This window comes from Bradyrhizobium sp. HKCCYLRH1034, assembly GCF_051168375.1.
Taxonomy (GTDB): domain Bacteria; phylum Pseudomonadota; class Alphaproteobacteria; order Rhizobiales; family Xanthobacteraceae; genus Bradyrhizobium.
This window is the reverse complement of sequence record NZ_JBNPUW010000005.1, coordinates 111,350-342,035: the sequence shown is the minus strand read 5'-3', so window position 1 is coordinate 342,035 and position 230,686 is coordinate 111,350. Positions and strand designations below refer to the sequence as shown.

Below are 230,686 nucleotides of genomic sequence, written 5' to 3'. Positions count from 1 at the left end.
AAGAATGCCGCTCTGCTCGACCCGCTGCAGCCGGAGCTGCTCGAGGGGCAGCACGTGCTGGTCGAGGACCATCTGATCAAGGAGGTGTCGGATCAGCCGCTGCGGGCGAGCGCCGATCAGACCATCGATCTCAAGGGCAAGACGCTGATGCCCGGCCTGATCGACCTGCACGTGCATGCGATCGCGGTCGAGCTCAATCTTGCGCAACAGGTGCAGATGCCGAACGTGCTGGTGACCCTGCGCTCGGCGCTGCTGTTGCGCGGCATGCTGCGGCGGGGATTTACCACGGTGCGTGACGCCGGCGGCGCTGGCTATCCGCTGAAGCAGGCCGTCGATACCGGCCTCACCGAGGGCCCGCGGCTGTTCGTATCCGGCCGGGCGCTCAGCCAGACCGGCGGCCATGGCGACATGCGGGCGCGGACGGATTTCCTCTCCGACAATGCGCCCTGTCCGTGCTGCGTGCGCGTCGGTGCGCTGGCCCGCGTCGCCGACGGCGTCGATGCCGTGCGCAAGGCGGTGCGCGAGGAGCTGCAGATGGGCGCCGATCAGATCAAGATCATGGCGTCCGGCGGCGTGGCCTCGCCGACCGATCCTGTCGGTGCGTTTGGCTACTCGGAGGACGAGATCCGCGCCATCGTCGCCGAGGCCCGCGCGCGGCAGACCTACGTCCTGGCGCACGCCTACACGGCGGAAGCCATCGCCCGCGCCGTCCATTGCGGCGTGCGCACCATCGAGCATGGCAATCTGGTCGACCTTCCGACCGCGCGCCTGATGGCCGAGAAGGGCGTCTATGTCATCCCGACGCTCGTCACCTATGAGGCGCTCGCCAATGAGGGCGCGCAGTATGGCCTGCCGCCGGAGAGCGTCGCCAAGATCGCCGATGTGCGCGATGCCGGCCTGCGCTCGCTCCGCATCTACCGCGACGCCGGCGTCAAGATGGGCTTCGGCAGCGACCTGCTCGGTCCATCGCAGCGCCTGCAGAGCGATGAATTTCGGATCCGCGCAGAGATCCTTGGTCCCCGCGAGGTCATCGCCAGCGCGACCGTGATCGGCGCCGAGGTGCTGGGCATGGAGGGCAAGCTCGGCCGGATCGTGCCCGGCGCCTTCGCCGATCTGCTCGTGGTCGCAGGCAATCCGCTGCGCGACGTCTCGTGCCTGCTCGGCCAGGGCGATCACATTCCGCTGGTGATGAAGGCGGGCAAGGTGCACATCGACCGGCTGAACGCCTGAGGCAACTCGGCGCCGAAATCCACCGGGCCAATGGTCGACAGTCCCAGCGTTTGTGCGCGCTGTCATGCGGGACGTCCATCGTCTCTCCGCCGCCTCGACGCTGGGGGCGCCGACATCTGCGATGAGTGCTTCTTGGAACGCAGTCATTCGGCCTCGCGGCGCTCCGTGCGTCCGAGTTGTGCGGGTCGTTTCGCCCTCATCGACGAAGAGGGCGCAGGGAATGCCGGGAGCTGGCCGCCCCCATGGCCCGCCTGCGAAAAAAAATGCAGGCGGCAGGAACCACAGGTTCAGCCGAGACATCCCGGCATTCCCTGCGCGATGGTTGGGCGGCTTATACGTCCTCTCCCCGGGGACCGGCTGTCTTGCCCCCGTCACGAACGGATCATCGTCACCGTCCGCTTGGCCTCAGCACCGGGAGGCCAGGACCCTACGATTTCGCCGGCGCATCGGGCTCGTTCGTCCGCACGATTGCTCGCGCTGCGATCCAATGCACCCACCGCATCCCGCACCCACGTCTCGTGACGATCGCGAAGCGCCCCTCATGGCGGGACGGGATGCGCATAGTCAATCATGTTTTTCTGAAAAACGAAAGTGGAATATTTTCCGTGGGAGGACTGGACAAGGGTGATGTGCTTGTGGCGGTGAGTGAAATCAGATTTTGGGCGCATCGCATCAGAGGTCTCCTTGTCGGTCGTGCGCGCCTGGCTCCGGGCCCGCACGAGTCTCGACAAGCATATCCGCTCAAGCCCAGCAGGCCGACTTCTTTGGCGGCGGCCGGAAGGTCCGAGAAGGGCGAGTTGCGGACCCGACGAGGCAATCCGAGGGACGGTTAAGCCGCGTCACTAACCGCCCCTAAATTAATACCGTCCAGAGGCAAGATCACCATTTTGGTTCTATACAAGTGCTCGCTCCAATGGTTTGACCCGATGAGCACAACTCGCTTGAACCATTTTTTGAAACGACGTTGAATGAGCAAGAAGAGGCAACGAAGCGAGGCGTCGTGCTGAAAAAAATCAACGTTTCAGGGTTCAAGTCTCTAGAAGGCTTTAGCTTGGAGTTTCACACAGGGCTAAACGTGATCGTTGGCCCCAACGGCTCCGGCAAAACGAACATTCTTTCATTCCTTGAATTTCTGTCGCATCTCGCCCGCAATAGGCTACTCGATGCGGTAAGCCGGAGCGGTGGCGCCGGTAGGATATTTCGGCGAAGCAAAACCGGAGCCTTAGGGCGAAGCCTCTCCTTTACTATCCGTGGAGACGGTGCATTCCACAGCTACCGTGATGAAGGCAAAGTCGCGGTGTTTTATGAATATTCCGCCGAAATCCAACTGCGAGAGACTAGCGGCTCCCTAACGTACGGGCGTCAGTCCCTGAAGATTTCATACGAGAAGCCTTCAGCGGAATGGCCGGAGCCTTCTGCGGAATGGCCGGTCGAGGTAGAGGCGATAACCGACGAAAACGAGAGCGCGAAAATTCTCTTTTCCTCATCGACACTGAAGAAGCATTTGCACGATCAATTTGTTCCCCGGAAACGAGGGGGAAGTGCCACAGAAGACAAGGACGCGGTCGAGGAGCTTGTGCGGCGCAGCTGTGCCACGACCCCTCTCTATCATGTTTTGGAGCGCTACATAAAAGGTGCAGGCCTTCTGATTAGTGATTTGTTTGGTGCGCAAGCCTTCAACATATCACCCTCAGCCGTCCGGCGCACGGAAGACATCGCCAGCGAACCCTTGATCGAGGAGGACGGCGGAGGCTTGGCTGCGGTGCTCTTCGCTCTGACAAGAACACGTCAGAGTGAGGACTATTGGGACGATTACAGGTATCAGCCTCGGTACAGATTTCATCATGCAGATGAGACCTTCACCAAGATCATTGCGTACTCAAAAATCGTTAGCGACGCAATTCAGGACATCACAGTCGAGCCGGACACAATCGAAAATCAGCTGAGGATCTTTGTCAAAGTTGACTATGGGGATGGTTCGTTAAAGCTGCCCTTCAGCCTTGTTTCAGACGGCACGGCAAAATGGTTCACGCTCGTAACCGCAATTGTCACTAGTAGGGCCGTATTTGCGATCGAGGAGCCTGAAAACTTCCTGCACCCTCTTATGCAGCGTGAAATCGTTCGGATAGTCAGAGAAGAATTTAGCTCCGGATTCAAAGATGCTTTCGCTGTGATGACGACACATAGTGAAACCATACTCAATTCCGTTGATCCGGACGAAATGATTTTGGTTCACATGGAGGAAGGCCGTTCAGTTGCGAAGAGGCCGGAAAACGCGGTCGATGTTCGTGCGGAGATCGACAGAACGGGATTTGGAGCGGGCTACTATTATCTTGCCGGAGCAATTGAATAATGTCTGCAGCTTTTATTGTTGATGGGCTCACCGAGAAAAAAATCATTCAGCGGCTGTGCAAGGGAACGACCGTTCGGACCCTAGCCCTGAACGGAAAAAACGTTGCTTTGACCGCGATTGCGAAGGCCGCTTATTCGCTGATCAAGCTCTTCAAGGGCCGCCATTATCCAATCGTGTTAATCGTAGATCGCGAAGGGCGAACCGACCAGTCGGAAGAGATAGAGGAGGAGTTGGCGCGGCTACTAGGGGAACTGGGCGTCGCTGAGAGCGACGTTATCGTTTCGTGCCCGGATCGAATGATTGAGAACTGGATGTTGGGAGACGATCAGTATTTCGAGGAAGTGTACAACATTAAGCTTTCGCGGCAATATGAGGGTACCCATGGCAAGACTGAAATCCGTCGGCTCCTCTCAGCGAAGAAGATTAGTTATCACGAGGTCGCGGTAGGAGTTGAGATTTTTTGTAGTATTGACCCAAGACGGGTTGCCTTGGCAGTTCAGAGTTTTAGCCGGTTTCGGAGGAAGGTGGGACTATATTGTCCGTGGCTAAGGGGCGCGTGGAGCGAGTTAGAACGTACTCATTAGCTATCCAGCTTTTGCTTAGTTGAGACGGAAAAGTGTGAGTGAGACTAAGCGGGCGAGGCGGTCTTTTGCTGTCTCCCTTCTCCGCGAGGCACTTAATTCTTCAGCGCTGCTGAACGGGCTAGCCCGGCGCGTACCGGGGGGGCTGAAGACGTGATTGGCATAGATCTATTGAAGGCGACAGTCTGTACAGTAGCTGGATGAGAGCGCGCAGCGGGCCACAGTCTCTAACGTGGTAGCAGTAAGTAGTAGCAACTAGCCCGCATCGAAGCCGATTTCTATAAAAATCATCAGTGTTCGTTCGGTTGCCCTTCGCCTCCCCCTAGGGAGTACCATCGGCTTTTTAGTCATTGTGAACCCCTTTTGGAGTTTCCGCGATTTCGACTTGGCGCGTGTGGGAGCGGTTTTTGCCGCCCCGCCTTTGCCGTCGACGTACCAATGTCCGTTTTGGGCTGAATGCGGACGCCGGTAATTCGGTCGCGAAGGTCTGCAGTTGATCAGTGGCAAGCTCGTCAACACGGGTCGGAAGTTAATCTCCTTCATCCGGCCCGCACGGTGAAGCGTCGAGCAGCCACGTGCGGCGAACGTCGCGGACGTCTCACGCCCAAGATCAGCTCGCCGCGACATCTCCGCGGGCGTGCACGCCGCGCGCAAACCGGCCGAAGCGCAGCGCCAGCGTCGGCAGCACCAGCAGGTTGAGCGCCATCGAGGTCAGGAGTCCGCCGAGGATGACCACCGCCATCGGCCCCTCGATCTCGCGGCCCGGCTCGCCGGCGCCGAGCGCGAGCGGCAGCAGGCCGAGGCCCGTCACCAGCGAGGTCATCAGGATCGGCACCAGGCGGTCGGCGGCCCCGGCGATCGCGGTCTCCAGATTCCAGGCGCGGCCTTCGATGACGACCAGATGCTCGTAATGCGAGATCATCAGGATTGAGTTGCGCAGCGCGATCCCGAACAGCGTCACGAAGCCCACCATCGAGCCCAGCGACAGCACGCCGCCGGTCAATGCGACGGCGATGACGCCGCCGACGAAGGCGAACGGCAGGTTGATCAGCACCAGCACCAGGTTGCGCCAGTGCCCGGTGACGAAGGACAGCAGCAGCACGATGCCGATCGTCGCCAGCAGCGAGTTCACCAAGAGGTCGCGCCGCGACTTGGCCTGCGCCTCGGCCGCGCCGGTGAACTCGACATGCGCGCCCGGCGGCAGCTTGACCTCCTTGGCGATCTTCCGTTTGGCCGCGGCCACGAAGGATTCGAGGTCGCGCTCGGCCACGTTGGCGGTCACGGTCTGGACGCGCTGCCCATTGCGATGAAGCACGACGTAGCGCCCCGCGGTGCCGTAGATGTCCGCGACCTGCTTCAGGAGGATGTAGGCGCCGCTCGGCGTCCGGATCGGCATGTTGCCGATCTCGGTCGGACGTGCGCTCGCATCGGGATCGAGCTTGACGATGACATTGAAGACCACGTTGCCTTCATAGGCCTGGCCGACCACGTCGCCCTGATAGGCGGTGCGGATCAATTCCAGCACCTCGACCGCATCCAGGCCCCAGGATTGCAGATCGGTCGGGCGCAGGGTCACGTTGACCTGCGGCATGCCCGGCGGCGACTGCTGCTGGATGTCGATCGCGCCCCAGACCTCGCCGAGCTCGCGCGCGATGTCGCGCGCCGCACGCTCGAGATCGTCGAGATCGGGGCCGAACACGTTGATGACCACGGCGGCGTTGAAGCCGGACAGCGTCTCCTCGATGCGCTCGGTCAGGTAGGTCTTGATCGACAGGTTGATGCCGGCGAAGTTGGCGAGCGCGGCGCGGATGCGCTGTTGCGCCAGCTCCTGCTGTTCGCCGGACAGGCCCGGCTTCAGGTCGACCTCGATCTCGCTCGAATGCGTGCCCGCGGTATCGACGCCGGCTTCGGCGCGGCCGGCATGCTGCGCCACGCTGCGGACCTCCGGCACGCCCTGCAGGGCCCCGGCGATCAGTGTGCCCAGCCGCAGCGATTCGTCGAGCGAGGTGCCCGGCAGCGTCGAGACGTGGAGGATCAGGTGACCTTCCTTCAGGTCGGGCAGGAAGGTGCCGCCGAAGAACGGAACCAGGCTTGCGCCGCCGGCGGTCACCAGCACGGCCGTCAGCATGACCGACTTGGGAAAGCGGCCGAGCTGCCGCAACAGCATCTCGTAGGAGCCGCGCGACCAGCGCACCAGCGGCGGCTCGTGTTCCTCGCGCGGCTTCCGGCCGGCCAGCAGCAGCATCGACAGCGCCGGTGTGACCGTCAGCGCGACGATCAGCGAGGCCACCACCGCGAGGATGTAGGCGATGCCGAGCGGTCCGAACAGCCGGCCGGCGAGGCCCGGCAGCGCAAGTATCGGCACGAACACCAGGAGCACGGCGAAGGTCGCATAGGCGACCGCGCCGCGCACCTCGAGCATGGCATCGTAGACCACGCGCGCTTCGCTGCGCGGCGACGGCAGGCCGCGGTTCTCGCGCAGCCGGCGCACCACGTTCTCGACGCCGATGACGGCATCGTCGACGACCTCGCCGATCGCGATGGCGAGGCCGCCAAGGGTCATCGTGTCCAGGCTCTGTCCCATCCACTGCAGGGCCAGCACGGCCGACAACAGCGACAGCGGGATCGCGGTGCAACTGATGACGGAGGTGCGCCAGTCGTAGAGGAACAGCAACAGCACGATGATGACCAGGGCGCCGCCGATCAGCAGGGCGAACAGCACGTTCTCCGTTGCCGCATCGATGAAGGTCGCCGGACGGAACAGATCAGCGTGCAGCCTGACCTTCTCGCTGTCGAGCGCCGGGCGCAGCTCCCGCAGCGCGGCCTCGACGCGCGCCGCGACGGTGCGCGTGTTGGCGCCGAATTGCTGGCTGATCATCATCATGATGCCGGGCCGGCCGTTGATCAGCGCGCCGCCGATCGGCGGCTCCGGCGCGTTCACGACCGTCGCGACGTCGCCGAGCACCACGCTGGCGCCGCCTTGGTGCAGCAGGACCGTGCGCGCCAGCTGCTCGGGTGTGAGCGACTGGCCCTGCGTCTGCAGGATGACCCGTTGATTGGCGGTGTCGACGAAGCCGGCGCCGCGCACGCCGGTGGCCTTGCGCGCGGCGGCGACGACGTCGTTCATGCCGACGCCGAAGCGGACAAGGTCGTCGGATCTCACCTGCACCTGCAGCGACCGGATGTCCCGGCCATAGGTCGTGACCTGCGCCACGCCCGCGACGGCCAGCAGCCGCCGGCTCACGGTCCAATCGGCGATCGTGCGCAGATCCATCAGCGAGCGCTGCTCGGAGGTCAGCCCGATCGCCAGCACGGTGCCGGCCGCCGGCACCAGTGGCGTCATCGATGGCGCCCGCACGCCCTGTGGCAGGCTGCCGGCGACGACCGCGAGTCGCTCGGTCACCAATTGCCGCGCCCGGAACACCTCGGTGCCGGGCTGGAAGATAACCGAAATGACGGACAGGCCCTGGATCGACGACGACCTCATGCTCTCGACGCCGGCGAGACCGTTGATCGCGATTTCGATCGGCTGCGTGACCAGCACCTCGACCTGTTCCGGACTGAGCCCGGGGGCCTCGGTCTGGATCGAGACCTGCGGCGGCGCGAATTCGGGAAACACCGCGTAATTGGCGCTGCCTAGCGAGAAGATGCCGTAGCCGAGAATGGTGCAGGCCACCCCCAGCACGATGCCGCGGAAGCGGATGGCAAACGAGATCAGCGCCGCCTGGGGGCCGGCCGCGGCGCCGCGAACGCCGTCAATCATCGTCGCCGCCGCCGCGCAGCTCGCTCTTGGCCTCCTCCGACAACAGCACCTGCGCGCCGCGCAGGACGATCTCGGAGCCCGACGGAATGTCCTGCACGACATAGTCGTCGTCGGACACTGGCTGGTCGGTGCGGATCGGGTGGCGCTTGAAGATCTCGGGACCGGCGCGCAAATAGACCCACGAGCGGCCCTGCCATTGCACGATCGCGGTGTCCTCGATGAACACGCCGTCGAACGACTTGCCCGAGGGCACATAGGCGGTGGTGTTCATCCCCGGCAGCAGCCCGCTGTCGCCGGCGGCGACGAAGTAATAGCTCACGCCCTGGATGCGCGGATCGGTTCGCGGCGCAGCCGACAAATAGCGCAGATCGATGTTGGCGCTGCGGGTGGGCGCCTGCGCCAGCGCGCCGCGCGGCGGCGCGGCCAGAGTCACGCCGGGCGGCAGCGTGACCTGCACCAGCAGCTGCTCGCGTTCGATCAATTGCACGACCTGCGGCGAACGCTCGATGATGCCCTTTCCGATGACCGCGCCCCATTCCTGCCGCGCCGTCGCCATCAGGGTCTTCACTTGCGATTCGGCGGCAGCCAGGCTGGCTTGATCGGTCCGGAACGTGCCCTCCGCCGCCTCCGCATCCTTCCGCGGCATCGCCGCCGACTGCACGAGGTCGCGGGCGCGCTCGAATGCGAGTCTTGCGACGTCGAGTTTCGCTTGCGCCGTCTGCAGCTGCGCCTGGGCATTGGCGTAGTTGTTGGTCAGGTCGGTCAGCCTGGCGACGTCCAGCACCGTGCCGTAGGCGCGAAACTGTTCGGGATGGGATTCCGCCGCCAGGACGGCGGTCTGGAGTCCGATCTGCTTCTGTTGCGTTGCGGAAAGCTTGACCGTCGCCGGCTCCCGGCCGGCTGCGCCGTCAGACTGCGCCTGCGCGCGCGACGACAGGGAAACCACCGTAAACAGCACGGCACCGCATGCGGCCGCAGCTCTCGTCCGTTGCCTCACCATGCAGTCCCGGCCCCATCGATCGGGGAAACGTCTGGATGACGTTGATGTCTCTACAACAACAGCTACTTCAGCTTCGAGGGTGTTTCAAGCAGCGCTCGCTGCAGGACGGTCGCGTCGGATCCGGCAACTCCCCGGGCTCTGTTCGGCTATCGCTTGCCAGCGCCGTTTCCGTCGGATGCGATCCCGGTACTTGCGGAGGGGAGCGCGCAGCGCGATGCACGCAGGCGCCAATGCTTGTGGCGCCTGCCTTGCAAGCGAGCCGCATGCGCGGCGGGTTCGTGGCCGAACATGGACCGCAGCCGCGCTGCGGCGTGGAGATCGGGCGTTCGGCATGCGTCGGGATATTTCTTCTTGAGTCTTAGAAGTATTCTTAGACACATTCCAGCGTATTCGTCCGCAACCCAAGCTTGTTGCCGGCCACGCGCGCCGCGCTACACAAAAAGCCGAGACTAACAAACTTGTTAGGCACGATTTTCCTCATCGAATGACCCGGGATTTTTTCCCGATTCCCCGACAGGGGCGAGAATCGTCACATTCATCTACCTGTCGGGTCATTGATGTGACCTCACTTCGCCATACCCCTCCGCAACGAGTCGGGAGTTCCGTCGACGTTGCAGCGAGGCAAGCTTGTCCACTCTGAACCCACCCTTCGATCGCCCGGCGCACCGCGATCACGCGCAGGGCCATCCTTGTCGGTCAGCCTCTCGCCGAGCTCCCGCCGACGTCGCGGCCGACTTCAGAGAAGGATCTGTGCGATGAGCCAGCTGGTGAATGTGCGGCCCAACGAGGCCGGCGCGGGCGATCGCAAGGCGCAGAGCAGTGCAGCCGATCACGGCATGCGGCTGCTTGGTGCTATCGGCGCGGCGGCCCTGGAGCCGCAGTCGCCGACCGACGCCTGGGCGTTCTCGACGAGCGAAGCGCTCGGCACGGGATCGGTCGTCGAGCCGTTGCAGGACGTGCTCGGCAGTCTGACCGAGATCATTCGGGCCGAGGGCTCCCCGGCGGAGCGGCAGCCGGATCATCCATTCGCCGACGATCATGGCTTCGCGCTCGACCAGGAGGAGCTGGCGGGTCTGCCGGGCGTGGTGCTCAATACCTTCGATGTTGACGGTCCGGTGTGGCTCGCCGTCGAGGCGCTTGCTGCGACACAGCCCCCCGCCATCGACTACGATCTCAAGATCTGGGTCGAGCCGTCGTCCGAGCCCGACCGTCGTCCATCGCCGCACGAGAGCATCGTGGTCACGGTCGATGAGATGGAGAAGAACCGCCTCACCTTCGCCCGCCACGCACGGCCCGAGGATTTTTCGCCCGCCCCGGCGCTGGGCGCCTGGACCGGACGGCTGCGTCTGGAGCAGCGTCCTGACCTCGTGCAGCGGATCGAGCGCTATATCAGCGGGCCATGGACCGCCTGGGCCGACACCGAGCGCATGCGCCGCCGGACCATGGCGATCCATCAGCGGCTGCGCGACATGGCGGCCACGGCCCGCGACGATCAGGCGATCGAGGTCATGTGGGGCATCGCGCTGTCATCGTGGCGGCAGGGCGGGCGCGAATTCGAGTTGCCGCTGTTCGAGCGCGCGGTCGAGATCGAGATCATTGCGCGTCCGGATGCCGAGGTCAGGGTCCGGCCGCGCTTCGTCGGCGCAACCGTCAATTTGAGGGCGCTCGATGCCGTGGCGCCGGACGTGGCGCTTGCCGTGCGCGACAAGCCGGATCGCCTGGTCGAGGCGCTCGAGCAGCGCGCAGAGCTGTCGCCGTTCACGCCGATCGGCCTCGATCAGATCCTGAGCGCCGCAGGCGCGCAGTCCGGTTACAAGACGTCGCGCAAATTCGCGTCTTCGGACGATGCGCCGGCCATGGAGGCCTCGGAGGCCGCGCTCACGTCGGGACGCTGGGTCATATCCGCGCGGCGGCGGCCGGAGAGCCTCGCCCTGCGCGACATCGACCGTCTCAAGAACGCCATCGAGCATGCGCCGCAGAGTGAGTGCTGCCTGTCGGGAGCCGTGAGCGCGCTGCTCTCGCAGCCGGATGGACGTGGCCACGCCAATGCGCGCCGGCACCTGTCCGGCATCGTCGGCGGCCCGATCGACCTTGCGCCTGCGCCCAAGCCTGCTGCGGTCGAGCAGGGCGATCTGTTCTTCCCGCTGCCCGCTGTCGCGGAGGATGTCGAGGTCGTACGCGAACTGTCGCGGTCGGATGGCCTGATGGTCCAGTCTGTCGAACGCGACGATCGGATCACTGCGCTCGTCAACGTCGTCTGCCATCACCTCGCGCTCGGCTCGCGCGTCCTCGTCGTGTCCAGGGACGAGGCTGCACTTTCGCTGCTGCATCAGAAGCTGCCGCTGGCCATTCGCGAGCTGACCGTCAGCTCGACCGGCTCCGACAAGGACGTGCTCAGGAAGGCCGAAGCCCTGGCGGGCCGGCTGCAATCGATCCTGGATACGCCAAATCTGCGCGATCAGGTCGGTCAGATCGGCCGGCTCGAACGCGACATCATCTCGAAGCGCACGCAGATCGCATCGCTCGACGACGAGATCGCCGAGATCGTCCGGCGCAATTTGCGGCTCGCCGGCGGCTTGCCGGAGCTGCCGTTCGATTTGTTCAAGGCGCTGATCGGCGAGCAGGACGCGCATGCCTGGTTCACCGACCGGCCGAAGCACCTGCTCGCGGCCACCGACCCGCTCGTGACGGCGGTCGACAATGCACGCGAGGCGCGGCTGCGGCTTGCCGCTGATCTCAAGCACATCGATGTCGAGTTGCCGGAGCTCGCGGCGCTTCCCGACACCGCCGCTATCCTGCGTCTGCACGCGGAGCTGCAGCACCAGGCAGGCCTGACGTCGGACGCTGGCCGCGACGAGGATCTCGCGCTCGACGCCATCGCGACCTTCGGGCTCGACGCAACCAACCGCCTGGCGGCCGATCTCGATGCGCTGGTGGCTGGCCATCGCGCCATTGCCGAGGAGACCTGGCTCGCGCGGCTGTCGCCGCTCGGCGCCGCCAAGGCTGACGCTCCCGCAGGTCTCGACAAGGTCGTGGGGTGGGCGCGTGATGCGTCGTTCCAGCTGTCGCGGAGCGCCGAATTCGCGAGGCGCCAGGTGCAGGCGCCGGTCGAGGCGTTCACCAGGAGGGACGCGATCCGCGTGGTCGAGCGGCTTGCGGCCGGCGAGAAGCCGTTCGCGCGGTTCTCGCCCTCGCGCCGCGCGCTGAAGGCCGCCGTCGAAGCGATCACGGTGGACGGTGCCGCGCCGTCGAAGCCGGCGGACTGGCAATATGTCGGGCGCTTCCTGCTGTGGCGCCACGACCTGCATGCGTTGCGCGCGCGCTGGACGTCGATCGCAACGCAGATCGGTGCACCCGCGCTTCAATTGGAATCGGCGCGGGCGTTCGATGACCTCGAGCACATCGTCAAGAGCGTCGAGGCCGCCATCGTGACGGCCGCGCTCGCCGTCCGCAGCGTGGCCGATGCCTGCTCCAAGCTGTCCATGCCGGACGGCGACGTCAGGGCGATGCTGGCCGATGCACAGCGGCTGGCCGCGTTCGGCGCGGCGATTCGGACCGTCATGACGCGCGTATCGGGACCGCTGATCGAACTCGCTCGCCTCGGCGAATTGTTCGCCCGGGCGGGAGAACTCGCCGTCTCCGTTCAGGAGAACGTGCTGTCGCGGGTCGGTGACGCCGAGACGGAGCCGCAGGAGCTCGAAATGCGGTGGACAGGCATTCTCGCGACCATGGAGAAGATCCGCGAGGCCAGCCCGGACTACGAACTCGTCAGGACCGCCTGCCGGATGGTGACTGCAGCGGGCGCGCCGAGTCTGGCGCAGCGGCTGCGGTCCGCGCCGGGCGCGGGCGAGGCGAAGGATGCGGCGACGCTCGCGGAATGGGTGGCGGCCTGGAATTGGGCCGTGCTGATGCGGATCGAAAGTCCGGAGGAGCGGCAGCTGCTGCATGACCTCGCGGCTCAGCGCGCGCGGCTGGAGACGCGGTCGCTGGCCTTGTTCGAAGCGGTGATCGGCGCCCGCATGTCGCTGGGCATCGCGCAGAATGCGGGCGTCGCCGTCAGGCAAGCGGTGAGGCGGTTCAGGGACTCGATGCAGAAGATGGCGTCGGCCTGCTCCGGTCCGACCGCACGCCGACTTCGGCTTGCTGCGCGCAGGTCTCTCGACGGCTGGCTCGAGGAGATTCCCTGTCACGTGATGCCGGCCTGGCGTGTCGCCGAGTTGCTGCCGGCCCGGATCGGCACCTTCGATCTTCTGGTCGTCGACCACGCCTCGCGCTCCGATCTGCGCGAACTGACGGCGATGCTGCGGGCCCGCAAGGTTCTGATCAGCGACGAGCGTCACGACGACGGAGCCTTGGTCGAAGCCGGCCGCAACGATCCTGTTGTCAAACGCACCGAGACGAACACGCTGCGCCGCGTTCCACCAGCGCTGCGGCGGCTGCTGATGCCGGGTGCCTCGCTGCGCGATCTCGCCGCGATCCTGTTTCCCGATCGCATGATCGAGCTGCGCGCGCGCCCTGCCGGCGTCGAGGCAGCCTCGGTCACAGCTGCGCTGCTGCCCGCCGATACCTCCAGACCGGCCGATGCACCAGCCGCCGAGCTGCCGCGGCCGGCCCGCGCGGCAGCGCCCGCGCCGAAGCAGCGGCCGCAGCCACGGCAGGTCTTCACGACGCACTCGCTCGAAGAGGAGATCGCCACCGTCGCGAAATATCTCTCGATGGCTCGCCGCTCGGGGACGGACATCGTCACGGCTGCCGCCGGCAAGCCGGGCGCGCCCGCTATAGCGCAGCGTGCCGAGAGCCGCGCGGCTGCGCCCAAGCCCTCGCCGGAGATTCGCGTGCTGCGCCGGCGTCCGCCGCGCGATCCGGCCGCGGACATCGTGACGCCGGTTGTGACTCCGGCTCCGCCTGCGCTGCCGACCGTCGCGCAGCCAGCCACGGTCGAGCCGACCCAGCCGAGCGCGGCCGCCGTCGCTGAAGCGCCGGTCATCGTCGCCGATCGAGCTGCGGTGCCGCAGCGCCCTGCCGAAAAAAAGGTGGTCACGGCGGAGATCGAGGCGGAGTCCACGGGCGCCGCGCCGGCAGAGCCCGTGAAGCCTGCCGTCGTTGCGACACCCGCTGCGGCAGCGGCTTCTGCCACCACTGAGCCCGCCGCCGCTGCTGCGGCTACAGCCTCTGCTGCGACTTCTGCAGCGCCGGCGACCGAGATCAAGATTCATCCCTCCCTCGTCGCGATGGCGTTCAAGGCGACGGAGAACGCCGCGGCACCACGCCGCCGTCGGCCGAGCCGGCGGGTGATGGCGTTTGCCGCGGCCGGATTGCTGGCAGTCGTCGGTGCGGCGGTGTCCTGGGAGCGCGCGTCGGAATGGATCCAGCTGTCCCTGAGCGGTGCGACGGCAGCGTCGGCTTTGCCGAGCGAACCGGGCGCCCATAAGGTCAGTGCAGAGCGGATCACGCCGGAGTCCAAGCCGGTGGTTGAGTCCAAGCCGGTGGTTGTCGCCGCGGCAGAGGAGCATGCCACGGTCGGCATGAGCGTGCCGGTCAGCACGCCGGCGCAGGCGTTCCTCTATCATGAGGATCCGCAGGATCCGAAGGGCAAGCGTTATCCTGGCAAGGTCACCTGGTCGATCGAGCAGACCAAGGGGCCGCGACTCGATACGGCGCCGGCGATCAAGGGTGAGATCGAGATCGAGAACGGCACCAAGGCCACGATCTCGCTGCGGCGGAACGCCGACATGGAGATGCCGGCGAGTCACATCATGGAGCTCAAGTTCGACTGGCCGGATCAGTCGGTCAGCGGCCTGACCAGCCTGAGGGGCATCGGCCTGAAGGGCGAGGAGGCCGAGCGCGGGACGGCGCTGGTGACCCAGACCGCCCGGGTGACACCGAAATACTTCATGGTCGCGCTGTCGGCCAACGAGGTCGATACCAAGCGCAACCTGATGCTTCTCAAGGGCAAGCAGTGGTTCGACATTCCGATCGTCTACGAGGGCGGCAACCGGGCGCTGCTGTCGATCGAGAAGGGATCCGACGGCGACCGCGTGTTCAAGGACGTGTTCGCCAGCTGGGGTCAGTGACGGGGTTGGCGGGCATCACGAGCGAGGACAGCATGAGCGAGAGTTCAGCGTTGCAATGGCTGCGGGCTCCCAAGCTCGCCGAGGATGCGCTGCCGGAGGATTCCCGCGCGGTGGCCTGCCGGCGCTGCGGCCGCACGGTGCAGGTCTCGCTCAGCCCGATGCGTCCGCCAAGCTTCCTGCGCGTCGAGGATCAGGTCGAGTGTCCCGAGGTGCAGGAGCGCTGGACCGGCAAGAGCGAAGGCGGGCTGTTGCTGATGATGTGCGGCGCGCTCGAGCAGTCGCTCGATGCCGAATGGGAGATCGCAGAGCCGGAGAGTGCGGCTCGACGAGAACCTCCACCAGTCTCTCCGGTGCGCCCGTCACCCGCGCCGGCGGCGTCCCTTCCAGACAGATGGGACGACGGCAGCGACGGTGATCAGGAGGAGGCGGGTGAGGGCGGCCGGCTGAAGGCCGTGTTCGCACCGGCGGCAGGTGCGCGCAAGAAGCTGATCCGCGGAGCGCTCGGCGTCGTGGTCCTCGGCATCGTCTTCCTCGGCGGCGTGCTGTTGCCGTTACGCGAGATCAGGCTGCTGATTCAGGCGCCGCCTGGGTCGGCCGGATCGTCGAGCTCGCAGCAGGAGGCGCAGTCCGCCGCGCCGCTGCCTCCGCCGCGCCGGATCCTGCTGGAAGCCGCCGGCGCGCGCCAGGACGCCGCGCGATCGCCGTCCAGCGCCTTCATCGCGCCGCGCCAGGATGCTCCGGCACTCGAGGCGACGCTGGCGCGATCATCCGACACGGCAGCCATTCCGCGGCCCGCGTCGGCGCCGGAAGCCGGGCCGAAGCTACGCTTGCCTGAGCTGGTTGCGATCGCCGGTGGCAGTTTTGCGATGGGCGGCGACGACGAGTCCGAGCAGCCGGCGCATCAGGTCAGCGTGCGACCGTTCTCGCTCGGCAAGCATCCCGTGACGATCGGCGAGTGGAAGCAGTGTGTCGCCGCGGCAAGCTGCGCCGACATCGCGGCCGGTGCGGATGATCGTCCGGTCACCAACCTGAGCTACGACGACACGCAGGCCTATCTCGCCTGGCTGTCGAAGGCGACCGGCAAGTCGTTCCGGTTGCCGACCGAGGCCGAGTGGGAATATGCCGCGCGCGGCGGCCAGCGCACCCGCTATTGGTGGGGCGATCGCATGCGCCCCGGCATGGCCAGTTGCAAGGGCTGCAACGGCACGGGCGACGCCGAGACCGACCAGCCGCCGAAGATCGGCAGCGTCCAGGCCAATCCTTACGGCCTGTTCGACATGGGCGGCGGCGTCGGCCAGTGGGTCGCCGACAGCTGGCACAAGAACTACAAGGGCGCGCCGGCGGATGGATCGGCCTGGCTCGAGGAAGGCAGCTATGCCCGTGTCATCCGCTCGGGATCGTGGAAGAACGGCGCCGCCGATGCGCGGGCCGGCAGCCGCGACCGCTATGACGGCCGCATCCGGCATCCGACCCTGGGTTTCCGCATCGCGCTCTCACCATAGGGGATTTGCATGCTGCCGAGGTCTGCGCGACTCTGCCTCATCCTGACCGCATCGCTCGTGCTCGCGCCGTCATTGGCGCCGGCCAAGGGAACGAAGGCTGCGAAGGATGCCCGCGTCTATTTCATCTCTCCTGCGGACGGGGAGACGGTGACCGGGCCCTTCATCGCTCGCTTCGGACTGCGCAACATGGGCGTTACCCATGCGGGCGACGATTTCGCCGGCAGTGGCCATCATCATCTTCTGGTCGACGTCGACGAGACGATGCAGGCCGGCGAGGAGATTCCGCGCGACAAGAAACACGTTCATTACGCAGCGGGGGAGACGGAGGCGCGGATCGAATTGTCGCCCGGCAAGCACACGCTGCAGCTCGTGCTGGGCGACACCAGGCATCTCAACTTCGATCCGCCCTTGATCTCCGAGAAGATCATGATCACGGTGAGCAAGCCGAACGGAGGCGAGCAGGAGGCGCGCGCGACGCGCAGCGTCACCGTCCGAAGCCGACCGCAGATCCGATCCGTACCAACCGAGCCGCCGGCCCAGCCCGAGCCGTCGCCGGAGATGACGAAGTCGCCCGAGAGCTCCGACTTCATCAGCCGCGTCTTCTCCGGAACGAAGTGACGAGCCTTCCATTCCCGACGGCCGGGCGCGTGATGCGCGTCGCCTTGCGCGCGACCGTGGGACGCAAGCTCGCTCGCTCCTCGCGGATCCATCGCTGAGGGCGGCGCTTGTCGCTTGATGGCGGCAAGGACGATCCACCATCGTCCTGCCCCTGCCGCAGCGATGGAATGATGCATGTCGAAATCCGCGCCAGGGCTCGCGAGGCATGCGCCGCACTGGGCGGCGCAAGCGCAGCTCACCCGGCAATGGCCGCTCGTCCTGGCGCGCGTCCATGGCAGATCCCGACGCAAGCGGGGACGTCGTTGCCGAGGCATCCGACACGTCGTTTTCCTGCAACGACTCGCCATCCTGGTCGGCAGTCAGTGTCGGCAAGGGCATCGCCCGCGCCCAGGATCAGGATGGCTGCGCCGCTGTCCGCACGGATGTGCGTTTGACGGCCGGACGATGCGTGCGCAAGCAGCCGCATCGTCATCATCCACCATCGATCTCGATCCGGTCGTGCGAACGATGGCGACGCTCAAAAAAAAACTTCTGAGGCTTAAGGTCGCAGCCTTGTAGCTGTCGGTTCCTTTCTCGCCTCACCATGGTCACAGCGGCAATCGGGCAGGAGTGTGGTCCCGCACACAGCGCCGTCCACGCCTTGTGCGGGAGCAAAGCGCATGCGCCTCGCGATGATGCTGCTACATCCTTGCGAATCAATATCAGTTGCAATGCGCGGGGAACCGCGCGCGTTGTCGAGTCCTGAAAAGATCAGCAGCCTGCCGACACGGTTCAATCCTGACGGGACCGCATGTGAGTTCGCATCTCAGCGACATTGCGGCCGGATGCGGAACGTTTCGAGCCGCGCCTGCGTGATCGAGGCCATCCGCCGCGGATGATGATGTCCAAGTTTCGTTGAAATCTCCTCCCCTTTGTAGCCTGCGCATCGAGCGCTGTTGGCGCCGATGGCGCAGTCTTCGAGGAGGGATTTGATTATGAAGGTCATCAAGCTGATGGGTGTGGTCTTGGCGGCGGGTCTGGCGTCGGGCTCCGCAGCGCTCGCCGACGGCTACAAGGATTGCACCAAGCTCGACAAGGCGTCGTGGAAGACCACCGCCGAGGCCGAGGCAAAGGCGAAGGCCGCGGGCTACGAGGTTCGACAGACCAAGATCGAGGGCACCTGCTACGAGGTCTACGGCGTCAAGGGCGGTAAGCTCTATGAGCTGTTCTACAGCCCCGAAGACCTCGCGCTGAAGCACACCAAGGCGAAGTGATCTGATGGTCATGCGTGACGCAGGCCAGGCACAGCGGAGCGTCTTCTCCGAGACGCCGGCGAACTCGGGTTCGGGGACCGTAGCGGTCTGGGATTTTCCGCTGCGCGTCTGGCACTGGTCGCTCGCGGCCTTCGTGCTCGTCGCCTGCGTCACGCCCAACACGTTCGATCGCCTGCATCGCCTGGCGGGCTATGCCGTCATCGGTCTTCTCGCCTTCAGGCTGATCTGGGGACTGATCGGCAGCCGTCATTCGCTGTTTGCGCGGATCAGCCTCAAGCTGCGGGCGGCGCCTCAGTACATCGTGGGCATGTTGCGCGGAGAGACGGGACGCTATCTGGGCCTGAACCCGGCAGGGGCCGCGATGCTGGTCGTGATGCTTGCGCTTCTGATCGTCTCGACCATCAGCGGCGTCATGCAGGTCTCGATCCGGTTCTTCGGCGTCGGCTGGATCGAGCAGGCGCATGCGCTGTCGTCCAATGCCATCATCGCCCTGATCGCCGTGCATGTGCTCGGCACGGTGTGGATGAGCGTGCTGCAGCGGGAGAATTTGATGCGCGCGATGGTGACGGGACGCAAGCGCGTGCCTGGCATCATGCGCGCCGCGCCTGCGGTGGCGCGCAGCGTCGCACGCCAGAGCCCGGAGCCCGAGCCGATGGCGGACGAGGAGCACGTATCCGTTGTACCCGATCTGCCGCCCCTGCGCGTGAATCCGGCCCCCGGCGCCGCGAAGCCTGCGCGTATGCCGCGATCCCTCAGCATTCACGACAGGCGGCTGGGGGTCGGCAGGTGAGACGGCGGGCATCGGTCGTGTGCGCTCGCCGGCGATATGTGCGTGCAGGCCCGCGCCTGATTTCATTTCTAGTGCGCGCAAGGCTTGTCCGCGCACGGCTCGAGCTGGATGGACGCACACGCATATTGCGGTCCATGCCGCGTGAGACCAGCACGAGCGTGTCCCTTCGTGCATCTCGCTCGCACTCGTCTCGATGAGCGGGCGCATGAGGATCATGCATGTGCTGTGCGCAGCGTAGGCGGTCGATCGTGAGTCTCGTGTGGTTCGCGGCGCGCGACGGCGCTGCATGACCTGTCGTGTCTCATATCAGCACAGATGCGAACTAAGGCGATTGTGCTGCTACCGACCGCAGTGACCGCTGATTTTCGTCGTTGTCATTCGGCGACGCGCATCGGCGATGCTCGAGCCCACGCGTCTGCGCGGCGACTTGACGCCGTACAACTAATAAATTCGCGCGCTTTGTCGCACACACAGATGTTGTCAAATTTCGACACGGCAAATTGCCGCATTCGGGACTTTATAGTCGTTCTATGAAGTGTCGAAGACTCGTCGAAACAGGCGAGCGCGGGAAGACGTTCGGCACATTCGGGTGAATTCGGGACAGGGACATACAGCATGAATCTCTTTGGGAAGGTACAGGCAGCAGGAGCCGCCGTGCTGTTGATCGCGGCGTTCGCGCTGCCGGCAGGGGCGGCTGAGACGACCATCGAGATATCGGTCAAGGACAACAAGTTTCAGCCGGCGGAGATGAAGGCGCCGGCCAACACGCCGATCGTGTTCAAGGTCAAGAATCTGGATGGCGCGCCGGTCGAGTTCGAGAGCGAGCCCCTGGAGTTCGAGACGGTGATCAAGCCCAACATGGAAGGCGTCGTGAAGGTCAAGGCGCAGAAGCCGGGACGCTACGAATTCTTCGACGACTTCCATCAGGGCAACAAGGGCGCGCTGATCATCGAGTGATCCGACCTTCGACGCCGTGATGCCGGGATGCGTCACGCCGCGGGCGCCGCGCTTCGCGGGTTGCCGAACTCGACGGAGACGAGGCTCTTTGGAACGGGCAGCACGAGAGACGGTCGCTTCCAGACGTGGCATCGGTCGCGACGTCTCACGGTGCCAGGAGGAGACGGTTGCGATCACCGTGCTGCTCGTGACGCTGTTCGGAGTCGCGCCGTCCTACGGTCAGACCGTCACGCCGGGGAGCCAGGTCAGGGCCTATGCAGATCCGGCGACCACCGACGCCGGACCGGTGGTGGTCGTACCCAATCGCCGCCGCCAGCCGGTGAGGCCGGCGAACAGCAATGGACCGCTGGTCATTCCGCAGGTGATCGTTTCGCCGGGCGGGGTCGAGCCGGAGCCGAAGGCGGCCACGCAGGTGGACGAGGCTCCACCGCCGCGGCCGCGGTCTCCGATCGATGCGGGCGCGGGCGCGCTCCCGCAGGCCGCGCGCCGCGAGCCGGCGCCGCGTCTGGCTCCGGTTCGAAACGGCTTTTTCGGTGCACCGTCCGCCGGCCTCCTGGTCGGCGGCTGCCTGTCGACGCCGGGCCGGCTGTCGGTCACGAACGTGCCCAATCGCTGCCTGGACGCGCTGGCGTTCGCCGTCAGTCCGCCGCCGGCCACGCGTGGCGTGCTGCCGCGCAACCTGCCGCCGATTCCGCGACAGGATGCGCAGCCGATTCCGCCCGTTCTGGCGGACAAGCCCAAGATGCGGCTGCCGCCGGTGAACAAGGGGCAGAAGCCGCAGGAGCAGCCGCAGCCGCCGATGATGGCGGAAGACCCCTATGAGCCCAAGGGCATCACGGTGGGAAACTTCATCCTGAAGCCTGCGTTCGAAATGTCCTCAGGCTTCGACAGCAATCCCGGCCGTGTGCCGCAAGGCAAGGGCTCGGCCTTCGTCAGCGTTGCGCCGGTCCTGCTCGTGCGCTCTCAGTTCGAGCGGCATCTGCTCAACGCCGATGTGCGCGTCGGCTACATCGACTATGCGAAGCTCCGGCAGCTCAGCAGGCCTACCGTCGACGCCAAGGTGAATGGGCGCTACGACATCACCGATACGTTTGCGCTCAACGGCGAGGGCCACGTTGCCGTCGATGCCGATGATCCCGGCACGCCGCGCTTCGCCGGCCGGTTCGCCAGGATTCCGCTCGCCTCCACCGTCGGCGGCTCGGCGGGCGTCACCAAGCGGTTCGAGGAGGTCGAGGTCTCGACCAAGGCCGCCATCGACCGCGTCGCGTTCCAGAACGCGCCGCTCGTCGACGGCCAGATCGTCAGCAATGCCGATCGCAACTTCGTCCAATACGGCTCGCAGAGCCGCATCACCTACAATCTGACGCCGGAGATCCGTCCCTTCGTCGACGTCGCCGTCGATCGCCGCGTTCACGACATCGCGGTCGATGCCGAAGGCTTCCGCCGCGACTCCACCGGGACGGCGGTCGAGGCCGGCGTGACCTTCAACTACGCCGACAAGCTGACAGGCGACGTCGCCGTCGGCTATCTGACGCGCCGCTATCAGGATCCGATGCTCAAGCCGGTCAACGGCTTCATTGCCGACGCCAATCTGACATGGCAGTTCGCCAAGGAGACAGCGATCGCGCTGGGGGCCAAGTCGCAGGTGGTGGAGATCACCGAGCCCGGCATTTCCGGCGTGCTCAAGCGCGACGTCACCGTCGGCATCGAGCATCAGTTCGAGCCCTGGCTCGTCGGCACGTTCCTCGCCGGCTATGGCGAGGACGCGTTCACCGGTACGACGCGGGTCGACAACCGCTATCTGGTCGAGCTCGGCATGCTCTACAAGTTCTCACGCCTGCTGCAGCTCAGGGCCAGCGTCCGGCGCGAGGAGACGCGCTCCAACTTCCGCGAAAACAATCTGTCGGCGACCGTGGTGCAGGTCGGCGCGCGGGTACAGTACTAGACGAACGTTTCCATCCAATCGGCACGCGTGGTGGGCTGAGCCCCCCGCAGTCTCCAACGCTGTCGTGCCTCGCGAAAGCGGGGCATCCAGTACTTCCGTAGCGGCAGATGCCGAACCGAAACGTCACGGCGTACTGGATCGTCCGCCTCGGACGATGACAGCGAGGATACCCATCTCCGAATATGAGAGGAGACTTTGGAAAAGGTCGTCTCGCGGGAATTCCGGCCGGATACGGAAAGGTCTCGCGTTCCTTCGTCCGCGCGACCTCGGCCCAGCAGACGCAAAAAGCAGCGCTCGCGCCATTGCGAACGCTGCCAAGTCTTCAAGATACACGCGTCGAACGACGCACGGTCTACTTCTTCTGGTTGAAGTTCACGTCGAGGCTGAAGCTGAACTGATCGTCCGTCAGTCCGGACGGCGGCGCAGGCACAGGGTCGGAGCGGCGGATCATCGCCAGCGCGGCATCGTCGAACATCGAGTCGCCGGACGACTGCATGACGGACGCAGACACCACCTTGCCGGCCCGGCTCAGCACCAGCGCCACCTTGACCGTGCCATTGTGCTTCTTGCCTTCCGGATAGCGCTTGTGCAGCTCGAAATAGGCGCTGATCTTTCGGCCCCAATCGTTGGTCAGCTTCTGCTTGTCCTTGCCCATTCCCGGATTGGGGGCCTTGGCCGTCTCGGCCGGCGGCGCGGCCTCGTCCAGCGCCTTGCGGGCCGATTCTTCCTGCGCAGCAGATGCGACCGACGCCTCGGCCTGCTGGGTTGCCTGCTGCTGTTCCTCCTTCTCCGGCTTCTTGGGATCGTTCTGCGTGACGACCCGATCGGCCTCCTCCTCTGTCTCGGTCGGCTTGTCCTTGACGGCGTCGGACTCCTTGACTTCGGCGGTCTGCTGCATCTGCTCCGGCGCAGCCTCGGCCGCGTCGCTGTCGGGACCCGGCGGAAGATCGTTGTCCTCGACCTGGGGCGAGGCGATCTCGAGCGCGAATTCGGCGCCGGCCGCGCCGAGACCGCCGTCCGCGTCATTGCCGCTGAGATGGACGACCGCGAGCGCGGCGCCGCCACCGTGCAGCATGAGGGCGCCGATCGCGGCTGAGATCCACAAGCGGCGCGACGCTCCCTGATACTTGTGTTCGACCATTCTTCAGTTCCGTCGTTTCACTGGTTTCAATGTGCAGTCTGGGCGGCGGCCTGTGAGACGCCTTCGACAGTCACGAGCTTGATCTTCGGATAGCCGCCGGTCCGTAGCAGCTCCATCACGTCCATCAGCTCTCCATACGCCACGCCCCGGTCGGCGCGCAGGAAGATGAACTTGTCCTTCGCCGCCTCGGGGATGTGCTCGAGCGTGCTCACCAGGCTCGCCCGTTTCACCGGCTCCTCGCCGACGAACAGTGTCAGATCCGGCTTGATGCTGACATAGATCGGCTTGTCCGGCTTCTTCTGCGGCGTGGCCGTCGATGTCGGGAGATCGACCGGCACGTCGACCGTCGACAGCGGCGCCGCGACCATGAAGATGATCAGCAGCACCAGGATCACGTCGATGAAGGGCGTGACGTTGATGTCGCTCGTCTCGCCGAGATCATCGTCGCCATCGCCTTCCGAGAGAGAGACGGCCATGGAGCTACTCCGCCGCCAGCGCCATCGGAGGCGCAGAGTGGACGTGGATCGGCTCGAAGCGCTCGCCGTGATGGCTGCTGTGGTGGCTCTGGCCGCGATCCAGATCGCGCGACAACATCCGGGCGGTGGCGCCGGAGGACCGGTTCACGAGCTCCATGTAGCCCTTCGTCACCCGTGTGAAGTGATTGTAGATGATCACGGCCGGGATCGCGGCGACGAGGCCGATGGCGGTTGCGAGAAGCGCTTCGGCGATGCCGGGCGCGACGACGGCGAGGTTCGTGGTCTGCGACTTCGAGATGCCGATGAAGCTGTTCATGATGCCCCAGACCGTGCCGAACAGGCCGACGAAGGGCGAGATCGAGCCGATCGTGGCGAGCAGGCCCATGCCGGTCCGGCAACGCCGGCCCTCGGCACGTACGATCTCGGAGAAGCTCGACGCGGCGCGCTCGTTGACGCCGTGAGACGGCAGTTCGGACGACATTCTGATCTCGTGCATGGCGGCGTCGATCAGAGCCGTCAGCACGTTCTGGCGTGATCCCAGCGCGAGCTTGGCTTCCGACAGCCAGCGTACGTCGTCGACCTTGCGCAGCGCGCCGCTCAGCTTCCGGCGCAGGATGGAGAACTCGATGGTCTTGGCGATGAAGACGGTCCAGGTCGCAAGCGAGGCGAGCGCGAGCCCCATCATGACAGACTTCACGAGAATGTCGGCGGCCAGGAACATCGACCATGGCGACAGATCATGCGGCACGTGTGATGCCGCTTGCGCACCGCCTTGTGCCGCGCCCTGGGCCGGCTTCTCTGCCTGGTCCTTCGCCTTGTCGCCCGCTGCCGTGTCCGTGACGGCTTCGGTCGCGGTCGACGGTTGGGTGTCGTTCGTTGCGGCGGCCGGTGCCTGGTTCGTTGCACCAGCTTGCGGCGTGGTCGCGGCCGGAGCCGGCGAAGGCGCGGCCGTCGTCGCGACGCCGTTGGTCGTCGAAGCCGCTGCCGTGGGCGCGGGCTGGGCAACGGCGGGGGCTGTCTGCGCCTGTCCGACGGTCATCGGCTTCGGAGCCGCGCCCTGAGCTTGAGCTGCGTGCGCGACGGGAGCCGGCGCACTGGCGGCGTTGGCGGGCGCAGCGGCAGGCGCCTGCGTGGCGGCCGCCGTCGTCGGAGCCTGAACGGATTTCGCGCCGGTCGGAGTCGTGGGACTCGGTGCTGTGGTCTGCGGGGCGGTGGCAGCCTGGCCAGGTCTCGGCGACGTGGCCGGCTGCTCGGCATGCGCCATGGCGCCGGCCGAAACGGCTGCGATCACCGCTCCTACATGAAGAACGATCCTGAACATGTTGCTGCGTACCCCTTGGTAGTTATCTTCTCTGTAATGCTTCTAGTCGTAACCCGGCTGTTTTGAGACGGCGCGTTGACTCAAAGCGGGAACATCAATGTCGGCAGTCACTCCGGTGAGTGCGATGCCAGATGAAAAATCGAATCGTGTGATCTGCGTAACAGCTCGCGATGCTGCCCATCGCGTCATAACTCCCTGAAAGTCCTGACTCGAGGCGTGACGAGCCGTGCACGGTTCCGCCAACGCGGCTGCCTGTCACGCAAATGCCGCCGTTCGGTCTTCCATCAATTCTAATTAGTCGGCGCCGGCGTGATGGTCCCGTTCGGTGGGCGCGAGGGCATCACGCGCGTTCTTCGAGACGTGATGCCGCCGGAAACGGCTCGAAAGCGTCGAGATCCGAATCAGGGTGCGGTGGAATCAGGTTTGTTTGAAAAAACGGGCCCCGCGCGATCTGGTCAAGCCGCGAGCGGTGGCTGAAGTTCGCGAATCGCACACGCTTGCCGGCGTAGCAAGATCGTGCTGCTCGCAAGCGGCGGTCTGCCGGCAGTCAAGGACGTGTGACAGCTCAAGGAAGAGACAGGCGGCCGCTTGTGAGATTGGACGGTGGTCCATCGCGAAGGCTGAGAACGGCTCCGCAGCGATGCGGTCATCGTCCGAACGAATGAGCCGGGTTGCATGTGTGCAATCCGGCTCGTAGACGACCGACCTCAACGCGAGCATGGCGACCGAAGGTGGATATTGAGGCGCGCGTTTTCTTGGAAACAGCGGTCGATGCCGGGTCGATCGCTTGCCATCTCGACCGCTGTCATGCTCCGCGAAGGCGGTGCATCCAGCAATCCGCGAAGATGATGAACCGAGATGTCAGGGCGTACCAGATCGTCCGCGTCGCGGACGATGACAGTGAGGGTCTACATATCTGCATCAATAGGGCTGGAACGTTGAAAACGGTCGTCTAGTTCTCGGCCCAGTAGCGGATCAGGTTGTGATAGAGGCCGGTCAGCCGCACCATCTCCGGATCGTCGCGTCCCATCCGCTGCGACAATCCCTGGATCGTCGTGTCGAGATCGAAGATCATGCTGCGCGCGAGGGGATCGCGGATCATGCTCTGCAGCCAGAAGAACGAGGCGACGCGGACGCCGCGCGTCACCGGGGTGACCATGTGCAGGCTCGAGGCGGGATACAGCACGAGGTCGCCGGCCGGCAGCTTGACCTCGTGCGAGCCGTACAGATCCTCGATGACCAGCTCGCCGCCGTCGTAATCCTCCGGCTCGGACAGAAACAGCGTGACCGAAAGGTCGGTGCGAATGCGCAGGCCGGTGAGCTTGTCGCCGCGGACCGCGTTGTCGACGTGGATGCCGAAATGGTGGCCCGACTCCGCGCTGTAGCGGTTGAACAGCGGCGGGAAGATCTGCTGCGGGATGGCGGCGGCGAGAAAGCGCGGATTGGCGGTCATCGCCGAAATGATGCGGTGGCCGAGCTTGCGCGCCACCTCGCTGTCGGGCGGCAACTGCTCGTTGCGCTTGACCATGGCCGACTGGGCGCCGGCCGTCGAGCGGCCGTCCTCCCAGTCGCTGTCGTCCATGATGTGGCGGAAGTCCGCCACATCGTCTTTGCTCAAAACTCCGGGGACACAGATCAGCATGAACTCATCACTTGATGTATGCCCAGGTTTGGGTGTGCGATCAGAACCGCCCGGACAGGACGATCGACGCGCTTCGTCCCGGACCGACGAGCACGAACGGGGTGGCACTCTGATAGAGAGCGTCGTAGTAGAGCTTGTCGAAGATGTTGGCAACAAACAGCTTCGCCGTCCAGTTCTTGTCGAGCTTGGCTTCCGCGAATGCATCGAAGCGCCAGTAGCTCGGCAGCTCCGTGCCCTGGTTGGCCGCCAGCCAGGTGCCGCCGAAGATCTTCGAGCGGTACACCGCCTGGCCGCCGATCTCCCAGGTGTCGTTGATCTGGTACTTCGTCAGCAGGCTGAACGACTGGTGCGCGGTGTTGGCGAGTTGCAGGCCGACATTGCTGGTGAACAGCGCGGTGTTGGCTGGCGGGATGTTCGACTTCGTCACCTCCGACTGCATCAGCACGATGCCGCCGAAGATGCTCCATTTGTCGGTCAGCTTGCCGCCCGCCTGCAGGTCGATGCCGCGGATGCGGTAGGCGGCACCGGCCGAGAGACACGGCACGGAGCCGATGGTGCCTGCCGGATACGGGCAGTCCGCGGTGGCCTGCGCGGCGCTGGTGATGTTGCGTGACTCGCGGGCGTTCTCCTTCTCGGTCTGGAACAGCGCTCCGGTGACCAGCAGGCGACCGTCGAGCAGCTCCCACTTGGTGCCGATCTCGATCGAGGTGTTCTTCTCGGGCCCGAAGATCTGGTTGGCGCCGCCATTGGTGACCGCCGACAGGCCGCCATATTGCGGGCTGAGGCCGTCGAACTCCGCGCCGACCGGATTCGACGAGGTGGCGTAGGCCGCATAGAAGCTGGCGTAGGGCACCGGCTTCAAGGTCATGCCGACGTTGAAGTTCGGCATGCCGCTGGAGGCCGCCGTCGAACCCGGCGTGTTGGCGACGCCGTTGACGGTGCCGAAGCCGTCGACCCGGACGTCGTATTTGTCGTAGCGCACGCCGCCGTTGAGGATGACGAGATCGCGGTAGTTGACGCTGTCGAGCGCGTAGACGCTCGCCGAGTCGATCTTCACGTTCGTCGGGAATTGTCCCAGCGACGGAATGCCGAACGGCAGGTTGGTGAACTGCGGGTTGAACACGCTCACGCCCGAGAGCGAGCCGCTGCCCGCGAACGCCAAGCCCTGCTGCTCGGATGTCAACCCGGTGTAGCTGTTGATGCGCGCCTTTTCCTGCGAGACTTCGAGCCCCGCGAGCACGGTGTGCCTGACGTTGCCGGTATCGAACTTGTAGGTCGCCTCGAGCTGGTTGGCGAGCACGTCGGTCTGCTGGAAGCGGCTCTGCGGATTGGCCCGGATCGTCGAATTCGACAGCGGGTTGGTGAGCGTCGGGCCTTCCGGCAGCGTGCCGATGTAGTTCAGGGTCGAGCGCGACACCCGGACCTTGTCGGAGATCGTCAGGTCGGGCGTGACCTTCACCTCGGCATTGAGCGTACCGATGTCCTGTCCGACACGCGAGAAGTCGCGGTTGACGAAGCCATACCAGGCGTTGCGCGGCGAGCCGACCTCGGGGAATGGGGCGCCGGCGGTGAGCGTGCTCGGCCGATAGTAGGGCACGCCGAAGTCCGGACGGCCGGTCACCTCGTTGTGGATGTAGTTGGCGGACAGGGTCACGGTGTCCAGCGGCGTCCACTTGGTGGCGACGAAGCCGCCGTTGCGGTTGTCGGTGACGTAGTCGCGGCCGGCCACGCCGGCATCCTGGAACAGGCCGCCGACGCGGGCAGCGAAGGTCGGCGTGATCTTCTGGTTGACGTCGATCACCACGCGCTTGGTCCTGTCGGTGCCGAGCGTGGTGTCCATGTTGTAGAAGCTGTTCTCGGTCGTGGCCTGCTTGGTCACGATGTTGATCGCGCCGCCGGTGGTGCCGCGGCCGGCGAAGGACGACGCCGGGCCGCGCAGGATCTCGACCTGCTCGGTGAAGAAGTTCTCGCGCACGGAGACGCCGGCGTCACGCACGCCGTCGATGAAGACGTCGTTGCGGGCGTCGAAGCCGCGGATGAAGAAGCGGTCGCCGAACGCGTTGCCGCCTTCGCCGGTGCCGAGCGTCACGCCGGCGGTGGAGAGCACCGCGGATTTGAGGCTGGTGGAGTTCTTGTCCGCCAGGATCTCCTTGCTCAGGACGGTGACGGTCTTCGGCGTGTTGAGCAGCTTCTCCGGAAACTTGCCGGAGGCCTGCAGCCGCTCGCCCTTGTAGTCGGAGGCGGGGCTGGAATAGGGGTTGCGGTCGGGCGGCAGATTGCTCTTCGGCGCCGCGGCCTGTTGCTGTTGCTGTTGTTGCTGGCGGGCGGCGCGGCGCATCGCGTCGCGGGCGCGGACCTGGTCCGCGGTCGGGCGCGAGGCGGCCGGCTTGGGGCGCGCCACCGGGGCTTCGACGGTGACGGACGGCAGCGGCGCCTGTTGGGCTTCGGCACCGGAGAACGAGGCAACCGCGATCAGGCTCGCGACTGCCGAGACTTTCACACCGGAAATCTCGGGAGATGGATCCCACTCGTGTCCGCTTGCCCCTCGCAAGCTCCTTGGAAAGACTGCCTTACCCATACTCGACCACCCCATTCGTTACGCAAAACTTTGACTTGGGTTCGTTTCAACGCCCGCAACCGGCGCGCGCTTGTTGCGAATGCAAGTCAAGAAGCGGGGGAAAGCGGCCCAAAGCTGGTTCCGCCGGTGGCCGGAATGCGAAAAGTTTCCATCCATTTCTAAGAATGAGAGTTGTTCGCAGAATGTAGCCCCGTAGCAACAGTTGAAACCTCCTGGTTGAACCGATCTCCGTCATTCAATTGCTGATGAGAGAATTGGTGGTCTTTCACGTCGTCTCGCGAGGTGGATCGTTCGCTTGACGATCACTTCGGTCGATCTTCGGTTCGAGCTGCTCCCCGCCGCGTCGCGAGATGCGGCGGGAATCTGGCAAATCCGTTGCCTGATCGGGACGCGTGTGCGGCTCGGAACTTCGCCGTGGTGATCAGGTAGAACGCGGCGCCCGGAGCGATCTGGGTGAACGGGACGTTGCCGCGGTGGCAGGTGTCGGAATGGAGCGGTTGGTGAGGTTCCGAGCGTAGACCTTCATGCCGGGGGCCGGCATCTGCAGCGGTCTCGACCGTGAGATCAGCGGCGCTCGGCGATGATCGCGACCGGCCCGCCGCCGTCGGGGCCCTGATGCTCGGCGCCGCCTGAGACGAACAGGTCGGTGAAGCCGAACAGCCCGGCCAGCGCGCCGCCGACGAAGGCGCGGGCATGGCGGGTGGAGGAGACGTCGCTGTCATCCAGCATGGTATGCCGCTGGCCGCGCAGCCGGCCGCTCTGCGCCGCCTCCGCCTTCGCGAGCACCGCGGCGATGCGGCTGCGATCGGCCGCCGCCACCTGGCCCGGCACGTTCAGGCCGAGCCGGGCGAGCGCCTGCCGGGCCGGCTCGATGTCGATGGCATCGCCCATGACGGCATGATCGATCGCGAGCGGCCCGCTCCACGTGGCCGACATGCCGGCCACCATGATCTCGTGGTCGAGCAGCTCGACGCCGCCCGAGGTGGCCGCGCGCGCGCTGTAGCGCGAGACGTCGGCGCAGATCGTCGCGTCGGAGACATCGGCGGCGGCGAGCTCGCCGAGCGCGATCGCGACACCCAGCGCCGAGGCGCCGCGCGAGAAGCCCATCGATTTCAGCGTATCGCGCACGGCGGTGCGCTGTCCCCGGGCCTCGACCGCCTCGATGCGCTCCATCGTCAGCAGCGGGCATTTCACCTGCACATAATGGACGTCGGCGGGATCGCTGATGCCGGCGTCGGTCATGGCCGCGCGCACGCCGGCGGCCACGAGCTCGACCTGCGGCATGCGGCCGAGATGCTCGCCCGGCAGCGCCGGCGTGCGCGCGCGCCCCAGCGCCAGCGATGCCGGGAAAGCGCGCGGCGCCGCGGCGTCATCCCCGTCGCGTGCCTCGAACACGATCATGTGCGGCGACAGCGCGCCCTCGGTGCCGCCCGACATCACCATCGCGATCTGCCGCACGGCGTCGGCTGCGAGATAGCGGCCGAGCAGCGTCTCCAGCGAGCGCACGGCGAAGGCGCGGGTGAAGTCGTTGACGCAGCCATTGCCTTCGGTCTTGCCGAGAATGGCGACGATGCCGGCGGGATCGATCGCGCCTTGCGCGATTCCGGTCTCGAGCGCGCCGACATCGTCCGGGCTGCGCATCGGAAGGCGGTGAACGTAGGCGCGGCGCAGCGTGGTCGGCATGTCGAGAACTCCTGTCGTGCGGTCCGGCGACACTAGGCAATCACGAAGCCGCGCGCGACGGTGTTCCGGGATGGTCCGCGTGCTATCCTTCGCAATCCCATCTCGACGACTGGTGCTCCATGCCTCTCTGGACCTGCTTTCAATGCGGCGCGCAGTTTCCCGATACGGTAGCGCCGCCCGGCCATTGCGTCGTCTGCGAGGACGAGCGGCAATATGTGAATTGGAAGGGACAGAGCTTCCTCAGCCGCGACGACCTTGCTGGCCGGCATCAGGTCATCTGGCGCGAGGATGACGGCCTGACCGGCCTCGCTCTGGACCCGAGCTTTGCGATCGGCCAGCGCGCGCTGCTCGTTCCCGAGCCGGACGGCTGCGTGATGTGGGACTGCATTCCCTTGGCGACCGATGCGGCCATCTCCCGCGTCCGCTCATTGGGCGGCCTGAAGGCCATCGCGGTGTCGCATCCGCACTACTATGGCGCGGTCGCCGATTGGAGCGCCGCGTTCGGCAACGCGCCGGTCTATCTCCATGGCGACGACCGCGCCTTCGTCACCCGGCCGCATCCGGCGATCGTGCCATGGACGGGCGATCGCCTCGCCATCTCGGATGACGTCGTGCTGCTGCGGACCGGCGGGCATTTTGCCGGCGCCACCATCCTGCATTGGCGCAAAGGTGCCGGTGGCAAGGGCGCGCTGTTGACCGGTGACATCGCGATGGTGGCGATGGATCGCCGCCACGTCAGCTTCATGTACTCCTATCCGAACTACATCCCGCTCGGCGCGGCCGCCGTGCGCCGCATCGCCGATGCGGTCGCGCCGCTGGCCTTCGATCGCATCTACGGCGCCTGGTGGCAGAAGAACATCGCCGACGATGCGAAGGCGGCGTTCGATCGCTCGGTGCGGCGTTATCTTCAGGCGATCGCTTGAGCCGCCAGCTTTGCGGAATCCCCGTAAAGTAACGGGGCATTAGGCACAACCAGAAGGTTGTTTCAGGGCATCTTGCAGTCTTTGGTCGGATGGTATCGAAGTATCCCGGGCGGAATGGGGTACCTCAATGCATTTGCCATCGTGCTCGTCGGCGACCGGCGCCATCGTGCCGGCCGGGCTCCTCGTGCATTCAGACCTCCGATCAGCTCCCCATCATCCGGTGTCCGCCTCCAGCGCCGGCGACCTGTCCTGGCGCTGGATTCTGTTGGCGCTGGTGCTCGCCATCGTGCTCGCGGTGCCGTTCCTGCTGGTCGATGTCCCGCCGGTGCTCGACTATCCCAACCACCTCGCGCGGCTGTTCGTGCTGGCGCATCCCGACGATCCCGTGCTGTCGCAGATATACGCGCCGAATTGGCGCATCCTGCCCAATCTCGGCATGGACGTGATCGGCGTCGCGCTGCTGCGCGTCACCGACGTTCATGTCGGCGGCCGCATCCTGCTCGCGCTCAGCCTGTTCGCGCCGCTCGTCGGCGTCATCACCTATCACCGCGCGGTGTTCGGCCGGCTGTCGTTGTGGCCGCTGGCGGCCGGCATCGTCGCCTATGACGGCGTCTTCCTGCTCGGCTTCATGAATTTCCAGCTCTCGCTCGGCCTGGCCCTCGGCGGCGCCGCCGGCTGGGTGGCGCTGCGCCGTCGGGGCGGCTGGCTGCCCGCGATCGCCTGGGGCGCCATCGCCGCGGCGGCCGCCTTCCTCTGCCACATCTTCGGCCTGCTGTTCTTCGCGGTCCTGATCGGCGCCGGAGAGGCCGACCGGCTGTGGCGGCTGCGCCGGTCGCCGGTCCTGGCGCGGGAGTTCGCTGTCCTGGCGCGGGAGTTCGCTGTCGCTGCCTGTGCGCTCGGAGTCACGCTCAGCCCGGCCGTGCTGCTCTATGGGCTCTGTCCGCTGGGCGAGGGTGGATTGCAACTCGGCGACTGGGACGGACCGCCGAAGCTGTGGCGCATCATGACGCCGTTCCTGACAACCAGCGCCGAGCTGACGATCATCACGACGGTCGTGGTGATGTCTGTGTTGGTCCTCGTCCGGCGCCAGCTCGTCGTCGCGCCGGGCGTTCCGCTGGCGCTGGCGGCGCTGTTCGTCGCCTTCGTCGCCGCGCCGTGGACGGCGCTGGGAGGAACGTTGATCGACATGCGCTTTGCCGCGATGTGCGGCCTGCTGCTGTTCGCCGGCTTGCAGCCGGTCGTGTCCGGCAGGAAGGCGGTGCTCGTCGGCATCGTCCTCTCGGGGCTGATGTTGATTCGGACCGCGGATATCGCATCGGCATGGATCGATCACAGGGTGGACCTCGCCGAACTGCGCGCGGCGATCGCGCATGTGCAGCCCGGCGCGCGCGTCATCGCCGCGCATGGCCACGAGCAGCCCGTCTCCAGCCGGCGCGAGCGGATACTGCCCGGATTCCGCTACGTCGATTCCCATATGGCGGCGCTGCTCGTGATCGAGCGGCGGGCGTTCTGGCCGCTGATGTTCGCCCATCCGAACCAGCAGCCCATCACGGTCCGTCCCTCTTTCGCTCGTCTTGCGCAGCCGCTGGCCGAGCCCGCCGCGTGGCGCTGGCTGCAACCTGACACGCCGCCCGCCGACGTGTTGCCGCTCGCGCGCTATCTGGCCGGCTGGCGGTCGAACTTCGATGCTGTCCTGTTGCTCGACCCGCCAGTCCCTGAGCAGCCGGTCGCCGGACTCACGCCGCTCTATCTCGGCAGCTACATCCAACTGTTCCGCATCGGGCAGGGCACCGGCACCACCGCTGTGCAGGAGCCTCAGCCCGCTCCGCCGGCGGCCTCACCTTCGTGAAGCCGGAACGACGGCCGCCGCTCCCCATCCGTCTCCAGTGATCCCTTGTCTCCGTTCGGCCGTTGCCTTGCGCTGGCCGGGCGCTAGGCGCGCTCGGTGGCGCCACAACGGAGAAGCGACATGCGACGCATCGTGCCGGGGCCGGGCCAGGAATCGGTGTGGGACTATCCGCGGCCGCCGCGGCTGGAGCGCTGCACGGCGCGGCTGCGCGTCGCATTTGCCGGCGTCACCATCGCCGACACGCAGGATGGCCATCGCGTGCTCGAGACCAGCCATCCTCCGGTCTACTACATCCCGCCGCAGCATGTCGCGATGCAGTGGCTGCGGCGCGCGCCCGGCCGGTCGTTCTGCGAGTTCAAGGGCGTCGCCGGCTACTGGACGCTGGAGGTCGGCGGCCGCGTGTCCGAGCAGGCCGCCTGGAGCTACGAGCAGCCGACGGCGCCATTCGCACCGATCGCGGGCCATCTGGCGTTCTATGCCTCGCGGGTCGAGGCCTGCTTCGTCGGCGACGAGCGCGTTGCCGCGCAACAGGGCGATTTCTACGGCGGCTGGATCACCTCTCGTGTCGTCGGACCGTTCAAGGGCGGGCCGGGTACGCGGCACTGGTAGACAGGCTCCCGTCCCGATGCATGATCCGGTCGCCGATCCTGATCGTAGGGATGAATGGTGACGGCAGCCTGCGCATGCAGCGCGGCCTGACTTGGCTGGGGCCGCATTCCCTGCCGGACCAGATCTCATCTTCACGACGCCGGGGGAATGCCATGCGACGGTTGATGAAGTTTCTGCACACGATGGGCGCGATCGGCATGATGGGCGCGATGGCCTGCCTCGTCGTGCTGCTCGGCCTCATCCCGCAGCCGTCGGTGTCGCTTGCGCACTATGCCGAGATGCGCGCGGCGATGGGCGCCATCGTGCGCTACGTGTTCTTCCCCTCGCTCGGCCTGACCCTGGTCGCCGGCCTGCTGGCGATCGCGATCAACCGCGCGCTGCACAGCGCCGGCTGGGCGCTCGCCAAGCTCGCTTCCGGCATCCTCGTCTTCGAATGGGGCTTTGCCGCCGTGCAGGGACCGATGCAGGAAGCCGCCGAGGAGGCCGCGAGCGCCGTCGCCGGCCAGATCGATCCGGCGACGCTTGCGCCCAACTTCGGCACCGAGCAGGGCGCCATCTGGGTCATGCTCGGCGTCGCCACCGTGAACGTCATCCTGGGCGTCTGGCGGCCGAAGTTTACCAACCTGCCTGATTGAGCGGCGACGCGATTGTCCGACGTCGGTTGCGGTCAGCTTCCAGCATTCTGCGCCGCGAGTGCCGCTCTCGCGTCTCCCCTCCCCCTTGCGGGGAGGGGTCGGGGGTGGGGGTCCCCACGGGCGGTGTCTCGATAGCTCGGATCGATTGGCCGCTGTTGGGCTGACCAGCCCAAACGAAACTCGGCGCCCGCAGACCCCCACCCCCAACCCCTCCCCGCAAGGGGGAGGGGAGCGCACCGCCGCCGCCGCGTGATCTGCGGATTTCGCGAAATTGCTCTTGCTATTTTTCCGAAACAATGCTTATCTCCTCCCATCCCGCCTCGTGCAGAGGGACGTACGCGTCGTCACGAACGTGGAGGTGGGCTGCGATGGACGTGACGGCTGCGCCAGACGAGCGCAGTTCGGCGCGGACGGCGAAGTCGTGTGGTCCTGGCCTCTCGACGCTGAGGTCAAGTTCGCTTTCGATGCTGTGACGGCTCGGGGCGGGCGATGGGGGCAAGAACGCCGATCCCCAGGGAGAGCGCGAAGGACACCGTTAAAACCGATCGCGCGGGGGAGGCCGGTTGTCAGGCCCGACCTGTGGTGACTGCCGCCTGCTTTCTTGTTGCAGGCGGGCCATGGGCCGCGGTCAGCACCCGGCCTTCCCCGCGCCCTCTCATTTTCAGAGGGACGACTGCCGCATCACTCGGGCACCGATCGTGCCGCGGGATCGCGAACACGCATGCAAGATCACATGTTCAGGATGTCATCAGGGGGCGGGCCCGCAGCCTCCGACGACGCGCATTGTCTTCAGCTGGTCATGCCCGACGCCAGCGCCGCCGCGGCGCTGACGCCGGCCATGTCGACGTTTTCAGAGCTGCGTCGCCCGCAGCTCGATCGTGAGCGGTACGGTCGTGCGCTTGGCGGCCGGATCGGCCGGCATCTGCAGCACGCGGGCGCGCTGGCCGGTGGCGAGGTCGGTGACCTTGACGATTCGGCCATTGGAGAATTCGAGCGCATCGTGATGTTCGGTCGGCTTGTTGGTGTCGACCTGCCGGAAGCGGGCGAGATGGGCGCCGACCTTGCGCCGGAAGAAGAAGCCCTTGATGCGGACATCGTCTTCGAAGGCGAGCTCCGTGCCCGGCCGCAGGCAGACGGCGGTCAACGGGTCGTCCTTGGTGCAGAAGCCGCGGGTCTCCGTGCCGGGAAATCGACAGGAGACCAGCACGTCGGCAGTTTTGGCATCGCGGGAAGCAACAGTATGGAGGCTGTAGTCACACATGGGGAGCTCCTGAAGGCCGCCAGCACTGAGGCCGCAACGGCGCAGCAGGAGAGTTGTTCCATGTTGTTGCAGCCCGTCTGCTCAAGGACTCCCGCCGCGGGACCGGCCGGCGGCGGGAACTCGCGATCAGGTGAGATGCGCAGCTTCTTCGGCCTCGTCCTCGGCGGCGCCCCAATGCGAGGCGTCCTTGATGGTTGGATCGATCAGCTCGCCGCGCAGCAGCGCCAGCGGCGACTTCCAATACAGCGCGATGTTGTGGAACGGGTCGGTCAGCACCTTGAAGGCCCAGATCAGGCCCGTCGAGACATCCTGCATTGCAAACAGCTGGATGACGCGAAACAGGCCGCCGCCGATGCCGACCGCGAGCCAGAGCAGGCCGACGTGGCGGACGAAGTCCATCCGGCCGGTCGGCTCGGCGAACAGGCCGAACAGCGTCGGAAACGCGAACAGCGCCACCGGCACCAGGCCCCACACCGTCAGCAGCACGATCTTGCGGGTCTGATTGTAGCCGACCTTGACCGCTTCCTTGTAGTCGTTGCTGACGCCGTTGACGTGGTCATAGCCGTTCGGTTCGAAGAAGAAGTGCCCGGTCTGCCGCGTCAGCATCGCGAGCCAGCCGACCAGGCCGGCCATCGCCGGATCCTTGAACAGGAGCGCATAGCACACGAGGAAGATCACGGCGCTGACCAGGTGCAGCGTCTGATTGATCCGGCTCTGATGATAGTAGCGATAGTCGTCGAAGCGCTGCGTCTGCAGCGTCTTGTAGTAGCGCGACATGCGAATCCCCGTGCCGTTGTGGAACGAGGCGAAGACGTAGAGGGCCTCGGTGAAGGTGGCGTGACATTATGATGTTGTCACAATGAAACCGACCGGGATCGGATCGGGAGCCGCAATGTGCGCAAGCGAGCGGACTCTGCGCCGGCGCACGACTCGCCGGCTGGTCTCTCTGTCTGCCGCAAAATGCGGAGAAACGGCTTTGATCCGGATCAAAGCCGGCTGCCGATGTGACGTGTTGCGGCCTGCGTCAGCCGGCGGGCGACCTTGCCAGCCGGATCGCCTCGCTCAGGATCGCCCGGTCACCGATATGGTTGGCGAGCAGCAGCACCAGCCTGGCGTTCATGCGCAGCGCCTTGTCCTCGCTGAGGTCGCGCTGGCCGCCGATCAGCTCGGCATAGAAGTCGTCGGGATCGCTGATGTTCGGGGTGAGGGTCAGGCTCATGCCGCAAGCTCCTGCTGGACCGCGCCGCGCCTGCCGCAGGCGCGCCGGACCGCGTCCGTGATCGCGTCCCCGTCGAACTGCGGCCAGCGGGCGGTGACATATTGATCGGGACGGAACAGATAGGTCGTGCCGGGCGAGGCGCCGTATCGTGCCGCGAGCAGGCCCGTGGCATCGGCGATGTCGCGGCCGACGACGATCACCCGCGCCGTGATGCCGTCGATGCTGAGCTGCTCGGCCGTCACGGCGGGGTCGAACGTGACCACGGTGAAGCTGGAGCCGAGACAGTTCAGCAACCAGCCGGGCTCGCCCGCGATCGTCACCGGTGCATCGGCGGCATTGGTGCCAGGCGTCATCGCGCCGGGGACGTTGCCGCCGTCAGGCGTATTCAACGACGACGCGACATAGGGCGTCGGCGTCGACAGCCGGCCGCTGTTGACCAGCGGCCGCGCAAAGCTGTGGTTCTGTGCGAGGTCGAGCACGGCGTCGCGGTAAAGGCGACTGGCTTGCGTCTTCGGCGTGATGAAGTCGGTCGCGCGCGTCGAGTTCAGGATGTTGTCGTCGGCGGCAAAGGCGCGCTCCTCGTGATAGCTGTCGATCAGGCTCTCCGGCGCCTCGCCGCGCAGCACCATTGCCAGCTTCCAGGCGAGGTTGTCGATGTCCTGCACGCCGGTGTTGGCGCCGCGGGCGCCGAACGGCGACACCTGGTGCGCCGCGTCGCCGGCGAAGAGGACGCGGCCGTGACGGAAATTGTCGATCCGGCGGCAGGCGAACTGATAGATCGACACCCATTCGAGCTCAAATTCGGTGCTCTCGCCGAGCATGGCCCGGATGCGTGGGATCACGCGCTCGGGCTTCTTCTCCTCGTCCGGATTGGCGTCCCAGCCGAGCTGGAAGTCGATGCGCCAGATGTTGTCGGACTGGCGATGCAGCAGCACCGACTGCCCCGGATGGAACGGCGGATCGAACCAGAACCAGCGCTCGGTCGGAAACTCCGCCTTCATCCTGACGTCGGCGATCAGGAAGCGGTCCTGAAAGAACTGGCCCGTGAACTCGGCGCCGACCATGCGCCGCGTATCGGAATTGGCGCCGTCGCAGGCGATCACCCACTGCGCCTCCATGGTGAAGATGCCGTCCGGCGTCTCCACCGCGAGCTGCGCGAAGTCGTCGGTCTGCTTGAGGCTGACGAGCCGATGCTTCCAGCGCAGATCGATCAGCGGAGTCCTGTTGCAGGCATCGACCAGAATCTCCTCGAGATAGTATTGTTGCAGGTTGATCATTGCCGGCCAGCGATGGTCGGGCTCGGGCAGCAAATCGAATTGATAAGAGAGCTGGTCGCGGAAGAACACCTTGCCGATGTTCCAGCTCACGCCCTTCTCGACCATCGGCGCGGCGCAGCCGAGCCGATCCCAGATCTCGAGCGGGCGTTTGGCGTAGCACACGGCGCGGGAGCCGATGCTGACGGTATCGTTGTCGTCGAGCACGACCACGGGCTGGCCGCGGGCGGCGAGATCGAGCGCCGCCGTCAGGCCGATCGGCCCGGCGCCGATCACGACGATCGGATGGCGGCGGGTCTCGCCGCTGCGCTGCTCCACCGAGCAGACATAGGGAAATCGCGGATAGACATAGTTGCTCATGGCTGCCTCGCCTGGCGCGTTGCGGTCGGGACTGTCGGGACGAGCAATCGCTCAGTCGCTGCCTGCGAATTCCTTCTCGTGCATCCAGGCGGTGTGCCGCGGCGGCTTCTTGGTGGTCGCCCATTCGTCGACCATGGCGTGGGCGACCGACTTCATCCGCGCGATCTGCTCGGGCGTTGCAGTCCAGGCCGCGATCTCCAGCCGATGGCCGCTCGGATCATGGAAATAGATCGACTTGAAGATGGTGTGGTCGGTGATCCCGACGACGTCGAGGCCGGCGGCCTCGGCGCGCGCCTTGGCTTCTTCCAGCTCCTCCATGTCCTTGACCTGGAAGGCGATGTGCTGGGTCCATTCCGGGGTGTTCGGATCGCGCCCCATCGGCGGCGAGTTCGGCAGCTCGAAGAAGGCGAGGATGTTGCCGTTTCCCGCATCCAGGAAGATGTGCATGTACGGATCGGGCGCCTTGGTCGAGGGCACCTTGTCCTCGGCGATGGCGCCGAGCAGGTCCATGTTGAGGACCTTCTTGTAGAACTCGACCGTGGCCTTGGCGTCGACGCAGCGATAGGCGACGTGATGGATCTTCTCGATCTGCATGATTGTCCTCCCGTTGTTGCCAGGATAGTAACGAATGATACGATTGTGCGGCATTGATCCAGATCAACCCGACCGGGGTCGGATCGAGGTCGCCAGGGGCTGGAAGGACGAGGACAGAGACGCAATGACGAAGCCGGCCACCGACATGCGCGACCGCAAGCAGGGCGAGGCGGCCACGGAGCGCGAGCTCCGATTGCAGCGCTATTTTCCCTACCGGCTGGCCCGGCTCGCCGAACAGGTGTCGCTGGCGGTGGCGGAGGTCTATGCCGACCGCTTCGCGCTGTCGCGCCAGGAATGGCGGATCCTCGCGGCGCTCGGCGAGCAGCCGCGGCTGCCGACCAAGGAGATCGGCCGGCTGACGACGCTCGACAAGATGAACGTCAGCCGCGCCATGCAGAGCCTGGAGGCACGCGGGATCGTCAGCCGCAGCCGCGATCCGGAGGACGGCCGCGAGCGGATCGTGGCGCTGACGGCCGCCGGGCGGGCTCTGTACCGCAGGATCGTGCCTCATGCGCTGGCGCGCGAGGCCGAGCTGCTGAGCGTGCTTTCGGCCGCCGAGATCGCGACCCTCGACACGGTCATCGACAAGCTGCTCGCGGCCGCCGAACGATCGCTCGATGATCCTCCCGGCCGAAAGGCTTGATCGGTGCCGCCGCCGCGCTATATCGACGGTCTCTCTCCACCCCTGATAGCATGGGCCAACGTACGACGATGACCGACACCGCCACCGTTAGCCATTCCTTCCAGGCCGAAGTCTCCGAGCTGCTCCATCTGATGGTGCATTCGGTCTACTCCGAGACCGACATTTTCCTGCGCGAGCTGATTTCGAACGCCTCGGACGCCTGTGACAAGCTGCGTTACGAGGCGATCGCCAGACCCGATCTGATCGGCGACGGCGAGGCGCCGCAGATCCGCATCATCCCGAGCAAGGCCGCTGATACGCTGACCATCGCCGACAGCGGCATCGGCATGGAGCGCCAGGAACTGATCGACCATCTCGGCACCATCGCCCGCTCCGGCACCAAGGCGTTCGTGCAGAAGCTGGCCGAGGCCAAGGACGGCACCGGCCTGATCGGCCAGTTCGGCGTCGGCTTCTACTCGGCCTTCATGGTCGCCGACCGCATCGTCGTCATCAGCCGGCGCGCCGGCGGCAGCGAGGTCTGGACCTGGACCTCGTCGGGCGGCGCGGGCTTCGAGGTGGCGCCCGCGTCCGAGGAGGATGCCAAGCGGGTGACGCGCGGCACCGAGATCGTGCTGCACCTCAAGGACGACGCCAAGAAATATCTCGAAACCTATGAGATCGAGCGCATTGTCACCGCCTATTCCGACAACATCCAGTTTCCGATCATGCTGGTGCCGGAGGAGGGCGAGCCGCGCCAGATCAACTCCGCCAGCGCGCTGTGGCAGCGCTCGAAGTCCGAGCTGACGTCCGACGACTACAGCAAGGCCTACAAGTCGATTGCGCACGCGTTCGACGAGCCGGCGATGACGCTGCACTACCGGGCCGAGGGCCGCTATTCCTACGCGGTGCTGCTGTTCGCGCCGTCGACCAAGCCGTTCGACCTGTTCGAGCCGGCGCGCAAGGGCAAGGTCAAGCTCTATGTCCGCCGCGTCTTCATCACCGATGACGCCGACCTGATGCCGGCCTATCTGCGCTTCATCCGCGGCGTGATCGACAGCGAGGACCTGCCGCTCAATTTGTCGCGCGAGATGCTGCAGAACAATCCGCAGCTGGCGCAGATCCGCAAGGCCGTGACCACGCGCGTGATCGGCGAGCTGGAGCAGCTCGCCGACAAGGATGCCGAAAACTTCGATAAGATCTGGGATTCGTTCGGCGCCGTGATCAAGGAAGGCCTGTACGAGGATTTCGAGCGCCGCGACAAGCTGCTGGCGCTGTCGCGCTTCACCACGACATCGGGCGAGCGGCGCTCGCTGAAGCAATATGTCGAGGGTCTCAAGGAGAACCAGACCGAGATCTATTTCCTGGTTGGTGACAGCATCGAGCGGCTGAAGTCCAATCCGCGGCTCGAGGCCGCCAAGGCGCGCGGCGTCGAGGTGCTGCTGCTCACCGATCCGGTCGATGCGTTCTGGACCTCGGCACGGCTGGAGTTCGACGGCAAGCCGCTGAAGTCGCTGAGCCAGGGCGACATCAATTTCGACCCGATCCCGGTAACCGAGCCGACGCCAGCGGACGAGGCGCAGCCGGCGGCCGACGAAGCCAACACGATCGCGTTGATCAAGGCGAGCCTCGGCGACCACGTCACCGACGTGAAGGTCTCGACCCGGCTCACCACCAGCGCGTCGTGCCTGGTGGCCGGCAGCCATGGTCCGGATCGCGAGCTGGAGCGCATCCTGTCGCAGCAGGCGCGCGGGGCGCGCACCAAGCCGATCCTCGAGATCAATCTGCGCCATCCGCTGGTCGTGGCGGTCGCCAAGGCCGCCGCCGACAAGGCCAAGGTCGACGATCTGTCGTTCCTGCTGCTCGAACAGGCGCAGATCCTCGACGGCGAACTGCCGGAGGATCCGGCCGCCTTCGCGGCCCGTCTCAACCGGCTGGTGCTGCTGGGCGTCGCGGGGGCCTGAGGCAGGCGGGTCGCCGGGCGCGGAGGTCAGTTCTTCGCGCTCACCTGCGGGACCAGCTTGCGCCAGTGCATGATCTCGGCGCGGTAGGTCGCGGCATAGACGCCGACGTCGCCGGTGAGCGGCGTGGCGCCGACCTCCGCGAACTGCCTGCTGATGTCGGGATCGGCCAGCGCGGCGTTGATCTCGCGGTTGAGCAGCTCGACGATGGCTTTCGGCGTGCCGTGCGGCACCGCGACGCCATAGAAGCCGGAGGTTTCGAACGCCGGCAGCACGTCGGCGACCGGCGGCAGATCGGGGAAGGCGGCGGCGTGCTCGCGCGTCGTGACGGCCAGCGCCCGGACCTTGCCGCTGCGCAGGAGGTCGGCGGCGGAAGCGGCGTTGTCGAACATCGCGTGGATATGGCCGGAGGCGAGGTCGGTCAGGGCCGGCCCCGAGCCACGATAATGCACGACTGACCAGGTGATGCCGCCGAGGGTCCGGAACAGCTCGGCCGACAGCAGCTGGACGGTGCCGGGACCGGCGGAGCCGACGCTGAGTTTGCCCGGGTTGGCCTTCGCATAGGCCAGGAATTCCGGCAGCGTCTCGACCGGCAGCTGCCGGCTGACCAGCAGCAGCAGCGGCATGCGCGCCATGCCGGCGACGGGGATGAGATCGCCCTCGGCGCCGGGCGAGCCGTCGGTCGAGGCCGTAATGACGTTGGCGGTCGAGGTCGCAAGGATCGTGTAGCCGTCCGGCGCGGCGCTCGCGACGCTCTTGGTGGCGGTCGCGCCGCCCGCACCCGGCCGGTGATCGAGAACGAAGGGCTGGCCCAGTCGGCGGGTCAGCCGGTCGCAGATCAAGAGCGACAGCCGGCCGGTGGCCCCGCCCGGGGCAAACGGAATGACCCAGGTGACGGGCCGAGCCGGATAGGGCGCATCAACTCCGGCGAACGCCGTGGTCGAAGTCATGGCTGCAACGCTGCTCCAGGCGGCGCAGCGCAGCAAGGCGCGTCGTGTCATCGTGTCCTTGGGCATGCCGGCCTTCGCGTTGGCATGTTCTGGGAGCGGTACGCTAACCGGCATTTCCGAGAACTTCGTAAAGGATCGCATTCGCATCAACAGCGACGCACTCTCGGCCGGTTAACCCTCCCGCTTAACGGCCGGTCAGGCCACCCGGCCTATAAGCACGCCGAATTGGGGTGAGGGCGTTCATGAACTCCGGGCAGTCGGATCGATCTGTGGAACTCAGCACGGCCCCTCGGAAGCCGTCGGCGGCGAAGATCTGGCTGAAGGCGATCGAGCTGACCTCGCGCATCGAGGCAGAGCCGGCGCGGCTGTTCGCCGACGTGGTGGACGACTGGGCCGCGAAGCAGCCCGAACGGCCGGCGCTGGTCTCCGATCGCGAGACGCTGAGCTATTCCGCCCTGTCCGGGCGCATCAACCGATACGCCCGCTGGGCGCTGGCCAACGGCATCGGGCCTGGCCACACGATCGCTTTGATGATGCCGAGCCGGCCCGACTACCTGGCCGCCTGGCTTGGGATCAGCCGCGTCGGCGGTGTGGTTGCGCTCATCAACGCCAATCTCGTCGGACCGTCGCTCGCGCATTGCATCAATGTGGCTCGGCCAGTCCATGTGATCGTCTCCAAGGACTTCCATGAAGCCTATAAGGAGGTTGCGCCGTTGATCGCGGGCGGGCCGCGTGTCTGGGTTGCCGACGGCGGCGATCTCGACGTCGCGATCGCCGCGATGGATACGCAGGCGCTCGACGCAACCGAGCGCCGCGCCGTGACGATCAACGACCGCGCGCTGCTGATCTACACCTCCGGCACGACGGGCCTGCCCAAGGCCGCCAGTATCAGCCATCGCCGCATCATGAACTGGGGTGGCTGGTTTGCCGGCCTCACCGGCGCAGGTCCCGACGATCGCCTCTATGACTGTCTGCCGGTCTATCATTCCGTCGGCGGCATCGTCGCGCCCTGTAGCATGCTGCGCGCCGGCGGTGCGGCGGTGCTCGCGGAGAAATTCTCGGCGAGCAATTTCTGGCGCGACATCGTCCGTCACGATTGCACGCTGGTGCAATATATCGGCGAGCTCTGCCGCTATCTGCTGGCCGCCGCGCCATCCGATTTCGACCGCGCCCATCGGCTGCGGCTCGCCTGCGGCAACGGAATGCGCGGCGACGTCTGGGAGGCGTTCCAGGCGCGCTTCGCCATCCCCCAGGTGCTGGAATTCTATGCCGCGACCGAAGGCAACTTCTCACTCTACAATGTCGAGGGCAGGGTGGGATCGATCGGGCGCGTGCCGTCGCTGCTTGCGCATCGCTTTCCCGCCGAAATCATCAAGCTGGATGCCGACCAGCGCGCACCCTTGCGCGGACCTGACGGGCGGTGCCTGGTCTGCGCGCGCGGCGAGATCGGCGAGGCCATTGGCCGCATCGGTACGGCGGACCAGGGAGGCGGCCGCTTCGAAGGCTATACCGATACGGGCGAGACCGAGAAGAAGATCCTGCGCGACGTCTTCGCCAAGGGCGATGCCTGGTTCCGCACCGGTGACCTGATGCGCCAGGACGACCAGGGCTTCTTCTATTTCGTCGATCGTCTCGGCGACACCTTCCGCTGGAAGGGCGAGAACGTCGCGACCAGCGAGGTGAACGAGGCGATCCTGCAATGTCCCGGCGTGTTGGAAGCATCGACCTATGGTGTCGTCGTGCCCGGCAGGGACGGACGCGCCGGCATGGCTGCGCTCGTCGTCGGCGACAGCTTCGATCTCGGTCGCCTCTCTCTAGAACTTGCCCGCCGATTGCCGCCCTATGCGCGGCCGGTGGCGCTCCGCATCACGTCGTCGCTGCAGTCGACCGAAACATTCAAGCAGAAGAAGCAGGCGCTGATGCGCGACGGCTTCGATCCGTCGATCGTGCATGAGCCGCTCTACGTGCGCGACGCCGGGACGGGTGCCTATTGCCTGCTCGATCGGGATCTCCATGCGCGGATCCTCGCCGGCGAGGTTCGTTTGTAGATGATTTTAATCATAGGCCATGATGGGTATTTACCAACGGTCCCGAAAGATGGCTGGCAAGTCCGGCTTCCTTCACCTTCTCGTCCTATGGTCGGTTTCATCGTTTGAACAGTGAGCGGATTGGCCCATGTCGGTACGGTTAAGAATTATTGCGGCGATCAAGCAGATTGCGGACGAGCAGAAGGTCAAGCTGCCGCCGCTGACCGACGAGCTGACGTTGCACGAGACCGGCTTCGACTCGCTCGCTTTCGCCATCCTGGTCGCCCGTCTCGAGGACGATCTCGGCGTCGATCCGTTCACCCTGTCCGAGGATGTGACGTTCCCCAACACGATAGGCGACTTCATCGGGGCCTATGAGAATGTCCCCGCGTGAGATCTTCGCCCTTCGCGACCATCTCGGGGCGGCGCTGACCGAGCGGACGATCTCCGATCCGCGTCACCTCCTATCGCTCGCCGAGCTGTCGCGTGGAAGCTGCCTCGGCGGCCGCAGCGCAGAGCTCAACGGACGTTCGGTGCTGCTGGCGACGTCCGGTCAGTTGCTCGCCGGCTTGGCGCTGATCGAGATCGACGGCGTCGCACGGCGCCTGTTGTTGTGTCCGCCGGATCTCAAGGGCGAGCATCTCGCCAGCATCATCGCCGATGCTGACATCGACGCCATCGTGACCGACGAGGTCCAGCGTTTCGACGCCTGCGGCGTCGATCTCGTGATCGAGGTCGCCCTGCCGCAGCCTTTCGCCGAGGTGGTGCAAACGGCGCGTGCCACCGAATGGCTGATGCTGACATCAGGCACGTCGGGCGTGCCGAAGATTGTCGGGCATACGCTCGAGGGCCTGTGCGGCGCGATCATCGGCGACCGCCCCGTACCTGGCGAAGCGATGCCGGTGTGGGCGACCTTCTACGACATTCGCCGCTATGGCGGCCTGCAGATCTTCCTGCGTGCCATCGTCGGCGGCGGCTCGATGGTGCTGTCGGATCCGGGCGAGGGGCTCACGGACCACATCGCGCGCCTCAACGCACGCGGCGTCACTCACATGTCCGGAACGCCGTCGCATTGGCGCAAGCTGCTGATGAGTGGGTCGGTGGAAGGCTTTGCGCCGCGCTACGTGCGTCTCTCCGGCGAGATCGCCGACCAGGCTGTGCTCGACGGATTGAAGCAGGCATTTCCCGGCGCTTCGATCGGTCATGCCTACGCCTCGACGGAGGCCGGCGTCGGCTTCGCGGTCAATGATGGGCTGGAGGGTTTTCCTGCGACGCTGCTCGGCGAGGGCCGCGGTGCCGTCGACATGAAGGTCGTCGACGGCTCGCTGCGCATCCGCTCCAGGCGCGCGGCGCACGCCTATGTCGGACGCTCTGCCGCCGCCCTGACCGACACGGATGGCTATGTCGACACCGGTGACATGGTCGAGCTGCGCGGCGATCGCTACTACTTCGTCGGACGCCGCAACGGCATCATCAATGTCGGCGGGCTCAAGGTCCATCCCGAAGAGATCGAAGCCGTGATCAATGGCCATCCCGAGGTGCGGATGTCGCGCGCCAAGTCGCGACGCAGCCCGATCACCGGCGGCATCGTCGTCGCCGAGGTCGTGCTGACGGCGGATGCCGATCCGGCGCGGAGTGAGACGGTCCGCAATGAGATCCTCGCCGCGTGTCGCGCGCGTCTCGCGGCCCACAAGGTGCCGGCGATGATCCGCGTCGTGCCAGCGCTCGACGTCACTCCGGCCGGCAAGCTGGCGCGCGCCGATGCATAATGTTCTCGTCACCGGCGGCAGCCGTGGCATCGGGCTCGCCATCGCGCGCAGGCTCGCGGGAGCGGGCTATGACGTCATCGCGGTGGCCCGCCGGGAGAGCGACGAGCTGCGCGCCGCGATGGCCGAGTTCAGCGCCAGCAGCGCCGGCATTCATTTCCGCGCCTGCGACCTCAGCATCGTTGATGAACTACCGGCCTTCGTGAAGTCGGTGCGCGACGAGTTCGGTCCGCTCTATGGTCTCGTCAACAATGCCGGTCTCGGCACCGAGGGCCTGCTCGCGACCATGCATAATTCGGAGATCGAGGCACTGGTGCGGCTGAACGTGCTGGCGCCGATGATCCTGACGAAATACGTCGTTCGTCACATGATGGCCGCGGGCGAAGGCCGGGTGATCAACATCTCCTCGATCATCGCCTCTACCGGCTACAACGGCCTGTCCGTCTACGGAGCGACCAAGGCGGCCGCCAACGGCTTCACGCGCTCGCTGGCGCGCGAGGTCGGCAAGGTCGGCATCACCGTGAACGCGATCGCGCCGGGCTTCATCGCCACCGAGCTGACGCAGAGCATGGACGAGGAGCAGCAGCGACGCATCGCCGGCCGCAGCGCGTTGCGGCGGCTGCCGGAAACGGATGACGTGGCCGCGATGGTTGAATTCCTGCTCGGCGACGGCGGGCGCAATGTCAGCGGCACCGTGCTGACGGTCGACGCAGGCAATACCGCCTGAGGCCATTTGCGGCGATCGGTCGCTCTCGCCGTTGATTTCGCTCAAGCGTCCGACGCGCGGCAGCAGCGATAGTGCCGGCGCAATCCGGAACCGGTATCCATGTTCGAGCGCATTCTGCGGTGGACCCTCGTCGTGATCGCAATCGCGGGCCTCGCCGCGGGCGGCCTCGCGCATGTGCTCGGTCGCCCCGATCTTGCCGGGATCGCGTTCACGGCCTCGACCGTTCCTGTCATCCTGGGGCTGATCGTCTCGATCGTCCGCGATTTCCTGGCCGGCCGCATCGGCGTCGACGCGATCGCGCTGGTGTCGATGAGCGCGGCGATCATCCTCGGCGAGCCGCTGGCCGGCGCTGTCGTGGCGCTGATGTATTCCGGCGGCAACGTGCTGGAGGACATTGCTGTCGCCCGCGCCGAGCACGATCTGCGCGCGTTGGTCGATCGCGCGCCGCGCGAGGCGCATCGCCGTCGTGGCGACGAGATCGACAACGTTCCGATCGCCAGCGTCGCGGTCGGTGATCGCCTGATGGTCCGCGCCGGCGAGATCGTCCCGGTCGACGGCATGGTCGAAACAACCATCGCCGTCGTCGACGAGTCGGCGCTCACGGGCGAGCCCATCCCGGTGATGAAGACGCGCGGGATGGCGATCCTGTCGGGATCGGTGAACGCCGGCGACACGTTCGAAATGGCCGTCACGGCGACCGCGGGCGAAAGCACCTATGCCGGCATCGTCAAGCTGGTGACGACGGCCCAGACCGCGAAAGCGCCGTTCGTGCGGCTTGCCGACCGCTACGCGCTGATCTTCCTGCCCGTAAGCCTCGCTATTGCGGGGGCCGCCTATTTGGCCTCGGGCGATCTGATCCGGAGTCTTGCCGTGCTGGTGGCGGCAACGCCGTGCCCGCTGATTCTCGCCGCACCCGTCGCTTTCATTGCGGGCGTGGCGCAGGCGGCCCGAAGCGGCATTCTGGTCAAAGGCGGCGGCAAGCTCGAGGCGCTCGCGCGTGCCCATACCGTGCTGTTCGACAAGACGGGCACGCTGACCGTCGGCGGCGCGCGGCTGCTCTCGGTCGACGCGGCACCGGGCGAGGACGCCGATGCGGTGCTGCTGCTCTGCGCATCGCTCGAGCAGGCCTCGCACCACGTGGTGGCGCACGCGATCGTTCAGGCCGGCCAGGCCCGCGGGCTGAAGCTGAAGGTGCCCGAACACGTCAGGGAGACCATGGGCTCGGGCCTCGAAGGTCTCATCGATGGCCGCCCTGTGATGGCCGGCTCGCGCGACCTCGTGCTCGGCAGCCACACGCCGCCGGCTTGGGCGGCGCGCGCGATCCGCCGGGCGTCATGGCGTTCGGCCCTGATCGTTTTCGTTGCGATCGAGGGGCGCCCGATCGGGGCGCTGCTGCTGGCGGACGAGCTGCGCGCGGACACGCCGCGGGCGATCCGCTGGCTGCGCGAGGCCGGCATCGCGCGCATGGTCATGGTGACCGGGGACCGCGCCGCGGCCGCACAGGCGATCGGCGCGGCGCTCGACCTCGACGCCGTGCTGGCGGACCGTGTTCCCTCCGACAAGGTGGAGGCGGTCAGGACCGAGCAGCGGCTGCATCCCACGATCATGGTCGGCGACGGCATCAACGACGCCCCGGCGCTGGCCTGCGCCGATGTCGGCATCGCGCTCGGCGCCCGCGGCGCCAGCGCCTCGTCGGAAGCCGCCGACGTGGTCATTCTGGCCGATCGGCTCGATCGGGTCGGCGAGGCGATCGTGATCGCGCAGCGCGCCCGACGCGTCGCCCTGGAGAGCATCTTCGCCGGCATGGGCCTGTCGTTCGTCGCGATGGGGGCCGCCGCCTTCGGGCTGCTGCAGCCGGTACCTGCGGCCCTGGTCCAGGAGGCCATCGACGTTGCCGTCATCCTGAACGCGCTCCGCGCTCTGTTCCCGGCTGGACGCAGCAAGGCCGGCCGGATCACGGCCGAAGACGGCCGAGGGCTCAGGCATGATCACCAGGCGCTGCTGCGCGGCCTCGACCGCCTGCGCTCGATCGTCGATGCGCTCGACGAAGCCTCGCCGGACGGCGCCGTGGCGCTGATCATGGAGGCAAACGGCTTGGTGCAGGACAAGGTCGTGGCGCATGAGCGCGACGACGAAGGATCGGTCTATCCGAAGCTCGCGCGGCTCCTGCAGGAGAGCCATGGCCTGTCGGCGATGAGCCGGGCGCATCGCGAGATCCTGCATCTGGCGCGGCTGCTCGGCCGGCTGGTCGAGGATCTGCCGTCCGAGCATGTGGACCGCTATCTGATCCGCGATGCGCAACGGGTGATCGAGGCGATCGAGACGCTGGTGCGCATGCACACGGCGCAGGAGGACGACATCTATGAGGCCGTGGTGGCGCGCTCGGCCGCCTGAACCGTTCGCGTCAGCCCGGATGCCGCGGCAGGTCGATCCGTTCATTGGCGAATTCCGCAGGACCTTCGATCAGGCGGCGAATCCGCCGCTGGCGCTCCTCGGCCGACAGACTCGGATCGAGCATCCGATCGATCAGCCGGATCGCATTCTGCTCGATGGCGACGGGATCCCGCGACGTGGGCTGCCCGGCTGCTGCCGGCCGCGATGCATGCAGGCCGATCGTGAGCAACTGGCCGATGGCGTCGGAGCGTGTCATCTGGTGAGCCTCCGCCCAGGCGTCGATCTCGGCGGTGAGCTCCTGGGACAGCTTCACCGCACTCACCGCATCATGTCCCAGCCGGACGGCCGGGCTGTGATCCCTGCGGACGTCGGAGAATGGCGTCATGTGTTTGCCGGACGTCATCTGCCTGTTGATCATATCAGCCTAAAGTATGCGGGAGGGACTGGGATTTGATTTCGATCAAGGACGTCCTAAGAAAGCAGCCTCTCGCGGCGGTTCCGCCGCCGGATGCCATGCGTGTCGCTGCTGCCAGGCAGGCCACGGAGCTTAATACTGCAGACAGTCAGCAAGCCCATGCGATTCCTCCACACTTTCCAAGTCTATGATTTCCTCGATACGCTCGTCAGCCTGTTCGCAGCTTTCGTGCTGGCCACGCTGATCGGCGCCGAGCGGCAATACCGGCAGCGCAGCGCCGGCCTGCGCACCAACGTGCTGGTCGCCGTCGGCGCGGCCGCCTTCGTCGATCTCGGCAACCGCCTGACCGGCGCCGACGGCGCGGTGCGGATCATCGCCTATGTGGTGTCGGGCATCGGCTTCCTCGGCGCCGGCACGATCATGAAGGAGGGCATGAACGTCCGCGGGCTCAACACCGCGGCGACGCTGTGGGCGTCCGCCGCGGTCGGCGCCTGCGCCGGCGCCGACCTGATCGCGCAATCGGTGGCGCTGACCGTGTTCGTGCTGGCCGGCAACACGCTGCTGCGGCCGCTGGTCAACGCGATCGATCGCATCCCGCTCAATGCGCAGACGTCGGAGGCGCACTACGAGATCGTCCTGACCACCGACGGGCTGCGCGCCGCCGAGCTGCGCGAGGCGCTCGACGAGCGGCTGGAGGCGGCCAAATACCCGGTGCGGGAGACCGAGGTCGTCTATCGCTCCGAGGACATCGTCGAGATCGTCGCGACGCTGGTGCCGCTCGCGGTCGATACGGTCGATCTCGACCGCGTCGTGTCCGAGCTGGCGAAGCTCGCCGGGGTCCGTCATGCGACCTGGAACGTCAGGGCGCTGGTGTGACGGCATTGCCGGACCAGCATCGCCGCACCGGCGGCGGGGCGCTCGCCACACCTCGTGGCTGCCGGCCGCCGGCGGCCGTGGCAAGCTCCCCACCCACGTCATGGTTCGATATCCCCTGCATCGCTCATCGCGCCCATGCGAAAGTTCCATGTCGCGCCTGAACCATCGCTGAATGCAGCGCCGTCAGTCGTCAGGCGTGCGGCAGCTCCATCGTCAGTGCCCGCCGCGGGCGAAGATCTCATAGAAGCCGAGCACGATCTCGCAGGCGATCAGGATGACGACGATGACCTCGAGCCGCAGCGAGCGCTTGGTGTCGATGATGTCGGCGAGCGTGGTCGCCGTCTCGGCGATCACCGCGAGCTTGCGGTTGAGGGTGTCCTCGCGCTCTTTCAGCTCATACTCGTCCTCGAGCCGCGCATAGAGCCGCTCCAGATCTGGCCGGTCCCACAACACGTCCGGCTTTTCGCCGACGGCCACGCGGCCGGAGACGCGGTGCTGCACCAGCAGCGCCTCGCCGAGCAGCTTGAGCATCGCCACCCGGCTCTTCGATGTTCGTCCCAGCATCGCCAGCTCGCGCGCGAACGGCTCGATGGTGTCGAACACGTTGGCGATCTCGCGCTCGCTGCGGCCGAGCACGACGCTCTTCGCCAGCGCATCGGCGACGATGAGCAGTCGCTCCAGCGACAATTCCTTGACCAGGACCGGGCCGCCGACCGGGATCGGCTCGTCGGATTCGCGCGCGACCTGGACCTTGGCCGTCTCTTCCTCGTGGGGCGCGATCGGGCCGAACAGCCGCGCGCTCAGCCGGTCGAGGAAGTTGATCTCCTCGGCCACCGACAGGCCGATGAAGACGACGACGCCGTAGCGGAAGACCACGGCAACTCCCGTCTCGCCGATGCGGACCGCAAGCGGCGTCGCCGACAGCACCTGGCCTTCGAAGCCGGCGGTATTGATGCGGTCCGCGATCTGGAGCGCGCGGGCGGCGAGTTGTGGAACGGGGGAGGAGTCGGCCATGATGGTGAAAGGCTAGCACGTCGAGCCCGACAGAACGATAACGCGGCGCAAGCCTGGCGACACGTCCGTTGCCGAATATCGCTGCCTGAACCCGCTTGACAGGAAGGAACGTAGCTCCTCATTGGACGCGCACCCCGGATGGATGCCTCTCGATGTCGAAGACCAGTGCTGCGGACTACTATGCCTCGATCCCGGTGTTTCGCGGCTTCGCGCGCCTGATGGAGCCGCAGCTCTACCAGCCGGTGCCGGACGACTGGCTGATCGGCACGGCCGACATCGTCGAGTCGACCAAGGCGATCGCCGACAGGCGCTACAAGGCGGTCAACATGGCCGGGGCGGCGGTCATCGCCGCGGTCACCAATGCCTTGGAGGGGCGCGAATTCCCGTTCGTGTTCGGCGGTGACGGCGCCAGCTTCGCCGTCAGCCCGGATGACGAAGCGGCCGCGCGCGAAGCCCTTGCCGCCACCGCGACCTGGGTCAGGGAGGATCTCGCTCTCGCGATGCGCGTCGCGCTGGTGCCCGTGACGGCGATCCGCGCGCAGGGGCTCGATGTCCGCGTGGCGCGCTACGGTCCGTCGGCCAATCTGTCCTATGCGATGTTCGCGGGCGGCGGAGTGGGCTGGGCCGAGGCCGCGATGAAGCGGGGCGAGTTCGCGATTCCCCCGGCGCCGTCCGGTGCGCAGCCCGATCTGTCCGGACTCTCGTGCCGCTTCGAGGAGATTCCGGCGGCGCGCGGGGTCATCCTGTCGGTGCTGGTGCTGCCGGCTCCCGGCGCGGATGCGCAGGCCTATCGCAAGGTGATCGAGGAGATCATCACCCTCACCGAGCGCAGCCCCGATGCCGGGCGGCCGGTGCCGGCCGGCGCGCCGGCGTTGCGATGGCCGCCGCAGGGATTTGGCTACGAGGTCCGCGCCGCGCGCGGACCGCTGTTGTCGCGCTGGGCCCGCGTGCTCGGACGTACGCTGTTCGTCTATGCCGTGATGCGGTTCAACATCAGCATCGGCGGCTTCGTGCCGGATCTCTACAAGCAGCAGGTGGTCGAGAATTCCGACTTCCGCAAATATGACGATGCGCTGCGCATGATCCTCGACTGCACCGACGAGCTCGCGCAGGAGCTGGAGCGCCGGCTCGGCGCGGCGGCTTCGCGCGGCATCGTCCGCTACGGGCTGCATCGGCAAGATGCCGCGATGATGACCTGCTTCACGCCGTCCGCGATCCGGCCGGATCACGTCCACTTCATCGACGGCGCGCGAGGCGGCTACGCATCGGCTGCGACCGCGTTGAAGGCCGCGGTCGCCTGAGAGTGATCAGCGCGCGCGGGTCCAGGTCTCGCCGCCGCACAGCGATCCGACGCAGCCTTCCACCTTCAGCGTATCCGGGCCGGAGACGGAGATGTGGCTGGTGTAGCTCTGGCCGTCATCGGCGTTGTAGATCTTGCCGGACCATTTGTTCGGCCCCTCCGAGTGAACGCCTTCGAACAATTGCAGGCCGATGATCGGGCGGTTGGCCAGCGCGCGATTGGGATTCTTGTTGTCGACGGCCGGCTTGCCGGTGTCGGTGTCCATCGGCTCCTTCAGCCACACGACGGTGCCGCAGAGATTGGCGCCGCATTTGGCGACCTTGATCCTGGCGTCGCCCGCCTGGGTCAGCCAGGTGCCGGTCGGATCATCGGCGGCCAAAGCGGGCTGCGCCATCACGACGGTCGCCAGCGCAAGACCAGCCAAACGCAATTTCCAAATCATCTTACCCCCCGTTGAAGCCGCGTTTCCATAACAGCAAACGGCGCAGTTGCAATCGCAGAGGAGCGGTTGTCCAAAGCGGGATCATCACGATCAGGTGCATGGCTGCCGAGCCGTCTCAATTCCTTGTTCGGTTGTCTCATGCATGTGCCGGGAAATGGTTTTGATTGCGGCAACAAACTCGGCTGTCGTCCCGGCCCTTGAACCGGGATCCATACCCCCAGGGAGCGGTTCGAAACGCGCCGGCGATTGGCTTTTCGCATCTCGCGTCGCCGCCGCGTATGGGTCCTGGATCGGCGCCATGCCGCGCTGGCGCGCGTCACGGCTTGTCCGGGACGACGACGGCGGGTGAGGCGGTTTCACGGTTCAAACAGCGATGGACATGGCTTTGCAGTCTCGCGGCGCATCGCGCCCGAGGTCTGCGATCAGTTCGTCCCTCTCGAAATGCAGAGGGCGCAGGGAATGCCGGGTGAAGGCCTCACCCATGGCCCGCCTGCGAAAAGAATGCAGGCGGCAGGTACCACAGGCAAAGCCGATTCAACCGGCATTCCCTGCGCGACGGTCTTCACGCTTATACGCAGTCTCCCTGGTGCGCCGGGCTTGTTGGCCACCATCCCCAGCGCCATGCGTGAGCATTGCGCCAGGTTGACACCAGCTTCGGGGTGTCAGGACGCTGCGACTTCACGTCCGCGTGCTACCGTTCGTCCGCACGCCGATAAGCATGCTGCGGCAGCAACGCGGCCATCGCATCCCCACCTCGCGTGTCGTGAAGATCGCGCGCTACGCCCCTCTGCGGTGAGGCGGGATGCCGGGATACAAGCATGATTTCTTGAAAAACGCAAGCGAATTATTTTTTTCGGAATACGGGGCCATGTGCTCCGCTGTCGTCCCGGCCTCGAGCGGGGACCCATCCTCCGCAGCGGACATCATGGGCAAAGTGCCATGACCAGCGTGCCTCAAACGTCTGCCTGGGGGTAGGTCGTTCCGGATCTGCGCGCGCGTACCGCGCGCTTGTCCGGGACGACAGGGGAGAGCGGCCTCACCACGGCAATCCGCAGAGATCGATGGTGCCGCGGGTCGGCGCAGTGCGCTTGACGTCGTGCACGAGCGCAGACAGCGTGTCGAAGCGGATGCGGCCCTGGTCGGGCTGCTCGGCGTAGACGTCGCCGTCGAACGGGATGAAGCCCCTTGCGCCGTAGAAGGCGATGCGATCCGGCGCGCAGAACAGCACGGCGTAGTTGATCGAGTCTTCGTGCCGCAGGGTCTGGATCGCGGCGTTGAGTCCCACGGTGGCCAGGCCACGATTGCGCACGTCCGCGCGCGTCAAAACGCCGCCGATGCCGCCGATGTTGACGTTCTGCCCGTTCCATTTCACCAGGCGGCGATAGATGCCGACGTGGCAGAGCAGGTCGCCGCTCTCGTCTTGCACCAGCACGCGCAGATCGGCATGCGCAAAAGTGATACCTGCCCAGGGTAGGCTCGCGACCACCTCGGGCGGCCAGATCGCGTCATACAGCGGCTTCGCCAGCGGCCAGGACGTGTCTCCATTCAGGACCTCGATCTCGATGCTCATCAAATCGGCTCGCTTTTTCCAGAATCACGGTGTTTTACGGCGTCGGAACCTTCTATAAGGAGGTCCCGTTAAATCCCGTCTTCTCACAAGTTGCGGAACCGACCCCATGACCTTTACGCTCCCCCCTCTGCCCTACGCCTATGAAGCCCTCGGCCCCTACATGTCCAAGGAGACGCTCGAGTACCACCACGACAAGCATCACCAGGCCTATGTGACCAACGGCAACAATGCGATCAAGGGGACCGAATTCGAAGGCAAGTCCCTCGAGGAGATCGTCAAGGGCTCGTTCGGCAAGAACCCCGCCGTGTTCAACAATGCCGGCCAGCATTTCAACCACATCCATTTCTGGTCCTGGATGAAGCCGAACGGCGGCGGCTCCAAGCTGCCCGGCCGGCTCGAGAAGAAGATCGACGAGGATCTCGGCGGCTTCGAGAAGTTCAAGGCCGACTTCGCGGCCGCCGGCGTCGGCCAGTTCGGCTCTGGCTGGTGCTGGCTCTCGGTCAAGAACGGCAAGCTCGAAATCTCCAAGACCCCGAACGGCGAGAACCCGCTGGTGCACGGCGCGACCCCGATCCTCGGCTGCGACGTCTGGGAGCACTCCTACTACATCGACTATCGCAACCGCCGTCCCGACTATCTGAAGGCGTTCGTCGAGAACCTGATCAACTGGGATTACGTCGACGAGCTCTACGGCAAGGCGATCTGATCGCTGACGCAAGCAAGTGACCAGGGCGGCGGCTTCGGCTCGCCGCCCTTTTTCATGGCAAGGCTTTTGACGAGGGCGATCCTTGCAAGAGCGGCGCCCTTGCGGCAAGAGTTTTGCTCCATTCGCGACGAGGGCAGGGCATTCCGTCTCTCGATGCGGTCTGCAGGTAAGGTCCCGTGAATCAACTGATCGGATTCTTTCTCGTCTTCTTCGGCGGCGGCTGCGGCGCCTCGCTACGGCACGCGATCAACATGGCCAGCGCCAAGGCATTCGGGACGGACTTCCCGTACGGCACCTTCATCATCAACATCACCGGCTCCACCGTGATGGGTCTGATCGCCGGGTATCTCGCCTTCAAGGGCGGCGCGCCCCAGCATTGGCGGCTGTTCCTGATGACCGGCATTCTTGGCGGCTACACCACGTTCTCGGCGTTCTCGCTCGACACCGCGCTGCTGTATGAGCGGGGCGCGTTGGGACTGGCTGCGGTCTACGTGCTGGGGTCGGTGGGGATCTCGATCGCCGGCCTGTTCGCCGGCCTGGCGCTGGTGCGGTATTTCAGCTGACGCGCTGGTTGACGGGAGGCGGTCTGTCTCCGCCGTCATTGCGAGCGCAGCGAAGCAATCCAGAATCCCTCCGCTTGGGCAGCCTGGATTGCTTCGCTGCGCTCGCAATGACGGGGTGAGAACCACGACCTCCGATGCCACAAACGCCCCGCCTGCGGTGGACAGCGGTGATGTTATAATGTAACATCATGACGAAATGACGCAGTCTGCCCTCGATAGCCACGGCCATTCGCATGCGCACGCGCACGCGCACGCGCACGCGCACGGGCATGGTCACGGCCATGCCCACAGCCACGGTCCCGCGGCGCCGCATCCGGCGCAGCCCGCGCCGTGGTCGATCCTGCGCATGCCGGTGACGACGCGGCTCGGCGCGGCGCTCGCGGCGAGCGCGGTGCTCTGGCTGATCGTCTGGCTGGCGATGCGGTGATGACGGTCATGGCCCAGCTGCAATTCCGCGACGTGACCCTGGGCTACGACCGCCACCCCGCCGTGCATCACCTTACCGGTGAGGTCGCGACAGGGGCGCTGCTCGCCGTGGTCGGCCCCAACGGCGCCGGCAAGTCGACGCTGTTTCGCGGCATCGTCGGGCTGTTGAAGCCGCTCGCCGGCACCATCGCCGCGGCCGGCCTGAAGCCGCGCGAAATCGCCTATCTGCCGCAGATCGCCGATATCGACCGCTCCTTCCCGATCTCGGTGTTCGATTTCGTCAGCACCGGACTGTGGCGCAGCACCGGCATGTTCGGCGGCATCGGCGCGGCCGCGCGCGAGAAGATCGCGCAGGCGATCGCGGCCGTCGGCCTCACCGGCTTCGAGGGTCGCGGCATTGGCACGCTCTCGGGCGGCCAGATGCAGCGCATGCTGTTCGCGCGCGTGCTGCTGCAGGATGCCCGCGTGATCGTGCTCGACGAGCCGTTCAATGCGATGGACACGAAGACCTCGGCCGACCTTCTGCAACTGATCGAGCACTGGCATGGCGAGCGGCGCACCGTGCTGGCGGCGCTGCACGACATGGACATGGTGCGCGCGCATTTCCCGCAGACCCTGCTGCTGGCGCGCGAGGCCGTGGCCTGGGGACCGACGGCGGAGGTGCTGACCGCCGACAATCTGTCGCAGGCGCGTCGGATGTGCGAGGCGTTCGACGATGCCGCCGCGCCCTGCGTGCCGGCGCAAGCCTCCAAGGCGGCATGATGCTGCGCGAGGTGCTGTTCGCTCCGTTCTCGGATTTCGAGTTCATGCGCCGCGCGCTCGCCGCGGTCATCGCGCTGTCGCTCGGCTCCGGACCGATCGGCGTCTTCCTGATGCTCAGGCGCATGAGCCTGGTCGGCGACGCCATGGCACATGCGATTCTTCCCGGCGCGGCGATCGGTTTCCTGCTGTCGGGTCTCAATTTGTTTGCGATGACGACCGGCGGCCTGATCGCCGGCTTTGCCGTGGCGCTGCTATCGGGCCTCGTCTCGCGCTCGACCGGGTTGAAGGAGGACGCGTCGCTCGCGACCTTCTATCTGGCGTCACTGGCGATCGGCGTCACCATCGTCTCGGTCAAGGGCACCAACGTCGATCTCTTGCACGTGCTGTTCGGCAACATCCTGGCGATGGACGACCCGACCTTGCTGATGGTCGCGACCAACGCCACCATCACGCTCGTCGTGCTCGCCGTGATCTACCGCCCGCTGGTCGTCGAGAGCGTCGATCCCTTGTTCCTGCGCACCGTGAGCCGCGCCGGTGCGCCGGCGCATCTGATCTTCCTCGCCCTGATCGTCGTCAACCTCGTCAACGGCTTCCAGGCGCTCGGCACCTTGCTTGCGGTCGGCCTGATGATCCTGCCGGCGGGGATCGCCCGGTTCTGGTCGCGCGACGTCACGCCGATGATCTGCATCGCGGTCGCCTCTGCGATCGTCTCCGGCTATGTCGGGCTGGTGCTGTCGTTCCAGACCCGCATTCCCTCGGGGCCTGCGATCATCCTGGTCGCGTCCTTGCTCTATCTCGCCTCGGTGCTGTTCGGACGCGTGGGCGGCGTGCTTCCGCAACTGTTTCCGGGACGCCACCTCGAAGCCTGAAGTCGATGCCCATGAAACGCCTGTTGTCCGCGCTGAGCCTGCTGTTTGGCCTTGTTCTGATCGTCCCCGCATCGGCCGAGACCCGGCTGAACGTCGTCACCAGCTTCTCGATCCTCGCCGACTTCGTCCGCCAGGTCGGCGGCGACAAGGTCAATGTCGCCTCGCTGGTCGGGCCGGACAGCGACGTGCACGTCTACACGCCGACGCCGCATGATGCGAAGGATGTCGGCGCCGCGCAGCTCCTGATCGTCAACGGCCTCGGGCTGGAGGGCTGGCTGCCGCGGCTGCAGCAGGCCTCCGGCAGCAAGGCGCCGATCGTCGTCGCCACTCAGGGCATCACCCCACGCAAGCGCGGCTCGGATGCCGATCCGCATGCCTGGCAGTCGGTCGGCAATGCCAAGGTCTATGTCAAGAACATCCGCGATGCGCTGGTCGCGGCCGCCCCCGCAGACGCGGAGGTCTTCAAGGCCAATGCGGAACGCTATCTCGGCGAGCTCGATGCACTCGACCGCGAGGTCCGCGCCGAGATCGACAAGATCCCGGCCGAGCGGCGCAAGGTGATCTCGACCCATGACGCCTTCGGTTATTTCGCCGATGCCTATGGCGTCCAGTTCATCGCCCCGCTCGGCGTCTCCACCGAGACCGAGCCGTCGGCCCGCGACGTCGCCGAGATCATCCGCCAAGTGAAAAAAGCGGGGATTCCGGCCGTCTTCCTGGAGAATTTCAACGACGACCGGCTGGTCGGCCGGATCGCCGCCGAGACCGGCGCGAAGATCGGCGGCACGCTGTATTCCGATGCCCTGAGCGAGGAAAAGGGCCCCGTTCCCACTTACATTGCCATGGTCAGGCACAATATAAGGGCCCTGACAAGCGCGCTGGTCCGTTAGGGTTCTCGAGCCCTCGCGGTAGTGCGCTTTTGAGCCATTTTCGACGCGATCTGAGGTTTTCGGAGTGAGCATGTCCGACGCGAGCAAGACACCAGTGACGGTCCTGACCGGCTATCTCGGGGCCGGCAAGACCACGCTTCTGAACCGCATCCTCTCGGAAGACCACGGCAAGAAGTACGCCGTCATCGTCAACGAATTCGGCGAGATCGGCATCGACAACGACCTCATCGTCGGCGCCGATGAGGAAGTGTTCGAGATGAACAATGGCTGCATCTGCTGCACCGTGCGCGGCGATCTCGTGCGCATCATCTCCGGCCTGATGCGCCGCAAGGGCAAGTTCGACGCGATCATCGTCGAGACCACGGGGCTCGCCGATCCGGCGCCGGTGGCGCAGACCTTCTTCGTCGACGAGGACGTGCAGAAGAACGCGCGGCTCGACGCGGTCGTGACGGTGGCCGACGCGAAGTGGCTCTCGGACCGGCTCAAGGATGCGCCGGAGGCGAAGAACCAGATCGCGTTTGCCGACGTCATCGTGCTCAACAAGACAGACCTCGTCACCAAGCCGGAGCTCGCCGAGGTCGAGGCGCGCATCCGCGCCATCAACCCCTACGCAAAGCTGCATCGCACCGAGCGCTGCCAGATCGCGATCGCGGATGTGCTGGAGCGCGGCGCGTTCGATCTCGACCGCATTCTGGAGATCGAGCCGCAATTCCTCGAAGCGGGCGACGATCACGATCATCACCACCATGATCACGACCATGGCCATGATCACCATCATCATCACGATCACGGCCTGAAGCACTATCACGACGAGGAGATGCAGTCGCTGTCGCTGCGCTCCGACAAGCCGCTCGATCCGTCGAAATTCATGCCGTGGCTGCAGAACCTGGTGCAGACCGAGGGCGGCAAGATCTTGCGCTCCAAGGGCATCCTGTCGTTCCAGGACGATGACGACCGCTACGTCTTCCAGGGCGTGCACATGATGCTCGAAGGCGATCATCAGCGGAAGTGGAAGCCCGACGAGGCGCGCCAGAGCCGCGTCGTCTTCATCGGCCGCGAGCTGCCGGAAGACGCCATCCGCGAAGGCTTCGAACGCTGCATCGTGACCTGATGACGTCGTTCGACCAGGGCGGCGAGGCCGCATCGATCGTCTCCGTCACCGACAAGGTGAAGCCGGTCTCGCTCGGCATGGCCGTCACGGCCGTGCACTATCTCGGCGATCGCGCCGCCTTCGTCGGCACCGAGGAGAGTGTCGCTGTCGTCGACGGCGACGGCGAGATCAGCAAGGTGGATGTCACCGGCGGCGGCATCCTGTCGGCGGTGTCGGACGGATCGCGCATCCTGATCGGCGGCGATGACGGCAAGGTCTCGTCGCTCGACAAGGCGGGCAGCGTCAGCGTGCTCGTGACCGATCCGAAGCGGCGCTGGATCGACAACGTCGCCCTTCATCCGGATGGTGCGATCGCCTGGTCGGTGGGCAAGACCGCGTTCGTGCGTCAGCCCAAGGGCGAGGAGAAGTCGCTCGAGGTGCCGTCGACCGCGGGCGGACTTGCGTTCGCGCCGAAGGGCCTGCGGCTTGCGATCGCGCACTACAACGGCGCCACCTTGTGGTTTCCCAACATGGCGGGCGAGCCGGAATTTTTAGGCTGGGCCGGCTCGCATCACGCCGTCACCTTCAGCCCGGACAACAAGTTCCTGGTCACCGCGATGCACGAGCCGGCGCTGCATGGCTGGCGGCTCGCTGATAGCAGGCACATGCGGATGACCGGCTACCCCTCGCGGGTGAAGTCGATGTCCTGGGGCAGCGGCGGCCGTTTCCTGGCGACCTCGGGTGCCGACATGGTCATCCTCTGGCCGTTCGTCGGCAAGGACGGCCCGATGGGCAAGGAGCCCGCGATGCTGGCGCCGATGAAGGCCAAGGTCACCGCGGTCGCCTGCCATCCCAAGCAGGACATCCTGGCCTGCGGCTACGAGGACGGCACCGTGCTGATGGTGCGGATGCAGGACGGCGCCGAGATCCTGGTGCGGCGGAACGAGACGCCGCCGATCGTGGCGCTGGGCTGGAATGCCGCGGGAACGTGGCTCGCTTTCTCCGATGAAAGCGGCGAGGCCGGGCTGCTGCGGCTCTGATGAGGCACTGGGGCGCAGACCCCGATGGAACCTCGCAGGCGCGTGACCGTTGTTCCGCACACATAGGATGCGGATGACAAGCCATGGCCTCGATCAACAGCAAACAGACGTTGCGCCGGGACATGCTGCTGGCGGCGGGCCTGTTCGTCCTCGGCGTGCTCGTGGCCGTGGTCTCGCTGACCGAGATCAAGGCCAATCACCTCGACCAGGTTGCGCAGGCGACGCCCTCGGCCTCGCCTGAACCGTCAGCGACCCCGGCCGAGTCCAAGCCCGGCGGCACGCGCCCGACGACGCCGGCGCCAGAGCCCGCGCGCCCTGACGTGGAAGCTCAAAAGGAAGGCGCCAAGCCGGCGCTGCCGCCGGCCCCGGCCGAGAAGATCGCGCCGACGATGGAGCGGAAGTAGCTCGCTGTAGCAACGGCAGAGCGCGAGAGAGTTCGCGTGCTGCTTCCACGTCGTCATGCCCGGGCTTGTCCCGGGCATCCACGTCGTTCAACTGCGCGTCTTCGTGGATGGCCGGGTCAAGCCCGGCCATGACGGAGGAGAGAGTGCGGCCCAGCCAGTCATCGCACCAGGATGTTGCGGAACTGCCACGGATCGGACGTGTCGATATCCTCCGGGAAAAGCCCCGGGCGGTCGTTCAGCGGGGTCCAATCCGTGTAATAGCCCTTCACCGGGCCGAGATAGGGCGACTGGATCTCGAGGCAGCGGCGGAAGTCCATCTCGTCGGCCTCGACGATGCCGGCGGTCGGGTTTTCCAGCGCCCACACCATGCCGGCGAGCACGGCGGATGACACCTGCATGCCGGTCGCGTTCTGGTACGGCGCGATGCGGCGGGTCTCCTCGATCGAGAGCTGCGAGCCGTACCAATAGGCGTTCTTGCCGTGGCCGTAGAGCAGCACGCCGAGCTCGTCGATGCCGTCGACGATCTCGTTCTCGTCGAGAATGTGCCACTTCCCCTGCATCTTGCCGGTGGCGCCGAAGATCTCGTGCAGCGACAGCACCGCGTCATTGGCCGGGTGATAGGCGTAGTGGCAGGTCGGGCGGTACACCACCTTGTCGCCGTCGCGCACGGTGTAGTAGTCGGCGATCGAGATCGACTCATTGTGGGTCACCAGGAAGCCGTATTGCGCGCCCGGCGTCGGACACCACGAGCGCACGCGGGTGTTGGCGCCCGGCTGCAGCAGATAGATCGCGGCACCGCAGCCTTCGCTGTGGCGGCGGCCGTTCTCCGGCATCCATGTCTCGTGCGTGCCCCAGCCGAGCTCGGCCGGCTGCATGCCCTCGGAGACGAAGCCCTCGACCGACCAGGTGTTGACGAACACGTCCATCGGCTTCGGATTCCTGGAGCGCTGCGTGTCACGCTCCGCGATGTGGACGCCCTTGACGCCGAGCTTCTGCATCAGCTGCGCCCAGCCCTCGCGGCTCTTCGGCTCGACGATCTCGGTCTTGGTGTCCTTGGCGATGTCGAGCAGCGCCTGTTTGACGAACCAGGACACCATGCCGGGATTGGCGCCGCAGGTCGAGACGGCGGTGGTGCCGCCGGGGCTCTTGCGGCGGGCGGCGAGCAGCGTCTCGCGCAGCGCGTAGTTGGAGCGCTGCTCGACGCCCATCTGCTTGTCGAAATAGAAGCCGGCCCACGGCTCGACGACGGTGTCGATGTAGAGCGCGCCGATCTCGCGGCACATGGTCATGAGGTCGACCGAGGAGGTGTCGACCGACAGGTTCACGCAGAAGCCCTGGCCGCCGCCTTCGGTGAGCAGCGGCACCAGCAGCTCGCGGTAATTGTCGCGGGTCACGCCCTGCTGGATGAAGCGGACGCCGTGCTTCTTCGCCAGCGCGCCGTCGTCATGCGGATCGATGATGACGAAGCGGCTCTTGTCGTAGTCGAAATGGCGTTCGATCAGGGGCAGGGTGCCCTTGCCGATCGAGCCGAAGCCGATCATCACGATGGGGCCGGTGATCTTCGCGTGGATCTGCGAGCTCATGAATGGTTCTCCGCGAAAGGTGCGTGGGATGGATGGATTCAGGCGGCGCGCCGCCCTCGGATGCCGCGCCGCGTTAGCGGCTGCGGCGCTTGGCGGTGACTTCGATTTCCACCTTCATCTCCGGCTTGAGCAGCGCCGCGACGACCAGCAGCGTTGCGGCGGGGCGGATGTCGCCGAGGACTTCGCCGCAGACCGCAAAATGGGCATCGGCGTCGTTGACGTCGGTGAGGTAGTAGGTCGCGCGGACGATATCGGCCATCTCGAAGCCGCCCTCCTGCAGGGCAGCGGCGATGGTCTTGAAGCAGTTGCGTGACTGGCTCGTGACATCGGCCGGCATCGTCATGGTGGTGTAGTCATAACCGGTGGTGCCGGCGACGAAGGCGAAGTCGCCATCGATGACGGCGCGGCTGTAGCCGGCGGTCTTCTCGAACGGTGATCCGGTAGAGATCAGGCGGCGGGACATGGCGGACCTCGTGGGGGGATTTTCGGGGGTTAAAGAGCTTTTGCTGCACCTGCGCAACCCCTGGCGGGGCGGGCAGGACGCGGCCTGCCGGCATGCCTAACGCGGGCGGGTGACGTCAGGTCCGGCGGGCGGCGTGCTGGACCAGCGCCTGACCACGATGTCGCGGACGATCATGATCCCGAGCAGGATCAGCACGAGCGTCGGCAGCAGTGTCCGCCGCTGCGGCGCTGTCGCCCCGGCCTTCACGCTGCGCATCGCAGCGGCCGCTCGCGACGCGAGCGGCGGGCCTTGCGTTCGGCAGCGCCGGTCGCGACGATCATGCCCGACGCGCCGTCCAGCGCGCCTTCGACCAGCTCGAGCCCGAGCAGGCGCTCGCGCGCGAACGCGCCGGGCAGCTCCAGCTCGGCGGTCTGCGCGACCGAGAAGCCGAAGCGGGCGTAATAGGGCGCATCGCCGAGCAGGATCACCGCGCCATGGCCGCGCGACGCCGCGATCATCAGCGCGGCATTCATCAGCGCAGCGCCAACGCCGAGGCTGCGCGCCTCGGCCGCGACCGCCAGCGGCCCCAGCATCAGCGCGTCGCGTCCGCCGGCGCTGACGTGCCACAACCGCAGCGTTCCTACCAGCGCGCCGCCGCGCACCGCCGACAAAGCGAGGCCCGCGGCGGGCGCGCGTCCGTCGCGCAGGCGCTGGCAGGTGCGCTCATGGCGATTCTCGCCAAAGCACAGGTCGAGCAGCGTCTCGCGCGCTGCGACGTCGGAGGCCCGTTCGCTGCGGATCACGAACGGAGCGGCAGTCCGAGAGGGCGCAGTCGAAGGGATGCGAAAAGCGGTCATGGCACGTCAGTCCTCGGCCTGCGCGGCAAGCCTTCGCCCGCGCGCAAACACGTGATGTCAGGTTGAAGGTGACGGTCTATCGCTCCCTCCCCCGCTTGCGGGGGAGGGTCGGGGTGGGGAAAGCCCCACCCGAGGCTCTTGCCGGTCTCACCCGCGCTCGGGTGGCGAGGGCAGCCAGGTCAGATGTGATAGGTCTTCAGCGGGGGGATGCCGTTGAAGGCCACCGACGCATAGGTCGACGTATAGGCCCCGGTCCCCTCGATCAGCACCTTGTCGCCGATCGAGAGCGTCACCGGCAGCGGATACGGCAGCTTCTCGTACATCACGTCGGCCGAATCGCAGGTCGGGCCGGCGAGCACGCACGGGGTCATCTCCGCGCCCTCATGCGGGGTGCGGATCGCGTAGCGGATCGACTCGTCCATCGTCTCGGCGAGGCCGCCGAACTTGCCGATGTCGAGATAGACCCAGCGCAGCTCGTCCTCGTCGCTCTTCTTCGAGATCAGCACCACTTCCGACTCGATGATCCCCGCGTTGCCGACCATGCCACGGCCCGGCTCGATGATCGTCTCCGGGATCTGGTTGCCGAAATGCTTGCGCAGCGCGCGGAAGATCGAGCGGCCGTACTGCACGACCGGCGGCACGTCCTTCAGGTACTTGGTCGGGAAGCCCCCGCCCATGTTGACCATGGTCAGGTTGATGCCGCGCTCGGCGCAGTCGCGGAACACCGTCGAGGCCATCGCCAGCGCGCGGTCCCACGCCTTCACCTTGCGCTGCTGCGAGCCGACATGGAACGAGATGCCGCACGGCTCCAGGCCCAGCCGCTTGGCCAGGTCCAGCACTTCCACAGCCATCTCCGGATCGCAGCCGAACTTGCGCGACAGCGGCCATTCGGCGCCGGCGCAATCGTACAGGATGCGGCAGAACACCTTGGCGCCGGGCGCTGCGCGCGCGATCTTCTCGACCTCGGCGGCGCAGTCGACCGCGAACAGGCGGATGCCGAGCGCATAGGCGCGCGCGATGTCCCGCTCCTTCTTGATCGTGTTGCCATAGGAGATGCGGTCCGGCGTCGCGCCGGCGGCCAGCGCCATCTCGATCTCGGCGACCGTCGCCGTGTCGAAGGACGAGCCGAGCGAGGCGAGCAGCGACAGCACTTCCGGCGCCGGGTTGGCCTTGACCGCATAGAACACGCGGCTGTCCGGCAGCGCGCGAGCGAAGCTCATGTAGTTGTCGCGCACGATCTCGAGGTCGACGACGAGACAGGGCTCGTGGTCCAGACCTTCCTCGCGGCGGTTGCGCAGGAATTCCCGGATACGTTCGGTCATAGCACCCTCCAAACGGCCCCAGCGACGGAGACCCGTTCAAAATGATCCCGACACGGGTGCCTTGGCGTTGCCGCCCGATGGAAAGGCGACAAAACCTCGAACCCGTAGCCGAATTGTGCTGCCGTGGATTGGTTGGGAATTTCCCGCCCGCACACCTGGCAATGAAGGACAAGCCTTTTCAGTAGCCCGCGCCGGCTTTGGACTGCCGGTAGAGACCAAAAAAGCCCGATCCGTCGTTGCTTTAAGTCGCGTCCCCCGTTGAGAGCGGGGTGCGCCGGTTCGCCTCCGGCTGCCAGTCACGGTTGCAAAAGACGAGGTGACCTTCAGCGGCATCTCTTGAGAGAGATGCTGGGCTCTGGAGCATGACGATCTCGATCATGGTGATCTTGATCGCAACGATCCGAGGGCCCCTCGGTTCCTCATCCCTTGGCGGCTGTCCGGCCTCTTGTCCGGATACCTACCGACTGACACACGACCACAGGCACGTGCGAAATTGGGCAGAAGCGGAAATAAGCGTTTTGAATTTCGTTCGCAAGGAATTTTTGGGCGCCGGGAAAGATTTCCCTAATCTGTGCTTACGCGACACACATGCTGCGCTGATCTCTGAACGAACGTTAAGCGAGCTTAAACTTTCGTAACGCGCTCACGCTTGCAGGACAGTGTTTTTACGCTGTTTACGCGCGCCTGGTGAACGGCTCGATGCGCTGCGCGCCGCGGATGAAGCCGATCATCACGAACACGCCGATCGCGAACAGCACGGCCTGAACGATGTGCGCGCCGCCGTCGCCGAGCCCGAACAGAATCGCGAGCGCCCAGCCGCCGGCGAAGGCCGCACCGAACACTTCGGCACCGATCAGGATCGCCGCCGAGATGACGGTGATCACGGTCGGCCAGGCGATCTGGCGGCCGGCTTTGGAGGTGGTCTCTGCGTTCATGGTCCAGGGTCCTGTTGCGGGCCGCAATCTCTCCGAAAAGGCCCGGCCCTTCAAGGGGAAATGACCCAAAAAGAGCCAGCTCCATGATATGAGGGGCGCATCGAACTTCCGGGAGAGGACGGACCCCAGCCGATGTCAGACACCACCGCTGTGATCGACGCCCAGACCAATCCGCTGCTCGTGGCCTGGGAGACCCCGCACCAGACACCGCCCTTCGACGCGATCAAACCCGAGCACTTCCTGCCGGCCTTCGAGCGCGCTTTCGCCGACCACGCCGCCGAAATCACCGCGATTACCCATGATCCGGCCGAGCCGGACTTCGCCAACACCATCACGGCGCTGGAGCGCTCGGGCAAGCTGCTGTCGAAGGTCGCGGCTGTCTTCTACGATCTGGTGTCGGCGCATTCGAACCCGGCGATTCTGGAGATCGACAAGGACGTGTCGCTGCGGATGGCGCGGCACTGGAACCCGATCATGATGAATGCCGTGCTGTTTGGCCGCATCGCGCTGCTCTACGACAACCGCAAGGACCTCAAGCTCACCGGCGAGGAGCAGCGGCTGCTGGAGCGCACCTATACCCGCTTCCGCCGTGCCGGCGCCGGCCTCTCGGACGACGACAAGGTGCGGATGGCCGAGATCAACGAGAAGCTCGCCCAGCTCGGCACCACCTTCAGCCACCATGTGCTCGGCGACGAGCAGGACTGGTACCTCGAGCTCGGCGAGGACGACCGCGCCGGCCTGTCCGAGAGCTTCGTGGCTGCCGCCAAGGCTGCGGCGGATGAGCGCGGCATGCCCGGCAAGGCGATCGTGACCCTGTCGCGCTCGTCGGTCGAGCCGTTCCTGCAGAGCTCAGGCAGGCGCGACCTGCGCGAGAAGGTGTTCAAGGCCTTCACCGCGCGGGGCGACAATGGCAATTCCAACGACAACAACGCCGTCATCGGCGAGATCCTGTCCTTGCGCGAGCAGGCCGCCAGGATCATGGGCTTTCCCAACTTCGCCGCCTATCGCCTCGAGGATTCCATGGCGAAGACGCCGGAGGCCGTGCGCGGGCTGCTGGAGCGCGTCTGGAAGCCGGCGCGCGCCAAGGCGCTGGCCGATCGCGACCAGCTGCAGGAGATGATCACGGCGGAGGGCGGCAACTTCAAGCTCGAGGCCTGGGACTGGCGCTATTACGCCGAGAAGCTGCGCCAGGCGAAGGCCAACTTCGACGACGCCGCGATCAAGCCGTATCTCTCGCTCGACAACATGATCGCGGCCGCCTTCGATTGCGCCACCCGGCTGTTCGGCATCACCTTCGCCGAGCGCAAGGACATCCCGGTCTGGCATCCGGACGTCCGGGTCTGGGAGATCAAGGACGCGGGAGGCCGCCACAAGGCGCTGTTCTATGGCGACTACTTTGCCCGCTCGTCGAAGCGCTCCGGCGCCTGGATGACCTCGCTGCGCGACCAGCAGAAGCTCGACGGCGACACCGCGCCCTTGATCATCAACGTCTGCAACTTCGCCAAGGGGGCCGACGGACAGCCGTCGCTGCTGTCGCCGGATGATGCGCGCACGCTGTTCCACGAGTTCGGCCACGGCCTGCACGGCATCCTGTCCAACGTGACCTATCCGTCGCTGTCGGGCACTGCGGTGTTCACCGACTTCGTCGAGCTGCCGTCGCAGCTCTACGAGCACTGGCAGGAGCGTCCCGAGGTGCTGCAAACCTTCGCGCGCCACTACCAGACGGGCGAGCCGCTGCCGCAGGACCTGCTCGAGCGCTTCCTGGCCGCGCGCCGCTTCAACCAGGGCTTTGCCACCGTCGAGTTCGTCTCCTCGGCGCTGATCGACCTCGAGTTCCACACCCAGCCGGCGGCGGCCTCCAAGGATGTCCGCGCTTTCGAAAAGGCCGAGATGGAGAAGATCGGCATGCCCCCGGAGATCGCGCTGCGCCACCGGCCGACCCAATTCGGCCACATCTTCTCGGGAGACCATTATGCGGCGGGCTATTACAGCTACATGTGGTCGGAGGTGATGGATGCGGATGCCTTCGGTGCCTTCGAGGAAGCCGGCAACATCTTCGATCCGGCGGTCGCCAAGCGGCTCCACGACAATGTCTACGCCTCCGGCGGCTCGCTCGATCCGGAAGCGGCCTACATCGCCTTCCGCGGCCGCGAGCCCGAGCCCGACGCGCTGCTGCGCCGGCGCGGCCTGCTCGACGTTGCCAAGGCGGCTTGAGACGGGCCTGAGGTGATGACGATGCTGCGCACTCTTTTCGCCGCCCTGGCGCTCGTGCTTGGCGCGAGCGCGGCCCACGCCCATCCGCATGTCTGGGTCACCGCGACCAGCCAGCTGCTCTATGCGGCCGATGGCTCGGTGACCGGCGTGCGGCACGCCTGGACCTTCGACGACATGTTCGCGACCTATGCGCTGCAGGGCCTCGAGACCAAGCAGAAGGGCGTCTACACCCGCGAGGAGCTGGCGCCGTTGGCGCAGACCAACGCCGAGTCGCTGAAGGAATATGCCTACTTCACCTTCCTCAAGGCCGACGGGCGCAAGCAGAAGCTCGAGGACCCGGTCGACTATTACCTCGAATACAAGGACACCAAGCTGACCCTGCACTTCACCCTGCCGCTGAAGGCGCCGGTGAAGACGAAGCAGCTCCAAGTCGAGGTCTACGATCCCAGCTATTTCATCGATTTCCAGATGGCGGAGAAGGATCCCGTCACGCTGGTCAGCGCTCCCTCGGGCTGCAAGTTCGGCCTGGTGAGACCGAGCGACGGCGGCTCCGTCGCGCAGACCATGAACGAACAGACATTCCTGAGCGGCGGGGCGAACGCCAATTTCGGAATGAATTTCGCCAACAAGATCTCAGTGGAATGTCCATGACGCCTCGCCCCAGCTCTGCCCGACCGCTCCTCACCTGCGCCGCGATCGTCGCCGCGCTCGTTTCCGCGCTCTTGGCCGCCGACGCCGCCTCGCATGTGCTGCTCGCCAAATCGCCGTTCGGCGCGCCGGCGGAGCCGCAGGTCGGCGGCATCGTCGGCTGGCTGCTCACCAAGCAGTCGGAGTTCTACCGGCAGATGTCGGGGGCGATCCGCTCGGCCAAGCAAGATGGCTCGGCGGTGTGGTGGCTGCTGGCGATCTCGTTCGCCTACGGCATCTTTCATGCTGCGGGCCCCGGCCACGGCAAGGCGGTGATCGCGTCCTATCTCGTCGCCAACCAGGAGACGGCGAAGCGCGGCATCGTTCTGTCGTTCGCCTCGGGCCTGATGCAGGCGCTGGTCGCGGTCGTCATCGTCGGCATCGGCGCCGTGGTGCTCAATGCCACCGCGGCCACGATGTGCAGCGCCGAGAAGGTGGTGGAGATCGCGAGCTACGGGCTGATCGCGCTGCTCGGCGCGCGCCTGGTCTGGGTCAAGGGCGCGGCGTTCCTGCGCACCTGGCAGCCGGCGGCGCCGGCATTGGCGCTCGCCAGTGCACCCGCGGCCGCGGTGGCGCCGTCGACCCATGATCATAGCCATTCGCATGATCACCAGCATCGCGCGCCTCATCATGATCATCACGGTCATGACCATCATGGTCACGACCACCACGGCCACGATCATCATCACCACGATCATGCGCACGCCCATGCTGCAGCGGCGCATGGTTCCGCCGCTCACGATCACGTCCACCACGATCACGTTCACGGCGATGATTGCGGTTGCGGCCATTCCCACGGGCCCGCGCCGAGCGAACTCGCCGGTCCCGGCGGCTGGCAGCGCGGCTTTCAGGCGATCTTCGCCGCCGGCATCCGCCCGTGCTCGGGCGCGATCCTCGTGCTGGTGTTCGCCTTGGCCCAGGGCATGTTCTGGGCCGGCGTCGCCGCGACCTTCGTGATGGGCATGGGCACGGCGGTGACCGTCGCGACCATCGCGGTGCTCGCCGTCGCCGCCAAGGACGTCGCCCGCCGGCTCAGCGCCGGCCGCGAGGGCGGCGGCGCCCTGATCATGCGCGGCCTGGAATTCGGCGCCGCCGGTCTGGTGCTGCTGTTCGGCGCGGGCTTGTTGCTGGGCTACATCGCGGCGGAACGCACGACCTGCTTCTGAGCGGGCGCGGCTGAGCTGTTCGCTTCCGTCCCCTATGTTTACCCCGATGCCGCGGCCAGTCCCTGCAGCGCGCTGTCCTACATGCCCTCTCCCACAAGGGGGGAGGGCGCATTCACGGGCACGCGCGGAGGCGATGAGTTGTTAGTGCCCCTGCGGCCGCAGCGCGCGTCCCAGCGCCATCAGCGGGAAGTAGTGGCGGTACATGCCGTAGCGGAGCATGAAGGCGCGGGACAGCTCCGGGCCCTGCATCAGCCGCTCCTGCAAAGAGGGATCGGTCAGCTTGATGGTCTGGCCGACGCCATAGCCGGGGAAGCCGGTGCCGGTGAATTCCGGCTCGTCCCAGGTGCCGGCCGACTGGCGCTCGACCAGCCACATGCAGCCGCGCTCGATCGCCTCCTTGTCCTGCGGACGGTTGGCGGCGAGCAGGGCCATCAGCGCCCACGCCGTCTGTGACGCCGTGGTGGTGCCGCGGCCGACCGCGCTGACATCCATGTAGGAGGCGCAGCTCTCGCCCCAGCCGCCGTCCGGCTGCTGATGCGCGACGAGCCAGTCGCAGGCGCGGCCGATATAGGGTTGCGTCATGTCCTCGCCGATCGCGGCCAGCGCCGGCAGCACCGCGCCGGTGCCGTAGACGTAGTTGACGCCCCAGCGGCCGAACCACGGGCCGCTCGGCTCCTGCTCCCGTCGGATGTAGTCGAGCGCGCGCACCATGGCGGGATGATTGCGCGAGATGCCAAGCTTGCCGAACGCCTCGACGATGTGGGCGGTGACGTCGACCGACGGCGGATCGAGCGCCTCGCCGTAGTCGCAGAACGGGATCCTGGTCAGGATCTTCTGGTTGTTGTCCTTGTCGAACGCGCCCCAGCCGCCGCCCTCGCTCTGCATGCCGATCAGCCAGTCGACGCCGAGCTGAATCGCCTCGTCGATGCCCTTGGCCTGCCACTTCGGATCACGGCGCAGCGGCGCCAGCGCGATCAGCGCCACGGCGGTGTCGTCCGTGTCGGGATAATAGTTGTTGGCGTATTCGAACGCCCAGCCGCCGGGCTTGACGTGCGGCAGCTTCATCGACCAGTCGCCGGGCACGCGGACCTGGCGGTCGAGCACCCAATTGACCGCCTTGTCGACGGCCTCGGGGTAATCGCCGAGCACGCCGGCATCGTCGAAGGCGAGCAGGGTCAGGATCGTGTCCCACACTGGACTGTTGGTCGCCTGGATGTAGGTGGCGTCGCCGACATCGACTCGCCAGCCGGGATCGTTCAGGGCATCGAGGCCCTTGGCGAGAACGGGATGATTGAGCGGATAGCCCTCGGCGTAGAGCGCCATCAGGCCGTAGATCCAGGGCGGCTGGATGCCGCCCCAGGCGCCGTCGAAATCCTGGTGGCGGATCATCCATTCCAGCACGCGGCTGGTCGCCGCCGGGCGGAACAGGCCGAGATTGAGCTTGTTGCCGAGGTTCTGCAGGGCATGCAGCACCTTGTCGGCGCCGCGGAAGAACTTGTCCCAGCCGCCGGCATTGGCCTTGACCGGCAGCTCGTAGTCGAACGCGTTGCGCCCATGCGGAAACAACGCGTCCAGCCGGTTCTCGGGCGGCAGCGGCCGGCTCGGCCGCCGCGCCGACAGCACCGCGATCGGCATCAGGGTTGCGCGTGCCCATTGCGCGAAATTGTAGATCGAGAACGGAAACCAGAGCGGAAACCAGATCACCTCGGGCGGGATGTTGGGGGTCTTCTCCCACGGCCATTCGCCGATCAGCGCCAGCCAATAGCGCGTGAACACGCGAATGTTGCGCAGGCCCCCCTTGGCTTCGATCCATTCGCGGGCGCGGCGCACCGGCGGCTCGTCGTCGCGGAAGCCGAGCGAGCGCAGCGCGGCATAGGCCTCGACGGTCGCGTTGATGTCGCCATTGGGGGCGCCGAAATAGACCTGCCAGGCGCCGTCCGGGCGCTGGCTGTCGAGCAGCGACTGGCCCAGGCGCTTGCGCAGCGGATGCTCCTCGAGCCCCATGAACCACAGCGCCAGGCACCATTGCGCCTCCATGCAGGCGTTGGATTCGGCGCGGCCGACCCAATGACCGTCGGGCTTCTGGTTGGCGATCAGCCAGTCCGCAGCCGCCCGCACCGTCGATTGCAGGGCGGTCTGGTAATTTCCCGGGTCGCGCGGCGCGCGCGCGGGGGCCGAGCTGGTCAAAGTCATCACGATCCCTCTGGCGGCCTCACAGCGCCGCTGCGGCAGTCGAATTCACTCCGCCCTATAGGGAATTTCGCCGTCAAATCCAATCAACTGGCCGCAGCAGACCGGATCAAAGGAGAAACAAAAAGCGTACAGACGGACGCCGCATGGCCGTTTTGGTTAGCATCCGGATGGGCATGGAGATGTGACGCTTCTCACGCCCGGAAACTGGGCCCGCTCAAACCGGCAGGTATTGGCGCAGCAGGGGCAGGAAGAAGATCGCGACGGTGATCAGAAACCCGATCGCCCACAGGATCGAGCGCAGCGACGGCCGGTTGCCGACGTAGGTCAGCACATAGGCGGTGCGCACGATCACGAACAGCACCGACAGCTCGTTGATCAGGTTCTGCGGCGCGCCGCGGAACTCGGCCAGCAGCACCGCCGCGGCAAAGAACGGGAACGCCTCGATGCCGTTCTGATGGGCGCCCAGCGCCCGCTCGCGGATGCCGCCGGCGTAGAAGGCGGGATCTCGCGGCCGGGCGTTGTCATAGCGCCCGCCACCGTCGACGCTGATCCATTTCGCCGGCACGATCGTTAAGAGATAGAGCATTACGCTGGCGAAAATGCACAATTCGGCAATCGTCATGGCTCCTCCAGCCCGATGACATCAGTGAAATGGCCCTTATCTTGACAATGTCGAAACAAGCCGCCAAGCCACGCTCTTCAGCAGTCACGGGCATCATGACCGCCGCCATCTCTCTGGACAATGCCAGGCCTGTCGACGTCAGGCCGTTGCCGGCCGCGAGCACGTCCCGCGTCGGCGTGCTGCTGGTCAATCTCGGGACGCCGGATACGGCCGACGCCGCCGGCGTGCGGGTGTATCTGAAGGAGTTCCTGTCCGACCGCCGCGTCATCGAGGACCAGGGCCTGTTGTGGAAGATCATCCTCAACGGGATCATCCTCAATGTCCGGCCGCGCAAGAAGGCGAAAGACTACCAGTCGATCTGGAACACCGAGAGGAACGAATCGCCGCTGAAGACGATCACCCGCGCGCAGAGCGAGAAGCTGGCCGCGAGCCTGGCCGACCGCAGCCACGTCATCGTCGACTGGGCGATGCGCTACGGCAATCCGTCGATCAAGGCTGGCGTCGATGGTCTCATGGCCCAGGGCTGCGACCGCATCCTGGTGGTGCCGCTCTATCCGCAATATTCAGCCGCGACCTCGGCGACCGTGTGCGACGAGGCGTTCCGCGTGCTGACCGAGCTGCGCGCGCAGCCGACGCTGCGGGTGACGCCGCCTTATTACAACGACGACTTCTACATCGAGGCGCTGGCCGTCTCGATCGAGGATCATCTGAAGACGCTGGCGTACAAGCCCGAGCTGATCGTGGCCTCGTTCCACGGCATGCCCAAGGAATATGTCGACAAGGGCGATCCCTATCGCGAGCAGTGCATCGCCACCACCGAGCTGCTGCGCAAGCGGCTCGGCATGGACGACACCAAGCTGCTGCTGACCTTCCAGTCGCGCTTCGGCTTCTCGGAGTGGCTGCAGCCCTATACCGACAAGACCATCGAGAAGCTCGCCAAGGACGGCGTCAAGCGCATCGCCGTGGTGATGCCGGGCTTTGCCGCCGACTGCCTGGAGACGCTGGAGGAGATCTCCGGCGAGAATTGCGAGATCTTCAAGCACAATGGCGGCGAGGAATTCTCCGCCGTGCCGTGCCTGAACGATAGCGCGCCCGGCATGGAGGTGCTGCGGCAGCTCGTGCTGCGCGAGCTGCAGGGCTGGGTGTAAAAGGCTGGCTCTGAGCCGCCGGCAGTATTGCCGGCCCGCTAGGTGAGCCGCCCGCCGGCGCAAGGCGGACGACCGTCCGCCCGTCGAAAATACTTTCCTGAACCGCGCCTAGCGGACCCCCGACCAAATCATGCAGTAATCCCTAGATTGTGATGGCTGCAGAGGCTGGTGAGGGGACGATCGTCTCCTCCCTTGGAGGATCCATGAGCGGTTTCGACATTTTCGCCATAGCGCTGGTGCTGCTGGTCATCTTCACGCTGTATTCCGGCGTGAAGACCGTGCCACAGGGGTTCGACTGGACCGTCGAACGGTTCGGCAAATACACCCGCACCTTGTCGCCGGGCCTCAACATCATCGTGCCCTTCTTCGATCGCATCGGGCGCAAGATCAACATGATGGAGCAGGTGATCGACATCCCCGAGCAGGAGGTCATCACCAAGGACAACGCCACCGTGACGGTCGACGGCGTCGCCTTCTACCAGGTATTCGACGCCGCCAAGGCGAGCTACGAGGTGTCGAACCTCAACCAGGCGATCGTCACGCTGACCATGACCAACATCCGCTCGGTGATGGGCGCGATGGATCTCGACCAGGTGCTGTCGCATCGCGACGAGATCAACGAGCGGCTGCTGCGCGTCGTCGACGCCGCGGTGTCGCCATGGGGCCTCAAGGTCAACCGCATCGAGATCAAGGACATCGTGCCGCCGGCCGATCTGGTCGAGGCGATGGGCCGGCAGATGAAGGCCGAGCGCGTCAAGCGCGCCGACATCCTGCAGGCCGAGGGCCAGCGGCAGTCGGAGATCCTGCGCGCGGAAGGCGCCAAGCAGAGCCAGATCCTGCAGGCCGAGGGCCGCCGCGAATCGGCCTTTCTCGATGCCCAGGCGCGCGAGCGCGCCGCGGAGGCCGAGGCCAAGGCGACGCAGATGGTGTCGGACGCGATCTCCAAGGGCGACGTCGCCGCGCTCAACTACTTCATCGCCGACAAGTACATCAAGGCGTTCGGCCAGCTCGCCGACTCGCCGAACCAGAAGGTGATCATGCTGCCGCTGGAGGCGACGGGCATGCTGGCCTCGCTCGCCGGCATCGGCGAGATTGCCAAGGCGACGTTCGGCGAGAGCGCGGCTTCGGCCGTGGCAGCCGCGCGCCGCGGCGGCTCGGTGCCGTCAGCGGGGACGGCGCCGAAACCGCCGACGCCGCCGCAGGCTTGACGCAGGGGAGGACACTGATGAGCGACATGTTCGTGACGCTCGGCACCTGGAACTGGCTGATCTTCGGCATCATCCTGATGGCGTTGGAGCTGCTCGCGCCGGGCATCTTCCTGTTCTGGCTGGGCCTCGCGGCGCTGCTGGTCGGGCTGCTGTCGTTTGCGTTAGCGCCGGGATGGCAACTGCAGATCCTGCTGTTCGCGCTGTTCGCGCTCGCCGCCGTGCCGCTGTGGCGGCGCCTCGCGCGGGCGAGCGCGGCGCCGTCGCAGGACAATCCGTTCCTCAACCGCCGCTCGGCGGCCCTGGTCGGTCGCGAGTTCACCCTGGAGAAGCCGATCGTCGGTGGCAACGGCACCGTGCGTATCGACGACACGGTGTGGCGCGTGGCGGGCCCGGACACGCCGGCCGGCAGCCGCGTCCGCATCGTGCAGGCGGACGGCGCGCAGCTCACGGTGGCCGCCGCGTAGTCCTGCGGGCGAGTTGACCGCTTTGAGCGACAGCCCCACCGCGTCATTGCGAGCGCAGTGTTCAGCCCGGGGACATAGCTGACGGGTGTTCGGGGAGATGGTTGACACTTCAAAATCGGCTCGATTCGTCAAGCAGAGGGGCGAGCGATGCCGTGGCGAGAGGTGTCTGTCATGGACCAGCGACGAGAGTTTGTGATGCTTGCCAAGCAGGAAGGGGCGAACCGGCGGGAGCTGTGTCGGCGGTTCGGCATCAGCCCTCAGACGGGCTACAAATGGATCCAGCGGCATGACGCTGGGGACACGGCGCTGGCGGATCGGTCGCGGCGGCCTCATCGAAGTCCGGAGCGCACCGCGGCTGCGACCGAGCAGCAGATTGTCGCATTGCGCGATGCTCACCCGGCCTGGGGCGCGCGCAAGCTCGCACGGTGTCTTGAGCGTGATGGTCAAGCTGTCCCGGCGATATCTACCGTGCACACCATCCTGCGCCGCTACGATCGAGTGGTCGAGCCTGCAGGCGCGCCCGGACAGCCCTACACGCGGTTCGAGAAGGATGCGCCCAATCAGCTGTGGCAGATGGACTTCAAGGGGCACAGTGCGCTGGAGAACGGTGTGTCCTGTCATCCGCTGACAGCGTTGGACGATCACTCCCGCTTCTCGTTGTGCCTGGCGGCTTGTGACAACGAGCGCGGCTCTACGGTCAAAGGACATTTGGAGACGACGTTCCGCCGTTATGGACTGCCGGATGCGATGTTCGTCGACAATGGTGGCCCCTGGGGATTTACCCTCGAAGACCCCTGGACCGCGTTGACGGTCTGGCTTCTGAAGCTCGGCGTTCGAACGATCCACAGCCGGCCCTACCATCCTCAGAGCCGCGGCAAGAACGAACGCTTCCACCGTAGTCTGAAGGCCGAGGTGTTTGCCTTCAGGCGCTACCGTGATCTTCCCGATGTCCAGCGGGCACTCGACGGATGGCGCTCCATCTACAATCTCGACCGGCCGCACGAGGCCTTGAACTTCGACGTGCCGGCAAGCCGCTATCAACCGAGCCAACGTGCGATGCCAGACCGGCTTCCGATCGTCGAATACGACGAGGGTGAGAGCATCCGTTCCGTGTCGAGCACGAAGGCCTACGTCAGTTTCGAGGGGCGGCTCTGGAAAGTCCCGCAAGCCTTCCGAGGTGAGCGGCTGGCTATCCGGCCACTCAGTGCCGACGGAAAGTTCGGAATTTTCTTTGCCGCACATCAGATCGCAGCGATTGATCTGCGCGACCCCAAAACTGTCAACTATGTCCCCGAACAGGTGTAAGCTATGTCTCCGGGCTGAACAGCAGCGAAGCAATCCAGAGTCGTTTCCAAAACCCTGGATTGCTTCGTCGCTGCGCTCCTCGCAATGACGGGGCGAGAGCTGGGTTCAATTCTGCAGCCTCACGCCGACCATCACCACCGTGCCGGAAGAACCGGCGCCGGTGATGTTCGAATCCAGCTTGTCGTAGCGCAGCGTGCCCTTGACCCAGACGTTCCGCGACATCTTGTAGACGAGGTTGCCTTCGGCCGAATAGGTGCGGTCGCTGCGGCCGTAGCCCTGATAGTCGAGCGTGCCGAAGCTGAACTTGCCGATGCCGGTCAGCCAGCGGCGGAAATCGTGGTCGACCTGCACCGTGTAGGTGCGCACCAGCACGCCGGAGGCGCCGGCCACCGTGGTTTCTGCGAGCTGCGTGTCGGAGAGAAACCGCGCGGTGGTCAGCGGCGTCGCCGACCACACCAGCGAGGCCGTGGTGAGGAAGCCCTGCAGCCGGTTGAGCCGCGGGTCGACATAGCTGCGCGTGGCATAGCCCATCGAGACCTCGCCGGTCAGGAGCCGGGTGAACTCGAACGAGGTGCCGGCCTTGGCATAGCCGCCCGAGGAGTCGCGCTGATAGCCCGAGCGATCGACCCGCTGGTCGTGCACGCGGCTGTCGCCCTGGATCTCGGCGAACGGCTTCAGGCCGGGCATGACCTCGTAGGACACCCGGCCGATGCCGCCGAACTGGTTGTAGTTGCGGTCGTCGTTCGACGTCATCGTGCCGTCGGTCAGCTTGCTCTGCTGATAGCTGGTGCGATCGGCGGTGGCGCCCGCCGAGACCTGCAGCCGGTTGAAGCGCTGGTCGATGCCGACGGTGGTGCCGAGCGTGGTGTAGACCGGATAGCGCGCCAATCCAGCTTGCACGCTGGGACTGCCGGGATTGTCGGTCGCGGCACGCAGCCGGAGCTGGGCGCCGACCGAGGTGTCGCGGCTGACGTCGAGGCGGCCGTCGACATGGCCGGTGAAGTCGGGGCGGTCGAGCGTGGTCGGCGCCGAATTGATGCCGCCATCCATGATAGCCGGCAGGGTGCTGCCATAGCCGGTGAAGGAGCCCCGCAGGTCGGCGACGAGGGCGTGACGCTCCCAGTTCGACACCGCCAGGAATTCCGGCGCGATCACCCAGGCCGGCATGCCGCGCGGCTTGGCGAGGCGGGCCGGGTTGCTGTCATAGCCGGCCGAGAGCTCCACCGCGCCCTTGATCAGGAACGGCCCGGCGTAGTCGCCGACCGCGCCGAACGGGTCGTCGTCGATTCTGAGGCGCTTGCGCGGCGGCTGGCCGGGCACGGTGCCTGCCATGGCAGGCGGGAGCGGCTGCCGGTTGGCGGAGGCCGAGGGCGGCAGGGTCGGGCGCAACTGGCCGGTGAGCTCGCCGGACGGCCGCGTGCCGGGGCCCGGCGCCGGCTTGGGCCGCGCCTGGGCGGGATAGTATCTCGGCTTCTTGCGGGTGCGATTCAGCGAATCATAGCCGACATCGGATGCGCCGCTGGCCGCGGGTACACCGGGCAGGGGGACCAGATTTCGTCGTGCGGCCGAGCTGGTCGGCGCAGGCGTCGCGGGCAGCCCTGGCGTCGGGACGGCATCGGTCAGGCCGCTGACCACGGTCCGCCGCAACGGGGAGTCCTGCGGAGCCAGGAAGCCGTCGCGCACCGGCCGGAACACGTCGATGGTCTGGGAGTGGGCCGCATCGGGGCCGAGCGCGCCGAGCAGCAGGCATGCGGCGGAGGCGCCGCGCCACACCGCGCGCCTTCGCGCGCGTCCTGCGCGGCCGCTGTCAGGCCTCCACCCCACGATGAAAATACTCCAACAAAATCAATTGCGTCGTCGGGACACCCGCGCCGCCCGGCAAACCGCGTCGTTAAGGGAGTAAAAACAAATATGGTTAATGGGCTGTTGATGGCGCCTTGCTGCCTTACCCATGCTAAAGAGCGGCGCCTGACTGTTCAGCCTTGGAAGTCCGCATGCCGAGATCGAAGCCGTTGCCCGACACCGCTCCCGCCAACGCAGATATCCAGTCGGCACTGCGCACGCTCGATGCCGGCAGCAACGGCATTGCCGCGATCTCCGCGGCGCTGTCGGGACCTCTGGGAGCGGCCTTCGCCGCCGCCGTCGAACTGATCCGCCAGGCGAAGGGCCGGGCGATCCTCACCGGTCTCGGCAAGTCCGGCCACGTCGCCCGCAAGATGGCCGCCACGCTCGCCTCGACCGGCACGCCCGCGTTCTTCGTGCATTCCGCCGAGGCCGGCCATGGCGATCTCGGCATGATCACCTCGGACGACGTCGTCATCGCGCTGTCGTGGTCCGGCGAGCAGCCGGAGATGAAGACGCTGGTCAACTATACCAAGCGCTTCGCCATCCCGCTGATCGCGGTCACCTCGAATGCGCAATCGTCGCTGGGGCAGGCGGCGCGCATCGTGCTGGAGCTGCCGAAGGCGCGCGAGGCCTGCCCGCACAATCTGGCGCCGACCACCTCGACCCTGATGCAGGCCGCGATCGGCGATGCGCTCGCGATCGCGCTGCTCGAAGGCCGCGGCTTCACCGCGCTGGAGTTCGCCAATTTCCATCCGGGCGGCAAGCTCGGCGCCATGCTCAAGCACATCTCGGACCTGATGCGCTCGGGCGACGCGGTGCCGCTGAAGCCGCTCGGCACCGGCATGCCGGATGCGCTGGCCGAGATGTCGGCCAAGGGGCTCGGCTGCGTGGTCATCGTCGATGCTCGTGGTCACGTCGCCGGCATCATCACCGACGGCGACCTCCGCCGGAAGATGCGCGCCGATCTGTTGTCCGCATCGGTCGAGGAGATCATGACGGCGAACCCGCGCACCGTGCGCCGCGAGGCGCTGGCCTCCGAGGCGCTGGAGATCCTGAACTCCGCCAAGATCACGACGCTCATCGTGACGGATGGCTTGAAGCCGGTCGGCATCCTGCACATGCACGATCTGTTGCGGGCCGGGGTGGCCTAGCTCGAAGCGTCGTTTGCGGGCGCCCGGCTGCCGCGCGCTTGGGAAGACCGGTCAGCCTGCGTTGAATCGTGCCGCATCGGCCTCCAGCGGCAGCTGCAGTGCGTTCGCGACATACGACACGGTGCGATAGAAGCCGCACAGCAGGATGATTTCCAGCACCTGATCCTCATCATGATGCAGGCGGAGGCGGGCGAATTCGTCGTCGCTCAAGGTCGACCGTTGGTGCAAGGCATCGACCGCAGCGATCAGGGCCTGTTCGGGGGCCGACCAGCACGCCGCTTCGGCCGGTGCATTCACGGTGGCGTCGATCTGTTGCGCCGTCAGGCCGGCGTCTGAGCCGAAGATGCGGACGTGCACGCCCCATTCGTACTCGCACGCATTCAGCGCGCAGGTCCGATCGATGACGATCTCGCGCTGACGCAGGGACAGCGGGCCGCGGTCGAGCAGGCTGCCGCCGCGAAATTTGGTCCAGGCGCGCGCATGGCCGGCCATCACCCGGAACAGCATCAAGGGCGGCGCCCCGCGCATGATCTGGTCGAATTGCGCCTGGATGTCGGCCGGGTAGGGCGGCTGCAGCGGGGCGATCCGGGGCATGGCGGTTCCTCCTGTGCGGTGCTACATTTACTGTAGCAGTATGCTACGCTTTCCGTAGCGCTTGGCAAGCTGTTGGAGAGTTTTCGTGCCGAAAGACGTTCAACCGCGCCGGGTGCGCGGCTCGCGCTCGGGCCGGCCGGTCATGGCGCTGCTCGATCTGTTGGGCCGGCGCTGGTGCCTGCGCATCGTCTGGGAGCTGCGCGACGACGCCCTGACCTCCCGGGCGCTGCGCGCGGCCTGCGACGAGGCCTCGCCGACCGTGTTGCAGGCGCGGCTGGACGAGCTGCGCGAGGCGGGCTTCATCGTGCTGGGCGACAGCGGCTACGAGCTGACGCCATTGGGGCGCGAGCTGTTGGAGACCTTCCTGCCGCTGCATCGCTTTGCCGAGCGCTGGAGCCGGCAGACGGGATGAGCCGAGCTTGGGCACGTGCGCGGTCCCGTTCTGGCCGGGCACGGCGGCGTCGTGCTATGGGCTCGTCCGAGACAGGGAGCAGAGCCGATGCCGGGCGCATTCGATCTGGATAAATATCTCGTGCGCATCGGCTATCGCGGGCCGCTGGCGCCGACGCTCGAGACGCTGGCCGGATTGCAGGCCGCCCATGTCGATGCGATCGCCTTCGAAGGCATCGATCCGCTGCTCGGCCGGCCCGTGAACATCGATCTCGCCTCGGTCCAGGCCAAGATCGTCGACGGCCGCCGCGGCGGCTATTGCTTCGAACAGAATGCGCTGCTGAAAGCGGCGCTGGAGGCGATCGGCTTTGCGGTGACGCCGCTCTCGGCGCGGGTGCGGTGGCGGCTCGATGCCGATGCGCCGCTGACGCCGCGCACGCACATGATGCTGAAGGTGGACCTGCCGGAGGGGCCTCATCTCGCCGATGTCGGTTTCGGCTCCTGCCTGCTCGATACGCCGCTGCAGATGGTTGCCGACATCGAGCAGCCGACCGCGATGGGTACGTTCCGTCTGACGCTGTCTGATGGGCTGTATTGGCTCGCGGCGAAGCAGCCGGCCGGCTGGCGCACGATGTATGTGTTTGATCTGGTGCCGCAGATTCATGCCGACTATGTGCTCGGCAACTGGTTCACCTCGACCAGCCCGTTGACGCCGTTCACCTCGATGCTGATCCTGGAGCGGTTGACGCGTGAGGCGCGCTACAAGCTGGTCAATCGCCGCCTGGTCATCGAAGCGCGCGATGGCGAGGTGAGGAGCGAACAGATCATCGAGACGCCCGAGACGCTGCGCAGCGTCATCGAGGAGGTGTTCGGGCTCACGCTGCCGGTGCCCGTCGATGTGATCTGGAAGCGCATCGAGAGCTGACGGGAAAGCGTTGCGATGGCCGGTGAGCTTCAGCTGGATTCCTATCTCGCCCGCATCGACTATCGCGGGCCGCTCGCGCCCGACCTGTCGACGCTCGCAGCGCTGCAGGCCGCGCATGTCGACGCGCTGCCGTTCGAGGCGCTCGATCCGCTGATGGGCCGTCCCGTCCATGTCGACCTGCGGTCCGTGCAACAGAAGCTCGTGCTCGGCCGCCGCGGCGGCTACTGCTTCGAGCAGAACGTGCTGTTCCAGGCGGTGCTTGAGGCGATCGGATTCAAGACCACCGGCCTGGCCGGCCGGGTGCGCTGGCGCTCGGCGCCGACCGATCCGCTCGGGCCGCGCCAGCACATGATGCTGCTGGTCGAGGTCGATGGCCGCCCGTATCTCGTCGATGTCGGCTTCGGCATCTGCATGATGGATGCGCCCATTCGTCTCGAGCTCGGACCCGAGCAGCAGACGCCGATGGGAACGTTCCGCGTCGGCACGTGGGACGGGCTCTATACGGTCAGCGCGAAGCAGCCGACGGGCTGGCGCATGATGTATGCGTTCGACCTCGCGCCGCAGATCCATGCCGATTATGTGCTCGGCAGCTGGTACACCTCGACCAGCCCGAACGTGCCGGCCACGCATACGCTGATGATGGAGCGTGTCGAGCCCGGCATACGTCACAAGCTGGTCACCCGCCGCTATCAGCGGCAGGCGCGCGATGGCGAAGTCGTCGAGGAGCGTGTGATCGAGAGCGCTGCCGAACTCGGCCGCGTCATCGACGAGATCTTCCGGGTGACGCCGCCGGTGCCGGTCGAAGACATCTGGGCAAGGACCAAGGCCTGATCACTCTCCGATGGCGCGAGTCAAAACGCGTATTCGCGTGATCAGCGCGGACATGATCACGCGCGAACTGCATTTGAATGGAATGCCGCCGCGGCCATTGTGCTTATCTTAAGAGTCGCAGCTTTAGGTTGCGGGAACCAAGGGGGCTCGCGGCGTCCTGCCGTCGAACAGTGGGGACCGTCCACATGGCTGACATCGTGATGCTCGCGGTGCGCGCAATCCTCGAAGGCACGCCTGCTGCCGAGCCGGGCCGCTGTCGCTGCACGCGGCCTCATCCCGCCTGACACCGGAGCCGCGCGAGGCGCGGCTCATCCGAGCTGGCCCGATGGCCAGGACGGGTGGGGGCTTCACGGTGACACGTCGACCCTGACGCTTCGACGCTCATCCGATCGATCATGGACCGTCGACCTGACCTGCCACTTCAGGCCGTGCGGAGATTCATGTCGAGGAAGCCCCCACCCCTTTTTTGTTTCACGTTCTGCTGACTGGACGCGATCTTGACCCAACAGTCGGTGCAAGCCCGTCCAGTTAGCGAAACAGGGTGTTCACGCCACGGCTCAGCGCGGCAGCTCGGTCTTGCCCATCAGGAACTTGTCGACGGCCTGGGCGCACAGGCGGCCCTCGCGGATCGCCCACACCACCAGGGACTGGCCGCGGCGCATGTCGCCGGCGGAGAAGACCTTCGGCAGCGAGGTCTGGTAGTCCGTCAGGTTGGCCTTGACGTTGCCGCGCGGGTCGAGATCGACGCCGAGGCTCTTGAGCAGGCCCTCATGCACCGGATGGACGAAGCCCATCGCCAGCAGCACCAGATCGGCCGCGAGCACGAACTCGGTGCCGGGAATCGGCTTGAACTGCGCGTCGACGCGGACGCAATGCAGCTTCTTGACCGCGCCGTTCTCGCCTTCGAACTTCTGGGTCAGCACCGCGAACTCGCGCGCCGCGCCTTCGGCCTGGCTCGACGACGTCCGCATCTTCAGCGGCCAGTTCGGCCAGGTCAGCGCCTTGTTCTCACGCTCCGGCGGTGCCGGCATGATCTCGAGCTGGGTCACCGACAGCGCGCCCTGGCGCAGCGAGGTGCCGATGCAGTCGCTGCCGGTGTCGCCGCCGCCGATCACGACGACATGCTTGCCGCCGGCCAGGATGTCGGTCGCGTTCACGGGCTCGTTGCCGACTCGGCGGTTCTGCTGCGGCAGGAAGTCCATCGCGTAATGGATACCGGTGAGATCGCGGCCGGGAATCGGCAGGTCGCGCGGGGCTTCCGCACCGCCGGTCAGCGCCACCGCGTCGTAATCCTTCAGCAGCGACGTCGCATCGAGGCCGTCCTTGCCGCCGACATTGACGCCATAGTGGAAGGTAACGCCTTCGCCTTCCATCTGGGTGATGCGGCGGTCGATGATGCCCTTCTCCATCTTGAAGTCGGGAATGCCATAGCGCAGCAGGCCGCCGGCCTTGGCGTGCTTCTCAAAGACATGGACGTCGTGACCGGCGCGCGCCAGTTGCTGGGCGCAGGCCATGCCGGCGGGGCCGGCGCCGACGACCGCAATCTTCTTGCCGGTTTTCACAGCGGCCGGCTCCGGCTTCAGCCAGCCGTTCTCCCAGGCCTTGTCGACGATGGCGCATTCGATCGTCTTGATGGTCACCGGATTGTCGTCGATGTTCAGCGTGCACGACGCCTCGCACGGGGCCGGGCAGATGCGGCCCGTGAACTCGGGGAAGTTGTTGGTCGAGTGCAGATTTCGCGACGCCTCTTCCCAATTTCCGTTGTAGACGAGGTCGTTCCAGTCCGGGATCTGGTTGTTGACTGGACAGCCGGTGGTGCCCGGTGCGGCCGAGCCGGTGCCGTGGCAATAGGGAATGCCGCAATTCATGCAGCGCGCCGCCTGGTCGCGCAGCTCCTTCTCGGAGAGCGGTACCACGAACTCGTTGAAGTTCTTCAGACGCTCGGCAACCGGCGCGTACTTGCGATCGTGCCGCTCGATTTCGAGAAAACCTGTGACCTTGCCCATGACCTACGACGTCCCTTGTCATCGTTTCCGTCATTCCGGGACGGCGCGTTAGCGCCGGACCCGGAATCTCGAAGTTGTGGGGCGAGATTCCGGGTTCGCGCTTCGCGCGCCCCGAAATGACGCCGTCTCTCATTCGCTCCGTCATTGCGAGGAGTGTCAGCGACGAAGCAATCCAGACTTTCTCCTGGGCCCTGGATTGCTTCCGCCTACGCCCCAAGGGGCTTCGGCGGACAAGTCGCTGCGCTCGCAATGACGCCTTGGTTGTGGCCTGCGCCTCAGGCCCCGATCGCGATCTTGGGCTCGGCGTCGGCGTTGGCGGCGAGCTCCTTCAGGGCACGGCGGTATTCGACCGGCATCACCTTGCGGAACTTCGGCGCGAAGTCCTTCCAGTTCGCCAGGATGTCGGCGGCGCGCTTGGAGCCGGTCGCCTTGGCGTGGCGCGAGATCAGCACGTGCAGCCGCTCGACGTCGGACGCCAGCAGGTTCTTGAACACGTCGACCCGGCCATGCGCCTCGAGATCGCCCATCTGGTGATAGGTGTCCTCTGCGATCATCTCCTCGGACAGCACCGGCTCGAGCTCGACCATCGCCATGTTGCAGTGCTTGTCGAAGTCACCGGCCTCGTCGAGCACATAGGCGACGCCGCCCGACATGCCGGCCGCGAAGTTGCGCCCGGTCTTGCCGAGCACGACGACGATGCCGCCGGTCATGTATTCGCAGCAATGATCGCCCGCGCCTTCGACCACGGCGACCGCCCCCGAGTTACGGACCGCGAAGCGCTCGCCGGCGATGCCGCGGAAGAAGCACTCGCCGGAGATCGCGCCGTACATCACGGTGTTGCCGACGATGATCGATTCCTCCGGCACGATGCCGGAGTTGCGCGGCGGCTTGACGATGATGCGGCCGCCCGACAGGCCTTTGCCGACGTAGTCGTTGCCTTCGCCTTCGAGCTCGAAGGTGACGCCGTTGGCGAGCCAGGCACCGAAGGCCTGACCGGCGGTGCCCTTCAGGCTGACATGGATGGTGTCCTGCGGCAGGCCGGCATGGCCGTAGATCTTGGCCACCGCGCCCGAGAGCATCGCGCCCGCCGAACGGTCCGTGTTGTTGATCTCGGCCTCGATCTTGACGGGCGCGCCGCGGTCGAGCGCGGGTTTGGCCTGCTCGATCAGCTTGCGGTCGAGCACGGCTTCCAGATGATGGTCCTGCTTCTCGGCGTGATGGATCTTCTGGCCCGGCGCCTCCTTCTGCTTCACGAACAGCTTGGAGAAATCGAGGCCCTTGGCCTTCCAATGCGCGACCAGCTTGGACTGGTCGAGCATCTGGGTCTGGCCGACCATCTCGTTGAAGGAGCGATAGCCGAGGCTCGCCATGATCTCGCGGACTTCCTCGGCGACGAAGAAGAAGAAGTTGATCACGTGCTCGGGCTGGCCGGTGAAGCGCTTGCGCAGCACCGGATCCTGGGTGGCGACGCCGACCGGGCAGGTGTTGAGATGGCACTTGCGCATCATGATGCAGCCGGCGGCGATCAAGGGAGCGGTGGCGAAGCCAAATTCGTCGGCGCCGAGCAGAGCGCCGATGACGACGTCACGTCCGGTGCGGAAGCCGCCGTCGACCTGGACCACGATGCGGCTGCGCAGCCGCTCGCGCACCAAAGTTTGGTGCGTTTCGGCGAGACCGATCTCCCACGGCGAGCCGGCATGCTTGATCGAGGTGAGGGGAGAGGCACCGGTGCCGCCCTCGAAGCCCGCGATCGTGACATGGTCGGCGCGCGCCTTGGCAACGCCGGCGGCAACCGTGCCGACGCCGACTTCGGAGACGAGCTTGACCGAGACCTGGCCGTCGGGATTGACGTTCTTCAGGTCGTAGATCAGCTGCGCGAGATCCTCGATCGAGTAGATGTCGTGATGTGGCGGCGGCGAGATCAGGCCGACACCCGGCGTCGAGTGACGCACCTTGGCGATGGTGGCGTCGACCTTGTGGCCGGGCAGCTGGCCGCCTTCGCCGGGCTTCGCACCCTGCGCCATCTTGATCTGCATCATGTCGGAGTTGACGAGATACTCCGTCGTCACGCCGAACCGGCCCGAGGCGACCTGCTTGATCGCCGAGCGCATGGAATCGCCGTTCGGCATCGGCTTGAAACGGTCGGCTTCCTCGCCGCCCTCGCCGGTGTTCGACTTGCCGCCGATCCGGTTCATGGCGATCGCGAGCGTGGTGTGCGCCTCGCGCGAGATCGAGCCGAAGCTCATCGCGCCGGTGGCGAAGCGCTTGACGATCTCCTTGGCCGGCTCGACCTCGTCGAGCGGGACCGGCTTGCGCTTGTCGTCCTCGGCCGACTTGATCCGGAACAGACCGCGCAGGGTCAGAAGCCGCTCGGACTGCTCGTTGAGCAGCCTCGCGAACGCCTGGTAGCGCTCCCTGGAATTGCCGCGCACGGCGTGCTGCAGCGTCGCGACCGACTCCGCGGTCCACGCATGGTCCTCGCCGCGGGTGCGGAAGGCATATTCGCCGCCGACATCGAGCGCGGTCTTGTAGACCAGCGCGTCGCCGAACGCGTCGCGGTGGCGGCGCGTGGTCTCCTCGGCGATCTCGGCCAGACCGACGCCTTCGATGCGGGTGTGGGTGCCGTAGAAGAACTTCTGCACGAACTCGGCCTTCAGGCCGACCGCGTCGAAGATCTGCGCGCCGCAATAGGACTGGTAGGTCGAGATGCCCATCTTCGACATGACCTTGAGCAGGCCCTTGCCGATCGACTTGATGTAGCGCTTGACGACCTCGTAGTCGCTCAGCGCGCCCGGCAGCTTGTCCTTGAGCGCGATGATGGTCTCGAAGGCGAGATAAGGATTGATCGCCTCTGCGCCGTAGCCGGCCAGACAGGCGAAGTGATGCACCTCGCGCGGCTCGCCCGACTCCACCACGAGACCCACCGACGTGCGCAGGCCGGTGCGGATCAGGTGATGATGCACGGCGGCGCAGGCGAGCAGCGACGGGATCGGAATCCGGTCGGCCGAGACCATGCGGTCGGACAGGATGATGATGTTGACGCCCTCGCGCACCGCGGCTTCGGCGCGGCCGCAGAGATCGTCGAGCACCTGCTCGAAGCCGGCCGCGCCCAGGCTCGCATCGAAGGTGGTGTCGAGCGTGCGCGAGACGAAGTGGCTGTCGGACACTTGCGAGATCGAGCGGATCTTCTCGAGGTCCGCATCGGTCAGGATCGGCTGATGCACCTCGAGCCGCTTGGTCGAAGCGACGCCTTCGAGGTCGAACAGGTTCGGCCGCGGACCGATGATCGAGACCAGGCTCATCACCAGCTCCTCGCGGATCGGGTCGATCGGCGGGTTGGTGACCTGGGCGAAGTTCTGCTTGAAGTAGGTGAAGAGCAGCTTCGGCTTGTCCGACAGCGCCGAGATCGGCGTGTCGTTGCCCATCGAGCCCGTGGCCTCCTCGCCGGTCGCCGCCATCGGCGTCATCAGGATCGCGATGTCTTCCTGGCTGTAGCCGAACGCCTGCTGCCGGTCCAACAGCGGCAGGTTGGTGCGCGCGCCAGTGGTCGGCGCGTCCGGCAGCTTCTCGACCTGGATCTGTGTGCGCGCGAGCCACTCGGTGTAGGGATGGCTGGCGGCGAGCTGCGCCTTGATCTCGTCGTCCGGGATCAGGCGACCCTCCTCGAGATCGACGAGCAGCATCTTGCCCGGCTGCAGCCGCCATTTGGTGACGATCTGCTCCTCCGGAATCTTCAAGACGCCCATTTCGGACGCCATCACGATGCGGTCGTCCTTGGTGACGAGGTAGCGCGCCGGCCGCAGGCCGTTGCGGTCGAGCGTGGCGCCGATCTGGCGGCCGTCGGTAAAGGCGATCGCGGCCGGGCCGTCCCACGGCTCCATCAGCGCGGCGTGATATTCGTAGAACGAGCGGCGCTCCTCGCTCATCAGCGGATTGCCGGCCCAGGCTTCCGGGATCATCATCATGACCGCGTGCGGCAGCGAGTAGCCGCCCTGCACCAGGAATTCGAGCGCGTTGTCGAAGCAGGCAGTGTCGGACTGGCCTTCATAGGAGATCGGCCAGAGCCGGCTGATGTCCTTGCCGAACAGCTCCGACGACACCGACGCCTGCCGCGCCGCCATCCAGTTGACGTTGCCGCGCAGCGTGTTGATCTCGCCGTTGTGCGCGATCATCCGGTAGGGATGCGCCAGCGACCAGGTCGGGAAGGTGTTGGTCGAGAAGCGCTGATGCACCAGCGCCAGCGCGCTCTCGAAGTCCGGCTCGTGCAGGTCGGCGTAGTACTTGCCGAGCTGGTCGGCCAGGAACATGCCCTTGTAGATCACGGTCCGGCACGACATCGAGCACGGATAATAGCCCGACATGCCGCGGTCGCGACGCTGATAGATCGCTTGCGAGATCGACTTGCGGAGGATGTAGAGCTTGCGCTCGAACTCGTCCTCGGTCTTGGCGGCGCCGTTGCGGCCGATGAACACCTGCATGCTGCGCGGCTCGGTCGGCTTGACGGTCACCCCCAGCGAGGAGTTGTCGGTCGGCACGTCGCGCCAGCCGAGCAGCACCAGGCCTTCGTCCTCGATCTGGTCGGCGATGATGCTCTTGATGACGTTCCGCCACGCTTCGTCGCGCGGCATGAACAGCGCGCCGATGGCGTATTCGCCCGGAGCCGGCAGCGTGAAGCCGAGCTCCTTCGCCTTGCGCGAGAAGAAGGCGTGCGGGATCTGCACCAGGATGCCGGCGCCGTCGCCGAAGCGCGGGTCGGCGCCGACGGCGCCGCGGTGCTCCAGATTGCAGAGGATGCTGAGCGCGTCCGCAACGATCTGATGCGACTTCTGGCCCTTGATGTTGGCGATGAAGCCGACGCCGCAGGAATCCTTCTCCTGGCTCGGGTCGTACAGACCTTCGGCTTCAGGGCGCCACGTATGCAGCTCGCGGGTGATCTCGGCCGGTTTCTCATGCGAATCCACAGCCAGCACCGCGCCGCCCAAAATTCCGTGCTCGACCTTCGATCCGCTCATATCCGTCCCCATAAATTATTGGTCAGGGCCTTCACCACAGTCCGGTACAGTCCGTCCGGCGCACCCCGGGCGCTGCGCGGGCCCCTCTCCGGAGCCAACGCTCGTCCTTCTCAGCGAGCCGCATTTGCAGAATTCAGGCCAGTGTCCGGGGGACCATGTCCCCGCTGGACGACCGCGGCCCGTTCATGTCGCAGCGCCCTCAGGCGCCGTAACATCATTGCAAAGTCTCGGTCACCTTTGCAACGAAATTTTAGACAGCATTTCTGTCCTAAACCGCAAGATGCCAAACTTTAACCTATCACACAAGCACTGCGGAGTCCTGTGGTCCGGGCGCCGCAACACGCTCATTCCCCGGCAAATCTTCCGCTTCTGCCACTGACCGATCGATCCGGCCGGGCCGGCGATCACGCGCCGCGCTCGATTTTGAAACCTAACGCCCCGATCCCGCCCTCTCGCCGACCCAGGACCGCCGGAATCACGGCAGAACTTCCGCGGCACTTGAGAAGAAGCGAACAGCTTCACGTGCGGGGGCATGCAGGAGCTTTGAGCCATGAAGTTGCTAGTTGGAGTCGTCTCGGCCGCGTTGATCGCGCCGTTTGCCGCGCAGGCCGAGCCGTTGCCGCCACAGGGCGTCCGTGCGCCCTACACGGTGGTCTCCGATTTCGATACGCCTTATTCGGATCTGCCGCCGCCGGCCGTCGTGCCCGCACCGCCGCCGCGTTACGGCTACCGGCCGGGCCCTGACTACGGCTACCGCGACGAGCGCTATGTGCCGCCGGCGCCGGTCTACCGTCAGGACGGCTACCAGCAGGAGTATGGCTATGCACCGGCGTTCCTGCCGGTGCATGAGGTCTATGCGATTCTGCGCGACAACGGTTTCTCGCCGCTCGGCGCACCGCGCCAGCGCGGCAATGTCTGGGTCGTGGCGGTGCTCGATCGGCAGGGCGAGGACGGCAAGCTCGTGGTCGATGCGCGCTCCGGCCGCATCCTCCGCTTCGTGCCGGCGTTCCAATGGGGCGAGGAGTATGAGCGGATGCGCTATGAGCCGAGCCCGCGCGGCGGCCTCGACCGCCTGCCGCCGCCGAGCGTGATCCGGGCCGATCCGCGCCTGGTGCCGCCGATGCCGGCTGCGCCGCGCGTTGCCACCGCGGTGCCGATCCAGCCGAAGGTGCCGACGCCTGCCGCACGGCCGAGTGCTCCGGCACCGCAGACCGCCGCGCTCAATCCGAAGCCGGCCGAGGCGGTCAAGCCGGTCGCGCCCAGCCCCGCGGACATCAAGCCGGCCGAGGCCAAGGCTTCAGAGGCCAAGCCTTCAGAAGCCAAGCCTTCAGAAGCCAAGCCTTCAGAAGCCAAGGCTTCAGAAGCTAAGGCTTCAGAAGCTAAGGCTTCAGACGCAAAGGCTTCAGACGCAAAACCCTCTGAGCCGAAGCCGGTGCAATCGGCCGCGGCCGCGCCGCAGACGACCGGCTCCGTCGCAGCGCCCACGGCGAAGCCCGTGCCCCAGATCCTGCCGACGGCAAAGATGCCGGCTGTACAGGGTTTGGAATAGAGGCAGTCAGACGGTCGGCCCGGCCGCTTGCCACCACCAAAGCTGTCATCGCCCGGCTCGACCGGGCGATAACGTAACCCCGGCATCTCGGTCAGTCACGACTGCCACGGCGACCTGGATGCCCGCTTTCGCGGGCATGACAGGTCGTTTGGAGCAGCCGATGAGATCCCAGCGCGATCGGTCGCACTACTCGTGCTGACCGGCGGCCTTCAGGATCAGATCAGCGATCTCCTTCGGATGCGACACCAGCGACAGGTGCCCGGCGTCGAGCTCGATCGTGGTCGCCTTCATGCGGTGGGCCAGGAAGCGCTCGAAATCCGGATCGATCGTCTTGTCCTGCTTCGACACCGCATAGAATGACGGCTTGTCGTGCCACGCCGCCTGGGTGGTGCGGTTGCCGAAGATCGTCGCCGCGGTCGGCCATTGCACCGCATAGAGCTCCTTCGCCGTCGTCGCATCGACACCATTGGCGAAGTCCTTCAGGAAGGCGTCCTCGTTGAGCTTGGTCTCGCCGTCGTGGTCGACGATGCCGGCGCGTGCCGGCGGTGTCGGATATTGCCCGGCGAGCTTGACGAAATCCTCGCCCGCAGCGGGGGCCCGGGCCGCGACATAGACCAGCGCGCTGACCTTTGGATCGGTGCCGACCTCGCTCACGACCGTGCCGCCCCAGGAATGGCCGACCAGCACGGCCGGCCCATCCTGCTCGGCCAGGGCGCGGCGGGTGGCGGCCGCGGAGTCCGCCAGGGAGGTCAGCGGATTCTGCACGGCCGTGACCTTGAGGCCGGCCGCCTGCAGATAGGGGATGACCTTGGCCCAGCTCGAGCCATCGGCCCAGGCGCCGTGCACCAGCACGACGTTGTGGACCTTGGGCGGCTGCGCGGGCTCGGCGAGGGCGGGGCCTGCGGAGATCAGCAGCGCGGCGGCGCAGGTGAGGGTGCGAAGAAGGTCCATGTCACGGCTCCAAGCCCGGTTGACGCGAGGCGATCATTGGCGTCTTCGCGAGCTGAGAGCAGGCCGTTACCAGTGGTCACGATCGTTTGACTGCACTGCAGCGAGACATGAAAAAACGCCCCGGTTGCCCGGGGCGCTCCTATTCCAGAATGAGGATGTGCTGTTAGGCGGCGGCCTTCTCGGCCGAGCCTTCGATCACCGGCTGCTCGGCGGCCTGCGCGCCGGTCGAGATCGGAATCGAGCGGGGCTTCTTCGCTTCCGGAATCTCGCGTACGAGGTCGACGTGGAGCAGGCCGTTTTCGAGGCTGGCGTTCTTCACCACCACGTGGTCGGCGAGCTGGAACGAGCGCTCGAAGGCCCGGGCGGCGATGCCGCGATACAGCACCTCGGCCTTTTTGCCGTTCTCGTTGGCGGCCTTCTCGCCCTTGATCGTCAGCGTGTTTTCCTTCGCGACGAGGGAGAGCTCATCCTTGCCAAAGCCGGAGACGGCGACGGTGATGCGGTAAGCGTTCTCACCGGTGCGCTCGATGTTGTAGGGCGGATAGCCGGGGGTGGGCTCGGCGGTGGCCTGGTCGAGCAGCGAGAACAGACGGTCGAAACCGACGGTGGAACGATAGAAGGGGGTGAGGTCGTAGGTACGCATGGTCAAAGTCCTCCATTGAGCGACTGTTGGCTAACCCGCCCGCCATCGGGCCGGGCTGTCGTGCAGCCTGACGCGGCCTGCACGATCTCGATATGGGCCGGACGTTTCGACCTTCAAGGGCGCCCAAGACCTGCTCTTTTTGCCGTTCCACCCCTTGATTCCCGCTGCCTTTCACCTATTCGATGGGCGCCTCATGACGCTCGTCTCGATTCCCGCCAATCCCGTTCCCGAAAACGTCACTGCCGGCACCATCAAGACCCCTGATGGCGCCGAGCTGCGCTTTGCGCGCTGGGCGCCGCCGGCCGGGCGCAAGGGCACGGTGTGCGTGTTCACCGGCCGCAGCGAGATGATCGAGAAGTATTTCGAGACGGTGCGCGATCTGCGCGATCGCGGCTTTGCGGTCGCCATCATCGACTGGCGCGGCCAGGGCCATTCGTCGCGGCGCCTGCGCGATTCCCGCAAGGGCTATGTGCGCTCGTTCTCCGACTACGAGACCGACGTGGAGACCTTCGTCACGCAAGTCGTGCTGCCGGATTGTCCGCCGCCTTATTTCGCGCTGGCGCATTCGATGGGCGGCACGGTGCTGCTGCGGCTCGCGCATGCCGGCAAGCGCTGGTTCGATCGCGTCGTGCTGTCGGCGCCGATGATCGACCTTCCGGACAGCCGCACCGCGCTGCCGGCGCGGCTGTTGCTGCGGGCGATGCGCATCGCCGGACAGGGCGGCCGCTACGTGCCGGGCGGCAACGACGAGATCAGCGGGCTGGCGCCGTTCGTCAACAATCCTCTGACCTCCGATCCGGTCCGCTATGCCCGCAACGCCGCGATCCTCGAGGAGGATCCGACGCTCGGCATCGCCTCGCCGACGGTGGCCTGGGCCGATTCCGCCTTCTCGGCGATGATGACCTTCCGCGGCATGACCTATCCCTCCCAGATCCGCCAGCCGATCCTGATGCTGGCGGCGTCCAGCGACACCGTGGTGTCGACCGCGGCGATCGAGGAGTTCGCCTATCATCTGCGCGCCGGCTCGCATCTCGTCATCGCCGGTGCCAAGCACGAGATCCTGCAGGAGCAGGACCGCTACCGCTCGCAGTTCTGGGCCGCGTTCGACGCCTTCGTGCCGGGCACGCCGCTGTTCGGGTGAGCCGTCCTGCCGTCCGCTGGACACCCCTGGGTCCTGCGGGCTAGAGCTACCGGCCACCCCCTCGCGTTGTGACGGCTGGTCGTGAGCAAGGCGCAGAACAGATTGCAGGCGCAGGCGCTGCAGGAGGCGATCCACGCGCTGCGCGCGCGGCAGTTCGCGCGCGCCGAGCAGATCGCCGCCTCGATTCTGCGCACGGCCAGGACCGACCGCGCCGCGCTGCTCGTCCAGGCCCATGCGCTGCTCGGCCAGCAGCGCGCGAACGAAGCGATCGCGGCGCTCGAGAAGGCGGCGCTGCGCGGCAGCGATCCGGAACTCGAGACACTGCTCGGCGCTGCCTTATGCGAATCCAGACGCGCCGCCGACGGCATCGCGCAGTTGCGCAAGACCGCGGCGCGGCGGCCGGCTTTTCTGCCGGCGTTCCAGGAGCTGGCGGGGCGGCTTGCCAAGTCGGGACAGCTCGGTGAAGCCATCGCCGTGATCGAGGAGGCGCTGACGCTGTCACCCGACAGCGTCGACCTCCAGCTCGATCTCGGACGCCTCTCTCTCCAGGCCAATGACCGCGTTCGTGCCCGCACGCACCTGCTGGCGGCGCGCGAGGCCGCGCCGGGACGGCCCGACATCCTGATCGAGCTCGCCTGGGTGCAGTTCCTCGACGGCGACTATGCCGAGGCCGCAGGCACCTACCGCCATGCGCTCGGCCTGCGGCCCGAGGACACGCAGACCCGCGCCAACCTCGCTATGTGCCTGATGGAGATGGGCGACCGCGCCGGGGCCGAGGCGGCGCTGCGCACGGTGGTGCGCGGCCGGCCGCATCTGTTGAGCCGCGCGGCCTATACGATGGTCGTTAGCTCGCATGGCCGCTTCTTTTTCCGGCCGAGCGATGCGGCGAAGTTCCTTCAGGTCGACGGCGCGGCCGCCCTCAAGCCCTGAACCGCTTGCGATAGACGCCGGTCTCGCGCTTCAGCGCCTCGCGCACCTCGTGAATCTCTGCGATTTCCTCTTCGGTGAAGGCCGAGGTCTGCATCGTCCACGCCTGCCGCTTCACCGGAATGCATTGCGCGACCGGCGTTCCTCTCGGGATCACGCCGCGAAACGCCGTGTCGTGCCAATGCGCCGGAAAATGCACGAACGAGTCGTGAAAGCGGTCGCTGTCGACCAGTCCGGTCACGGTGGTGAAGGGCAGGTCGAAGCGGTTGACGGGATGCGTGAACAGCAATGCCCAGCCCTCCGGCGCCTCGATCGTCCAGAGATTGTGAAACTTGAGCAGGAAGCGGTCGGCCTCGAACAGCGGCGAGCCCGTGACCTGCGCGGCGTCGTGGAAGCTGATCGGCGAGCGCGGAAAATCGATCGCGCCGCCCGGCGGCAGCTCGTTGTCCCAGCTGATCCCGCCATCCTCGACCGTGAGATCGCAGATCAGCGGAATGAGGAAGCCCGTCGTCATCGCGTCGATGAAGGGCGGGCAGCGCTTGACGGTCTGCTCCTCGGCCTGGTTGAGCGCGCTGAACGCGGTGGCCGGCATCGTCTTGACCCAGTCGGGAACGCCCATCGGCGCCGGCACCGGCTGCGGAATGAGGCCTTCCAGCTCCTTCGGACAGCGAAATTTCAGCGTGAGCGGATCAGTCTCGGACATGGGCGCCGCGGCTCTTTCGTGGTCGACGGTAGAGGTCTACGCCTTCGGCGCCGAAAGTCCAACGGCCGAGCCTGGGCTTGTCTCTGCTCTATCTCGTCAGATGCGCCTCGGACACCGCATGATTGAACATCGCGTTCAGCGCCGACGTGATGTCGGCGGGCGTGTTCGCCGTATAGAAGAATCCCGGCGAGGCGCAGGCCTTCAGGCTCGGCGGAATCGAAGGAATGTTGCTGTTGGCATAGTCGTCTTCGTCACCGGCGAAGGATGCGTTCACCGGATTGATCACCTGATAGGGAATGTAGAGAACTGAGATGATGATGCCGCGGTTCTTCAGCGGTGTGCAGGAGGTGTTCGGATCGATCACGGTGGCATGATTGCTGCCGGACCATGAGCCATTGGGCACGCCCTTCACTTGCGGGTCTTGCGCGCCGTCGGTGACCAGGAACACGTAGGGCAGGGTATTGGTCGAGGCGCTGCCGTTCCCGACATTGACGATCAGGTTGTTGACGCTGGACAGGGCCGTGTCGATATGCGTTCCGCCCGAGCCGAGAGATGCGTTGGTGTTGGTGTCGAGCAGCGTCGCAAGGTTGGCCGCCGCATAGTTGATGGTGGTCGAATCCGTCGTCGAGCCGTTGATGCTGCTGGTGAGCGGAAAGTAGGAATAGAGATATCGGATGAAGGGGTAGAGGCCGATCCGGAACTGGTTGTTGACCTTCTTGGTGTTGTTCGCCGTGACAAACAGCTGGTTCACGGCATAGCCCACGGCATCCAGCCGCAGCTGGATGCACGCATCCGTCCCATCGGTCGGGCAGTTCGCAACGGTCGCCAGGTTCTTGTACAGTGAGTTCGGCAGGCCGGACACGATCGACGACGGCAGTTGAACGCCCATGGGGTAGTTCTTGTTGGCGGTCAGCAGGTTCTTGTAACCGCTCTGGCTGACGCGCGAGATCGCATAGCCCAGGCAATAGTTGTTCGTGGGATATCCCTGGGTCCCTGAATCGGTGCAAGCGCTATTCTGCGGCGAAAAATGGCATGCCAGCGTGCATCCCGTGGGGTATTGCCTGTAGTTGTCCGGGCTGATGGCCTGCATGCGCTGTGCTTCGGACGACGTCGACGGGAGGCCCATCGAGCCCGAGACGTCCAGCGTCAAATAGAAGTCGAGATAGAGTGGCAACGTGACGGAGGAGGACGATTGGCCGCTGACCGTCAGATTCTGATAGCCGATCACCGTCAGGAACGTGGCCGGCACGTTGGCGGTGAATTGCACCTGCGACGTCAGTGTGGACCCGCTCTTGGTGACGGTGCTGGTCTCGGACGTCAATGTGTAGCCTTGAAAGGTAGAGGCGTTGCCCTTGAAGATGTTGTCCGCCTCCGCGACTCCGGCGGTAACGGTTCCGTCCGACGTCATCGCCATCGCCGCTGTATAGCCTGCCGAGTTGACCGAGATCGAGGCGATGCTCGCGGCATCCGCCGCAGACTGGAGCCTGATCTTCATGCGCATGGCCATGGAGTAGTCGGTCGCGCATCCGATCGCCGTGAGAATCGGCAACAGCGCCAGCGCGAATGTGACCGCGATATTGGCCTTGCTGTCGCGGGAGAAGCGCGCGATGGCGGCGCTCGCCCGGCTCGCTGGTCGGCTGATATCCGTCATGCTCTTCCTCAAAAGATCCCGTTGGGGCGGTGAGGACCTGTATTCTTTTCCTTGTTGGCGGTTCCCCCGCGGCGATCATCTCCGCGACTGCTTCAAGGAGACCTGCGGTGAGAACCGGGCAGGAGCCCGCCTCCGCCCGCTCCCCCGGCCGTGAGCAGAGGGTCACGCCGTCGCGCGCGGGACCACATGTGGATGTATGCGGACGCCGATTGCGACTTCGGTTGACCTGCGACGAAACATCGCAGGCGACTGTTGCGATTTTGTTTACGTGGCGAGAGAGAGGCGCCGTCCTCCAATACCGTGCCAGCCCATGCGTGCGCCTGTCGTCAGCGCGGAGCCGCGCCGACGATCCACGGAGCAGCCGCCGCTACTTGGTCGACAGCACCTCGCCGAACCGCTCCCACTGCTTGCCGGTGAAACGCATGAACTGCACCTGCTCGACCGGGAGGTGGTCGGTCTCTGACGTGTTGACCTTGATGCCCGGCAGCAGCATCGGCAGTTCGAGATCCTTGATCGACAGCGCCTGCCGCAAAATGTTCTCGCGCGACAGATCGTTGCCGGCCGCCTTCAGCACTTGCTCCAGTACCATGCCGTTGTTGTAGCCGTTGACGTAGTTGGAATCGCGGATGTCGCCGTCGGGCACGTATTTCGCCATATAGTCGCGCCAGCCCTTGACGCCGGCATCGTTGGCCCAGGCGGGATCCAACGGATCCTTGACGTAGGCTGTCGAGATGATGCCGGTGCCGGCCTCCAGTCCCGCCGGCTCCATGACCGATGACATCCACACCGAGACGTTGGTCAGGAACGTCAACGGCCGCCAGTTGATCTCGAAGGTCTTGCGGATCGCCTGCGCGGCGAATTTCGGCGTCGCGGCGATGATCAGCGCATCGGCGCCGGTCGATTTCAGCTTCACGATCTGCGAGTCGATGGTCGGCTCGGTCGACTCGTAGCTTGCGACGGTCACCGTGCTGTCGAAGCGCTCGCCGAGCACGTCCTTCAGCCCGGCGAGATAGTCGCGGCCGAAATCGTCGTTCTGCGCGAGAATGGCAAAGGTCGAATCCGGCTTCTTCTGCAGCGCGTAGCGCGCATACATCCGCGCTTCGTTGCGGAACGGCGCCATCACGCCCATCAAGGCCAGCGGAAATTGCGCAGGGTCGCCGAACTTCGAGGCGCCCGAGGCCACGAACAGCTGCGGCACCTTCTTGCCCTGGAGATACTTGGCGATCGCGGTGTTGTGCGCGGTGCCCATGGTCGAGAAGATGAACGACACCTCGTCGCTCTCGACCAGCCGTCGCGTCTGCTCCACGGTCTTGGGCGGCACGTAGCTGTCGTCCAGCGAGATCAGGTTGACCTTGCGGCCGTTGATGCCGCCGCGGTCGTTGACCATCTTGAAATAGGCCACCTCGCCCTTGCCGAGGATGCCGAAGGCGGACACTGGCCCGCTATAGGGCATGGTCTGTCCAATGCGGATCTCGCTGGCGGTGATGCCCGGCTGATCCTCCGCCCGAGCGGGTACGGCGAGGACGGACGCGACGACGAGCAATCCTGCCGCTGCGATGGTGCTTCGCATGGATACCTCCCTGATGGGCCGCGCTGCCGGCGGCGTTTTGGCGTTGAGCATAGGGGGATGGCGGAGGCCGTGCAATTAAAATATATTTTTTGATGAAAATATACTTTTAGGCTTTGCTAGTGTGAATTGATTGTCCCGCGAGAGTGAGTCGATGTCCGGCAGCGCCACCCAGACCGTCTACGAGCAGTTGCGTGCCAGCCTGCTCGCCGGGCTCTATCGTCCGGAGGAGAAGCTGAAGATCAGCGAGCTCGGATCAGCCTTCTCGGTCAGCACCGGGGCGATCCGCGAGGCGCTGGCGCGGCTCACGGCGGAAGGGCTGGTGACGGCGACGCCGCAGCGCGGCTTCCGCGTGGCGCCGGTCTCGGTGGCCGATCTGCGCGATCTGACCGACATGCGCGTCGAGATCGAGACCAAGTGCCTGCGCCGCGCCATCGCCAACGGTGATCTCGCCTGGGAGACCGCGGTCGTTGCCGCGCATCACCGTCTGGCCGCGACGCCGATCGCGGCCCATGACGGCAGCTTCTCGCCGGCCTGGATGCTGGCGCATGCCGAATTCCATGCCGCGTTGGCCCAGGCCTGTGGCAGCGCCTGGATGATGCGGGTGCGTGATCTCCTGTTTGCACACAACGAGCGCTATCTCGATCTCGCCCGCCAGACCGATCGTGGCAACCGCGATGCCGCGCGTGAGCATCGCGAACTGATGGAGGCCGTGCTGGCGCGCGACACCGAGCGCGCGGTGACGCTCATGATGGCGCATCTCGACAAGACCCGGGACACGATCGAGGCGGCGCTGCTCGCAGCGACGGCGATGAATGAGGCGAAGTAGGATCATATCAGGACGCAGACCGCGAACGTCTTCGCGATCCGTCCCGAGCCGGATGTCACCAGCCGAATGACCGAGGGTCGCCTGACGGCTGCGGCCACTTCATTCGGGGTGACGATGTACTTCGGCTGGGAAACGGGAAACGTCGAATTGCTCGCGCCGCGTATAGATGCGATCGCTCAGCGCGACACGAACCACCGTGCCTCGCGTGCGGCCGTCGTCGATCCTTGTCGTCGACATCGTGCTCCGTTCAGGGCGAGCTAATACGAAGATTCAACTTCTTCGAGCGTCGGCGCTTCCCCCGTCTCGATGCAACTGCAAATCCGCCGTCAGTGTTAAGCGGCCTTCATGCCGGGCATGCTGTGCATTCAAGGATGCATTCACCACGCGCCGATCTCTCCAAATTTGGAAACGCCCCGGTAACGCACCGTCCCTCTAGTTAAGTCCACTAACGACATTCAGGAGGAGACATTGATGATGATGATTGTGCGGAAGCTGGTTGGTCCCCATGCGCTCAATTCCGGATTTGGTCTGGTGACCATGTTCTCATTGACGGGCGTGGTCGCTTCTCTCGTGCTGGTCCAGCACGGGGTGAATGTCAGTCCGCCCGCGATGTTCTGATCGGACGGCTCACGACTGCTGACCTTGCCCCAGTTCGGAACGAACTGGGAGTTGGTCCGCAAGACCGGTCCGTCCCGATGTCTTGCGGGCTGCCTGCAACCTATTTCAAGACAAAGTGCCACGGACAGGTCATTCAGGCCGTGAACCGCTCTTCCTGTCGCGTGATCCGATCAGCTCGGCGACGAGCGGATTGGGATAGCGGCGCTGCTGGCTCACGGCGAAGAACTGCTCCTTCAGCGCGCTCAGGCGGGCGCGTTCAACCAGCACGCCGGTACGCAGCTCGTCGATCACGACGATCGACGGCACCAACGTGACGGTGCCGCTCTCGCGGGCCATCAGGCGCAGCATCGCCATGTCGTCGACCTCGGCGGCGATGACCGGACGGATCCCGCTGGATCCGACCAGCGCATCGAAAGCCGAGCGCAGCGCGCTGCCTCGGCCGGGCAGGATCACCGGCGTCGTTGCCAGGTCCTGCGGGAATCGGAATCGCGCGGGCTTGGCCGGCTTGCGGCTAACGAGGCTGACGCGCTGCTCATCGATCAGCGTGTTGTCGAAATTGCTGCGCATGTCTGGCGCCGCCGGATGGTTGGCGAGCACGAGATCGAGCTTGTGGGCGTCGAGCTGCTCCAACAGGTCGCTGAACTGACCGGTGTGGATGATCAGCTCGACGTCGCCGCGCCCGATCAAGGGCTTCAGGAACGCGATCTGGAAGTTGCGCGACAGGTTCGCCGCGGCGCCGACCCGCAGCAGCTGCCGTCCCGGCCGCAGGCCCGACAAGGTCTCGATCAGCTCATGGCCGGACTTGAACACGCTGCCGGCATAGTCGAGCGCGATGCGCCCGGCCTCGGTGAGCTGCAGGGTGCGTCCAATGCGCTCGAACAGCTTCTGCCCGAGCTGCTCCTCCAGCGCCTTCACCTGCACCGACAGCGAGGAGGGCGAGACGTTGAGGCGCTGCGCGGCGCGGCTCATGCTGCCTTCGCTGGCGATGATCCAGAAGTAGCGCAGGTGGTGGTAATTCAGATGCGGCACGCAATCATTCTATATTTTATAACGATCAGGTTCAATGATTGAAATTTTAGGAATGAACTGCAGCCCGTAAAGCAAGAGGGAGAGATCGTCCCCTGTGATCAAACGACCGGGCCGCCATGAACCAGCTCCTTCCCTGTCTTGCGGCGCTTGCGCCGCTCACGCTCGCGGTCGTCGCGCTCGCCGGCACCGGCGGCAGCGCCAGAACCGTCGCACGTAACGCGATCGCGACCGCCGCGCTCGCATTCGCCCTTGCCACTCTCGCGAGCCTCGGCGCAGCGGTCATGGGGGCAGGGCGGACGCCACTGCTCGGCGGCTACGGCCTAGGGCTGTCGCTGCAGCTCGATACGCTCGGCGCCATCCTCATCATGCTGGTCAGCTTCATCGGCTTCGTCGTCGTGCGCTACAGCCGCAACTATCTCGACGGCGATCCCGGCCAGGTCAGGTTCACGCGCTGGCTGCTGCTCACCCTGGCCGCGGTGCTGACCTTGCTGATCTCCGGAAACCTGGTGCTGCTGCTGGCGGCCTGGATCGGCACCAGCCTGGCGCTCGGCAAGCTGCTGCTGTTCTACGACACCCGTCCGGCCGCGGTCCGCGCCTCGCGCAAGAAGTTCGTGGCGAGCCGGCTCGGCGATGCCTTCCTCGCGGTCGCGGCGCTGCTTCTCTACCTCCGCTTCGGCACGCTGGAGCTCGCCAGCCTCGCTGCGCAGGCCCGCGGCGGAGAAGGGGCGGGATCGGCGATTGTCACGATCGCCGCGCTGCTGATCGTCGCGACCGCGATGCTGAAATCCGCGCAGCTGCCGCTGCATGGCTGGCTTATCGAGGTGATGGAGACGCCGACCCCGGTGTCGGCCCTGCTGCATGCCGGCATCATCAATGCCGGTGGCTTCCTGGTGCTCAGGCTCAGCGACGTGCTGCTGCTGGCCACGCCCGCGCTCGACGTCCTCGCGGTCGTCGGTGGCGCCACCGCGCTGTTCGGCTCGCTGGTGATGCTGACGCAGACCTCGGTCAAGGTTCAGCTCGCTTATTCGACGGTGGCGCAGATGGGCTTCATGCTGCTGCAATGCGGGCTCGGCGCCTTCTCCGCGGCGCTGCTGCACATCGTGGCGCATTCGCTCTACAAGGCGCACGCCTTCCTGTCGTCGGGCAGCATCATCGATCTCGCCCGCGCGTCATGGACGCCGAGCCCCGGCGGCCAGCCGCACGCGGCACGACTGATCCTGGCCTTGGTCGCGGTAATCGGCCTCGCGCTGCTCACGGGGCTCGCCTTCGGCATGACGCTCCGCAGCAACCCGGCGCAGATCGCGCTCGGCTCGGTGCTGCTGATGGGGCTGGTGCACCTGATGGCCAACGCGATCGACGAGCGGCCGAACGCCTTCGTCATCGCCCGCGCCGCGGTGACCGCAGCGGGCGTCGCGATCGTCTACTTCGCGCTGCAGGCCGGCACGGCCTGGCTGGTCGGCGGCAGCATTCCCGCATCGCGGCCGGTCGATGGTGTCGTGCCGATGCTGATCGCGGCGGCCGTGGTGGTCTCGTTCGCGGCGGTGACCGTGTTCCAGAACCAGATGATGCGCCGCGCCGACGCGCCGTTCTGGATCGCGGCCTACGTCCACCTGCGCAACGGCCTCTATCTCAACACGCTCGCCAACCGCCTCGTGCTGACGGTTTGGCCGCGAAGCGCGAGCTCGCACCTTCCGTCCAAGCCGTGAGCCGGAGATGAAGATGACCCAGGCTGCCCTTGCCATGTCCATGACCGACCCGATCGACACCACCGCCGATGCCGGGCTGATGGCCCGCATCGACAGCGCCTGCCAGCGGGTCGCGCCGTTGTGGCCGCTGAAGCACTTCGTCGCCGTCAATCCGTTCCTCGGCTTTACCTCGCAGAGCTTCGCCGCGACCGCCGCGACGTTCGAGCGCGTGGTGCGGACGCGGATGCTGATGCCGCGCGGCTACTACCGGCAGGCGCTCGACGACGGCCGGATCGACGATGAAGCGCTGGCGCAGGCGCTCGCGCTGCATCCCTCGACCGGGCTCGATGTCGACGCGCTCAAGCAGAAGGCGCGCGCCGAGGCCGGGCTGTCGTCGCCGCCCGCCGTCGTGGCGACGGTCGCCGAGGTGCTCGACCGGCTCGCCGAGGGCGATCGCTACGTCTCGCTGGTCGCCTTCATGATCGACGAGATCTCGGCGTTTTGCGCCACCTATTTCGACGAAGGCCAGGCGAGCTGGCCCAGCCCGGTGCGCAAGCTGAAGCCCTATGCCGCGTGGCGGACGATCGCGGCCTATGACCGCAATCCCGAGGTGATGGGGCTCACCGGCTTCCGCAAGGCGATCGCGGAGCTGCCGGCCGATCCGGTGCAGGCGATCGGTCTGATCGTCGACCGGCTCGGCATCCCCGCGCGGGCAGTCGAGGACTATCTGGTGCGGGCACTGTTCGATCTCGGCGGCTGGTCGGCCTATGCCCGCTACATCGGTTGGAACGCGCAGCTCGACGGTCGGCGCGACGAGACGCTGCTGGAGCTGCTGGCGATCCGGCTCGCCTGGGGCTACGCGCTCTATCAGGCGCGCACCGACGACGCCTTCAAGGCGGCCTGGGCGGAGGCCATGGCGGAAGCGGCGAAGCTGCCGGCCGATCAGCGGCTCGACGAGACGCCGGAGCTTGCGATCGATCTCGTGCTGCACGAGGCCTATGAGATCGCCTTCCGGGCGCGGCTGGTCGGGCAGCTTGCCGCGCATGGCGCAGAGGCGGCGATCCCGCGGCTGCCGGCGCGGCCGGCGTTGCAGGCCGCGTTCTGCATCGACGTGCGCTCGGAGATCTTCCGGCGCGCGCTGGAGACCGCTTATCCGGAAGCCGAGACGATCGGCTTCGCCGGATTCTTCGGCTTCCCGATCGAATACGTCCCGATCGGCCATACCAGGGGCGGCGCGCAATGCCCGGTGCTGCTCAAGCCCGCCTTTGTCGTTTGCGAGGCCGTCAAGCATGCCGATGACGTCGAGGCGGCCGAGGTGCTGGGTCTGCGGCTGCTGCGGCGGCGGGCGGCCAAGGCCTGGAAGTCGTTCAAGGTCTCGGCCGTCTCGTCGTTCTCCTTCGTCGAGACCGCCGGCCTCGGCTTCGCCGCCAAGATCGCAACCGACAGCGCAGGTGTCACGCGTCCCGTGCCGTCACCCGTCGTTGATGGTCTCGATCCCGAGATCGCGGCCCGCGTCCAGCCGCGGCTGACACCGGGCGAGCTCGGCGGGCGGGCCACCGGCTTCACCGATCCGCAGCGCGTCGCGATGGCCGAGGCGGTGCTCAAGGCGATGTCGCTGACCGGGCCGTTCGCGCGGCTCGTGCTGCTGGCCGGTCACGGCAGCACCACCGTCAACAATCCGCACGCGTCGGGGTTGGATTGCGGCGCCTGCGGGGGCCATACCGGCGAGGCCAATGCGCGGGTCGCCGCAGCCGTTCTCAACGACTGGCGTGTGCGAGAAGGTCTGCGCGCCAAGGGCATCGACATCCCCGCCGATTGCTGGTTCATCGGAGCGCTGCACGACACCACGACCGATGCCGTGACCTTGTTCGACGAGGACGACGTTCCGGCCGTGCTCGCGCCGGATCTGTCCCGGCTGAAGGCACGGCTCGCGGACGCTGCACGGCTGGCGCGGCAGGAGCGCAGCGCGCTGCTCGGCATCAAGGACGTATCCGACATCGATGACGCGGTGATCGCCCGGAGCCGCGACTGGTCGCAGGTGCGGCCCGAATGGGGGCTCGCCGGCAACGCCGCCTTCATCGCCGCGCCGCGCGCCTTCACCCGCGGCCTCGACCTCGGCGGCCGCGCCTTCCTGCACTCCTACGAGGCCGCCCGTGACGACGGCTATCGCACCCTCGAGCTGATCATGACGGCGCCGATGGTGGTCGCGAGCTGGATCAACCTGCAATATTACGGCTCGACCGTGAACAACGCTGCCTTCGGCAGCGGCAACAAGGTGTTGCACAACATCGTCGGCCAGCTCGGCGTGCTCGAGGGCAACGCCGGCGACTTGCGTGTCGGGCTGCCCTGGCAGTCGGTGCATGACGGCACGCGCTTCATCCACGAACCCATCAGGCTCAACGTCTTCATCGCCGCGCCGGAGAGCGCCATGGACGAGGTCCTGCAGCGTCACCAGGGCGTGCGCGATCTCGTCGTCAACGGCTGGGTGATCCTGCATTCCCTCGGAGAGCAGGGAGCGATCCGGCGTTGCGTGCGTCCGGGCGTCTGGACCGCGGCGTGAAGCCGGCGGTGCGCCCCATGATCAGCAGGCCGCACCGTCGCGTGACCTCACAGCGTCTTCAGGTACTCGATCAGGTCCCAGCGCTCGTCCTCCGAGAAGGCACCGCCGATGATGCCGTTCGGATAATCCTTGTTGGGCTTCGTCGGCCCTTCGAAGGAATGGCCGAGCGTGCTGTTGCCCTTGATCGGCTTGCCGCTGGAATCGCTGGTCACGAACAGCGTCTGTCCGACCTTGCACGTGCTCTCGCCGCCCTTCGGCACGGCGAAGCCGACCGGCTTCGGGTCATAGTCGCGCGCGCCCTGGCAGAACGATGTCGGCCGCTCGGCAGCCGGCGTCAGCAGCCAGTACAGCGACGGCACCGAGCCGTTGTGCAGATAGGGTGCGGTCGCCCACACGCCGTTGAGCGGGCGGGCGCGATAGCTCTTGCCGGCCGGGTTGGGGCAGTTCCTGCGATCGCCCCACAATGCGGCCCGCTCCGCCTCGGAGATCTTGCGGTCCTCCATCCATTTGTCGCTGGCCTTCTGCACGACGGCCATCAGCGCCAGCGCATAGGGCATCTCCGTGGTAGAGCCCTGCGGCAGGTTGCAGCCCTTCAGGTCCTTGGCCGGATCGACCTCGAGGAAGCCTGCCACGTTGACCTTGCGGTTGGCGAGAATGCTCGCCTGTCCGGGGTCGGTCTGCATCGCCTCGACGGGCTTCTGCACGAGGTCGAGGATCGGGCCCTTGGCGTTCCAGCCCTTGCTCTCCCAGTCATCGGCCGGCTTGATCTTCCAGAAGCTCTTGTCCGGATAGGTCTTGTCGAACACGGTGTCGGCGACCGGGCCGAGATGGCACTCGACACAGACAGCCGCATAGAGCTTACGGCCGCGTTCGACGCGGGCCGGATCGATCTTCCAGGCGTCGTCGCCGGCGAACAGCTTCTCCGGCCATTTCGGCGAGGTCAGCCCGCCGAACGCGGGCGTCGTGGTCGCGAACGGATCGGGACCGCGCAGCATGTTCTCGATGTAGAGCAGGTTATCGATCGCCATCGACGAGCGCCACAGTCTGTCGCTCGCGGTCTTCGGTGAGAAGTTGATCTGTGCGGAGACGCCGAGCGCCTCGCCGGCATTGCGGATCAGGGGCTGCGCGATCGATCCGTCATATTGCGCCCAGGAGAACCACGGCACGGTCCAGATCGGCGGATAGGACACCGGCGCGTCGATGGCCTCCTGGTTGTCGAGCATGTTGGGCAGACCGCTCGAGGCCATGTCGAGGTAGAATACCTGGTTGCCGATGCGGTTCAGCGCGTCGAGCCGGCCGAAGCCTTCCTCCGTCTCGGTCTGGCCCTTGGCTTCGATCGTGGTCTTGTAGTTGTTGGCCTGCATGTTGAGCGCGAAATCGATCGCGGCCTTCAGGCCCTTCTTCAGGCTCGCGCGATCGGCGTCGGACGCATTCGGTCCGAGCACGCGATCGGCAAAGCGCGTGAAGCGGCCGGGCACGTATTGCGTGAAGATCATCGCAAAGCCCATGGCCTCTTCAAGCTTGCGCAGGTCGACCATGCCGGGGCCGCCGTCGAAGCGTACGCTCACACCCTTGTAGTGGATGCTGCCGGAGTGACAGGCCGCGCAGGTCAGGCCGATCTTGTCGGACTGCGCGGCGCCGGTGGCGGGATCGGTCGCGCCGGTGAGCCGGGCAAAGCCGACCGGCAGGCCGCCTTCGTTGCCGGCCGGGGTCGGCTTGAGGCCGGCGGGCAGTGGCGCTGCGGGCTCGGTCTTGGCAGCCGTCGCGGCGTAGCCGAACGGCCGGAGGACGCTTGGGTCGCCGTCGACGCTCTTCGGGCTCGGGATGAAGCCGAAACGTTCGAGATAGGCGCTGTCGGAGATCAGGCCGGGCGTGCCGAACGGCGCCAGATAAGGCTGCTCCATCGCCATGAACCAGGCGTAGGGAATCGGGAAGGTCGCGGTGCCCTGCGTCACGTGGTGAAACCAGTGCCGGTCCTGCGTGGTCCAGCCCTGATCGAGCCAATAGGCCGCCCTGGTCGGCTCGGTCTCGGGCAAAGCGGGCGGGATCAACGCCGCGACCTTCTTCGGCAGAACCTTGCCGAGCTTGTCGCTGACGGCGTCGGGCGCGGCCACCCAGGCGAGTAACACGGCGGCGCCGGCCAGCACTGCCGTGCCCACGAGCGCCTTGCCGATACGCCAGACGATGTTCGCGGGCTTGGGCTTGGCCATCAGCCGCGCGGCGATACGCTGCGGCAGGCGGCGGTCGACGAACAGCGTGCGGACCTCGGCAACGGAGAGATAGCGGCCGTCGCCCTCGCCCTTGCCGAGGATGTTGAGCAGCACCGGCCATTCGCCCTGCATCAGAATGGGGAAGTACCAGCGCGCTCGGTCGCCGTCGCGCGTCAGATTGGCCTTCATGAAAGTCTGGATCTGCGCCTCGTTGAGGCCGCGCTCGGTGCCCCCGTTGGGATCGGGATAGTCGCTGCCGAAGCTCGCGAACCGGTCGATCTCCTCGGGATGAACCTTGGCCTCGGCGTCGAGAATGCGCGATCCGCCGCCATGTTTGTCGAGCGGGCCGTTGCGCAACTGGTCGAGATCGGCGCCGGACCACAGGCTCTTCAGCAGCCGCAGCGGCGACAGGCCGTTCGCGATCAGCGCAACGCCAAAGGTCTCGATGCCGACGAGCCGCTTCTTGAAGCCGGTCTCGCCGCTCGCCGCCTCGACCCGGTCTCCGATGGTCTTCAAGGGGACGCTGTGGCCGTCGACGAAGCCGCCGGCGACGAGCGCGCGCAGGAAGGGACACGGGTTGTCGGACGAGACCGGAAGCTGTCCGGGCAGGGCGTCACGGGCGCTGTCTTCTTGCATCGAAGAACATCCTTGGAAAGCACCTGAGTGATGAAAACGAAATCACGCAAACAAACGAGGACGACGCCGAATTGCGCCGAGGAACGGGCGGATCGGCCGCCGTCTGAACGCTACAATGCAATCGTGAATGATTGGCGCAACCCGCCCAAGTGTCAACCTCAAGTCGCGATCGCGCTATTCGCCCGCGAACTTGGCCTTGGTGTCCACCAGAGTGAGCTTGGTCAACGGGATGCCGGCCTTGGTGAGGCCGTCGCGATAATGCGCGATGTCGGCGGGATTGCGCCAGCGGATGTTGCTCAGGAGGCGCTCGATCGTCATCCACGGATGCTGGCTCAAAAGTGCCGCGACGGCCTCGCCCGCTTCGACCGAGCGTCCGAGCTGCGCCAGCGCGGCGGCGCGGATGGCGAGGCACTGCAGATGGTTCGGGTTCTGATAGTGCGACTCTCGCGCCCAGGACAGCGAGGCGTCGTACTGGCCGAGCATGTAATGGCTGAACGCGCTCAGCACCGACCATTGATAGCGCGGATCGCTGTTGCCGCGCTGGGCCGCCACCGAGAACAGCTCGATCGCCTGGCGGTGCTCGCCGGCGACGAGATGGCAGACGCCGAGCACGCCGCGCGCGCCCATGTCATAGGGATTGAGCTGCAGCGACTTGCGCGCCGCCTCCATCCCGGCCTCGACCCGGCCCTGCATGGCATGGACATAGGCCAGCAGCGAATAGGAGAAGGACGAGCGGGAATCGAGCCGGACGCCGGCCTCGGCCAGCGCCATTGCCTCGTCCCACAGCTCCCGTGAGTTCCTGATCCAGCCGAAATGGATGCCCTGCAGCAGGATGGTGCCGAGATAGGTGTGGGCGATCGCAAGACCTGGGTCGATCCTGATCGCCTCGCGGAACAGCGCGATCGAGCTCTCGTAGTCGGCCTTGGTCGGCTGGTAGTAGTGCGACAGCCCGCGCAGGAAGCGATCCCACGCCGTGAGGTCCGTGGTCTTGGACCGCACCGGCACCGCCGCCTCGGCACGGTAGATCTCGGGGATCAGCGCGGTGCAGAGGTTGGCGGTAATGTCGTCCTGCACGGCGAACAGGTCGCCGATGTCGCGGTCGTAGCGGCCGGCCCAGAGCTGCTCGCCGTTCTCCGGCGCGACCAGCTCGGCGGTGACCCTGATCTTGTCGCCGGAGCGCCGCACCGAGCCCTGGATGAGATAGGTCGCATCGATCTCGCGCGCGATCAGGCGGGCGCTCATGCCGGCATGCTTGAAGGCGAAGGTGGAGTTGCGGCTGAGCACCCGGAAGAACGACTGCAGCGACAGCGCATGGATGAGGTCTTCGGCCAGGCCGTCCGAGAAGTATTCGTCGGTCTCGCCGCTGAGATTGGCGAATGGCAGCACGCCGACGATGGCGGTGCGGTATTGCGCCGGCAGGGTCGTGGCGGACCGCTGCTCGCGGCTCTTCTCCGGCGAGGACGGATCCCAGGTCCAGACGTTGATGGTGTCTTCGATGTTCTTGAAGCGGAACGGCCCGCGGTCGACGAAGGTGACCGTGAGGTGCTTGCTGGCTTCCTGGTAGGCCTTGTGGGAGACGGCAATTCCGCCGGGCGGTGCTGCGGCTTCAAGCCGCACCGCGGTGTTGACGCCGTCGCCGAACACCTCGTCCTCATCGAAGATGACGTCGCCCATGTTGAGGCCGAGGCGAAACTGCATCACCCGGTCGGCCGGCAAATGAGCATTGCGCTCGGCCATCAGCTTCTGCACCTCGACCGAGGCCGCGATGGCGCCGACGACGCTCGGAAATTCCAGGAGAAACCCGTCCCCTGTGTATTTCACGATGCGGCCGCCGTGATTGAGGATGATCGGGTGGATGGCGCCGCGATGGGCCTTGAACGCGGCATGGGTTCCCGCCTCGTCGGCGCCCATCATCCGCGAGTAACCGACCACATCGGCACAGACAATCGCGGCCAGCCGTCTCTCCATTCCGTCTTTGCTCCTACTCAGGGCGATACCACGGCAACAGCGGTCGAATCCAATCAATTTGCGGAAGCAATGTGTAGGCCATGTGGCGGGCCGGCGACATTGGACCCGATTGGCTCAGGTCAGCCCGGCCTTGATCAGTCCGTCGCGGTAGTGGTCGATGTCGTCCCGGCGTTTCCATCGGATGTTCTTGATGTGGCGGTCGAGCGTGAGCCAGGGGTATTGCGCGTGCAGCACGTCGACGGCGTCGCCCGCCTGGTCGGTCGCACCAAGCTGCGCCAGGGTCGCCGCGCGGATCGTCAGCGCCTGCAGATGGTTCGGGTAGAGAAACAGCTCCTCGCGGGCCCAGGACAACGCCGCCTCATAGCGGCCGAGCAGGTAGTGGCTGTAGGCATTCAGCGCCGGCCATTGGTAGCGCGGATCGCTGTTGCCGCGCTGGGCCGCGATCGAGAACAGATCGATCGCCTGCTGGTGCTCGCCGTTGACCATATGGCAGAGCCCGAGCACGCCGCGTGCGCCCATGTCGTAGGCATTGAGCTCGGTCGCCTTGCGCGCCGCCTTCATGCCGTCGTCATGGTCGCCCTGCATGGCCTGCACGAAGGCCAGGATCGCATAGGCGAACGAGGAGCGCCCGTCGAGCCGCACGCTGTCCAAGGCCAGATTCTTCGCCTCCTGCCAGAGCTCGCGCGAGCCCTTGATCCAGCCGAAATTGATGCCCTGCATCAGAATGGTCGCGAGATAAGCGTGCGCGAGGCCGAGCGTGGGATCGAGCGCAATGGCTTGCCGAAACAGCGAGATGGAGATCTCGTAGTCGGCCTTGGTCGGTCGGTAGTAGTGCGACAGACCGCGCAGGAAGCGGTCCCATCCGGTCGGGTCGGTCGCCGGCGCACGGACCGGAATCGAGGCTTCGACACGATAGATCTCCGGCATCAGCGCCGCGCATAGGCTGGTGGTGATCTCGTCCTGCATCGCGAAGAGATCACCGACATCGCCGTCATAGCGACCGGTCCACAATTGAGCGCCGGTCTCGGGCGCGATCAGCTCCGCCGTCACGCGGAGCTTGTGACGAGAGCGCCGCACCGTTCCCTGAATCAGGTAGGTCGCGTCGATCTCGCGTGCGACCAGGCGGGGATTGAGGCCGCGGTCCCTGAAGCGAAACGTCGAGGTGCGGCTCAGGACACGAAAGAACGATTGCAGCGACAGCGCATGGATCAGGTCGTCCGCGAGCCCGTCGGCGAGATAGGCGTCGGCGTCGTCGGAGAGGTTGACGAATGGCAGCACGCCGACGATCGCGGTGCGATATTGCGGCGGCAGGCCGGTGACGCTCGTCCCGGCCCGGATCGCCGCCTCGCTACCCGGCTCCCATGTCCACGCCTGCACCGGCTCCCGCAGGTTCTTGAACTGAAAGCTTCCGGCGCTGGTCAGCTTGACGGGGAGTTGCAGGCCGGCCTCCTCATAAGCCTTGGCCGAGACGGCAACACCGCCCGGGACGGCGATCGATTCCAGATTGACGGCGACATTGATGCCGTCGCCGAAGGCCTCGCCGTCATCGACCGTAAACTCACCCTGATGGATTCCCAGCCGGAAGCGCATGTTGCGGTCGGACGGCAGATCGGCGTTGCGCTCCGCCATCAGGGACTGCATCTCGATCCCGAACTGGATGGCGCTGGCGGCGTTGGCGAATTCCAGCAGAAAGCCGTCGCCGGTGTGTTTGACGATGCGGCCGGCGTGGTTGAGGATGATCGGATGGATGGCGCCGCGATGAGCCTTGAAGGCGGCGTGCGTGCCGTCCTCGTCAATCCCCATCATGCGTGAATAGCCGGCGACGTCGGCGCAAAGGATGGCAGCGAGGCGTCTTTCCATCACATCGTGCTCCCGCCTCGCGCATACCACGGCCGAGGCGGCCAAATCCAACGCTTTTCCAGAACCCATCGCGGCACCTCGCCATGCGGCCCCGCGCCGGCCTCTGCGGCGCGAGACGGCAATGCCGAGGCCAGGTATGGTTAGACCGTTATTGTTAGGAAATGTTCAATCATGCTCGGCATTCACGATCTGCCTTTGTTTCTCGTCTCCGGGCTGCTGCTCAACATCACGCCGGGTCCCGACACCGCCTACATCGTTGGCCGCAGCGCGCAGATGGGCTGGCGCGGCGGGGCCGCTGCCGCCTTCGGCATCAGCACGGGCTGCCTGGTTCACGTGTTCGGAAGTGCGATCGGGCTGTCGGCGCTGCTCACGGCCTCCGCGACGGCCTTCGCGACGGTGAAATGGGCCGGTGCGGCCTATCTGGTCTATCTCGGCATCACGCAGCTTCTGGCGCGGCGGCCGGACGCCGCCAGGGCGAGTGATGCGACGTCGATGCCGGTGGTGACGCTGCGCCAAGCGTTCTGGCAGGGCGCGCTCACCAACATCCTCAATCCGAAGGTCGCGATGTTCTTCCTCGCCTTCCTGCCGCAATTCGTCGCAGCCGAGGCGCCGCACAAGGCGATCGCCTTCCTGCTGCTCGGCACGATCTTCATCGTCAACAGCACGATCTGGTGTCTCGGCGTCGCCGTCGTCGCGGCCCGTGCAGCGCGCCGCGTGCGCGACTCGTCCGCCGCGCTGCTCTGGCTCAACCGCACGATCGGCGGGCTGCTGATCTATCTCGGCGTCCGGATCGCGATGCTCGAGGCGCGCTGACTTACCGGAGCAGCTCGACGACCGCCGTGCCGGCGAGATACAGGCCGAGCAGGATCATGGCGATCAGGAACACACGGCGGAACGCCTCGGCCGGCAGTCGGGATCGCGCCGCTTGGCCCGCGAACATGCCGACAAAGGCGCAGGCCATCGCGACCGCGCCGGGCAGGGCGGTGGCCGTGCTGAGCAGGCCGGAGCTCGTCAAGTTGAAGGCCAGCGTGACGGTGGCGACCGTGAAGAACACGCCGAGGGCCTGGACCAACTCGTCCTTCTCGAGCCCGATCGCCTGCATGTACGGCACAGAAGGTACGACCTGCACGCCGGTGGCGGCCGAGATCAGCCCGGTGACGAGGCCGACGATGCCGCCGACCCATTTCTCGTGCGGGGGCGCGACCTTGAAGGCGAGCTTGGTGAGACCGAGCAGGGCATAGAGCATCAGCAAGACGCCGAGCGCGACGTTGCCCCAGCGGGTCGAGGCATGGCTGAGCGCGCCGGCGTTGAGGCAGATGCCGATCGCGGTCCCCAGCATCAGCGGCCATAGGCGCCTGGCGATATCGCGCAGATAGGGGCCGGCGAAGGTCTGCCAGATGTTGGTGATCACGGCCGGTACGATGACTATGGCGAGCGCCCGGCCCGGCGGCATGGCGACCGCGAGCAGTCCGACCGAGATGGTCGGCAGGCCGAGGCCGAGCGCGCCCTTGACGAAGCCGGCCAAAGTGAGCGCGAAGGCGATGAAGATGAGGATGGGGTCGATCATGGTCGGCACATTGACCAGACTGCGCCGACGACACAATGTGGAGGTTACGGAGCAAGCCTTCGTCCAAGGCTGAGGCAGGATGACCATGCGTTTCGATCTGGTCGATCTCAGGCTGTTCATTGCCGTGGCCGAGGCCCGCAGCATCACTGGCGGCGCCGACCGGGCGCATCTGGCGCTGGCCTCGGCGAGCGCGCGGATCAAGGGCCTGGAGGACGCGTTTGGCGTCGAGCTGTTCAAGCGCGGCCGGCGCGGCGTGGAGCTGACCGCGGCGGGCGAGAGCCTGCTCGATCACGCCCGCATCATCATGGCCAATGTCGAGGCCATGCAGGGCGAGCTCTCGGGCTTCGCATCCGGCCGTCGCGCCAACGTGCAGCTGCTCGCCAATACCGTCGGCCTCGCCGAGCATCTGCCGAAGGCGCTGGCGGCCTTCCTGCGCGAGCATCCCGACATCAACGTCGATGTCGAGGAGCGCGAGAGCACCGAGATCGCCGAGGCGATCGTGTCCGGCAGAGCGGATCTCGGCTTTGCGGCGGAGCACGCGCTGCCCGAGACGATCGAGCGCTTCGCCTTCGGCGAGGACCGGCTGATCCTGGTGGCCGGACGGCGCAGCCCGCTCGCAGCGCGCCGACAGATCGACTTCAGCGAGACCGCGGGGGAGGATTTCATCGGCCTCACGCAGGGGACGGCGCTCAACGTCCATATCGGCCGGCACGCCGCGCGGCTCGGCATCCGCCAGCACGTGCGGGCCAGGCTGCGCGATTTCGACGCGATCTGCCAGATGGTGGCGGCCGGGATCGGCATTGCCGTGGTGCCGGAAGCGGCGGCGCGGCGTTGCGCGCGGTCGATGCCGATCAGCCTCGTCGCGCTGCGCGACGCCTGGGCCGATCGGCGGCTCGTGATCTGCGCCCGCAGCTTCAAGGCGCTGCCGCGTCCGGCGAAACTGCTCGTCGAGCATTTGCGCCGGGCCGCCGCGTGAGGCGCCCGACGACCGGCCGGATGTCTCCGTTCCGCGCGAGAGGCGGGGAGCCAGGCCAGTGGAGGCGGGCTCAGCCCGCAGCCAGCCGCTTCAGCGCCGCTTCGTGGACGCGCTTGTCGCCGGCGGCGACGATCCGGCCGCCGTTCTGCGCCGGGCCGCCTTCCCAGTCGGTGACGATGCCGCCGGCGCCGTTGATGATCGGGATCAGGGCGGCGATGTCATAGGGCTTGAGCTCGGTCTCGATGACGAGATCGAGATGGCCGGCGGCCAGCATGCAATAGGAGTAGCAGTCACCGCCATAGCGCGACAGCCGCGTCTCGGCCTCGACCCGGCCAAAGGTGGCGCGATCGGCCTCGTTCATCAGCAGCGGGCTCGTCGTATAGCACACCGCATCCCCGAGACGCTCGCAGCGCCGGACCGAGAGCCGGCGCTCGCCGCCGCCGTTCTTGTAATTGGCGGAGCCGTTGTCGCCGGCGAAGCGCTCGCCGATGAAGGGCTGGTGCATCATGCCGAACACCGGCGTGCCCTTGTGCAGCAACGCGATCAGCGTGCCCCAGGTCGGGAAACCGGCAATGAAGGATTTGGTGCCGTCGATCGGATCGAGCACCCAGACGTAGTCGGCGTCCTCGCGCTCATTGCCGAACTCCTCGCCGACGATGCCGTGCTGAGGAAAGTTCGCCTTGATCAGGCGGCGCATCACGGCCTCGGCGGCCCGGTCGGCCTCGGTCACCGGATCGAAATCGTGCCGGCTGCTCTTGTTGTCGACCAGCAGCGAGGTCCGGAAGAACGGCAGGATGGTTTCGCCCGACGCGGTCGCCAGACGACCGATGAAGGCGGAGAAATCAATGACCGTCACAACGCGTCCTTGGGTGAGGGAATCGGGTGGCAATAAGCCGGTTATGCCTAGCTCAAAGCGGTCGGGGGCGCATCCGGATATGGAACACCAGCGTGGCATCATGGATACCGTTTGGTGTCCGGCCGCGCTGGCCGGCCGCGCTGGCCGGGCGCGGTTGAGCCGTCGTGGGCCCCTGATGTGAAACTGAAAGCGAAACCGGCGTCCCTCTCCGATCGTTTGGAATCTCCAATCAAGCCATTGACTTCTATGATGAAAAGAAGAGCTGTTTCGCGCTGAACGCAACCCGGCCTATGTTTTTTTGCATGGAGAAAGGCGGAAAAACTCTTGCGCTTTGTGCAGCGCGATTGCATATTGTTGCGGTGCGGTAGCGCTTCGCGTTATCGCTGCCCTCCTTGGGCGTTTCCTCCCTAGACTTGGGCCGCTTGTCATTCAAGCGGCCCTTTTTTTTGCGCCGACGCCACCGGCCGAAATCGCTCGGACCGAACGCGCAGTCCTCTATTCCGCCGCCGCCTGGAACGGCCCGAGGTCGCCGAGCGGCACCGTCGCCAGCACCTCGGCGAGCACGGCGAGATCGGAGGCGACCTGGGCGAAGCGCGGTCCGCGCTCCCTGCGGCGCTCGTCCATGTAGATCGCGCGGTTGAGCTCGATCTGGATCGCATGCAAGCCCGTGGCCGGATTGCCGTAATGCTCGGTGATGAAGCCGCCGGCATAGGGCTTGTTGCGGCCGACCGAATAGCCGAGCCGGCCGAGCACGTCCTCGACCAGGTCCGGCAGCAGCGACGCGCAGCTCGTGCCGTAGCGGTCGCCGATCACCATGTCGGGCCGGCGCGGCTCGTCGCGCGAGACGCCGACCGACGGCATCGAATGGCAGTCGACCAGCACCACGGTGCCGAACTGCTGGTGCACGCGGTTGATCAGCCGGCGCAGCGCGCGGTGATACGGCTTGTACAGCGTCTCGATCCGGTGCAGCGCCTCGTCGACGCTCAGCCGGTCGCGATAGATCTCCTGGCCGTCGCCGACCACGCGCGGGATCGTGCCGAGGCCGCCGGCCACCCGCATCGAGCGGGTGTTGGCAAAGCTCGGCAGCCGCCCGGTGAACATCCGCGGATCGAGCTCATAGGGCTCGCGATTGACGTCGACATAGCAGCGCGGGAAATGCACGCGAACGACCGGAAAGCCGCGCAACAGGAGATCGGCGATCAATTCGTCCATGAACGAATCTTCGGAGCGCCGCAGCGCCGGCAGATCGATTCGCGACGCCCTTAGGAAATCGTCGGGGTAGGCCGATCCGGAGTGAGGGGAATTGAAGATGATGGGCGCACGCCATTCGGTCGGCTCCATGATCTCGAACGGCGGCAATTCGCCATCAAAGTCCGTCATCTCTGGGCGCCGTCCCCTTGGTCACGTGCGTCGATGTCACGTCCGTTGATGCGCCGGTATCCTCCGGCCGATTCGTTCTGGACAACGCAGGCACTGCTCTTGCCAACGCGCATCTTCGATAATCCGAGCCGGTCTGCCAAGCGAAAAGCAATGAAAAAGTTCATCTCGCGTTTGGAACAACTCTGAGCTGGCGTGCTGCTTCGGTCGAAGACCGCACCTTCAGCCCTCAAAATGCCTTGCCGATGTCGGATCAAAAGGCGCAATCTTTCACCCGAAATTTACCGCCCGTCAGGCTTAGTGGCGGCAACGCTCCGCCTCTCACCCGGACCAGACAACCCCTCGCCATGCACAAAATCCTGCTCGCCGAAGACGACAACGACATGCGCCGCTTCCTGGTCAAGGCATTGGAAAATGCCGGGTTCCAGGTCTCGCCCCACGACAACGGCATGTCGGCTTACCAGCGGCTGCGCGAGGAGCCGTTCGAGATGCTCTTGACCGACATCGTGATGCCGGAGATGGACGGCATCGAGCTGGCGCGCCGCGCCTCCGAGCTCGACCCGGACATCAAGATCATGTTCATCACCGGCTTCGCCGCGGTCGCCTTGAACTCCGATTCGGAGGCGCCCAAGAATGCCAAGGTGCTGTCCAAGCCGGTGCACCTGCGCGAACTCGTCAGCGAGGTCAACAAGATGCTGGCGGCCTGAGCCGCCAGGGACAGACCTCCGGAACTGGCGGATTATTCCCAATTTCGGCATTTTGCGTCCTTGCCTGCCTGCGTGGGAGCCGATATAGGGACGCCCACCCGAACGGATATTGGATTAGGGCACGTAGCTCAGCGGGAGAGCACTACCTTGACATGGTAGGGGTCACAGGTTCGATCCCTGTCGTGCCCACCACCCATCCGGACGTCTGCTGATTTCATTGAGCTTTTTGTTCGATTTCCCGCACCTAGCTTGTCGGTGAGGGAATAGACGTTCGCTCTATGATCCACGGAGCCGATTATTCGCTCGAGCTTGGCGACGCCGCCATACGCCAATTTCTTGCGATTGGCGTTCCGCGTGTAATGGCTTGCCATCCGACGATCGGTCCAACCGAAGATCGCATCCAGCTCGGCTTCCGTTGCTCCGTTTTCAGCGGCGACAGTTGCAGCCGCCTTGCGCAGGCCGTGCGCTGATCGGTTCGCCAACCCAGCTGCGATGCATTTCTCCTTGAACAGGTTGCCTAAGCTCTCCTTGGTCATCGGCTTGCCCTGCCGGGTCGCGATATAGGTCTCGGTTCCGACCGGACCTGCCTCCAACGTCCGGCGCAGGACATCGAGCATCGGGAAGGTGACCTCAATGGTCTCGCTCCCCTTTTCGAGGCGCTTCGTGATGATCGGAACGGAAATCTGCTCGAGTTTTCCGTCAGGCCCGATCCGCTCTTGCATCTGTTCGGTCACGTCGGCAGGGCCGAATGATGCTGCGTCACCCCGCCGAAAGCCGGTGAAGAGGTAGACGTCGATCATGACGCGCTCTCGCGTGCCGAGCGGCCAGCGCTTGTAGTAACGCCGAACGTCGGCATCAGACCAGGTGACGAAGCCTTCTGTCTTTGCCGGCTTGGGTGTCTTGATTCCTTCGGTGGGATCTGCCGGCACAATCTTTTGCGCGACAGCCCACGCGAACATCCGTCTCATGGTGGTGAGGAAATGCCGGGCCGCGGAGGGGTTTTGAGCGCGACGCCCAAGCCCGTCCAGGATGTGCTGCTTCTGGATTGCGGCTGCTCTTTTGTTGCCGTTGGCCTCCAGAACATGAATCATCAGGCTGTTGCGCTGCTTGTGCGTGCTCGCCTTCATCTCGCGCCAATCAGGCGCCTTTGCCTTGTATTCTTCCCATAGCCATTTGAGGCTACCATCAAAGACCTTCGCCCTGGCCTCGCTGGGATCGATTGCGAGGCGTGGCCGATTGAACATGTCGGCTAGAGCGATGTCGTAGTTGCGGTTGAATTCTATGGACCCGTACTCGCCGCGAATGCGAGTGCGTTTGCCGCCGACGTCCTTGTTGCGAACGTACCAGACCGTCCTGCCGTGACGGTTGATTTCCTTGTGAAGGTAGGGCTTGCGAGGACGGGGCATGAAGCGAATCAAAGCACGAAATGCTCTTCGGGCTCAACCGTCTCATCGATGCCCCGCTCTTCCTTGTATTTGACCAGGTCGACGATGATCGTGCCGTCCGGCTTAATTCGTATGGATGAAACACCGGCCGCTTTTGCGGCGCGGATCGCTCGTGCCACTTCGCCTTGGGTAAATCGAGCGGGGCGCCGGCTCATGGAACGCCTTCGGTTGACATCGCGCTCTGCCGCAAGCGCATTTCCAATGTAGCTTGGTCCGAACTCGTCGTCTGCATCTCGCGGGACCGTCCCTGAAGCGGGATGCCGTGGCGTAGAAAAGGATGGGGTCGGATAGTTCAGGAGAGCGCCTCCAGAAACGTCGTCCCTGATCGTTGTGCCATAGAGCTTACAATATTTCATCGAGGTCGCGCCGCGGACGCCATCTTACGGGATCCGCGATCCACCGGTTGATGTCGGATTCATGCCAACCAGTTCCGTTGCTGCTGATCTTGAGTGGGGTAGGGAACGTACCCTCGGCGATCTTGCGGTAGATCGTGGATCGCGACAGCCCGGTCCTGCCAAGGACGGTTTTCAACCTGATGATGCGGTCTGGCTCGCGCATGGCCGTGATGCCCCTCGCTGGTCGCTTCTGACGTCCGGCGAGACCAGAGCCCGAATTGGTGCAGGCGGACAATAGAAGTTCGCGCGTTGCCAGCTGTGGCGTAGAGCCGGCGGCAAACGGGATGGGTCAAATTCCGAGGCCTCGGCCTCTGCCGAGATCGATGCCATGGACGAAGGCCAGATCCTGGCCGAGCCGGCGGCCTGATTCGAATGCGATGCCGAGCTCCTGCTTGCGGCTGGCCAGGATGGACTCCAGCTGCGGGTCGCGCTGGAGGCTTTTCGCCATGTCGCCCATTGCCAAGCGCGTGGCCTTGTGGCCGGACAAGTCGCCCGCTTGGTATAGGCGCTGGCTGGTCTGGTCGAGCTCCTGCCATCGCTCGACGAAGTGGTCGGCGCGGCGGCCCGGATCGCTGCGGAGTTCGGTTTCGAGCTGAAGCGCGCGGATGGCGCGATTGACCCGGCCGTCCGCCGCTTCGCGGGCGAGCTCCGGGTTCTTCTTGTAGGCGGCCTCGGCGTCGCGCGAGCCAAAGGGGCGCACCTCTTCGAAGGCTTCACGCGCCTTTTGCAGCTCTTTCGCCTGTTCCCTGCTCGCTCGGCCGCCCGTATCCTGTGCCGCGAAGATCGCATCTACCGCGCGGGCATGGCGAACGAGCGCTCGTGTCCGGACGCGACGAGCGTCCGCTTCGGGATCTTGCGCCACGTTGTTTGCCGGCACTTCGGCTCCGCGCCGGTTGGCTGCGGGACCGCTGCTTTCCCTTTCCGGCGTTGCCTGTTCCGGCCTCCGTCCGCTAGCCAGTCCGGCCACATCAGCCGGAGAGCGCAGGCCGCCGAAGATGTCGCGCAGCTTCTCGGGCACAATCTTGCGCACGATCTCGGCCGCACGATTGCGGAAGGTGATCCCACGCCGCTCAGCGTAGCTCTGGAGCGGATCGGCGCGCTCGTAATCCGAGGCCATGTCCTTGGCGCGGTCGCGCGACAGGGCGCGGGTGAGCCGGTCCCCATTGGCAAAATCGTCACGTCCATAGTGCAGGTCCACCTGGTCGCGGTGACGCGACAGCGCGACATAGCTGCTGTGGGCATCCATACCGGGGGTCGCCAGGACATGGACGCGGTCGACCGTCATGCCCTGCGCCTTGTGGATCGTCGCCGCATAGCCATGGTCGATCCGCTTGTAGTCCTTGAGGTCGAAGCGCACGGATCGGCCATCGTCGGTCTGCACGGTCATGGATAGCGCGTTTACTTGTTCGACAGTCCCGAGCGTGCCGTTCTTGACGCCAAGCCCACGCTCGTTCTGCAGGAACATGACGCGGTCCCCGCTGGCGAAGGTTCTCGCGCCGCGCTCCACAGTCAGACGCACCTCGTCGCCCAGATCGCCGGCGGCCCGCATCCGCTCGCGCGCTGCCTCGTTCAGCGCACGGACCTCGTTGTTGGTGTGGGTGAGGATGATCCGGCTCCGATCCGGTGCTGCCTGTCGGTCGTGGTCCCAGCGCTCGATCAGATCGCCGCGCGCCTGCTCGCGGGTTTGGGCCTCATGCACCATCCCGTTGGCTCGGTAAGCTCCGAGCGCTTGCCCCACTTTGCCGGTTGCCAGATCGCGCGTGGCGTCGCGCTGCCAGTCCTGGCGCTGACGGCGCACCTCCCCGATTTCCGCGCCGCCGTGACGCTCATGAATGGAGCGGAACGCCGCGCCCGCCTCGATAGCCTGCAATTGCTGCGGATCGCCGACCAGCACCACCTTTGCGCCAGCCTCTAGCGAATGCGACAGCACGCGCTCAAGCTGGCGCGTGCCGACCATCCCCGCCTCGTCGATCACCAGCACATCACTGGATTGGAGCAGGTCACGGCCTTGTTCCCAGCCATGCTCCAGGCTGGCAATCGTGCGCGACGCAATGCCCGATCCGCTTTCGAGGTTTTCTGCGGCAATGCCGGACAGCGCAATGCCCCGGACCTCGAAGCCGGCGGCTTCCCACGCCTCCCGTGCCACCCCCAGCATCGCGCTCTTTCCCGTCCCGGCATGGCCGACCACGACGCTGAGATCGCGTCCATCTGTGACGTGCGCCAGCGCCTCAGCCTGCTCGGACGACAGCACCAGGCCGCGCGCTTCCGCACCTGCCAAAGCGGCCTGGCGATCCGCGTCGCGCACCTGGTGGCGCTCCCGTTTTGCCATCAGTTCAGCGGCCCGGTGCAGGCGCTGCTCTGCCTCGATCATTCCGCGGGTGGTGAACCGATCCTCGCCGCGCGCATCCTTGCCGAGTTCGACCAGGCCGGGCGCTCCTTGCATTGCGCCCACCACCTCATTGAACTGGTCGAGCCCGTCGCTATGCCGGTGCGCGAACCTCGCCATATCGCGGCGCGTGAATGTCGATTGCTGCTGGGTGATGGCGTCCAGCCCTATGGTGGGGGCGGCGACAATCCGCGCGCCGTTGTTGCGCGCGATCTCGCGGTGCATCTCGGCGCGATCGGCCTCGCCGCCTTCGCCAGCGATGCCCCGAGACTCGATCCGTTTGGCGGGCGCGCCGATCTGGCTTTGCGGCTCCAGCGCGATGCCCTGGTCTTCCAGGCTGCGGTGATCAATCCGCGCGTCGATATCGAGCTCGGCTAACCGCTCATTGGCGAGCTCGGCCCAGCGTTCGCGGCAGCGCTCGACCATCTCGGTGCGGTTCCAGTCCCGCACCTTCTGGCCAAAGCCGTTCTCGTCGACCGAGCGCATGGTCAGCATGACATGAGCATGAGGTTTGGGCAGTCCGTCCTCTGCCCTGTCCCAATGCACATTCAGATCGGCGATCATGCCGAGACCGACGAACTCGCCGCGAACGAAGTCCCGGGCGAGCTCGATACCCTGCGCCTCACTCAGCTCGCGCGGAAGGGCGAACTCGACCTCACGGGCCAACTGGGCATCCTTCCGGATTTCGCGCGCTTCGACATCGTTCCAAAGCCGCTCGCGATCGCCCCATGAGGCCGGCGCGTTCTCCGGCAGCATCACTTCGGAATGAACGACGCCGCGCTTTTCGGAAAAGTCCTGATCACGGCCGAGCCGCTCGTCACGCAGCCGCGATGCCGAGCGGTAGGCCGCCGATGCCACCGCACTGCTTCCGGCCTTCCGGCCAATGACCTTGACGTGAAGATGATAGATCGCCATCGCGACCAGAGCATCTACACAGCGAAGCGTACGTCGGCACGACGTATAAGCGCGCCCTCCCTCGAAAAAATCTCGGGAGGGACTATCCCGTCTCAGCTCGTCCTGATGACCTTACAGCAATGCGCCAGTGCGCAAGCTATCATTTATCCATTGCCACTCATGGAGACGACGATGCGCAAACCTAGGAACTTTGATGCTGACCTGAAGGCACTCGACGACAAGGCGCGCAAGCTGAAAACACGCAAGGTACGCCAGCTCGGCGAGCTCGTGATCGCTACTGGAGCTGACGCGCTCAGCGCCGACGAACTCGCGGGCGCGCTGATCGTGCTGGCCGAGACGAAAGAGGCCGGAAAGAGGGAGGCATGGGCCAAGCGCGGCGTCGCGTTCTTTCAAGGACGGTCGCGGCGAGTTGCGCCAGCAACTGACCGCGACGCTGACGTTGCTCCTACGCAACCGAGCGGCGCGCACCCGGCATCAAGCCGCAAAAGCGCGACATGACATGCGCGCGTGGCAGGTCGAACGCCGTAAGCGCACCCGGCACCTCATCGAACTCGGCGGCCTCGTGATCAAAGCCGGTATCGTGGACCTGACCGGTGACGACCGTTCCACGATCTTCGGCGCGCTACTTTGGATGGCTGACAAGCTTAAAAGCGGTGAGGGCGAACGGGCACGTAAGCTTTGGGCCGCGAAGGGAAAACAAGCGTTCGCGATGGAGCCTAGGATGCCAACACGCACAATCGTTCATGTCCGACAATCGCACGTTGGCCAATAGCTGCCGCTTCGACAGCAGCCCTATTGATCAATCGGCATACAAATTGCGATTTGGTTGCCGCCTTACTCCAGCTCCGAGCCATTCGCTCTTGATAAAGCGGTCACTGTGACTTTCCAAATTGGCCACTGGCGTTGGGTAAGGCACACTAGATCGAGATCTCCGCCTTCATGATGATTGCCTTCATTGAAGCAGGACCGGACTCGCCTGCCGAGTCTCTTGCCTTCGCAGCAGAAGGGTCCGGACTAGCCGCTGAGCAGGCGCTTCAAACCAGCAATAGGTGAGGCGCGCGGTGACGAGCGTGGACAGCACGAAAGCCGCCGAGAACAGAGGATCGAGGTAGGGGATGGGCCGCTGCATAAACGAAAAAGCAAGCGCGATCGCAAGTTGAATTGGAAAGTGCAGCAGATAGCAGGAATAGGTTGTATTGCCGGCTGTCTCCACCAGGGTCTCCAGGCGCCGCGGCAAGACTATGGGCTTCGAGCAGCAGAACAACAGGATCGGCGTATAGATGAGCAGAAGCGGTGCAGTGAGCGCCTCAAGGCCCATGCCGGACATCCAAAATGCCGCGGGCATCGCGATGCTCGCACACGCAGCCAAGGCTTCCACCTTCGGCCGATGCCGAGCCCCGGCGACAGCCTGTCTTGCCATCGCGGCAAGGCCGCCAGCGTAGAAGAAAGCGAAGCATTTTGCCATCAGCGTACCGGTCGCGATCGAGATCACGATCACCGCTAGATTGAAGAGCGGGGACGGACGCACGACGCGCAGCGACAGGAAAAACGCCGCATAGACCACGATCTCGATTGAGACTGACCAGATTGGTGCGTTGAAGCTGACGCCATGCGGCGGAAGCCAGTCGCTTGCCATGAACAGCTGCTTGACGAATTGAGGGATGTCGTTTTGCTGAAAGACGAAGAAGTAGTTGTGCTGAACGAAATACATCAGCTGGAGCATCGTGACCAACAGCAACGTCGCGAGATGGAGCGGGTAAAGTCGCGCCAGCCGATAGACGAAGAAGGTCCATCCGTTGATAGTGCGGTCGGCGATGACCGCGCTATACTTCCAGAAGAAGATGAAGCCGGAGATGCACCAGAATATCTCGACCCCGATCTTGCCCTTCTCATAAAACGGGAACAGAACGCGGTAGAACGGCAGCTCGCTCCTCACGAGACCGACCGGCTCCTCGCCGACGAAGGCAAAGTGCTGATAGTGCCACAGCAGCACGGCGACAGTAGCGAGGAAGCGCAGCCCTTCCAATCCAAGGAGCTTCTGGGCCTTAGGCCATGTCGACGCTTTGGGAATGATCATCGGGGTCATCGACCTCCTGACGAGGGCGCTGGTCAATTCTAGTCCGAGCAAAGTGAAGGATTCTTTTCGCTTGGAGGCATCCCAGGCGTTCGTCGCAGGCGATCTCGGCGCCACACTAGATTGCCTTCTCCGAGGAAGGAAACGCTGATCGTCGCGGTCTACGTTAAGATCTTGCGGATCATAGGCCACGATCCCGACCCGGTGACCATTGCGCGCGGCTTCCTCTCCAGCGCCTCGACCTTGCTCTAGTGAAAGCCGCGACGACTGGGAGGTGGACACTCAAAGTCGGCCGCGAGACCGACAAAAAGGGGAGGCAACGCCGAATGAGATAGTGCGGTGCCAGATCGCCAATGGTGACAAGAACAAGAGTCGCCGCACCAAGAACTGGGGCTGCCGAGCTGCTCAATCTGACGCTCTGATCGCCAGAGGAGTCGCTCGCGAGATCGAGAATGCAGTCGCTCGCCAAGTGCAGTTCCGCGCCCCGCAACAACTGGGTATATTTTACAGCCACTCAAATCCAAATCTGGTGGGGCGCTTTCGTTGCTCGACAATGTGAGCTGCCGAGGATGACGAAGGAGCCGTCGGCTCGCGATACGATGGCGAGCAGCGGGAGCTTTGATAGCTCCCAAGCTCCCGAACCGCACGCCCTGTCGGCTACAGCTGCTTGGCACGGCGAAGCATCTCGGGCACGCCGACGGGCTCTCCCGCCAGCTGCAATTGCAGTCCGGAACGTCGCCGCCTGTCGCTTTCGGATGCGTCGACTCCATCGAGCATGGCCGACAGCGGCGATGTGAATGCGGTGCCTGGCACGTTCCAGGGCGCGGGCGGGACGACGGGATGATCGGAGACGTAGAACTCGACAGCCACAATCCTAACACCAAATGGCCGGGGACCCTCCGTCAGAAGCTTAGACCAGTATTCCGCGCCGCCGCGGCCTTGAAGCAAGAAACCCGAACGCATTGGTTCGGGCTTCCTGAGAACGCCAACGTCTGAACTGCGCAGAACTAGTTGATGGAGGAATTGATGTCGACAAACGAGGTGTTGATCTTGCTACCCAGACCGTTGACTGCTGCGATGATCGCAAGTGAAATTCCGGCGGCAATCAATCCGTACTCGATTGCAGTGGCTCCCGATTCGTCACGCAGGAACCTCATCATTTTGACCCGCATTACACCCTCTTTGCTGTTGGCCAGATCGGCGCACCTTCACGCCAGAAAAGAATCTCCGACGTCATCTTATAATAGATGAGTATTAAGAATACAGTTTTAGATAGAGTGAATATCCTTGGCGCTTATGATCTAGTGGGAGGCGCAGGTGGCTGTACGTTTTAGTGTCGGAACGGACGCGTGTACGCCATCGCGGGAAATCGCAGACCAGGGCATACAGGGCCGGTGTCAGGATTCGCTGACTTGCGCTCTGGTCATGATTTGGCACATTCCGTGCGTGAGTCGGTCGTGTGAAGCGTCGGCTCGCAATCCAGATGATCCCTGTGCCCGTCGCGAGGACAATGACATCAAGGCGATAGCAGTTCCGGTTGCGACCAGCCACACGACCGCGCCGCATGGAAGATCGATCGCATAATGTCCACCGATCGGCACGGTCGATGCGATCACGAGGGAATTCCAGATCAATGAAATCGGGAATAACCACCTGAGGTGCCGGGACGCGGATATGATCATCAACGCCAGGCAGCAATGGAACGAGGGAAACGTCACAACTCCCTGCAGGTTGGCGAATGACAGCAACGGCGAGGCCTCATTGCGGAAGTATTCCAACTTCGACAAGTGATACGTGCCCGCGCCTATCGGGAGATGCTCAAGCAAGCTGGCTGGATATCCAAAGAACGCAAAGGCACCTTTCGCTGGCCAGATCACGGAAATGCTCGCGCATGCGACAATCGTGCTGGCGAATACGAACGTCAGTATCCATAGATGATCGAAACGGCGAACGATTGCGAGCAGCACCGAAAGGCCGAAGAGCAGGGGGAAAGAGCTGTCGTACGTGACCGACAGGAGCTGGGACCAGGCGGGGTTGGCGGCTGCCCAAGCGACGACAGCAGGCAAGTCAAAGCCCGCCGCTCGATCCCATCTTGCAAGATCTGCATCGATGAATGTGGCGTTATTCCGAAGCCCGACAAGGCTGATGATTCCAGCCACTGCGCCCGATAATAACATTGCTAGGAGCGCTCCGCACAAGTTGCTGAGCACCGGCGATGGTCGCCAACGTCGATAGACAACGTGAACCGTGAGGAGGAAGCCCAGTATCGTCAATGCAACCAAGAGGCTGCCGAGATCAACAATGATAGCCGACCGCTGGGTCAGGAAGGCCGCGAACGAGGTCGCGACAAAGCAAATGGCCCATACGCTCGCTTCCACATATCCGGTCGTATGCGTTCCCTGAGAAGACCAGGCGAAAGCCGTGCGACCCGAAGACTGGGAATCAGGAGGGATTGAATTTCCATCCTGCGATTGCGTGCCGTTAGGTCTGTGTATCTCCCCGATCTGGGTCCTTGCGGATATCAGGAAGCGGAGGCGACGAAAGAATGCGGGCAATAGGGTGTCTGTGGCGGGCTCCAACATGGATGTCCGCTCCCGTGTCAGTCTGTTTCAGATTATTTCGGTCGGTACCTACATACGCAAAAACCGTGAGCCCGAGCAATCTCAACGTGTATTTTAACATGATACCGTGCTGAGATGCTTAACAGATCTCTAGCGCATCGCGAGATGTGCCTTTGGAATCGGTCTGGGATTGCGCTGTCCAAAAGCTACTGGCCATGAGCCTATGATCGCCTGACATCGCAGCTTTGGTGTCAACGGGGGTCCTTATGTAGGCTTGCTCGTTGCGCGGCGATGTTTTGAGTGCGGATTTCACCTTGCTGTCAAAATTGTCAGTTGTTCGGGCGGCCGGATGTTTATCGCCTCGACAATTCGGAATTCACCAGTTCTCGAAGATCACGCAGATGCTTATGATTCGCAGGGATTGTGTCGTTCTTTGTTTGTGGTGGGGAACATCAGGCGCGCGGGAGTTCAGGCGTTTGCCGTGAGGGAGCTAGCCGAGTAAGTCAAGAACCTTCGTTCCTCAGCCGTCCGGGGCGTTGCGAGGTGCTGTCGGGTTAGTCCAGCAGACGCGCGAAGCCTGCACCCAGTGCATGCAGTGCGTGTAACGCGCGATCCCTCGCAGGTAAAAAATATCCTCGGCAGGAACGTGACAGATCTTGTCCAATCGTTTCTTGTGGTACATTATTCCTGCACGACTTAGGGTAGTGCAGGGGCAATGGAAGCGGGGCAGAGGGATACGGGGCTTGACTGCCTGACATTACTGCTGCGTTTCCATCAGGTCGCTATCGATCCGGCGCAGATTGCACATCAGCTTGCAGGAGAGCCGGTCGGCGTGACCGAGATGCTTCGCTGCGCCAAGCAGCTGAAGCTGAAGGCGCGTGCGGTCAGGCAGAGCTGGGACGGGCTTCGCAAGCTGCCGCTGCCGGCCATCGTGGCGCGGTCGGATGGCTCGTTCGTGATCCTTGGACAGGTCACGGCGGAGGCGGCGCTGATCCAGGATCCCTCGGTGAATCGGCCGCATAGTCTCAAGCGCGCCGAGTTCGAGGCTAACTGGACCGGCACGGTGGTGCTGATGGCGCGCCGTGCCTCGCTGTCCGATCTGGCGCGGCGCTTCGACATCACCTGGTTTCTTCAGGCGATGCAGAAATATCGCCGGCTGCTCGGCGAGGTGCTGCTGGCCTCGTTCTTCCTGCAGCTGTTCGGCCTGGTCACGCCGCTGTTCTTCCAGGTCGTCACCGACAAGGTGCTGACCCATCGCGGCTACACCACGCTCGACGTCCTGGTGTTCGGCCTCGTGACCGTCACCATCTTCGAAACCGTGCTCGGCGGGCTTCGAACCTATGTGTTCTCGCACACCACCAACCGCATCGACGTCGAGCTCGGTGCGCGGCTGTTCCGGCATCTGATCGCACTGCCGATCGCCTATTTCGAGGCGCGGCGCGCTGGCGATTCGGTGGCGCGGGTGCGCGAGCTCGAGAACATCAGGAACTTCATCACCAGCTCGGCCCTGACCTTGGTGATCGATCTCGCCTTCACCTTCGTGTTCCTCGGCGTGATGTTCTACTACTCGCCGTTCCTCTCCTGGATCGTGGTCGGCTCGTTCCCGTTCTACATCGCGCTATCGGCCGGCGTGACGCCGCTGTTCCGCAAGCGGCTCGACGTCAAGTTCAACCGCGGCGCCGAGAACCAGGCCTTCCTGGTCGAGAGCGTCACCGCGATCCAGACCCTGAAGGCGATGGCGATCGAGCCGCAGATGCAGCGGCGCTGGGAGGAGCAGCTCGCCGGTTACGTCGGCGCCAGCTTCGACGTGCTGTCGCTCGGCAACTGGGCGAGCCAGTCGGTGCAGTTCATCAGCAAGATCGTGACCGCGCTGACCCTGTATTTCGGCGCCCATCTGGTGATCGAGGGCAATCTGAGCGTCGGCGAGCTCATCGCCTTCAACATGCTGGCCGGACGGGTGGCGCAGCCGGTGCTGCGGCTGGCGCAGCTGTGGCAGGATTTCCACCAGGCGCGGCTGTCGGTGGCGCGGCTCGGCGACATCCTCAACACCACGCCGGAGCCGGCCTTCAACCCCGGCCGTGCGGCGCTGCCGCCAGTGCGCGGCGAGGTGGTGTTCGATCACGTCCATTTCCGCTACCGCGTCGATGGTCCGCTTGCGCTGCATGACGTCAGCCTGAAGGTGCCGGTCGGCCAGGTGGTCGGGATTGTCGGGCCCTCCGGCTCCGGCAAGTCGACACTTACAAAACTGATCCAGCGGCTCTATGTGCCGGAGGGCGGCCGAATCCTGATCGACGGCGTCGATCTCACCGTCGCCGACGTCACCTGGCTGCGGCGGCAGATCGGCGCGGTGCTGCAGGAGAACGTGCTGTTCAACCGCTCGATCCGCGACAACATCGCGCTCGCCGATCCCGGCATGGCGATGGAGCGGGTGATCCAGGCGGCCGAGCTCGCCGGCGCCCATGAGTTCATCCTCGGCCTGCCGGACGGCTACGACACGGTGGTCGGCGAGCGCGGCGCGAGCCTGTCCGGCGGCCAGCGCCAGCGCATCGCGATTGCCCGCGCGCTGGTCACCAATCCGCGCATTCTCATCTTCGATGAGGCCACCTCAGCGCTCGACTATGAGAGCGAGAACATCATCCAGCGCAACATGCGCAAGATCTGCGCCGGGCGCACCGTCTTCATCATCGCGCACCGGCTGTCGGCGGTGCGCAATGCCGACCGCATCATCACCATCGAGAGCGGCCGTCTGGTCGAGGACGGCACCCATGACGAACTGATCAAGCGCGCCGGCCGCTATGCGACCCTGCACCAGATCCAGGCGGGGCTCCATGTCGTCGGCTGAGGCGCACAAGCAGGACAACGCGCCGATCTCGCTGGATGCACGGCGTCGGCGCCGCAATGACGCGCGCGAGTTCCTGCCGGCGGCGCTGGAGATCGTCGAGACGCCGGCCTCGCCCGCGGGCCGTGTCATCGCCGGCAGCATCATGCTGTTCTTCGCGATCGCGATCGGATGGTCGATCGTCGGACATGTCGACATCATCGCCTCGGCACAGGGCAAGATCGTGCCGACCGGCCGCACCAAGACGATCCAGCCGCTGGAGGCCGGCGTGGTCGCCGCGATCCATGTTCAGGACGGCGACAAGGTGTGTGCCGGCGACGTGCTGGTCGAGCTCGACCGGACCGTGACGGAGGCCGAGCGCCGCCGCGTCGCGCAGGGCCTGATGCAGGCGAGGCTTGACGTCGCCCGGCTAGGCGTGCTGCGCGACAGCTTTGCGGATCTGGCCGCGCTGCGGCCGCTCAGCGTGCCCGAAGGCGCCGCGCCCACCGACGTTGCGCGCACCCGCGCCGCAATGCAGGCCCAGGCCGCTGAGCAGCTGTCGAAGCTTGCGTCCAACCTGCAGCAGATCGCGCAGAAGCGCGCCGAGGCGCAGTCGATCGAGGCCGCGATCGCCAAGATCGACGCCACCCTGCCGTTCCTGCAGGAGACCGCCGAAATCCGCCGCAACGCCAAGGAGATCCAGTACGGCAACCAGATCGCCTATATCGACGCGCAGTCGCGGCTGATCGACCAGCAGAGCGAGCGCATCGTGCAGACGCGGCGCCTCGTCGAGATCGAGGCTGCGCGGCTCGCGCTGGAGCAGCAGCTGGCGCAGACACGCTCCGGCTTCGAGCGCCAGGTGCTGTCGGATCTCACTGACGCCGAGAAGAAGGCCGATGAGCTGACCCAGGACCTCGTCAAGGCCGAGCGCAAGATCGCCGAGCAGGTGCTGCGCGCCCCGATCGACGGCACCGTGCAGCAGCTCGCGCTGCACACCGTAGGCGGCGTCGTCACACCAGCGCAACAGCTGATGCTCATTGTTCCGGCGGACAGCCAGCTCGAAGCCGAAGCCATGATCTCCAACCGCGACATCGGCTTCGTCAATGTCGGCCAGGCAGCCGAGATCAAGATCGACACCTTCAACTTCACCCGCTACGGCCTCGTCCACGGCAAGGTGCTGAGTGTGTCCCAGGACTCAATCCTGCGCGAGAAGCCCGCCGACAAGCAAGCTGGCGCCAAGCCCGCCGGTGCGCTGGCCGAGACCAGCGAGCCGGCAGGCCAGGAGTTCATCTACTCCGCGCGGGTGTCACTGGACGAGAAGCAGATGCAGGTCGAGGATAAGATGGTGGCGCTGGCGCCGGGCATGGCGGTGACGGTTGAGATCAAGACGGGGACGCGGCGCATCATCGAATACGTGATGTCGCCGCTGTTGAGATACAGGCAGGAGAGCTTGAGGGAGAGATAGAGTCAAGAGAATAGGCAAGTCAGCAAGTATACGGAAAAACGAACGCTCTGTTCGCTAAATCTCGGCTGTTTTAGTTCGGTCCAGGCTTCACCATGAAAATAAGAAATGCACTTGTTATATCCTTGCTGCTGGTGGTGGTCGTGGTGTTTTTCGTGGTCAAGAACACTCCGTTCGTACAGGCTTTGCTGGGAAATTGGGATTTCGTCAAATCAGTCGATAACGAACGGGGGAGCTATTACCGGCTAAAGGTCAGGTTGGTCTACAATGGGGATTTGCAAAGTTTCGATATCGTAGTTGCATGTGACGTGCGGCAAGTGAACTATATGGACGGGGCACGAACGCTGGAAGTCGGTTTGACGCCGACCGTCTTTGGCCGAAGGATGGCTGATGGAAAGGCGATCGTCGTCCGTCCCCCTCGTGCTTGTCGTGGTGAAACGACCGAAAATGGTGGTGTGCCTGTCGACCTGTTGCCGCTCATTGTCGTCTTTGATGATGCTGAGACATTGGCTTTCGGAACGGCATATTTGACGGATGATGCCTTCGATAGCCCGCTATCCTCATTAAAATTCGACGGTGCGTCGATCGAGTCGGCGGACAAAGCCGCGTTCGATAGGTTCAGAAGCGAACAGCCGAACCTCGTGAGCCGGTCATCTTATCATACAGCGAGTGGCCCCGTTGCTGTGAAGAGGTTTGGTACGACCGCGGCAAGGATCCCGATGGGTATTGGATGTTTTGGCTACGCTCGATTTCGATTGACGGATGCTGAGCGCCAACGTGCGGCCGAGCTATGGCCGACCAATCGCCCGCGGTATTGGCTGCCTTCGCACCCGGGCGGGAGAGACGCGTTCTCGCCGACATTTGGCGAATTGATGATGACGGATCGGCAGTACGACAAGCCGACTGCATCGTACAACCTGCTTTCACAGACCGAGTATGGGATTGCAGACTTAGGAATGCCGAGGAGAAATCCTGTCGAATGGTCCGGACATCAACGCCCCGTTGCACCGTCCTACTATCCAGATATTGGCGGGTGGCAAGCCTTGCCGTGGCCGAGCGATCCTGAAGCAAGAGCGCTTGAGCTGTTGTCGAATGGTCCACATGTCGGCGCCAGCATAGACTTTCGAGGTGGGGCAACTCGCGGGTTTGCATACTGTCGCCCTATGCCGGAGACATTTCCGACGGGGGTGGAATATCCGGACCCAGCCCAGGCACCAAGTGTTCGATATCTCAACTCTCCGGCTACGAACTACGTTGATGGAGTTGTTGTGTCCGGTGAGAGAAATTCGAGGCCTGCAGCCATCGTCGAGCGTGACGATTTCATTTTCCGACAATTCTTAATTGGGTTGTCGTCGACCAGGGGGGATGTTTGATGTCTTTAAATGAATTGCAAACGGCTGCCGCGCTCGCTGAGCAGGTCTATCGCCGGGCGGCAGGGGATCAGCAGTTATCCGACGCCGATATTCAAGTGTCCGGTGTAACGGGCCTTCGAGCGGCTAATATCTACGAGGATGGAAACTCGGCATTTTATTACGATGATACGACTGGCTTTGCTGGGCGGGTTGTTGTCAACAATACGGACGATACCGTCTACGTCGTCTTCCGCGGAACGGACATGGCGGGCAGTCTTAAAGATCTTGCTGTCGCTAAGGCTGGATTTGAGCGGTCTTCATCAATAGATTTGCGAGATTTTAATTACGGGAACTTCGTTCTCGGAAGGGGTACCAGCAGCAGGACTCAGTTTGATGATGCGCTTGCGCTTGCGCAAGCGGCCGAAGCAGTGGCTGCCGGTAGGAAGGTCGTTGTTGTTGGCCAGTCGCTCGGCGGGGGGCTTGCTGGTTTGGTGTCGGCCACGCTCGGGTTGCCTGCCTACCTTATCGCGCCTGCGCCGTTTCAGCACCAGCTTGAGTTCGAGGCGACGCGCTATGCGTTTGAGCGGCATGGCATCACGATTGAGGAATTGAAGAACGGACCCGTAGGCCAGATTGAGGACAACATACTTACGCTTGGCGGAGATGCGCTCCGTTCCAGTATTCATCAATTCTTCGGACAATACGATAGCATAATGGACGAGGTTCTGCTCGATCGGCAGATCCGCCTGAACTTTCTGAATCGTAATTTGAACAACCTATCGCAGATTTATTCGATTCAAGGGGAGGCGCTCACGAGTGGCGCCGTGGGGTTCAGTATCGGGCTGATCGCAAATCAGTTCTCTGCGCCAAAGACGTCCATGAACATAGGCGATGGGGACTCAATATCCCTGCATGGTCCAGCAATTCATAATCTTGTAATTCGAACGCTCGATTCGTCGCAGAGTTTCGGGAGTCTCTTGAGTGCCGACAAGGCGCTACGCGTGAGCTTCTTTGATTCAATTGGTATCACCGGTGTTGTCGATCACGACCGCGCGGGGCCGAGCCAGCCCATGGGCAGTGCGGGCCCAAACCCGTCGATTCTCGAGAATGCTCTTTGGAAGTCGGTCGATGTCACAGATGGATTCTATGATCGGTTCTATGCAAGATTTGGGACGTGGCTCGCCAAAGGTGCCGTTGCTGTAGGCAAATCCGATACTGCCGACAATCTTTCTGTGCACTCGGGCGTGGTGAAGCTCGGACTCCAGGTCGTACGCGACTCGATTAACGTCGCCGACCCCCCGGTGGGTGCGCCCGTTGGGCCGGATGGACTTGAAGTGTTCGGCGCAGGGAACGCCGATGGTCCAACCGCAGGCTATGTTCGCGTTGGACTCGATCAGATCAAGCCGATGAGTCCTGATCAATGGGATCAGATTGACGGCGGTCCCCCGCAGAAATTTGGCGTCCGTGATATCAACACGGCGATTGCACAGGCAGTTTGGACTGATCTCGGCATGTCGTCGCCAATCGGCGGATCATCGTCAAGTGCTGCTATTCGCGCGGTTCTCGGTGCAAGTTACCTTGAGATTCAAGGCGGATCGAAAGCTCTCCCGTCGTGGGAGGTTCTCATCGCCCAGGCGGGTGCTGATTACCGCTACCTGACCTATGATGCGAGCAAGTCTCCGATCACGACCGATGCTGTCACCTCACAGGTCATTATCGGTGGGGACGGCGGGAGCGATATCAAGGGATCAAGCGCTGCTGATATCATCGTCGGTGGCAACGCGATAAACAGATTCGAAGGTGGTGGTGGTAAAGACATCATCATTGGCGGTGGGCAGAAGGACACTTATACGGCCCGTCCCGGCCAAATTGAAGGCTCCTCTGTCACGTTCCTGGGTGGCGCAGGGGAGGACACTGCAATCTATGGGAGTGATTTTGCCGGGCAGGAAATAACGGCAAGCGGTGCAAAGCTGTCAGGGCTCAACCCTGACTTGGGTGTTTCAATCACGATTGGTGACAAAGGCCGGGTTGACACCCTGATTGGCGTCGAGCAGGTCGATCTCAGCAACGGAAAGGATCACCTGCATATCGACGACAGCATACGGAATCAAAAGAACAAAATTCGTTTCAATGCTGACGGTGTACCCGTCGATGGTCTGGGTAATCGATCCGATGCGCAGCCAGCTCCTGGTCGAGATGTGCTCGATTTTGGGAACATGTCGGCTGGGGTCGTGCTGACCGCAGCCGGAGATGACATTCGGTTCGACAATATCACCTTCGCCGGGTTCGACGAGATCAGGCTGACGTCGAAGAACGATACGGTCAGCACCAGCGCCGCTGGTCTGTTGCTCAACCTCGGCGATGGCGATGACACGGTCAAGTCGACGGGTAAGGGCACGATCATCAAGACCGGCGGCGGCGCCGACACAATCGAATTGTCTCACAATGGTCAGACGCTGATTCAGGACGCGGATGCATCCGACCGGCTCACCTGGTACGGCCAGACGCTGACAGGCGCCGTGCGCTGGGGCGGGTCTGAGAGCGTCTATGCGTATGATACTCATCTCGACCGCTACTATCACAACACCTCAGGTGACCTGGTCGTTCTGGATCGCCAGGGCAACGAGACGTTCATCTCGCGCTTCAATTTCGACCCCGGTGCATCGAACCTTATCGCCGGTCTGTACGTCATCGAGGTCACGTTCAAGACGATCCGCAGCAATATGTGGACGTATGCATTCGAGACCGCTGCGTCCATGCTCCAGGCCACGGAGAAGGTTGGGCAGGCCATGTTCGGCTGGCCGCGGACCAAGCGCAAGGATCCGCTGGTGCTCGACCTCGACGGTAACGGCATCAGCTTCACCATTCAGGAGGCGTCGAACGCCAAGTTCGACATCGACAAGGATGGCTTTGCGGAGCCGGTCGGCTGGATCGGTAGCGACGACGGCTTCCTGGTGCGCGATCTCAACGGCAATGGTGTCATTGACGACGTCGGCGAGATGTTCGGCAACGAGACCACGCCGGGCTTTGCCCAGCTCGCGCTGCTCGACGGCAATCATGACGGGAAGGTGAGCGCGCTTGATGACGGCCTCGCCGACTTCAATGGCGACGGCGTGATCGACGAGACCGACACGTTCTCGTCGCTCAAGGTCTGGGTCGATGCCAATGAGGACGGTATCACCGATGCGGGTGAGCTGAAGTCGCTGGCCGAGTTCGATATCGTCGCGATCTCGACCGGCGCGACGCCGTCGACCTACACCGATGGCGCTGACACGATCTCGGAGACGGGAACCTTCATTCGGGCTGACGGCACCACCGGGCTGGCGGCGGACGTCCAGCTCGAAACCGACAACAGCAACACCAGATGGATGGGGGATTCCACCGTCAGCGATGCCGCGGCGAGCCGGCCGAACCTCAAGGGCTTCGGCACGCTGACGGATTTGCAAGTCGCGATGACGCTGAAGCCGAGCCTGATCAATGTCGTCGACACAGCGCTGCCGACGATGGCGACGCTGTCGCTGGCCGCGTTGCGTGACGCCGTCCGCCCGATCCTCTATGCGTGGCAGGCGGCCGTTCCGGTGCCGACAGGCACGCCTGGGACCGAGCCGACGGAGGATTTCCATTTCGTCGGCACCACCAACGAAAAGGGCGCCGTGCTCTACGACTTCATCATCACGAAGTCGGACGACGAGGGGATCTTCTACGCCTATGCCAGCGGCCAGGCCGTCCGTGACGCCGCTGGTGCGGTCATCGAGCGTCCGACGTTGCAGCAGGTGCTGGGCAGTACGCCGGAGCAGGGCAGCTGGCAGATCCTGACGGCGGCCGACATCGCCTTCCTCGAGCGCTTCACCGGCGAGCGAATCGGCTTCGGTATCCCCACCAATCCGAGTGCGGACGCGATCCTGCGCGTCTCCGACGCCGTCACCGCCGGCTGGAACGAGCTGAACAAGCTCGCCATCCGCGTGGCGATGCAGGGCGAGCTTAAGCCGTTCTTCGCCGGCATCGCCTATGATGTGGCGACCGACACCTTCAAGCCGACCACCGACCAGCAGTTCGCGCCGATGCTGGAGCAGATCTTCCAGCACACACCGAGTGATCCGACGGCGGCTGGCAACTATCTGGAGCAATGGAAGGGCATCATCGGCATGATGCTGCCGGACTTCCAGCGTGACGATCAGGGACGGCAGATCACCGATGCCTATCTGTTTGCCAACATCGTCAATGCGTTCGAGAACGTTCCGGTCAACCTGTCGCTGCAGGCGGTCGCTGACAAGCTGTTCGACATCCCGGCCTCGGAGCTTGTGATCGGCAACGGCAATCTGACCGGCGGCGACACCACCGACGACATCTTCTATCTCAATGGCTCCGATCAGGTCGTCCAAGGGCAGGGCGGCCACGACGCCTATGTGGTCGGCACCAATTTCGGCCACGACGTCATTCAGGACGTCTGGCAGGGGCTTGGCGACAATCAGGAGGACGCGATCTGGTTCGCCCACCTCAACGTCTCCGATCTCACCTTCGTGCGTGACGGGCTCGACCTCGTCATCACCCAGAACGGCACCGACAACCAGATCCGGGTGATCGACGAGTTCGCCGGCCGCCGGCCGGGCCTCGTGACCGCCTATCAGGATTTCGACAAGTCGATCGAGGTGATCAAGTTCGCCGATGGCACCACCTGGGACAAGATCGACCTCGCCAACGCGGTCGGGAAGCCGTCCTACGCCACTGACGATAATCTGGTCGGCACGCCGGACGCCGACGTTCTCAACGGAGGTCTCGGCACAGATACCATGTCAGGCGGCGACGGCGGTGACACCTACATGTTCGGCCGCGGCGACGGTCATGACACGATCGAGGACAATCAGGCCTGGATCTGGGGCGAGCTGCCGGACTTCCTGCGGTTCGGTGAGGGCATCACGCTCGATGACCTGTCGTTCCAGCGCGACGGCAACTCCAATGATCTGACGATTGCGATCACCGGCACGGACGACGCCGTGACCGTCAAGGGCCAGTTCCGGGTCGATTACGGTCTGCTCAACACCACCATTGACCGGATTGAATACTTCACCTTCGCCGACGGCTCCTATGTCAGCTGGGAGGACGTGATCCAGAGCATGGATGCGAGCGCTGGGACTGACGGCAACGACGTGATCTACGGCTTCTCCTATGCCGACACGCTTCAGGGCGGCAAAGGCGATGACGTCATCGATGGCGGCCGCGAGGACGACACCTACGTCTATGCCCGCGGCGACGGCAACGATACCATCATCGACGGTCCGGATGCGCAGACCTCTGCCTTCGACACGCTGGTGCTGAAGGGCATCAATCCGGCCGGTGTGACGCTCGTCCGTGACGGCAACGATCTCCGCTTGGTGTTCGCCGAGAGCGCCGACGGGGCCGGCGATGCCGGCTCGGTCCTGCTCAAGGATGAGCTCGACGACTGGTTCGCGCGCGGCATCGAGCAGGTCAAGTTCGACGGCGGCACCGTCTGGACCCAGAACGATCTGCGGCTGAAGCTGCTGGCCCAGGCGTCGACCGACGGCAACGACGTGATCGTCGGCTACAACACCAATGATGTGATCGAAGGCGGCAAGGGCGACGATACCCTCGCCGGCGGCGCCGGCGACGACACCTATGTCTACAATCGCGGTGACGGCCACGACGTCATCACCGAGGTCACCTCCGGTAACTACAGCACGATCGACACGCTGCGGCTGAAAGGGATCAGCCCGGCCAGCATCTCGTTCAGCCGCAACGGCAACGACCTGACGCTCATCATCAACGAAAGCGTGACCGGCGCCAATGACGGCGGCTCAATTGTGCTCAAGGACGAGCTAGGCGACTGGTTCAGCCAGGGCGTCGAGAACATCGTGTTCGACGACGGCACGACCTGGGACCAGAATTATCTGCGCACGACGGCGCTGTCGCAGGCGTTCACGCCGGGCGACGACGTCATCAACGGCTTCAACACCAACGACATCCTAATCGGCGGGCGTGGCAACGACACGCTGAACGGCGGCGCCGGAGACGATACCTATATCTACGCCCGCGGCGACGGTAACGACACCATCATCGACGGGCCGGCCGGCAATTTCTCGACGTTCGATACGTTGCGCCTTCAAGGTATCGATCCCGCCGCGATCAGCTTCGTCCGCAACGGCAACGATCTGACGCTCGTCATCGCCGAAACCGTGGCGGGCGCCGGGGATGGTGGCTTGATCCTGATCAAGCAGACTCTGGACGACTGGTTCAGCCAGGGCATCGAGCGGGTCGTGTTCGACAACGGGACCGTCTGGACGCAGAACGATTTACGCCTCAAGGTGCTGACACAATACTCGACCGCCGGCAACGACGTCATCGACGGCTTCAACACCAGCGACGTTATCACCGGTGGACGCGGCGACGATGTGATGTCGGGCGGGAGCGGCGACGACACCTATATCTACAACCGCGGTGATGGCAACGACACCATCATCGAGGGAACGGTGGGCAACGCCTCGAGTTACGATACTCTGAAGTTCAAGGGGATCCGGCCTTCCGACATCAGCTTCGTTCGCAACGGCAACGACCTGACCCTGGTGATTGCCGAGAGCGCGCCGGGCGCCGGTGACGGTGGTTCGGTCCTGATCAAGCAGACACTCGACGATTGGTTCAGCCAGGGCGTCGAGCAGGTCGTGTTCGACGATGGCACGGTCTGGAAGCAGGCGGACCTGCGGGCCCTCGTGCTGCAGCAGGCAGCGAGCTCCAGCGCGACGTCGATCTACGGCTTCAACGCGGCCGACACGATCCTGGCAGGAGCCGGTGACCGCTATCTGAACGGCCAGGGGGGAACCGACACCTACATCTACACTTCGACGGGCGGCAACGACGTCATCGAGGACAGTACGAGCGGCAACATCCTGGTGATGCAAGATATTCCCTCGACCGCGGTAACGCTCAGCCGCAACGGCTCCGACCTCATCATCGCGAATACGGCGACGGGAAAGACCGTCACGGTTAAGGCGCAGTTCAGCAACGGGACGCTATCCACCGTCAGCTTCAGTGATGGCGCCAGCTGGAGCCAAGCGCAGATCCTGGACATCCTGGCGGGATCGAGCGACGCCAACGCGTATCCCTTCACCGCCGGAAGCGGCCAGGTGACCGTTGCTAATACGGTCACGACGATCCGGATGGGAGCGGGGATCTCGTCGTCCGATCTCTACTTCCAGGCGAATGGCAATGGCGACCTGACGATCAGGTTCAGAAACAGCACCGACGTCATCACCGTGCCGCGGGATCTTACCGTACAGCCCTGGGGCGTCTCCAGCGCGATCATTCGCATCGCATTCAGTGACGGCGCGGTGCTACCGGTCGGACAGCCGGCTGCGGGCCTAGGCACACCGTTGACTTTCACCTGGGTCGGCAACACCAACGGCTTCAACCTCGGCAACAGCAATTTCGGCTCCAACGTATTCGAGGTGTCGGCAGCCGGAAATCTGGGCTTTGCGGATTATAGCAACGGGGTCGCTGGAACGAACCGGATCAAATATGCGCAAGGATCCGGCAGCCTGACGGCCTGGCCTGGCGCGAGCAAGGGGTCCCTGGAGTTCGGCGCGGGCATCAGTGCGCAGGACGTGCTGCTGCAAGCCGGTGGCGGCGACCTGATCGTCAAGTTCCGCAACAATGCAAGCGACAACATCCTCGTTCACAACGACCTGACGGTCAGTGGCGGTGTTGCCTCTAGCTCGATCAATCAGCTGGTGTTCAGCGACGGTAGTTCGATTGCGCTGGGAGGTTCGGCCTCGGTGCCGATTACCTTCACCTGGGTCGGTAACACCAACGGCTTCAATCTTGGCAACTCGAATTTCGGCTCGAACGTGTTCGAGGTGTCGGCATCCGGAAATCTCGGGTTCGGCGATTACAGCAACGGTGTGGCCGGAATTAACACGGTCAAGTATGCGGCAGGATCTGGTGCCCTGTCGGTATGGCCCGGCGCGAGCAAGGGCACGTTGCAGTTCGGCACCGGCATCTCGGCGCAGGACGTGCTGCTGCAGTCCAGCGGCAGCGATATGATCGTCAAGTTCCGCAATAACGCGCTCGACAACATTCTGGTACACAACGATCTGACGATCAGCGGTGGTGTCGCCACCAGTTCAATCAATAGACTGGTGTTCAGCGACGGCAGCTCAATCGCGCTGGGCGGCTCAGCGTCGGTGCCGATCACCTTCACTTGGCTCGGCAACACGTCGTCGGCTGGACTATCGGGCTCAGGCTACGGCTCGAACGTCTATGAAATCACCGCCAGCAACGTCTCGGTCAATTTTGCAAATGCGGCAGCAGTGGGGGGCACCAACACCCTGCTTTACAGCCGCGGCGTCGGGCGGACGGACGTCAATCTGAACGCCGGCGCGACCGGCGCCATCAAATTGGGCGCCGGCATCTCTGCCCAGGACATCTATGTGCAGGTCGAGAATGGCGCCGATCTGATCCTTCGGATCCGGAACGACGACACCGACAAGATCGACATTCACGGCGACCTGACGAGCACAGGCGGCATCCAGTCGGTGGCGTTCGCCGACGGTACGGTGTTGTCGCGGCAACAGCTGCTCGCACTGGAGACGATGGGCACCACCGTCAACGATGTCCTCTGGGGCTCGCTCGGAGCCGACACATTCGACGGCAAGGGAGGAAATGATGTCGCGCATGGACGCGGCGGCAACGACACGTTCGTGTTCAACACCGGATACGGCCAGCTCGAGATCGACGAGACCGACAGCTCGAGCACCGCGGCCAATGTGCTGTCGCTCGGAGCCGGAATCCGGCCATCCGACGTGGCGGTGGCCGTCGCCTCAAACGGCAACGACTGGATCCTCACGATCGGCAACAACGGCGATGTGATCAGGATCGACAACATGGTGAAGTCGAGCACCAGCGGCGTCCAGCAGGTCCGGTTTGCCGACGGCACGGTCTGGGACCGGGCCGCGGTCAGGGACGCGTCGCTGACCTTCACCTGGACCGGCAGCGGCAGCAATCCGACCCTGGTCGGCAACGCGACGGGCTCCAACCTCTTTGTGCTCGGTGATGGGGCCGAGACGGCGTTCGGCGGCACCCGCTCCAACCTGTTCCGGGTATCGTCCGGCACGGGGCAGGCCACCATCAATCTGTCGGCGACGGCCGGCGCGAAGAACCAGATCGATTTCGGCAGCGGGGCCACAGCGCAGAAGCTGTGGTTCACGCAATCGGGCAACGATCTGGTGGTCGCCGTGCTCGGCACAGCGACGCGGGTGACGGTCGCAAACTGGTTTGCGGGCTCCGCCAGCCAGTTGCAGACTATCACTGCAGGAACGACGGTGCTGGATGGCGGCGCAATCGGGACGCTGGTTCAGGCGATGTCAGCCTATACGGCGGCCCACCCGGGCTTTGATCCGGCGTCGGTCTCGCAGGTCCCCGGCGACCTCGCCTTGCAGAGCGCGATGGCGGGAGCGTGGCACGGTCAAGCGGGCTTTGTCGCGAACTTCTTTGCCCTGACGTCCGGACCGTCGCAGCTGTCGGACGTCAACTGGGGGGCGGCGCCGAGCTTCGTGACGACAGTGTCCCAAATCTCGGGCACCGCAGACGCAGCCTGGCCAGCCTCGTCGCACGTCAATTTCGCGACGGCCTACCAGGCCAACCTCACCATCACGACGGCTGGAACCTATACCTTCAGCCTGGCTTCCGACGACGGGTCCGCGCTCTACATCGATGGCGTGCGGGTCGTGAACAATGACGGGCTGCACGGCAATAACACGGTCTCCGGCCAGGTGACACTGGGGATCGGGTCGCATGCGGTCGAGGTTCGCTACTTCCAGAATGGAGGCGGCGAGGTCGTGACGCTGACGGCGCCGGCAGGAGCAAACAGTTTTGCGACTGCGACCGGTAGCCTGATCTTTGCCGGAAGCTACGGCAGCTATCGATTTGCCGCCGATGCCTTCGGCGATGTCTTGATCCTGGACACTCGTGCAGGCGCATCGGGCGCCAATTCCGCGGTAGGCCTGACGCAGCTGATCTTTGCTGACGGAGCGATCGGGGTCGTCTCGGGAACGGCGGGCGTCGATGCGCTGAGCGGCTCCGCGGCCAACGAGATATTCGTCGGATCCGGAGGCAACGATGTGATCGTCGGTGGGGGCGGGGTTGATACGGCCGCATTCTCCGGCAACTTTGCGAACTACACGGTATCTTTGAATTCGGCTAATCAGGTCGTGGTCAGCGACCTGCGCAGCGGCAGTCCGGACGGAACCGACACGTTGTCCGGCATTGCTTCGCTCGGATTTGCCGACCAGCAGGTGCAGCTCGTGGTCGGGACCGGCTCTACCGGCACAGCAGGTTCGGCTACGCTGGCAGGAACAGCTAGCTCTGAAGTTTTTGTTGGCGGCGCCGGCAATGACACGTTTATCGGTGGCGGAGGAAACGATCGGTACCTGTTCGGCGCGGGCCAGGAGACGATCGTGAACGGAACTGCGAGCAGCTCCACCGCCAGCGGACAGCTAGCTTTCGGAACGGGCGTGACGGACAACGATCTCTGGTTCCTGCAGTCCGGCAACGATCTGCAGATCGATCTGCTCGGCACGACTCAGAACGTCACGATCAAGAACTGGTTTTCGGCGCCATCGAACCAGCTGCAGGAGATCACCGCCGGCGGTCTCAAGATTGACAGCCAGATCTCGCAGCTGGTCCAGGCGATGGCGAGCTATTCGTCTAGCCATGCGGGCTTCGATCCGTCCAGCGCAGGGAGCCAGGCAGCGTCCAGCGACCCGAGCTTGCAGGCATCGATTGCGGCCGCTTGGCACGCGTAGAGGGTAAGGTACACGGAGACGAAAGCTGGCTCGCTCGACTCGTCGGGCGCGCCAGTTCAATCTCATTTCGGCCTGATTCCCGACGTGCCTCCGCATCCTCTGCCGCCGGCCACGCCAGCAACTAGTGATTCTGCAGGATTGCGAACGCCTCAATCTCGGCGCCAGACGAGGGGGAAGTAAGTCCCTCGTCGACTGGTGCGGCAAGCCAGCTACGATCGTTGACAAGACTCACCTTCATCGCGACGACGGCGGCACTTCCTCGCCTCTGGGGACGCCCGTCCAAAACGCCGTTTCCATCAGCCGGCCCGGGCACATCTGTCATTCATAGGTTGTTAACTAGCGTCCATTTGTCCGTGCGAGGAGATGGATGCGAACGTGTTTTTTACTCCGCCTTAGACGCCCTCCCGTATTCAGGTACAGGTAGCGCAAAAATATCGGTAACGAAGTGGGTTGCGCGCGCTGCTGGGAAGGCAGAAGTACAACATGTGCGAGCAGACGTTACCCGGGCGTGAGGTGCTGGCCACGTCGGCTGCGACCGATCAGCCGCCGTCGCACCACTTGGGAACTTACGCGTTCCTGATCTCTCTTTTGAGCGTCTTTTATCTTTCCAACGCATCACTCGTCCTAAGTCATTACGACCTTGGCTGGCATCTTGCCGCTGGCGACTTGATTCGAACGGAAGAGCGCATCCCCTTCCAGGATCCCTGGTCGTTCACCCTCGGGACCCAACAGTGGTTCAATCTCTCGTGGCTATGGGACGTGGTTGCCAGCACAATCTTCAAGTTCGGCGGATACGGAGGTCTTGTTGTCCTCGTCTTGGTGTGCGGAATCCTGATCGCTGGATATCTCACGTCGGCTTGCTTGCGAAGTGGCGCTTCCGCGTTCGCCGCCTGCATCGGGACATTTGCGGTTTGCCTGCTGTATCCCTCCTACGATACGGCGCCTAACAGCTATCTCGCAGCATCTCCCAACATCGCGACCATGGTATTCAGCGTGATTTTCTACCGGGAGTGTTTGCGGCCGACCAAACTGTCGTTGCTACCCTTGCTGATGGTGCTCTGGGTGAATTTGCACGGTGGATTCGTGCTTGGCTTCATGATCCTTGCTGTCTTCGGTGGCGGGGCCATTCTCCGAGGTGACTGGAACGACTTAAAAGCCATCGTAGTGGCTGGTTGCGGCTGCCTAGCGGCTACCTTCGTCAATCCGCTCGGCTGGAAAATCTACAAAGGTGTGGCGGCTACCTTGGGACACTTTGTTCAGGGACATATTGGAGAGTGGCTTCCCTATTCTCACAATGTCGAAATTCCGGGCAGCCTTCCCGGAATGGCCTACATTATTGCGTTCATCGCGCTGGAACTGCGGTACGGCGTAACGGCGAAAATCCGCGCCGAGCACCGCATTCTGTGTTGGGTATTTCTCGCGCTCGGACTTTGCCAGTTTCGATACATGTCATTCTTTTTCATCTTTTCGACGGTGCCGGTGGCTCTTCATCTCGATCGGCTTCTTCCCACTCGGCTGCCCAAGCCGCAAATTCAGCGGGCGCTTCTGACTGCAGCGCTCGTTGGCGCATGTGTCCTTCCGGTTACTTTTATCCGAGTACAGCCGGCTTTGGCATTGCCAAACATGTTGTCGGAGCAGGACGCCGAATACCTGGAGAAGCATCTTGCGCATGCGCGGGTGCTTAACCATTGGAATGTTGGAGGATATCTGATCTTCCTTACCCATGGATCAGTCCGGCTCTTTGTCGACGGCCGAGCGGCCACGGCTTATCCTGATGAGTTGCTCCGCGACTACTTCAAGCTCGTGCATTGGGAGGTCGATGAAGCCGCCTGGGATGAGGTGCTCGAGAAGTACCATATCGATGCTGTCTTGTGGCTTAAGGGGCATGATGAATTGAGGCAGTTCCTCGTAGGAAAGCGAGGCTGGACTGAGGACCATATCGGGAAGTACGAAAGTGTCTATGTCAGGCCCGCTGTCGCGCGCTGACGTGGCGCCAAGGGATATCGCCAGGTACTGCGTCCCCCGGAGCAGCAGAAGCTGATGCGCATTTGCGTAGAAAGTTGACGGCGAGGTTTCCACCAACGCCCGCTCTGCTTCACCGATCTACTCCAGGGCTCTCGCTCACCGGCCAAACGATTGTAAAGCGTGGTTTCGTTGCTGCCGTAGCCTAGAGATCGCGCGGCGTTATATCCCCGCGCAAAAGCCGCGGCACAGGTTCCACAATGGTACGCAACCGGTGAGAGAATTGTGCCCAGCCAGATCTACGAAAATGCCCTCTCATGAATCCGGCCGCTCTGCAAAATGGCTTCAGAACGTGCCTCGTTTGTGAATCGTGAATCTCAGGATCTCCTTTTTCACACTACCTTAAGTTTTGTCCCGTAATTTTGCGGGGTGAGAGATCGGGTGATCTGCGGGCTACTGGCCGGGCTTAAGAGCCCTGCTTGAGAGATGTGCCGCGACCAGCTCCCTGGGAATGCGATCCAATGTTCCGTGCTTTCGTCAGATGTTGCGCTCGCGATCGTCAAAAGAGCTTCGTTGAAGGAAACGATGGCCTGCAGGCATGAAAACCGACGAAGAAAACCTCGCGTGGCAAACACTCAATCTCAACTGGCTGCCAATCGCTCTGTTAGGCGCGGCGCTATTGAGTGCCTTGACGTACTCCGACTTTTCCTTGGAGCCAGTGGGTTTCGGAGTTCTCGTTGCTATTGCGATTTCGCTTGCGAGTATTGCCTATGTTTATGCCCACATCAGGCAGGCTTCCGCGGATCCTAAACTTGTCTTCTGGTTTGGTGTCACAGCTCAGATCATATTGCTCACGGCGATCGCTGGCCCTCTTAGTTATGTCGCAAACGCGATGAATTGGCCCCTACAGGATCGGAGCCTATTGTGGATCGACCGCGCAATTGGGTTTGATCCCCAGGGGATTGCAGCGTTTTTTAATGCCCACAGCTGGATCGTACACTACTTGAAAGTTGGATACGGCTTCATCAAGTGGCCCCTGCTCGCGATCCCGATCATTTTGGCGATGGGATCGCGGTTCTTGCGACTTCAGCAATTCGTGCTGACATTGAGCGTTGCACTCGCTGTAACGATTGTCGTGTCCGCCTTCATTCCGGCCATAGGGACTTATTATGGTCTGGGATTGTCGCCGGGCGAGCAATTCCCGAAGGTTGACTCAGCAAATTACGCGGCGCAGCTTCGGGATATCTTCGCGTTACGAGATGGGTCGTTACGACAGCTCGACGTGCTCAGGCTGGCGGGCATCGTATCATTCCCAAGCTTCCACACGGCGTCGGCAGTTCTTTATATCTGGGCTTTGTGGCCGATCCGAGTTTTGCGGCCGGCGTCGATCGCGCTCAATACCTGGATGGTTGCCGCGACGCCCCTGATCGGTGCGCACTACATCATCGACCTCATCGGAGGCGCCGTTGTGGCTGGCGGGTCCATCGTGATGGTCAAGCACTTCTTGAGATCCCTATTGGTCAGTTCACAGCGCCGCGCGCAATCGCACGCTTATTGGCCGTCCGCTATGCCAAACGCCGGATCTTCGTCGGAGTAGACCCCGGTCACATCTTGGTGGCGCTGCCAGACGGGCCGAGTTGGGTCCGGCGAGCAACGAATCGGCTCGATATCTGCAGGCTGGCGGAGCACTTGAACCCGATGGGCTCAGTGCCGTGCAGACGTTGGGCAGTTCGACGCGGTGCGTGCTGCTCCAGTTAATTTCGGTTGTTGATGCTGCGGGAACCAGTGGGCTCATCATGTCAGACGCCGTTTCGAGTTTGAACTCGGTTCCAAGCCAAGGCAGAGTAAGAGCGGTCGGCGTTCTGATCCTGATCCTGGTGCTGGGGCTTACTGCGGCGATGGCGTTCAAGCTGCTCTCGATCAGGGGCGTCGTTTTCGACGCCATGTCGACCGATGATGCGATGCGTCTTGTCGAAATCCGGGATTTTCTCGACGGCCAGGCCTGGTGGGATCTCCGGCAATACCGCCTGGGTCCATCCGGCGTGCTCATGCATTGGTCGCGCATTGTCGATCTGCCACTAGCTATATCGATCCTGACACTGAAACCTTTGATCGGTCCGCTCCATGCGGAAGCGGTAACGCTGTTCGTCTGGCCAATACTTCTGCTTCTCGTGGCTCTCGTGCTCGTCGGGACGATTGCCTACCGTATGAGCGAAGGCGTCGCGGCCTCATCGCTGGGCGCAGCTGTGCTGGCTATGCTGGCAGCGCCAGCATTGATACACTTCAAGCCGGGCGCGATCGATCATCACAACGTGCAAATCGATCTCTTGCTCCTGATGCTTCTCTTTGCGATCCAGGCCGATCGAAGCGCGACCAGGGCGGCGCTCGCAGCGTTGACCGGATCTGTGTCGCTCGCAATCGGAGTTGAGATCCTACCGGTGATCGTCACGATATGCGGTGCCATGGCGGGTCTTTTCGTCTGGCGTGGTGGAGAGGTTGCGCGCGAAGTCTCGGCCTTTGCTCTCGCGCTAGCCGCATCATCGGCGGCTCTCGGATTTGCGTTGGTTCCGGCAGAGGAACTAACGTTCCCCGTGCTTGACGCGTTCGGGGGCCCGCTGCTTTTGTTGACCGTGGGCGGGAGCGTTGGCCTGGTGCTAATGGTTGGAATTGAGCGTTACCGATCCTCGCTATGGCTGCGTGTTGGTACTGCGACCGGAACCGTGATCGCCTTGCTCGGTGCGTTCGTCCTGCTTTTTGCGCGATCGCTGGTGTTGCCGTATTCGCAGCTTGATCCGCTGGTCGTTTCTCTATGGCTCGATCATGTTCAGGAGACCGTATCCCTGGCGGAGATGATCCGGATCGGTCCAGAGGAAGTACTCGGCTTTTACGCGTTTCCTCTTATAACAATGGCAATCGCGGCAGCGGCATTTTTGCGAGCCAACCCGGTTGATCGATTTCGGTGGGGTGTTGGTGTCGCTGCCCTCGCGACGTTGATTGTGATCAGCGTGTGGGAAATGCGCGGAACAGGCGGGGCTGCCATGGCGGCAGCGCCAATATTCGCCGCAGCCGCCGTCTTCATCTGGCCATCGCTTGCCCAGACAAGCAGCCTCGTTCTGGTGGCGTTCGTCGTCTCTCCGGTCATGTTCGCAGTGCTTGGAAAATGCGCGAAACCACTGATCGATTCGATGGTAGAGCCGACTGAAATGGTATTTGAACCTGACGAGTCCCGATGTCAAAGTGTTTCGGATGCCGAGCCTATGGGGCTATTGGCAAGAGGAAGCGTCATGGCGCCGATCGATCTCGGCCCGGCCATATTGGCTGCGACGAAACACGCCGTGTTTGCGGCCCCATACCACCGGAACAACGATGGCAATCTCGCGATGCTCAAGCTCATGCTTGCGCCAGCGCCGGTCGCGCATCAGATGCTACGAGACTACCACGTCGATTATGTGGTCACGTGTCGGACATCTCCAAATCGTAACGTTATTGAGCGCGCTCCGGATGGCTTAGAATCATTGTTGGCTCGAGGCGAAGTTCCTGAATTTCTCGAGCCATTGGGACTCGCATCCTCGTCCAAAATCGCGGTTTGGCGTGTTCGGGGATGATGGCCCAACTCCGGCGGCTTAGGTTTGGCGCAGATGAAGTCAAGTTGCTCACGCAACTGCCCGTATTCTGATCCGTCCCGTCAATACTGCGTCCACTACCCGGTCCGTGGGTGCGCGCTCTCGATCTCGCGGCCGCATCGGCGCGAACTCGGTTGCAATTGGGTATCCTCTTGAAGCGAGAGGACTCAGGAAGGTTGAGCACCAACTCGCACAATGAAGCTTCGGTCCGCGCGCCTGCGCGCGGTACTGGGGCGCGGACCAAGGACCTTGAGCGGCCCTGGGTATATGAAGAGAACGCGATCGCGGAGCATTGCAATGCCAGCTGGCAGCGGGGTGTCGGCACGACACATGGGTGGATCTCGCGCGTGCGCGAGTCTTGCGCCTCCCCGCAACCATCGAAACACAGGAGAGGTTGGGCGAACGAGGGATCCGAACTTCACCTTTGGGCGCCGAGCCCAAAGGGCAGGCAGTCAACTTTTCTGAAGTCTTGGCAACTTTCAGGCGATTCTGGCTTCCAACCTACCCCTTGGATGGTGCGGGCATCGCCAGAAATTCCCTTTTGAAACCAAGAGCCCTGGAACGCTGGTGCGGGTGCCTAAATCATTGATCTTGATCCGTGTTTTCGCCCCTGTCGTGCCCACCATCGGCCGATCAGGCCGGTGACCCAGCCTCGTTCGATCTCACGATCATTGAAGATCCTCTGACGTCGAAGCCAAACATCAGCCGTGGCTCGCGTCGCGGGTCCGCCAGCCCCAGGGCAGGGCGACCATAGTCGTGAATTCATGCATCTGTCCTTCTGTCGCCGCGTCGTCCCGGCCGGGCTCGTCCCGCTTGCGCGGCCGCGGTCGCTTCGGCGCGGCAAAGGCCCGGCCATCCACATCGCGGGGCTTGCCCAGACAAGAGTGGGATGCCCGGGCGCTTCGCGGTGCCGCTCTTTCGCTTCATCGGCGGCCTGCTGATCGTCGGACGGGTGTGTCGGGTGGATGCTGCGGTCTGGATTTCAGACATGGCTTCGCTGTCTCGCGGCGCGCTTTGCGTCCGAGCTGTTCTGATCGACCTCCCTCTTCGTCGAAGAGGGCACGGGGAATGCCGGGCGCTGGCCGCACCCATGGCCCGCCTGCAGAAAAAAAGCAGGCGGCAGTCACCACAGGTTCAGCCGAGAACACCCGGCATTCCCCGCGCGATGGTTTTGACGGCTGCTTCGCGATCTCCCCGGTGCGCCGGGCTTTCTGGCCACCGTATCGCACAACGCGCTTGCGCACCTTGCGCTGGGCATCAGCGTCGGGATGCCAGGACCACGCGACTTGACCGTGCGCATCGACGTCGTTCGTCGGCGCGGCTCAGCCACGCTGCAACATCGACACGCCCACCGCATCCCGCCTCGACGTTCGTGACGACCGCGAAGCGCCCCTCTTGTGAGACGGGACGGGCAGATAGAAGCATAAATTCTGGAAAAAAGAAACAAGAATCTTCATGCTCGGGAGACTGGACAGAGACATGTGTTTGAGGCCGCAGTCAAAACGAGTTTTTCTGGCGTAGGCGATCTGGATGCGGATGAGGGGCAAAGAGACGACCGCGCACCAATGCCGACAAGACCGGCTCCCCGATCTGAACCGGACGAAAGCACTTGGCGCGCTCTATTGGAAGGTCGCCGTTGTCACTCAAGAGACCTCCAGCAAGAGGGTTAGACGGAGTGTGCCGTGGGTACGCCTTTTACGATCTCGTTTTTGAGATCAAGTCCCTTCCATATTTCGAGTTCATCAGAGTCTTCATAGGCAATGCAGAGGCAGACATCGTCTCGCCCACCGGTTCTACGGGCAAATTCGATGCTGTGAATGGGGGCAGAGATAGATAGCGAAGAGTTTAGCGGCACGCTGACGATCATGCCGGCCTGAATCTGCCCACCTGCCATCTCGCCAGCCAGAACAAACAACCGGCGACTTTCAAGGGCGAAGGTCTCGTTCACACGAAAGCTGAACATCAGGAAGACCTACATCATGATATCGTGCTTGTCTCTTCCTTGCTCGAAACAGACATTGATAGCAGTCCCCAACTTGCTTCAGAACACGTCGATCGTCGGAAACCGTGGCTCTCCGGTGATGCAATCCCAGAGGTAGGCGGCGAGGCCGACGTCGCCGGTCCATAACGAATAGCGTCCGCGGCCGGCGACCATCTGGCCGCCGCGAACCTGCACGATGGCGGTCATCGCGAACTGGCGCGCGCGGTCGAGCCAGACCGGGTCGTGGGTGCGGCGATAGAGCTTGAGGAAGGCGTAGCCGTTTCCGCCGGTGCCGTGGCAGAGGTTCGAGCCCTTGGTCAGTGGTCCGGCGGCCCAGGTGAAGCGTCCGCCGTCCAGCAGCAGCGCGTCGAAGTCCGGCGTCGCGAACGGCGCGTCGGCAAAGGTCGTCACCATGCCCGGGGCACCATGACAGTGCTGACAGAGGAACAGCCGCTTCTCACGCTTGCTTCGCGGTCCCCATGTGGTTCCGATGTCATAGCGCCATGCGTTGGCCGCGAGCGCCTTCGGGACGAAGGCGGCCACATGAGCCCGCTGGGCCGCCGTCAGCCAGTCCCATCCGAGCAACAGCGGGATGACGTTGCCGGCAAAGCCATGAACGGGTCCGAGAAAGCGGTCCTTGGCGCCATATAGATCCTGGGTCCAGAGCGGGCCCTGCGGTGTGTCCTCCAGCTCGGCCAACAGCCGTGCCGCCTGCCCCTCGAACAGGCGGCGCCAGCGCGCTTCCCCGGTCATCCCCGCCATGTGGACCGCCGCGACCATCGACCCCGGCAGGCCCCACATCAGCTCCCGGATCGGCAGCTCGTTGTTCTTCTCGGCGTGCCAATGAATGAGGTCGGCGAGGCTCGACAGTGGCGTGAGCCGCATGGCGAGCAGGGCGGCCCCCATCTCGCCACGGAGCAGCGAGCCATGTTTCTCGTAGTCGGCAGGCGAATTGGCTGCGTGGTCGATGACCGTCCGCTCCATCAGCCTGGACAGCACGGGGCGGAAATCCTTGGTCGCTCGGGTTGCGCCGACACGATGCAGGTAGTCGAGGGCCCAGATCACACCCGCGGCGCCCTTGTAGAAGCTGGGATCGCCGTCGGCGGTCCCGTCGTCGCTGGGGTGGGCCGGCCAGAAATGATCGGGATCGAATTGGGCGATCGCATCGGCCGCGATGTCTTCGATCGCGGCCAGGGCAATCGCTTCGTCCCAGGGAGTCTGGACCAGCGGCCGATGTCGTCCCAGGGTGATCATCGTGTCGGGCTCTCGGGTGCTGTCCGTCGGTCGCGTCAAGCAGGCAGGCCGCGGGGCGCATGATTGGCAACCAGCCTATCCAAAAGCCTGCCGTCGGTACACCATCGGTCCTATCGGATGATGGCTCGAGACGATGCCCAAGGTCCGCGGGGAATGAACATGCGCGAGACCCTTTCGATACGGTGCTACATCGCCGCGCCTCGGCCGGCGGTCTATCGAGCGCTGCTCGATCCGCGCGCGATCGCAAAATGGAAGGTGCCGGACGGGATGACCTGCGACGTGCATGCGTTCGACGCCCGTGAAGGCGGCGCGTTGCGGATTTCGCTTACCTATGACGTGCCGACCGGGACCGGCAAGACGACGGCGCACACGGATACGTATCGCGGTCGCTTTGTGAAGCTCGTCCCGAATGAGCAGGTTGTCGAAGTGGACGAGTTCGAGACCACGGATCCTGCGCTACGCGGCGAGATGACCATCACGATCACGCTCGCCGATGCGGATGGCGGGACCAAACTCCTTGCCACGCATGATGGACTGCCCCGTGGCGTATCGCCCGCCGACAACGAGGCCGGCTGGCGGATGGCGCTCGCGAAGCTCGCGGCGCTCGTCGAGGCGCGATAGGCCGGGCGTTCCGCTCATGCCCGCGGCAAACATGGGTATGCCGATCACCGGCCGCCGTTCACCGACGCGGAGCAACAAAAGACCGATCAGAAAAAGCCGTGGCTCAGATCCGTCCCGTAGGTCAGCGCCATCGCCGACACCAGCAATATGGCGGCACAGAGCAGAAGGAACTGTTTGAGCAGTTCGTGTTTCGTACTGTCGGATGCTTCGGAAAATGCCTTATGAAATGCCTTGGTCAGAGCCGTCATTGCGACCTCGATCTCCTCCCGCCCTTGAGTAGGTCAAGGCAGCAGGCAGAAGGTTCATCTCGGCACAGATGCTGACCGGCATTGGACGCGAAAGTCCCGGCTGGACGAAGGCCGCCCGGTCTCCTCAGGCGCGGCGGCGGCAAGCCCGAGCAGGACGACGAAACCGCCGATCGGCGGCAAATGCTGGACATCGCAGTGGCGCAGGACGGTCGCTCCTGCCGCGGCAATGAGCGCCAGGCCGACGGCGGGACGGTCGCTCAGTGCTTGATCGCCATCCAACCGCCGTCTTGCGAGATCCGGAGCCGCGCGCTTATTGAAACACCTTCACGGTGCGACGCTGTTTGGTGGAGACGGTCCAATTGACGTCGCAGGAGTCACCCGCGTTGATGCTGAGCGTCACGTTGAAGCAGACCTTGCTTTCGTCGGCGACCGCGCTCTTTCCGGTAAAGCACCCCGGACGTGTTTCGGAGAAGGAAAGAGCCGCGGTATCGGGTATCAGCTCCCAACCTGCGTCCGCCGCAGCGCATGTTTGCACCGGGCCTGCTGATTTGCCGACCGGCGCGCCTGTAGGATGATCGAGATGCATAGGTCCGCCATTGACCGATATGCTTTTTGTCTGCACGATCTCCTTCAAGACCGGTGGTGGAGGTAACGAAACGTCATTTGCAGCGAGACTGAGCGACGGCATCTGTACGACGGCGACAAATTCCGAGTTTGGTACTCGCTTGAAGACGTAGATCCGCTCTCCGGGACCGACGCTAGCCTCGACGATCTTGTCTTTCTGGTCGCCGACAACGCCAAACGACTCTCCGCCAATGACCTGAATGATGAGGGGATTGGGGTTCGGGATCGCGCTCTTAGGCTCGAAGCGGATTCGTAAGCTGACGATCTGCTGGCTGGGGCTCTTGGTCACCACAGCGGTCAGGGGCGATCTCGACTGAAGGCAGGCCGTGTAGGCGGCAAGGCCATTTTCATCGACGCCCGACGTCACCAGATGCTTCGCTTCGTCAACGCTATAGTTGAACCGCGTCTCTTGGTACATGCTGGCGCGCTTTGCCGCGAAGCTCTTGAAATCTCCAGCGAAATATTCGGGGATGATTGCGGAGGCAGACTTCTTTGCCTCTTCATAGTTCGCCTCATTGATCAACTTGAGCTGGGCGAGCATGACTGCAAGGGAAGAATCCTCGATGCGCATCGCCTTGAAAGCTTCGATATTGCAATCGCTCGCCTCACTGAAAGCCGCGCCCGAAGATCCCAACAGGGCCACGACAACAAAAATCGCAAGTCTCACGACAATTCTCCCTTTTCGAATGAGATTGAAGGGGCCAGAAAAGAATGTTTTGGTGAAATCGTGAGGCCAACGAAAAGTCGGCCATCCAGTGTCATCAGATTGCGCCTTGCCAAGAGCCAAAGCAATATCAAAACGCGTCGCAATCTCTGCCGGCAGCCCCGCCGTCAGGCGTCTCGAAGCGAGCAAGTGCAAAGGAACGAAATCATCAGCTGCCCGGATCGGCAGTTCGTCGTTCTTCTCGGCGTGCCAATGAATGAGGTCGGCGAGGCTCGACAGTGGCGTGAGCCGCATGGCGAGAAGGGCGGCCCCCACCTCGCCACGGAGCAGCGAGCCGTGTTTCTCGTAGTCGGCAGGCGAGTTGGCTGCGTGATCGATGACCGTCCGCTCCATTAGCCTCGACAGCACGGGGCGGAAGTCCTTCGCACGGCCTGTCGCACCGATACGGAGCAAGTAGTCCAGCCCCCCAGATCACCCCCGCCGCGCCCTTGTAGAAGCTGGGGTCACCGTCTGCCGTCCCGTCGTCGCTGGGATGGGCCGGCCAGAAATTGTCGGGATCGAACTGGGCGATCGTGTCGGCTGCAATGTCGTCGATCGCGACCCGAACGGCCGCTTCGTCCCAGGGGGTCTGGATCAGCGGCCGGTGGCGTCCCAAGGTGATCGTGATGTCGGGCTCCCCTGTGCTGCGCGCATCTCATCAGCTCGTGACTGCGGCCCATGCCGCCATCGCCTTGAATGGGAGAACCGATCGATCCCAGCAGCTCGGTTGTCAGGTGCTGTCAGCCGCACGACTGAAGTCGAGCGCCATGTGCGCCTCGTCGTAGTATCGGCCGCCGTCCTTCGCGGCTTTCAGCTCCAGGCCAAATTCCACGAAGCCGATGCTTTCGTAGAGCCGTCGCGCCGGCACATTGTCCTGGACGACGATCAGCTGAACGATCTCGACCTGCTCGCGCGCGACATCCAGGATGTCATTCGCCAACAGGCGCGCGAGCCCGCTCCGTCGAAAGGCTGGCTTAACGTACATGCCGAACAGCCGGCCCTTATGGGCGTGCTTCGGCCCCTGCTGGACGACGAAGCCCAGCGTGCCGACAAGCTCGCCGTCTCGAAAGGCGCCGAGGGTGTGGGTGTCCTCGAGCCGCCTGGCGAACCATTCGACGCCAAGCCCGTTCTCCAGCTCGAAGGTGCTGCCCATCGATTCCGGGCTGATCGTCAGCGCCTCCAGACGAAGGGCCTTGAAGCATGCCGCATCGTCGGCCCGCAGGCGCCGGATCGTTGCAGCAGGGCTCATGGACCGGCTTTCCATCGTCCTCGCGTGAAAAAATCTTCGCGTGAAAGCGCCGCCCTTGGGCGGGCGCTTCGCCGCATGCGCGTGCTCGACTCCTCGGCCTACGGGCCTTCACAGGCCGACATGCCAGCCGGCCTGCAAACAATGCGGCCTGCCGCAATCGCAGGCCGCCAGACGTCACCTCACAGGAGCTGACCTCAGATGAGGCCGAGAGGTCAAGCCATCAAACTACTGGGCGCGCTTCAACCGCTTGATCTCGGCGACCTGAAACTTGCCGCCGGCCAGCAGGCTGCTGCAATGCAGCCAGACCTTGTTGCGATCCCAGCCCAGGAACGCCTTGGTCTCCGCACAGTCCGCGTAGTGCTTGTACCTGAGGGTGTCGGAGCAGGTCGTATCGAAATGCGAAAATTCCTGACCGGACAAGCTGCATCCGACCCAAGGCGCATTGCCCGACTTGAAGCTGGTCTCGCAGCCGCCGTTGCAGCTGCTGGCGGCTCTCTCCAGCTTGGCGATCCTGGCTTCCACGGAGTCCGACGCAACTGACGGCGCGCGCGCCGTCGACGACGCCGTCGACCGCGTGCGGCGCGAGATCCCGGTGTCGGCCGTGGTCTTCGACCTCTGGAGCTTTGTCGCCTGCTTCGGTGCGTCGACCGTTACGCCCGGAAGCGAGGGGGCGGAGCCTGGTGTGATTTGCGATGCGGCAGGACCGCACAGCAGGACGGTTGCCAGCACGGCGGCAGCCGAGGACACGACGACACTCGACGACAATCTCATGACAATATCCCTTCAGGGACGAACCTGCCGTCCCAATACATTGTGACCGCACTATATTACCTATTCGAAAATGGGAAACTTGGCTACTCAGCGCCGAAAAAATTCTGCGAATGATCGTCGTTTGCATCGCGATCGGGTGATGTGCCGGCGACGCATCCAGAGATTGCCGTGTCGCGATGGGAGGCGATTTTCGGATCGACAGAAATGCGCGCAGGCTGGATCGGGGCGGTTGGCCTGATGTCACCTGCCGGGAGGCGGAGCTATCAACGCAGTGCGGCAATAGGCTTCCACGCGGCATTGAAAGCAGGCCGCGTTCCGCGCGGCAGGCTGCAAGTTCCTTGTGGAGCAGCTTCGCTGGAAACTGCTAGAAGCGATCACGCACTCACAGGGGATGACGAGCTCAATGACAGCCAAGCGCGTGGTGTTCACCGGGGGAACCGGCAAGGCGGGCAGGCATGTGCTGCCGCATCTGCAGAACAAGGGCTACGCGCTCCTCAACGTCGACCTCAAGCCGTTCGATCACCCCGGGATCAATACCCTGATCGCGGATCTGACGGACAGCGGCCAGGCCTTCAACGCGCTGACCACGCATCATGGCTTCGGCGGCTTCAACGCCGGCCGGCCGCCACGGGCGCCGGATGCGGTGGTGCATTTCGCCGCGATCCCGCGGGTGCTGATCGAGCCCGACAACGAGACCTTTCGCGTGAACACGATCAGCACCTACAACGTCATCGAGGCCGCTGCGAAGCTCGGCGTGCGCAAGATCATCATCGCCTCCAGCGAGACCACCTATGGCGTCTGCTTCGCGGAGGGCGACAAGGACTTCAGGAGCTTTCCGCTCGAGGAGGACTACGACACCGACCCGATGGATTCCTACGGGTTGTCCAAAGTCGTGAACGAAAAGACCGCGCGCGCCTTTGCGATGCGCTATGGCATCGACATCTACTGCTTGCGCATCGGCAACGTCATCGAGCCGCATGAATACGACATGTTCCCCCGCTTCCTCGCCGACCCGCCGTCGCGCAAGCGCAACGCCTGGTCCTATATCGACGCCCGCGACCTCGGCGAGATCGTGCATCTGGCGATCGAGAAGGACGGGCTCGGCTTCCAGGTCTTCAACGCGGTCAACGACACCGTCACCGCAACGATGCCGACGCGCGAGCTGCTGCGCCGCTATTGTCCGAATGTGCCGGTGACCCGCGAGATGGGTGACGACGAGGCGCCGCTGTCGAACCGCAAGACGCGCGAGGTGCTCGGGTTCAAGGAAGCGCACAATTGGCGCAAATACGTGAAGGCGGGGTAGGGCAGCCGTAGGGCGGATGAGCGCAGCGTAATCCGCCATTCCGGCTGTTGTGCGCATAGCGGCTGTTCGCGCACGGGGCGGCCGATTACGCTGCGCTCATCCGCCCTACGGACCGGTGCCTTCCCTCACGTCATCCGCCGCCGGAGCGCGAGCATCGCGAGCGACAGCACGATCGTCCCGACGATGAACACGGCCGCCGCCGAGACGATCGCCGGACTGATGTTCTCGCGGATGGTGGCGAACATCTGCCGCGCCAGGGTGCGCTGATTGGGGCCGGCGACGAAGAGCGTCAGCACCACCTCGTCCAGCGACGTCGCGAAAGCGAACAATGCGCCGGAGATCATGCCGGGCAGCGCGATGGGAAACGTCACCGAGCGCAGCACCACGGCGGGCGAAGCGCCGAGACTCGCGGCGGCCCGCTCGAGCTGGATATCGACGCCCTGCAAGGCCGAGGAGACGTTGACCAGCACGAACGGCACGGCGACGACGGTGTGCGCGATGATGACGCCGAGATAGGTGTTGGTGAGCCCGTAGCGCGAGAACATCAGCTGCATGCCGACGCCGAGCACCACCGCCGGCACGACCATCGGCAGCAGGAACACGGTGCGAAGCGTCGCGAACAGCAGCGAGGCGGGCTTGCCGCGCAGGCCGAGCGCGGCGAGCGTGCCGAGCAACGTTGCAAGGGCTGTGGTCCCCGCGCCGATCAGCAGGCTGTTGACGATCGAGAGCCGCCAGGAGTCGGCGGTGACCAGCTCGCGAAACCAGCGCGTCGAATAGCCGGGAATGGGATAGTTCAGGAACACGCTGTCGGTCAGCGATAGCGGCAGCACCGCGATCAACGGCCCGAGCAGGAACACGATGACGGCGATCGCGAACAGCAGCTTGACGAGCGGCAGCCATTTCATGCGCGCTGCTCCTCGGTCGAGGTCAGCCGGATGTAGAGGGCGTAGAGCAGGATCGTCATCGCGAGCAGGACGAGGCCGAGCGCGCCGGCCATGCCCCAGTTCGCGGCTCCCGTGGCGTAGTAGGCGATCACCGAGCTGATCATCTGATCGTTGGCGCCGCCGATCAGCGCCGGCGTGATGTAGTAGCCGAGCGCGGCCATGAACACGAGCAGGGCGCCGGAGACGACGCCGCGCATCGACAGCGGCAGCAGGACGTGGACGAAGGCGCGCAGCGGATGCGCGCCGAGCGAGGCCGCCGCCGGCATCAGATTGCGCGGGATCGCGATCAGCACGCTGAAGATCGGCAGCACCATGAACGGCAGCAGCACATGTGTCATGGCGATGACGACGCCGAGCCGGTTGAACATCAGCGGCACCGGCGCTGACGTCAGGCCGAGCCCCTTCAAGGTGGCGTTGATCAGGCCGTTGTCCTGCAGCACGACATACCAGGCCGCGGTGCGTACCAGGAGAGAGGTCCACAGCGGCAGCAGCACCGCGCCGAGCAGGATCTGCCGGCGCCAGCCGTCGACCGAGGCGGCCACCATCGCGAACGGCAGGCCGATGAGGATGCAGGCCAGCGTCACCAGCGCCGAGGTCACGAAGGTCCGGATCATGATCAGGCGGTTGGCCGAGGCGCCCTCCGGCATCGCAGCGATATTGCCGGCGGCGTTGCGCTCGAGGTCGACGGCGGCGAGCAGGTTCTTGTCGGTCCAGGGCGAGGCGACGGCCTCGGCGATGGTCGTCCAATAGGAGGTCTCGCTCCAGCGCGAGTCGATTGCTGCGAGGTCGACCGCGTCGGTGCCGTCGAGCGCGCGGCGGGTCTTGCCGAGCAGGCTGCGGAATCCGGACTGCGCGCTGTTGAGGCGGCGAACGAGATCGCCGAACTGCTCGTCATTGGTCAGCTTGCGGATGTCGTCGATGAACGCAGCCTGTGCGGTTGCAGGAGGCACGCTCGTGCGGTCCCAGCGCGCCAGCGCCTTGTGGGTGCGGGGCAGGGACTCGGTCGCAACTGGATCGGATACAGCCGACTTCATCATCGTCACCAGCGGCACGACGAAGAACGACAGCATGAACGCCAGAAGCGGCGCCAGCAGCAGAACTGCCGTCAACCGTTGGCGGAAGTCTGGTCGCATGATCCCACCACCCAGACATCCGACGCCGTGAACGACAGCACGACCTCGCTGCCGACCTCCGCGGCCTGACCGGCACGATCGCCCTTGATGATCAGCCGCTGCGCGCCGGCCGTGGCGACCAGACGCACGTGATCGCCGAAATACACCGCGTCCAGGATGCGCGCGGTCAGGCGGTTCGCGGTCGCCGCTGCATGATCGTTGATCCGGATGGCCTCGGGACGGATCGAAACCTGCACCTTGCCACCATCGATGCGGGCGGCGCCGGCATGCGCCGACAGCGTGAGGCCCGAGTCCGTCGTCAGCCGCATCACCTCGCCCGCGTGCTCGTCGAGCTTGCACGCCAGCAGGTTGGTCTCGCCGATGAACTCGGCGACGAATGGCGTGCGCGGCAGCTCGTAGATCTCGCGCGGTGTGCCGATCTGCTCGATCCTGCCGTGGTTGAACACGGCGATGCGGTCGGACATCGTCAGCGCCTCGTCCTGGTCGTGGGTGACGAAGACGATGGTGAGGCCGAGCCGGCGGTGCAGGTCGCGGATGTCGAGTTGCATCTGCTCGCGCAGCTTCTTGTCGAGCGCACCGAGCGGCTCGTCCATCAGCACCACCTGCGGCTCGAACACCAGGGCGCGGGCGAGTGCGACGCGCTGCTGCTGGCCGCCGGAGAGCTGCGCCGGTTTGCGCTCGGCCATGGCCGACAGCTTGACCATGTCGAGCACGCGGGCGACGCGCTGCGCGATCTCGGGCTTGGACGTGCCGCGCATCCTGAGCGGAAAGGCGATGTTGTCGCGCACGCTCATATGCGGGAACAGCGCGTAGTTCTGGAACACCACGCCCATGTTGCGCTTGTGCGGCGGCAGCCCGTCGACCCTGGCGCCGCCGACCTCGATCGTGCCGCTGGTCGGCTGCTCGAAGCCTGCGAGCATCATCAGGAGCGTGGTCTTGCCGGAGCCGGAGGGCCCGAGCAGGGCGACGAACTCACCGCGCGCGATATCGAGATCGAGATCGTCGACCACGGTCAGCGCAGCGAAGCGCTTGACCACATGCCGGAACGAGATGAAGGGGGTATCCATGACGGAGGCTTTCGGCGCGGACCTCGCCGGGACTCATGCACGAGGAGGGCAGGCGCGCGTCGCGACGACGATCATCGCGCGCCCGGTTTGCTGAAGCGGCGAGCCTCAGCGCGCGAGCCAGGCGTTGAAGCGCTTCGACAGCTCTTCAGAATTGTCGGTCCAGAAGCCGACGTCGAGCGCGATCGCCTGCTTCAGATTGTCCGGCGTGGTCGGCAGCTCGGCGGCGAATTTTTCCGGCACCAGCTTGGCGGCGGCGATGTTCGGCAGGCCATAGGCGATGTATTCCGGCAGCTTGGCCTGGTTCTCGGCCTGGCTCGCAAACGCGATGAAGTTCATCGCGGCGTCCTTGTTTGGCGAGCCCTTCAGCACCACCCAGCTATCGACCGCGTAGATGCTGCCCGGAAACACGAAGCCGAAATGCTTGCCCTCGGTGCGGTTGATGGCGCTGATGCGGCCGTTATAGACCGAGGTCATCGCGACCTGGCCGGATGACAGGAGCTGCAGCGGCTGCGCGCCGGCCTCCCACCACACGATGTCGGCCTTGAGCGCGTCGAGCTTCTTGAAGGCGCGCTCGACGCCCTCCTTGGTCTTCAGCACCTTGTAGACGTCGCTGGCTGGCACGCCGTCGGCCATCAGCGCGAATTCGAGCGTGTATTTGGCGCCCTTGCGCAGGCCGCGCTTGCCCGGAAACTTCGCCGTGTCCCAGAAGTCCGCCCAGGTCTTCGGCCCATCCTTGATCTTGTCGCCGTCATAGGACATGCCCGTCGACCACACGATGGCGCCGACGCCGCAATCGCTCACGCCGGCCGGGATGAAGCCTTTCTTGTCGCCGATCTTGCTCCAGTCGATCTTCTCATAGATGCCGTCGCTGCAGCCGAGCTCGAGCTCCTCGGCCTCGACCTGCACCGCATCCCAGTTCGGCACCCCGGCCTTCACCTTGGCCTGCAGCACGCCATAGCCGCCGTCCCAGCTCTCGTCGAGCACGGTGGCGCCGAGCTTGGCGGCGAACGGCTGGAAGTAGATCTTGCGCTGCGCGTCCTGATAGTTGCCGCCCCACGACACCACCGTGAGATCGCGCGCCTGCGCCGCCGCGGCGACGCTCAGCATGGCTGCCGCCGCCACCAGCACCGTCTTCGAGACGGGGAGGGCCGCGCGTGGCGTCCCGTTCGACACCTTCACACCCGTGGGGCTGGTCCGCCGTGAAAACATGCTCGATGATCCGTCGCGCTTTGAAAGGTTCAAAAAAGCTATCGGCTGTTCCCAGCCGTGGCAAGCGCGAGTTTTGATCGTGAGATGATGCCATTTTGGCGCTAGGCGCCGCGCCGGCCGCGTTGCGGCAGGGCGTGTTGAGATCGTCCGCTGCCGGCGCATGGTCTGGTCCGGCGGGGGTCACGCCCCCGGGGACGTGTTTGGAGCGTTGCGGTCCTACAATCCGGCGCTGCAACCTTGATCGTCCGGGCAGGCAAGCGCCGGCACCGGTTCGCTCCCCGCCGAATTGTCGACGACGAGACCGAGCGCCGGTGTGCTCGTCGCCCGCGCACGGGTCGGAGCCGGCAGCCGCCGCGATGCACCGTGGGCGCCGATGCGTTCAAAACCCTCTGCCGTCTTCATCAGTCTGGCGGCGACAAGATGATTCAAAAAATCCATGTTGCAACTCCGTGTGGTCAAATGACCCGGCGGCCTGGTGCGGGACAGGCCGCCGGGTCGGCGCAACGTGCTGGAGTTGGCGTCCTCCATCTCGCTGCGCTGGTCTGTGATCCGTTTCACAGTCGTGTAGAATTGATCGTGAATCGGATCATCCGTGGAGCGTGGTCGGGACGCCGGCTGCCATTTGTCTCTACGAATCAAGAGACGATCGCGTTTCCGGGCGCTCGACATCACGCGCGTTCACATTCTTGTTTACTCCGCGGGTTGAGCCGCCACCGTGCCGTGGCCGCCATGCTGGGTGAGGGGCTTCATGCCGGTCAGCGTCCGCAGCAGCACGTAGAACACGGGCGTCAGGAACAGGCCGAACACGGTGACGCCGATCATGCCGGAGAACACCGCGACGCCCATCGCCCGCCGCATCTCCGAGCCGGCGCCGGTCGAGAGCACCAGCGGCAGCACGCCCATGATGAACGCCATCGACGTCATCAGGATCGGCCGCAACCGCAGGCGGCTGGCCTCGATCGCGGCGCGCAACGGCGTCCGCCCGGCGAATTCGAGCTCGCGCGCGAATTCGACGATCAGGATCGCGTTCTTGGCGGAGAGGCCGACGAGCACGATCAGGCCGATCTGGGTGAAGATGTTGTTGTCGCCCTTCGAGAGGTAGACACCGAACATCGCCGCCAGCAGCGCCATCGGCACGATCATCAGGATCGCCAGCGGCAGGGTCAGGCTCTCGTAGAGCGCGGCCAGCACCAGGAACACCAGCAGGATCGCGAGCGGAAACACCCACAGGCCGGAGTTGCCGGCGATGAACTCCTGGTAGGTCAGGTCGGTCCATTCAAAGGCGAAGCCGGGCGGCAGCACCTCGGCCGCGACCCGCTCGGCGGCCGCCTGCGCTTGGCCCGAGGAGAAGCCGGGCGCCGCTGCCGCGTTGATATCCGACGACAGGAAGCCGTTGTAGCGGATGGCGCGTTCGGGACCTGCGCTCTGTCGCACGTTGAGCAGCGCCGACAGCGGCACCATGTCGCCGGAGGCGGAGCGCACCTTGAGCTGGCGGATATCGTCGGCACGGGCGCGGAACGGCGCGTCGGCCTGCACGCGCACCGAATAGGTGCGGCCGAACTTGTTGAAGTCGTTCACGTAGTAGGAGCCGAGGTAGATCTGCAGGGTGTTGAACACCTCCGTCACGGGGACGCCGAGCTGCAACGCCTTGGTGCGGTCGATGTCGGCGAACAGTTGCGGGACGTTGACCTGGAAGCTGGAGAACACGCCGGCGATCTCCGGCGACTTCTGCAGGCCGGCCATGAACGCCTTGGTGACGTCGTTCAGAGCCTCGTAGCCGAGGCCGGCGCGGTCCTCGATCTGCAGCTTGAAGCCGCCGATGGTGCCCAAGCCGTTGACCGGTGGCGGCGGGAACATCGCGATGAAGGCGTCCTGGATGCCCGCATATTTCTTGTTGAGCTCCATCGCCAGCGCGCCGCCGGACAGCGATGGATCCTTACGCTCGTCGAACGGCTTCAAGGTCGAGAACACGATGCCGGCATTGGAGGAGTTGGTGAAGCCGGAGATCGACAGGCCGGGGAAGGCGACCGAGCTCTCGATCCCGGGCTGCGTCAGCGCGATGTCGCTCATCTTGCGGATCACCTCCTCGGAGCGGTCGAGCGTGGCGCCGTCCGGCAGCCGCGCGAAGCCGACCAGATACTGCTTGTCCTGGCCCGGCACGAAGCCGCCCGGCACCTGCTTGAACAGCACGGCGGTGGCGCCGACCAGCAGGACATAGAGGATCATCACCGCGGCCTTGCCGGTGATCACCTTGGACACGCTGCCGCTGTAATTGTTGGAGGCGCGGACGAAGGCGCGGTTGAAGCCGCGGAAGAACCAGCCGAGACTCTTGTCGAGGATGCGGGTGAGGCGATCCTTCGGCTCGTGGTGGCCCTTGAGCAGCAGCGCCGACAGGGCCGGCGACAAGGTCAGCGAGTTCACCGCCGAGATCACGGTGGAGATCGCGATCGTCAGGGCGAACTGCTTGTAGAACTGCCCCGTGAGGCCGGAGATGAAGGCGAGCGGCACGAACACCGCGACCAGCACCAGCGCGATCGCGATGATCGGTCCCGACACCTCGCGCATCGCCTGATAGGTGGCGTCGCGCGGCGACAGGCCGCTCTCGATGTTGCGCTCGACGTTCTCCACCACGACGATGGCGTCGTCGACGACGATGCCGATCGCGAGCACCAGCCCGAACAGGCTGAGCGCGTTGATCGAGAAGCCGAACAGATGCATCACGGCAAAGGTGCCGACAATCGAGACGGGCACCGCCAGCAGCGGGATGATCGAGGCGCGCCAGGTCTGCAGGAACAGGATCACGACGATCACGACCAGCACGATCGCCTCGAACAGCGTGTGCACGACGGCCTCGATCGAGGAGCGCACGAACTGGGTCGGGTCGTAGACGATGTGGTACTCGACGCCCTCCGGCATCGTCTTCTTGATCTCGGCCATGGTGGCGCGGACGTTGTCCGAGATCTGCAGCGCGTTGGAGCCGGGCGCCTGGAAGATCGGGATCGCCACCGCCTGCTTGTTGTCGAGCAGCGAGCGCAGGCCATATTCGGAGGCGCCGAGCTCGATGCGGGCGACGTCGCGCAGCCGCGTGATCTCGCCATGCGTTCCGGTCTTCACGACGATGTCGGCGAACTGGTCCTCGTTCGACAGCCGGCCCTCGGCATTGACCGAGAGCTGCAAATCGAGGCCCTTGACGCTCGGTGAGGCGCCGACGACGCCGGCGGCGGCCTCGACGTTCTGCGCCTGGATCGCCTTGACGATGTCGCTGGCGGAGAGGCCGTGCTCGGCCGCCTTCTGCGGATCGACCCAGACCCGCATCGAATAGTCGCCGGCGCCGAACAGCTGCACGTCGCCGACGCCGTCGATGCGCGCCAGCCGGTCCTTGACGTTGAGCACCGCGTAGTTGCGCAGGTACGTCGTGTCGTAGCGGCCGTTCGGCGAGATCAGATGCACGACCATGGTGAGGTCGGGCGAGCTCTTCTTGGTGATGACGCCGAGCTGGCGCACGACATTGGGCAGCCGCGGCTCGGCCTGCTGCACGCGGTTCTGCACCAGCTGCGTGGCCTTGTCCGGATCGGTGCCGAGCTTGAAGGTGACCGTGAGCGTCATCGCGCCGTCGGTGGTCGCCTGGCTGCTCATATAGAGCATGTTCTCGACGCCGTTGATCTGCTCCTCGATCGGCGTCGCCACCGTCTCGGCGATCACCTTCGGATTGGCGCCGGGATAGGTCGCGCGCACCACCACGGAGGGCGGCACGACGTCGGGATATTCGGAGATCGGCATGGAGAACAGCGCGATCAAGCCGCCGAGGAAGATCAGCGTCGACAGCACGCCTGCGAAGATCGGCCGATCGATGAAGAATTTGGAGAGGTTCATGGGAGGCCCCGTGGTCGGGAGATGTCAGTGGCTCTGATTGGCGTCGGTCGTCGAGGGGGCGCGATGTTCACCCTCCCCTGGAGGGGGAGGGTCGGCTCGCATGAGCGCAGCGACATGCGAGACGGGGTGGGGTGGCGGCCCCTCCGCGCGTGCGGTGCTCAATTGAGACGAACCCGCGACGCACGGATGCTGAGGAGGTGCGAGCAGGTTTTCACCAACTGAGACCGTCACCCCACCCCGCCGCGCGCTGTGCGCGCGTCGACCCTCCCCCTCCAGGGGAGGGTGGGCATCGCGTGTGTGGTGACCGCCATTGTCGATCATGATCAGCGCTGCGCCAGTCGCTTGTTGTCAGTGGCCGCCCCGTCGCGTGCGCCCATCGCGGCCACCTGCGTCTTCAACAACGCACCTGGCCGCACCCGCTGGAGGCCATTGACCACCACGCGCTCGCCGGGCTTGAGGCCGGCGGAGATGATGCGCAGGCCGTCGACGCTGCCGCCGAGGCTGACCGGGCGATAGACAGCGCGCTCGTCGTCGCCGACCACCATCACGAATTTTTTGTCCTGGTCGGTGCCGATGGCGCGCTCGTCGAGCAGCACCAGCGATTGCTGCTGCGGCTGGCCCATGCGCACGCGCGCGAACTGGCCGGGGATCAGCCGGCCGTCCTCGTTCTTGAACACGGCGCGGACGCGGATCGTGCCGCTCTGCCCGTTGACCTGATTGTCGATCAACTGGATATGGCCGGATGCCGTGATGCCGCCCGAGGTCGTCATCTCGACCGGGATGCGGTCGAGATTGCCGCGTTTGCCCGAGCCGTCGGCAATCGCCGACAATGCGCGCAACACCAGCTCTTCGGTGGCGTCGAAGCTCGCATAGATCGGGTTGACGGACACCAGCGAGGTCAGCACCGGCGAGGCCGACCCGGCGGCGACGAGGTTGCCGACCGTGACCTCGATCCGGCCGACCCGGCCGTCGACCGGCGCGCGCACCTGCGTGTAGTCGAGATTGAGCTTGGCTGTCTGCAAGGTCGCTTCGGCGGCCTTGACGTTGGCGATGGCTTCGCGATTGCCGTTGTCGCGCTGGTCGTAATCGCGCTTGGTCACGATGGAATTGCCAACCAGCTGCGCGCCGCGCTCCAGTTCGTTGGCGGCGAAGGCGGCGCGGGCGCGCGCCGCTTCCAGTTGCGCCTGCGCCCGGTCGACCTCGGCGGCGTAGGGCGCCGGGTCGATCTTGAACAGGACGTCGCCAGCCTTGACCAGCGAGCCCTCGGTGAAATTGGTGCCGAGAATGGCACCGGCCACCCGCGGCCGGATCTCGACCCGCTCGACGGCTTCAAGCCGGCCGGAGAACTCGTCCCACAGGCTCGCCTGGCGCGGCTCGACGACGGCAACCGTAACGGGGACGGCCTGTTCGGGGGCCGCGGCGCGGGCCGCATTCGGCGCGGAACTGAAGTGGAAATATTGGGAGCCGGCGTAGGAGCCGGCGGCAATCACCAAGCCGGCGGCGGCGACGGTGCTCAGCCACCGCTTCAGGCGGCCGGAAGAACGAATTTCGGACGAAGGCATTGGCGCGCTCCAGATTTGTAGTGCTCGCTACAAATGTGGCGCTGGCAACCCGTTCGCAAGAGACTTATGTAACGGATACTACGAAAATAGTAGCCCGACTTTCGGCGGACTGCGCCAGATCAAAGAAATCGCGTTCAAGAACAACTAGATAAGAATCAGACGGGGCGGAGACGGAACAGGAGTTTTGCAGATGGGCATCGGACGGCCCCGGACTTTCGATCGCGACACCGCGCTGGACCAGGCGATGGAGGTGTTTTGGCGCCATGGCTATGAGGGCGCCACCATCGCCCAGCTCACCGATGCCATGGGCATCAACCCGCCCAGCCTCTATGCCGCGTTCGGCAGCAAGGAGGCCCTGCTCAGGGCCGCGCTCGACCGCTACACGGCGCGACGGGAGGCCTGGATGGACGAGGTGCTGAGCGCGCCGACCGCCCACGAGGTCACCGCGCGGATGCTGATGGGCGTCGCCGAGAAACAGACCGATCCCTCCAATCCGCCCGGCTGCCTGCTGGTGCAGGGCGGTCTCGCCTGCGGCTCCGGCTCTTCCAACGTGCCGTTCGAGCTCGCGGCCCGCCGCGCACAGACCGAGGAGCAGCTCCGGCACCGTTTCGAGCGCGCCAAGCGCGAAGGCGATCTGGCTGAAGCCGCCGACCCCGCTGCGCTCGCGCGCTATGTTTCCGCCGTGATCACCGGCATGAGCGTGATGGCGTCGTCAGGCGCCGACCGCGAGGCATTATCCCAGGTCGCCGTCGTCGCGATCAAGGCGATCGAGGATCAGTCGGTGAGGGCGCCGGCGGCGGCGAACTGATCGACATCATGCGCTGAGCGGCGGGTGCTCTGCCGTCGCAAAGTCTTGTGCTCGTGGGCGCAATGCGATCCCCTGCGGCCGCCTCATTGTCATCGCGCGAACCAAGAGCAATTCCTCCATGCGTGTCTTCTCCGCCGCCCTTGCCACCGAGACCAACACTTTTGCGCCGATGCCGACGGGGCTCGCGACCTTCCACGAGCGTGCCTACTTCCCGGCCGGAACGCATCCGGACAAGATGCAGATGCATGGCGGGCCACTATGGGCGGCGCGGCAGGTCGGGCCATCGAAAGGTTGGACCTTGATCGAGGGGCTGGTCGCCGCAGCGGTGCCGAACGGGCTCGTCACCCGCGCCGCGTTCGAAACCCTGCGCGACCAGATCCTCGCCGACCTCGAAGCCGCGCTGCCGGTCGACATGGCGTTGATCGGCCTGCACGGCGCGATGATCGCCGACGGCTATGATGATTGCGAGGGCGAGCTGCTCGCGCGCATCCGCGACATCGTCGGACCCGATGTGGTCATCGGTGCGACGCTCGACCCCCACGTTCACATGAGCGAGCTGATGGTCAGAAGCGCCGATCTTCTGATCTGCTGGAAGGAATATCCGCACACCGACATTCTCGAGCGGGCCCAGGATCTGGTGAAACATTGCACCGAGCTCGCCGAGAAGCGGCTGAAGCTGCAGAAGGCCCTGGTCGACACCGACATGATCGTCACCCTGCACACCACGCGCGAGCCGGTGCGCAGCTTCGTCGACCGCATCACCGCGCTGGAAGGCAAGGACGGCATCGTCTCGGTCTCGATCGTTCACGGCTTCGGATGGGGCGACACGCCTGACATGGGCACCAAGGTGCTGGTCTATAGCGATGCCGCCGTCGATCCCGATGGCGCCAAGGCGCAGGCGCTGGCGCGCAAGCTCGCGGACGAGCTGATCGGCATGCGCGAGGCGGTGACCGAACGCATGCCCGGCGTCGATGCTGCGCTCGACCAGGCCTTGGCGAAGGACGGCGCCATCGTGCTCGGCGATGCCAGCGACAATCCCGGCGGCGGTGCGCCCGGCGATTCCACGTTCATCCTGCGCCGGCTGCTCGACCGCAACATCGGCAATGCCTGCCTCGGTCCGCTCTGGGATCCGATCGCGGTGCGCATCGCCTTCGATGCCGGCGTCGGCGCCAAGCTGCCGCTGCGGATCGGCGGCAAGATCGGGCCGCTGTCGGGTGATCCCGTCGATGCGACCTGGGAGATCAAGGCGCTGAAGGAGAATATGGTGATGACGGGCCTTGCCGGCACGCCCGCCAAGCTCGGCGATTGCGCGTTGATCGGGAGCAATGGCGTCGAGGTCGTGATCACCACGTTCCGCTGCCAGGCGTTCGGCACCGACTTCTTCACGCAGCTCGGCTGCGATCCTGCCACGCGCAAGCTCGTCGTGGTGAAATCCGCCCAGCATTTCCGCGCGGCATTTGCGCCGATCGCGGCCGACATCATCATGGTCGATGCGCCCGGCGTGGTCGCGCGCGACGTGACGACGTTGCCCTACAAGAAGATCAAGCGTCCGAAATGGCCGCTCGATGAGTTGCCGCAATCATCGCGAGCATGATGTCCCAGAATGCGACGATCATCGCACCGCCGTTAACGTTCGGAACGCGGCTGGAACGAACCGCGTCCGAATCGCTTGCGAATCACGGTTTGAGATCTGTTCACGGCTAGATGTCGTAGCTCTCGGAGATGGCGCGCAACATGCAGCGCCGGCGATACTGATCGTGCGGCTCGGCTTTCGTCAGAAGGTTAAAGGCGCAGAGGCGCGCCGGCGTTGTTGGAGAGAAGGCGACGCCCCCGCATGCTGCGGGCGGGCCCGCTCACGTCGTCGACGTTCCGAACCGTCGCATCCACGCCGCCCTCAGACCGATCGGTGTCGGCGAGAACGGGCCCGACGGCGCGCGCGTGATCAGGGCGACCAGCAGCAGCGCGGCGATCGCGAGCCAGAAGCACAGCCAGAACGCATCGAGATAAGCGAGCACGTTGGCCTCGCGCTGCACCTGCGCGGCCAAGGTCCCGACGGCGCGGGCCTTGGCCTGGCCGCCGCCATGCGCGGCGAAATAGCCGGTCAGTCGTTGCAGCGCGCGCGCGACGTCGAGATCGCCGCTCTGGATGTTGAGGCCGAGATAGGCCGAATGCACCTGCTCACGCACCCGCAGCCACGTTCCCATCAGGGCGACGCCGATTTCGGCGCCGCCGAGCCGCATCACCTGGATATAGGCCGCAAAGGACGTCGCTCGCGCCGGATCGGAATTCGACAGCGCGAGGATGATGATCGGAAGCAAGGTCAGGGCCTGTCCGATCGACTGCAGCACGACGATGACGATGAAATCCTCGCGCGCCCAGGCATGGGTGATCTGGGTGCCGAGCAGATTGGCCGCCGCGAAGGCACTGAGACCGAGCACGACGACGATGCGGGGATCGAGATGGCGAAGCAGGACGATCGACAGCGGCACCAGCACGACCATCGGCAGCGCGCCGTAGAACAACAGCAGCGAGCCGCTCTGCTCCGGCCGCAACTGCGTGATGGTGACGAGGAAGTTCGGCACCAGCGACGCATTCGAGAGGCTGGTCAGCGTGTAGAGCAGGATCACGACCAGCGACAGCCCGATGTTGCGCGAGAACAGCACGTTGAAATGCGCCCATGGCTGCGGGGCGAGCGCCTCGTTGACGAGGAACAGGACGAACAGCGCGGCGCCGCCGCACAGCAGCGCCATCACCGTGCCCGATTGCAGCCAGTCGAGTCGGTTGCCCTGGTCGAGACCGGCATAGATCATCGCCACGGCGCTGCCGAGCAGCAGCATCCCGCCCCAGTCGGCGTTCTCGAGCAGCGCGCGGTTGACGGGCTCGGCCGGGGTGCCGAGATAGACCATCAGCGCCATCAGCGGCGCCAGCACGACGCCCTGCCAGTACAGCCACTGCCAGCCGAGATGCTCGACATAGAAGCCGACCAGCGAGGTCGAGGTATCCAGCGCGAAGCCGACCCGGATCGCATAGATCGAGATCGCCGGCAGCCACCAGCGGATCGGCAGGTTGCGGAAGATGATCATGAGCGTGGCCGGCACGAAGGTGCCGAGCAGCATGCCGTGCAGGATCGCGAGCGCGATCAAGGTCGGATAGTCGCGCACGAACGGAATGATCAGGGACAGCACCGCATAGATCAGGCTGGGAATACCCAGCACACGGCGCAGACCGAACACGGTCGCGAGCCACGCCACGGCCGGCGCGATGACGATCTGCGAGCCGATCGCCGCGGTGGACAGCCAGGCGCCCTCGTCAAAACCGAGCGAGAACGCGCCGCGCAGATCGGGCAGGCCGACCGAGGTCAGCCGGCTGTCGAAATTCGCCAGGAACGAGCCGAGCAGGACGGCGCCGACGGCAAACAGCGGATGCGCCGCCTGGCCGCCGCGCGACAGCGGTCCGCGATCGGTCTCACTTGGCGCCATCGGCCTGGCCGTTGGTGCGGATGTGGGTCACGACCGACATGCCCGGCAGCAGCCGCGCGAGCAGCGGCTGGTCGCCGTCGAGGGCGATGCGGACCGGAATGCGCTGCACGACCTTGGTGAAGTTGCCGGTGGCATTGTCGGGCGGCAGCAGCGCGAATTGCGAGCCGGAGGCCGGCGCGATCCGCTCGACGCGGCCATGCAGCCTCTGGCCCGGGAACGAGTCCACGGTGATCTCGACCGGCTGGCCGGGCGCGACATGGGTGAGCTGCGTTTCCTTGTAGTTGGCGATGACGAAGACATGCGGCAGCGGCACCACCGCGATCAGGCTGCTGCCGATATTGACGTAGTCGCCGACCTGCACCTGGCGCTGTCCGACGACGCCGTCGAATGGCGCGGTGATCCTGGTGTAGCCGAGCTTGAGCCGCGCGGCGGCGAGCGCGGCCTTGGCACCGGCGAGATCGGCGCCGCGCTGCTTCTTGGTGCCGGTGAGCACCTCGAGCTGATGACGCTGCGCGGCGATCACCGCGCGGCTCGCGCGCACGTCCGCCTGTGCCTTGGCATAAGCGGCCGTTGCCTGTTCCAGCCGCTGCTTGGTACCTGCCTCGCTCTGCGACAGCGACTGCTGGCGCTCTTCCTCCTGCCTGGCCTGCACCTCGGCCGCGCCGGCCGAGACCTGCTGCGCCTCGGCCTGGGCGATGGTCGCGTATTGCAGCTCGACCTGATTGCTGAGGTTGTCGAGCGCCGCCTGCGCCGCTTCGACATTGGCCTCGGCCTGCGACACCTGTGCCTCGTAGTCGGCCGGATCGATCTGGACCAGCAGGTCGCCGGCCTTGACCTGCTGGAAATCGCTGACCGCAACCTTCGTCACCTCGCCGGCCACGCGGCTCGAGAGCTGCGTCAGGTCGGCGCGCACATAGGCATCGTTGGTCGACTGGGTCGTTGCGTTGCCGGTCCAGGCGTTCCAGCGCGTGGTCGCGAGCGCCACGAAGGCGAGCGCTGCGATCACCGCAAGCAGTGGAATGCCGAGACGCGCCCAGAGCCCGGGCGCCGCGGCGGGCGGCGTCGATGCAGCGCGCGCCGCCGCGTCGACGTTGCTCGGTGTTTCACTCAAGGGACGCCTCCTGCATCGGCCGACGCTGATCAGTCCGACGACTCGTACCCCATTCTGCGCCGCGTGCCACCTGGACTCTGGATCGTGAGCCATGCGTCGCGGCGCATGGACATCTGCGCGCCGAACGGAACCCGCGGGCGATCGGACCGTGATGAACCAGCTAACAGGCCAGCAGGTTGAGCACAGTCACAGCCCGCGATCGCCGCGCCGGGATCGCGCCGACGACATCGGCGCCGGATTCGCTGCCGCGACCAGCCCGCGCCTGATGTCCCAGAATGCGACGTCGCGCGCGCTCACGTTAACGTTCAGAACGCGACTTGAACGAACCGCGTCCGAATCAGCGGCGCAGCCCGGTACGAGGTCTGTTCACGGCTAGATGTCGTGCCGTCATCGCGTGACAGCAGCTATTCGGCGTCACTTGACCGCAATTTGGACGACCGGCTGGGTGCGAGAGCGTTAAGAGCACGGAGCGGCCTGCCGCCAAGCGGTTGTCGGTGACGCCGGCCGGCGCGCGCTGCCCGGTTGCAGCGGTCGCCTCGCTGGGTCACATTTCGCATCCGCGACTTGGGTCCAGCCGTTTGCTGATCAGAAGGCTTTCATGCATGGGTCACAACGGAGCGATCCTGGTTGCCGGCGGCGCCGGCTACATCGGGGCTCATTGCTGCAAGGCTGTCGCCGGGGCCGGCTACGTGCCGATCTGCTACGACAATCTGTCCACCGGCCATCGCCGCTTCGTGCGATGGGGACCGCTGGTGGTCGGCGACATCGCCGACAGCGCCAGAGTGGCTGACACCATCCGCGCCCACGCGGTCGGCGCGGTGATGCACCTGGCCGGGCCGAGCACGATCGGCGAATCCGTCGCCGATCCGCACAAATATTATCTGAACAACGTCGTCGGCACATTGGGCCTGCTGCAGGGCATGCGCGAGGCCGGCTGCGCGCGGCTGGTGTTCTCCTCGACCGGCGCGGTCTATGGCGACGCCGGGCGGGATCCGATTCCCGAGAGCGCCGCGGGATCGGCCCTGAATCCATACGGCCGCTCGAAATACATGATCGAGCAGATCCTGGCGGACTATCAGGCAGCCTACGGCCTGTCGGCCATCGTGCTGCGCTACTTCAACGCCGGCGGCGCCGACGCGTCAGGCCTGATCGGTGAGTTGCGCGATCCCGAGACGCACCTGATCCCGCGAGCGCTGATGGCGATCCTCGGCCACGTGCCGGACTTTGCGATCTTCGGCACCGACTATGACACACCCGACGGGACCGCCGTGCGCGATTACGTTCACGTCGACGATCTCGCGGCAGCCCACATCGCGGCGATGGAGCGTCTGCTGCAGACCGGTTCGGGTGGCACCTACAATCTCGGGACCGGCCGCGGCCATTCGGTGCGCGAGATCGTCGATGCAATCGGCAGGGAGACCGGCGAGCGGGTCCCGCTGGTGGTGCGCGCGCGCCGCGCCGGCGATCCACCGGTCCTGGTCGCAGATCCCCATCTTGCCCAGCAGGAGCTCGGCTTCGCGGCGCATCGGTCCGATCTCGGCACGATCATCCGCTCGGCCTGGACCTGGCACCAGACCGCGCACCCCCGGATCGCATGAGGCCGATGCCGCGTGCCGGGGGCTCGTCGGGGAAGCTGTTACGCCGCGGCCGGCGGCGTGTGGGCGAACTCGTCCACGAAGCTCATCTCCGCGCGCTCGTCGTCGACCGACCAGCAGCCGATCTCGGAAGCGCCCCGGAAGAAGTGGACACTGTGGACCGGTGAGCGGAAGTCGTCGCCGCGAATGATCCGGAGCAGGGTCTGCGCCACGCGGCGGTGATCGCCGGGGAGCCTGAGGTCGAAGAATGCGTCGCCATAGCCCGGCAGGATGGTGCCGGCCGAATCGCGAACTTCCATGCGCAACTGTGCCATGCTCGCATTCAACGACAGCAACGGTTTCCGCCCGGTAAATGCCGCCGTGCCTGCGCAGGTGGTCTCACCATGGAGCGCGTAGCGCGCTGGTCGCCATCAGCGAAGCGTGGACGAGGTGCTCTGACAAGAGGCGCCGTTCGAGCAAGCGGCCAGCCTTGTCAGCAGCGGATCGCATCGGCCGCGGTGGCCGTTGGGATGATCGCGCAAGGGATCACCGGGCCTTCTCCAGCACCGGGCGCTCTGTGGTGACGAGGGCTGCCGGGACAACCGCTTCATTGCGGGGGAGGATCGGCAGTTCGAACAGGACACGCGTGCCAGTCGGCTGGTTGGCGCTCAGGGTGAGACGGCCGCGAAGCTGCTGGACCATCCCCTTGATCATCCGGAACCCCAGGCTCGTGCGCGGTTGATCGATGTCGAAACCATCGGGCAGACCGACGCCCTGATCGGACACGCTGAGCTGCAGGCAACCGTCGATGTCGCGGGCGGAGATGTCGATCGGTCCGTCCTGGCCAGGATAGGCATGTTTCACGGCGTTGCTGACCAACTCATTGAGCAGGAGACCGAGAGGCACGGCGTGATCGGCCGACAGCCGCATCGGATGGGCATCGCAGTTCAGGATACGCGCTCCCGCGACGCGTTGCAGCCTCTTGCAGAAGTCTATGAGGAAGACGTCGACGTCGATGAAGCCGATCTGTGATGCACGCGAGAGATGATCATGAACCTGGGCAATGGCTGCTACGCGCGATCCGGCCTCGCCGAGGGCAAGCTTGGCCTCAACGGAATCCGTCCCGAATGCCTGCACCCGGAGCATGGCCACGACGGAAGACAGGCTGTTCTTGACGCGGTGACCCATTTCGCGCGTCAGCATGGCTTGATGGTCCAAGGCGTCCCGGAGCCGCGTCTCCTCATGCAGGCGCTCGATTGCAATCCCGACGATGTCGGCGAATTCGGTGAGGAAGGCAGCGTCCGCCTCGTCGAAGCGGCGGGGGGCCGGACTGTCGACCTGGAGCACGCCGAAATAGCCGCCGCCTCGTCCGCCGCGTTCGATCCGGACGCTGATCGACGTCTTGATGCCGCGGTCTACTGGAAGCCCCGGTATCTCGAAGCGACCATCCGGGGGGGCGCGACCGGTGATGATGGCTTGACCCGTCTGGAAGGCGCGTCCGGCAGGCGAGGTACTGTCCACGACGAACGATGATTGTTCGACCGAGCTCGGCCATCCGTACCCCGCGCGGACCAGCTGTCTCTTTCCGTCCGCCACGAATTCCATCACCATCGCGAACGGTGCATTGAGGCCCTTGGCACCGAGCGCGGCGGCGCGCTGAAGAGCGACGTGGATGTCGCGGGTCTGCAATGCAGCACGACTGAATTCGGCGAGCGCAGATTGTTGGATGAGCCTGTAGCTGCGCATGTCATTCCGGACGCCCGCGCGCTCGAGAAGGATCGGAAAAGCGGTATCTTGGCTCTGATGTCCCAACACGCGGATTCTCCAAAACAGAACGCACCCCGACTACAAATTCCCCGCGGCTCTCTTCCTTACGATTTGATATTGTAGGGCTATTGTGTTGCCGTTCACCGGCCGGAGTCTGAGCAAAAGCGGACATGGTCCAGTTTGCCGCAGCGCAATTCGTCGCGAGCCGGATCGAGGCGAAAGGCGCCCCGGCTCGCGTCGAGGGGGCGCTTGGCAGTTGCACCTGACGCTTGCCGTGCCCGCGCGCTCATCCAGAGGACCTTCCACGGAGAGCGGGCACCGGCGCCGCGGCGCGACGCGCGCTCTTGCAGCCCGTCAGAGGGTGGGCGGCACCATCCTCACGGAAACCGCCATATGCGCGATCGGCCAGCCTTGAGCCGGGCGGCAGGCCGGGTTGGCGCGCCGGCCAGATCCGCTCATTCGGCGGCCATTCTTTTGGGCCGCTCGGTGGTGTGGCCCACCGACAGCGAGCCGTGGGGCGTGTGACAGATGGATCCCGTCGAAGGGGTGTGTCCTGTCCGAATCCGTCAACGACCTCAATTTCATTCGTGAATGCCTGCGTCTGGCGGCCGATTTCACGCAACTTGCGCGCGATGCCGTCGATCCGGACCTGCAGGCGCATTGCCTGCGGATGGCCGCCTTCTGGACCGATCGGGCCGCCGGAAATCCCGGCGCGGAATCGGACGATCCGAGTCAGTGAAATCGCCGGATGCGCGATGAGCGAGCAGGGCCGTTGTTGCGGCGCGGCGGGGAAGCCTTGCGTGCGGGAGCTCGTGAGCAATTTTGCTCAGACTTGCCGGTCGAGAGCGCCCAAGAAACGGGGGCGACGGCGCGGACAGCCGCCTCTGCGCCGTGGCCTCCGTCCCTCATCGTGGCTTGTCAGTTTTGGAATGATCAAGGCGCAAACCGATCGCGATCTGCGGAGCAATCAGCTGCTCGATGCCCTGGCGCCGGACAGCCGCGGCCGGATCGAGCCGCACCTCGAGCCCGTTGATTTCAAGCTCGGCGCCGTGGTCTGCGAGGCGGGCGGCCATCTCCGGCATGCCTATTTCCCGAGAGGATCGGTGTTGTCGCTGTTGACCGTGCTGGAGAACGGCGACGCCATCGAGACGGCCAATATCGGTCGCGAGGGCGCCTTCGGCCTCTTCGCCGCCATGTACAGCCGGGCCTCCTTCAACCGTTGCATCGTTCAACTCGAGGGGCATACCGTCCGGTGTCCGATCGAGCTGCTGCAGCACGAGTTCGACTCCAGCGAACATGTGCGCAATCTTCTCGTCAGCTACTCGGAGACGCTGCTGTCCCAGGTTCAGCAGACGGTGGCCTGCAACGCCATGCATTCGACCGAAGAGCGCATCTGCCGATGGCTGCTGATGATGCACGACCGGGCCGAAGGGGCGGTGCTTCCGTATACGCACGAGTTCCTGTCGCAGATTCTCGGGGCCAATCGCAAGTCGGTGACGCTTGCCGCGCAATCCATGCAGGCGGCCGGCCTGATCAGCTATCGTCGCGGCACCATCCAGGTGCTCGACCGGCCCGGCCTCGAGAAAGCATCGTGCGAATGCTACGCCATCGTCAAGCAGCGGTTCGATGCGTTTCTCCAGCCGCCTACGACGGCGGTGCGCAGTCAGCTGCAGTGATGTGACGGTGGCAATGATGTGATGGTGGCGTGGATCGAGCCGAGCAGGGCGGCCCCAGCTCGATCTCGCGATGCCCGGTCACAAGCTCTTCAGCGGACCTTTGCCTCCGACCGACTTGTCGCCTGCGATATGCGGCTGATCGTGCAGGACGACGTTCAGCAGGGAGCTGTTGATCTCGAGGTGACCGTTGTAGTCGATGAAGCCCAGCTTGCGGAACTTGTTCATGAAGTGACTGACGCGCGAGCGGGTGGTGCCGATCATGTCGGCCAGCATCTCTTGGCTGACCTTCGCGATGACCCGCTGCGGCTTGCCGTCATTGCCGAAATTGGCCAGCAGCAGTAGCGCCCGCGCAAGGCGCTTCTCGCTCGAATTGAACAGCTGATCGATGAGATCGGCCTCGACGCGGATCGTGCGGGCGAGAATGTGCGAAACGAAGATCTCGGAGAACGCCGGCTGCTCACGCAGGGCGCTCAGCGCGGCCGATTTGGTGATCCGCAGGATTTCGCTGTCCGTGATGGCCGACGCTGTCGCCGAGGCCACCGCGGACGTAGCGCGCCTTCAGGTCCGCAACCGCCGCATGATCGTCGTCGAACGCGTCGAGATAGGTGAAGACGACATTGCCTTCGACGCGGCCCGGATCGGCGGCCCTGACGTGGCCGGGATCGGTGAACATGCGGCGGACGGCATCGCGAATCTGGTCCGCGGTGGCGGAGAGCGGAATCGTGTTGCCCTGCGATTTGCTCATCTTGGCCTTGCCGTCCACGCCAGGCAGGCGTCCGACGCTCGGGATCAGTGCGCGTGCCTCGGGGAGCACTTCCGTGCCCGCCTGGCGGTTGATGCGGCGGACGATCTCGTTGGTCTGCTCGATCAGCGGCGCCTGGTCGTCTCCGACCGGCACGATGGTCGCCTTGAAGGCGGTGATGTCGGCGGCCTGCGCAACGGGATAGCACAGGAAGCCGGCCGGAATATCGCGGCCGAAGCCGCGCGCCTGGATCTCGTCCTTGATGGTCGGGTTGCGCTCGAGCCGCGCCACCGTGACGAAGTTCATGTAGAGCAGCGTGAGATCGGCCAGCGCCGGCAGGTGCGATTGCAGGCAGATGGTCGTCATCTCCGGATCGATGCCGACGGCGAGATAGTCGGTCGCGATCTCCAGCATGTTCCGGCTCACCTTGGCCGGATCGTGGGCGTGGTCCGTGAGCGCCTGGGCATCGGCCAGCAGCAGGAATTGCCGATGCGTCGATTGCAGCGCGACGCGGTTTTGCAGCGAGCCGACATAGTGGCCGAGGTGCAGGGGGCCGGTGGTTCTGTCGCCGGTCAGGATGACGGGACGTTCTGGCATTGAGAGAGGCATCGTGGTTCTCCAGGAGTGAGAACCGCCGCTCGATCGAGCTCTTCGATGCTGTTGATGACAAGAACCGCGTCGCAGGCCGATGAACGGCGGCGACGGGCGAATCAATGACGAGGCCGTGCCGCTCCTAGATGGAGCGCCACCACGTGTTCGCGTGCAAGGTCTCAGTCTTGATCATGCGACCGATATGGCCGAAACCGCCGATGAATGCAACCCGCTCAGGCACGCTGCGCAGAGCGCGGCCCCAAGCCAGTTCAGCCATTCCGCCTATTCGAGATCAATCGCGTGATACTGGCCGGACTTGTCGAGCTGCGTGCCCCAGACCTTGTGCAGCGCCTGGTGGTCGGAGGGGCCGAAGCTCACCTTCGATCCGACGCCCAGCTCGTAGTTCTGCATCGATTCGAGGACATCGACCAGCGTTTCCGTGTCCACCGCGGGACCGGCGCGGCGCAGCCCTTCGATCAGGATGTTGGCGGTGAGATAGGCTTCCAGGGACGAGTAATCCGCCGGCTCTCCCGGAAAATATCTGTCGAGCGCCTTCTTGTAGTTCAGGGTGACGGAGGCGTAGCCGTCGACCGCCGGCGTGACCTGGGTGCAGATGACGCCGTCCGCATAGCGCGGGCCGAGCACCATCAGCTCACTGGCGAGGCCGGTGCTGCCGACGCCGGAGATCGTCGCGTAGGTCATGTCCGGATAGAGATCGCGAGTCTTCTCGATGAACTTGGCCGCGGCGCGAAAGGTGGCGACCAGCACCACCGCCTTGATCGCATGCTTCTGCCGGCGCAGTTGCGCGACGGCCTCGTCGACATTGACGGTGTTGCGGCTGTAGCTCATGCGGAAGGCGTCGCCCGCGCCGCCGCGCAGCCCGTGCATCGCCCTGCTGACGCCCTCCCACCCCGCGTCGCCATAGGCATCCTGCTGGGTGAGAACTCCGATCTCCTGCGGACGCAGCTTGCGGATCTTGACGAGATAGTTCACGAGCGCATGGGCTTCCTCGGCGTAGCCGGCGCGGTAGTTGAAGACGTAGCGGTCCGGCGGATCGCGGCGAAGCGAAGGAGCCCCGGTGAAGGCGCCGAAATACAGCGCATGATGCTCGAGCGCGTACGGCACCGAGATCAGGGCCGTCGGACTGCCGTAGTTCTCGACGAATCCGAACACCTTGTGCTGCTCGTAAAGGTCCTTCATCGCGTTCAGCGTCCGCGTCGGCTCATAGGCATCATCGGCCGTGTAGAGCTTGAGCTGCCGGCCATGCACACCGCCTTCCTCGTTGACCTGAGCGAATGCGAGGTCGATGCCGAGCTTGAGCTGATGGCCCATCTCCCTGGCCGGCCCGGAAAACGGCGCCGCCATTCCGAAGCTGATTTCGGTATCGGTCACGCCCTGGACCGGGGCGCGCGTGCTGGTCGGCTGCGCCGACGCGGCATTGGCCACTCGCGTGTCGAACTTCGGCACACGGTCGTCCTCCCTCAGCGGCACGTTCTGGTCCGGCGCGACCGCCGGAGCGGCGCTCGCGAGCGCTCCGGTCCGGAGAGTATCCTGGACTGGCGCAACGGTCTGCGCGGCTTGGACCGGCGGCGATGGGACTGTTGCCGTCGTTGTCGCCGCCGCGCTGCTCTTGGCGGAGAGCGCAGCGGTCCACCGCGTCGGAAGTCTCGTCGCTGCAAAGCCGGCCACGCCCGCGGCAACAGCCACGAGCCCCATCATGCTCAACGCGCCGAGGAGACGCCGTTCCCGTGGCGGCGGAGGAACCTCCTGCACGCCGTAACGGGACGCGAATTCAGCAGGGGTAGGCCGATCGTGCTCGTCGCGCCACGGTTGTTCATACAGCGGACGCCGGCCGTCGTCGTAGCCGGACGGGAATGGCGGATCGCGGTCGTCATTGGGCGCACGCAGATGTCTCACGATTTTCCCCTTGGCTCGCGCGTCATGGACTCGTTGGAGTTTTTTCTGGATCGCGCGGCATACGCTGCAGGTTCTGCCGGCCGGATGAGCGTGGCCATGCGCCGAGATCTGCACATGTCACACGAACTAACACTCGTCGTCGAGCGTCGGTGGAACGGCAGTTCCAGACATGTTGTCTGGAACAAGTCCGAACGTCGGCATGATACTGCGAAGCAATGGGGCGGTTGTTTGTTCTCGCCGTCAATTCCAGCTGAACAAGGAGGGAGCCGCGCCGCCATGGCAGCAAATTGGCTCTGACAGCAAGCAGGAGAGAAGTGCCGTGAAGCAGTCGGACTTGTTGTTGGCATCAGCATCCGATGACGCTGCGCCCGACGCCGAGCTCCGCGTCACCGGCCGGTCGTCTCCTCCGCCACCAGTCCCGTCACCATCGCCTTCACCATGGTCGCGATCTGCGCGCGCAAGGCCGCGAGCGGCACAGCGATGAGCTTCTGCTCCAAGCCGAGCGCGACCATGCCGTGGACGGCCGAGAACAGGCTGCGCGCGGTGACGCTGATGTCGTCGAAAGAGCGCCGTGGAAACAACGCCGCCAGTGGCTGGTGGATGTGACGGAACAGGTGCATCTGGTCGGCGATCGCCCAGTCGGGCAGCGGCTTCTCGGGCGGCATGCGGTGCTCGAACAGCGCGCGCCAGAGCTCGAGATTGTGGGCGGCGAAGTCGCAATAGGCGATCGCGATGCGCACCAGCGCAGCCTCGGGGCCGGGAGGGCCCGCGCTCTCGGCTGCGGACAGGTCGGCGTCGAGCCGCGCCAAGGTGCGTGATCCGACCATCAGCACCAGTTCGTCGACGTCGGCGACGAGATTGTAGACCGCGCCATTGGCGACGCCGATCTCCTGGGCGAGATCGCGCGTCTTCAGACCCGCGAGACCCCGCGTGCGGATCATCCGCTCGGCCGCCTCGATCAAGGCTTCGCGCTGTTTTGCACGTCTTTCCAGTGTCTTGGACATTGTTAACCAAAATATTGAGCGATGCTCAAAATAATTCTTGAGCGCCGCTCATGATTGCGCTAGAAGAAACGTCATGAGCGATGCTCATAACAGGGAGTTCACAATGTTCAAGACCGTTCTCACGCTGTTTCGGGGCACCGTGGCCGTCGCGGAGGAGGAGCTGCAGGACCGGACCGCGCTGGTGATCCTGGATCAGCAGCTGCGTGACGCCGCCGCCGCCGTCGATCGCAGCAAGCGCGCGCTGGCGCTGGCCATTGCGCAGGACCAGCAGGAGGGCAGGCGGCTCGAGGCGACCTTGGCGCGGATCACCGATCTCGAGGTGCGCGCCACCGCGGCGCTCGACGGCGGCCGCGAGGATCTGGCCCGCGAGGCGGCGCAGGCGATCGCCGGCCTCGAGGCCGAGCGTGACGCGGCGCGGACGGCGCGGGCGCTGTTCGCGACCGAGATCACCAGGCTGAAGAAACATGTCGCCAACGCCGAGGCGCGCATTGCCGAGCTCGATCGCGGCCGGCGGATTGCGCGCGCCTCCGAGGCCGTGCGCAATCTGCGCCGCGGCGGCATCGAGGCGGCGCGTCCTTACGAGTGCACGCTGCCCGAGGCCGAAGCGACGCTGAAACGGCTGCGGGAGCGGCAGATCGAGGCGCAAGCCGCCGACGAGGCGCTCATGGAGCTCGATGCCGCGACGGGGCCGATCACCACGGCCGAGAAGCTCGCCGAGCAGGGCTTTGGCCCACGCATCAAGACCACTGCCGACGACGTGCTGGCGCGGCTGAAGGCCGGCCGCACCGCACCGGCGAACTGAATTTCGTCACAACCGATCAAAACGCATCAACCAACCTGATTGTCATCCTAGGAGCCGACCATGAACCAGAACACCCAGCCGCACAGCAGCGCCTTCATCACCTTCTCCTACGCCTCGTTCGCTGCCTCCGCCTTCCTCGTCGCTCTCGGCGTCTTCTTCATGCCGATCGATCTCTGGATGAAGGGCTATCTGACGATGGGCATCGTCATGCTGGTGCAGACCTGCGTCACCCTGACCAAGACGCTGCGCGACCGCCACGAGAGCGGCAAGCTCGTCAACCGCATCGAGGACGCCCGTGCCGAGCGCCTGCTGATGGAGGTGTCGAAGGCAGCGTAGGGCGGCCGCAGTCGTCTCGCTCTCTTCGCCTCTCCCCGCTCTTGTCCACCGTAGCTCGACGAGCGAAGGCGGATGCGGGGAGAGGCCGGATTGCATCGAAGATGCAATCCGGGGGAGGGGAAGTTTGCGGGGCAAGCTTCGACTTCGGCGAGACAGCGCCGGCAGGCGGTGGGCGCGAAGGCGTCCGCCGCTCACGTCGTTCAACCTGCGTTTACCCTCACTCACGCCCCGTCCCGCGTCGTTATCGTGAATTAACAGCACCAGGGCATAAGGCGGCCAGGGCGGCCGTGATCCCGGCTGCGCCGCTTCCTGATCACGCCGTGCTAGGTTGAGGCATGAACATCGTCGCAGCAGTGGGGCGTATCCGACGCAGCATCGGCTTCTGGCTGACCGCGCTCGGCCAGGAGGCGATGGACCTGTCGCTACGCACCCATGCGGAGTTGCGCACGCGCATCGTCGAGAGCCCGGGCACGACCCTGGACGATGCGGCGCTGGCGGCGCTCGTCGCCGATCTCCGCACCATTGCCGGCAAGACGCTGCCCGCCGGCGAGCTCACCTACGGCATCTTCTCCGGAGCGCGCGAGCCGCTCGCGCGCGCCATCATCACCGTGGTGTCGGAGGAGGCGGGCGGCCGGCCGATCGCCTTCAATGCGCTCGCGGTGATGCAGGTCGAGCGCGATGGCGACAGCCAGCAGGTGATCCATCTCGGATTGGTCATGGTCGATCCGGAAGCGCGTGGCAAAGGCCTGTCCGGCGTGCTCTACGGCCTCACGACGCTGCTGCTGTTCGTCCGCGACGGGCTGCGGCCGAAATGGATCTCCAACGTCACGCAGGTGCCGGCGGTGGCCGGCATGGTCTGCGAGACCTTCTCCGACGTCTATCCGTCGCCGCTGCCGCAGGCCCGACAGAGCTTTGCACATCTTCAGCTCGCGCGCGGCATCATGCGGGCGCATCGCGCGGTGTTCGGTGTCGGCGACGAGGCCGGGTTCGACGAACAGCGCTTCGTCATCACCAACGCCTATACCGGCGGCTCCGACGCGCTCAAGAAGACGTATGACGATGCGCCGAAGCATCGCGACGCCGTCTACAACGGCTTCTGCGCGCGCGAGCTGGACTACACCAGGGGCGACGACCTGCTGCAGCTCGGCCGGATCGATCTCGCCGCCGCTCGGCGCTATCTGCTGCGCGAAATCCCCTCGGGCTCGCTGCCGGCGCTGCTGGCGACCTCGGGCGTGCTGGCGCTGCAGCGGATGATCCTGCCGCTGGTACATTGGCTCGACGACACCAGGACGTTCGACACGCTGCGTCCGCGCCTGCAGCCCGGCGAGCCCGCGCCATGACGGCCGGCATCGTTGCGGACTCCGTCGTCAACCTCTGCGGCGCGGTCGGCCTCGCGGTGGCCGCCGCCATGCTGCACCGGCGCGACCCGAGGGGACCGCTGACGGCGCGGCTCGTCGTTCTGCTCGGGACCGTCGCCTCGCTGTTCCTGCTGCGCGGCGTCGCCTGGTGGACGGACAATGCTTTTCTCGACCGCATCTCGCTGGTTCCGGCGGCGCTGATCCCGCTCGGCGCGCTGGTGGTGACGGAAGGTCTGCTGCGCCGACACGCGCATCGCGCGCTCAAGGCGATCGCGCTGGCCGGCGGCGTGGCGCTCGCGCTCGCCGGCGCGCTCGGTCCGGCCGAGTTCGAAAGCCACCACACGGTCGTGCTGTCGGCCTTTCAGCTCGCGGGCTTTGCGACCTGCGCCTGGCTGCTGCTTCGCCGCGACCGCGCGCGCCTGCTGGCCTGGGAGAACCGCGCCATCGATCGCGTCGCGTTCGGCGCCATCATCGTCATCCCCTTCATCATCACCGATTTTCGCGTGCTGGCGCCGAGCATGCCGGTGCGGCTCGGCGCATTGGGCGCGCTGCTGGCGGTGACCGCGATCCTGATCGCCGGCGCCAGCGCGGAGACGCAGCGTCAGGGCGGGCTGCTGACATTGTTGCGGATCCTCGGCGCCGCCCTGCTCGGCGCTGCCGCGGCCGCGCTGTCGCCGGACGTCGATGCGGCGCAACTGATGCGTTTCTGCGCGGTCGCGGTGGCCGGCGTGCTCACGATCGGGCTGATCGGCGATGCCTTGCGCGCGATGCTGCAAGCCCGCGAGCCGGGCGTGCTCGACTCGATCGGGGCGTCGATCGCGGCGACGCGCGACGAACTGATCGCCGAGCTCACGCGCCAGCCGGTCTTCGAAAGCGCACGCCGCTGTCTCGAGGTTGAGCTGACCGCCTATGATCCGCCGCTCCTGCGCGACTTTCTCGCGTCAAGCCGTGTGCTGCGCCGGGCCGATGCGCCGTGGCGGCGGGCGGTCACCGACCCCGCCGTCGAGCGCATGGTGGCGCTGATGGATGCGCGGCATGCGACGCATGTGATCGTGCTGTCGCACCAGCCGATCGACCTCATCGTGCTCGCGGTCTCCGTGATCTCGGCCGATCCGGCGACGGAAACCGCGCTCGCGCTCGTCAGGCGCCTGCTGGTGCAGGCGCCTGAGCGACAGGTGATCACGCCCACATGTGATGATGCTGTGACATCTCCATCATCGGCCCCTCCATCATCGGACCGTCCATGACCAGGGTTGGCGGAGCGGCGCTGACCTGTGCTGCCGGCGCGGCGCTGGGAAGCATGATCACGTTCGAGGCCGGCGCGCTGGTGACCGCGGCCAGCAGCGCGGCGGCGTCGGCACTGTTGCCGCCGCCGGTGGTCGCCAGCACCTGGCAGATCGTGGTGCCGTCGACATTGTAGGCGCCGCCATTGACCGGGATGTTGTTGCCGCCGACATCGGCTGCGTTCTGGTGCATCTGGTCGGCGGCCGCCGCGACCAGCGCCTTGTTGCCGGCCTGGAAGCCCTCGAGGATCTTGGCGATCTCGGCGCCGAGCGTGCTCTGGTCGCCGAGCAGCTCGTTGTCGAAGCGGGCCTGGAAGATGCCGCCCTGCGCCGCGTCGAAATCGGTGACATCCTTCTTGAAGGTCATCAGGTCGGCGGTGACCTGCGCCATCGCGGCGGCGTCGCCGGAATTGACGGCCGCGATCGCAGCCTTGCCGAGCGCGTTCGACTGGGCGATGAACATGGCCCAGAAATTGGTCTGTGCCTGGTTGTCCTGATAGGCCGGCGTCGGGTTGAGGAAGTCGCCGAAGCCGCTCCAGCCGTTCAGGCCGTTCTGCTGCGCCATGTTGGCGAGATTGGTGTCGCCGGCGACGATGTCGATGATGTCGAGGAAGTCGTCGTTCAGCGCGCGGCCGATGTCGATATTGCCGGCCGCGCCGTTGATGTGGGTGTTGACGAGCGCGAGCTGGTCGATGATGGCGAGCGCGTGCACGCCGGTCAGGCCTCCGAACTGCAGCGGATTGGCGGCGACCAGCGCATTGAGGCCGGCGATCAGCGCGTCGACATCGTCCTGGATGACGTCGACGTTGCTTTCGTTCACGCCGCCGATCAGCCGGTTGGCGGCATCGTTGAAGATCAGGCCGAGCTCGGCCAGTGTGCCCTTGGCGGCGGTTGCGGCCGTCACGCCTTCGGGCAGCAGCGCCGGCGCCTGCAGGAAGCCGGTGACGCCGTCGGCGTTGGTCGCATTGCCCGCAAGGTTCGGATCGTTGTTGACGACGTTGATGACGTCGAGGTGCGCGTTGCGCAGCGCGGTCTCCGCGGCGGCGATGCTGCCGAATGCGCCGCCGCCGGTCACCGAAGCCATCGCGGCATCCTGCGCGACCGTGATGTCGGCGAGGATCTTGTTGATGTTGGTGAGCGTCTGCCCGGTGAACTGGCCGGCGGCAACCATCGCCTTCAGACCATCCTGAATCACGGTGAGATCGCCGGTGTAGTTGTAGACGCTGCCAAGCCCCTGGCCGCCTTCCTCGACCACGTTGCGCCACAGCCCGCCTTCGAGAAAGCGCGTCGCGTCGTTGAAGACGACGCCGAGATCGGCAAAGCCGAGCGCTGGCGTCGGCGGCGTGGGTGCGGGCGGCGTCGGAGGCATCGGCGCAGGCGCCGGCTGGCAGTGATGATCGTGATGATGATGGTGGTGGTGGTGGTGGTCGCTGTGATGATGGTGACCGTGGTGACTGTCGTGATGGTGACGGTGATGGCGCGACATGTCCGACGTACTCCCCAAAGCTGCGCACCACTGCGGATGAGCCGAAGCAATGCGGCGCGGCTGACGCGGGTGCGGATGATGAGGGCCATCTGCTGCCTGCTTCGTGGCTGCTTCGCGCAGGGATTGTGGAATGCGTCTGCGTCAGATTGTCGTGCGGCGTACGGGTGGCGCTCCCGCAGAGCTGCGACATCTCACCGCTTGACGGTCGAGGCGCGCTTCGGGAGCCGGCTCTCAGCGACGATGTCGCGCCCGCGGCAAATCAGTGAGTTGCAAGAGCGTTCGACCGTAGCGATTCGGTCGATGGTAGACGTTCCGAGCGCACGCGGACCGCCTTGCGACGATCCGACGCGTCCGGGAACTTGTGATGAGACCGGGAGCAGCTACGCGCCGCCGCTCCGATGTGGCCGGATCATGGCGATTTCTTTACGAACGCGGCGAATGCGTCGGCGTAGTCGGCATGCCAGCGCGACAGCGGCGGCCGGTTCTCGACGATGTCGCCGGCCGCCCACAGGATGCGCCGCTCGTCCAGCGCGCGCGGCACGTCGTTGTCAGGGCACAGCACGTAGAAGTCGCCGGCCGCGACGCGCTCCAGCATGAAGTCGACCGTCTGCTCCGGCGTCCAGGCGGCGGCCGGCTTCTCGACGCGGCCATTCGCCGTCAGCGGCGTGAACACGAAGCCCGGAATGAACAGATGCGCCGTCACCTGGCAGCCGGGCGTGTTGCGCAGCTCGTGCTGCAGCGCCTCGGTGAACGCCTTCACGCCGGCCTTCGAGACGTTGTAGGCGGGATCGCCGGGCGGCGTGGTGATGCCCTGCTTGGAGCCGGTATTGATGATCAGCGCCGGCTTGCTCTGCGCGATCATGTTGGCTGCGAACACCTGCGCGCCGTGGATGATGCCCCACAGATTGACGTCGAGGATGCGCTGCCAATTGTCGTCGGCAAGCATCTTGCTGCCCGGCTGGATGCCGGCATTGTTCATCAGCACGTCGATCGCGCCGAAGCGCTGCCGCACCGCCGTTTCGAGCGCGACCACGCTGTCCCGGTGGCTCACATCGACCGTGGCGGTCATGACCGCAGCCTCGCCACGCTTGGCCGCAGCCGCAAGCCTGGCGGCGGCGTCGCGCAGCCGGGCCTCGTCGACATCGGCGATGCAGACGTTCATGCCGCGCTCTGCGAAGCGCGTGGCGGCGGCGAGCCCGATGCCGGAGGCGCCTCCGGTGACGACGGCGGTGTGGTCGGCGGACAAGGCAGGGTGAGACACGGCAGGTTCTCCGGCATGACGACGAGATGCTGGTGTATGACGTCTTGGCGCGGCCGCAAGATCATCCGGCTGACGGCAAGACGGTTTTTTGCGGCTGCAACGCGAGGCGCATCAGTCCGGTCGCGGATGCATCGCGTCGGCTGGAACCGGCTTACGACGCGGCCCTGGCCCCGCGGGTCTTCCTTGGCTTCTCGATGTCGCTGCGCAGCGCGGCGAGATCCTTCCTCACGGCGTCAGCTGCGTCACGCTCGATGCGCCGGTAACGTTCGACCAACTGCGTGCCGAACGCCGTCAGCGCCGCGCCACCGCCATTGCGGCCGCCGGTCTGGCGCGCCACCGCCGGCTGCCGGCACACCCGGTTGATCTCGTCGACGAGGTCCCAGGCCCGCTTGTAGGACATGTCCATCGCGCGCCCGGCCGCAGAGATCGAGCCGTGTCGCGCGATGTTCTCCAGCAGCGCGATCTTGCCCGGCCCGATCCGGCCGCCGTCATCGAGATCGATGCGCAGGCTGAGCGAGGGCAGGGCGTTCGCTTTCGGCATGGAGGGTCTGCTCGTACTGACGTGGGGCGGACATTGCCACCATCATGTTTTGCGAACAAGATGATCCAAATCGACAATCGCAACGACATCTGGGGACGAAATGCTGCCTGCGCTGTTTTCACCACTCACGATCGGTCCTTATCGCCTCAAGCACCGCGTCGTGATGGCGCCGTTGACCCGCATGCGCGCCGCAAGGGAGACGCTCGCGCCGCGGCCGCTCAACGTCGAGTATTATGCGCAGCGCGCGACGCCGGGCGGCCTGATCATCGCCGAGGCCTCGCCGGTGCTGCCGACCGGCACCGGCAGCCCGAACGTGCCGGGCATCTACAGCGCGGTGCAGATCGCCGGCTGGAAGCAGGTCGTCGACGCCGTGCATGCCAAGGGCGGATTCATCTTCCTGCAGCTCTGGCACGTCGGCCGCGTCTCGCACTCCTCGTTCCAGCCCGGCGGCGTGCTGCCGGTGGCGCCGTCGGCGATCGCGATCGGCGACGATCTCAAGGCGATGACGGCGGAGGGCAAAGGCGCAGCTTACGAGACGCCGCGTGCGCTCGACACCGACGAGATCCCCGCGCTTGTCGCCGCCTATGGCCAAGCCGCGCGCAATGCGATGGCCGCCGGCTTCGACGGCGTCGAGGTGCACGGTGCGAACGGTTACCTGATCGAGCAGTTCCTGCAGACCCGCAGCAACCAGCGCACCGACCGCTACGGCGGCGCAATCGCGAACCGCTGCCGCTTCCTGCTCGAGGTGACCGAGGCCGTGATCGCCGCCTGCGGCGCCGACAAGGTCGGCGTGCGGCTGTCGCCCTATGGCATCGCCAATGGCTCCGGCGAGGCCGAGCCGATGCCGCTCTATACCTACGCGATCGAGGCGCTCAACAAGCTCGGCATCGCCTATCTGCATCTGATCGAGCCGCGCTCCTCCGGCGCCGGCCGCGCCGACGTCAACTGGCAGAACGTGCCGTCGGCCATCGCTCTGTTCCGGCCGGTGTGGAAGGGCGTCCTGATCGGCGCCGGCGGCTTCACGGGCGAGCCGGCCGACGCCGCGATCCGGGCCGGCCTCGCCGACGCCATCGCCTTCGGCCGCACCTTCATCTCCAACCCGGACCTGCCCGCCCGGCTGCAGCACGGCTGGCCGCTGACGCCCTATCACCGCCCGACCTTCTACGGCGGCGAGGAGAAGGGCTACACGGACTATCCGGTGTATCAGGAGATGGCGAAGGTGTAGTCCGCGCTCTCTCCACCGTCATTGCGAGGAGCGCAGCGACGAAGCAATCCAGAGTCGCGTACGCCGCCCTGGATTGCTTCGCTTCGCTCGCAATGACGGAGAGAGAGCTCGCCCGCATACTGAGGCCGCGTTGCTCGGAGGAAACCTGAATGAAGAACCGCATCACCGGACGCTCGGCCTTCCTCACGCTGCTCAAGGACGAGGGCATCACTCATCTGTTCGGCAATCCCGGCACCACCGAATTACCGATCATGCATGCGCTGAAGGATCATCCCGATCTCACCTACGTCATGGCGATGCAGGAGAGCCTGGTGGTGGCGATCGCCGACGGCTTCAGTCGCGCCTCGGGACGCCTCGTCGCCTGCAACGTCCACGTCGCGCCGGGTCTCGGCAACGCCATGGGCGCGCTCTACAATGCGCAGTTCACCGGGACGCCGATGATCCTCACCGCCGGCCAGCAGGAGCAGGGCCACGGCCTGATGGAGCCATTGCTCTACGGCCCGCTGGTGCGGATGGCCGAGCCGCTGGTGAAATGGGCGGTCGAGGTGACGAGGCTGGAGGACCTGCCGCGCATCATCAGGCGCGCCGCCAAGGTGGCGACCACGCCGCCGACCGGTCCCGTCTTCATCTCGCTGCCCGGCGATATCCTCAATGCCGAAGCCGGCATCGAGCTCGGCCGTTCCACCCGGGTCGATGCGCGCGTGTTGCCGGCCGCGGACGCTTTGCAGGGGCTGGCGCAGCGCATTCTCAAGGCGCAGCGGCCGGTGGTCATCACCGGCGACGAGGTCGTCAAGAGCGATGCGCTGCGGGAGGCGGCCGAGTTCGCGTCGGCGATCGGCGCTCCCGTGCATCAGCAGTCCGCGCCCTATGGCGCGCATTTTCTGTCCGAGCATCCCTGCTACATCGGCTCATTGTCGCGCGCGCAGCAGCAGGTCCGCGACCTGCTCGCGCCACACGATCTTCTCATCGTGCTCGGCGCCGATCCCTTGCGGATGTCCGTGCACAGCGAGATCGAGCCGCTGCCCGAGGGCTTGCCGATCGTGCAGATCGGCCTCGTCGATTGGGAGCTGGGAAAGAATTTCGGTGCCGAGATCGCGCTGAAGGCCGACGTTCGCGAGACGCTGCTTCAGCTCACGCCGCTCTTGCGCGAGCTCGGCGGCGCGGCCCTGCAGGCGCGTGCGCAGGAGCGCGTGGCCGAATTGTCCTCGAAGAACTGGAGCGCGCGGCGGCGCAAGCTGGCCGCGCAGATCGAAGCGGCGCGCGAGCGGACGCCGATCGATCCGGACTACCTGGCGCTGCAGGTCGCCGAGGCCATGCCGGAGCACGGCATCATGGTCGACGAGGGCCTGACCTCGGCGCGCTACATGACGGCGCTGTGGCCGTATCGCGACCGCTACAACTATCACGCGCTCGCCTCGGGGGGCATCGGCTGGGGCCTGCCGGCCTCGGTCGGCGTCAGCCTCGCCAATCCCGATCGCCCCGTGGTCTGCTACTCCGGTGACGGCAGCGCGATGTATTCGATCCAGGCGCTGTGGACCGCGGCGCATCACAAGCTGCCGCTGTCGGTCGTCATCGTCAACAATGGCGGCTACCGCATCATCAAGCAGCGGCTGCTGTCGTTCCACGGTGACGACAACTATATCGGCATGGATTTTGTCGATCCGCAGGTGGATTTTGCCGGGCTCGCCCGCTCGCTCGGCTGCGAGGCAATGCGCATCAGCGATCCCCGTGAATTGCAGCCGACGCTCTCGGCGGCGTTCCGCCGCCCCGGCGCCAAGCTGATCGAGGTGATGGTCAGCAACGCGGTGAACTGAGCGTTACTCCCGTCGCGCGGGGAATGCCGGACGTCCGGCCGAACCTTTGGTGACTGCCGCCTGCTTTTCTTCTGCAGGCGAGCCATGGGTGAGGCCTTCGCCGGGCATCCCCGCGCCCTCCGCCTTGCGAAGGCACCGCACCGGCAAACCTCGGACGCTCCTGGCGCCGCGAGAACGGAAGCGCGCATCCCGACACACGCCCATCATCGATCTCTGCGACAAGTTCCGAAATCCGAGACTTGCTTGATGTCAGCATTGAATTCAAACCCAGCCCCTTCCGCTCGTCGCGCGATCCCGATATGACGCCGCCTTCGTTGTGACTGGAAAAGCGCCATGACCAGGATTGATGCAATCGCCCGTGCCCGTCAGAGCCTGACGAGCGGTGACTTCTTGGCCGAGCTCGGCCGCCGGGTCGCCTATCGCACCGAGAGCCTCAATCCCGAGCGCAAGGACGACCTCGCGGCGTATCTGACCAACGAGCTGACGCCGTCCTTTGCAGCGCTCGGCTTTTCCTCCGAGATCGTGCCCTCGCCGAGCGGCAAGTCGCCGTTCCTGATCGCGACCTACCACGAGAGCGACAGCGCCCCGACGATGCTCAGCTATGGCCACGGCGACACCGTCGACGGCATGGCCGGCGAATGGCGCGACGGCCGCGATCCCTGGGCGGTGACGCCAGCGGGCAATCGTCTCTATGGCCGCGGCACCGCCGACAACAAGGGCCAGCACAGCATCAACATGGCGGCGCTGCGCGCGGTGCGCGAGGCCCGCGGCGGCAAGCTCGGCTTCAATGCCAAGTTCATCATGGAGATGGGCGAGGAGATCGGCTCGCCCGATCTCGCCAGGGTGGCCGATCTGCATCGCGACGCCTTGAAGGCCGACGTCTTCATCGGCTCGGACGGCCCGCGGCTGTCGACCGCACGCCCCACCATCTTTCTCGGCTGCCGTGGCGGCATCCGGTTGCATCTCGACGTCAACCTGCGCGAGGGCGGCAACCATTCCGGCAATTGGGGCGGCGTGCTCGCCAATCCCGCGACCATCCTTGCCAATGCCATTTCCACGCTGGTCGACGGCCATGGCCGTATCAAGCTCGATACCTTGAAGCCGCCGCGCCTCACCAATGCCATCCGCGCCATCCTCGCCGACGTGAAGGTGGAGCCGACCGCCGACGAGCCGGCGCTGTCGGACCATTGGGGCGAGGAGGGGCTGACGCCGGCGGAGCGGCTCTATGCCTGGAATACGCTCGAGGTGCTCGCGATCTCCTCCGGCAATATCGACAAGCCGGCGAATGCGATCCCCGGCCGCGCCCGCGCCGTGCTGCAGCTGCGCTTCGTGGTCGGCACCAAGGTCGACAGCATCGTGGAGGACGTGAGGAGCCATCTCGTCGCGCACGGCTTCCCGATGGTCGAGGTCAGCATGACGCAAGGCTTCGCGGCCTCGCGCGCCGACATCGACAGCCCCTGGATCAAATGGGCCGCGGAGTCCATCCGGATGAGCACCGGCAAGGCGCCCGCGGTGCTGCCGAACTTCGGCGGCTCGCTGCCCAATGACGTGTTTGCCGACGTGTTGAAGATGCCGACCATGTGGGTGCCGCATTCCTACCCGGGCTGCTCGCAGCACGCGCCGGATGAGCACATCCTGCTGGATGTCACGGACGAGGCGCTCGGCCTGATGGCCGGGCTGTTCTGGGATCTTGGTGAATTGCGGAAGCCGCTGTGAGCCGAGAAGGAGGCATGAGCACACATCGCCTGGCGTCTGGTGAGGAGCGCGCGCCGGCCAGGAAGACGGAAGGCGGGCTTGCTGGGCGCGGCGCGTCTCGAACCATGAGGTCCGTGTGCCGTGCGGTTGCATTGCCGCGTGCGGGAACCCGCCTGCAACTTTCGTCTGGTCGCGGGGCCTGCGAGCCCCTCGTAGTTTACCATCCCGACGTTCGGCGCTGCCGTTTCAGCCCGGACGTCTTGTCGAAGGGGACGCGGGACAGGCAATTTGTCGCAATCGTCCGAGGACGTCCCGCCGCGGGGCGGTCTATGGTGCCCGCGCTCGTCCGGCCGGAGATCGTCCGGGGACGGGGGCCATTTTGAGTTCGCTGTGGTTTATGCAAGCATCCGGCGATCAGCCGGATTGAGGAGATCAGTTATGAAGCAGCTTCGCCTATTCGGTCTTGCCGTCGCCGCCGCGCTCTGCGCCGGCCAGGTGCAGGCCGAGGACCTGACGGGGACCCTGAAGAACATCAAGGAGACCGGCACCATTACGCTCGGCGTCCGCGACTCCTCGATCCCGTTCTCCTATCTCGACGACAATCAGAAGCCGATCGGCTTTGCCATCGACATCTGCATGGGCATCGTCGATGCCGTGAAGAAGGAGCTCAAGCTCGACAAGCTCGATGTGAAGCTCAACCCGGTGACGTCGTCGACCCGCATCCCGCTGCTCGCCAACGGCACCATCGATCTGGAATGCGGCTCGACCACCAACAATGCCGAGCGCCAGAAGCAGATCTCCTTCACCAACACCCACTTCCTGACGGCGAGCCGCTACGTCTCGAAGAAGGCGAGCAAGATCAACTCGATCGACGATCTGAAGGGGAAATCGGTCGTGTCGACCGCCGGCACCACCAACATCAAGCAGTTGACCGAGGCCAATGCCGCGCGCAACCTCGGCATCAACATCATCCCGGCCAAGGATCATGCCGAGGCCTTCCTGATGGTGGAGACCGATCGCGCCGTCGCCTTCGTGATGGACGACATTCTTCTGGCGAGCCTCGTCGCCGGCTCCAAGGATCCGGCCGCCTATGTCGTCTCCAAGGACGCGTTCTCGAAGCCCGAGCCCTACGGCATCATGCTGCGCAAGGACGATCCGCAGTTCAAGAAGGTGGTCGATGCGGCGACCGCCAAGATCTACACCAGCGGCGAGGGCGCCAAGCTGTATGACAAGTGGTTCATGCAGAAGATCCCGCCGAAGGGCCTGAACCTCAACACCCCGCTGTCGGCCGAGCTGAAGGCCGAGTTCGCCAAGCCGTCGGACTCGCCGGATCCGGATTCGTACAAGCCGTAACGTGAGGCCGCAGCTCTCGCGCCGAATTCGATGTGCCCCCCTCCCCCTTGCGGGGAGGGGGCGGGGGTGGGGGTCTCAGGAAAGACTGCCCGTGTGGACCCCCGACCCCGACCCTCCCCCGCAAGGGGGGAGGGAGCGCAGCGAGTTTTTGGCAAAGACTGTGTAATGCGACTTGCGAGCTAATTCCCTCTCAGGATGTCCCCGTGAACTACACCTGGAACTGGCACATCTTCCTGGAGCCGAACCCGACCGGGGCCGGCACCTATTTCGACATGCTGCTGGCGGGGCTGAAGGTCACCATCGTGACCTCGCTGTCGGCCTGGGTGATCGCGCTGATCTGCGGCACGATCGTCGGCATCCTGCGCAGCTTGCCGTCCAAGCTGGCGACCTGGATCGCCTTCGCCTATGTCGAGTTCTTCCGCAACATGCCGCTTTTGGTGCAGCTGTTCCTGTGGTTCTTCGTGCTGCCGGAGCTGTTGCCGCCCACGATCGGCCTGTGGCTGAAGCAGATGCCCAATGCGCCATTCTATACGGCGGCCGTCGGCATCGGCCTGTTCATGTCGGCGCGTGTCGCCGTGCAATTGGCGGCCGGCATCGGCTCGCTGCCGCGCGGCCAGAAGCTGGCGGCGACCGCGCTCGGCCTCACCACCTTGCAGGCCTACCGCTACGTGCTGCTGCCGATGGCTTTCCGCATCATCCTGCCGCCGCTGACGTCCGAATTTCTCAACACGGTCAAGAACAGCGCCGTCGCAATCACGATCGGTCTGATCGAACTGACGGGCGCTGCGCGCGCCATGCAGGAATTCTCGTTCCAGGTGTTCGAGGCCTTCAGCGCCGCCACCTTGATGTATCTCGTCATCAACGTCATCGTCGTGATCGGCATGCGGCTCCTGGAGCGCGCGGTGGCGGTCCCTGGCTACATCACGGGCAAATGAGATGCTGGCCAATTTCGATTTCGACGTCATCCGCCGCTCGCTGAGCTATCTTTTCATCGACGGCATGACCTTCACGCTGACCTTGACGGCGCTGTCGGCGACGGGCGGTCTTGTGTTCGGCACCCTGATCGCGCTGATGCGGCTGTCCGGCTATCGGGTGATGGGCTTTATCGCCGGGCTCTATGTCGACTTCATGCGCTCGCTGCCGCTGGTTCTGGTGATCTTCTGGTTCTACTTCCTGGTGCCCTATATCGGGCAGTGGATCACCGGCTCGTCGCGGCCGATCAAGGTCGGCGCGTTCGCGTCCTCCCTGATCACCTTCATCCTGTTCGAGGCGGCCTATTTCTCCGAGATCATGCGCGCCGGCATCCAGTCGATCTCGCGCGGCCAGCCGGCCGCGGCCTCGGCGCTCGGCCTGACCTATGCGCAGACCATGCGCTACGTCGTGTTGCCGCAGGCGTTCCGCAACATGCTGCCGGTGCTGCTGACCCAGACCATCGTGCTGTTCCAGGACACGTCGCTGGTCTACGTGCTCTCGATTCCGGACTTCCTCGGCGCTGCTTCGAAAGTCGCCCAGCGCGACGGCCGCCTGGTCGAGATGTACCTGTTCGCGGCCCTGGTCTACTTCACCATCTCCTGTGTCGCGTCCTACGGCGTCCGCCGCCTGCAGTCGCGCATCTCCATCATCAGATAGTCGGCTCCCATGATCGAAATCAGCCACGTCAACAAATGGTACAGCCCGAGCTTCCAGGTGCTGAAGGACTGCACGACCTCGGTCGCCAAGGGCGAGGTGGTGGTGGTCTGCGGCCCCTCCGGCTCCGGCAAGTCGACCCTGATCAAATGCGTCAACGCGCTGGAGCCGTTCCAAGACGGCGTGATCACGATCGACGGCCTCAAGGTCAATGATTCCAAGACCAACCTGCCGAAGCTGCGCTCGCGGGTCGGCATGGTGTTCCAGCACTTCGAGCTGTTTCCGCATCTCAAGATCATCGACAACCTCTGCCTCGCCCAGCAGAAGGTGCTGGGTCGTGGCCATGAGGAAGCGACCGCGAAGGGCATGAAGCTCCTGGATCGCGTCGGTCTCAAGGAGCAGGCGCAGAAGTTTCCGGCGCAGCTCTCCGGCGGCCAGCAGCAGCGCGTGGCGATCGCACGTGCGCTCGCCATGGATCCGATCGCGATGCTGTTCGACGAGCCGACTTCGGCGCTCGATCCGGAGATGATCAGCGAGGTGCTCGATGTCATGGTTGATCTCGCCCGCGAGGGCATGACCATGATGGTCGTGACCCACGAGATGGGCTTCGCCAGGAAGGTCGCGCACCGCGTCATCTTCATGGACCGCGGCGAGATCGTCGAGGACGCCAAGAAGGAGGATTTCTTCGGCCAGCCGCGCAGCGAGCGGGCGCAGCAGTTCTTGTCGAAGATCCTGTCGCATTAGTTGCGTCCGTCATTCCGAGGCGCCCGCAGGGCGAACCCGGAATCTCGAGATTCCGGGTTCGATGCTGCGCATCGCCCCGGAATGACGGCGAGAGTAACAATTGGTGTACGCAGATGGCTTTGCGTGCGCAGATGAGAATGGAGACACGTCCTTGGACCCGATCGCTTACGTCAACGGCGCCTTCGTGCCCCTGTCCGAGGCCAAGGTCTCGGTCCTCGATCGCGGCTTCCTGTTTGCCGACGGCATCTACGAAGTGGCGGCGGTGCTCGATGGCAAGCTGGTCGACAGTGCCCCGCATCTTGCCCGCCTGGAGCGTTCGGTCGGCGAGATCGGGCTGGCGCTGCCGGAGAGCCTGGCGCGAATCGAGGCGCTACAGAAGGAGCTGGTCGCGCGCAACCGGCTCGACCAGGGCATGGTCTATCTGCAGGTGACGCGCGGTGCCGACAAGGGCCGCGACTTCCCGTTTCCCAAGGGCGACGTCAAGCCGACCTTGGTGATGTTCGTCACCGCCAAGGACATCATCAATGCGCCCTCGGCGAAGACGGGAATTGGCGTCATCACCGTGCCCGACATCCGCTGGGCGCGCCGCGACATCAAGAGCGTGGCGCTGCTGGCGCAGGTGCTCGCGAAGCAGGCGGCCGCCGCGGCCGGGGCCGGCGAGGCGTGGATGGTCGAGGACGGTCATGTCACCGAGGGCGGCTCGTCCTCGGCCTTCATCCTGACCAAGGACGACGTCATCGTGACGCGGCCGAACTCGAACGCGATCCTGCCGGGCTGCACCCGCAAGGCCGTGGTGAAGCTCGCCGAGGAGCGCCAGCTCAAGGTCGAGGAGCGGCTGTTCACGGTGGAGGAGGCGCTCGCGGCGAAGGAAGCCTTCATCACCAGCGCGAGCTCGTTCGTGCAGCCGGTGGTCACGATCGACGGCAAGCCCGTCGGCGACGGCAAGCCGGGACCGGTGGCGGCGCGGCTGCGCGAGATCTATGTCGATTTTGCGCGCGCCACGGCGGTGTAGTTGGAGGAGACGATAGAGCAGGTGCAGCATCGAAACCCGTTTGCATTGTCCGGCGCTTTGCTATCGTGGCGACGAACGAAACAGAAATCAGGGAGGAGTTTCGATGCGGTATCGCTTGAGAGGGCTCGCGGCCGGACTATTGATTGCGGGCGCAGGCATGACGGGAGCGGCATTGGCCGATGACGGCTGGGTGACCCTGGTCGACTCCACGACCAAGGCCGACTTCACCGAGGTCGGCAAGGCCAATTGGGAGATGAAGGACGGCGCGCTGTCGGCCGACAAGCTCGATGGCAAGGATCCATCGTATCTGGTGACCAAGGAGAGCTACAAGGACTTCCAGATCAAGGCCGAGTTCTGGGTCGATGACGCCGCCAACAGCGGCATCTTCATCCGCTGCGACCAGTCGGCGAAGATCGACTCCAACATCTGCTACGAGGTCAACATCTTCGACAAGCGGCCCGATCCGAAATACGGCACCGGCGCGATCGTCGACGTGTCCAAGGTCGATCCGATGCCGAAGGCCGGCGGCAAGTGGAATACCTATGAGATCACCGCCAAGGGTACGCGGCTGACCGTGATCCTCAACGGCGAGAAAACCGCCGATGTCGACGACAGCAAGCACGCGGCGGGACCGATCGCCCTGCAGTACGGCTCGGGCGTCGTGAAGTTCAGGAAGGTGCAGATCAAGCCGCTGTAGCGGCCGTGCATTCCGGGCAGCGGCGCTGGCCGCGGCTCGCGCGGTACAGGCTCTTGCAGTACCAGCGGCGCGCCATCATCTGCAGGGGATGGCGGGCCAACCGGGCCAGCGTCACCAGTTCGAGCATGGCGGGCATTGCAGCCTCCTTGACATCCTTCCGACTTTTGCGAGATGGGGCGGCACTTCGTTTGCGGAAGTGCCGCCGCAGTCGCATCAGCCATGCAGCTTCTTTGCGGTCTCGGCGATGACGCGGCCCTGATAGCGCGCCCCCGCCAGCTCGTTCGCGCTCGGCTGCCGGCTGCCGTCACCGCCGGTGATGGTGGTGGCGCCATAGGGCGAGCCGCCGGTGACCTCGTCGAGCTTCATCTGGCCGGCGAAGCCGTAGTTGAGGCCGACGATGGTCATGCCGAAATGCAAGAGGTTGGTGATGATCGAGAACAGCGTGACCTCCTGGCCGCCGTGCTGGGTCGCGGTCGAGGTGAAGGCGCCGCCGACCTTGCCGTGGAGCGCGCCCTTGGCCCACAGGCCGCCGGCCTGATCGAGGAAGTTGGCCATCTGCGAGGCCATGCGGCCGAAGCGGGTGCCGGTACCGACGATGATCGCGTCGTAGTCGGCGAGCTCCTCGACCTTTGCTATCGGAGCGGCCTGGTCGAGCTTGTAGTGGGAGGCCTTGGCGACGTCGGCCGGCACCAGTTCGGGCACGCGCTTGACGTCGACGGTGGCGCCGGTCTCGCGGGCGCCTTCGGCCACCGCGTTGGCCATCGCTTCGATGTGGCCGTATGCGGAGTAGTAGAGAACGAGAACCTTGGTCATGGCAGTCTCCGTGGGGACGAGGATGATCGGGGAGAGCGTCCCGGCCGGATGCCCGGCCGGGATCGCGTGAGAGGTCAGGCGGCGTCGACGAGCACCAGCTCGGAATCTTCGAGCGCGGTGATCTTGAGCGTGGCCTCGTCGCGGATGGCGGCGCCGTCACGGGCGTTGACTCGGACGCCGTTCACTTCGACGCTGCCGGCTGCGGGCACCAGATAGATGTGGCGGGCCTTGTCGGCGCTGTACTCGGCGGTCTCGCCGGCCTTCAGCGTGGTGCCGAGTACGCGCGCCTTGGCACGGATCGGCAACGCGTCGCCGTCATCTGCGAAGCCGCTCGCCAGTGTGACAAGCTTGCCGGAACGGTCGGACTTCGGGAACGGCTTGGCACCCCAGGTCGGTTGGCCGCCATCGGTGGTCGGCTCGATCCAGATCTGGAAGATCCGCGTCGTGGTCGGCTCCAGATTGTACTCGGAGTGGCGGATGCCGCTGCCCGCACTCATCACCTGGACGTCGCCGGCCTCGGTGCGGCCCTTGTTGCCGAGGCTGTCCTGATGGGTGATCGCCCCCTCGCGGACATAGGTGATGATCTCCATGTTCCGGTGCGGATGCGCCGGGAAGCCGGTGTTCGGCGCGATCTCGTCATCGTTCCAGACGCGCAGGGCGCCGTGGCCCATGTTGCTGGGGTCGTAGTAGCTCGCGAACGAGAAATGGTGCTTTGCCTTCAGCCAGCCGTGGTCGGCGCCGCCCAGCGCCGCAAAGGGCTTCAATTCGATCATGGGTCTGCTCCTGTGGTTGAAACGGCCGGCCGGGGCCGCCGTGCTGTTGGGCATTGGAATAAGGGAGCGACCGGGGTATAGAAATAGAAACTATTGAAACCTATTGTTTCCAAAAACGAGATTTGAGGGCGATGGCGCGACTTCCGGATTTCGAGGCGATGGCGATCTTCGCCAAGGTCGTCGAGCTGCGCTCCTTCGCCGGCGCCGCGCAGGAGCTGGGCCTCTCCAAGGCCTCCGTCTCCAAGGCGGTGAGCCGGCTGGAGGAGCGTCTGGGTACGCGGCTGTTCAACCGCACCTCGCGGCGCTTGGCGCTGACAGACGCCGGCCAGCGCCTGTCCGAGCGTGCCGCGCAGCTGCTCGCCGATGGCGAGGCTGCCGAGACCGAGGCGCTCGCGCAGTCGCTGACGCCGCGCGGCCTGGTGCGCTTCGCGGTGCCGATGACGTTCGGCGTCAAGAAGATCGCGCCGCTGCTGCCGGCGTTCCTAGAGCAATATCCGGAGGTCTCGATCGACCTCCACATGAGCGACGCCACCGTCGATCTGATCGGCGAAGGGTTCGACCTCGCGCTGCGGATCGCGCGGCTTCCGGACTCGTCGCTGGTCGCGCGCCGCCTTTGCCCCATGCCGCGCTACACGGTGGCGGCGCCGTCCTATCTGAAGCGCCACGGACGGCCGACGCATCCGATGCATCTCGCCGAGCACAAATGCTTCGGCTACGCCTATCTCTCCACCGCCGGCGTCTGGCACTACACCAATGCGGCCGGCGAGCAGGCCAGCGTACGGCCGGCGGGACAGCTGCGCGTCAACAATGGCGAGGCGCTGTTGCCGGCGGTGCTCGCCGGGCTCGGCATCGCGGACCTGCCGGATTTCATCGTTGGCGACGCGATCGCGTCAGGCGAGGTCGAGGTGGTGCTGAAGGGCTGGAGCCAGCCCGAAGGCGCAATGCATCTGGTGATGCCGCCCGGCGGCCCGCGCCCCGCGCGGGTCGAGGTGCTGACGGAGTTTCTGGTGAAGGAACTCGCGAAGGGGAAGAAGCGATGATCGCGGCCGCCGATCCCAGCCGATCAGGACTGCACCTCGCACACATCGACCCATGCGGCTCCCGTCAGCTCGGCCAAGCGATCCGGCGTGATCTTCACCGCGCTGTGGGTCGAGCCCGCGGCGGGCACCACGATGTCGAAGGCCTTCAGCGAGACGTCGCAATACACCGGTAGCGGCGACTTCAAGCCGAACGGGCAGACGCCGCCGACCTCGTGTCCGGTGATGTCGGCGACCTCGTCGAGGCCGAGCATCTTCGGCTTGCCGCCGAACAGTGCCTTCACCTTCTTGTTGTCCATGCGCGCGTGGCCTGCGGCGACGATCAGGATGACGCGCTCGCCGACGCGCAACGACAGCGTCTTGGCGATGCGGGCCGGCTCCACGCCATAGGCTTCCGCCGCGAGCGCCACGGTTGCGGAGCTCTGGCTGGAGACGAGAACGTCGATGTCGGGGGCTTTTTCGGCGAAGAAGGCGCGGACGGATTCAAGGCTCATGCGTGTTGACGATCTCAGGCAATTCGGAAAGCGCAGCAATACGATGATCGGGCGCAAAACCCAACTCGTCCATCTGGGTCCGCAGCGCCTTGAACATCGTGAGCGGGGACACGAGATCGGTCTCGATGCAGGCCGCCGCCATGGCTTCGGGAGTGACGCGCTCGATCCAGGCAACGTTGAGGCCGAAGGCCTTGGCGCCGCAGACGTCCCAGGGATTGGAGGACACGAACAGCACCTCGTCGGGCGCAAGCCCGAGTGTCTCCTCGATCAGCGCATAGGCTTGCGAGCTCGGCTTGAAGATCTTGTGGGCATCGACGCTGATGACGGCATCGAGCAGCGTGTCGAAGGCGCTGGCTTTCACCAGGCCGTCGAGCATCGCTGGGCTGCCGTTGGAGAGGATCGCGAGCCGGCGGTCCTTCATCGCGGCGAGCGCGGCACGTGCATCAGGGTAGGGATCGAGATCGAGATATTTGGCGATGATGCGATCGCGTGTGATCGCATCCGCCTGCAGGCCGAGAACGCGCAGCGTATAGAGCAGCGACTCGCGGGTAACGACCGAAAAATCCTCGTAGCGCTGCATCAGCGAGCGCAGCCAGGTGTATTCGAGCTGCTTGATGCGCCAGATCTGGGTGATGATGTCGCCGTGGCCGGGAAAGGCCTGCTCGGTGACCGCCGCTACTGACTGGATGTCGTACAGCGTGCCATAGGCATCGAAGACCACGGCTTTGAAGGGCACGGCGCTCACCTCATCGAGAGAGGCAGGCGCGATGGCCGATGGCCACCGCGCCCGCGGATGATAGCACGATCCTCGACGATACGAGCCGTCGGACGGCCTCAGATCCCGAGCAGCCTGCGCGCGTTGGCCTTCAACACTTTCGGCCGGATCTCCTCGCGGATGTCGAGCTTGGCGAAATCGGCGAGCCAGCGGTCGGGCGTGATCACCGGCCAGTCGGAGCCGAACAGCATCTTGTCCTGCAGGATCGAGTTGATGTAGCGCACCAGGATCGGCGGGAAGTACTTTGGCGACCAGCCGGAGAGGTCGATGTACACGTTCGGCTTGTGGGTCGCGACCGACAGCGCCTCCTCCTGCCAGGGGAAGGAGGGGTGGGCGAGAATGATCTTGAGGTCGGGGAAGTCGGCCGCGACGTCATCCATGTACATCGGGTTCGAGTACTTCAGCCGCATCCCCATGCCGCCCGGCATGCCCGAGCCGACGCCGGTCTGGCCGGTGTGGAACAGCGCGATCGCGCCGCCGTCGTTGATCGCCTCATACAGCGGATAGGCCAGCCGGTCGTTGGCGTAGAAGCCCTGCATGGTCGGGTGGAACTTGAAGCCGCGGACGCCATACTCCTCGATCAGCTTGCGCGCCTCGCGGACGCCGAGCTTGCCCTTGTGCGGATCGATGCTGACGAAGGGGATCAGCACATCGAGATGGTCGGAGGCGACCTCGAGCATCTCGTAATTGTTGTAGCGGCGGAAGCCGGTCTCGCGCTCGGCGTCGACCGGGAAGATCACGGCGGCGATGTTCTTGGAGCGGTAATAGGCCGCCGTCTCCGGCACCGTCGGCGGGTGCTTGTGCGGCGACTTGAAGTAGTCGGCCATCTGGGCCTGGAAATCGTCGTAGCCGTCATCCGCATGCATGCCGCAGGGCTCCTCGGCATGGGTGTGGATGTCGATGGCGACGACATCGTCGATCTTGGGCAGAGCGAGTTTGGGCATGGGCGTTCCCGGCGGTTGGTTCTTGGCTTTGGAAAATTGATTATAGGATATAACAAATTTGGCAATCGCCAAGTTGGATCGAGGGGCCCGTCGCCGGCCGGTCCTGTTGAAGCCGGGGCCCGCCATGATTGACATCCGGCGGGCTGGTGGTTAGAAACCGGCCAATCCGGGCGACTTGGTCGCTTGCGGAACTCCCTTTGTATTTGCCACTTCCGGCCTGTCCAACACGGCCTTTCAACGTATCAGGATGTCCCATGAAGGTCCGTAACTCGCTGAAGTCGCTGCGTGGCCGCCATCGCGCCAACCGTCTGGTCCGCCGCAAGGGCCGCGTCTACGTGATCAACAAGGTCCAGCGCCGCTTCAAGGCTCGCCAGGGCTGATCCCGTAGATCTCCCCTCGAGAAGAGGGGCCTTCTCACAGGTCTTTGAGGCGCGTGCTGCTTTGCAGGACGCGCCGACTGCGTTTAGACTTGGGGCATGGCCAAGCGATCCTTGCGGGCGATTCTTCTCGCCGTTGTCGTCATTTCGGTACCGCACCTTGCGCAAGCGCAGGGCGAGCCGCGCGCGACGCCCAAGCCGAAGCCGCCCGAGGCGCCCGCCAAGCTGCCCAAGGTCGGAGCCGACAAGACCAAGGGCCTCGATTTCCTGTTCGGCGCCCTGAAGGCGGCGCCCGACGAGATCAGCGCCAAGCATGTCGAGGCGCGGATCTGGGCGATCTGGCTGCAGACCCCCAGTGACACCGTCGCCCTGCTGATGGCGCGGTCCAAGGCAGCGATGGACGCGAAGCAGAACGAGGTTGCGCTCAAGCTGCTCGATTCGGTCATCAAGCTCCGGCCCGACTACGTCGAGGCCTGGAACCGTCGCGCGACGATCTATTACCTCCAGAACGATTACGGTCGCTCGCTTGCCGACATCCAGCAGGTCCTGCTGCGTGAGCCGCGGCACTTCGGCGCGCTCGCGGGTCTCGGCATGATCATGCAGGATCTCGGCGAGGAGAAGCGGGCGCTGGACGCGTTCCGCAAGGCGCTCGAGGTCAATCCGCACCTGGACAAGGTGCCGGAGCTGGTCAAGACGCTGACCGAGAAGGTCGAAGGCCGCGACATCTAGCCTTGGCGGTCGATTAACCATGTCAGGACGGCCGTCCTTGCCGGCCGATCTGCGCCATCCCACCTGCCGTTGATCGGAGGACATCCGGCGAGGAGGTGGCGCAATGAGGCGTGCAGTGCTGACGGCAGCGCTCATCGGAATGACGGCGACGGCCGCCTGGGCCGAGGATCCGGATCTGTTCTGGGTGGTCGGCAACCGCGCCACCAATCGCTGCGAGATCGTGACCAGCAATCCGATCGTCACCCCCACCATGGGCGACATCTGGTTCGCGTCCGGGCCGTTCAAGTCGAAAGACGACGCCAAGCTGGCGCGATCGACGATCAACGCGTGCCCGAACAAGGACATCACGTCCGAGGACTGATCGGCGCAATCCGGCCCGGTCAGCCGACTCAGTGAAATGCGGTGCTGCGGCGGTCCGGCATGCCGTACTGCGCGGCTGCGGCATACAGCTGCGCGATCTCGGCCTCGAGATGCTCGTTGACCAGCAGCAGGGCCTTCAGCGCGCCGCGGAGATCGCCATTGCAACTTGCGACGATCTCGTCGATCGCAGCCTCGCTCGAACGAAAACTCATCGGTAACCCCCTCCCAAAACACCAAACAAAACGCAGGGCCGGTCATCGTGTTCAAACGACGCAATGATCTGACCGCAAGTAATTCACGGCCATCAGCCGATTGCGAGGAAATGTCCCGACCATGGTTATAAAATGGCCGACGACGCCATGATGACAGGATTGGCTTGACGGGACGTGGAATTGCGCGCTTTCCCGCGCAACCGCCTTCGTTCTGCTCCGTATCTGTCAGCGTGACACGTAGAAAAATATCAATGATTTCAATCACTATTGCGGTCGTTCTCGGTGGGCTCGCACTGGCCACGCGGGCCGGTATTGCGATCGTCGAAAAGCGCTATCCGCAGCAGGGGCAGGCGATCCCGGTGGCCGGTGCGACCATCAATCTTGTGGATATCGGGCCGCGCAACGCGTCCGGACCGCCGCTCCTGCTGCTCCATGGGGCGAGCTCGAACCTCGAGGCCATGCGCCGTCCGCTGGGTGATCTCCTGGCGCAGCGCCACCGGGTGCTCCTGGTCGACCGTCCCGGCCACGGCTGGAGCCCGCGCGCGCGCCCTGAGGATTCCACGCCCGCGGCTCAGGCCCGGATGCTGGACGAGGTGCTGGCGCGGCTCGGCGTCGGCCAGGTCGTCCTGGTGGTGCATTCCTGGAGCGGCGCGCTCGGCCTGCGCATGGCGCTCGACTTCCCCGACCGGGTTGCGGGGCTCGTGATGCTGGCGCCGGTCGCCTATCCCTGGCGGGGCGGGGTCGGGCGCTACAACGAGGCCGTCACGACGCCGGTGGTCGGGCCGTTGCTGGCGCATACGATCACGCTGCCGCTCGGCCTGGCGCTGATGGCGCCCGGCGCCCGCGGCGTGTTCGCGCCGCAGGCGATGCCGGACGATTTCGTCGACCGGACCGCGACGCCGCTGCTGCTGCGCCCGCGCGAGTTCATGGCCAATGCCCGCGATCTCGTCACCCTGAAGCAGGCGGTGATCGAGCAGGCGCCGCGCTATGGCGAGATCAAGGTCCCGGTCACGATCGTGGCGGGCGGGGCCGACCGGACGGTCTATACCGACATCCATTCCCGCCCGCTCGCGCGGGTCGTGCCGCAGAGCCGCCTGATCGTGCTGCCCGACCTCGGGCACATGGTCCAGAACGCGGTGCCGGAGCTGGTGGCCGGCGAGGTCGACCGGATCGTCGCCGCGGTGACCCCGGCCGACGCCCTGGCGCCGTGATGTGAAAAAGCCCCGGCGGTCCGCCGGGGCTTTGCAGTCGAGGTGACGTGTCGGCCGGCGGCCGCTTACTGCTTCTGCTTGCCGTCCTTGTCGAACGACGAGACATAGGCCCAGAGGTTGTTGATCTCGGTCTCGTTCTTGATGCCGGCGAAGGTCATCTTGGTGCCGGGGATCTTGGCCTTCGGGTCCTTGATGTATTCCTTGAAGACCGCCTCGTTCCAGGTGATGCCCGAGTTCTTGTTGGCTTCCGAATAGTTGTAGTCCGGCGCGCTGCCCGACTTGCGGCCGTCGAGGCCGTTGAGTTCCGGGCCGACCTTGTTCTTCGCGCCCTCGCCGATCGCGTGGCAGGGCAGGCACTTGTTGAAGGACGTCTTGCCGGCGGCGGCATCCTGCGCCAGCGCGGCAGATGCCAGCGACGACGAGGCGAGGACGACGAGCGCGCTCAAAGTCATTTTCTTCATGGATCAGGCTCTGTGGGTTACGAGACGAGTTTGCGCGCAGGTTGTGGCATGGCCTCAGGCGACGCACAAGCGGGGAAGCACTGAGGCAAATCAGCATAATGGCTGAGCTTGTTGCTCTGCCGCAAACTTCGATGCGGATCCGCTGCCTATCCAAACCGTTTCCGTTGTGATTGATATGCCAGCACAAATCGAGGGCCGGAGGAACGCGATGGCGATCATGATGCCGGAAGCTGATCGGGCGGTGCTGGCGCGCCGCGACGAGATCGTTGCTGCACTGCGTGCGATCGTGCCGGGCGAAGGCGTCATCGACAGCGCCGCCGAGATGCTGCCCTACGAGTCCGACGGGTTGATGGCCTACCGCCAGCCGCCGATGGTCGTGGTGCTGCCGGAGACCACCGCGCAGGTCTCGCAGGTCCTGAAATATTGCCACGGGCAGGGCATCAAGGTGGTTCCGCGCGGCTCGGGCACCTCGCTGTCCGGCGGCGCGCTGCCGCTGGCCGACGGGGTGCTGCTCGGGCTCGGCAAGTTCAAGCGCATCCGCGAGATCGATTTCGACAACCGCGTCGTCGTCACCGAGCCAGGGGTCACCAATCTCGCGATCAGCCAGGCGGTGGCGCATGCCGGCTTCTACTATGCGCCGGACCCGTCGTCGCAGATCGCCTGCTCGATCGGCGGCAACGTCGCGGAGAATTCCGGCGGCGTGCACTGCCTGAAATACGGCATGACCACCAACAACGTGCTCGGCTGCGAGATCGTGCTGATGACCGGCGAGGTGCTGCGCATCGGCGGCAAGTGCGCCGAGAACGCCGGCTACGACCTGATGGGCCTGATCACCGGCTCGGAAGGGCTGCTCGGCGTGGTCACCGAGGTGACGGTGCGCATCCTGCAGAAGCCGGAGACGGCGCGCGCGCTGATGGTCGGCTTCGCCGAGGTCGAGGCCGCCGGCGAATGCGTCGCGCGCATCATCGGCGCCGGCATCATCCCCGGCGGCATGGAGATGATGGACAAGCCGGCGATCCACGCCGCCGAGGCCTTCGTCCATGCCGGCTATCCGCTCGACGTCGAGGCGCTGCTGATCATCGAGCTCGACGGCCCCGGCGTCGAGGTCGACGAGCTGATCGGCCGCGTCGAGGCCATTGCAAACGGCTGCGGCTCGACCACCTGCCGCATCTCCACCTCCGAGGCCGAGCGCAACCTGTTCTGGGCCGGCCGCAAGGCGGCGTTTCCGGCCGTCGGGCGCATCTCGCCGGACTATCTCTGCATGGACGGCACCATCCCGCGCGGCGCGCTGCCGAAGGCGCTGGCGCGCATCCGCGAGCTCTCCGAGAAGTACCAGCTCGGCTGCGCCAACGTGTTCCATGCCGGCGACGGCAATCTGCATCCGCTGATCCTCTACGACGCCAACAAGCCCGGCGAGATGGAGCGCGCCGAGGCGTTCGGCGCCGACATCCTGCGCTGCTGCGTCGAGCTCGGCGGCGTCTTGACCGGCGAGCACGGCGTCGGCATCGAGAAGCGCGACCTGATGCCGGAGATGTTCACCGAGATCGACCTCAACCAGCAGCAGCGGGTGAAGTGCGCCTTCGACAGCCAGGGCCTGCTCAATCCCGGCAAGGTGTTCCCGACCCTGCACCGCTGCGCCGAGCTTGGGCGCATGCACGTGCATGGCGGCAAGCTGGCGTTTCCGGATCTGCCGAGGTTCTGAGGCGCGGACGGGAGAGCAGGGCGGCGTCATCCGACGTCTGCCGATCGACCACGTCTGCTGGATCTGACGCGAACCTCTCTCCCCGCGTCATTCCGGGGCGCCCGCAGGGCGAGCCCGGAATCCATAACCACAGGCCGGTGTGTGGGGTGCGCGGGTCGCTCCATTTCGCTCCGACAACATCCGCCAGTGGTTATGGATTCCGGGCTCATCGCTGCGCGATGCCCCGGAATGACGGGGAGAGAGTCGTCCTCATCGCATCCACCTTTGCTCGCAGACGCACGTCCGCGCTCCCGCGGCGTGCTCCGCCCGAGTGATGCCATCGACACCGCCCTCCAAAACCAATCGAGAGGGCGCAGGGAATGCCGGGTGAAGGCCTCACCCATGGCCCGCCTGCGAAAAAAATGCAGGCGGCAGGTACCACAGGTTCAGCCGATCAACCGGCATTCCCTGCGCGGCGGTCTTAACGCTTATACGTGCTCGCCCCGGGGATCGGCGTTCTTGTCCCCGTCGCTGGGCCGCCCCACAAAGGGCACGACCTGCTTGGCCTCAGCACCGGGAGGCCAGGCCCACACGATTTCACGTCCGCATCGAAATCGTTCGTCGGCATGGCGCGAAGCCACGCTGCGACCCGACACGGCCACCGCATCCCCACCCCACGTATCGTGACGACCGCGCGTACGTCCCTCTCGGAGGGGTGAGCTGAGGGGGAGTATATATGATTTCGATAAAAACGAAAGAGGAAATTTGGCGCATCGGACGAGCGGGCCGTTGGACTTTGAAACCGCTCGCGAAACAAGTTCTTCTGCCCCGGGCGAATTGGCTAAGCCAGGCGGCATGAGGCAGTAAGATCGCGCAATATCGCCGAGGTGATCTGCCCGACGCACTCTTTCCGATGTGATGGTCTGTTACGCGCAAGCAGAAGTTTAACGCGCGCCACCGCCGCAAACGAATTGTTTTTCACTCGCCGGCATGGGCGCCATGATATTCTGCGCCTTCATGAGAATGTTCGCAACGACGATAGGCATCATGTGCGTTGTCAACGCAGACCGCATCATCACCATCGAGAACGGTCGCCTGGTCGAGGACGGCACCCATGACGAACTGATCAAGCGCGCCGGCCGCTATGCGGGAGCACCACTTCCGGTGCTTTCGATGTCAGGATAGGAGGCCGCGTTCCCAATGCTAGCGCGTGCCGCCTGAATCCTCACCCGAGTTCGTTAGCATTTCCATAAGAATCACGGTTATCCTTGCAGCGTCTGCCTGCGTTATATCTGGATCGATCGCCCGCGCGCTTCGTGCTATTTCATCGATGAATTGGCTCGCCAACTCCTCGTTGTCAGATCCATGCACTGCCCGGAACTGGTGCACCACCGCTTGATCCTGGACAAGCTGGAGTGCCACAGGCATCAGCTCCTCGCGAGATCGAAGTGTTCTTCGCTCTACAAGTTCCTGCCAGCGCTCCGTCGATTTGTCAGTCGAATCAGCCGCCGGGCGGCCGGTCTTTATGTGGATGGCGTATGTTGGTGTTTCTTCTTCGGCCATAACGAACCCCATTGTTTCTATAAGAAACGAACTGATCGACTACTCTAACGGTTGAATATCCGAATGGAAGAGTTCGCATTCAGCTAATGAGCTAGAGATTTCGAGGCGTCAAATTTGGAGTCCAGCAACTGAGGGCGAGATGTCACCCGAGCTACAATCCATCTTGATCCCTCTGCTGATGGCCTGCATCGTCATGGCCTCATTCCATGGCAGCGCAATGATGGCTAAAAAGCGCGTGCCGGTCTGGAAAGCAGGCACTTCAGTCTGGTTTTGGAGAACGGTCTCTCTCACTGGAGTCGAGCGGCGAGCGAAGACAATATGGGTGGACCGTTTTGGCTATGATCCTGCCGACGCCCTTGTGCTAGCTCAGTACCAATCGCAAGCCTACTTTCTTGCCGTATTCGGTATCGTTAGCTTTTTCTTAGTTGCTTGGTACTTCTTGAGCAAACACTGACCAAAAGATCAAAAGGGTGCAGCGCGTAGGGCGGATTAGCCGAAGGCGTAATCCGCCGCGTGGCGGCTGGAAAAGTCGGCGGGTTACGCTGCGCTAACCCGCCCTACGGACTGGCGCGCTGATGAGTCTTGAGCGCGGCTTCGTCGCGAAGCAGTTCATAGAACAGGAACTACGCCGGGCTTGGTTGGCGCGGGATATCAGGGGCTACGATGGCGCTGCACCTAGTTAGCTCAACAAGCCATCTACCGCCGCCCGCTGCCGGAGGCCGGGACGTTGATCGTGCAGGGCCGATAAAGCGCTTGGAGCTCCTTGCCGCGAAGGAAGATCGGATGTGCGGTCAGGCCGCCATGGCGCGTGATCCATCGTTTGATCGGCGCCGGGTAGAGGTCAAATAGCATCCGCGTTGCTTCCGGGTTCGGGACAGTGCGAAAAAAGGGGCCCAGATCGTCAGTTTCCCTGAACGTGAACACGGCTCTCGGGGTGACGCAGATCCTGTCGCGTGGAAGGGTCCCCAGCACGATCGTGCAGGCGCCCCCGCAGAGTCCGTCGATGATGACGTGCTCGCCGGAGTCGCGCAGGAGTTTGAATTTGTCGACATAAGTCCCGATACGTCCGCCCGGGTCGTCGGCAATGCGCACCGTCGCCCGGCCGGTGGCCATGCCGGCCAGGACGAGCGCGGCGACCAGTATCCCCATCACAAGCTTCATCTGCATCCCGTCCAGTCGCATCAAATCCGATCGTCTTGCGTGATCCGCATCGTCGCACCGTTCATCGTCGTCGCGGTTTTGTCCAGAGAGGCCGTGGGACATGGACGGTGTCGTCCCGGCTCGTACCCCGGAGGGACGCAAGACAAGTCGGGATTACGGTGACAGTGCAATTTATTAATTGGCTCAGCGGGCGTTGCCACTGAAAAAAGCGGCCTCTGAAGGCGCCCACCCCTTTCATCGCGGAAAGGGACAGGCCGCTCTCCACCCAGTTCTGATCTTGACGGGTTCCCGGCGCTAGAGCAGCCCGTACTGCATCCGCTCGCGCCGGGCCAGCAACGGCAGGGCTTGGCCGGCGATGTAGGTCTTGAAGTGGTCGCTCTCCTGGTGGGCCTTGAACGCGGCTTCGTCGCGGAACAGCTCGTAGAACAGGAACTGCGCCGGGTTGTCCTTGGCGCGGGAGATCAGGAACAGTTTTGCGCCGGGCTCGCGCTGCGCCTCGGGCAGGAAGCGCGACAGGATCTCGGCGACGCGGTCGGCCTCGCCGTCCCTGGCCTCCCATTGCGCCACCACCAGCAGGCCGCCGCCGCTGACGGCCTCGTTCACGGTTTTCGTTGCGATGGCGTATCCGGTCATGGGGATTGGTCCTCTCGTTGATGGTGTGCGAGGGGATTGATAGTCCGGTTCGTGGTATCGATCCTTCGATGGCGGACGAAGGATGGATGCGCGCATGAGGGCGTCGGGCGGATGAGCCGAAGGCGTAACCCGCCATGGTCTGGAGAAGTCGGCGGGTTACGCTTCGCTAACCCGCCCTACGGGCTGGGAGATCGGATTGCATCGAGCATGCAAGCCGGGTGGGTGGCAGGTCTCACCACGCGCACGTGCCGTGCAGTTGCCCCTCACCCCGACCCTCTCAGCGCGAGCGAAGCTCGTCGCGGCCCCGTGAAGAACGGGGAGAGGGGGCGCGCCGTCTTTCGGGGCTCGCGGCGAGCCCTGCAGACCGCTTGGAACGTTCCATCCCGCCCGCCCTTGTGTCCGGGCCGCAACGCTTTAGAAAGGCCCCAACAGGGGTGGCCGCGCGTTGCGCTCGACCATCGTCATCATCAACAAGCGAGGCGAGCAGCGGTGGACGCTCTCAAGGTACGCAACGCAGCCGACGTGGAGGAGGTGGTCCGCTCGGCCATCGCCAATGAGCAGCCGCTCGATGTGATCGGCCATGGCTCGAAGCGCGGAATCGGGCAGGTCACCGCGACCAATGCCGTGCTCGACCTTTCGGCGCTGAGCGCGGTCGTCGCCTACGAGCCGAACGAGCTCATCATCACGGCGCAGGCGGGCGCACCGCTCGCCGACCTCTTGTCGCTGATCGATTCGAAGAGCCAGCAATTCGCGTTCGAGCCGATGTATACGGGGCCACTGCTCGGCACGGCCGGGCGCGGCACGCTGGGCGGCATGATCGCGGCGGGGCTGGCTGGTCCGCGGCGCATCCGCGCCGGCGGGGTGCGCGACCATCTGCTCGGGGCGCATGCCGTCTCCGGGTTCGGCGAGAGCTTCAAGACCGGCGGCAAGGTGGTCAAGAACGTCACCGGCTACGATCTCTGCAAGCTGCTGGCGGGCTCCTGGGGCACGCTGGCGGTCATGACCGAGGCGACCCTGAAGGTGATGCCGCGGCCGGAGTCGGAGCGCAGTCTGGTGCTGCGCGGGCTCGACGACCTCAAGGCCAACCGGGCCATGACGGCGGCGCTCGGCTCGCCGTTCGATGTGTCCGGAGCCGCGCATCTGCCGGCCTCGACCTTGCGGCCGGAGGTCGCCGGGTTGAGCCCGACCGGCTCGCCGCGCGAGGCGGTCACGGTGATCAGGCTGGAGGGCATCACGGCGTCCGCGGCGCATCGGGCGGCGTCGCTCGCCAAGCAGCTCGCGACCTTCGGCGCGGCCGAGATCATCGCGGACGACGCCTCCGCCGATGTCTGGAGCGCCGTCCGCGACGTGCTGCCGTTCGCGGCCGATGGGCCGCTCGGCGCCTGGACGGTGTGGCGGATCGTCTGCCCGCCGGTGTCGGGCGGCGCCATCGGGCAGGCCTTGACGCGCCAGACCGGCGGCGAGGTGATCTATGACTGGGGCGGGGGGCTGATCTGGGCCGCGCTGCCGCCGCAGCCCGATGCGTCCGCGGGGCTGGTGCGCAAGCTGGTGGAGGCCGTCGGCGGTCACGCCACCCTGCTGCGCGCGTGGGACGAGATGCGTCTGGCGGTCGACGTCTTCCACCCGCAGCCGCCGGGTGTCGCCGCGCTGGAAGAGCGGGTTCGCGTCTCCTTCGATCCCAAGACCATTCTCAACCGCGGCAGGATGCGTCGGAGCGTTGCGTCATGAAGACCGAATTCACCTTGGCGCAGCTCGCCGATCCCGACATCGCGGTCGCCGACAAGATCCTGCGCGCCTGCGTGCATTGCGGCTTCTGCACCGCGACCTGTCCGACCTACGTGCTGCTCGGCGACGAGCTCGACAGCCCGCGCGGGCGCATCTACCTGATCAAGCAGATGCTCGAGAAGGACCAGGCACCGACCGCCGACGTGGTCAAGCATATCGACCGCTGCCTGTCGTGCCTGTCCTGCATGACGACCTGCCCGTCGGGCGTCCACTACATGCACCTCGTCGATCAGGCGCGGGTGCGAATCGAGCAGCGCTACCAGCGCCCGCTGACCGACCGGTGGCTCCGCGCCGTGCTCGCCTATGTGCTGCCGCGGCCGCGCGAGTTTCGGCTGGCGATGACCCTGGCGCGGCTCGGCCGGCCGTTGAAGGCGCTGCTGCCGGCGTCCTCCGCGACGCGAACACCTGCGCCGGGCCTGCTGCGGCGCGTCAGGGCGATGCTCGATCTGGCGCCCGCCGCGGCGCTGCCGCCGCCGGGGCCAGCGGGCGGCAGCGTGTTTGCCGCGCAGGGAGCGCGGCGCGGCCGCGTGGCGCTGCTGCAGGGCTGCGCGCAAGCGGCGCTGGCGCCGCGCATCAACCAGGCCGCGATCAGCGTCCTGACACGGCACGGCGTCGAGGTCGTGCTGGTCAGGGACGAGCAATGCTGCGGTGCGCTGACCCACCACATGGGGCAGGATGCCGACGCGCTGGCGCGGGCGCGCGCCAATGTCGACGCGTGGACCGCGGAGATGAAACGCGGCGGTCTCGACGCCATCCTGGTGACGACCTCGGGCTGCGGCACCGTCATCAAGGACTACGGACACATGCTGCGCGAAGACCCGCAATATGCGGCGGCCGCGGCCGCCGTGTCGGCGATGGCGAAGGACATCACCGAGTATCTCGCCGGTCTCGAACTGGCCTCCGCCTCTCGGCGCGACGACATCGTCGTCGCCTATCACTCGGCCTGCTCACTGCAACATGGGCAGAAAATCACGAGCATTCCGAAAGAATTGCTTTCCAAGTCCGGATTCGTGGTGAAAGATATACCGGAGAGTCATTTGTGTTGCGGTTCGGCGGGGACCTACAACATTCTCCAGCCTGACATCGCGATGAAGCTGCGCGATCGCAAGGTCGCCAACATCGCGACCGTCAAGCCGAATGTGATCGCGGCGGGCAATATCGGCTGCATGATGCAGATTGCCAGCGGCACCTCTGTCCCCGTCGTGCACACCGTTGAGCTTCTCGACTGGGCGACGGGCGGTCCGCGGCCAGGAATGATTTGACGGATGGGCGCGTGCTGACTGCCGGCCCGTCCCGCCGGACGAGCTGATCGAACGGTGGCAACTGGAGGGTTTCTGATGGCGAAGGACAAGAAGGCGAAGAAGGACAAGAAAGAAAAGAAGAAGCTGATGGCGCAGGCCAAGTCAGCGAAGAAGGCGACGAAGAAGTCCGCCAAGAAGGCTGCAAAGAAGTCTGCACCGAAGTCCGCGAAAAAGGCTGCCAAGAAGGCCGCCAAGGCGCCCGCCAAGAAGGCGAAGAAGGCCGTGAAGGCCGCGGCGAAGAAGGCGGCCAAGAGCCCGGCCAAGGCGCCTGCCAAGAAGGCTGCTGCGAAGAAGGCGCCCGCCAAGAAGGCCAAGACGTCGGCCGCAAAGGCTCCCGCCGCGCCGAAGAAGAAGGCCGCCAAGAAGCGGGCTCCCAAGATGGCTCCGCTGGTCGAGACCCCGGCAGTGAACGAGACCGAATCGGCTGCCGAGACCAGCTGGGCGATGCCGAGCGCGGCCCCCGAGGAGCACGAAGACGGCGAGGGGACCGCCTCCGGAAACTGATCTTTCCGGTCCGGATCGTTCTCACCACCAGACGAATTCACATCGGGAGGCCGCGGCGGCAACGCTGCGGCCTTCTCGTTTGTTGCCGGCGCCTGTCGTCTGGCTTCTGGCGTCTGCGTCGGCTCCTAATTGCCGATGGATCTGTTCGTCGGAGCCGTCGCCCCGCAGATCTACGGCCGGGCGAATCCGACCTCGTTACGCCGCGTCGTTTTGCTTGGGACACCACGATTCCAGCGCGTCGGCACAACCGAATGTGCGTCCTGGCGTGCGTTCGGACACGGAGATTTGTTGTTCAAATGCAACACGCGCTGACTACCTGCCGTAGAATTGTCAAAACGCCCAAAAAGGCGGCAGATGCCGCGCTTTTTTGCTTCACGTGCGGCGAGACCCTGGCACAAATTGTGTCTGGATGACGCAGCCGGTCTTGTTTGCGCCCTGGGGGGCCAAGGTGGGGCAGGCTTTTCGAAATAGGTAATGGGGATCGTCATGAAGAAGTGGGCTTTGCTGGCAACGGCGCTGGCAATGGTTTCGGGATCGGCTTCGGCGGCGGACATGGCGGTCAAGGCCTACAAGGCTCCGCCTCCGGTCGCGTTCGAGCCGTGGGACATCGCGTTCGGCGCGGCGATCATGAACGACTACGTGTTCCGCGGCGTCACCCAGTCGAACCACAAGCCGTCGGTCGCCGCCTATTTCGAGCCGCGCTACAACGTCAACAAGGACCTGCAGTTCTACGTCGGCGTCGCCGGCGAGAGCATTTCCTTCCCGAACCGCGCTGCTGCCGAGATCGACATCTACGGCGGTGTCCGCCCGACCTTCGGCGCCTTCGCCTTCGACATCGGCGTCTGGGGCTATCTGTATCCGGGCGGGACCTGCTATTACGGCGGTGGCGCCACGACGGACTTCGCCGGCCGCGCCCTGAGCGCCGAGTGCCAGGCCAACACCCTGACCAACCTCAACGTGATGAAGAAGGACGTCTCGTTCTTCGAAGTCTACGGCAAGATGAACTACACGGTGAACGATAACTGGACGTTCGGCATCACCGAGTTCTACTCGCCGAGCTTCCTGAACACCGGCGCCTGGGGCAACTACGCATCGGTCACCGGCAAGTGGACCGCGCCCAGCACCACCTTCGGCTCCAGCGGCGTCGGCATGTATGTGTCGGGTGAGTTCGGCCGCCAGTGGTTCGGCACCTCCGACTCGTTCTACGGCACGGCCGCCTTCCCGAATGGTATCAAGTATGCCGACTACAACACCTGGAACATCGGTGTCGGCTTCACCTACAAGGTGTTCACGCTGGACCTGCGCTACTCCGACACCAACCTCTCCAAGGGTGATTGCAACGCCTTCACCAGCGACTTCACCGGCAGCGGCACGACCAACGTGACCGCGATCAACCCGACCGGCGTCGGCTCGAAGTGGTGCGGCGCGACCGGCATCGCCAAGCTCTCGGTCGACCTGACGGCGATGACCAACCTGAAGTAATCACCGCAAGGCGGATCGAACTCATCACGAAGGGCGGCAGAGCAATCTGCCGCCCTTCTGCTTTGCTGGCGCAGCGGCGCTCGCGTCAGCTGCCTCCATCCGCGGTCGCGTCGGCCGCCTGTCCGGCCGGCCGCAGCGAGAACCGGTCGCCATCCCGAATCAGCTCGACCTTTCGATCGTGGAACTCGTGCAGGGTCGAGCGGTGGCCGATCGAGACGACGGTGGTCTGCGGCAGCCGTTCGGCGATGACCCGATAGAGCCTGGCTTCGCTCGGCTCGTCGAGCGAGGCCGTGGCCTCATCGAGGAAGAGATATTGGGGCGCATGCAGCAGCGCGCGGGCAATTCCGAGCCGCTGCTGCTCGCCGAGCGACAGCATCCGGTTCCAGTGCGAGTCCTCGTCCAGGCGGTCCGCCAGTTGCGGCAGACCGACGGCCACCAGCGCCTCCCTGACCTGCTCGACGCTGAAAGCGTCCGCCGCCGCGGGATAGACGATCGCCGCCTTGAGCGCGCCGATCGGGAAGTAGGGCCGCTGCGGCAGCATCATCAGCTTGGCATGCGAGGGCACGCTGATGGCGCCGCTGCCGAACGGCCAGACGCCGGCGATGGCGCGGAACAGCGTCGACTTGCCGGCGCCGGAGGGCCCGGTCAGCAGCGTGCGCTCGTTGTTGCCGATGCTGAACCCGTCGGCCGCGACCAGCGGCAGGCCATTGGGCAGCTTCAGCAGCAGCTGGGCGAGATCGATGCTGTCGCCGGCATGGTCGACGACATCGATCGTCTGCGGCTCGCCCGAGAGCTTGTGCGCGCTCTCGATGGACATGTCGAAGCCGTCGAGGCGGGCGACGGTCGAGCGCCAGTCGGCAAGCGTCCGGTAAGTCGTCACGAAGAACGACAGCGCGCCCTGCACCGTCGAGAACGCGGACGCCGTCTGCATGATGCCGCCCATCTGGATCGACTTGGCGAAGTAGGCCGGCGCAACGAGCACATAGGGAAAGATCACGGCCGCCTGCGAATAGCCCGCCGTGAAGGCCGTCAGCCGCTTGGTCCGGCTCATGATCTGGTACCAGTTCTGCACGACCCGGCCGAAGCGGGTTCCGAGCTGACCTTGCTCGGCGCCTTCGCCGCGCAGCAGCGCGATCTGCTCGGAGCTTTCGCGCACCCGCACCAGGTTGAAGCGGAAGTCGGCCTCGTAGCGCTGCTGCTCGAAGTTGAGATTGACGAGCGGCGAGCCGATCCAATGCGTCAGGATGGTCCCGAAGATCGCATAGATCAGCGCGATCCAGACCAGGTAGCCGGGGATCGCGATGTCGGTGCCGAACAGCTGCAGCGGGGCATCGGTCGACAGCCCCCAGAGCACCACCATGAACGATGCGAGCGAGACGATCGAGCTGAGCAGGCCGATGGTGATGTTCAGCGTCTTGTCGACGAACAGCTGCACGTCGTCGGCAATGCGCTGGTCCGGGTTGTCGGCGATGTCGCCCTTGAGCTGCATGCGATAGTGCGTGGCGTTGTCCAGCCAGCGGCGCAGGTAGACGTCGGTCATCCACCGCCGCCAGCGGATCTGCAGCCATTGATTGAGATAGAGCTGGTAGACGGCCAGGATGATGAAGATGGTCGCCAGTACGGCGAATACGCCGATTTCCCAGATGAAGCTGTTCCAATCATACTGCTGCAGCGCGTTGAAGAACCTGTTCTGCCACTGGTTCACCAGCACCTGGATCGCAACGAGCGACAGTTCGATCGCAATGACGGCGGCGAGGAGGATGCGGCCGGCGACCTTGTCCTCGGAGCGGAAGTAGGGAATGGCGATCCGCCAGACGGTGGCGACGGTCGAGCGCAGATTGTTCACAGAGGGGCTGCTCCTGAGAAAAGGTCTTAACAGGCTGGCGAAAAACGAGAAAATCGCGGTTGGCACCGCCTGCCTAGACTAAAGTCGTAATCTGGCGGGTGGCCGCCGGCTTGTCGGTCGCGTGTGACAAACCGTAGCATGGGGCAGGGGAGAGGGACTGCGACCGCCGCCAGATTTCGCGAGAATTTGAGCAGAGTTGGGCGTTGCCGGTTTTGTGATCTGCTTTTCCGACCTGTGCCAGGCTTGGGGGCCTGGGCGAGCAGACCTGATCCGTCCCGCCGGCCTCAGGTCCAACAACAAGAACGTGGGGGGAGAAGTCACGATGTGGAATCAAATCTACGACCCGTTGGGGAGCCCGGCGCTGTCGACGCTGGCCGCCGCCGTCCCGGTGGTGACGCTGCTGGTGCTGATCGCCAGTGGCAAGGTCAAGGCACACATCGCGGCGATCATCGCCGTGATCCTGACCAACCTGATCACGATCTTCGTCTTTACGATGCCGGCCAACATGTCGCTGCGCGCGACGTTTCTGGGCGTCATCACCGGGTTCTTTCCGATCGGCTGGATCGTCCTGAACGTCATCTTCCTCTACCAGGTCACGGTTTCCACCGGACGGTTCGAGCTACTGAAGCGCGCCATCGGTGGCGTCACGGAGGACCGGCGGCTGCAACTGTTGCTGGTCGCCTTCTCCTTCGGCGCGTTCTTCGAGGGCGCGTCCGGCTTCGGCACCCCGGTGGCGATCACCGGTGCCGTGCTGATCGGTCTCGGCTTCTCGCCGCTCGCGGCCTCCGGCCTGTCGCTGATCGCCAACACCGCCCCGGTCGCCTATGGCGCGCTGGGCACGCCGATCCAGGGCCTCGCCTCGGTCACCGGTCTCGACCCTTACATCCTCGGCGCGATGGTCGGCCGGCAGCTGCCGGTGTTCTCGCTGATCGTGCCGTTCTGGGTGATCTGGGCGTTCGCGGGCTGGAAGGGCATGAAGGACATCTGGCCGGCGATCCTGGTCACCGGCGTCTCCTTCGCGGTGCCGCAATTCCTGATCTCGAACTACATCAATCCGTGGATCGTCGACATCGGCGCCTCGCTGATCTCGATGGGCGCGCTGATCCTGTTCCTCAAGGTCTGGCAGCCAAGGCAGCTGTGGCTGTCGCCAGCGTTGCGCGGGCGTGACGAATCGGCCGCCACGATGACGGCGGCGAAGCCGCTGGACCGCACGCCGCTGACGCAAGCCGAGCTCTGGGGCGCGCTGCTGCCCTGGATCATCGTCTGCGTCATCATGCTGATCTGGGGCAACGGCGCCTTCAAGGCCTGGGCGAACTCGATCTTCACCTGGAACTATCCGGTGCCCGAGCTCGACAAGCTGATCAACAAGATGCCGCCGGTGGCTGCGAAGCCGACGCCGGAAGGCGCGGTGTTCTCGTTCACCTACCTGACCTTCACCGGCACCGGCATGCTGATCGCCGCGATCATCTCCGGCTTCCTGATGGGTGTCGGACCGGGCAGACTGATCGCGGAATACGGCCGCACCATCCGTCTCTGCGCGATCTCGCTGATCACGATCTCGGCGATGCTCGCGATCGGCACGCTGACCCGGCTGTCCGGCGTCGATGCCACGCTCGGCTTGGCCTTCGCTGCGACAGGCGTGCTCTATCCGTTCTTCGGCACCTTGCTCGGCTGGTTGGGCGTGGCGCTGACGGGATCGGATACGGCCTCGAACGTGCTGTTCGGAAACCTGCAGAAGATCACCTCCGAGCAGCTCGGCCTGTCCCCTGTCCTGATGGCGGCCGCCAACTCCTCCGGCGGTGTCATGGGCAAGATGATCGATGCGCAGTCGATCGTCGTCGCCTCGACCGCCACCAACTGGTACGGCCACGAGAGCTCGATCCTGCGCTACGTCTTCCTGCATTCGATCGTGCTGGCCTGTCTGGTCGGCCTGTTCGTCACCTTGCAGGCCTATGTCTATCCGTTCACGGCGATGGTGCTGAAGTAGCAACACCGGCAGCGACAAAAGCCCCGCGCCGTAGCTGCGGCGCGGGGCTTGCTATGTTTGGAACACATTTGTGCGGGAGCCGTGCTGGCGGTCGCCGGGCCGATCGCTTAAGAGGCGAGCCCTGCACGTGATGATGTGTCGAGAGGAACGATGCGAGTAGTGAAGCGAGCTTGCGCCAAACTGGCCGCGGCCCTGTTGATGTCGGCCGTGCCCCTTGCCGCCGCCTCGGCGGAGGAATTTCCCTTCGGCATGGAGATGACGCTGGATGCGCTGCCGCAGCCGGGCTCGAAGCGGGTGCCGGATCTCGACATCGGCGACAACGGTGATGCTGTGCTCGAGCTGTGGTGCAAGGGCGGCAAGGGGCAGTTCTCGGTCGCCGGCAACACCATCGTGTTCATCGCCGGCAAGATCGAGGACCGCAACTGCCCGGCGGCGCGCGCGCAGGCCGACGACGAACTGATCGCGGCGCTGAGCGCGGTGACGAACTGGAAGCGTCAGGGCGACCTGATCATCTTCATCGGACCGAAGACGCTGCGCTTCCGGCTGAACACGAATTGAGTCGGGACGGTCGTTTCTAAATTCCCAGCCACACTGATCCAAGTGGAGCCCCGTCTTTCACCCTCCCCTGGAGGGGGAGGGTCGCCTCTCATGAGCGCAGCGAATGGGAGGCGGGGTGGGGTGATCTCTCCACGTGCACCGGTGCCCGCGGCGTCACCCTACCCCGCTCGCCCGCTTCGCGCGCGATCGACCCTCCCCCTCCAGGGGAGGGTGGCATCTGAGATCGCGGCGCCATGCCGTCATGGCTCGCCTTACTTCCAGACCGAGTTGTCCGCATCCCAGCGCTTGGCCTTGAAGGCCTTCGCCAGCTCGTCGATGGCGCCGCCATCATCCCGCGTGTCGCCTTCCTCGTCGCCCGAGGATTCGTCCGACAGGATCAGCTTGGCGCTCGAGGCCTCATCGATGGTGGTCGTCGTCGGGCTGCTGATCCAGAGCATCAGCGCGTCCGCGCCGCCCGGCTTGTCCGCCGAGACGAGGCCGGTGACCTCGATGACGTCGGTGAGCTCCAGGGCCGGCATCAGCTGGCTCGGCCGCTTCAACGTCAATTTCAGCTTGCCGCTGACCGGATTCCACGCCGCGCTCGTCGGCTTGGCATTGTAGGTCCTGGCCAGGACGTCGGAGATGGCGCCCGCCAGCTTGTCGCGGTTGATCTTGTCACCGTCGCGCCAGTCGGCCGCCGCAAAGCGGATGGTGCGGTCCATCTCGATGGTGCCTGCGGTCCAGCCGGCCGTCACGACGCCGTTCATGCTCCGCGCTTTCGCGATCAGCGCGCCGGCGCGGTCAGGGTCGACCGTCATGCTGATGGTCTGCTCGCCCGCGCGCAAGGCATCGCAGCTCACGATCAGGCTCGACAGCGAGACTTCGACGTTCTCGCCCTTCAAGCTCTTGAGGAAGTCGGTCATCGCGTCGAGCTTGAGCCGGACCGAGACCGCCTCGGGCGAGACGTCGGTGAAGTCCTTCGGCTGGGCGCTGATGCCGTCGTCGCTCGACTGGCTCTCCTGGAACTCCTTCTCGCTGACGTCGGAATTGTCGGTCGACGCCACCTCGGTGACGCTCTTGCCGATCGTGATCTGGCCGCGGAACTCGAACGTGTCGCCGGTCGGCTTGCGATTGAGCTTCACCGTGACCGGCTCCTTGGCGCCGTTGCTCTGGGTCGCGCCGGTCAAGGTCTGGCCGTTGACCGTGAGGCTGACCACGAAGCGGTCCTTGCGATCCGAATTCTTTGCGACGGGATAGCAGACGTCGAGCGTGGCGGCGGTGACGGTCTTGCCCTGGCGCGTCTCCTTCAGGATCACGTCGGCATTGCCGTCCATCAGGCCGTCGATCGCGGTGAAATACCGAGTCTCGTTGGCGGGGGCCTTGGTCCCGCTCTTGCTCTGGGCCCAACCGAGTTCCGGCGCGGCCGCTGCAATCACGGCCAGCGCAAGCAAAATCGCGCGCATCTGAAAATCCTTGTGGGGGCAGAATCGGCCTTAAGCTGTAGCGCCGATTTGCGGTCGCTGCACCCCCGGTGCGGACACTCGGCCAAAAAGAAGGCCGCCCGGAGGCGGCCTTCCTGAATGTGAGATGTCGAAAGCAGGGCTCAGAAGCCCATGCCGCCCATGCCACCCATGCCGCCGCCGGCCGGCATCGCCGGAGCAGCATCCTTCGGCAGCTCGGCGACCATGGCCTCGGTGGTGACCAGGAGGCCTGCGACCGACGAGGCGTCCTGCAGCGCGGTGCGGACCACCTTGGCCGGGTCGATGATGCCCTTGGCGACCATATCGACATAATCCTCGGTCTGCGCGTCGAAGCCGAAGGTCTCGGACTTCTCGTCCAGGATCTTGCCGACCACGATCGAGCCTTCGACGCCGGCGTTCTCGGAGATCTGGCGAATCGGAGCCTCGAGCGCCTTCAGCACGATGTTGATGCCGGCCTGGACGTCCGAATTGGCGTTGGTGATGCGGCCGACCGCCTTCTTGGCGCGCAGCAGCGCCACGCCGCCGCCGGGGACGATGCCTTCCTGCACCGCAGCGCGGGTCGCGTTGAGGGCGTCCTCGACGCGGTCCTTCTTCTCCTTGACCTCGATCTCGGTCGCGCCGCCGACGCGGATCACCGCGACGCCGCCGGCGAGCTTGGCCAGACGCTCCTGCAGCTTCTCACGGTCGTAGTCCGAGGTGGTCTCCTCGATCTGCGCCTTGATCTGGCCGACGCGCGACTCGATGTCGGCCTTCTTGCCGGCGCCGTTGACGATCGTGGTGTTCTCCTTGTCGATCACGACCTTCTTGGCGCGGCCGAGCATCTTGATCGTGACGTTCTCGAGCTTCATGCCGAGATCTTCCGAGATCAGCTGACCACCGGTCAGGATCGCGATGTCCTCGAGCATGGCCTTGCGGCGATCACCGAAGCCCGGCGCCTTGACGGCGGCGACCTTGAGGCCGCCGCGCAGGCGGTTGACGACCAGCGTCGCCAGCGCTTCGCCCTCGACGTCCTCGGCGATGATCAGCAGCGGGCGGCCCGACTGCACCACGGCTTCGAGCACCGGCAGCATGGCCTGCAGGCCCGACAGCTTCTTCTCGTGCAGGAGCACGTAGACGTCGTCCAGCTCGGCGGTCATCTTCTCGGCATTGGTGACGAAGTAGGGCGAGAGATAGCCCCGGTCGAACTTCATGCCTTCGACGATGTCGACCTCGGTATCGAGCGACTTGTTCTCCTCGACCGTGATGACGCCCTCGTTGCCGACCTTCTGCATCGCCTGGGCGATCATCTTGCCGATCGCGGCGTCGCCGTTGGCGGAGATGGTGCCGACCTGGGCGACCTCGGAGGACGAGGCGACCGGCTTGGCGCGCTTCTCGATGTCCTTGATCACGGCGGCCACCGCGATGTCGATGCCGCGCTTGAGGTCCATCGGGTTCATGCCGGCGGCAACCGCCTTGGCGCCCTCGCGCACGATGGCCTGGGCCAGCACGGTCGCGGTGGTGGTGCCGTCACCGGCGGTGTCGTTGGTCTTGGAGGCGACCTCGCGCAGCATCTGCGCGCCCATGTTCTCGAACTTGTCCTCCAGCTCGATCTCCTTGGCGACGGTGACGCCGTCCTTGGTGATGCGCGGAGCGCCGAAGCTCTTCTCGATGACGACATTGCGGCCCTTCGGGCCGAGCGTCACCTTGACGGCGTTGGCGAGAATGTCGACGCCGCGCAGCATGCGGTCGCGTGCGTCGCCGGCGAATTTGACGTCCTTGGCTGCCATTTCAGAATTCTCCTGGAGTAGACCTCGACGGCGAGGGGCGTGATCGCCCGTCTGTCGCCGGAACGAGGTTGCAGAGCATTTTCGCCCGGGGCGGCTGATCGCCGCCCCCGACAGGTCGGGATCAGGCGACGACGCCCATGATGTCGGACTCCTTCATGATCAGGAGTTCCTCGCCGTCCAGCTTGACCTCGGTGCCGGACCACTTGCCGAACAGCACGCGGTCGCCGACCTTGACGTCGATCGGGATCAGCTTGCCGCTCTCGTCGCGGCCGCCCGGGCCGACGGCGACGACTTCGCCCTGCGAGGGCTTTTCCTTGGCGCTGTCGGGAATGATGATGCCGCCCTTGGTCTTCTCTTCGGCGTCGATGCGCTTAACCACGACGCGGTCGTGCAGGGGACGAAACTTCGATTTGGCCATGACGGATCCCTTTTGGGGTGCTTGGATAAGTGTTGCTGTCGGAGGAAATCTGAATGCGGCCACATTGAACGCCCACTTGGCGCCAACTGGCTCGCAGCCTTAGCAATCCCGCCCTCCGAGTGCTAAAGACCGCTCGGGGAAATATGGCTTGCGGCTGTTCCTGTCAAGCAACGGCCAGCCGTTAAGCCGTTCTTGAGGCTGTTAGGGGATGTTGTCCCGGGCCAGACATGTTAGTGGAGCGGCGTCGTCATCCGACGTCATTGCTCTGACGAGCGTTTTGCGCTTGGTTGCCGGACGGGGCAGCCATGATCTTGTTCCTAAGGGGATGCCATGACGAGTTCACGGTGCGCGCGGCCGGTTGCCAATCTCGCGATCGCGTCAGCGCTCACGATGCTTCTGGGAGCGTGCACGGGCTTCAGCCTGTCGCCGTCGACCCCCATGCAGCAGACCGAGGCGCCGGTCGAGCCCGAGGTGCCGGCCACGATTCGCGCCGAGGATCTCGTGGGCAAATGGGGGCTTGCCGCCTACAACAACCCGAATGACCGCCCGCGCACCGAAAAGATGGCTTTGGCGCAGTGCAAACAGCCCTACGTCATCGGGGCAGGCACGTCCGGTGGTGTCGTGATGCACCTAGCCGACCAGGCGACTCCCCAGGAACTGCGCTTGAAGGGATCGGCCAGCGGCAAGAACTACATCGGCCCGGCCGGACCGCCCGGCGGCGAGCAGGACCGCGAGGTCGTCTCCTTCGACGGCCGTGTGCTGATCACCCGCTTCGTCGACAAGGATGCGGCGACCCGTTACCAGACGATGGTCTACGTCCGCTGCGGACCGCGCGCCTGAGATCCGGGCGAACATCCCGCAAAGGTCGAGAGTCGAACGAAAAACGCCGGCGATAGCGCCGGCGTTCCTGTATGGTGACGTTGCCTGGAGCGGTCGCTGGGACTGGCCGAGGTCAGTTGAACATCGCGTCGATGTCGTCCTGCGAAGCGTGGCCGACGTCGCCTTCCGCCTTCGGGCCGTTCAGCAGCCGGGCGTCGCCCTCGCGGTGGTCGACGATCGGCGGCGTATGCGCCTTGATGGCGTCGACGCCGCCCCAGATGTCCATCATCACCACGATGTGGTGCTCGATGAACTTCATCGTGGTCATGACCTTGTTGATGCGCTGACCGGTCAGGTCCTGGAAGTTGCAGGCCTCGAAGATCGAGACCACGCGCTCCTGGATCTCTTCGCTCAGGATCTTCTGCTGGTCGGCCGAGTCCACCTTGGACAGCGCGCTGGCGGCCTGGTCGATCGCCTCCGCGGCTTCCAGGATCTGCTGCGTCGCCTGCTCGGTGCCGCCGACGACCGCGCCGAGCTCGCCGTTGACCTTGGCCATCTCCTCGCCGTTGAAGCTCTTGGCATGGAGGGTCGCGATCTCGCCCTTGGTGCGGTTGATCGCGTCGTGGATCAGGTCGAGCTCGACCTTGAGCTTTTCGCACTGCTCGATCTGGGCGCGATAGGTCTCGAGCAGCGCGCGCGCTTCGGCGACCTCGCGTGCGGCGGACTCTTCGATGGCGGCGTTTGCCGTGTTGCTGCCGCCGCTGCGGATCGCATTGGCCATCTGGGAGCGGATCGCGCGCAGCTCGTCCATGATTTCCTTGTGGTTGGGGCCGATCTCGCCGCCCACGAATTCAGGCTCCGGCATATGGCCGACGATTGCTTCTTCGATACGGAAACGCTTGCGAACAGCCATGATAGTATCCCTGACCTTTTGCTCGGATCAGTTCTACGCAGAGGCTATTTAACATCGCGTTCACGCCAGGAACCGCCGTTGGGCAACGCTGGCGTGCATCGTGCGTCAACTATTAACCACGCTCCGCCGGCCTTCACGCAAAATAAACGCTAGCGATCAAAACCGCCGACGTATGCAGCGATGGTGAATCCCGGCGCCTCCCGCGTTTACCAAAGCGATCGGGTTTTGCTCTTTATTGACGATACGCGGCGGCGTTGCCGCCTCGCGCGACGAACAGTCTCCAGACGAAACAGTACAGAGTACGTCGATGTTCAAATCATTCTCCACAGCGCTGCTGGCCGGCGCATGCGCATTCCATTCAGGTCTGGATCGGGCTGCGGCCCAGGGATTTCAGCAGCCGACCGTGATTTACAGCGGGCCGCCGCAGCAGTCCGCGCCGGTGCGCACCGCCTATGTCGAACGCTCGCGCATGGGTGGCGGCTTCATCGAATTCCTGTTCGGGGATCCGCAAGGCGGCCGCGGCGCGCCTCCGCCGGGACAGCCGATGTACCAGCAGCAGCCGTCCTACTACGAGCCGCAGCGGCTGGCGCCGGGCATGGTCCCGCAGCAGGGAGTACCGGATGAGGAGGCCTATGAGCAGACGCAGCGGCCGCTCGATCCGAAATACGAGAAACAGATCGTTGACTACGACGGCAAAGAACGGCCGGGCACGATCGTCATCGATACGCCGAACAAGTTCCTCTATCTGGTTCAGGGCGAGGGCAGGGCGCTCCGCTATGGCATCGGCGTCGGCCGCCCCGGCTTCACCTGGTCGGGCGTGAAGACGATCTCGGCCAAGCGCGAATGGCCGGACTGGACGCCGCCGCCGGAAATGCTCGCGCGCCGGCCCGACCTGCCGCGGCACATGGAGGGCGGACCGCAGAACCCGCTCGGCGCACGCGCGATGTATCTCGGCTCGTCGCTGTATCGGATCCACGGTTCGAACGAGCCATGGACGATCGGCACCAACGTTTCGTCAGGCTGTAT

General features: G+C 65.1%; 187 protein-coding genes, 1 tRNA gene and 2 pseudogenes (2 of these 190 cut by a window edge). 100 read left to right on the top strand and 90 right to left on the bottom strand.

Annotated elements, in window-relative coordinates:
* The 3 genes from ACQR0W_RS14395 to ACQR0W_RS14385 form a co-directional block, all read left to right on the top strand.
* Positions 1-1,230, top strand: the 3' portion of a protein-coding gene (locus tag ACQR0W_RS14395; RefSeq protein WP_316171538.1) for a metal-dependent hydrolase family protein. Its footprint begins 18 nt before the window's first position; 1,230 of the gene's 1,248 nt are visible here — the last part of the coding sequence; its start codon lies off the left edge, out of view; the stop codon is at positions 1,228-1,230.
* Positions 1,231-2,194: 964 nt separating this feature from the next.
* Positions 2,195-3,583, top strand: a complete 1,389-nt coding sequence (locus ACQR0W_RS14390; protein ID WP_316171540.1) for an AAA family ATPase — start codon at positions 2,195-2,197, stop codon at positions 3,581-3,583.
* Positions 3,583-4,167, top strand: a complete 585-nt coding sequence (locus tag ACQR0W_RS14385) for a DUF4276 family protein (RefSeq protein ID WP_316171542.1) — start codon at positions 3,583-3,585, stop codon at positions 4,165-4,167. The genes ACQR0W_RS14390 and ACQR0W_RS14385 overlap by 1 nt, the downstream gene beginning before the upstream one ends.
* A 607-nt stretch (positions 4,168-4,774) precedes the next feature.
* On the opposite strand, the gene ACQR0W_RS14380 is transcribed toward ACQR0W_RS14385, so the two are convergent.
* Both ACQR0W_RS14380 and ACQR0W_RS14375 read right to left on the bottom strand, forming a co-directional pair.
* Positions 4,775-7,927 carry an efflux RND transporter permease subunit gene (locus tag ACQR0W_RS14380; RefSeq protein ID WP_316171288.1) on the bottom strand — a complete coding sequence of 1,051 codons (3,153 nt, stop codon included), beginning with the start codon at positions 7,925-7,927 and terminating at the stop codon, positions 4,775-4,777.
* Positions 7,920-8,927 (bottom strand): efflux RND transporter periplasmic adaptor subunit, encoded by a 1,008-nt coding sequence (locus tag ACQR0W_RS14375; RefSeq protein WP_316171289.1) that lies wholly within the window; start codon positions 8,925-8,927, stop codon positions 7,920-7,922. Before ACQR0W_RS14375 ends, ACQR0W_RS14380 begins: the two co-directional genes overlap by 8 nt.
* A gap of 755 nt (positions 8,928-9,682) precedes the next feature.
* Here ACQR0W_RS14375 and ACQR0W_RS14370 point away from each other — a divergent pair.
* The 8 genes from ACQR0W_RS14370 to ACQR0W_RS14335 all read left to right on the top strand — a co-directional run bounded on the left by ACQR0W_RS14370 (position 9,683) and on the right by ACQR0W_RS14335 (position 22,066).
* On the top strand, positions 9,683-15,001 hold the full coding sequence (locus ACQR0W_RS14370) for an AAA family ATPase (protein ID WP_316171290.1): 5,319 nt from the start codon (positions 9,683-9,685) through the stop codon (positions 14,999-15,001).
* A 32-nt stretch (positions 15,002-15,033) separates the two neighbouring features.
* Complete coding sequence (locus ACQR0W_RS14365; protein ID WP_316171291.1) at positions 15,034-16,503, top strand: formylglycine-generating enzyme family protein; 1,470 nt, start codon at positions 15,034-15,036, stop codon at positions 16,501-16,503.
* A gap of 9 nt (positions 16,504-16,512) precedes the next feature.
* The gene (locus ACQR0W_RS14360) at positions 16,513-17,121 is read left to right on the top strand and encodes a DUF4399 domain-containing protein (protein ID WP_316167914.1); all 609 of its coding nucleotides are present in this window, start codon (positions 16,513-16,515) and stop codon (positions 17,119-17,121) included.
* Positions 17,122-17,392: 271 nt separating this feature from the next.
* A complete protein-coding gene (locus ACQR0W_RS14355; protein WP_315716491.1) occupies positions 17,393-17,656 on the top strand; it encodes a hypothetical protein in 264 nt (87 codons plus the stop codon).
* Between the two features lie 439 nt (positions 17,657-18,095).
* On the top strand, positions 18,096-18,374 hold the full coding sequence (locus tag ACQR0W_RS14350; protein ID WP_315716492.1) for a PepSY domain-containing protein: 279 nt from the start codon (positions 18,096-18,098) through the stop codon (positions 18,372-18,374).
* 10 nt (positions 18,375-18,384) lie between these two features.
* Positions 18,385-19,164 (top strand): cytochrome b/b6 domain-containing protein, encoded by a 780-nt coding sequence (locus ACQR0W_RS14345; RefSeq protein ID WP_315716493.1) that lies wholly within the window; start codon positions 18,385-18,387, stop codon positions 19,162-19,164.
* 615 nt (positions 19,165-19,779) lie between these two features.
* Positions 19,780-20,121, top strand: a complete 342-nt coding sequence (locus ACQR0W_RS14340) for a cupredoxin domain-containing protein (RefSeq protein WP_315716494.1) — start codon at positions 19,780-19,782, stop codon at positions 20,119-20,121.
* 88 nt (positions 20,122-20,209) lie between these two features.
* On the top strand, positions 20,210-22,066 hold the full coding sequence (locus ACQR0W_RS14335) for an outer membrane beta-barrel protein (protein WP_315716495.1): 1,857 nt from the start codon (positions 20,210-20,212) through the stop codon (positions 22,064-22,066).
* 352 nt (positions 22,067-22,418) lie between these two features.
* Here ACQR0W_RS14335 and ACQR0W_RS14330 read toward each other — a convergent pair whose 3' ends face one another.
* From ACQR0W_RS14330 to ACQR0W_RS14305, 6 genes are all read right to left on the bottom strand, one after another.
* Positions 22,419-23,207, bottom strand: a complete 789-nt coding sequence (locus ACQR0W_RS14330) for an energy transducer TonB (protein WP_315753745.1) — start codon at positions 23,205-23,207, stop codon at positions 22,419-22,421.
* Between the two features lie 26 nt (positions 23,208-23,233).
* Positions 23,234-23,683, bottom strand: a complete 450-nt coding sequence (exbD, locus tag ACQR0W_RS14325; protein ID WP_316167910.1) for a TonB system transport protein ExbD — start codon at positions 23,681-23,683, stop codon at positions 23,234-23,236.
* A gap of 4 nt (positions 23,684-23,687) precedes the next feature.
* Complete coding sequence (gene exbB, locus ACQR0W_RS14320; RefSeq protein WP_316171292.1) at positions 23,688-25,004, bottom strand: tonB-system energizer ExbB; 1,317 nt, start codon at positions 25,002-25,004, stop codon at positions 23,688-23,690.
* 952 nt (positions 25,005-25,956) lie between these two features.
* Positions 25,957-26,646, bottom strand: a complete 690-nt coding sequence (locus ACQR0W_RS14315; protein WP_315716500.1) for a Fe2+-dependent dioxygenase — start codon at positions 26,644-26,646, stop codon at positions 25,957-25,959.
* A gap of 40 nt (positions 26,647-26,686) precedes the next feature.
* Positions 26,687-29,224 (bottom strand): TonB-dependent receptor, encoded by a 2,538-nt coding sequence (locus ACQR0W_RS14310; protein WP_316171293.1) that lies wholly within the window; start codon positions 29,222-29,224, stop codon positions 26,687-26,689.
* A 564-nt stretch (positions 29,225-29,788) separates the two neighbouring features.
* On the bottom strand, positions 29,789-30,907 hold the full coding sequence (locus tag ACQR0W_RS14305) for a ring-opening amidohydrolase (RefSeq protein WP_316171294.1): 1,119 nt from the start codon (positions 30,905-30,907) through the stop codon (positions 29,789-29,791).
* A 119-nt stretch (positions 30,908-31,026) separates the two neighbouring features.
* Between ACQR0W_RS14305 and ACQR0W_RS14300 the strand changes: the two genes are divergently transcribed.
* The 4 genes from ACQR0W_RS14300 (at position 31,027) to ACQR0W_RS14285 (ending at position 34,923) form a co-directional block, all read left to right on the top strand.
* On the top strand, positions 31,027-31,830 hold the full coding sequence (locus ACQR0W_RS14300; RefSeq protein ID WP_316171295.1) for an MBL fold metallo-hydrolase: 804 nt from the start codon (positions 31,027-31,029) through the stop codon (positions 31,828-31,830).
* Between the two features lie 127 nt (positions 31,831-31,957).
* Positions 31,958-33,679 (top strand): hypothetical protein, encoded by a 1,722-nt coding sequence (locus ACQR0W_RS14295; protein WP_316171296.1) that lies wholly within the window; start codon positions 31,958-31,960, stop codon positions 33,677-33,679.
* A gap of 120 nt (positions 33,680-33,799) precedes the next feature.
* On the top strand, positions 33,800-34,288 hold the full coding sequence (locus ACQR0W_RS14290) for a DUF427 domain-containing protein (protein WP_315828453.1): 489 nt from the start codon (positions 33,800-33,802) through the stop codon (positions 34,286-34,288).
* 152 nt (positions 34,289-34,440) lie between these two features.
* Positions 34,441-34,923, top strand: coding sequence for a hypothetical protein (locus ACQR0W_RS14285; RefSeq protein WP_316187067.1), 483 nt, complete (start codon positions 34,441-34,443; stop codon positions 34,921-34,923).
* An 850-nt stretch (positions 34,924-35,773) separates the two neighbouring features.
* Here the strand turns inward: ACQR0W_RS14285 and ACQR0W_RS14280 are convergent.
* The 5 genes from ACQR0W_RS14280 to ACQR0W_RS14260 form a co-directional block, all read right to left on the bottom strand.
* The gene (locus ACQR0W_RS14280) at positions 35,774-36,184 is read right to left on the bottom strand and encodes a hypothetical protein (protein WP_315753724.1); all 411 of its coding nucleotides are present in this window, start codon (positions 36,182-36,184) and stop codon (positions 35,774-35,776) included.
* Positions 36,185-36,310: 126 nt separating this feature from the next.
* Positions 36,311-36,961 (bottom strand): Mpo1-like protein, encoded by a 651-nt coding sequence (locus ACQR0W_RS14275; RefSeq protein WP_316171297.1) that lies wholly within the window; start codon positions 36,959-36,961, stop codon positions 36,311-36,313.
* A 247-nt stretch (positions 36,962-37,208) separates the two neighbouring features.
* Complete coding sequence (locus tag ACQR0W_RS14270) at positions 37,209-37,403, bottom strand: DUF2783 domain-containing protein (protein WP_316171298.1); 195 nt, start codon at positions 37,401-37,403, stop codon at positions 37,209-37,211.
* Complete coding sequence (locus tag ACQR0W_RS14265; RefSeq protein ID WP_316171299.1) at positions 37,400-39,037, bottom strand: FAD-dependent oxidoreductase; 1,638 nt, start codon at positions 39,035-39,037, stop codon at positions 37,400-37,402. Before ACQR0W_RS14265 ends, ACQR0W_RS14270 begins: the two co-directional genes overlap by 4 nt.
* 51 nt (positions 39,038-39,088) lie before the next feature.
* Entirely contained in the window at positions 39,089-39,631 is a 543-nt protein-coding gene (locus ACQR0W_RS14260; protein WP_315716514.1) for a VOC family protein, read from the bottom strand.
* A gap of 124 nt (positions 39,632-39,755) precedes the next feature.
* Here ACQR0W_RS14260 and ACQR0W_RS14255 point away from each other — a divergent pair, with 124 nt between their 5' ends.
* Entirely contained in the window at positions 39,756-40,274 is a 519-nt protein-coding gene (locus ACQR0W_RS14255; RefSeq protein ID WP_316167899.1) for a MarR family winged helix-turn-helix transcriptional regulator, read from the top strand.
* A 68-nt stretch (positions 40,275-40,342) separates the two neighbouring features.
* Positions 40,343-42,214: a molecular chaperone HtpG gene (htpG, locus tag ACQR0W_RS14250; RefSeq protein WP_316171300.1), complete on the top strand. Its 1,872-nt coding sequence runs from the start codon at positions 40,343-40,345 to the stop codon at positions 42,212-42,214.
* Positions 42,215-42,240: 26 nt separating this feature from the next.
* On the opposite strand, the gene ACQR0W_RS14245 is transcribed toward htpG, so the two are convergent.
* Positions 42,241-43,227 carry a Bug family tripartite tricarboxylate transporter substrate binding protein gene (locus ACQR0W_RS14245; protein ID WP_316171301.1) on the bottom strand — a complete coding sequence of 329 codons (987 nt, stop codon included), beginning with the start codon at positions 43,225-43,227 and terminating at the stop codon, positions 42,241-42,243.
* A gap of 176 nt (positions 43,228-43,403) precedes the next feature.
* Between ACQR0W_RS14245 and ACQR0W_RS14240 the strand changes: the two genes are divergently transcribed.
* From ACQR0W_RS14240 to ACQR0W_RS14220, 5 genes are all read left to right on the top strand, one after another.
* On the top strand, positions 43,404-45,209 hold the full coding sequence (locus ACQR0W_RS14240; RefSeq protein ID WP_316171302.1) for a long-chain-acyl-CoA synthetase: 1,806 nt from the start codon (positions 43,404-43,406) through the stop codon (positions 45,207-45,209).
* A gap of 127 nt (positions 45,210-45,336) precedes the next feature.
* Complete coding sequence (locus tag ACQR0W_RS14235) at positions 45,337-45,582, top strand: acyl carrier protein (RefSeq protein ID WP_315716519.1); 246 nt, start codon at positions 45,337-45,339, stop codon at positions 45,580-45,582.
* Entirely contained in the window at positions 45,569-46,957 is a 1,389-nt protein-coding gene (locus tag ACQR0W_RS14230) for an AMP-binding protein (RefSeq protein WP_316171303.1), read from the top strand. Before ACQR0W_RS14235 ends, ACQR0W_RS14230 begins: the two co-directional genes overlap by 14 nt.
* Positions 46,950-47,681, top strand: coding sequence for an SDR family NAD(P)-dependent oxidoreductase (locus ACQR0W_RS14225; RefSeq protein WP_315810637.1), 732 nt, complete (start codon positions 46,950-46,952; stop codon positions 47,679-47,681). Before ACQR0W_RS14230 ends, ACQR0W_RS14225 begins: the two co-directional genes overlap by 8 nt.
* Positions 47,682-47,780: 99 nt before the next feature.
* Positions 47,781-50,075, top strand: a complete 2,295-nt coding sequence (locus tag ACQR0W_RS14220) for a heavy metal translocating P-type ATPase (protein WP_316167892.1) — start codon at positions 47,781-47,783, stop codon at positions 50,073-50,075.
* A gap of 10 nt (positions 50,076-50,085) precedes the next feature.
* Here the strand turns inward: ACQR0W_RS14220 and ACQR0W_RS14215 are convergent, their stop codons facing one another.
* Entirely contained in the window at positions 50,086-50,493 is a 408-nt protein-coding gene (locus ACQR0W_RS14215) for a hypothetical protein (RefSeq protein WP_315716524.1), read from the bottom strand.
* Positions 50,494-50,649: 156 nt separating this feature from the next.
* On the opposite strand from ACQR0W_RS14215, the gene ACQR0W_RS14210 reads away from it, so the two are divergent.
* Positions 50,650-51,366, top strand: coding sequence for an MgtC/SapB family protein (locus ACQR0W_RS14210; protein WP_315716525.1), 717 nt, complete (start codon positions 50,650-50,652; stop codon positions 51,364-51,366).
* A 213-nt stretch (positions 51,367-51,579) separates the two neighbouring features.
* Here ACQR0W_RS14210 and ACQR0W_RS14205 read toward each other — a convergent pair whose 3' ends face one another.
* Positions 51,580-52,380, bottom strand: a complete 801-nt coding sequence (locus ACQR0W_RS14205; RefSeq protein ID WP_409977997.1) for an RMD1 family protein — start codon at positions 52,378-52,380, stop codon at positions 51,580-51,582.
* A gap of 152 nt (positions 52,381-52,532) precedes the next feature.
* On the opposite strand from ACQR0W_RS14205, the gene ACQR0W_RS14200 reads away from it, so the two are divergent.
* Entirely contained in the window at positions 52,533-53,681 is a 1,149-nt protein-coding gene (locus ACQR0W_RS14200) for a DUF3095 domain-containing protein (RefSeq protein WP_315716526.1), read from the top strand.
* Between the two features lie 6 nt (positions 53,682-53,687).
* Here ACQR0W_RS14200 and ACQR0W_RS14195 read toward each other — a convergent pair whose 3' ends face one another.
* Together ACQR0W_RS14195 and ACQR0W_RS14190 are read right to left on the bottom strand one after the other, a co-directional pair.
* Positions 53,688-54,122, bottom strand: a complete 435-nt coding sequence (locus tag ACQR0W_RS14195; RefSeq protein ID WP_315716527.1) for a DUF2147 domain-containing protein — start codon at positions 54,120-54,122, stop codon at positions 53,688-53,690.
* 1,036 nt (positions 54,123-55,158) lie between these two features.
* The gene (locus tag ACQR0W_RS14190) at positions 55,159-55,692 is read right to left on the bottom strand and encodes a GNAT family N-acetyltransferase (protein ID WP_315753701.1); all 534 of its coding nucleotides are present in this window, start codon (positions 55,690-55,692) and stop codon (positions 55,159-55,161) included.
* Between the two features lie 106 nt (positions 55,693-55,798).
* Between ACQR0W_RS14190 and ACQR0W_RS14185 the strand changes: the two genes are divergently transcribed.
* From ACQR0W_RS14185 to ACQR0W_RS14145, 9 genes are all read left to right on the top strand, one after another.
* Positions 55,799-56,398, top strand: a complete 600-nt coding sequence (locus tag ACQR0W_RS14185; protein WP_315753699.1) for a superoxide dismutase — start codon at positions 55,799-55,801, stop codon at positions 56,396-56,398.
* Between the two features lie 176 nt (positions 56,399-56,574).
* The gene (crcB, locus tag ACQR0W_RS14180) at positions 56,575-56,961 is read left to right on the top strand and encodes a fluoride efflux transporter CrcB (RefSeq protein WP_315825456.1); all 387 of its coding nucleotides are present in this window, start codon (positions 56,575-56,577) and stop codon (positions 56,959-56,961) included.
* A gap of 196 nt (positions 56,962-57,157) precedes the next feature.
* The gene (locus ACQR0W_RS14175) at positions 57,158-57,388 is read left to right on the top strand and encodes a hypothetical protein (protein ID WP_434840708.1); all 231 of its coding nucleotides are present in this window, start codon (positions 57,158-57,160) and stop codon (positions 57,386-57,388) included.
* The gene (locus ACQR0W_RS14170) at positions 57,388-58,149 is read left to right on the top strand and encodes a metal ABC transporter ATP-binding protein (RefSeq protein ID WP_316171305.1); all 762 of its coding nucleotides are present in this window, start codon (positions 57,388-57,390) and stop codon (positions 58,147-58,149) included. Before ACQR0W_RS14175 ends, ACQR0W_RS14170 begins: the two co-directional genes overlap by 1 nt.
* Positions 58,146-59,018: a metal ABC transporter permease gene (locus ACQR0W_RS14165; RefSeq protein ID WP_409977973.1), complete on the top strand. Its 873-nt coding sequence runs from the start codon at positions 58,146-58,148 to the stop codon at positions 59,016-59,018. Before ACQR0W_RS14170 ends, ACQR0W_RS14165 begins: the two co-directional genes overlap by 4 nt.
* An 11-nt stretch (positions 59,019-59,029) precedes the next feature.
* On the top strand, positions 59,030-59,905 hold the full coding sequence (locus tag ACQR0W_RS14160) for a metal ABC transporter substrate-binding protein (RefSeq protein WP_315825453.1): 876 nt from the start codon (positions 59,030-59,032) through the stop codon (positions 59,903-59,905).
* A 70-nt stretch (positions 59,906-59,975) separates the two neighbouring features.
* Positions 59,976-61,016: a CobW family GTP-binding protein gene (locus tag ACQR0W_RS14155; RefSeq protein ID WP_409977974.1), complete on the top strand. Its 1,041-nt coding sequence runs from the start codon at positions 59,976-59,978 to the stop codon at positions 61,014-61,016.
* Positions 61,016-62,035 carry a WD40 repeat domain-containing protein gene (locus ACQR0W_RS14150; RefSeq protein WP_315716535.1) on the top strand — a complete coding sequence of 340 codons (1,020 nt, stop codon included), beginning with the start codon at positions 61,016-61,018 and terminating at the stop codon, positions 62,033-62,035. The genes ACQR0W_RS14155 and ACQR0W_RS14150 overlap by 1 nt, the downstream gene beginning before the upstream one ends.
* A gap of 83 nt (positions 62,036-62,118) precedes the next feature.
* Positions 62,119-62,439 carry a hypothetical protein gene (locus ACQR0W_RS14145; RefSeq protein WP_315716536.1) on the top strand — a complete coding sequence of 107 codons (321 nt, stop codon included), beginning with the start codon at positions 62,119-62,121 and terminating at the stop codon, positions 62,437-62,439.
* Positions 62,440-62,597: 158 nt separating this feature from the next.
* Here the strand turns inward: ACQR0W_RS14145 and ACQR0W_RS14140 are convergent, their stop codons facing one another.
* The 6 genes from ACQR0W_RS14140 to ACQR0W_RS14115 all read right to left on the bottom strand — a co-directional run bounded on the left by ACQR0W_RS14140 (position 62,598) and on the right by ACQR0W_RS14115 (position 67,578).
* Positions 62,598-64,022 carry a homospermidine synthase gene (locus tag ACQR0W_RS14140; RefSeq protein ID WP_316174997.1) on the bottom strand — a complete coding sequence of 475 codons (1,425 nt, stop codon included), beginning with the start codon at positions 64,020-64,022 and terminating at the stop codon, positions 62,598-62,600.
* Positions 64,023-64,095: 73 nt separating this feature from the next.
* Entirely contained in the window at positions 64,096-64,485 is a 390-nt protein-coding gene (locus ACQR0W_RS14135) for a RidA family protein (RefSeq protein ID WP_315716538.1), read from the bottom strand.
* Between the two features lie 96 nt (positions 64,486-64,581).
* Positions 64,582-64,740: a hypothetical protein gene (locus ACQR0W_RS14130; RefSeq protein ID WP_316187068.1), complete on the bottom strand. Its 159-nt coding sequence runs from the start codon at positions 64,738-64,740 to the stop codon at positions 64,582-64,584.
* Positions 64,728-65,321, bottom strand: a complete 594-nt coding sequence (locus tag ACQR0W_RS14125; protein ID WP_316174994.1) for a GNAT family N-acetyltransferase — start codon at positions 65,319-65,321, stop codon at positions 64,728-64,730. The genes ACQR0W_RS14130 and ACQR0W_RS14125 overlap by 13 nt, the downstream gene beginning before the upstream one ends.
* A 179-nt stretch (positions 65,322-65,500) precedes the next feature.
* The gene (locus ACQR0W_RS14120; protein WP_315716540.1) at positions 65,501-66,643 is read right to left on the bottom strand and encodes a type III PLP-dependent enzyme; all 1,143 of its coding nucleotides are present in this window, start codon (positions 66,641-66,643) and stop codon (positions 65,501-65,503) included.
* Between the two features lie 674 nt (positions 66,644-67,317).
* Positions 67,318-67,578, bottom strand: a complete 261-nt coding sequence (locus ACQR0W_RS14115; protein WP_315716541.1) for a hypothetical protein — start codon at positions 67,576-67,578, stop codon at positions 67,318-67,320.
* Between the two features lie 132 nt (positions 67,579-67,710).
* On the opposite strand from ACQR0W_RS14115, the gene ACQR0W_RS14110 reads away from it, so the two are divergent.
* From ACQR0W_RS14110 to ACQR0W_RS14100, 3 genes are read left to right on the top strand one after another with little or no spacing between them, the layout of a single operon-like run.
* The gene (locus ACQR0W_RS14110) at positions 67,711-69,792 is read left to right on the top strand and encodes a M3 family metallopeptidase (protein WP_316187069.1); all 2,082 of its coding nucleotides are present in this window, start codon (positions 67,711-67,713) and stop codon (positions 69,790-69,792) included.
* Positions 69,793-69,813: 21 nt separating this feature from the next.
* On the top strand, positions 69,814-70,443 hold the full coding sequence (locus ACQR0W_RS14105) for a DUF1007 family protein (RefSeq protein WP_410051235.1): 630 nt from the start codon (positions 69,814-69,816) through the stop codon (positions 70,441-70,443).
* On the top strand, positions 70,440-71,645 hold the full coding sequence (locus ACQR0W_RS14100) for a nickel/cobalt transporter (protein WP_316187070.1): 1,206 nt from the start codon (positions 70,440-70,442) through the stop codon (positions 71,643-71,645). Before ACQR0W_RS14105 ends, ACQR0W_RS14100 begins: the two co-directional genes overlap by 4 nt.
* 141 nt (positions 71,646-71,786) lie before the next feature.
* Here the strand turns inward: ACQR0W_RS14100 and shc are convergent, their stop codons facing one another.
* Both shc and ACQR0W_RS14090 read right to left on the bottom strand, forming a co-directional pair.
* The gene (shc, locus tag ACQR0W_RS14095) at positions 71,787-73,838 is read right to left on the bottom strand and encodes a squalene--hopene cyclase (protein WP_316187071.1); all 2,052 of its coding nucleotides are present in this window, start codon (positions 73,836-73,838) and stop codon (positions 71,787-71,789) included.
* A gap of 214 nt (positions 73,839-74,052) precedes the next feature.
* Positions 74,053-74,460: an MAPEG family protein gene (locus ACQR0W_RS14090; RefSeq protein ID WP_315716545.1), complete on the bottom strand. Its 408-nt coding sequence runs from the start codon at positions 74,458-74,460 to the stop codon at positions 74,053-74,055.
* A gap of 95 nt (positions 74,461-74,555) precedes the next feature.
* Between ACQR0W_RS14090 and hemH the strand changes: the two genes are divergently transcribed.
* The 4 genes from hemH (at position 74,556) to ACQR0W_RS14070 (ending at position 78,585) form a co-directional block, all read left to right on the top strand.
* Positions 74,556-75,608, top strand: a complete 1,053-nt coding sequence (gene hemH / locus ACQR0W_RS14085; RefSeq protein ID WP_315716546.1) for a ferrochelatase — start codon at positions 74,556-74,558, stop codon at positions 75,606-75,608.
* Positions 75,609-75,811: 203 nt separating this feature from the next.
* Positions 75,812-76,816 carry an SPFH domain-containing protein gene (locus ACQR0W_RS14080; protein WP_315716547.1) on the top strand — a complete coding sequence of 335 codons (1,005 nt, stop codon included), beginning with the start codon at positions 75,812-75,814 and terminating at the stop codon, positions 76,814-76,816.
* Positions 76,817-76,833: 17 nt separating this feature from the next.
* Positions 76,834-77,280: an NfeD family protein gene (locus ACQR0W_RS14075; protein WP_315753670.1), complete on the top strand. Its 447-nt coding sequence runs from the start codon at positions 76,834-76,836 to the stop codon at positions 77,278-77,280.
* A gap of 147 nt (positions 77,281-77,427) precedes the next feature.
* Complete coding sequence (locus ACQR0W_RS14070) at positions 77,428-78,585, top strand: IS481 family transposase (RefSeq protein WP_316171311.1); 1,158 nt, start codon at positions 77,428-77,430, stop codon at positions 78,583-78,585.
* 105 nt (positions 78,586-78,690) lie between these two features.
* On the opposite strand, the gene ACQR0W_RS14065 is transcribed toward ACQR0W_RS14070, so the two are convergent.
* Positions 78,691-80,409 (bottom strand): outer membrane beta-barrel protein, encoded by a 1,719-nt coding sequence (locus ACQR0W_RS14065; protein WP_316171312.1) that lies wholly within the window; start codon positions 80,407-80,409, stop codon positions 78,691-78,693.
* A 170-nt stretch (positions 80,410-80,579) separates the two neighbouring features.
* Between ACQR0W_RS14065 and ACQR0W_RS14060 the strand changes: the two genes are divergently transcribed.
* Positions 80,580-81,581, top strand: coding sequence for a KpsF/GutQ family sugar-phosphate isomerase (locus ACQR0W_RS14060; RefSeq protein ID WP_315716550.1), 1,002 nt, complete (start codon positions 80,580-80,582; stop codon positions 81,579-81,581).
* A 51-nt stretch (positions 81,582-81,632) separates the two neighbouring features.
* Here the strand turns inward: ACQR0W_RS14060 and ACQR0W_RS14055 are convergent, their stop codons facing one another.
* Complete coding sequence (locus ACQR0W_RS14055; RefSeq protein ID WP_315716551.1) at positions 81,633-82,175, bottom strand: carboxymuconolactone decarboxylase family protein; 543 nt, start codon at positions 82,173-82,175, stop codon at positions 81,633-81,635.
* Positions 82,176-82,317: 142 nt separating this feature from the next.
* Between ACQR0W_RS14055 and ACQR0W_RS14050 the strand changes: the two genes are divergently transcribed.
* The 3 genes from ACQR0W_RS14050 to ACQR0W_RS14040 all read left to right on the top strand — a co-directional run bounded on the left by ACQR0W_RS14050 (position 82,318) and on the right by ACQR0W_RS14040 (position 84,321).
* Positions 82,318-82,587: a winged helix-turn-helix transcriptional regulator gene (locus ACQR0W_RS14050; protein ID WP_315716709.1), complete on the top strand. Its 270-nt coding sequence runs from the start codon at positions 82,318-82,320 to the stop codon at positions 82,585-82,587.
* An 87-nt stretch (positions 82,588-82,674) separates the two neighbouring features.
* Positions 82,675-83,490, top strand: coding sequence for an arylamine N-acetyltransferase family protein (locus ACQR0W_RS14045; RefSeq protein WP_315716552.1), 816 nt, complete (start codon positions 82,675-82,677; stop codon positions 83,488-83,490).
* 15 nt (positions 83,491-83,505) lie between these two features.
* Positions 83,506-84,321 (top strand): arylamine N-acetyltransferase family protein, encoded by an 816-nt coding sequence (locus ACQR0W_RS14040; protein ID WP_316171313.1) that lies wholly within the window; start codon positions 83,506-83,508, stop codon positions 84,319-84,321.
* Between the two features lie 557 nt (positions 84,322-84,878).
* Here the strand turns inward: ACQR0W_RS14040 and ACQR0W_RS14035 are convergent.
* The gene (locus tag ACQR0W_RS14035; protein ID WP_315716554.1) at positions 84,879-86,327 is read right to left on the bottom strand and encodes a glutamate synthase subunit beta; all 1,449 of its coding nucleotides are present in this window, start codon (positions 86,325-86,327) and stop codon (positions 84,879-84,881) included.
* A 275-nt stretch (positions 86,328-86,602) separates the two neighbouring features.
* The gene (gltB, locus tag ACQR0W_RS14030) at positions 86,603-91,339 is read right to left on the bottom strand and encodes a glutamate synthase large subunit (protein WP_315753660.1); all 4,737 of its coding nucleotides are present in this window, start codon (positions 91,337-91,339) and stop codon (positions 86,603-86,605) included.
* A gap of 550 nt (positions 91,340-91,889) precedes the next feature.
* Between gltB and ACQR0W_RS14025 the strand changes: the two genes are divergently transcribed.
* Positions 91,890-92,888 (top strand): hypothetical protein, encoded by a 999-nt coding sequence (locus ACQR0W_RS14025; RefSeq protein ID WP_316171314.1) that lies wholly within the window; start codon positions 91,890-91,892, stop codon positions 92,886-92,888.
* A 186-nt stretch (positions 92,889-93,074) separates the two neighbouring features.
* Here ACQR0W_RS14025 and ACQR0W_RS14020 read toward each other — a convergent pair whose 3' ends face one another.
* Both ACQR0W_RS14020 and ACQR0W_RS14015 read right to left on the bottom strand, forming a co-directional pair.
* Positions 93,075-93,839, bottom strand: coding sequence for an alpha/beta fold hydrolase (locus tag ACQR0W_RS14020; RefSeq protein ID WP_315753656.1), 765 nt, complete (start codon positions 93,837-93,839; stop codon positions 93,075-93,077).
* Positions 93,840-94,002: 163 nt separating this feature from the next.
* A complete protein-coding gene (locus ACQR0W_RS14015; RefSeq protein ID WP_315716558.1) occupies positions 94,003-94,482 on the bottom strand; it encodes an Hsp20 family protein in 480 nt (159 codons plus the stop codon).
* A gap of 193 nt (positions 94,483-94,675) precedes the next feature.
* Between ACQR0W_RS14015 and ACQR0W_RS14010 the strand changes: the two genes are divergently transcribed.
* On the top strand, positions 94,676-95,623 hold the full coding sequence (locus ACQR0W_RS14010; protein ID WP_315716559.1) for an alpha/beta hydrolase: 948 nt from the start codon (positions 94,676-94,678) through the stop codon (positions 95,621-95,623).
* 81 nt (positions 95,624-95,704) lie between these two features.
* The gene (locus tag ACQR0W_RS14005; protein WP_315753654.1) at positions 95,705-96,553 is read left to right on the top strand and encodes a tetratricopeptide repeat protein; all 849 of its coding nucleotides are present in this window, start codon (positions 95,705-95,707) and stop codon (positions 96,551-96,553) included.
* Here the strand turns inward: ACQR0W_RS14005 and ACQR0W_RS14000 are convergent.
* The 3 genes from ACQR0W_RS14000 to ACQR0W_RS13990 form a co-directional block, all read right to left on the bottom strand.
* The gene (locus tag ACQR0W_RS14000) at positions 96,543-97,253 is read right to left on the bottom strand and encodes a hypothetical protein (protein WP_315753652.1); all 711 of its coding nucleotides are present in this window, start codon (positions 97,251-97,253) and stop codon (positions 96,543-96,545) included. The two genes, ACQR0W_RS14005 and ACQR0W_RS14000, sit on opposite strands and share 11 nt — an antisense overlap.
* Positions 97,254-97,341: 88 nt before the next feature.
* The gene (locus ACQR0W_RS13995; protein ID WP_316187072.1) at positions 97,342-98,904 is read right to left on the bottom strand and encodes a TadE/TadG family type IV pilus assembly protein; all 1,563 of its coding nucleotides are present in this window, start codon (positions 98,902-98,904) and stop codon (positions 97,342-97,344) included.
* Positions 98,905-99,271: 367 nt separating this feature from the next.
* Positions 99,272-100,474: an ABC transporter substrate-binding protein gene (locus ACQR0W_RS13990; RefSeq protein WP_315753650.1), complete on the bottom strand. Its 1,203-nt coding sequence runs from the start codon at positions 100,472-100,474 to the stop codon at positions 99,272-99,274.
* A 151-nt stretch (positions 100,475-100,625) separates the two neighbouring features.
* Between ACQR0W_RS13990 and ACQR0W_RS13985 the strand changes: the two genes are divergently transcribed.
* Complete coding sequence (locus ACQR0W_RS13985; RefSeq protein WP_315753648.1) at positions 100,626-101,300, top strand: GntR family transcriptional regulator; 675 nt, start codon at positions 100,626-100,628, stop codon at positions 101,298-101,300.
* A gap of 471 nt (positions 101,301-101,771) precedes the next feature.
* A complete protein-coding gene (locus ACQR0W_RS13980) occupies positions 101,772-101,918 on the top strand; it encodes a hypothetical protein (RefSeq protein WP_315716719.1) in 147 nt (48 codons plus the stop codon).
* Between the two features lie 129 nt (positions 101,919-102,047).
* Here the strand turns inward: ACQR0W_RS13980 and ACQR0W_RS13975 are convergent, their stop codons facing one another.
* Positions 102,048-102,947 carry a LysR family transcriptional regulator gene (locus ACQR0W_RS13975; RefSeq protein ID WP_315716565.1) on the bottom strand — a complete coding sequence of 300 codons (900 nt, stop codon included), beginning with the start codon at positions 102,945-102,947 and terminating at the stop codon, positions 102,048-102,050.
* Positions 102,948-103,063: 116 nt separating this feature from the next.
* Here ACQR0W_RS13975 and ACQR0W_RS13970 point away from each other — a divergent pair, with 116 nt between their 5' ends.
* Both ACQR0W_RS13970 and ACQR0W_RS13965 read left to right on the top strand, forming a co-directional pair.
* Positions 103,064-104,653, top strand: a complete 1,590-nt coding sequence (locus tag ACQR0W_RS13970) for an NADH-quinone oxidoreductase subunit L (protein ID WP_315825437.1) — start codon at positions 103,064-103,066, stop codon at positions 104,651-104,653.
* Positions 104,654-104,666: 13 nt separating this feature from the next.
* On the top strand, positions 104,667-107,192 hold the full coding sequence (locus tag ACQR0W_RS13965; RefSeq protein WP_316187073.1) for a YbcC family protein: 2,526 nt from the start codon (positions 104,667-104,669) through the stop codon (positions 107,190-107,192).
* 47 nt (positions 107,193-107,239) lie between these two features.
* On the opposite strand, the gene ACQR0W_RS13960 is transcribed toward ACQR0W_RS13965, so the two are convergent.
* The 3 genes from ACQR0W_RS13960 to ACQR0W_RS13950 form a co-directional block, all read right to left on the bottom strand.
* Entirely contained in the window at positions 107,240-110,038 is a 2,799-nt protein-coding gene (locus tag ACQR0W_RS13960) for a di-heme-cytochrome C peroxidase (protein WP_316187074.1), read from the bottom strand.
* Between the two features lie 174 nt (positions 110,039-110,212).
* Positions 110,213-112,006, bottom strand: a complete 1,794-nt coding sequence (locus ACQR0W_RS13955) for an adenylate/guanylate cyclase domain-containing protein (protein ID WP_315716569.1) — start codon at positions 112,004-112,006, stop codon at positions 110,213-110,215.
* A gap of 114 nt (positions 112,007-112,120) precedes the next feature.
* Positions 112,121-113,866: an adenylate/guanylate cyclase domain-containing protein gene (locus ACQR0W_RS13950; protein ID WP_315716570.1), complete on the bottom strand. Its 1,746-nt coding sequence runs from the start codon at positions 113,864-113,866 to the stop codon at positions 112,121-112,123.
* 171 nt (positions 113,867-114,037) lie between these two features.
* Between ACQR0W_RS13950 and ACQR0W_RS13945 the strand changes: the two genes are divergently transcribed.
* Positions 114,038-114,679: a LysE family translocator gene (locus tag ACQR0W_RS13945; RefSeq protein WP_316167848.1), complete on the top strand. Its 642-nt coding sequence runs from the start codon at positions 114,038-114,040 to the stop codon at positions 114,677-114,679.
* Position 114,680: 1 nt separating this feature from the next.
* Here the strand turns inward: ACQR0W_RS13945 and ACQR0W_RS13940 are convergent, their stop codons facing one another.
* The gene (locus ACQR0W_RS13940; RefSeq protein ID WP_315825434.1) at positions 114,681-115,433 is read right to left on the bottom strand and encodes a sulfite exporter TauE/SafE family protein; all 753 of its coding nucleotides are present in this window, start codon (positions 115,431-115,433) and stop codon (positions 114,681-114,683) included.
* Positions 115,434-115,518: 85 nt separating this feature from the next.
* On the opposite strand from ACQR0W_RS13940, the gene ACQR0W_RS13935 reads away from it, so the two are divergent.
* Positions 115,519-116,409, top strand: a complete 891-nt coding sequence (locus ACQR0W_RS13935) for a LysR substrate-binding domain-containing protein (RefSeq protein ID WP_316171344.1) — start codon at positions 115,519-115,521, stop codon at positions 116,407-116,409.
* A gap of 70 nt (positions 116,410-116,479) precedes the next feature.
* Here ACQR0W_RS13935 and hisN read toward each other — a convergent pair whose 3' ends face one another.
* Both hisN and ACQR0W_RS13925 read right to left on the bottom strand, forming a co-directional pair.
* The gene (gene hisN / locus ACQR0W_RS13930; protein ID WP_315716573.1) at positions 116,480-117,265 is read right to left on the bottom strand and encodes a histidinol-phosphatase; all 786 of its coding nucleotides are present in this window, start codon (positions 117,263-117,265) and stop codon (positions 116,480-116,482) included.
* A 495-nt stretch (positions 117,266-117,760) separates the two neighbouring features.
* Positions 117,761-118,645 carry an N-formylglutamate amidohydrolase gene (locus ACQR0W_RS13925; protein ID WP_315716574.1) on the bottom strand — a complete coding sequence of 295 codons (885 nt, stop codon included), beginning with the start codon at positions 118,643-118,645 and terminating at the stop codon, positions 117,761-117,763.
* 344 nt (positions 118,646-118,989) lie between these two features.
* Between ACQR0W_RS13925 and cpdR the strand changes: the two genes are divergently transcribed.
* Positions 118,990-119,349 carry a cell cycle two-component system response regulator CpdR gene (gene cpdR, locus ACQR0W_RS13920; protein ID WP_006610087.1) on the top strand — a complete coding sequence of 120 codons (360 nt, stop codon included), beginning with the start codon at positions 118,990-118,992 and terminating at the stop codon, positions 119,347-119,349.
* A gap of 117 nt (positions 119,350-119,466) precedes the next feature.
* Positions 119,467-119,541 (top strand) — tRNA-Val (locus tag ACQR0W_RS13915).
* 161 nt (positions 119,542-119,702) lie between these two features.
* Here the strand turns inward: ACQR0W_RS13915 and ACQR0W_RS13910 are convergent.
* The 4 genes and pseudogenes from ACQR0W_RS13910 to traA form a co-directional block, all read right to left on the bottom strand.
* A pseudogene (locus ACQR0W_RS13910) lies at positions 119,703-120,593 on the bottom strand (tyrosine-type recombinase/integrase); the annotation flags it as partial.
* 170 nt (positions 120,594-120,763) lie between these two features.
* Positions 120,764-120,949: a hypothetical protein gene (locus ACQR0W_RS13905; RefSeq protein WP_434840707.1), complete on the bottom strand. Its 186-nt coding sequence runs from the start codon at positions 120,947-120,949 to the stop codon at positions 120,764-120,766.
* A 187-nt stretch (positions 120,950-121,136) separates the two neighbouring features.
* Positions 121,137-121,352, bottom strand: coding sequence for a helix-turn-helix transcriptional regulator (locus tag ACQR0W_RS13900; RefSeq protein WP_434840706.1), 216 nt, complete (start codon positions 121,350-121,352; stop codon positions 121,137-121,139).
* A 126-nt stretch (positions 121,353-121,478) separates the two neighbouring features.
* Positions 121,479-124,490, bottom strand: a complete 3,012-nt coding sequence (traA, locus tag ACQR0W_RS13895) for a Ti-type conjugative transfer relaxase TraA (protein WP_434840705.1) — start codon at positions 124,488-124,490, stop codon at positions 121,479-121,481.
* 171 nt (positions 124,491-124,661) lie between these two features.
* Between traA and ACQR0W_RS13890 the strand changes: the two genes are divergently transcribed.
* The gene (locus tag ACQR0W_RS13890; protein WP_315753301.1) at positions 124,662-124,988 is read left to right on the top strand and encodes a conjugal transfer protein TraD; all 327 of its coding nucleotides are present in this window, start codon (positions 124,662-124,664) and stop codon (positions 124,986-124,988) included.
* A 1-nt stretch (position 124,989) separates the two neighbouring features.
* Entirely contained in the window at positions 124,990-125,262 is a 273-nt protein-coding gene (locus tag ACQR0W_RS13885; RefSeq protein ID WP_434840704.1) for a conjugal transfer protein TraD, read from the top strand.
* Positions 125,263-125,442: 180 nt separating this feature from the next.
* Here ACQR0W_RS13885 and ACQR0W_RS13880 read toward each other — a convergent pair whose 3' ends face one another.
* The 3 genes from ACQR0W_RS13880 to ACQR0W_RS13870 all read right to left on the bottom strand — a co-directional run bounded on the left by ACQR0W_RS13880 (position 125,443) and on the right by ACQR0W_RS13870 (position 129,146).
* Positions 125,443-126,576 carry an acyltransferase family protein gene (locus tag ACQR0W_RS13880; RefSeq protein WP_434840703.1) on the bottom strand — a complete coding sequence of 378 codons (1,134 nt, stop codon included), beginning with the start codon at positions 126,574-126,576 and terminating at the stop codon, positions 125,443-125,445.
* A gap of 995 nt (positions 126,577-127,571) precedes the next feature.
* A complete protein-coding gene (locus tag ACQR0W_RS13875; protein ID WP_315753307.1) occupies positions 127,572-127,736 on the bottom strand; it encodes a Flp family type IVb pilin in 165 nt (54 codons plus the stop codon).
* Positions 127,737-127,961: 225 nt separating this feature from the next.
* Positions 127,962-129,146 carry a phosphatase PAP2 family protein gene (locus tag ACQR0W_RS13870; protein ID WP_434840702.1) on the bottom strand — a complete coding sequence of 395 codons (1,185 nt, stop codon included), beginning with the start codon at positions 129,144-129,146 and terminating at the stop codon, positions 127,962-127,964.
* Between the two features lie 694 nt (positions 129,147-129,840).
* Between ACQR0W_RS13870 and ACQR0W_RS13865 the strand changes: the two genes are divergently transcribed.
* The 7 genes from ACQR0W_RS13865 (at position 129,841) to ACQR0W_RS13835 (ending at position 151,135) form a co-directional block, all read left to right on the top strand.
* The gene (locus ACQR0W_RS13865) at positions 129,841-131,967 is read left to right on the top strand and encodes a type I secretion system permease/ATPase (protein WP_434840701.1); all 2,127 of its coding nucleotides are present in this window, start codon (positions 129,841-129,843) and stop codon (positions 131,965-131,967) included.
* The gene (locus tag ACQR0W_RS13860; protein ID WP_434840700.1) at positions 131,954-133,408 is read left to right on the top strand and encodes an HlyD family type I secretion periplasmic adaptor subunit; all 1,455 of its coding nucleotides are present in this window, start codon (positions 131,954-131,956) and stop codon (positions 133,406-133,408) included. The genes ACQR0W_RS13865 and ACQR0W_RS13860 overlap by 14 nt, the downstream gene beginning before the upstream one ends.
* Positions 133,409-133,500: 92 nt before the next feature.
* A complete protein-coding gene (locus ACQR0W_RS13855; protein WP_434840699.1) occupies positions 133,501-134,778 on the top strand; it encodes a hypothetical protein in 1,278 nt (425 codons plus the stop codon).
* A complete protein-coding gene (locus ACQR0W_RS13850; RefSeq protein ID WP_434840698.1) occupies positions 134,778-145,568 on the top strand; it encodes a calcium-binding protein in 10,791 nt (3,596 codons plus the stop codon). The genes ACQR0W_RS13855 and ACQR0W_RS13850 overlap by 1 nt, the downstream gene beginning before the upstream one ends.
* A 450-nt stretch (positions 145,569-146,018) precedes the next feature.
* Positions 146,019-147,554, top strand: a complete 1,536-nt coding sequence (locus tag ACQR0W_RS13845; protein WP_316179576.1) for a hypothetical protein — start codon at positions 146,019-146,021, stop codon at positions 147,552-147,554.
* A gap of 574 nt (positions 147,555-148,128) precedes the next feature.
* A complete protein-coding gene (locus ACQR0W_RS13840) occupies positions 148,129-149,127 on the top strand; it encodes a phosphatase PAP2 family protein (protein ID WP_434840697.1) in 999 nt (332 codons plus the stop codon).
* A gap of 199 nt (positions 149,128-149,326) precedes the next feature.
* Positions 149,327-151,135 (top strand): hypothetical protein, encoded by a 1,809-nt coding sequence (locus ACQR0W_RS13835; RefSeq protein WP_315801841.1) that lies wholly within the window; start codon positions 149,327-149,329, stop codon positions 151,133-151,135.
* A gap of 1,684 nt (positions 151,136-152,819) precedes the next feature.
* Here ACQR0W_RS13835 and ACQR0W_RS13830 read toward each other — a convergent pair.
* Positions 152,820-153,116 (bottom strand): hypothetical protein, encoded by a 297-nt coding sequence (locus ACQR0W_RS13830; RefSeq protein ID WP_316187075.1) that lies wholly within the window; start codon positions 153,114-153,116, stop codon positions 152,820-152,822.
* Between the two features lie 78 nt (positions 153,117-153,194).
* The gene (locus ACQR0W_RS13825; RefSeq protein WP_315753326.1) at positions 153,195-154,388 is read right to left on the bottom strand and encodes a lanthionine synthetase C family protein; all 1,194 of its coding nucleotides are present in this window, start codon (positions 154,386-154,388) and stop codon (positions 153,195-153,197) included.
* 159 nt (positions 154,389-154,547) lie between these two features.
* Here ACQR0W_RS13825 and ACQR0W_RS13820 point away from each other — a divergent pair, with 159 nt between their 5' ends.
* Complete coding sequence (locus tag ACQR0W_RS13820) at positions 154,548-155,009, top strand: SRPBCC family protein (RefSeq protein ID WP_315716594.1); 462 nt, start codon at positions 154,548-154,550, stop codon at positions 155,007-155,009.
* Between the two features lie 86 nt (positions 155,010-155,095).
* On the opposite strand, the gene ACQR0W_RS13815 is transcribed toward ACQR0W_RS13820, so the two are convergent.
* The 4 genes from ACQR0W_RS13815 to ACQR0W_RS13800 all read right to left on the bottom strand — a co-directional run bounded on the left by ACQR0W_RS13815 (position 155,096) and on the right by ACQR0W_RS13800 (position 158,253).
* Positions 155,096-155,257: a hypothetical protein gene (locus tag ACQR0W_RS13815; RefSeq protein ID WP_315716595.1), complete on the bottom strand. Its 162-nt coding sequence runs from the start codon at positions 155,255-155,257 to the stop codon at positions 155,096-155,098.
* A gap of 310 nt (positions 155,258-155,567) precedes the next feature.
* On the bottom strand, positions 155,568-156,938 hold the full coding sequence (locus ACQR0W_RS13810) for a hypothetical protein (protein WP_315825433.1): 1,371 nt from the start codon (positions 156,936-156,938) through the stop codon (positions 155,568-155,570).
* A gap of 376 nt (positions 156,939-157,314) precedes the next feature.
* Complete coding sequence (locus ACQR0W_RS13805) at positions 157,315-157,833, bottom strand: GNAT family N-acetyltransferase (protein ID WP_315825432.1); 519 nt, start codon at positions 157,831-157,833, stop codon at positions 157,315-157,317.
* Positions 157,834-158,058: 225 nt separating this feature from the next.
* Positions 158,059-158,253 carry a hypothetical protein gene (locus ACQR0W_RS13800; RefSeq protein ID WP_315716598.1) on the bottom strand — a complete coding sequence of 65 codons (195 nt, stop codon included), beginning with the start codon at positions 158,251-158,253 and terminating at the stop codon, positions 158,059-158,061.
* A 31-nt stretch (positions 158,254-158,284) separates the two neighbouring features.
* Between ACQR0W_RS13800 and ACQR0W_RS13795 the strand changes: the two genes are divergently transcribed.
* Positions 158,285-158,650 carry a hypothetical protein gene (locus ACQR0W_RS13795; RefSeq protein WP_315716599.1) on the top strand — a complete coding sequence of 122 codons (366 nt, stop codon included), beginning with the start codon at positions 158,285-158,287 and terminating at the stop codon, positions 158,648-158,650.
* Between the two features lie 357 nt (positions 158,651-159,007).
* Positions 159,008-159,907: an NAD-dependent epimerase/dehydratase family protein gene (locus tag ACQR0W_RS13790; protein ID WP_316168072.1), complete on the top strand. Its 900-nt coding sequence runs from the start codon at positions 159,008-159,010 to the stop codon at positions 159,905-159,907.
* Positions 159,908-160,032: 125 nt separating this feature from the next.
* Here the strand turns inward: ACQR0W_RS13790 and ACQR0W_RS13785 are convergent, their stop codons facing one another.
* The 7 genes from ACQR0W_RS13785 to ACQR0W_RS13755 form a co-directional block, all read right to left on the bottom strand.
* Positions 160,033-160,812, bottom strand: a complete 780-nt coding sequence (locus ACQR0W_RS13785; protein WP_315753338.1) for an ABC transporter permease — start codon at positions 160,810-160,812, stop codon at positions 160,033-160,035.
* Positions 160,809-161,921, bottom strand: coding sequence for an ABC transporter permease (locus ACQR0W_RS13780; protein ID WP_315825476.1), 1,113 nt, complete (start codon positions 161,919-161,921; stop codon positions 160,809-160,811). Before ACQR0W_RS13780 ends, ACQR0W_RS13785 begins: the two co-directional genes overlap by 4 nt.
* 35 nt (positions 161,922-161,956) lie before the next feature.
* Positions 161,957-163,051 carry an ABC transporter ATP-binding protein gene (locus tag ACQR0W_RS13775; RefSeq protein ID WP_315825430.1) on the bottom strand — a complete coding sequence of 365 codons (1,095 nt, stop codon included), beginning with the start codon at positions 163,049-163,051 and terminating at the stop codon, positions 161,957-161,959.
* Between the two features lie 105 nt (positions 163,052-163,156).
* The gene (locus ACQR0W_RS13770; RefSeq protein WP_316168077.1) at positions 163,157-164,158 is read right to left on the bottom strand and encodes an ABC transporter substrate-binding protein; all 1,002 of its coding nucleotides are present in this window, start codon (positions 164,156-164,158) and stop codon (positions 163,157-163,159) included.
* A 318-nt stretch (positions 164,159-164,476) separates the two neighbouring features.
* On the bottom strand, positions 164,477-164,932 hold the full coding sequence (locus ACQR0W_RS13765) for a hypothetical protein (RefSeq protein WP_316204559.1): 456 nt from the start codon (positions 164,930-164,932) through the stop codon (positions 164,477-164,479).
* Between the two features lie 18 nt (positions 164,933-164,950).
* On the bottom strand, positions 164,951-168,133 hold the full coding sequence (locus ACQR0W_RS13760) for an efflux RND transporter permease subunit (RefSeq protein ID WP_315716605.1): 3,183 nt from the start codon (positions 168,131-168,133) through the stop codon (positions 164,951-164,953).
* Between the two features lie 323 nt (positions 168,134-168,456).
* On the bottom strand, positions 168,457-169,695 hold the full coding sequence (locus ACQR0W_RS13755; protein WP_315753346.1) for an efflux RND transporter periplasmic adaptor subunit: 1,239 nt from the start codon (positions 169,693-169,695) through the stop codon (positions 168,457-168,459).
* 190 nt (positions 169,696-169,885) lie between these two features.
* On the opposite strand from ACQR0W_RS13755, the gene ACQR0W_RS13750 reads away from it, so the two are divergent.
* A complete protein-coding gene (locus ACQR0W_RS13750; RefSeq protein WP_315716607.1) occupies positions 169,886-170,503 on the top strand; it encodes a TetR/AcrR family transcriptional regulator in 618 nt (205 codons plus the stop codon).
* Positions 170,504-170,621: 118 nt separating this feature from the next.
* Complete coding sequence (locus ACQR0W_RS13745; RefSeq protein WP_316171325.1) at positions 170,622-172,097, top strand: M81 family metallopeptidase; 1,476 nt, start codon at positions 170,622-170,624, stop codon at positions 172,095-172,097.
* A gap of 259 nt (positions 172,098-172,356) precedes the next feature.
* Here ACQR0W_RS13745 and ACQR0W_RS13740 read toward each other — a convergent pair whose 3' ends face one another.
* The gene (locus ACQR0W_RS13740) at positions 172,357-173,982 is read right to left on the bottom strand and encodes an MFS transporter (RefSeq protein ID WP_315753352.1); all 1,626 of its coding nucleotides are present in this window, start codon (positions 173,980-173,982) and stop codon (positions 172,357-172,359) included.
* The gene (locus ACQR0W_RS13735; RefSeq protein WP_315753354.1) at positions 173,969-175,093 is read right to left on the bottom strand and encodes an HlyD family secretion protein; all 1,125 of its coding nucleotides are present in this window, start codon (positions 175,091-175,093) and stop codon (positions 173,969-173,971) included. The genes ACQR0W_RS13740 and ACQR0W_RS13735 overlap by 14 nt, the downstream gene beginning before the upstream one ends.
* A gap of 602 nt (positions 175,094-175,695) precedes the next feature.
* Here ACQR0W_RS13735 and galE point away from each other — a divergent pair.
* A complete protein-coding gene (galE, locus tag ACQR0W_RS13730; RefSeq protein ID WP_315825424.1) occupies positions 175,696-176,691 on the top strand; it encodes a UDP-glucose 4-epimerase GalE in 996 nt (331 codons plus the stop codon).
* 38 nt (positions 176,692-176,729) lie between these two features.
* Here galE and ACQR0W_RS13725 read toward each other — a convergent pair whose 3' ends face one another.
* The 3 genes from ACQR0W_RS13725 to ACQR0W_RS13715 all read right to left on the bottom strand — a co-directional run bounded on the left by ACQR0W_RS13725 (position 176,730) and on the right by ACQR0W_RS13715 (position 179,516).
* Entirely contained in the window at positions 176,730-177,002 is a 273-nt protein-coding gene (locus tag ACQR0W_RS13725) for a hypothetical protein (RefSeq protein WP_315753358.1), read from the bottom strand.
* Positions 177,003-177,213: 211 nt separating this feature from the next.
* Positions 177,214-178,482, bottom strand: a complete 1,269-nt coding sequence (locus tag ACQR0W_RS13720; protein ID WP_316171326.1) for a sensor histidine kinase — start codon at positions 178,480-178,482, stop codon at positions 177,214-177,216.
* A gap of 857 nt (positions 178,483-179,339) precedes the next feature.
* Positions 179,340-179,516 (bottom strand): hypothetical protein, encoded by a 177-nt coding sequence (locus ACQR0W_RS13715; RefSeq protein ID WP_315716614.1) that lies wholly within the window; start codon positions 179,514-179,516, stop codon positions 179,340-179,342.
* A gap of 39 nt (positions 179,517-179,555) precedes the next feature.
* Here ACQR0W_RS13715 and ACQR0W_RS13710 point away from each other — a divergent pair, with 39 nt between their 5' ends.
* Complete coding sequence (locus tag ACQR0W_RS13710; RefSeq protein ID WP_316175098.1) at positions 179,556-180,110, top strand: Crp/Fnr family transcriptional regulator; 555 nt, start codon at positions 179,556-179,558, stop codon at positions 180,108-180,110.
* Positions 180,111-180,188: 78 nt separating this feature from the next.
* Here ACQR0W_RS13710 and ACQR0W_RS13705 read toward each other — a convergent pair.
* The 4 genes and pseudogenes from ACQR0W_RS13705 to ACQR0W_RS13690 form a co-directional block, all read right to left on the bottom strand.
* Positions 180,189-180,641: pseudogene (locus tag ACQR0W_RS13705) on the bottom strand (Crp/Fnr family transcriptional regulator); the annotation flags it as partial.
* Positions 180,568-181,461 carry a tryptophan--tRNA ligase gene (gene trpS / locus ACQR0W_RS13700; protein WP_316171327.1) on the bottom strand — a complete coding sequence of 298 codons (894 nt, stop codon included), beginning with the start codon at positions 181,459-181,461 and terminating at the stop codon, positions 180,568-180,570. The pseudogene ACQR0W_RS13705 and the gene trpS, both read right to left, overlap by 74 nt.
* 264 nt (positions 181,462-181,725) lie before the next feature.
* Entirely contained in the window at positions 181,726-183,360 is a 1,635-nt protein-coding gene (locus tag ACQR0W_RS13695; protein WP_316171328.1) for an ABC transporter substrate-binding protein, read from the bottom strand.
* A gap of 386 nt (positions 183,361-183,746) precedes the next feature.
* Positions 183,747-184,364, bottom strand: coding sequence for a TetR/AcrR family transcriptional regulator (locus ACQR0W_RS13690; protein WP_315716620.1), 618 nt, complete (start codon positions 184,362-184,364; stop codon positions 183,747-183,749).
* A 103-nt stretch (positions 184,365-184,467) separates the two neighbouring features.
* Between ACQR0W_RS13690 and ACQR0W_RS13685 the strand changes: the two genes are divergently transcribed.
* The 4 genes from ACQR0W_RS13685 (at position 184,468) to ACQR0W_RS13670 (ending at position 188,107) form a co-directional block, all read left to right on the top strand.
* On the top strand, positions 184,468-185,166 hold the full coding sequence (locus ACQR0W_RS13685) for a PspA/IM30 family protein (RefSeq protein ID WP_316171329.1): 699 nt from the start codon (positions 184,468-184,470) through the stop codon (positions 185,164-185,166).
* Positions 185,167-185,226: 60 nt separating this feature from the next.
* Positions 185,227-185,502 (top strand): YiaA/YiaB family inner membrane protein, encoded by a 276-nt coding sequence (locus tag ACQR0W_RS13680; RefSeq protein ID WP_315716622.1) that lies wholly within the window; start codon positions 185,227-185,229, stop codon positions 185,500-185,502.
* Between the two features lie 335 nt (positions 185,503-185,837).
* The gene (locus ACQR0W_RS13675; protein ID WP_316171330.1) at positions 185,838-186,842 is read left to right on the top strand and encodes a hypothetical protein; all 1,005 of its coding nucleotides are present in this window, start codon (positions 185,838-185,840) and stop codon (positions 186,840-186,842) included.
* On the top strand, positions 186,839-188,107 hold the full coding sequence (locus ACQR0W_RS13670; RefSeq protein WP_316171331.1) for a hypothetical protein: 1,269 nt from the start codon (positions 186,839-186,841) through the stop codon (positions 188,105-188,107). Before ACQR0W_RS13675 ends, ACQR0W_RS13670 begins: the two co-directional genes overlap by 4 nt.
* Here the strand turns inward: ACQR0W_RS13670 and ACQR0W_RS13665 are convergent.
* From ACQR0W_RS13665 to ACQR0W_RS13655, 3 genes are all read right to left on the bottom strand, one after another.
* Positions 188,040-189,629 (bottom strand): hypothetical protein, encoded by a 1,590-nt coding sequence (locus ACQR0W_RS13665; RefSeq protein ID WP_316171332.1) that lies wholly within the window; start codon positions 189,627-189,629, stop codon positions 188,040-188,042. The two genes, ACQR0W_RS13670 and ACQR0W_RS13665, sit on opposite strands and share 68 nt — an antisense overlap.
* A gap of 409 nt (positions 189,630-190,038) precedes the next feature.
* Positions 190,039-190,890, bottom strand: coding sequence for an SDR family NAD(P)-dependent oxidoreductase (locus ACQR0W_RS13660; RefSeq protein WP_316171333.1), 852 nt, complete (start codon positions 190,888-190,890; stop codon positions 190,039-190,041).
* Positions 190,891-191,041: 151 nt separating this feature from the next.
* Positions 191,042-191,431 carry a winged helix-turn-helix domain-containing protein gene (locus tag ACQR0W_RS13655; protein ID WP_316171334.1) on the bottom strand — a complete coding sequence of 130 codons (390 nt, stop codon included), beginning with the start codon at positions 191,429-191,431 and terminating at the stop codon, positions 191,042-191,044.
* Positions 191,432-191,531: 100 nt separating this feature from the next.
* Between ACQR0W_RS13655 and ACQR0W_RS13650 the strand changes: the two genes are divergently transcribed.
* The 9 genes from ACQR0W_RS13650 to ACQR0W_RS13610 all read left to right on the top strand — a co-directional run bounded on the left by ACQR0W_RS13650 (position 191,532) and on the right by ACQR0W_RS13610 (position 201,597).
* Complete coding sequence (locus tag ACQR0W_RS13650; protein ID WP_316171335.1) at positions 191,532-192,656, top strand: alkene reductase; 1,125 nt, start codon at positions 191,532-191,534, stop codon at positions 192,654-192,656.
* Between the two features lie 149 nt (positions 192,657-192,805).
* Positions 192,806-194,470, top strand: coding sequence for a thiamine pyrophosphate-binding protein (locus ACQR0W_RS13645; RefSeq protein ID WP_316171336.1), 1,665 nt, complete (start codon positions 192,806-192,808; stop codon positions 194,468-194,470).
* A 333-nt stretch (positions 194,471-194,803) separates the two neighbouring features.
* Positions 194,804-196,186, top strand: coding sequence for a M20 family metallopeptidase (locus ACQR0W_RS13640; RefSeq protein ID WP_316171337.1), 1,383 nt, complete (start codon positions 194,804-194,806; stop codon positions 196,184-196,186).
* A gap of 417 nt (positions 196,187-196,603) precedes the next feature.
* Complete coding sequence (locus ACQR0W_RS13635) at positions 196,604-197,518, top strand: amino acid ABC transporter substrate-binding protein (RefSeq protein WP_315753374.1); 915 nt, start codon at positions 196,604-196,606, stop codon at positions 197,516-197,518.
* Between the two features lie 203 nt (positions 197,519-197,721).
* The gene (locus ACQR0W_RS13630) at positions 197,722-198,453 is read left to right on the top strand and encodes an amino acid ABC transporter permease (protein WP_315736524.1); all 732 of its coding nucleotides are present in this window, start codon (positions 197,722-197,724) and stop codon (positions 198,451-198,453) included.
* A 1-nt stretch (position 198,454) separates the two neighbouring features.
* Positions 198,455-199,147 carry an amino acid ABC transporter permease gene (locus ACQR0W_RS13625; protein WP_315736525.1) on the top strand — a complete coding sequence of 231 codons (693 nt, stop codon included), beginning with the start codon at positions 198,455-198,457 and terminating at the stop codon, positions 199,145-199,147.
* A 9-nt stretch (positions 199,148-199,156) separates the two neighbouring features.
* Positions 199,157-199,888, top strand: coding sequence for an amino acid ABC transporter ATP-binding protein (locus tag ACQR0W_RS13620; RefSeq protein WP_315736526.1), 732 nt, complete (start codon positions 199,157-199,159; stop codon positions 199,886-199,888).
* 151 nt (positions 199,889-200,039) lie between these two features.
* Complete coding sequence (locus tag ACQR0W_RS13615) at positions 200,040-200,900, top strand: D-amino-acid transaminase (RefSeq protein WP_316171338.1); 861 nt, start codon at positions 200,040-200,042, stop codon at positions 200,898-200,900.
* Between the two features lie 103 nt (positions 200,901-201,003).
* A complete protein-coding gene (locus ACQR0W_RS13610) occupies positions 201,004-201,597 on the top strand; it encodes a 3-keto-disaccharide hydrolase (RefSeq protein ID WP_315753381.1) in 594 nt (197 codons plus the stop codon).
* On the opposite strand, the gene ACQR0W_RS13605 is transcribed toward ACQR0W_RS13610, so the two are convergent.
* The 3 genes from ACQR0W_RS13605 to ACQR0W_RS13595 form a co-directional block, all read right to left on the bottom strand.
* On the bottom strand, positions 201,584-201,733 hold the full coding sequence (locus tag ACQR0W_RS13605) for a hypothetical protein (protein ID WP_315736529.1): 150 nt from the start codon (positions 201,731-201,733) through the stop codon (positions 201,584-201,586). The genes ACQR0W_RS13610 and ACQR0W_RS13605 overlap by 14 nt on opposite strands.
* Before the next feature lie 77 nt (positions 201,734-201,810).
* Complete coding sequence (wrbA, locus tag ACQR0W_RS13600; protein WP_315825412.1) at positions 201,811-202,410, bottom strand: NAD(P)H:quinone oxidoreductase; 600 nt, start codon at positions 202,408-202,410, stop codon at positions 201,811-201,813.
* A 74-nt stretch (positions 202,411-202,484) separates the two neighbouring features.
* Positions 202,485-203,183 (bottom strand): pirin family protein, encoded by a 699-nt coding sequence (locus ACQR0W_RS13595; protein ID WP_315753387.1) that lies wholly within the window; start codon positions 203,181-203,183, stop codon positions 202,485-202,487.
* Positions 203,184-203,314: 131 nt separating this feature from the next.
* Between ACQR0W_RS13595 and ACQR0W_RS13590 the strand changes: the two genes are divergently transcribed.
* Positions 203,315-204,223 (top strand): LysR family transcriptional regulator, encoded by a 909-nt coding sequence (locus ACQR0W_RS13590; RefSeq protein ID WP_315716640.1) that lies wholly within the window; start codon positions 203,315-203,317, stop codon positions 204,221-204,223.
* Positions 204,224-204,246: 23 nt separating this feature from the next.
* On the opposite strand, the gene ACQR0W_RS13585 is transcribed toward ACQR0W_RS13590, so the two are convergent.
* The 3 genes from ACQR0W_RS13585 to ACQR0W_RS13575 form a co-directional block, all read right to left on the bottom strand.
* Complete coding sequence (locus ACQR0W_RS13585; RefSeq protein ID WP_315716641.1) at positions 204,247-204,714, bottom strand: YbaK/EbsC family protein; 468 nt, start codon at positions 204,712-204,714, stop codon at positions 204,247-204,249.
* The gene (locus tag ACQR0W_RS13580; protein ID WP_316171339.1) at positions 204,704-205,450 is read right to left on the bottom strand and encodes a haloacid dehalogenase type II; all 747 of its coding nucleotides are present in this window, start codon (positions 205,448-205,450) and stop codon (positions 204,704-204,706) included. The genes ACQR0W_RS13585 and ACQR0W_RS13580 overlap by 11 nt, the downstream gene beginning before the upstream one ends.
* Positions 205,451-205,548: 98 nt before the next feature.
* Positions 205,549-206,433, bottom strand: a complete 885-nt coding sequence (locus ACQR0W_RS13575; RefSeq protein WP_315716643.1) for an amidohydrolase family protein — start codon at positions 206,431-206,433, stop codon at positions 205,549-205,551.
* A gap of 254 nt (positions 206,434-206,687) precedes the next feature.
* Here ACQR0W_RS13575 and ykgO point away from each other — a divergent pair, with 254 nt between their 5' ends.
* The 3 genes from ykgO to ACQR0W_RS13560 all read left to right on the top strand — a co-directional run bounded on the left by ykgO (position 206,688) and on the right by ACQR0W_RS13560 (position 207,900).
* Complete coding sequence (gene ykgO / locus ACQR0W_RS13570; RefSeq protein WP_006611362.1) at positions 206,688-206,813, top strand: type B 50S ribosomal protein L36; 126 nt, start codon at positions 206,688-206,690, stop codon at positions 206,811-206,813.
* A gap of 96 nt (positions 206,814-206,909) precedes the next feature.
* Positions 206,910-207,539 carry a tetratricopeptide repeat protein gene (locus ACQR0W_RS13565; protein WP_316187081.1) on the top strand — a complete coding sequence of 210 codons (630 nt, stop codon included), beginning with the start codon at positions 206,910-206,912 and terminating at the stop codon, positions 207,537-207,539.
* A 103-nt stretch (positions 207,540-207,642) separates the two neighbouring features.
* Positions 207,643-207,900, top strand: a complete 258-nt coding sequence (locus tag ACQR0W_RS13560; RefSeq protein ID WP_315716645.1) for a hypothetical protein — start codon at positions 207,643-207,645, stop codon at positions 207,898-207,900.
* A gap of 28 nt (positions 207,901-207,928) precedes the next feature.
* Here the strand turns inward: ACQR0W_RS13560 and ACQR0W_RS13555 are convergent, their stop codons facing one another.
* Positions 207,929-208,111, bottom strand: a complete 183-nt coding sequence (locus ACQR0W_RS13555) for a hypothetical protein (RefSeq protein WP_315716646.1) — start codon at positions 208,109-208,111, stop codon at positions 207,929-207,931.
* A gap of 251 nt (positions 208,112-208,362) precedes the next feature.
* Here ACQR0W_RS13555 and ACQR0W_RS13550 point away from each other — a divergent pair, with 251 nt between their 5' ends.
* A complete protein-coding gene (locus tag ACQR0W_RS13550; RefSeq protein ID WP_316168049.1) occupies positions 208,363-209,322 on the top strand; it encodes an alpha/beta fold hydrolase in 960 nt (319 codons plus the stop codon).
* A 65-nt stretch (positions 209,323-209,387) separates the two neighbouring features.
* On the opposite strand, the gene cycA is transcribed toward ACQR0W_RS13550, so the two are convergent.
* Positions 209,388-209,783 carry a cytochrome c-550 CycA gene (gene cycA / locus ACQR0W_RS13545; RefSeq protein WP_315716648.1) on the bottom strand — a complete coding sequence of 132 codons (396 nt, stop codon included), beginning with the start codon at positions 209,781-209,783 and terminating at the stop codon, positions 209,388-209,390.
* Between the two features lie 208 nt (positions 209,784-209,991).
* Here cycA and ACQR0W_RS13540 point away from each other — a divergent pair, with 208 nt between their 5' ends.
* The gene (locus tag ACQR0W_RS13540; RefSeq protein WP_316187082.1) at positions 209,992-211,485 is read left to right on the top strand and encodes an FAD-linked oxidase C-terminal domain-containing protein; all 1,494 of its coding nucleotides are present in this window, start codon (positions 209,992-209,994) and stop codon (positions 211,483-211,485) included.
* A 1,026-nt stretch (positions 211,486-212,511) separates the two neighbouring features.
* Positions 212,512-212,649 carry a hypothetical protein gene (locus tag ACQR0W_RS13535; RefSeq protein WP_316187083.1) on the top strand — a complete coding sequence of 46 codons (138 nt, stop codon included), beginning with the start codon at positions 212,512-212,514 and terminating at the stop codon, positions 212,647-212,649.
* Positions 212,650-212,667: 18 nt separating this feature from the next.
* On the opposite strand, the gene ACQR0W_RS13530 is transcribed toward ACQR0W_RS13535, so the two are convergent.
* Positions 212,668-213,027, bottom strand: coding sequence for a hypothetical protein (locus ACQR0W_RS13530; RefSeq protein WP_316187084.1), 360 nt, complete (start codon positions 213,025-213,027; stop codon positions 212,668-212,670).
* 139 nt (positions 213,028-213,166) lie between these two features.
* Here ACQR0W_RS13530 and ACQR0W_RS13525 point away from each other — a divergent pair, with 139 nt between their 5' ends.
* On the top strand, positions 213,167-213,481 hold the full coding sequence (locus ACQR0W_RS13525) for a hypothetical protein (RefSeq protein ID WP_316187085.1): 315 nt from the start codon (positions 213,167-213,169) through the stop codon (positions 213,479-213,481).
* 242 nt (positions 213,482-213,723) lie between these two features.
* Here the strand turns inward: ACQR0W_RS13525 and ACQR0W_RS13520 are convergent, their stop codons facing one another.
* Both ACQR0W_RS13520 and ACQR0W_RS13515 read right to left on the bottom strand, forming a co-directional pair.
* A complete protein-coding gene (locus ACQR0W_RS13520) occupies positions 213,724-214,290 on the bottom strand; it encodes a hypothetical protein (RefSeq protein WP_316187086.1) in 567 nt (188 codons plus the stop codon).
* Between the two features lie 192 nt (positions 214,291-214,482).
* Positions 214,483-214,821, bottom strand: coding sequence for a putative quinol monooxygenase (locus ACQR0W_RS13515; protein WP_316187087.1), 339 nt, complete (start codon positions 214,819-214,821; stop codon positions 214,483-214,485).
* Between the two features lie 489 nt (positions 214,822-215,310).
* Between ACQR0W_RS13515 and ACQR0W_RS13510 the strand changes: the two genes are divergently transcribed.
* The 4 genes from ACQR0W_RS13510 (at position 215,311) to ACQR0W_RS13495 (ending at position 219,893) form a co-directional block, all read left to right on the top strand.
* Complete coding sequence (locus ACQR0W_RS13510) at positions 215,311-216,549, top strand: FAD-binding protein (RefSeq protein ID WP_316187088.1); 1,239 nt, start codon at positions 215,311-215,313, stop codon at positions 216,547-216,549.
* Positions 216,546-217,868, top strand: coding sequence for a glycolate oxidase subunit GlcF (gene glcF, locus ACQR0W_RS13505; protein ID WP_316187089.1), 1,323 nt, complete (start codon positions 216,546-216,548; stop codon positions 217,866-217,868). Before ACQR0W_RS13510 ends, glcF begins: the two co-directional genes overlap by 4 nt.
* A 75-nt stretch (positions 217,869-217,943) precedes the next feature.
* Positions 217,944-218,411: a hypothetical protein gene (locus ACQR0W_RS13500; protein WP_316187090.1), complete on the top strand. Its 468-nt coding sequence runs from the start codon at positions 217,944-217,946 to the stop codon at positions 218,409-218,411.
* A 486-nt stretch (positions 218,412-218,897) separates the two neighbouring features.
* Positions 218,898-219,893: a TorF family putative porin gene (locus ACQR0W_RS13495; protein WP_315753412.1), complete on the top strand. Its 996-nt coding sequence runs from the start codon at positions 218,898-218,900 to the stop codon at positions 219,891-219,893.
* Between the two features lie 85 nt (positions 219,894-219,978).
* On the opposite strand, the gene ACQR0W_RS13490 is transcribed toward ACQR0W_RS13495, so the two are convergent.
* Positions 219,979-221,739: an ABC transporter ATP-binding protein/permease gene (locus ACQR0W_RS13490; RefSeq protein WP_315825402.1), complete on the bottom strand. Its 1,761-nt coding sequence runs from the start codon at positions 221,737-221,739 to the stop codon at positions 219,979-219,981.
* A 322-nt stretch (positions 221,740-222,061) separates the two neighbouring features.
* Between ACQR0W_RS13490 and ACQR0W_RS13485 the strand changes: the two genes are divergently transcribed.
* Positions 222,062-223,726 (top strand): L-lactate permease, encoded by a 1,665-nt coding sequence (locus ACQR0W_RS13485; protein ID WP_315716663.1) that lies wholly within the window; start codon positions 222,062-222,064, stop codon positions 223,724-223,726.
* 150 nt (positions 223,727-223,876) lie between these two features.
* Positions 223,877-224,284 (top strand): META domain-containing protein, encoded by a 408-nt coding sequence (locus ACQR0W_RS13480; protein WP_409977975.1) that lies wholly within the window; start codon positions 223,877-223,879, stop codon positions 224,282-224,284.
* Positions 224,285-224,535: 251 nt separating this feature from the next.
* Here the strand turns inward: ACQR0W_RS13480 and ACQR0W_RS13475 are convergent, their stop codons facing one another.
* The 3 genes from ACQR0W_RS13475 to groES form a co-directional block, all read right to left on the bottom strand.
* The gene (locus ACQR0W_RS13475) at positions 224,536-225,726 is read right to left on the bottom strand and encodes a hypothetical protein (protein WP_315753414.1); all 1,191 of its coding nucleotides are present in this window, start codon (positions 225,724-225,726) and stop codon (positions 224,536-224,538) included.
* A 140-nt stretch (positions 225,727-225,866) separates the two neighbouring features.
* The gene (gene groL / locus ACQR0W_RS13470) at positions 225,867-227,510 is read right to left on the bottom strand and encodes a chaperonin GroEL (RefSeq protein ID WP_315716666.1); all 1,644 of its coding nucleotides are present in this window, start codon (positions 227,508-227,510) and stop codon (positions 225,867-225,869) included.
* Positions 227,511-227,631: 121 nt separating this feature from the next.
* Positions 227,632-227,928: a co-chaperone GroES gene (gene groES / locus ACQR0W_RS13465; RefSeq protein WP_008961387.1), complete on the bottom strand. Its 297-nt coding sequence runs from the start codon at positions 227,926-227,928 to the stop codon at positions 227,632-227,634.
* Positions 227,929-228,258: 330 nt separating this feature from the next.
* Here groES and ACQR0W_RS13460 point away from each other — a divergent pair, with 330 nt between their 5' ends.
* A complete protein-coding gene (locus tag ACQR0W_RS13460; protein WP_315716667.1) occupies positions 228,259-228,768 on the top strand; it encodes a hypothetical protein in 510 nt (169 codons plus the stop codon).
* Between the two features lie 112 nt (positions 228,769-228,880).
* On the opposite strand, the gene ACQR0W_RS13455 is transcribed toward ACQR0W_RS13460, so the two are convergent.
* Positions 228,881-229,660, bottom strand: a complete 780-nt coding sequence (locus ACQR0W_RS13455) for a protein phosphatase CheZ (RefSeq protein WP_315716668.1) — start codon at positions 229,658-229,660, stop codon at positions 228,881-228,883.
* 307 nt (positions 229,661-229,967) lie between these two features.
* On the opposite strand from ACQR0W_RS13455, the gene ACQR0W_RS13450 reads away from it, so the two are divergent.
* Positions 229,968-230,686, top strand: partial view of a L,D-transpeptidase gene (locus ACQR0W_RS13450; protein ID WP_315825398.1) — the 5' portion only. Its footprint extends 73 nt past the window's final position; the window shows 719 of its 792 coding nt (coding positions 1-719); its start codon is at positions 229,968-229,970; its stop codon lies beyond the right edge, outside the window.

Bases quoted from the DNA above. Each gene is read 5' to 3' on its own strand.
- ACQR0W_RS14385 (WP_316171542.1), top strand. From the start codon at position 3,583: ATGTCTGCAGCTTTTATTGTTGATGGGCTCACCGAGAAAAAAATCATT.
- ACQR0W_RS14120 (WP_315716540.1), bottom strand. From the start codon at position 66,643: ATGACCGAACGTATCCGGGAATTCCTGCGCAACCGCCGCGAGGAAGGT.
- ACQR0W_RS13605 (WP_315736529.1), bottom strand. From the start codon at position 201,733: ATGCCCGCCATGCTCGAACTGGTGACGCTGGCCCGGTTGGCCCGCCAT.
- ACQR0W_RS13540 (WP_316187082.1), top strand. From the start codon at position 209,992: ATGGCGATCATGATGCCGGAAGCTGATCGGGCGGTGCTGGCGCGCCGC.
- ACQR0W_RS14165 (WP_409977973.1), top strand. From the start codon at position 58,146: ATGATGCTGCGCGAGGTGCTGTTCGCTCCGTTCTCGGATTTCGAGTTC.
- trpS (WP_316171327.1), bottom strand. From the start codon at position 181,461: ATGCCTCTCTCAATGCCAGAACGTCCCGTCATCCTGACCGGCGACAGA.
- ACQR0W_RS14260 (WP_315716514.1), bottom strand. From the start codon at position 39,631: ATGCAGATCGAGAAGATCCATCACGTCGCCTATCGCTGCGTCGACGCC.
- ACQR0W_RS14075 (WP_315753670.1), top strand. From the start codon at position 76,834: ATGAGCGACATGTTCGTGACGCTCGGCACCTGGAACTGGCTGATCTTC.
- ACQR0W_RS13945 (WP_316167848.1), top strand. From the start codon at position 114,038: ATGCTCGGCATTCACGATCTGCCTTTGTTTCTCGTCTCCGGGCTGCTG.
- ACQR0W_RS13970 (WP_315825437.1), top strand. From the start codon at position 103,064: ATGAACCAGCTCCTTCCCTGTCTTGCGGCGCTTGCGCCGCTCACGCTC.
- ACQR0W_RS13680 (WP_315716622.1), top strand. From the start codon at position 185,227: ATGAACCAGAACACCCAGCCGCACAGCAGCGCCTTCATCACCTTCTCC.
- ACQR0W_RS13740 (WP_315753352.1), bottom strand. From the start codon at position 173,982: ATGGCGCCAAGTGAGACCGATCGCGGACCGCTGTCGCGCGGCGGCCAG.
- ACQR0W_RS13555 (WP_315716646.1), bottom strand. From the start codon at position 208,111: ATGAGTTTTCGTTCGAGCGAGGCTGCGATCGACGAGATCGTCGCAAGT.
- ACQR0W_RS13815 (WP_315716595.1), bottom strand. From the start codon at position 155,257: ATGACGGCTCTGACCAAGGCATTTCATAAGGCATTTTCCGAAGCATCC.
- ACQR0W_RS13745 (WP_316171325.1), top strand. From the start codon at position 170,622: ATGCGTGTCTTCTCCGCCGCCCTTGCCACCGAGACCAACACTTTTGCG.
- exbD (WP_316167910.1), bottom strand. From the start codon at position 23,683: ATGGCCGTCTCTCTCTCGGAAGGCGATGGCGACGATGATCTCGGCGAG.
- ACQR0W_RS13965 (WP_316187073.1), top strand. From the start codon at position 104,667: ATGACCCAGGCTGCCCTTGCCATGTCCATGACCGACCCGATCGACACC.
- ACQR0W_RS14350 (WP_315716492.1), top strand. From the start codon at position 18,096: ATGAAGGTCATCAAGCTGATGGGTGTGGTCTTGGCGGCGGGTCTGGCG.
- ACQR0W_RS13850 (WP_434840698.1), top strand. From the start codon at position 134,778: ATGTCTTTAAATGAATTGCAAACGGCTGCCGCGCTCGCTGAGCAGGTC.
- ACQR0W_RS13840 (WP_434840697.1), top strand. From the start codon at position 148,129: ATGAAAACCGACGAAGAAAACCTCGCGTGGCAAACACTCAATCTCAAC.
- ACQR0W_RS13860 (WP_434840700.1), top strand. From the start codon at position 131,954: ATGTCGTCGGCTGAGGCGCACAAGCAGGACAACGCGCCGATCTCGCTG.
- ACQR0W_RS14265 (WP_316171299.1), bottom strand. From the start codon at position 39,037: ATGAGCAACTATGTCTATCCGCGATTTCCCTATGTCTGCTCGGTGGAG.
- ykgO (WP_006611362.1), top strand. From the start codon at position 206,688: ATGAAGGTCCGTAACTCGCTGAAGTCGCTGCGTGGCCGCCATCGCGCC.
- ACQR0W_RS13560 (WP_315716645.1), top strand. From the start codon at position 207,643: ATGAGGCGTGCAGTGCTGACGGCAGCGCTCATCGGAATGACGGCGACG.
- ACQR0W_RS13770 (WP_316168077.1), bottom strand. From the start codon at position 164,158: ATGCTGAGCGTCGCCGCGGCGGCGCAGGCGCGCGATCTCACGGTGGTG.
- ACQR0W_RS14135 (WP_315716538.1), bottom strand. From the start codon at position 64,485: ATGTCCCGCCGCCTGATCTCTACCGGATCACCGTTCGAGAAGACCGCC.
- ACQR0W_RS13900 (WP_434840706.1), bottom strand. From the start codon at position 121,352: ATGCGCGAGCCAGACCGCATCATCAGGTTGAAAACCGTCCTTGGCAGG.
- ACQR0W_RS14240 (WP_316171302.1), top strand. From the start codon at position 43,404: ATGAACTCCGGGCAGTCGGATCGATCTGTGGAACTCAGCACGGCCCCT.
- ACQR0W_RS13855 (WP_434840699.1), top strand. From the start codon at position 133,501: ATGAAAATAAGAAATGCACTTGTTATATCCTTGCTGCTGGTGGTGGTC.
- ACQR0W_RS13980 (WP_315716719.1), top strand. From the start codon at position 101,772: ATGATGATGATTGTGCGGAAGCTGGTTGGTCCCCATGCGCTCAATTCC.
- ACQR0W_RS14345 (WP_315716493.1), top strand. From the start codon at position 18,385: ATGCGTGACGCAGGCCAGGCACAGCGGAGCGTCTTCTCCGAGACGCCG.
- ACQR0W_RS13785 (WP_315753338.1), bottom strand. From the start codon at position 160,812: ATGAAATGGCTGCCGCTCGTCAAGCTGCTGTTCGCGATCGCCGTCATC.
- ACQR0W_RS14205 (WP_409977997.1), bottom strand. From the start codon at position 52,380: ATGGCCGACTCCTCCCCCGTTCCACAACTCGCCGCCCGCGCGCTCCAG.
- ACQR0W_RS14140 (WP_316174997.1), bottom strand. From the start codon at position 64,022: ATGAGCTCGCAGATCCACGCGAAGATCACCGGCCCCATCGTGATGATC.
- ACQR0W_RS13890 (WP_315753301.1), top strand. From the start codon at position 124,662: ATGCGCAAACCTAGGAACTTTGATGCTGACCTGAAGGCACTCGACGAC.
- ACQR0W_RS13830 (WP_316187075.1), bottom strand. From the start codon at position 153,116: ATGTTCAGCTTTCGTGTGAACGAGACCTTCGCCCTTGAAAGTCGCCGG.
- ACQR0W_RS13485 (WP_315716663.1), top strand. From the start codon at position 222,062: ATGTGGAATCAAATCTACGACCCGTTGGGGAGCCCGGCGCTGTCGACG.
- shc (WP_316187071.1), bottom strand. From the start codon at position 73,838: ATGACTTTGACCAGCTCGGCCCCCGCGCGCGCGCCGCGCGACCCGGGA.
- ACQR0W_RS14275 (WP_316171297.1), bottom strand. From the start codon at position 36,961: ATGTCGCGCTACTACAAGACGCTGCAGACGCAGCGCTTCGACGACTAT.
- ACQR0W_RS13665 (WP_316171332.1), bottom strand. From the start codon at position 189,629: ATGTCGCGCCATCACCGTCACCATCACGACAGTCACCACGGTCACCAT.
- ACQR0W_RS14155 (WP_409977974.1), top strand. From the start codon at position 59,976: ATGTCCGACGCGAGCAAGACACCAGTGACGGTCCTGACCGGCTATCTC.
- ACQR0W_RS13725 (WP_315753358.1), bottom strand. From the start codon at position 177,002: ATGGCACAGTTGCGCATGGAAGTTCGCGATTCGGCCGGCACCATCCTG.
- ACQR0W_RS14115 (WP_315716541.1), bottom strand. From the start codon at position 67,578: ATGAACGCAGAGACCACCTCCAAAGCCGGCCGCCAGATCGCCTGGCCG.
- ACQR0W_RS14190 (WP_315753701.1), bottom strand. From the start codon at position 55,692: ATGAGCATCGAGATCGAGGTCCTGAATGGAGACACGTCCTGGCCGCTG.
- ACQR0W_RS13455 (WP_315716668.1), bottom strand. From the start codon at position 229,660: ATGGCTGTTCGCAAGCGTTTCCGTATCGAAGAAGCAATCGTCGGCCAT.
- ACQR0W_RS14225 (WP_315810637.1), top strand. From the start codon at position 46,950: ATGCATAATGTTCTCGTCACCGGCGGCAGCCGTGGCATCGGGCTCGCC.
- ACQR0W_RS13475 (WP_315753414.1), bottom strand. From the start codon at position 225,726: ATGCGCGCGATTTTGCTTGCGCTGGCCGTGATTGCAGCGGCCGCGCCG.
- ACQR0W_RS14160 (WP_315825453.1), top strand. From the start codon at position 59,030: ATGAAACGCCTGTTGTCCGCGCTGAGCCTGCTGTTTGGCCTTGTTCTG.
- ACQR0W_RS14315 (WP_315716500.1), bottom strand. From the start codon at position 26,646: ATGCTGATCTGTGTCCCCGGAGTTTTGAGCAAAGACGATGTGGCGGAC.
- ACQR0W_RS14270 (WP_316171298.1), bottom strand. From the start codon at position 37,403: ATGAGCCTGACCCTCACCCCGAACATCAGCGATCCCGACGACTTCTAT.
- ACQR0W_RS13935 (WP_316171344.1), top strand. From the start codon at position 115,519: ATGCGTTTCGATCTGGTCGATCTCAGGCTGTTCATTGCCGTGGCCGAG.
- ACQR0W_RS14050 (WP_315716709.1), top strand. From the start codon at position 82,318: ATGGCGCTGCTCGATCTGTTGGGCCGGCGCTGGTGCCTGCGCATCGTC.
- ACQR0W_RS14045 (WP_315716552.1), top strand. From the start codon at position 82,675: ATGCCGGGCGCATTCGATCTGGATAAATATCTCGTGCGCATCGGCTAT.
- ACQR0W_RS13500 (WP_316187090.1), top strand. From the start codon at position 217,944: ATGGCGAAGGACAAGAAGGCGAAGAAGGACAAGAAAGAAAAGAAGAAG.
- ACQR0W_RS13865 (WP_434840701.1), top strand. From the start codon at position 129,841: ATGGAAGCGGGGCAGAGGGATACGGGGCTTGACTGCCTGACATTACTG.
- ACQR0W_RS14375 (WP_316171289.1), bottom strand. From the start codon at position 8,927: ATGGTGAGGCAACGGACGAGAGCTGCGGCCGCATGCGGTGCCGTGCTG.
- glcF (WP_316187089.1), top strand. From the start codon at position 216,546: ATGAAGACCGAATTCACCTTGGCGCAGCTCGCCGATCCCGACATCGCG.
- ACQR0W_RS13690 (WP_315716620.1), bottom strand. From the start codon at position 184,364: ATGTCCAAGACACTGGAAAGACGTGCAAAACAGCGCGAAGCCTTGATC.
- ACQR0W_RS13805 (WP_315825432.1), bottom strand. From the start codon at position 157,833: ATGAGCCCTGCTGCAACGATCCGGCGCCTGCGGGCCGACGATGCGGCA.
- ACQR0W_RS13670 (WP_316171331.1), top strand. From the start codon at position 186,839: ATGACGGCCGGCATCGTTGCGGACTCCGTCGTCAACCTCTGCGGCGCG.
- ACQR0W_RS13775 (WP_315825430.1), bottom strand. From the start codon at position 163,051: ATGGATACCCCCTTCATCTCGTTCCGGCATGTGGTCAAGCGCTTCGCT.
- ACQR0W_RS13905 (WP_434840707.1), bottom strand. From the start codon at position 120,949: ATGAGCCGGCGCCCCGCTCGATTTACCCAAGGCGAAGTGGCACGAGCG.
- ACQR0W_RS14185 (WP_315753699.1), top strand. From the start codon at position 55,799: ATGACCTTTACGCTCCCCCCTCTGCCCTACGCCTATGAAGCCCTCGGC.
- ACQR0W_RS13620 (WP_315736526.1), top strand. From the start codon at position 199,157: ATGATCGAAATCAGCCACGTCAACAAATGGTACAGCCCGAGCTTCCAG.
- ACQR0W_RS13565 (WP_316187081.1), top strand. From the start codon at position 206,910: ATGGCCAAGCGATCCTTGCGGGCGATTCTTCTCGCCGTTGTCGTCATT.
- ACQR0W_RS14040 (WP_316171313.1), top strand. From the start codon at position 83,506: ATGGCCGGTGAGCTTCAGCTGGATTCCTATCTCGCCCGCATCGACTAT.
- ACQR0W_RS14305 (WP_316171294.1), bottom strand. From the start codon at position 30,907: ATGCCGACCACGCTGCGCCGCGCCTACGTTCACCGCCTTCCGATGCGC.
- ACQR0W_RS13940 (WP_315825434.1), bottom strand. From the start codon at position 115,433: ATGATCGACCCCATCCTCATCTTCATCGCCTTCGCGCTCACTTTGGCC.
- ACQR0W_RS14245 (WP_316171301.1), bottom strand. From the start codon at position 43,227: ATGCCCAAGGACACGATGACACGACGCGCCTTGCTGCGCTGCGCCGCC.
- ACQR0W_RS13520 (WP_316187086.1), bottom strand. From the start codon at position 214,290: ATGTCCCACGGCCTCTCTGGACAAAACCGCGACGACGATGAACGGTGC.
- ACQR0W_RS13955 (WP_315716569.1), bottom strand. From the start codon at position 112,006: ATGGAGAGACGGCTGGCCGCGATTGTCTGTGCCGATGTGGTCGGTTAC.
- ACQR0W_RS14060 (WP_315716550.1), top strand. From the start codon at position 80,580: ATGCCGAGATCGAAGCCGTTGCCCGACACCGCTCCCGCCAACGCAGAT.
- ACQR0W_RS14285 (WP_316187067.1), top strand. From the start codon at position 34,441: ATGCGACGGTTGATGAAGTTTCTGCACACGATGGGCGCGATCGGCATG.
- ACQR0W_RS13750 (WP_315716607.1), top strand. From the start codon at position 169,886: ATGGGCATCGGACGGCCCCGGACTTTCGATCGCGACACCGCGCTGGAC.
- ACQR0W_RS13495 (WP_315753412.1), top strand. From the start codon at position 218,898: ATGAAGAAGTGGGCTTTGCTGGCAACGGCGCTGGCAATGGTTTCGGGA.
- ACQR0W_RS13715 (WP_315716614.1), bottom strand. From the start codon at position 179,516: ATGCCGGAGATGGCCGCCCGCCTCGCAGACCACGGCGCCGAGCTTGAA.
- ACQR0W_RS13515 (WP_316187087.1), bottom strand. From the start codon at position 214,821: ATGACCGGATACGCCATCGCAACGAAAACCGTGAACGAGGCCGTCAGC.
- ACQR0W_RS13810 (WP_315825433.1), bottom strand. From the start codon at position 156,938: ATGGAGCGGACGGTCATCGATCACGCAGCCAACTCGCCTGCCGACTAC.
- ACQR0W_RS14210 (WP_315716525.1), top strand. From the start codon at position 50,650: ATGCGATTCCTCCACACTTTCCAAGTCTATGATTTCCTCGATACGCTC.
- ACQR0W_RS14295 (WP_316171296.1), top strand. From the start codon at position 31,958: ATGCATTTGCCATCGTGCTCGTCGGCGACCGGCGCCATCGTGCCGGCC.
- ACQR0W_RS14090 (WP_315716545.1), bottom strand. From the start codon at position 74,460: ATGACGATTGCCGAATTGTGCATTTTCGCCAGCGTAATGCTCTATCTC.
- ACQR0W_RS13530 (WP_316187084.1), bottom strand. From the start codon at position 213,027: ATGGCCGAAGAAGAAACACCAACATACGCCATCCACATAAAGACCGGC.
- ACQR0W_RS13825 (WP_315753326.1), bottom strand. From the start codon at position 154,388: ATGATCACCCTGGGACGACATCGGCCGCTGGTCCAGACTCCCTGGGAC.
- ACQR0W_RS13685 (WP_316171329.1), top strand. From the start codon at position 184,468: ATGTTCAAGACCGTTCTCACGCTGTTTCGGGGCACCGTGGCCGTCGCG.
- ACQR0W_RS14290 (WP_315828453.1), top strand. From the start codon at position 33,800: ATGCGACGCATCGTGCCGGGGCCGGGCCAGGAATCGGTGTGGGACTAT.
- ACQR0W_RS13950 (WP_315716570.1), bottom strand. From the start codon at position 113,866: ATGGAAAGACGCCTCGCTGCCATCCTTTGCGCCGACGTCGCCGGCTAT.
- ACQR0W_RS14015 (WP_315716558.1), bottom strand. From the start codon at position 94,482: ATGCGTACCTACGACCTCACCCCCTTCTATCGTTCCACCGTCGGTTTC.
- cycA (WP_315716648.1), bottom strand. From the start codon at position 209,783: ATGAAGAAAATGACTTTGAGCGCGCTCGTCGTCCTCGCCTCGTCGTCG.
- ACQR0W_RS13645 (WP_316171336.1), top strand. From the start codon at position 192,806: ATGAAGAACCGCATCACCGGACGCTCGGCCTTCCTCACGCTGCTCAAG.
- ACQR0W_RS14195 (WP_315716527.1), bottom strand. From the start codon at position 54,122: ATGATTTGGAAATTGCGTTTGGCTGGTCTTGCGCTGGCGACCGTCGTG.
- ACQR0W_RS14340 (WP_315716494.1), top strand. From the start codon at position 19,780: ATGAATCTCTTTGGGAAGGTACAGGCAGCAGGAGCCGCCGTGCTGTTG.
- ACQR0W_RS13595 (WP_315753387.1), bottom strand. From the start codon at position 203,183: ATGATCGAATTGAAGCCCTTTGCGGCGCTGGGCGGCGCCGACCACGGC.
- ACQR0W_RS14220 (WP_316167892.1), top strand. From the start codon at position 47,781: ATGTTCGAGCGCATTCTGCGGTGGACCCTCGTCGTGATCGCAATCGCG.
- ACQR0W_RS13880 (WP_434840703.1), bottom strand. From the start codon at position 126,576: ATGACCCCGATGATCATTCCCAAAGCGTCGACATGGCCTAAGGCCCAG.
- ACQR0W_RS13820 (WP_315716594.1), top strand. From the start codon at position 154,548: ATGCGCGAGACCCTTTCGATACGGTGCTACATCGCCGCGCCTCGGCCG.
- ACQR0W_RS13655 (WP_316171334.1), bottom strand. From the start codon at position 191,431: ATGCCGAAAGCGAACGCCCTGCCCTCGCTCAGCCTGCGCATCGATCTC.
- ACQR0W_RS14355 (WP_315716491.1), top strand. From the start codon at position 17,393: ATGGCAGATCCCGACGCAAGCGGGGACGTCGTTGCCGAGGCATCCGAC.
- ACQR0W_RS14055 (WP_315716551.1), bottom strand. From the start codon at position 82,175: ATGCCCCGGATCGCCCCGCTGCAGCCGCCCTACCCGGCCGACATCCAG.
- ACQR0W_RS14330 (WP_315753745.1), bottom strand. From the start codon at position 23,207: ATGGTCGAACACAAGTATCAGGGAGCGTCGCGCCGCTTGTGGATCTCA.
- ACQR0W_RS13870 (WP_434840702.1), bottom strand. From the start codon at position 129,146: ATGTTGGAGCCCGCCACAGACACCCTATTGCCCGCATTCTTTCGTCGC.
- ACQR0W_RS14175 (WP_434840708.1), top strand. From the start codon at position 57,158: ATGACGCAGTCTGCCCTCGATAGCCACGGCCATTCGCATGCGCACGCG.
- ACQR0W_RS14125 (WP_316174994.1), bottom strand. From the start codon at position 65,321: ATGACCGCTTTTCGCATCCCTTCGACTGCGCCCTCTCGGACTGCCGCT.
- ACQR0W_RS14255 (WP_316167899.1), top strand. From the start codon at position 39,756: ATGACGAAGCCGGCCACCGACATGCGCGACCGCAAGCAGGGCGAGGCG.
- groL (WP_315716666.1), bottom strand. From the start codon at position 227,510: ATGGCAGCCAAGGACGTCAAATTCGCCGGCGACGCACGCGACCGCATG.
- galE (WP_315825424.1), top strand. From the start codon at position 175,696: ATGGGTCACAACGGAGCGATCCTGGTTGCCGGCGGCGCCGGCTACATC.
- hemH (WP_315716546.1), top strand. From the start codon at position 74,556: ATGACCGCCGCCATCTCTCTGGACAATGCCAGGCCTGTCGACGTCAGG.
- exbB (WP_316171292.1), bottom strand. From the start codon at position 25,004: ATGTTCAGGATCGTTCTTCATGTAGGAGCGGTGATCGCAGCCGTTTCG.
- ACQR0W_RS13760 (WP_315716605.1), bottom strand. From the start codon at position 168,133: ATGAACCTCTCCAAATTCTTCATCGATCGGCCGATCTTCGCAGGCGTG.
- ACQR0W_RS14035 (WP_315716554.1), bottom strand. From the start codon at position 86,327: ATGGGCAAGGTCACAGGTTTTCTCGAAATCGAGCGGCACGATCGCAAG.
- ACQR0W_RS13755 (WP_315753346.1), bottom strand. From the start codon at position 169,695: ATGCCTTCGTCCGAAATTCGTTCTTCCGGCCGCCTGAAGCGGTGGCTG.
- ACQR0W_RS13575 (WP_315716643.1), bottom strand. From the start codon at position 206,433: ATGCCCAAACTCGCTCTGCCCAAGATCGACGATGTCGTCGCCATCGAC.
- ACQR0W_RS14145 (WP_315716536.1), top strand. From the start codon at position 62,119: ATGGCCTCGATCAACAGCAAACAGACGTTGCGCCGGGACATGCTGCTG.
- ACQR0W_RS14380 (WP_316171288.1), bottom strand. From the start codon at position 7,927: ATGATTGACGGCGTTCGCGGCGCCGCGGCCGGCCCCCAGGCGGCGCTG.
- ACQR0W_RS14365 (WP_316171291.1), top strand. From the start codon at position 15,034: ATGAGCGAGAGTTCAGCGTTGCAATGGCTGCGGGCTCCCAAGCTCGCC.
- ACQR0W_RS13650 (WP_316171335.1), top strand. From the start codon at position 191,532: ATGCTGCCTGCGCTGTTTTCACCACTCACGATCGGTCCTTATCGCCTC.
- htpG (WP_316171300.1), top strand. From the start codon at position 40,343: ATGACCGACACCGCCACCGTTAGCCATTCCTTCCAGGCCGAAGTCTCC.
- ACQR0W_RS14110 (WP_316187069.1), top strand. From the start codon at position 67,711: ATGTCAGACACCACCGCTGTGATCGACGCCCAGACCAATCCGCTGCTC.
- ACQR0W_RS14020 (WP_315753656.1), bottom strand. From the start codon at position 93,839: ATGGACCTTCTTCGCACCCTCACCTGCGCCGCCGCGCTGCTGATCTCC.
- ACQR0W_RS13590 (WP_315716640.1), top strand. From the start codon at position 203,315: ATGGCGCGACTTCCGGATTTCGAGGCGATGGCGATCTTCGCCAAGGTC.
- ACQR0W_RS13995 (WP_316187072.1), bottom strand. From the start codon at position 98,904: ATGACGGATATCAGCCGACCAGCGAGCCGGGCGAGCGCCGCCATCGCG.
- ACQR0W_RS14310 (WP_316171293.1), bottom strand. From the start codon at position 29,224: ATGGGTAAGGCAGTCTTTCCAAGGAGCTTGCGAGGGGCAAGCGGACAC.
- ACQR0W_RS14105 (WP_410051235.1), top strand. From the start codon at position 69,814: ATGCTGCGCACTCTTTTCGCCGCCCTGGCGCTCGTGCTTGGCGCGAGC.
- ACQR0W_RS13990 (WP_315753650.1), bottom strand. From the start codon at position 100,474: ATGCGAAGCACCATCGCAGCGGCAGGATTGCTCGTCGTCGCGTCCGTC.
- ACQR0W_RS14150 (WP_315716535.1), top strand. From the start codon at position 61,016: ATGACGTCGTTCGACCAGGGCGGCGAGGCCGCATCGATCGTCTCCGTC.
- gltB (WP_315753660.1), bottom strand. From the start codon at position 91,339: ATGAGCGGATCGAAGGTCGAGCACGGAATTTTGGGCGGCGCGGTGCTG.
- ACQR0W_RS14080 (WP_315716547.1), top strand. From the start codon at position 75,812: ATGAGCGGTTTCGACATTTTCGCCATAGCGCTGGTGCTGCTGGTCATC.
- ACQR0W_RS14000 (WP_315753652.1), bottom strand. From the start codon at position 97,253: ATGTCCGAGACTGATCCGCTCACGCTGAAATTTCGCTGTCCGAAGGAG.
- traA (WP_434840705.1), bottom strand. From the start codon at position 124,490: ATGGCGATCTATCATCTTCACGTCAAGGTCATTGGCCGGAAGGCCGGA.
- ACQR0W_RS13640 (WP_316171337.1), top strand. From the start codon at position 194,804: ATGACCAGGATTGATGCAATCGCCCGTGCCCGTCAGAGCCTGACGAGC.
- ACQR0W_RS14010 (WP_315716559.1), top strand. From the start codon at position 94,676: ATGACGCTCGTCTCGATTCCCGCCAATCCCGTTCCCGAAAACGTCACT.
- ACQR0W_RS13635 (WP_315753374.1), top strand. From the start codon at position 196,604: ATGAAGCAGCTTCGCCTATTCGGTCTTGCCGTCGCCGCCGCGCTCTGC.
- ACQR0W_RS14130 (WP_316187068.1), bottom strand. From the start codon at position 64,740: ATGCGCAGCGTGAAGGCCGGGGCGACAGCGCCGCAGCGGCGGACACTG.
- ACQR0W_RS13875 (WP_315753307.1), bottom strand. From the start codon at position 127,736: ATGCGGGTCAAAATGATGAGGTTCCTGCGTGACGAATCGGGAGCCACT.
- ACQR0W_RS14100 (WP_316187070.1), top strand. From the start codon at position 70,440: ATGACGCCTCGCCCCAGCTCTGCCCGACCGCTCCTCACCTGCGCCGCG.
- ACQR0W_RS13675 (WP_316171330.1), top strand. From the start codon at position 185,838: ATGAACATCGTCGCAGCAGTGGGGCGTATCCGACGCAGCATCGGCTTC.
- ACQR0W_RS14360 (WP_316167914.1), top strand. From the start codon at position 16,513: ATGCTGCCGAGGTCTGCGCGACTCTGCCTCATCCTGACCGCATCGCTC.
- ACQR0W_RS14170 (WP_316171305.1), top strand. From the start codon at position 57,388: ATGACGGTCATGGCCCAGCTGCAATTCCGCGACGTGACCCTGGGCTAC.
- ACQR0W_RS14025 (WP_316171314.1), top strand. From the start codon at position 91,890: ATGAAGTTGCTAGTTGGAGTCGTCTCGGCCGCGTTGATCGCGCCGTTT.
- ACQR0W_RS14200 (WP_315716526.1), top strand. From the start codon at position 52,533: ATGTCGAAGACCAGTGCTGCGGACTACTATGCCTCGATCCCGGTGTTT.
- cpdR (WP_006610087.1), top strand. From the start codon at position 118,990: ATGCACAAAATCCTGCTCGCCGAAGACGACAACGACATGCGCCGCTTC.
- ACQR0W_RS13525 (WP_316187085.1), top strand. From the start codon at position 213,167: ATGTCACCCGAGCTACAATCCATCTTGATCCCTCTGCTGATGGCCTGC.
- ACQR0W_RS13925 (WP_315716574.1), bottom strand. From the start codon at position 118,645: ATGACGGACTTTGATGGCGAATTGCCGCCGTTCGAGATCATGGAGCCG.
- ACQR0W_RS13585 (WP_315716641.1), bottom strand. From the start codon at position 204,714: ATGAGCCTTGAATCCGTCCGCGCCTTCTTCGCCGAAAAAGCCCCCGAC.
- wrbA (WP_315825412.1), bottom strand. From the start codon at position 202,410: ATGACCAAGGTTCTCGTTCTCTACTACTCCGCATACGGCCACATCGAA.
- ACQR0W_RS14300 (WP_316171295.1), top strand. From the start codon at position 31,027: ATGCCTCTCTGGACCTGCTTTCAATGCGGCGCGCAGTTTCCCGATACG.
- ACQR0W_RS14230 (WP_316171303.1), top strand. From the start codon at position 45,569: ATGTCCCCGCGTGAGATCTTCGCCCTTCGCGACCATCTCGGGGCGGCG.
- ACQR0W_RS13885 (WP_434840704.1), top strand. From the start codon at position 124,990: ATGCGCGCGTGGCAGGTCGAACGCCGTAAGCGCACCCGGCACCTCATC.
- ACQR0W_RS14235 (WP_315716519.1), top strand. From the start codon at position 45,337: ATGTCGGTACGGTTAAGAATTATTGCGGCGATCAAGCAGATTGCGGAC.
- ACQR0W_RS14370 (WP_316171290.1), top strand. From the start codon at position 9,683: ATGAGCCAGCTGGTGAATGTGCGGCCCAACGAGGCCGGCGCGGGCGAT.
- ACQR0W_RS14215 (WP_315716524.1), bottom strand. From the start codon at position 50,493: ATGATCAACAGGCAGATGACGTCCGGCAAACACATGACGCCATTCTCC.
- ACQR0W_RS14280 (WP_315753724.1), bottom strand. From the start codon at position 36,184: ATGTGTGACTACAGCCTCCATACTGTTGCTTCCCGCGATGCCAAAACT.
- ACQR0W_RS13780 (WP_315825476.1), bottom strand. From the start codon at position 161,921: ATGCTGTCGTTCTTCGTCGTGCCGCTGGTGACGATGATGAAGTCGGCT.
- ACQR0W_RS13960 (WP_316187074.1), bottom strand. From the start codon at position 110,038: ATGCAAGAAGACAGCGCCCGTGACGCCCTGCCCGGACAGCTTCCGGTC.
- ACQR0W_RS13535 (WP_316187083.1), top strand. From the start codon at position 212,512: ATGTGCGTTGTCAACGCAGACCGCATCATCACCATCGAGAACGGTCGC.
- groES (WP_008961387.1), bottom strand. From the start codon at position 227,928: ATGGCCAAATCGAAGTTTCGTCCCCTGCACGACCGCGTCGTGGTTAAG.
- ACQR0W_RS13460 (WP_315716667.1), top strand. From the start codon at position 228,259: ATGACGAGTTCACGGTGCGCGCGGCCGGTTGCCAATCTCGCGATCGCG.
- ACQR0W_RS13550 (WP_316168049.1), top strand. From the start codon at position 208,363: ATGATTTCAATCACTATTGCGGTCGTTCTCGGTGGGCTCGCACTGGCC.
- ACQR0W_RS13790 (WP_316168072.1), top strand. From the start codon at position 159,008: ATGACAGCCAAGCGCGTGGTGTTCACCGGGGGAACCGGCAAGGCGGGC.
- ACQR0W_RS14070 (WP_316171311.1), top strand. From the start codon at position 77,428: ATGCCGTGGCGAGAGGTGTCTGTCATGGACCAGCGACGAGAGTTTGTG.
- ACQR0W_RS13625 (WP_315736525.1), top strand. From the start codon at position 198,455: ATGCTGGCCAATTTCGATTTCGACGTCATCCGCCGCTCGCTGAGCTAT.
- ACQR0W_RS13480 (WP_409977975.1), top strand. From the start codon at position 223,877: ATGCGAGTAGTGAAGCGAGCTTGCGCCAAACTGGCCGCGGCCCTGTTG.
- ACQR0W_RS13610 (WP_315753381.1), top strand. From the start codon at position 201,004: ATGCGGTATCGCTTGAGAGGGCTCGCGGCCGGACTATTGATTGCGGGC.
- ACQR0W_RS13835 (WP_315801841.1), top strand. From the start codon at position 149,327: ATGTCAGACGCCGTTTCGAGTTTGAACTCGGTTCCAAGCCAAGGCAGA.
- ACQR0W_RS13985 (WP_315753648.1), top strand. From the start codon at position 100,626: ATGTCCGGCAGCGCCACCCAGACCGTCTACGAGCAGTTGCGTGCCAGC.